Annotated in this window: 191 protein-coding genes, 1 tRNA gene, 1 other RNA gene and 1 CRISPR repeat array (1 of these 194 only partly in view); of the genes, 131 read left to right on the top strand and 62 right to left on the bottom strand. The window is 64.1% G+C overall.

Annotated features, from left to right (window positions below):
- The 9 genes from GYH26_RS10170 to GYH26_RS15245 form a co-directional block, all read left to right on the top strand.
- Positions 1–493: the end of a sensor histidine kinase gene (locus GYH26_RS10170; protein ID WP_161541555.1), read on the top strand. 2741 nt of this gene lie to the left of the window's left edge; only the last 493 of its 3234 coding nucleotides appear in the window; its start codon lies off the left edge, out of view; its stop codon occupies positions 491–493.
- A gap of 2 nt (positions 494–495) precedes the next feature.
- Positions 496–1362, top strand: a complete 867-nt coding sequence (locus GYH26_RS10165) for a lysophospholipid acyltransferase family protein (RefSeq protein WP_161541554.1) — start codon at positions 496–498, stop codon at positions 1360–1362.
- 40 nt (positions 1363–1402) lie between these two features.
- Positions 1403–3010, top strand: a complete 1608-nt coding sequence (locus tag GYH26_RS10160; protein ID WP_161541553.1) for a Do family serine endopeptidase — start codon at positions 1403–1405, stop codon at positions 3008–3010.
- A gap of 23 nt (positions 3011–3033) precedes the next feature.
- On the top strand, positions 3034–4251 hold the full coding sequence (gene aroC, locus GYH26_RS10155; protein ID WP_161541552.1) for a chorismate synthase: 1218 nt from the start codon (positions 3034–3036) through the stop codon (positions 4249–4251).
- 2 nt (positions 4252–4253) lie between these two features.
- Positions 4254–4475 (top strand): hypothetical protein, encoded by a 222-nt coding sequence (locus GYH26_RS10150; RefSeq protein ID WP_029933289.1) that lies wholly within the window; start codon positions 4254–4256, stop codon positions 4473–4475.
- On the top strand, positions 4465–4854 hold the full coding sequence (locus GYH26_RS10145) for a type II toxin-antitoxin system VapC family toxin (protein ID WP_161541551.1): 390 nt from the start codon (positions 4465–4467) through the stop codon (positions 4852–4854). Before GYH26_RS10150 ends, GYH26_RS10145 begins: the two co-directional genes overlap by 11 nt.
- A 117-nt stretch (positions 4855–4971) precedes the next feature.
- Positions 4972–5301: a hypothetical protein gene (locus GYH26_RS15250; protein WP_242006382.1), complete on the top strand. Its 330-nt coding sequence runs from the start codon at positions 4972–4974 to the stop codon at positions 5299–5301.
- 8 nt (positions 5302–5309) lie between these two features.
- Positions 5310–6146 (top strand): hypothetical protein, encoded by an 837-nt coding sequence (locus GYH26_RS10140; protein WP_242006381.1) that lies wholly within the window; start codon positions 5310–5312, stop codon positions 6144–6146.
- Positions 6147–6209: 63 nt separating this feature from the next.
- Positions 6210–6401: a hypothetical protein gene (locus GYH26_RS15245; RefSeq protein WP_242006380.1), complete on the top strand. Its 192-nt coding sequence runs from the start codon at positions 6210–6212 to the stop codon at positions 6399–6401.
- Positions 6402–6649: 248 nt separating this feature from the next.
- Here GYH26_RS15245 and GYH26_RS10130 read toward each other — a convergent pair whose 3' ends face one another.
- Positions 6650–7708, bottom strand: a complete 1059-nt coding sequence (locus GYH26_RS10130; protein ID WP_161541550.1) for a TolB family protein — start codon at positions 7706–7708, stop codon at positions 6650–6652.
- Positions 7709–7978: 270 nt separating this feature from the next.
- Positions 7979–8052 (bottom strand) — tRNA-Arg (locus GYH26_RS10125).
- A 172-nt stretch (positions 8053–8224) separates the two neighbouring features.
- On the opposite strand from GYH26_RS10125, the gene GYH26_RS10120 reads away from it, so the two are divergent.
- The 5 genes from GYH26_RS10120 to rnpB all read left to right on the top strand — a co-directional run bounded on the left by GYH26_RS10120 (position 8225) and on the right by rnpB (position 12738).
- Positions 8225–8800, top strand: coding sequence for a hypothetical protein (locus GYH26_RS10120; protein ID WP_242006379.1), 576 nt, complete (start codon positions 8225–8227; stop codon positions 8798–8800).
- A 90-nt stretch (positions 8801–8890) separates the two neighbouring features.
- Positions 8891–10189: an MFS transporter gene (locus GYH26_RS10115; protein WP_161541548.1), complete on the top strand. Its 1299-nt coding sequence runs from the start codon at positions 8891–8893 to the stop codon at positions 10187–10189.
- A gap of 52 nt (positions 10190–10241) precedes the next feature.
- Complete coding sequence (locus tag GYH26_RS10110; RefSeq protein WP_161541547.1) at positions 10242–11378, top strand: Nif3-like dinuclear metal center hexameric protein; 1137 nt, start codon at positions 10242–10244, stop codon at positions 11376–11378.
- 89 nt (positions 11379–11467) lie between these two features.
- Positions 11468–12256 (top strand): zinc ribbon domain-containing protein, encoded by a 789-nt coding sequence (locus GYH26_RS10105; RefSeq protein ID WP_029698460.1) that lies wholly within the window; start codon positions 11468–11470, stop codon positions 12254–12256.
- A gap of 25 nt (positions 12257–12281) precedes the next feature.
- Positions 12282–12738, top strand: an RNA gene (rnpB, locus tag GYH26_RS10100) — RNase P RNA component class A.
- A 339-nt stretch (positions 12739–13077) separates the two neighbouring features.
- On the opposite strand, the gene GYH26_RS10095 is transcribed toward rnpB, so the two are convergent.
- Positions 13078–14250 carry an Lnb N-terminal periplasmic domain-containing protein gene (locus tag GYH26_RS10095; RefSeq protein WP_161541546.1) on the bottom strand — a complete coding sequence of 391 codons (1173 nt, stop codon included), beginning with the start codon at positions 14248–14250 and terminating at the stop codon, positions 13078–13080.
- A gap of 148 nt (positions 14251–14398) precedes the next feature.
- Between GYH26_RS10095 and nth the strand changes: the two genes are divergently transcribed.
- The 8 genes from nth (at position 14399) to GYH26_RS10055 (ending at position 22023) form a co-directional block, all read left to right on the top strand.
- Entirely contained in the window at positions 14399–15241 is an 843-nt protein-coding gene (gene nth, locus GYH26_RS10090; protein ID WP_029698458.1) for an endonuclease III, read from the top strand.
- A gap of 43 nt (positions 15242–15284) precedes the next feature.
- Entirely contained in the window at positions 15285–16817 is a 1533-nt protein-coding gene (gene gpmI / locus GYH26_RS10085; protein ID WP_014067352.1) for a 2,3-bisphosphoglycerate-independent phosphoglycerate mutase, read from the top strand.
- Positions 16818–17128: 311 nt separating this feature from the next.
- Positions 17129–17533, top strand: coding sequence for an LA_3696 family protein (locus GYH26_RS10080; protein WP_012844330.1), 405 nt, complete (start codon positions 17129–17131; stop codon positions 17531–17533).
- 387 nt (positions 17534–17920) lie between these two features.
- Positions 17921–18895, top strand: a complete 975-nt coding sequence (locus GYH26_RS10075; RefSeq protein WP_161541545.1) for an FAD:protein FMN transferase — start codon at positions 17921–17923, stop codon at positions 18893–18895.
- Positions 18892–20307 carry a hypothetical protein gene (locus GYH26_RS10070; RefSeq protein WP_161541544.1) on the top strand — a complete coding sequence of 472 codons (1416 nt, stop codon included), beginning with the start codon at positions 18892–18894 and terminating at the stop codon, positions 20305–20307. Before GYH26_RS10075 ends, GYH26_RS10070 begins: the two co-directional genes overlap by 4 nt.
- A gap of 72 nt (positions 20308–20379) precedes the next feature.
- Positions 20380–20958 carry an FMN-binding protein gene (locus GYH26_RS10065; protein WP_161541543.1) on the top strand — a complete coding sequence of 193 codons (579 nt, stop codon included), beginning with the start codon at positions 20380–20382 and terminating at the stop codon, positions 20956–20958.
- Between the two features lie 3 nt (positions 20959–20961).
- On the top strand, positions 20962–21480 hold the full coding sequence (locus GYH26_RS10060; protein WP_161541542.1) for a hypothetical protein: 519 nt from the start codon (positions 20962–20964) through the stop codon (positions 21478–21480).
- Positions 21481–21558: 78 nt separating this feature from the next.
- Positions 21559–22023, top strand: a complete 465-nt coding sequence (locus GYH26_RS10055) for a copper chaperone PCu(A)C (protein ID WP_161541541.1) — start codon at positions 21559–21561, stop codon at positions 22021–22023.
- 1 nt (position 22024) lies between these two features.
- On the opposite strand, the gene GYH26_RS10050 is transcribed toward GYH26_RS10055, so the two are convergent.
- A complete protein-coding gene (locus GYH26_RS10050; RefSeq protein WP_161541540.1) occupies positions 22025–24016 on the bottom strand; it encodes a M1 family metallopeptidase in 1992 nt (663 codons plus the stop codon).
- A gap of 183 nt (positions 24017–24199) precedes the next feature.
- Between GYH26_RS10050 and GYH26_RS10045 the strand changes: the two genes are divergently transcribed.
- The 5 genes from GYH26_RS10045 to phoU are packed head-to-tail and all read left to right on the top strand — an operon-like array spanning position 24200 to position 28630.
- Entirely contained in the window at positions 24200–25237 is a 1038-nt protein-coding gene (locus tag GYH26_RS10045; protein WP_161541539.1) for a PstS family phosphate ABC transporter substrate-binding protein, read from the top strand.
- Between the two features lie 6 nt (positions 25238–25243).
- On the top strand, positions 25244–26188 hold the full coding sequence (pstC, locus tag GYH26_RS10040; protein WP_161541538.1) for a phosphate ABC transporter permease subunit PstC: 945 nt from the start codon (positions 25244–25246) through the stop codon (positions 26186–26188).
- Between the two features lie 5 nt (positions 26189–26193).
- Positions 26194–27087, top strand: a complete 894-nt coding sequence (pstA, locus tag GYH26_RS10035; RefSeq protein ID WP_161541537.1) for a phosphate ABC transporter permease PstA — start codon at positions 26194–26196, stop codon at positions 27085–27087.
- A gap of 3 nt (positions 27088–27090) precedes the next feature.
- Entirely contained in the window at positions 27091–27918 is an 828-nt protein-coding gene (gene pstB, locus GYH26_RS10030; protein ID WP_014067341.1) for a phosphate ABC transporter ATP-binding protein PstB, read from the top strand.
- A gap of 13 nt (positions 27919–27931) precedes the next feature.
- Positions 27932–28630 (top strand): phosphate signaling complex protein PhoU, encoded by a 699-nt coding sequence (gene phoU / locus GYH26_RS10025; RefSeq protein WP_161541536.1) that lies wholly within the window; start codon positions 27932–27934, stop codon positions 28628–28630.
- Positions 28631–28720: 90 nt separating this feature from the next.
- On the opposite strand, the gene GYH26_RS10020 is transcribed toward phoU, so the two are convergent.
- Together GYH26_RS10020 and GYH26_RS10015 are read right to left on the bottom strand one after the other, a co-directional pair.
- On the bottom strand, positions 28721–29161 hold the full coding sequence (locus GYH26_RS10020; protein WP_054682858.1) for an Hsp20/alpha crystallin family protein: 441 nt from the start codon (positions 29159–29161) through the stop codon (positions 28721–28723).
- Between the two features lie 169 nt (positions 29162–29330).
- Positions 29331–31001, bottom strand: a complete 1671-nt coding sequence (locus GYH26_RS10015) for a S41 family peptidase (RefSeq protein ID WP_161541535.1) — start codon at positions 30999–31001, stop codon at positions 29331–29333.
- 182 nt (positions 31002–31183) lie between these two features.
- On the opposite strand from GYH26_RS10015, the gene GYH26_RS10010 reads away from it, so the two are divergent.
- From GYH26_RS10010 to GYH26_RS09975, 8 genes are all read left to right on the top strand, one after another.
- Positions 31184–31786, top strand: a complete 603-nt coding sequence (locus GYH26_RS10010; RefSeq protein ID WP_161541534.1) for a LemA family protein — start codon at positions 31184–31186, stop codon at positions 31784–31786.
- Positions 31787–31789: 3 nt separating this feature from the next.
- Positions 31790–32605: a TPM domain-containing protein gene (locus tag GYH26_RS10005; protein WP_161541533.1), complete on the top strand. Its 816-nt coding sequence runs from the start codon at positions 31790–31792 to the stop codon at positions 32603–32605.
- A gap of 14 nt (positions 32606–32619) precedes the next feature.
- The gene (locus tag GYH26_RS10000; RefSeq protein ID WP_161541532.1) at positions 32620–32940 is read left to right on the top strand and encodes a tetratricopeptide repeat protein; all 321 of its coding nucleotides are present in this window, start codon (positions 32620–32622) and stop codon (positions 32938–32940) included.
- A gap of 126 nt (positions 32941–33066) precedes the next feature.
- Positions 33067–33918: a zinc metalloprotease HtpX gene (gene htpX / locus GYH26_RS09995; RefSeq protein WP_012844313.1), complete on the top strand. Its 852-nt coding sequence runs from the start codon at positions 33067–33069 to the stop codon at positions 33916–33918.
- Between the two features lie 73 nt (positions 33919–33991).
- Complete coding sequence (locus GYH26_RS09990) at positions 33992–34582, top strand: thioredoxin family protein (RefSeq protein WP_161541531.1); 591 nt, start codon at positions 33992–33994, stop codon at positions 34580–34582.
- 12 nt (positions 34583–34594) lie between these two features.
- Positions 34595–36025: a Na+/H+ antiporter NhaC family protein gene (locus tag GYH26_RS09985; RefSeq protein ID WP_161541530.1), complete on the top strand. Its 1431-nt coding sequence runs from the start codon at positions 34595–34597 to the stop codon at positions 36023–36025.
- A 49-nt stretch (positions 36026–36074) separates the two neighbouring features.
- Positions 36075–36284, top strand: coding sequence for a hypothetical protein (locus GYH26_RS09980; protein ID WP_161541529.1), 210 nt, complete (start codon positions 36075–36077; stop codon positions 36282–36284).
- Positions 36285–36301: 17 nt separating this feature from the next.
- Entirely contained in the window at positions 36302–37231 is a 930-nt protein-coding gene (locus tag GYH26_RS09975; protein ID WP_161541528.1) for an NAD-dependent epimerase/dehydratase family protein, read from the top strand.
- A 9-nt stretch (positions 37232–37240) separates the two neighbouring features.
- On the opposite strand, the gene GYH26_RS09970 is transcribed toward GYH26_RS09975, so the two are convergent.
- Positions 37241–37933, bottom strand: a complete 693-nt coding sequence (locus GYH26_RS09970) for an LA_3696 family protein (protein WP_161541527.1) — start codon at positions 37931–37933, stop codon at positions 37241–37243.
- Between the two features lie 174 nt (positions 37934–38107).
- Between GYH26_RS09970 and GYH26_RS09965 the strand changes: the two genes are divergently transcribed.
- The 3 genes from GYH26_RS09965 to GYH26_RS09955 all read left to right on the top strand — a co-directional run bounded on the left by GYH26_RS09965 (position 38108) and on the right by GYH26_RS09955 (position 40253).
- On the top strand, positions 38108–39487 hold the full coding sequence (locus tag GYH26_RS09965) for an alpha-amylase family glycosyl hydrolase (RefSeq protein WP_161541526.1): 1380 nt from the start codon (positions 38108–38110) through the stop codon (positions 39485–39487).
- Positions 39484–39777, top strand: a complete 294-nt coding sequence (locus GYH26_RS09960) for an acylphosphatase (protein WP_012844307.1) — start codon at positions 39484–39486, stop codon at positions 39775–39777. Before GYH26_RS09965 ends, GYH26_RS09960 begins: the two co-directional genes overlap by 4 nt.
- 92 nt (positions 39778–39869) lie before the next feature.
- Positions 39870–40253, top strand: coding sequence for a high-potential iron-sulfur protein (locus GYH26_RS09955; protein ID WP_161541525.1), 384 nt, complete (start codon positions 39870–39872; stop codon positions 40251–40253).
- A gap of 82 nt (positions 40254–40335) precedes the next feature.
- Here the strand turns inward: GYH26_RS09955 and glgP are convergent, their stop codons facing one another.
- Together glgP and GYH26_RS09945 are read right to left on the bottom strand one after the other, a co-directional pair.
- A complete protein-coding gene (gene glgP / locus GYH26_RS09950; protein ID WP_161541524.1) occupies positions 40336–42414 on the bottom strand; it encodes an alpha-glucan family phosphorylase in 2079 nt (692 codons plus the stop codon).
- A 127-nt stretch (positions 42415–42541) separates the two neighbouring features.
- On the bottom strand, positions 42542–43333 hold the full coding sequence (locus GYH26_RS09945) for an SDR family NAD(P)-dependent oxidoreductase (RefSeq protein ID WP_161541523.1): 792 nt from the start codon (positions 43331–43333) through the stop codon (positions 42542–42544).
- Positions 43334–43371: 38 nt separating this feature from the next.
- Here GYH26_RS09945 and prmC point away from each other — a divergent pair, with 38 nt between their 5' ends.
- Together prmC and GYH26_RS09935 are read left to right on the top strand one after the other, a co-directional pair.
- On the top strand, positions 43372–44286 hold the full coding sequence (prmC, locus tag GYH26_RS09940) for a peptide chain release factor N(5)-glutamine methyltransferase (RefSeq protein WP_161541522.1): 915 nt from the start codon (positions 43372–43374) through the stop codon (positions 44284–44286).
- Between the two features lie 4 nt (positions 44287–44290).
- Positions 44291–44758 (top strand): type I restriction enzyme HsdR N-terminal domain-containing protein, encoded by a 468-nt coding sequence (locus GYH26_RS09935; RefSeq protein ID WP_012844302.1) that lies wholly within the window; start codon positions 44291–44293, stop codon positions 44756–44758.
- Positions 44759–44771: 13 nt separating this feature from the next.
- Here GYH26_RS09935 and GYH26_RS09930 read toward each other — a convergent pair whose 3' ends face one another.
- The 8 genes from GYH26_RS09930 to gap all read right to left on the bottom strand — a co-directional run bounded on the left by GYH26_RS09930 (position 44772) and on the right by gap (position 54717).
- The gene (locus GYH26_RS09930; protein WP_161541521.1) at positions 44772–47255 is read right to left on the bottom strand and encodes an FtsK/SpoIIIE family DNA translocase; all 2484 of its coding nucleotides are present in this window, start codon (positions 47253–47255) and stop codon (positions 44772–44774) included.
- 53 nt (positions 47256–47308) lie between these two features.
- Positions 47309–48058, bottom strand: coding sequence for a 2-phosphosulfolactate phosphatase (locus tag GYH26_RS09925; protein ID WP_161541520.1), 750 nt, complete (start codon positions 48056–48058; stop codon positions 47309–47311).
- A gap of 89 nt (positions 48059–48147) precedes the next feature.
- Positions 48148–49275: a glycine cleavage system aminomethyltransferase GcvT gene (gcvT, locus tag GYH26_RS09920; protein WP_161541519.1), complete on the bottom strand. Its 1128-nt coding sequence runs from the start codon at positions 49273–49275 to the stop codon at positions 48148–48150.
- A gap of 15 nt (positions 49276–49290) precedes the next feature.
- On the bottom strand, positions 49291–50412 hold the full coding sequence (locus GYH26_RS09915; protein ID WP_161541518.1) for a prephenate dehydrogenase: 1122 nt from the start codon (positions 50410–50412) through the stop codon (positions 49291–49293).
- A gap of 3 nt (positions 50413–50415) precedes the next feature.
- On the bottom strand, positions 50416–51306 hold the full coding sequence (locus GYH26_RS09910) for a dimethylarginine dimethylaminohydrolase family protein (RefSeq protein ID WP_161541517.1): 891 nt from the start codon (positions 51304–51306) through the stop codon (positions 50416–50418).
- A 3-nt stretch (positions 51307–51309) separates the two neighbouring features.
- Positions 51310–52317, bottom strand: a complete 1008-nt coding sequence (locus tag GYH26_RS09905; protein ID WP_161541516.1) for a mechanosensitive ion channel family protein — start codon at positions 52315–52317, stop codon at positions 51310–51312.
- A gap of 71 nt (positions 52318–52388) precedes the next feature.
- A complete protein-coding gene (locus GYH26_RS09900; RefSeq protein WP_161541515.1) occupies positions 52389–53597 on the bottom strand; it encodes a phosphoglycerate kinase in 1209 nt (402 codons plus the stop codon).
- 94 nt (positions 53598–53691) lie between these two features.
- Positions 53692–54717, bottom strand: coding sequence for a type I glyceraldehyde-3-phosphate dehydrogenase (gene gap, locus GYH26_RS09895; protein WP_161541514.1), 1026 nt, complete (start codon positions 54715–54717; stop codon positions 53692–53694).
- A gap of 233 nt (positions 54718–54950) precedes the next feature.
- Here gap and GYH26_RS09890 point away from each other — a divergent pair, with 233 nt between their 5' ends.
- The 4 genes from GYH26_RS09890 to nadA all read left to right on the top strand — a co-directional run bounded on the left by GYH26_RS09890 (position 54951) and on the right by nadA (position 58813).
- Positions 54951–55658 carry a tetratricopeptide repeat protein gene (locus GYH26_RS09890; RefSeq protein ID WP_161541513.1) on the top strand — a complete coding sequence of 236 codons (708 nt, stop codon included), beginning with the start codon at positions 54951–54953 and terminating at the stop codon, positions 55656–55658.
- Between the two features lie 19 nt (positions 55659–55677).
- Entirely contained in the window at positions 55678–57063 is a 1386-nt protein-coding gene (locus GYH26_RS09885) for a sigma-54-dependent transcriptional regulator (protein WP_161541512.1), read from the top strand.
- 6 nt (positions 57064–57069) lie between these two features.
- Positions 57070–57759, top strand: coding sequence for an ABC transporter ATP-binding protein (locus GYH26_RS09880; protein WP_161541511.1), 690 nt, complete (start codon positions 57070–57072; stop codon positions 57757–57759).
- Between the two features lie 61 nt (positions 57760–57820).
- Positions 57821–58813, top strand: a complete 993-nt coding sequence (gene nadA, locus GYH26_RS09875; RefSeq protein WP_161541510.1) for a quinolinate synthase NadA — start codon at positions 57821–57823, stop codon at positions 58811–58813.
- Here nadA and GYH26_RS09870 read toward each other — a convergent pair whose 3' ends face one another.
- Positions 58814–60160: a hypothetical protein gene (locus GYH26_RS09870; protein ID WP_242006377.1), complete on the bottom strand. Its 1347-nt coding sequence runs from the start codon at positions 60158–60160 to the stop codon at positions 58814–58816. It abuts the gene before it with no gap.
- A 136-nt stretch (positions 60161–60296) separates the two neighbouring features.
- On the opposite strand from GYH26_RS09870, the gene GYH26_RS09865 reads away from it, so the two are divergent.
- The 4 genes from GYH26_RS09865 (at position 60297) to GYH26_RS09850 (ending at position 63833) form a co-directional block, all read left to right on the top strand.
- Entirely contained in the window at positions 60297–60938 is a 642-nt protein-coding gene (locus tag GYH26_RS09865; RefSeq protein WP_161541509.1) for an LON peptidase substrate-binding domain-containing protein, read from the top strand.
- Positions 60939–60951: 13 nt separating this feature from the next.
- Positions 60952–61809: an MBL fold metallo-hydrolase gene (locus tag GYH26_RS09860; protein WP_161541508.1), complete on the top strand. Its 858-nt coding sequence runs from the start codon at positions 60952–60954 to the stop codon at positions 61807–61809.
- A 3-nt stretch (positions 61810–61812) separates the two neighbouring features.
- On the top strand, positions 61813–62421 hold the full coding sequence (locus tag GYH26_RS09855) for a histidine kinase dimerization/phospho-acceptor domain-containing protein (RefSeq protein WP_161541507.1): 609 nt from the start codon (positions 61813–61815) through the stop codon (positions 62419–62421).
- Positions 62422–62510: 89 nt separating this feature from the next.
- Positions 62511–63833, top strand: coding sequence for an amidohydrolase family protein (locus GYH26_RS09850; RefSeq protein WP_161541506.1), 1323 nt, complete (start codon positions 62511–62513; stop codon positions 63831–63833).
- 3 nt (positions 63834–63836) lie between these two features.
- On the opposite strand, the gene GYH26_RS09845 is transcribed toward GYH26_RS09850, so the two are convergent.
- From GYH26_RS09845 to GYH26_RS09830, 4 genes are read right to left on the bottom strand one after another with little or no spacing between them, the layout of a single operon-like run.
- A complete protein-coding gene (locus GYH26_RS09845; protein WP_161541505.1) occupies positions 63837–64622 on the bottom strand; it encodes an ABC transporter permease in 786 nt (261 codons plus the stop codon).
- Positions 64619–65572 (bottom strand): ABC transporter ATP-binding protein, encoded by a 954-nt coding sequence (locus GYH26_RS09840; protein WP_161541504.1) that lies wholly within the window; start codon positions 65570–65572, stop codon positions 64619–64621. The genes GYH26_RS09845 and GYH26_RS09840 overlap by 4 nt, the downstream gene beginning before the upstream one ends.
- Positions 65573–65574: 2 nt before the next feature.
- Entirely contained in the window at positions 65575–66489 is a 915-nt protein-coding gene (gene cyoE / locus GYH26_RS09835) for a heme o synthase (RefSeq protein ID WP_161541503.1), read from the bottom strand.
- Between the two features lie 6 nt (positions 66490–66495).
- Positions 66496–67512, bottom strand: coding sequence for a COX15/CtaA family protein (locus GYH26_RS09830; RefSeq protein WP_161541502.1), 1017 nt, complete (start codon positions 67510–67512; stop codon positions 66496–66498).
- Between the two features lie 173 nt (positions 67513–67685).
- Here GYH26_RS09830 and glmM point away from each other — a divergent pair, with 173 nt between their 5' ends.
- From glmM to GYH26_RS09815, 3 genes are all read left to right on the top strand, one after another.
- Positions 67686–69062, top strand: a complete 1377-nt coding sequence (gene glmM / locus GYH26_RS09825; protein ID WP_161541501.1) for a phosphoglucosamine mutase — start codon at positions 67686–67688, stop codon at positions 69060–69062.
- 100 nt (positions 69063–69162) lie between these two features.
- Positions 69163–71952, top strand: a complete 2790-nt coding sequence (gene acs, locus GYH26_RS09820) for an acetate--CoA ligase alpha subunit (protein WP_161541500.1) — start codon at positions 69163–69165, stop codon at positions 71950–71952.
- A gap of 141 nt (positions 71953–72093) precedes the next feature.
- The gene (locus GYH26_RS09815; RefSeq protein ID WP_161541499.1) at positions 72094–72903 is read left to right on the top strand and encodes a TerB family tellurite resistance protein; all 810 of its coding nucleotides are present in this window, start codon (positions 72094–72096) and stop codon (positions 72901–72903) included.
- A gap of 14 nt (positions 72904–72917) precedes the next feature.
- On the opposite strand, the gene GYH26_RS09810 is transcribed toward GYH26_RS09815, so the two are convergent.
- The 8 genes from GYH26_RS09810 to GYH26_RS09775 form a co-directional block, all read right to left on the bottom strand.
- Positions 72918–74012 (bottom strand): ABC transporter permease, encoded by a 1095-nt coding sequence (locus GYH26_RS09810; RefSeq protein ID WP_161541498.1) that lies wholly within the window; start codon positions 74010–74012, stop codon positions 72918–72920.
- Between the two features lie 6 nt (positions 74013–74018).
- Entirely contained in the window at positions 74019–75164 is a 1146-nt protein-coding gene (locus tag GYH26_RS09805; protein ID WP_161541497.1) for an ABC transporter permease, read from the bottom strand.
- Positions 75165–75171: 7 nt separating this feature from the next.
- Positions 75172–76110, bottom strand: coding sequence for an ABC transporter ATP-binding protein (locus tag GYH26_RS09800; RefSeq protein ID WP_161541496.1), 939 nt, complete (start codon positions 76108–76110; stop codon positions 75172–75174).
- A complete protein-coding gene (locus tag GYH26_RS09795; protein ID WP_242006375.1) occupies positions 76107–77465 on the bottom strand; it encodes a TolC family protein in 1359 nt (452 codons plus the stop codon). The genes GYH26_RS09800 and GYH26_RS09795 overlap by 4 nt, the downstream gene beginning before the upstream one ends.
- Positions 77462–78409 (bottom strand): ABC transporter ATP-binding protein, encoded by a 948-nt coding sequence (locus tag GYH26_RS09790; protein WP_161541494.1) that lies wholly within the window; start codon positions 78407–78409, stop codon positions 77462–77464. The genes GYH26_RS09795 and GYH26_RS09790 overlap by 4 nt, the downstream gene beginning before the upstream one ends.
- A 3-nt stretch (positions 78410–78412) precedes the next feature.
- A complete protein-coding gene (locus tag GYH26_RS09785) occupies positions 78413–79378 on the bottom strand; it encodes an HlyD family secretion protein (protein WP_161541493.1) in 966 nt (321 codons plus the stop codon).
- A gap of 12 nt (positions 79379–79390) precedes the next feature.
- Positions 79391–80017 (bottom strand): TetR/AcrR family transcriptional regulator, encoded by a 627-nt coding sequence (locus tag GYH26_RS09780; protein ID WP_242006373.1) that lies wholly within the window; start codon positions 80015–80017, stop codon positions 79391–79393.
- Between the two features lie 535 nt (positions 80018–80552).
- Positions 80553–81593: direct repeats of the CRISPR family, unit length 30 nt; unit sequence GTTTTAATCGCACCTTTTTGGTATTGAAAT.
- 74 nt (positions 81594–81667) lie between these two features.
- On the bottom strand, positions 81668–83335 hold the full coding sequence (locus tag GYH26_RS09775) for a dipeptidyl-peptidase 3 family protein (RefSeq protein WP_161541491.1): 1668 nt from the start codon (positions 83333–83335) through the stop codon (positions 81668–81670).
- A 134-nt stretch (positions 83336–83469) separates the two neighbouring features.
- Between GYH26_RS09775 and GYH26_RS09770 the strand changes: the two genes are divergently transcribed.
- Genes GYH26_RS09770 through GYH26_RS09760 form a run of 3 tightly spaced genes read left to right on the top strand, consistent with a single transcriptional unit; the run spans position 83470 to position 85449 of the window.
- On the top strand, positions 83470–84804 hold the full coding sequence (locus tag GYH26_RS09770) for an amylo-alpha-1,6-glucosidase (protein WP_161541490.1): 1335 nt from the start codon (positions 83470–83472) through the stop codon (positions 84802–84804).
- Between the two features lie 25 nt (positions 84805–84829).
- A complete protein-coding gene (locus GYH26_RS09765) occupies positions 84830–85084 on the top strand; it encodes a DUF433 domain-containing protein (protein WP_012844268.1) in 255 nt (84 codons plus the stop codon).
- Positions 85081–85449, top strand: coding sequence for a DUF5615 family PIN-like protein (locus tag GYH26_RS09760; RefSeq protein ID WP_161541489.1), 369 nt, complete (start codon positions 85081–85083; stop codon positions 85447–85449). Before GYH26_RS09765 ends, GYH26_RS09760 begins: the two co-directional genes overlap by 4 nt.
- On the opposite strand, the gene GYH26_RS09755 is transcribed toward GYH26_RS09760, so the two are convergent.
- Both GYH26_RS09755 and GYH26_RS09750 read right to left on the bottom strand, forming a co-directional pair.
- On the bottom strand, positions 85446–86471 hold the full coding sequence (locus GYH26_RS09755; RefSeq protein ID WP_161541488.1) for a carbohydrate porin: 1026 nt from the start codon (positions 86469–86471) through the stop codon (positions 85446–85448). The two genes, GYH26_RS09760 and GYH26_RS09755, sit on opposite strands and share 4 nt — an antisense overlap.
- On the bottom strand, positions 86462–86626 hold the full coding sequence (locus GYH26_RS09750; RefSeq protein WP_161541487.1) for a hypothetical protein: 165 nt from the start codon (positions 86624–86626) through the stop codon (positions 86462–86464). Before GYH26_RS09750 ends, GYH26_RS09755 begins: the two co-directional genes overlap by 10 nt.
- Before the next feature lie 148 nt (positions 86627–86774).
- On the opposite strand from GYH26_RS09750, the gene GYH26_RS09745 reads away from it, so the two are divergent.
- From GYH26_RS09745 to GYH26_RS09585, 33 genes are all read left to right on the top strand, one after another.
- Complete coding sequence (locus GYH26_RS09745; protein WP_161541486.1) at positions 86775–87950, top strand: ATP-binding protein; 1176 nt, start codon at positions 86775–86777, stop codon at positions 87948–87950.
- Between the two features lie 175 nt (positions 87951–88125).
- Positions 88126–89052 (top strand): ATP-binding cassette domain-containing protein, encoded by a 927-nt coding sequence (locus tag GYH26_RS09740; RefSeq protein WP_161541485.1) that lies wholly within the window; start codon positions 88126–88128, stop codon positions 89050–89052.
- Positions 89053–89065: 13 nt separating this feature from the next.
- On the top strand, positions 89066–89773 hold the full coding sequence (locus GYH26_RS09735) for an ABC transporter permease (protein WP_012844264.1): 708 nt from the start codon (positions 89066–89068) through the stop codon (positions 89771–89773).
- Between the two features lie 3 nt (positions 89774–89776).
- Positions 89777–91303 (top strand): GldG family protein, encoded by a 1527-nt coding sequence (locus tag GYH26_RS09730; RefSeq protein ID WP_161541484.1) that lies wholly within the window; start codon positions 89777–89779, stop codon positions 91301–91303.
- Between the two features lie 20 nt (positions 91304–91323).
- Entirely contained in the window at positions 91324–92244 is a 921-nt protein-coding gene (locus GYH26_RS09725) for a DUF4340 domain-containing protein (protein WP_161541483.1), read from the top strand.
- Between the two features lie 231 nt (positions 92245–92475).
- Positions 92476–92778 carry a nucleotidyltransferase family protein gene (locus GYH26_RS09720; protein ID WP_161541482.1) on the top strand — a complete coding sequence of 101 codons (303 nt, stop codon included), beginning with the start codon at positions 92476–92478 and terminating at the stop codon, positions 92776–92778.
- Positions 92775–93116: a HepT-like ribonuclease domain-containing protein gene (locus tag GYH26_RS09715; protein WP_012844260.1), complete on the top strand. Its 342-nt coding sequence runs from the start codon at positions 92775–92777 to the stop codon at positions 93114–93116. The genes GYH26_RS09720 and GYH26_RS09715 overlap by 4 nt, the downstream gene beginning before the upstream one ends.
- A 136-nt stretch (positions 93117–93252) precedes the next feature.
- On the top strand, positions 93253–95805 hold the full coding sequence (locus GYH26_RS09710) for an amylo-alpha-1,6-glucosidase (RefSeq protein ID WP_242006367.1): 2553 nt from the start codon (positions 93253–93255) through the stop codon (positions 95803–95805).
- A gap of 194 nt (positions 95806–95999) precedes the next feature.
- Entirely contained in the window at positions 96000–96512 is a 513-nt protein-coding gene (locus tag GYH26_RS09705) for a TonB-dependent receptor plug domain-containing protein (RefSeq protein ID WP_161541480.1), read from the top strand.
- A 246-nt stretch (positions 96513–96758) separates the two neighbouring features.
- The gene (locus tag GYH26_RS09700; protein WP_161541479.1) at positions 96759–99821 is read left to right on the top strand and encodes a SusC/RagA family TonB-linked outer membrane protein; all 3063 of its coding nucleotides are present in this window, start codon (positions 96759–96761) and stop codon (positions 99819–99821) included.
- Between the two features lie 65 nt (positions 99822–99886).
- On the top strand, positions 99887–101506 hold the full coding sequence (locus GYH26_RS09695) for a RagB/SusD family nutrient uptake outer membrane protein (RefSeq protein ID WP_012844256.1): 1620 nt from the start codon (positions 99887–99889) through the stop codon (positions 101504–101506).
- Positions 101507–101605: 99 nt separating this feature from the next.
- Complete coding sequence (locus GYH26_RS09690; protein ID WP_161541478.1) at positions 101606–104968, top strand: VCBS repeat-containing protein; 3363 nt, start codon at positions 101606–101608, stop codon at positions 104966–104968.
- Between the two features lie 5 nt (positions 104969–104973).
- Positions 104974–108267 carry a VCBS repeat-containing protein gene (locus GYH26_RS09685; RefSeq protein WP_161541477.1) on the top strand — a complete coding sequence of 1098 codons (3294 nt, stop codon included), beginning with the start codon at positions 104974–104976 and terminating at the stop codon, positions 108265–108267.
- A gap of 387 nt (positions 108268–108654) precedes the next feature.
- Entirely contained in the window at positions 108655–110559 is a 1905-nt protein-coding gene (locus GYH26_RS09680) for a TonB-dependent receptor (RefSeq protein ID WP_161541476.1), read from the top strand.
- Positions 110459–111967, top strand: coding sequence for a TonB-dependent receptor plug domain-containing protein (locus GYH26_RS09675; RefSeq protein WP_161541475.1), 1509 nt, complete (start codon positions 110459–110461; stop codon positions 111965–111967). Before GYH26_RS09680 ends, GYH26_RS09675 begins: the two co-directional genes overlap by 101 nt.
- A gap of 31 nt (positions 111968–111998) precedes the next feature.
- Positions 111999–114209, top strand: a complete 2211-nt coding sequence (locus GYH26_RS09670) for a T9SS type A sorting domain-containing protein (protein WP_242006365.1) — start codon at positions 111999–112001, stop codon at positions 114207–114209.
- Between the two features lie 38 nt (positions 114210–114247).
- On the top strand, positions 114248–115282 hold the full coding sequence (locus GYH26_RS09665; RefSeq protein ID WP_161541474.1) for a PorV/PorQ family protein: 1035 nt from the start codon (positions 114248–114250) through the stop codon (positions 115280–115282).
- 213 nt (positions 115283–115495) lie between these two features.
- Positions 115496–116641 (top strand): tetratricopeptide repeat protein, encoded by a 1146-nt coding sequence (locus GYH26_RS09660; RefSeq protein WP_161541473.1) that lies wholly within the window; start codon positions 115496–115498, stop codon positions 116639–116641.
- Positions 116642–116655: 14 nt separating this feature from the next.
- A complete protein-coding gene (locus GYH26_RS09655; RefSeq protein WP_161541472.1) occupies positions 116656–119376 on the top strand; it encodes a tetratricopeptide repeat protein in 2721 nt (906 codons plus the stop codon).
- 2 nt (positions 119377–119378) lie between these two features.
- Positions 119379–121112, top strand: a complete 1734-nt coding sequence (locus GYH26_RS09650) for a CRTAC1 family protein (RefSeq protein ID WP_161541471.1) — start codon at positions 119379–119381, stop codon at positions 121110–121112.
- A gap of 5 nt (positions 121113–121117) precedes the next feature.
- Positions 121118–122347, top strand: coding sequence for a tetratricopeptide repeat protein (locus GYH26_RS09645; protein ID WP_161541470.1), 1230 nt, complete (start codon positions 121118–121120; stop codon positions 122345–122347).
- Positions 122344–124557: a CRTAC1 family protein gene (locus tag GYH26_RS09640; protein ID WP_161541469.1), complete on the top strand. Its 2214-nt coding sequence runs from the start codon at positions 122344–122346 to the stop codon at positions 124555–124557. Before GYH26_RS09645 ends, GYH26_RS09640 begins: the two co-directional genes overlap by 4 nt.
- Positions 124558–125100: 543 nt before the next feature.
- The gene (locus GYH26_RS09635) at positions 125101–128364 is read left to right on the top strand and encodes a TonB-dependent receptor (protein ID WP_161541468.1); all 3264 of its coding nucleotides are present in this window, start codon (positions 125101–125103) and stop codon (positions 128362–128364) included.
- 62 nt (positions 128365–128426) lie between these two features.
- Positions 128427–130697 (top strand): hypothetical protein, encoded by a 2271-nt coding sequence (locus tag GYH26_RS09630; protein WP_161541467.1) that lies wholly within the window; start codon positions 128427–128429, stop codon positions 130695–130697.
- A 92-nt stretch (positions 130698–130789) separates the two neighbouring features.
- Entirely contained in the window at positions 130790–131842 is a 1053-nt protein-coding gene (locus tag GYH26_RS09625; RefSeq protein ID WP_242006364.1) for a PorV/PorQ family protein, read from the top strand.
- A 90-nt stretch (positions 131843–131932) separates the two neighbouring features.
- On the top strand, positions 131933–133660 hold the full coding sequence (locus GYH26_RS09620) for a CRTAC1 family protein (protein WP_161541465.1): 1728 nt from the start codon (positions 131933–131935) through the stop codon (positions 133658–133660).
- An 8-nt stretch (positions 133661–133668) separates the two neighbouring features.
- A complete protein-coding gene (locus GYH26_RS09615) occupies positions 133669–134871 on the top strand; it encodes a tetratricopeptide repeat protein (RefSeq protein ID WP_161541464.1) in 1203 nt (400 codons plus the stop codon).
- Positions 134868–136076: a tetratricopeptide repeat protein gene (locus GYH26_RS09610; RefSeq protein WP_161541463.1), complete on the top strand. Its 1209-nt coding sequence runs from the start codon at positions 134868–134870 to the stop codon at positions 136074–136076. Before GYH26_RS09615 ends, GYH26_RS09610 begins: the two co-directional genes overlap by 4 nt.
- A gap of 321 nt (positions 136077–136397) precedes the next feature.
- Positions 136398–137657 (top strand): MFS transporter, encoded by a 1260-nt coding sequence (locus tag GYH26_RS09605; RefSeq protein ID WP_161541462.1) that lies wholly within the window; start codon positions 136398–136400, stop codon positions 137655–137657.
- A 9-nt stretch (positions 137658–137666) separates the two neighbouring features.
- Entirely contained in the window at positions 137667–138596 is a 930-nt protein-coding gene (locus GYH26_RS09600; RefSeq protein WP_161541461.1) for a sugar phosphate isomerase/epimerase family protein, read from the top strand.
- Positions 138593–139318, top strand: a complete 726-nt coding sequence (locus tag GYH26_RS09595; protein WP_161541460.1) for a 3-keto-disaccharide hydrolase — start codon at positions 138593–138595, stop codon at positions 139316–139318. Before GYH26_RS09600 ends, GYH26_RS09595 begins: the two co-directional genes overlap by 4 nt.
- 4 nt (positions 139319–139322) lie before the next feature.
- Positions 139323–140711: a Gfo/Idh/MocA family protein gene (locus tag GYH26_RS09590; protein WP_161541459.1), complete on the top strand. Its 1389-nt coding sequence runs from the start codon at positions 139323–139325 to the stop codon at positions 140709–140711.
- Positions 140712–140732: 21 nt separating this feature from the next.
- Positions 140733–142067 carry a Gfo/Idh/MocA family protein gene (locus tag GYH26_RS09585; protein ID WP_161541458.1) on the top strand — a complete coding sequence of 445 codons (1335 nt, stop codon included), beginning with the start codon at positions 140733–140735 and terminating at the stop codon, positions 142065–142067.
- Positions 142068–142276: 209 nt separating this feature from the next.
- Here the strand turns inward: GYH26_RS09585 and GYH26_RS09580 are convergent, their stop codons facing one another.
- Positions 142277–143521 carry a Gfo/Idh/MocA family protein gene (locus tag GYH26_RS09580; RefSeq protein WP_161541457.1) on the bottom strand — a complete coding sequence of 415 codons (1245 nt, stop codon included), beginning with the start codon at positions 143519–143521 and terminating at the stop codon, positions 142277–142279.
- Positions 143522–143695: 174 nt separating this feature from the next.
- Here GYH26_RS09580 and GYH26_RS09575 point away from each other — a divergent pair, with 174 nt between their 5' ends.
- The 14 genes from GYH26_RS09575 to GYH26_RS09510 all read left to right on the top strand — a co-directional run bounded on the left by GYH26_RS09575 (position 143696) and on the right by GYH26_RS09510 (position 159821).
- The gene (locus tag GYH26_RS09575) at positions 143696–145414 is read left to right on the top strand and encodes a GMC oxidoreductase (RefSeq protein ID WP_161541456.1); all 1719 of its coding nucleotides are present in this window, start codon (positions 143696–143698) and stop codon (positions 145412–145414) included.
- Between the two features lie 12 nt (positions 145415–145426).
- Positions 145427–147148 carry a GMC oxidoreductase gene (locus GYH26_RS09570; RefSeq protein ID WP_161541455.1) on the top strand — a complete coding sequence of 574 codons (1722 nt, stop codon included), beginning with the start codon at positions 145427–145429 and terminating at the stop codon, positions 147146–147148.
- Between the two features lie 18 nt (positions 147149–147166).
- Positions 147167–147829, top strand: a complete 663-nt coding sequence (locus GYH26_RS09565; RefSeq protein WP_012844231.1) for a gluconate 2-dehydrogenase subunit 3 family protein — start codon at positions 147167–147169, stop codon at positions 147827–147829.
- Positions 147830–147866: 37 nt separating this feature from the next.
- Positions 147867–148727: a sugar phosphate isomerase/epimerase family protein gene (locus tag GYH26_RS09560; RefSeq protein WP_161541454.1), complete on the top strand. Its 861-nt coding sequence runs from the start codon at positions 147867–147869 to the stop codon at positions 148725–148727.
- 14 nt (positions 148728–148741) lie between these two features.
- A complete protein-coding gene (locus GYH26_RS09555) occupies positions 148742–149914 on the top strand; it encodes a Gfo/Idh/MocA family protein (RefSeq protein ID WP_161541453.1) in 1173 nt (390 codons plus the stop codon).
- A gap of 21 nt (positions 149915–149935) precedes the next feature.
- Positions 149936–150955: a sugar phosphate isomerase/epimerase family protein gene (locus GYH26_RS09550; RefSeq protein WP_014067269.1), complete on the top strand. Its 1020-nt coding sequence runs from the start codon at positions 149936–149938 to the stop codon at positions 150953–150955.
- A 110-nt stretch (positions 150956–151065) separates the two neighbouring features.
- The gene (locus tag GYH26_RS09545) at positions 151066–151824 is read left to right on the top strand and encodes a ThuA domain-containing protein (protein WP_161541452.1); all 759 of its coding nucleotides are present in this window, start codon (positions 151066–151068) and stop codon (positions 151822–151824) included.
- 68 nt (positions 151825–151892) lie between these two features.
- Positions 151893–152756: a hypothetical protein gene (locus GYH26_RS09540; RefSeq protein ID WP_014067267.1), complete on the top strand. Its 864-nt coding sequence runs from the start codon at positions 151893–151895 to the stop codon at positions 152754–152756.
- Positions 152757–152858: 102 nt separating this feature from the next.
- Positions 152859–155807: a peptidase MA family metallohydrolase gene (locus tag GYH26_RS09535; RefSeq protein ID WP_161541451.1), complete on the top strand. Its 2949-nt coding sequence runs from the start codon at positions 152859–152861 to the stop codon at positions 155805–155807.
- Positions 155807–156925: a PQQ-binding-like beta-propeller repeat protein gene (locus GYH26_RS09530; RefSeq protein WP_161541450.1), complete on the top strand. Its 1119-nt coding sequence runs from the start codon at positions 155807–155809 to the stop codon at positions 156923–156925. Before GYH26_RS09535 ends, GYH26_RS09530 begins: the two co-directional genes overlap by 1 nt.
- Complete coding sequence (locus GYH26_RS09525) at positions 156900–157667, top strand: hypothetical protein (protein WP_161541449.1); 768 nt, start codon at positions 156900–156902, stop codon at positions 157665–157667. Before GYH26_RS09530 ends, GYH26_RS09525 begins: the two co-directional genes overlap by 26 nt.
- A gap of 67 nt (positions 157668–157734) precedes the next feature.
- On the top strand, positions 157735–158208 hold the full coding sequence (locus tag GYH26_RS09520; RefSeq protein ID WP_161541448.1) for a GatB/YqeY domain-containing protein: 474 nt from the start codon (positions 157735–157737) through the stop codon (positions 158206–158208).
- On the top strand, positions 158205–158750 hold the full coding sequence (locus GYH26_RS09515; protein ID WP_014067262.1) for a CvpA family protein: 546 nt from the start codon (positions 158205–158207) through the stop codon (positions 158748–158750). Before GYH26_RS09520 ends, GYH26_RS09515 begins: the two co-directional genes overlap by 4 nt.
- 12 nt (positions 158751–158762) lie before the next feature.
- Positions 158763–159821 carry a M14 family zinc carboxypeptidase gene (locus GYH26_RS09510; protein WP_242006362.1) on the top strand — a complete coding sequence of 353 codons (1059 nt, stop codon included), beginning with the start codon at positions 158763–158765 and terminating at the stop codon, positions 159819–159821.
- Between the two features lie 6 nt (positions 159822–159827).
- Here the strand turns inward: GYH26_RS09510 and GYH26_RS09505 are convergent, their stop codons facing one another.
- On the bottom strand, positions 159828–161702 hold the full coding sequence (locus GYH26_RS09505) for a penicillin acylase family protein (protein ID WP_161541446.1): 1875 nt from the start codon (positions 161700–161702) through the stop codon (positions 159828–159830).
- Complete coding sequence (gene polX, locus GYH26_RS09500; protein ID WP_161541445.1) at positions 161699–163381, bottom strand: DNA polymerase/3'-5' exonuclease PolX; 1683 nt, start codon at positions 163379–163381, stop codon at positions 161699–161701. Before polX ends, GYH26_RS09505 begins: the two co-directional genes overlap by 4 nt.
- Positions 163382–163504: 123 nt before the next feature.
- On the opposite strand from polX, the gene GYH26_RS09495 reads away from it, so the two are divergent.
- The 7 genes from GYH26_RS09495 (at position 163505) to GYH26_RS09465 (ending at position 168828) form a co-directional block, all read left to right on the top strand.
- Positions 163505–165187 (top strand): S41 family peptidase, encoded by a 1683-nt coding sequence (locus GYH26_RS09495; protein WP_161541444.1) that lies wholly within the window; start codon positions 163505–163507, stop codon positions 165185–165187.
- 112 nt (positions 165188–165299) lie between these two features.
- Positions 165300–166028, top strand: coding sequence for a MotA/TolQ/ExbB proton channel family protein (locus tag GYH26_RS09490; RefSeq protein WP_161541443.1), 729 nt, complete (start codon positions 165300–165302; stop codon positions 166026–166028).
- Positions 166029–166070: 42 nt separating this feature from the next.
- A complete protein-coding gene (locus GYH26_RS09485; protein WP_161541442.1) occupies positions 166071–166346 on the top strand; it encodes a hypothetical protein in 276 nt (91 codons plus the stop codon).
- A gap of 15 nt (positions 166347–166361) precedes the next feature.
- Positions 166362–166916 carry an ExbD/TolR family protein gene (locus GYH26_RS09480; RefSeq protein WP_161541441.1) on the top strand — a complete coding sequence of 185 codons (555 nt, stop codon included), beginning with the start codon at positions 166362–166364 and terminating at the stop codon, positions 166914–166916.
- 16 nt (positions 166917–166932) lie between these two features.
- Positions 166933–167391: an ExbD/TolR family protein gene (locus GYH26_RS09475; RefSeq protein WP_161541440.1), complete on the top strand. Its 459-nt coding sequence runs from the start codon at positions 166933–166935 to the stop codon at positions 167389–167391.
- Positions 167392–167462: 71 nt separating this feature from the next.
- Positions 167463–167888 carry a DUF4293 family protein gene (locus tag GYH26_RS09470; RefSeq protein WP_161541439.1) on the top strand — a complete coding sequence of 142 codons (426 nt, stop codon included), beginning with the start codon at positions 167463–167465 and terminating at the stop codon, positions 167886–167888.
- A gap of 16 nt (positions 167889–167904) precedes the next feature.
- On the top strand, positions 167905–168828 hold the full coding sequence (locus tag GYH26_RS09465) for a DMT family transporter (RefSeq protein ID WP_161541438.1): 924 nt from the start codon (positions 167905–167907) through the stop codon (positions 168826–168828).
- On the opposite strand, the gene GYH26_RS09460 is transcribed toward GYH26_RS09465, so the two are convergent.
- The 3 genes from GYH26_RS09460 to GYH26_RS09450 form a co-directional block, all read right to left on the bottom strand.
- Entirely contained in the window at positions 168806–169852 is a 1047-nt protein-coding gene (locus tag GYH26_RS09460) for a glycosyltransferase family 2 protein (RefSeq protein ID WP_161541437.1), read from the bottom strand. The two genes, GYH26_RS09465 and GYH26_RS09460, sit on opposite strands and share 23 nt — an antisense overlap.
- A gap of 300 nt (positions 169853–170152) precedes the next feature.
- Complete coding sequence (locus GYH26_RS09455; protein WP_161541436.1) at positions 170153–172996, bottom strand: SLBB domain-containing protein; 2844 nt, start codon at positions 172994–172996, stop codon at positions 170153–170155.
- Positions 172997–173285: 289 nt separating this feature from the next.
- Complete coding sequence (locus tag GYH26_RS09450) at positions 173286–174131, bottom strand: phosphosulfolactate synthase (protein ID WP_174238080.1); 846 nt, start codon at positions 174129–174131, stop codon at positions 173286–173288.
- Positions 174132–174238: 107 nt separating this feature from the next.
- Between GYH26_RS09450 and thiE the strand changes: the two genes are divergently transcribed.
- The 11 genes from thiE (at position 174239) to topA (ending at position 190023) form a co-directional block, all read left to right on the top strand.
- The gene (gene thiE / locus GYH26_RS09445) at positions 174239–174901 is read left to right on the top strand and encodes a thiamine phosphate synthase (RefSeq protein ID WP_161541435.1); all 663 of its coding nucleotides are present in this window, start codon (positions 174239–174241) and stop codon (positions 174899–174901) included.
- 52 nt (positions 174902–174953) lie between these two features.
- Positions 174954–176054 (top strand): DHH family phosphoesterase, encoded by a 1101-nt coding sequence (locus GYH26_RS09440; RefSeq protein ID WP_161541434.1) that lies wholly within the window; start codon positions 174954–174956, stop codon positions 176052–176054.
- A complete protein-coding gene (locus GYH26_RS09435; protein WP_161541433.1) occupies positions 176051–177556 on the top strand; it encodes a leucyl aminopeptidase in 1506 nt (501 codons plus the stop codon). The genes GYH26_RS09440 and GYH26_RS09435 overlap by 4 nt, the downstream gene beginning before the upstream one ends.
- A 354-nt stretch (positions 177557–177910) precedes the next feature.
- On the top strand, positions 177911–178534 hold the full coding sequence (locus tag GYH26_RS09430; RefSeq protein ID WP_014066708.1) for a TetR/AcrR family transcriptional regulator: 624 nt from the start codon (positions 177911–177913) through the stop codon (positions 178532–178534).
- A 32-nt stretch (positions 178535–178566) separates the two neighbouring features.
- Complete coding sequence (locus tag GYH26_RS09425) at positions 178567–180465, top strand: AMP-dependent synthetase/ligase (protein WP_161541432.1); 1899 nt, start codon at positions 178567–178569, stop codon at positions 180463–180465.
- 22 nt (positions 180466–180487) lie between these two features.
- Positions 180488–182899: a 3-hydroxyacyl-CoA dehydrogenase/enoyl-CoA hydratase family protein gene (locus GYH26_RS09420; protein WP_161541431.1), complete on the top strand. Its 2412-nt coding sequence runs from the start codon at positions 180488–180490 to the stop codon at positions 182897–182899.
- Between the two features lie 27 nt (positions 182900–182926).
- Positions 182927–184114 carry a thiolase family protein gene (locus GYH26_RS09415; RefSeq protein WP_161541430.1) on the top strand — a complete coding sequence of 396 codons (1188 nt, stop codon included), beginning with the start codon at positions 182927–182929 and terminating at the stop codon, positions 184112–184114.
- 33 nt (positions 184115–184147) lie between these two features.
- Positions 184148–186652 carry an acyl-CoA dehydrogenase gene (locus GYH26_RS09410; protein ID WP_161541429.1) on the top strand — a complete coding sequence of 835 codons (2505 nt, stop codon included), beginning with the start codon at positions 184148–184150 and terminating at the stop codon, positions 186650–186652.
- A 144-nt stretch (positions 186653–186796) separates the two neighbouring features.
- Positions 186797–187021 carry a DUF433 domain-containing protein gene (locus tag GYH26_RS09405; protein ID WP_054684883.1) on the top strand — a complete coding sequence of 75 codons (225 nt, stop codon included), beginning with the start codon at positions 186797–186799 and terminating at the stop codon, positions 187019–187021.
- Positions 187018–187350 (top strand): DUF5615 family PIN-like protein, encoded by a 333-nt coding sequence (locus tag GYH26_RS09400; RefSeq protein ID WP_161541428.1) that lies wholly within the window; start codon positions 187018–187020, stop codon positions 187348–187350. Before GYH26_RS09405 ends, GYH26_RS09400 begins: the two co-directional genes overlap by 4 nt.
- A gap of 96 nt (positions 187351–187446) precedes the next feature.
- The gene (gene topA, locus GYH26_RS09395; protein ID WP_161541427.1) at positions 187447–190023 is read left to right on the top strand and encodes a type I DNA topoisomerase; all 2577 of its coding nucleotides are present in this window, start codon (positions 187447–187449) and stop codon (positions 190021–190023) included.
- Between the two features lie 285 nt (positions 190024–190308).
- On the opposite strand, the gene GYH26_RS09390 is transcribed toward topA, so the two are convergent.
- On the bottom strand, positions 190309–194355 hold the full coding sequence (locus tag GYH26_RS09390; protein ID WP_161541426.1) for a hybrid sensor histidine kinase/response regulator: 4047 nt from the start codon (positions 194353–194355) through the stop codon (positions 190309–190311).
- 139 nt (positions 194356–194494) lie between these two features.
- A complete protein-coding gene (gene rsgA / locus GYH26_RS09385) occupies positions 194495–195454 on the bottom strand; it encodes a ribosome small subunit-dependent GTPase A (RefSeq protein WP_161541425.1) in 960 nt (319 codons plus the stop codon).
- Between the two features lie 80 nt (positions 195455–195534).
- Here rsgA and GYH26_RS09380 point away from each other — a divergent pair, with 80 nt between their 5' ends.
- Genes GYH26_RS09380 through GYH26_RS09370 form a run of 3 tightly spaced genes read left to right on the top strand, consistent with a single transcriptional unit; the run spans position 195535 to position 196515 of the window.
- Entirely contained in the window at positions 195535–195750 is a 216-nt protein-coding gene (locus tag GYH26_RS09380; protein ID WP_012844198.1) for a hypothetical protein, read from the top strand.
- Positions 195751–195763: 13 nt separating this feature from the next.
- A complete protein-coding gene (locus tag GYH26_RS09375) occupies positions 195764–196021 on the top strand; it encodes a hypothetical protein (RefSeq protein ID WP_161541424.1) in 258 nt (85 codons plus the stop codon).
- Complete coding sequence (locus tag GYH26_RS09370; RefSeq protein WP_242006361.1) at positions 196018–196515, top strand: hypothetical protein; 498 nt, start codon at positions 196018–196020, stop codon at positions 196513–196515. Before GYH26_RS09375 ends, GYH26_RS09370 begins: the two co-directional genes overlap by 4 nt.
- A 28-nt stretch (positions 196516–196543) precedes the next feature.
- Here the strand turns inward: GYH26_RS09370 and lon are convergent, their stop codons facing one another.
- Entirely contained in the window at positions 196544–199066 is a 2523-nt protein-coding gene (gene lon, locus GYH26_RS09365) for an endopeptidase La (protein WP_161541423.1), read from the bottom strand.
- A gap of 127 nt (positions 199067–199193) precedes the next feature.
- Positions 199194–200687, bottom strand: coding sequence for an ATP-binding protein (locus tag GYH26_RS09360; RefSeq protein WP_161541422.1), 1494 nt, complete (start codon positions 200685–200687; stop codon positions 199194–199196).
- Between the two features lie 148 nt (positions 200688–200835).
- On the opposite strand from GYH26_RS09360, the gene GYH26_RS09355 reads away from it, so the two are divergent.
- Complete coding sequence (locus tag GYH26_RS09355) at positions 200836–201159, top strand: DUF3467 domain-containing protein (RefSeq protein WP_161541421.1); 324 nt, start codon at positions 200836–200838, stop codon at positions 201157–201159.
- Here the strand turns inward: GYH26_RS09355 and GYH26_RS09350 are convergent, their stop codons facing one another.
- Positions 201160–202245 carry an LptF/LptG family permease gene (locus GYH26_RS09350; protein ID WP_161541420.1) on the bottom strand — a complete coding sequence of 362 codons (1086 nt, stop codon included), beginning with the start codon at positions 202243–202245 and terminating at the stop codon, positions 201160–201162.
- Positions 202246–202354: 109 nt separating this feature from the next.
- On the opposite strand from GYH26_RS09350, the gene sucC reads away from it, so the two are divergent.
- Complete coding sequence (sucC, locus tag GYH26_RS09345) at positions 202355–203542, top strand: ADP-forming succinate--CoA ligase subunit beta (RefSeq protein ID WP_161541419.1); 1188 nt, start codon at positions 202355–202357, stop codon at positions 203540–203542.
- Between the two features lie 11 nt (positions 203543–203553).
- Positions 203554–203973, top strand: coding sequence for a GNAT family N-acetyltransferase (locus GYH26_RS09340; protein WP_161541418.1), 420 nt, complete (start codon positions 203554–203556; stop codon positions 203971–203973).
- 2 nt (positions 203974–203975) lie between these two features.
- Here the strand turns inward: GYH26_RS09340 and GYH26_RS09335 are convergent, their stop codons facing one another.
- From GYH26_RS09335 to GYH26_RS09290, 10 genes are all read right to left on the bottom strand, one after another.
- The gene (locus GYH26_RS09335) at positions 203976–204260 is read right to left on the bottom strand and encodes a BON domain-containing protein (RefSeq protein ID WP_161541417.1); all 285 of its coding nucleotides are present in this window, start codon (positions 204258–204260) and stop codon (positions 203976–203978) included.
- Positions 204261–204432: 172 nt separating this feature from the next.
- Positions 204433–207045, bottom strand: coding sequence for a putative LPS assembly protein LptD (locus GYH26_RS09330; RefSeq protein WP_161541416.1), 2613 nt, complete (start codon positions 207043–207045; stop codon positions 204433–204435).
- Positions 207046–207110: 65 nt separating this feature from the next.
- Positions 207111–208109: an ROK family protein gene (locus GYH26_RS09325; RefSeq protein WP_161541415.1), complete on the bottom strand. Its 999-nt coding sequence runs from the start codon at positions 208107–208109 to the stop codon at positions 207111–207113.
- 12 nt (positions 208110–208121) lie between these two features.
- Positions 208122–208436, bottom strand: coding sequence for an FtsB family cell division protein (locus tag GYH26_RS09320; protein ID WP_242006357.1), 315 nt, complete (start codon positions 208434–208436; stop codon positions 208122–208124).
- Positions 208437–208439: 3 nt separating this feature from the next.
- A complete protein-coding gene (gene eno, locus GYH26_RS09315; protein ID WP_012844185.1) occupies positions 208440–209723 on the bottom strand; it encodes a phosphopyruvate hydratase in 1284 nt (427 codons plus the stop codon).
- A 163-nt stretch (positions 209724–209886) separates the two neighbouring features.
- Positions 209887–211272 (bottom strand): tetratricopeptide repeat protein, encoded by a 1386-nt coding sequence (locus GYH26_RS09310; protein ID WP_161541414.1) that lies wholly within the window; start codon positions 211270–211272, stop codon positions 209887–209889.
- Positions 211273–211299: 27 nt separating this feature from the next.
- Positions 211300–212628, bottom strand: coding sequence for a hypothetical protein (locus tag GYH26_RS09305; protein WP_161541413.1), 1329 nt, complete (start codon positions 212626–212628; stop codon positions 211300–211302).
- On the bottom strand, positions 212625–213776 hold the full coding sequence (locus GYH26_RS09300) for a DUF4270 domain-containing protein (RefSeq protein ID WP_242006355.1): 1152 nt from the start codon (positions 213774–213776) through the stop codon (positions 212625–212627). The genes GYH26_RS09305 and GYH26_RS09300 overlap by 4 nt, the downstream gene beginning before the upstream one ends.
- 156 nt (positions 213777–213932) lie before the next feature.
- Positions 213933–214709 carry a glycogen/starch synthase gene (locus tag GYH26_RS09295; protein WP_161541411.1) on the bottom strand — a complete coding sequence of 259 codons (777 nt, stop codon included), beginning with the start codon at positions 214707–214709 and terminating at the stop codon, positions 213933–213935.
- Positions 214710–214911: 202 nt separating this feature from the next.
- Complete coding sequence (locus GYH26_RS09290; RefSeq protein ID WP_161541410.1) at positions 214912–217251, bottom strand: glycoside hydrolase family 31 protein; 2340 nt, start codon at positions 217249–217251, stop codon at positions 214912–214914.
- Between the two features lie 133 nt (positions 217252–217384).
- Between GYH26_RS09290 and GYH26_RS09285 the strand changes: the two genes are divergently transcribed.
- Together GYH26_RS09285 and GYH26_RS09280 are read left to right on the top strand one after the other, a co-directional pair.
- The gene (locus GYH26_RS09285; protein ID WP_161541409.1) at positions 217385–218338 is read left to right on the top strand and encodes a patatin-like phospholipase family protein; all 954 of its coding nucleotides are present in this window, start codon (positions 217385–217387) and stop codon (positions 218336–218338) included.
- Positions 218335–218808: a thiol-disulfide oxidoreductase DCC family protein gene (locus GYH26_RS09280; RefSeq protein ID WP_161541408.1), complete on the top strand. Its 474-nt coding sequence runs from the start codon at positions 218335–218337 to the stop codon at positions 218806–218808. Before GYH26_RS09285 ends, GYH26_RS09280 begins: the two co-directional genes overlap by 4 nt.
- Before the next feature lie 31 nt (positions 218809–218839).
- Here the strand turns inward: GYH26_RS09280 and moeB are convergent, their stop codons facing one another.
- The 4 genes from moeB to GYH26_RS09260 are packed head-to-tail and all read right to left on the bottom strand — an operon-like array spanning position 218840 to position 221749.
- Positions 218840–220027, bottom strand: coding sequence for a molybdopterin-synthase adenylyltransferase MoeB (gene moeB, locus GYH26_RS09275; protein WP_161541407.1), 1188 nt, complete (start codon positions 220025–220027; stop codon positions 218840–218842).
- A 19-nt stretch (positions 220028–220046) separates the two neighbouring features.
- Entirely contained in the window at positions 220047–220343 is a 297-nt protein-coding gene (locus tag GYH26_RS09270) for a ubiquitin-like small modifier protein 1 (RefSeq protein ID WP_054683079.1), read from the bottom strand.
- 9 nt (positions 220344–220352) lie between these two features.
- A complete protein-coding gene (locus GYH26_RS09265; RefSeq protein ID WP_161541406.1) occupies positions 220353–220799 on the bottom strand; it encodes a Mov34/MPN/PAD-1 family protein in 447 nt (148 codons plus the stop codon).
- The gene (locus GYH26_RS09260; protein WP_161541405.1) at positions 220796–221749 is read right to left on the bottom strand and encodes a PLP-dependent cysteine synthase family protein; all 954 of its coding nucleotides are present in this window, start codon (positions 221747–221749) and stop codon (positions 220796–220798) included. Before GYH26_RS09260 ends, GYH26_RS09265 begins: the two co-directional genes overlap by 4 nt.
- 751 nt (positions 221750–222500) lie before the next feature.
- Here GYH26_RS09260 and GYH26_RS09255 point away from each other — a divergent pair.
- From GYH26_RS09255 to GYH26_RS09240, 4 genes are all read left to right on the top strand, one after another.
- The gene (locus GYH26_RS09255; RefSeq protein WP_161541404.1) at positions 222501–223823 is read left to right on the top strand and encodes a nucleotide sugar dehydrogenase; all 1323 of its coding nucleotides are present in this window, start codon (positions 222501–222503) and stop codon (positions 223821–223823) included.
- Positions 223820–224755 carry a Gfo/Idh/MocA family protein gene (locus GYH26_RS09250; RefSeq protein ID WP_161541403.1) on the top strand — a complete coding sequence of 312 codons (936 nt, stop codon included), beginning with the start codon at positions 223820–223822 and terminating at the stop codon, positions 224753–224755. The genes GYH26_RS09255 and GYH26_RS09250 overlap by 4 nt, the downstream gene beginning before the upstream one ends.
- On the top strand, positions 224752–225330 hold the full coding sequence (locus GYH26_RS09245) for an acyltransferase (RefSeq protein WP_161541402.1): 579 nt from the start codon (positions 224752–224754) through the stop codon (positions 225328–225330). The genes GYH26_RS09250 and GYH26_RS09245 overlap by 4 nt, the downstream gene beginning before the upstream one ends.
- A gap of 187 nt (positions 225331–225517) precedes the next feature.
- A complete protein-coding gene (locus GYH26_RS09240) occupies positions 225518–226273 on the top strand; it encodes a hypothetical protein (protein ID WP_161541401.1) in 756 nt (251 codons plus the stop codon).
- A gap of 81 nt (positions 226274–226354) precedes the next feature.
- Here the strand turns inward: GYH26_RS09240 and GYH26_RS09235 are convergent, their stop codons facing one another.
- The 5 genes from GYH26_RS09235 to GYH26_RS09215 form a co-directional block, all read right to left on the bottom strand.
- Positions 226355–227197: a sulfurtransferase gene (locus GYH26_RS09235; protein WP_161541400.1), complete on the bottom strand. Its 843-nt coding sequence runs from the start codon at positions 227195–227197 to the stop codon at positions 226355–226357.
- Between the two features lie 22 nt (positions 227198–227219).
- Positions 227220–227690 (bottom strand): OsmC family protein, encoded by a 471-nt coding sequence (locus GYH26_RS09230; RefSeq protein ID WP_161541399.1) that lies wholly within the window; start codon positions 227688–227690, stop codon positions 227220–227222.
- Positions 227677–228420, bottom strand: coding sequence for a precorrin-2 dehydrogenase/sirohydrochlorin ferrochelatase family protein (locus tag GYH26_RS09225; RefSeq protein ID WP_054683093.1), 744 nt, complete (start codon positions 228418–228420; stop codon positions 227677–227679). The genes GYH26_RS09230 and GYH26_RS09225 overlap by 14 nt, the downstream gene beginning before the upstream one ends.
- 3 nt (positions 228421–228423) lie before the next feature.
- The gene (gene cobA, locus GYH26_RS09220) at positions 228424–229239 is read right to left on the bottom strand and encodes a uroporphyrinogen-III C-methyltransferase (RefSeq protein WP_161541398.1); all 816 of its coding nucleotides are present in this window, start codon (positions 229237–229239) and stop codon (positions 228424–228426) included.
- 259 nt (positions 229240–229498) lie between these two features.
- Complete coding sequence (locus GYH26_RS09215) at positions 229499–230659, bottom strand: trans-sulfuration enzyme family protein (RefSeq protein WP_161541397.1); 1161 nt, start codon at positions 230657–230659, stop codon at positions 229499–229501.
- Between the last annotated feature and the right edge of the window lie 27 nt (positions 230660–230686).

Genomic DNA, 230686 nt, shown 5'->3' with positions numbered 1-230686 from the left:
GACCGAGACGGTGCAGAACGTCTATAAGCTGCTGGAGCCACTGGCCCGCAAGAAAGGGTTGGACTTTCGGATGGAGTTGCCGCCGGAGCCGTTGCGGGTCTTTGGCGACCCGAGCGCCGTGGAGCGGGTGCTTACCAATCTGGTGGGCAATGCGATCAAATTCACGCCGGAAGGCGAGGTGGTCATTTCGGTGACGGCCGACGAAAAGCGCGTGCGTATTGCCGTGCGCGATACGGGTGTCGGTATCTCCGAAGAATTTCTGCCCCATATTTTCGATGAGTTCCGCCAGGAGTCTTCCGGTGAAGACCGGGAATTCGAGGGCAGCGGGCTCGGGCTGGCCATCGCCGCACGGCTGGTGAAGCTCATGGAAGGCGAGATCGAAGTGGTCAGCGAGAAAGGAAAGGGCAGCACGTTCACCGTGGTGCTTCCCCGGGCGCCGGAGCGGGGCACGCCCTCCGGAATGTTTCCGCGCAGAGAGGTATCCGAGACGTAGCGATGGCGAAGTGGAGCTGGTGGCGGGCGCTGCGGCGATTGCCGCGACTGCTGGCGATCACGCTGTGGTACACGGCCCGAACGGCCCTGCAGGCGCGTCGCCTTCCACCGAAGCGGCAACCGCTTTATCGGGCACGTCGGCAGCAGGAAGGTTGCCGGATTCTGTGTCGGCTCCTGGGCATTGCGGTGCAGGCCCCGGAAGTGTCGCTGCCCGCCGGACGGCCCGGATTGCTCGTAGCCAATCACTTCAGCGCGCTGGATCCTATCGTGCTGGCCACGTGCTGGCCCGTCTCATTTGTTGGGAAAGCTGAGCTGGCCCGCTGGCCGCTGATCGGCTGGCTGTGCCGCACCTACGGCGTACTGTTCGTCGAGCGGGAACGGCGGACGCGTTCGGTCGCCTTCGTCCGGCAGGTGCGGGAGCGGCTGGAAGCCGGCGTGCCCGTCATGGTCTTTCCGGAAGGAACGACCGGATCGGGCGATGCGGTGCAGCCCTTCAAGACGGGCGCCTTCGAAGCCGTAGCCGGACTGGAAGGAAGCTGGGTGCTCCCGGTCAGTCTGTGCCTGCAGCAGGTGGACGGGCAGCCGGCCACGCCGGAAGTGCGACGCCGGTACGCCTGGACCGAGGGGCTATCGTTTATCCGGCACCTGATCCGCTGGCTCGGTACGGCGCAGATGCAGCTTCAGGTGCGCATCGGCGCGCCGATTCCGACGGCCGGTCGGCACCGCAAAGCGCTGGCCCGCGAGGCTTTCGAGCAGGTGCGTGCGCTCTATCAGGAAATGTTGACGGAGACGATGCCCTTTCCAACCGAGGATCGTATCTTTTCCTCCGTTTCCATGAAACAAACCGGGCCTGGCACGGTCTCTGAATGACGGGCCAAAAGCATTGAACCCACACCTCTCATAGATCGACATGGCGGAAAAGGGGCGTTCGCGGGTGCTGCTGATTCTGGGCGGCATCGGACTCTTGCTCGTCGGACTGCTGGCCGGCGTGCTCTTGATGGAATGGCGCTTTCAGCAGGTGCAGATGGCCGCTGCGCCAGCCCGCATTGTGGAACGGGTCCAGCTGGGTGGTGGTGAACGGGTGGGCGCCGTCACGCTTCCGGAGGTGGATGGCCGGCGACTGGCGCTGGATCCGGTCGTGCTGAACCAGGTCTTCCGAGAAGTGGCCGAGCGGGTAACGCCCGCCGTTGTCTACATCGAGGTGACGGCCGGCTCGCGTTCCTTCTCCGGCGACTTTTTCCACCGATTCGATCCCAACCAGGAGCGTTTCTTCCGGGAGTTCACGCCCCGACAGAGCGTGGGCAGCGGCGTGATCATCAGCCCCGATGGTTACCTCGTGACCAACTACCACGTGGTCGAGGATGCCCGTGAAATCCGTGTGACGCTGGCCGACAAGCGCCAGTTCGAGGCGCAGCTGATCGGGTTTGACCGCTCGACGGATCTGGCCGTGCTCAAGATCGATGCACCACGGGGTGAGACGTTTCCGGTGATCGCCTTCGGCAATTCGGATGAGCTGAAAGTGGGCGAATGGGTGCTGGCCGTCGGCAATCCGTTTCGGCTGACCTCCACCGTGACGGCCGGGATCGTCAGCGCGCTGGGGCGGCAGGTGAACATCATCGACGACTTTTTCCGGGTGGAAGATTTTATCCAGACGGACGCCGCGATCAATCCGGGCAACTCGGGCGGGGCGCTGGTGAACCTGCGCGGCGAGCTTGTGGGCATCAACACGGCCATCGCCACCGAAAGCGGTGCCTACGAAGGCTATGGCTTCGCCGTGCCGGTGAACCTGGTGGCCCGCGTGGTGGAGGACCTGATCGCCTACGGCGAAGTGCAGCGGGGGTATCTGGGCGTTTCGATTCAGGAGATCGACGCACAGCAGGCACGTGAGCTGGGGTTGCCGGGCGTACAGGGCGTGTTGATCACGGAAGTGCGAAAGGGTGGGGCGGCCGATCAGGCCGGTGTGCGGGCCGGCGATGTGGTGCTGCGCGTCAACGGTCGGGCGGTGAACGCCCCGAACGAACTGCAGAGCGTGGTGGCCCGCTATCGCCCGGGCGACCGCTTGATGCTGGAGATCTGGCGGAAGGGGCGGCGGCTGCAGGTGCAGGTGGAGCTGATGGGTCGCGACGCGCCGGCCTATCGCGAATGGTTCAGTGAGCTGACGCAGGAAGCCCCGCCGCAGATGCCGGAGCTGACGCCCGAGGCGCCCCGGGGTAGCGTTTACAACTTGGAAGCCTGGGGACTGGGCCTGCGCGATCTGACCGCCTCGGAGCGGACGGCCTTCGACGTGGACGGTGGCGTCTACGTGGCTTATGTGGCGCGGGGGAGCGTGGCCGAGGAAGCTGGGTTGCCGCGTGATGTGGTCATCCTTCAGATCGAAGGAATCGATGTGGCTGCGCTCGAAGACGCCCTGATGCTGCTGGAGGAGTTGTCCGAAGCCGAGACGGTGCTCTTCCGCGTGAAAAAACGGGACGGCACGATTGCCTTCTACGAGGTGCCCGTCCCGGCCCTGTCGGAGTAGTAACCTGAAGCGAGTTTGCGTCTATGTTGCGCTATCTGACCGCCGGTGAGTCGCACGGAGAGGCTCTGATCGGCATTGTTGAAGGCATGCCGGCCGGGGTGCCGCTCACCGCCGAGGTCATCAACGAACAACTGGCCCGGCGCTGGCAGGGCTACGGCCGGGGCGGCCGTGCCAAGATCGAGCAGGACCGGGTGCACATCTACTCGGGCGTGCGCTTTTCGAAGACGATCGGCAGTCCCATTGCCCTGCGTATCGACAACGCGGCCTACCATCGCGATCGGGCGCACTGGCCCGAGGTGATGGCCGTCGAGGGCACCGGCGAAGGCATCGAGAAAATCACGCTCCCCCGTCCGGGCCACGCGGACCTGGTGGGTGCACAGAAGTACGGGTTCGACGACCTGCGGCCGGTGATCGACCGGGCCAGCGCGCGGGAAACGGCCATGCGGGTGGCCTGCTGCACGATCGCCCGGCAGCTGTTGCGTCAGTTCGGCATCCAGATCGGCAGCCACGTGCTCCGGATCGGACAGGTGGGCTACGAACGTCCCGAAGACTGGCAGGCACGCGTGGAGGCGCTGATTGCCGAGGGCGCCGAGGCGCTGGCCCGGGCGGCCGACCGGAGCCCGGTACGCATGCTCGATCCGGAGCTGACCGAGCGAGCCATTGCGCACATCCAGGAAACGAAAAAACAGGGCGACTCGCTGGGTGGCGTCTACGAAGTCGTCGTGACGGGCGTGCCGCCGGGACTGGGCTCCTACGTGCACTGGGATCGGCGGCTGGACGGTCAACTGGCGCAGGCCATTCTGTCGATTCAGGGCCAGAAGGCCGTCGAGATTGGCGACGGCATCGCAGCCGCCTCGCTGCCCGGCTCGCAGGTGCACGATCCGATCACAAAAGAAAACGGCGTCTTCCGGCGTCGCTCGAACCATGCCGGCGGCCTGGAGGGCGGCGTGACGACCGGCATGCCCATCATCGTGCGCGGCTACATGAAGCCGATCCCCACGCTGATCAAGCCGCTGGAGACCGTCGATATTGCCACAGGCGAGGCGCAGCCGACCCGCTACGAGCGCAGCGACGTGACCAGCGTGCCGGCCGCTTCCGTCGTAGCCGAGGCCACGGTGGCCTTCGTGATCGCCAACGCCTTTCTGGAAAAATTCGGCGGCGACAGCCTGGAAGAAATCCGCCGCCGGTACGAGGCGGAGATTGGACAGCTATCAACAGGGCTTGCCTCAAAACTTGAATGAATATGAAATCTATCGAGAAAAAACTGAAAGAAATACTTGTGCAGCTTTCTGAGGAAGAACAGGAGCAGGTGCTGCATTTTGCCAGAACGTTGAGTGGGCGTCCTGTTGGTAAAGAAGGAAAGGCTTTCCTTGATTTTGTCGGTTGTATAGAAGAAGATCAACTTGCTCAGATAGCAACTGCTATCGAAGAAGGTTGTGAGCGCATTGACTCGCATGAATGGTAGATATTTGCTGGATACAAACATTGTTATTGCGCTGCTGGCCGGCGAAGGGAGTGTGGTACAGTCGATAATAGAAGCCAGAGAGATTTTTATTCCAGTCATTGTTCTGGGAGAGCTGTACTACGGAGCGTATCGGTCTACGCGTGCAGAAGAAAATGTGGCAAAAATAGATCGTCTGGCGGCGGCCAGTACCATATTGCTCTGTGACGTATATACAGCCCGATGGTACGGGATCGTGAAAGACAACCTTCGTCGCCAGGGGACGCCCATTCCTGAGAATGATATCTGGATTGCAGCGCTGGCTCGTCAGCATCGTCTGGCTCTTGTCAGTCGGGATCGGCACTTTGAACACGTGGCAGATCTGGATCTGGTTGTCTGGTAAACAGAAGAAACCCACCGGTACGAGGTGGCTCATTTTTGAACAGTGACTGCAACCCGAGCGGGGCTCTGTTGCGTAGACCGGGCCGGTCTTTCCGGACAAACGCAACAGGGTGCTCCCATGGCGGTGAGTAAACGGCTGGCGTTGTTGCTGATCTGGCCGGCGCTTTTCCTGGCGACCGCATCCGAACTACAGGCGCAGGCGCTGGATCTGACCGTACACCGCGTGGGCCTCAGCCTTGGAGATTCGCGGCGCGTGATCGGCGTGCGCCTGAACTTTCGGGATCGCCGACTGGAGCATGTCGATGGCGTGAACGCGACGATCTGGACTCCTTACCGGCCGGCACGTGGGGTCGTGCATGGCGTGGCGCTCGGGTTGCCGCTGACGGGCGCCCGGCACATTCAGGGAATCGGGTTGGCCTGTTCGGTGTCAGCGCCGAGGAGCGACTGACCGGACTGGTGCTGGGCGGCGTGGGGGCCGGGGCCGGCGGAACGTTGACGGGGATCGGCATCGGCGGGCTCGGGATCGGAGCCGGTGAGAACGTGCGGGGCGTGTTCGTCGGCGGTATCGGCGTTGGGGCAGGTGCTGATGCCGAAGGGGTGCTGATCGGCGGGCTGGGTGCCGGAGCCGGTGGTTCGATTCGGGGCATTGCCGTGGGCGGTCTGGGAGCGGGAGCCGGTGCGGATGCTATCGGTCTGCTGATTGGAGGCCTGGGCGTCGGTGCCGGTGGATCGGTCACAGGGATTGCGGCGGGCGGGCTGGGGGTCGGTGCAGGGGAGAACATCGTGGGCGCGGTGATTGGTGGACTGGGCGCCGGAGCCGGTAAGACGATCCAGGGCATTGCTGTGGGGGGACTGGGCGCAGGAGCAGGCGAAGACGCCGCAGGGATACTGGTCGGTGGACTCGGCGCCGGCGTCGGAAACGATGCGACCGGACTGCTGGTGGGCGGCGTGGGCGTCGGAGCCGGCGGGACGTTGCGCGGGGTGGCCGTCGGAGGTGTGGGCGCCGGGGCTCCGGTCGTACGCGGGGTGTTGCTGGCGGGGGCGCTGGCGGGTGCTTCGGACATGACCGGGCTGGCCGTAGCCGGGGCCTACTTCCAGATTATGCCGGACGGCCACTTCCGGGGCATAGCGGTCAGCGCCTTCAACCACATTCGAGGCACGCAGCGCGGGCTGACCATCGGGCTGCTCAACTACGCGCGTCGGTTGCACGGCCTGCAACTCGGTCTGCTGAACTACGCGGGCAACCAGCCGCCCGCCCTGCGCTGGCTGCCCTTCCTGAATTTCCATCGATAACCCGTTGATTTCTTGCAGTGATTCACAGAAAAGCTCGAACGTGCACTGTTGGCGACAGGTCATATGATGCCGGAAGCAACCCCTGCACCTGAAGAGTGCGCCAGACACCGCCGGGCACTGGAACTGGCCATTGCCTGGGCACGGGACTGGCATCCGGGCCTGAATCCCTACAGTCTGGAGAATGCCCTGCTGCGCCTGGTGGAAGAGGACGTGCCCCAGGACCAGTACCTAGAGCTCTGGGAGGAGCTACGCTAGAGCTTGCGCAGCAACCCACATCTGCAAACGCCCGAAATGCGGGCACTGCTGACAGACGAAGAGCTGGCCGCGCGCGGCTACTGGTGGTTCGATCCGGTGAATCTCTGAGAGATATGGCCGTTGTTGGGGAAATAGGGGATGTCGGGAATGATCTGCGCTCGCCCTTCGTGCAGGCCAATATCAGAAGAGTTAAAGTTATGGCCTGCCCCAGGTTGTAGCCTCGGTACATGGCACCTTACGTTTTGCTTTTACGGGAGTTTTCCACAGAGCATGCACCCGGCAAGCAACGTGTCCAGCGCAGGAAACGCCGGCACCGAGTCCGGCAACATCGGCCAGAGCGGCTCTTCACGGTCCTCGTCCAACCAGTACACGAAGGGCACATTCCGGGCCCCCGGACCCGCCTCCACATCCCGCAAAAACAACACGGCCCGCCCATCATAGCTCCAGCGCGGGTTGTGGCCGCCCCGCTCGGTCAATTGTCGCAGGATGCGCCCCTTTCCGTCCATCAGAAAAAGCTGTGGCACACCCTCCACTCGCCGCTCCAACACGATCAGGTCTTTCACCGGGCTGGGTGTCACTGCAAACCGAAAAGCTTCCTCCGGACCAAAATCCGTCAACACCGTCAACGCGCCCGTGGCAAATTCATATCGCACGGCGTTCTCCCGGTAAACCCTCCCCTGCGGCTGCGGCATAATCCCTACCGCAAAACGATCCCGCCCGCCTAATTGAGCCCCTACCATCGACTTAACCAGGGGGCCTTCCACCTGTCGGTGTTCGAGGTTTAAGACGTAGATGCCTGTCTCGTAAAGCTGGCCATATGCCTTTCCGATAACAGAAAACAGCAGTCGTCGGCCGTCCTGGAACCAGTGCGGGAACGAAGCGGTCGGATGCGACAGCAGCAACGTATCGGCTCCCGTCCAGACCGCCACCTGGCCACTCTCCAGATCCAGCGTCACCACATGAACATCACAGCAAAGCCCTCGATGGTAAGTCAATGCAAGCCGTTTACCATCCGGCGACCAGTCGGCACTACCGATGCTGGGTCCCAGAAAACGCATCTGCTGACCATCGCGATGGACCAGCCAGAGTTGATTGGGCGGATCGAGCCGTTCCGGCGTATAGGCTCGGATCAGCGCCACCCATTCGCCGTCCGGAGATAAACGTAGATTGTACAGGTTCTCGGTACCGGGCAGAGGATCGCCCCCGTAATCAAAACGCGTCTTTTTTTCCGGCTCGAAAAGCGAGCAGGCGGCCAGTAACAGCCCCGCCATCCAGAGACTTGACCAGTTCCAACGCAGCTTTCTCATATGTCGTCTCGACGAATTGGAAGTGGTATCACCAGAATAACCCAGACCTTAACTCTAAAAAAAAATGACAATATGGGATCGCAGATTTCCGGTAGGGGTGCTTCGCCGTGTGGGCCCGTTTTCTTACATGCGTTTTATACAGGCTATCGACCTTCCACCGGTCTTTGATTTCGTCTTTCGAAGTCCGTGGAAAGGCCCTTTGGGCTTTACCCTGGTTTTACCAGAGAATTTGCAGATCAAAAAAAAACAGAAGCTTACGCCTGTTGTATGTGCCCACGGCAGGACTCGAACCTGCGACCAACGGCTTAGGAAGCCGCTGCTCTATCCGACTGAGCTACGTGGGCAATATACTGTCAAGTTAAAGGCACAACGCGCTTCTGTGCAACGCCGCTCCGGCCTTCAGGCTCCGATCCACCGTCGGCGTTGACAAAGTAGCGTCCATGTTTTTACTTCGACAAATCACAGCGTCGAGGAGGATTTGCTGCACTCTGTCGATCAATTATGCTGGTCGGCGTCATGCGTGCGTATGCGCTGATGGGTCTGGCCGTTTTGATCCTGATGGCCTGCGCATTGGACGTGCGGGCGCAAACGGTGCGACGATGGGGGCTCGGGATGGGGATACCGGCGATGGTGGTAAGTGGCGAAAGTGAACTTCCAATGCCGATCAGCTGCTATCTCCTTATCGAGACAGAAAAGCTGCGCCTGGAGCCGGAAATCGGTCTGCTTCGCGAAGACTTTTCGTCTGTGGAGCGCGAAGAGACGCGTTTTGTATTGCAACTTGGATCCGGCATTTTTGCTCAGCGGTATGTCGCCGACAATCTGCTGAGTTACTGGGGTGGTCGGCTGGGATTGATGTTGTTATTTCAGTCCATTCGCGACGAACCCATCTACTCGGACGTTATCATTCGCTCAGAAAGCTCAGGCATTGGTTTTCTGGTAGGACCCGCTACCGGCATGGAATACTTCCCGGTCCGTCGGTTTTCAATGGGAGGAGAAATACAGCTGCTGTACATGCATCTCTTTCTGGAAAATGACAGGTTTTCTGCTCTGTATTCCCGGCCGCTGTTTTTTGTGCGGTGGTATTTCCGTTAAGCCGTAGCGGACGCGGCGTTGCCCCTTGCCTTTTGCGTGCCCGGTTGCGTTTTTTGGCATCCGGTCGATTACCAGGCAACGAATCGCTTCGTGGAAACGCCCGCCTACCGGCCCCGCACGATCTGGGCGTGGGCGCTGTATGATTTCGCGAACTCGGCGTTTACGACGCTGGTCGTCACGTTCGTCTACGCCGCCTATTTCACGCAGGCCGTGGCGCCGGATCCGATTTCCGGCACGACGCTCTGGTCGCGGGCGGTGACGGCCAGCGGTCTGATTGTGGCGCTGCTGTCGCCGTATCTGGGCGCTCTGGCCGATCAGGGGGGATACCGCAAGCGATTTCTGCTGGCCGTCACGGTGCTCTGTGTGCTCTCCACGGCGGCGCTTTATATTCCACAATCCGGCGAGGTGCTGGCGGCGCTCGTGCTTTTCACCATCGCCAACGTGGCCTTCGAACTGGGAAACGTCTTCTACAATGCTTTTTTGCCCGACATCGCCCCGCCGGAGCGAATCGGCCGGGTCTCGGGCTACGGCTGGGCGCTGGGCTACGTGGGCGGGTTGCTCTGCCTGGTGGTGGCGCTGGTGGCGCTGATTCAGCCGGAAACGCCGCTGCTGGGGTTTTCTCGCGAGGGCCACGCGAACATTCGCGCCACGAACCTGCTCGTGGCGCTCTGGTACGGGCTGTTCAGTCTGCCGCTGTTCCTCTGGGTGCCCGAGCGGCGCCCGGCCGTTCGCCCCGAGGTGCGGACGGTCTTTCGGCAGGCCACCCGCCAGCTTGTCGACACGTTTCGCGAAGTGCGGCGCTACCGACAGGTCGTACGCCTGCTGCTGGCCCGGTTGCTCTACAACGATGGCCTGCTGACCATTTTTTCCTTCGGCGGCATCTATGCAGCCGGAACGTTCGGCTTCGAGGCCGACGAGCTGATCGTATTCGGCATCGTCATCAACGTGGCGGCGGGGCTGGGCGCCTGGCTGCTCGGGTTTATAGACGACCGGCTGGGCGGCAAGCGTACGCTTTTGCTGAGCCTGCTGGGACTTTCGGCGGCCAGTCTGCTGGCCGTGGTGACCACCAGCCGCACCCTTTTCTGGGTGGCCGCGCTGCTCATCGGGATTTTTGCCGGTCCCAGTCAGTCGGCCAGCCGCTCGCTGCTGGGACGCTTTACGCCGCCGGACAAGCGCAACGAGTTTTACGGCTTTTTTGCCTTTTCGGGAAAGGCCACGGCCTTTCTCGGGCCGCTGCTACTGGGGCTGTTCACGGACTGGTCGGGAAGCCAGCGGGTAGGCGTTGCCTCGGTGTTGCTGTTTTTTGCAGCGGGCATGCTGCTGCTGGCCCGTGTGGACGAAGCCGAGGGCGTGCGGCTGGCGCGGGCTACGGAATCCGACGGAACCTGAGCTAAGCTACCGACAAACAAGCCGCGCGTTGACCGAAAAACCACTGAAAGCCATGGCAGAAACTTATCCGACCGTTCGCGAGATTGCCGCGGCGCTGGAAGCCTGGGCGCCGCCGGGCTCGGCACAGTCCTACGACAACGTGGGCCTTCAGGTGGGCGACCCGGAGCAGCCCGTGCGGCGGGCGCTCCTGGCGCTCGATCTGACACCGGCCGTGCTCGGAGAGGCCCGGACGCTCGAAGCCGAGCTGATCATCACGCACCACCCGTTGCTGTTCCGGCCGCTCCGTCAGCTCACGCCGGACGGACTGGTTTCGTCGCTGGCGCTTCGACTGGCCGCTGCGGGCATCGCGCTCTACAGCATCCATACGAACCTGGATGCGGCGCCGGGCGGCGTGTCGTTCGCGCTGGCCGAGCATCTGGGGCTGAAGGACGTGCAGTTCCTGGCGAAGATGGAGCAGGCGCTCTATAAGCTGGTGACGTTCGTGCCGGCCTCGCACTTCGAGCAGGTGCGCGAGGCGCTGGCCGAGGCGGGGGCCGGACGCATCGGCAACTACGAAGCCTGCGCGTTCGCCACGCGGGGTACCGGCTATTTCCGTCCGGGCGACATGGCACGGCCGTTCATCGGCGAGCCGGGCAAGCTGGAGTCGGCCGAGGAGCTGCGTCTGGAGGTGGAAGTCGCCCGCTGGGACCTGCCGCGTGTGCTGGCGGCCATGCGGGATGCCCACCCTTACGAAGAGGTGGCCTACGACGTGTATCCCGTCGAGCAGCCGTACACCCGGGCGGGACTGGGCGCGATCGGGCGGCTCGAAAAGCCCGAGCTGCTGCGCGATTTCCTGCAGCGCGTGGCCGAGCGGCTCCAGACCGACAGCCTGCGCTACGTGGGCGACCTGGACGCATCCGTCGAAACGGTGGCCGTCTGCGGTGGGGCCGGAGCCGACCTGATCGGACGGGCGCTATCGGCTGGCGCCGATGCCTACGTCACGGCCGATCTGACCTACCACCGGTTCTTCGAAGTGCTCGACAACGACGGGCGCCCACGCATGGCGCTGATCGACGCCGGCCACTACGAGACCGAGGCGCTGACCGAGGCGCTGCTGGCCACCTGGCTGCAGCAACGTTTCCCGACGGTCGACTGGAAACGCACCACGGCTCGTACCTCGCCGGTACGTACATTCATCCACCGGCCGTGACGGCGCTTTTGCGCAAAGTACATCAAACTTTAGCCTGTAGCGCGCGTTCTTAGCGAACGGATTAAATTGAACAAAGCTGGAGGTCGCTTATGCCCACCACGATGCAGGAGTCGGCCACCATTGCCGAACAGTTGCGGGCGCTGGTTCGGCTGCAGTTGATCGACACCCGGATTGACCAGCTGGAAAAGCTGCGGGGCGATCTGCCCGACGAGATCCGGGACTTGGAGGACGAAAAGGCCGGCCTGGAGACGCGTCTGGAGAAGTACAAGCGGGAGCTCAAGGAGTACGAGGTGGAGCGCCGTCGGGCCCGGCTGGACATCGAGGAGGCGGAGACGCTGATCAAGCGCTACGAGGAGCAGCAGCTCCACGTGCGTAACAACCGCGAGTACGATGCGCTGACCAAGGAGATCGAGGCGCAGCGGCAGCGCATCGAAGCGGCCAAAGCCCGTCTGGAAGAGCTGGAGCGGCTGACGGAAGAGCGGACCGCCGCCATTCAGGAAGCGGAAGCCCGCCTGAAGGAGCTGGAGGAAGTGCTGCAGGCCAAGCGCGCCGAGCTGCAGGAGGTGATGGAAGACACGAAGCACGAGATGGAGCAGTTGCAGGCCATGCGTGCCGAGGCCGAAAAGGCGGTGGATCCGCGTTACCTGCGCGCTTACAAGCGGCTGCGGGCGCGCTACCGGGACGGCCGGGCCGTGGTGCCGCTGGAACGTGGAGCGGCGGCCGGCTATGCGGTGCCGCCCCAGCAGCAGGTGGAAATCCGCCAGCGCAAGCGCATCATCGCCTGCGAGCACACCGGACGCATCATCGTCGACAGCGAGCTGTTCCAAGAGGTTGGCCAGGAACTGGGCTTTACGAACGGCAGCGCGGGATCTTCTTAATTCCGTTATGCATTAACGAAAGTGGTGCGCTGGCCGGACCATCGCGTCGCCCGTCTCGTGTGAGGCGCGGCGGCGAGGAAAGTCCGAACACCACAGGGCGCCCCGCCTCCTAACCGGAGGGCACCGTTCGGGTAACCGGGCGGTGACGGAAAGTGCCACAGAGAGCAGACCGGCCGATGGTCCCGCCTCTGCGGGACACAGGCAAAGGGTGAAAGGGTGGGGTAAGAGCCCACCAGCGTCGCTGGTAACAGCGGCGGCTGGCAAACCCCGGGGGGTGCAAGGCCAAGCAGCGCCGCACCGCCCTCGCGGCGGATAAGGTGGCCCGCTGAAAGGCGCCGCTTTTCGGAGCGGCGCGGCGGCGCGGGTAGGCCGCTTGAGGCTGCCGGTGACGGCAGTCCCAGATAAATGATGGTCTCCCCGGAAGCGACACGGCGGCCGTCGCTCCGGGCAGACAGAATTCGGCTTACAGGCCAGCGCACGCCGCCACCTTTCCAGAAAATGAGGGGCTGTCCGCTTCGGGCAGCCCCTCGCCTTTTCTGTCGCCATGCACTTGCTCCGGGAGCGCAGGAGATGCTCCGGTGCATGATGGCGCTCCTCCTGTGTACCGGACGTGATGCGGCGGGTATGATCGGGCGGACACAAGGTCCGCCCCTACGGAATAGGGAAAACGTCAAGGATCTGTAGGGGCGCACCGCCGTGTGCGCCCGTGCTTTCTCACCTGCACTATGATTTCCCGGAAATCGTATAAGGGCCGCCGCAGCGTGCTTGCCCATGCTCCATGATGCCCGGGAAAGCGCATAGCCCGGAGCTGAAGGGCGTTTTCAGCGGGCGATGCGGGCGGCCGTGCGCACCACCAGCAGCAGGGCGATCGGCTGCAGGGCCGGATGCAGCTCCTGCGGCCAGAAGAACCAGCCCAGCGCCAACAGGAGCGTGAGCAGGCCCGTCATAAGTAGATAGGTGCGTTCCCATCCGGCGGGTGGGCGGCGGCGCCAGAGGCGGACGGCCACCACCAGATGCGGTGGCCAGGCCCAGATCAGGTTCCAGTTCCAGGCCGTCACCGTGTGCAGCGTGGCCACCCAGAGCAGCAGCAACAGCAGCCCCACCAGTCCGACCAGGCCGAACAGCAGGGCGTCCAGCCGCGTGGTGGTCGGCCGACCGCGTCGCCAGGCGACGAGCGTCGCACCCGCGCCGAAGGCAAAGAGCAGCCAGCCCAGCACGGTCGGCCACGGCCAGGCCGGCTCGGGCAGCGGCCGGTGGCCGGTGGGCCAGAATACGGTGTCGGTGCGGGCAACGAGCGGCAGCCAGGCGGTATCGCGGCGCACCCGGGCCTCATCGAAGGCGGCTTTCAGTTCCAGCGGAAGAAACATCACCTCGCGTGCCGTGGGTGGTCGATCGACGCGCTGGCCGAGCGTCAGATAGAAGCCGAGCTGGAGCAGCGGCCGGTCGGCCACGTACGGATCGAGCAGGCGCCGAAACGTCGTCTCCGGCGCCCGGTGCGTAAAGCGCAACGCGTCGCCCAGCGTGCGCTCGAGCACGTCCCGAATGCGTGTCGAGCAGTTGTCGAACAGAAAATCGTAGCGGTAGGTGCGGTTTTCCGGGCGGGCGTTCCACATCAGAAAGGCCACGAGCGAGTCGCGCTGCGCCGGGGTCAGGTTCAACCACTGCTCGACGATCGGGCGGCCTTCCACCTCACGATAGAACTGCACGGAGCGGGCATAATCGCTCACCGACAGGAAATAGTCGAGCTGGCCGTAGACGAACCGCGGGATGAACCAGGGATCGCTGAAGTCGAACGTGCCGTAGTTGAAAAGCCAGTCGATGCCCTGCACGGGATCGTACACGCGAAGGGCGCTGTGCCCGAAGGCCGCGTAGAGGGCGCGACCGGGCAGGATCGTGACAAGCGCCACGCGCGCGCTGTCGGAAAGGGGGAGCGGACGCGTGGCCGCCGGAGCGGCCGTCGATACCAGCAACAGCAACAGAAGCAAACGACGCATGGGCTGAGCGCTGAGTGGTCACGTACGGCGGCTCCAACGACTCCGAATGCCGGGGAGTTCTTGCAGGCAAAGCGCTTTTTTCAAAGGAACTTGACGGCCGTCGTGCTATCTTGGACGCGGTTTTTTAACAGAACCGGAAAGACGGCAGGTGGCACGTACGTCCCGGGCCCGGCAGGTGCTGGCGCGGTTGCGGCAGGTGATCGCGCGGCCGCAGACCGAGCTGCACCACGAGAATCCCTATCAGCTGCTGGTGGCCGTGATGCTCTCGGCCCAGTGCACCGACGCGCGGGTCAACCAGGTGACGCCGGCGCTGTTTGCGGCGTTTCCGACCGTCGAGGCGCTGGCGGCCGCCGAGCCGGAGGACGTGCTGCCCTACATTCGGTCCGTTTCGTACCCGAACAGCAAGGCGCGGCATCTGGTCGCCGCAGCCCGACGCATCCGCGACGTGTTCGGGGGCGAAATTCCCGCCTCGCTCGAAGCGCTCGAGTCGCTGCCGGGCGTCGGTCCCAAGACGGCCCGCGTGGTGGCCTCGGTCGCCTTCGGGGTGGCCGCCTTGCCCGTCGATACGCACGTCTACCGCGTGGCGCATCGGATCGGGCTGGTGCGGCGGGCCCGCACTCCCCTCGAGGTCGAACGCCGGCTCAAGCGCCAGCTTCCGGCGCGCGACTGGGGCGAGGCCCACCACCTTTTGATCCTGCACGGACGCTACACCTGCACGGCCCGTCAGCCTCACTGTGACCGGTGCGTGCTCACCGACCTGTGCGATCATTACCGGCGGCTTCGTCGGCTACCTGCGCCGCTCGAAGGACTGGATCCGCGTCGGGGACGGTACTTCTGCAAACGGTGCCGGCGCTATTTCGACGTACCCGTGCATCGGACCGACCGCTACGGGCTGGAGCAGAGGAGTTGCCCTGCGTGTGGTTCGATGCATGTATTTGATGCAAAAACCGGTCGTTCGACGAAACGCGTACCGGACTATCGCGTGCGCTAAACAGGCCACTGGATAAGGCTGTCTCACGAAACGGTTGATACCCATGGACCCGAAAAAACGTCATCTGCTGGTCATTCTCGACGGCTACGGCATTGCCGAGGACCCGTCGGTCAGCGCCATCGATCATGCCCGCAAGCCGTTTCTGGATCACCTGTTTGCCACCTATCCGCATGCCACGCTGAAGGCTTCGGGGCTGGCCGTGGGGTTGCCCGAAGGCCAGATGGGCAACTCCGAGGTGGGGCACCTCAACCTGGGGGCCGGACGCGTGGTCTACCAGGAAATCACGCGCATCGACAAGGAAATCGAAGAAGGCACGTTCTTCACGAACGAAGTGCTGGTGCGGGCGGCCCGCCACGCGCGGGAGCACAACACCCGGCTGCATCTGATGGGGTGCTTCTCCGACGGCGGCGTCCATGCCAGCCTGAACCACCTGTTCGCGCTGCTGGAGCTGGCTCGGCGTGAGGGGCTGCGGCCCGAGCAGGTGTGCGTGCACGCGTTTACCGACGGCCGCGACACCGATCCGAAATCGGGCGTGACCTACGTACGCCAGTTTCAGGAAAAGGCCCGGGAGATCGGCGTCGGGCGCATCGTCTCGATTGTGGGCCGCTACTACGCGATGGATCGCGACAAGCGCTGGGACCGTACCGAAAAAGCCTACCGGCTGCTGGTCTACGGCGAGGGCGAGGTGTTCGACGATCCCGTCAAAGCGCTGGAGGCCAGCTACGCCGAAGGCGTGACCGACGAGTTCGTCAAGCCGCGCTTGATCGACTACGGCGACGGTTACCCGACGCGGGTGGCTGACGGCGATGCGGTGATCTTTTACAACTTCCGCGCCGACCGCGCCCGCCAGCTCACCCGGGCCTTCACAGATCCGAACTTCGACGCCTTCGATAGGGGCAAGAAGCTGGATCTGCTGTTTGTGACCTTCGCGCCTTACGACGAAACCTTCGACCTGCCGGTCGCCTTCGAGAAGGTCAATCTGCGCATGACGCTCGGCGAGGTGATCTCGAAGCTGGGCGGACGCCAGCTCCGGATCGCCGAAACCGAAAAGTACGCGCACGTGACCTACTTCTTCAGCGGCGGACGCGAGGAGCCTTTCGAAGGCGAAGATCGGATTCTGGTGCCCTCGCCGAAGGTGCCCACCTACGATCTGAAGCCCGAGATGAGCGCGCCCGAGGTGGCCCGGCGCTGCGCCGAAGCCATCGAAAAGGAGATCTACAACCTGATCGTGCTGAACTTCGCCAACCCCGACATGGTGGGGCACACGGGCGTTTTCGAAGCGGCCGTCAAAGCGATCGAAGCGGTCGATGCCGCCACGAAGGTGGTGGTCGAGGCCGCATTGAAGCACGGCTACACGGTGACGGTGCTGGCCGACCACGGCAACGCCGACCGGATGAAGAATCCCGACGGCTCGCCGCACACGGCCCACACGACGGCGCTCGTGCCGCACCTGATCATCAAGCCGGGCTTCAACGGGCCGATCAAAGACGGTAAGCTGGGCGACGTGGCTCCGACGATCCTGCGTATTCTGGGCGAAGAGATTCCGCCCGAAATGACCGGCGAGGTGCTGATCTGACCCAGAATGTAGCAGGGATGCCTGTATGAGGCATCAGGCTATTACCCACAGGGCCGGCCATGGCGCCGGCCCTGATCGTTTACGCGGGAAGGTTGGAAGCTGTCAGCGTAGTACGATTCTCCGGGCATTCTGGTGCATGTGCGCGGCATCCTATGAGCCCCGCCTCAGTCGCTTCGCGATAGCTCCCCATGGGAAGCGGGAACGGTGTCGCGGGGTTACGATTGGCGGAGACCTCGGGGCGTTTCGGCCCGGGAACCTATCGCACGTCTCCCGGAGTTTGCCTTTGCGCCCGGAGCCATCCTTTTCCGCTCATGGCGATTCTGACGGTCCCGAAAGTTTTGCGCGAAAAACTCGGCGACGAGGGCGTCGAGGCGCTGATCGCTTTGCTGAACGAAGCGGCCCATCACGAACGCAACAATCTGCTGGGCATTCTGGAAGAACGTTTTGAGCGGCGCGTAACCGAGGAAGGCAAGCGATTGGACAATCGCATCGCAGAGGAGGTTGCCAAACTGGACCGCCGGATCACGGAGGAGGTGGCGAAGCTGGACCGCCGGATCACGGAGGAGGTGGCGAAGCTGGACCGCCGGATCACGGAGGAGGTGTCGCGGCTGGAGGTGACGCTCAGCGAGCGGTATGCGAGTCTGGTGCGCTGGATGTTCATTTTCTGGGCGGGACAGATCGGAGTGATCGTGGCGCTGTTCGCGCTGCTGCGGTGAAGCAGGACTTCGTTCAGACACGTGCAACTGCGTATATGGGATTGCCGATTTGCCGGTGCATGAGGGGGCAACACCCCGTGTGGCGGACGTGATCCGGCGGGTATGACAGGGCGGACACAGGGGTCCGCCCCTGCGGGGTAGGGAAAATGTCAGGGATCTGGTAGGGGCGCACCGCCGTGTGCGCCCGTGCTTTCTCCCATGCACCTTGACGTCCGGGAAACTGCATAAGCAGTCCTGCATTTCGAGCAGCGGAGCAAGGTCGAAGGAGCAGCGCGATCTGGCTTTTCTGTGGAGTTGGTGTCAAATCTTCCGAAAGCTGTCTCGATGTTATTGCTTCTAATTTAGACATGATCTAAGTTTTGTGCTCGTAAATCGAAGACGTGTCGCATGGATCGACGGACGTTCCTGCATCGGCTGGGAGGATTGATGGCCGGGGGATGGCTGGCCGGCTCGCCGTTCCGGCTGCTGGCCCGTGCGGCCGAGGAGACGCCGCTGGTGCGCCTTTACTACGTGATGGGGACGATCGTGCGCTTCGAGGTCTATCACCCGGATCGGGCGGCGGCCCGGGACGCCGTCCGGCGCGCGAGCGCGCTGCTTTTCGAGGTGCACCGGCAGATGAGCGTGCAGGAGTCTGCGTCGATCCTGAGCCGCTGGAACGCGAGCCCTTCGGGCGCGGAGCTGGTGTTGCCGGAGCTGACGCGCCGGGCCGTGGCCGAGGCGCTCCGCTGGCGGGCGGCGACGGACGGGCGCTTCGATCCAACCGTAGGCGCCGCCGTGGCCGCCTGGCAACAGGGACGGACACCGGTGCCGCAGCCGGAGCGCCAGGTGGAGCTGGACGGGGACGGACGATTGCGCAAGTGGGGGCCGGTGGCGCTGGATCTGGGTGGTAGTGCCAAGGGATGGGCCGTGGACCAGGCGGTGGCGGTGCTCCGGCAGGCCGGTTGCACGGCCGCGCTGGTCAACGCCGGAGGCGATCTGCGCGTGTTCGGCGCGCCGCCCGGCAGGTCGGCATGGACGATCGGCATCCGCCATCCGCTGCGGCCCGACGAGGTGCTGACCACCGTGGCGTTGACCGAGGGTGCGCTGGCCACCAGCGGCGACTACGAGCCAGATGGCTCGACGCTGGTCGATCCCCGCGATCTGGCGCGCGTCCGGCTCGACGGAAGCGTCACGGTGTGGGCGCCCACCTGCGGGGCGGCCGATGCGCTGGCCACGGCGCTGGCGGTCGAGCCCGATCCGTCCTGGCTACCGGCGTCGGTCGGGGCGCTGGTGGCGCGTCGGGATGCCGAAGGGCTGCGCGTGCAGACCTGTCGCTGGTCGTTGGCTGCTGTTTCACCTGATCAAACCGGGAGACTTCCATGATGCGTCGATACACGGGATGGCTGTTGCTGGCGCTATTGCTGGCCGGGCCGGTGCGTGCGCAGGACGAAGGCGAGCGGGCACGCCTGGGCGGCTACGGCGCCATTCGCTTCGAGACCACCAACCTGGAGCACCAGTACAACACGTTCACGTTCCGTCGCTTCGTGCTGACCACCGACGTGGCGATCACCTCGAACCTGCGCTTTCTGTCGGAGCTGGAGCTGGAACGCTTCCGGCTGCTGGAGCTGGAAAAGGTGGTGGAAGCCGAGGGCGGCGTGACGGTCGAGCAGGCCATCGAGGGGACGGATCAGTCTGAGATCGCCATCGAACAGGCCTGGCTGGAGTGGGCCATCGATCCGGCCTTCCGGCTGCGGGCCGGTGGCGTGCTGGTGCCGCTGGGACGCTTCAACATCAACCATGACGACAACCAGTGGATGTTTCCGCGGCGCTCGCTGGTCGATCGCGGTGCGCCCGTGCTGCCCGTCAAGTCGGCCTGGAACGAGCTGGGCCTGGGCTTCACGGGCGAAGTGCCGGTGGGCGCGCAGGGGCTGCTCACCTATCAGCTCTACGTGGTGAACGGGATGCAGCTCGACGTGGAGGTCGAAAACAAGTACATCACCAATCCGGATTATGCGGGCAGCCCCGGCAACCACGTGGACAACTACATCGAGCTGAAGTTCGAGCCCTTCACGGGCACGTTCGGCAACGACACGAAGCAGGCCAAAACGGTGACGGGCCGCGTGGCGCTGAGTCCGTCGCTGGGCGTGGAGCTGGGGCTTTCGGGCTACTACGGCCGTTACACGCCCCAGTATCTACCGGCCGAGTACGTGGGCAGTGTGGGCGTGGACTTTCTGCTGAGCCGGGGGGCACTGGCGCTCGAAGGCGAGTACGTCTACACGTCGATGGGCGACGTGGAGGCCGTGGCGCGGGGGTTTGCGCGGCGCGTCTACAACCAGGCTGGCGTGGCGTTCGGTCCGGCCGAAGACGAGGTGCCGCTCGAAAGCGAGGTGGAGGTCGAGCTGGACGGCCTGAGCCGGGCGCGCCAGGGCTACTGGGTGGAAGCCCGCTATGCGTTCTTCCCCGAATTTCTGCGCAACACGTTCTTCGGCCGGGGCAATCAGCCGCTCTGGTATGCCGGTGTGCGCTGGGAGCAGGTCTGGTACGACGAGCTGCTGGAGGAGGCCGAGTTTGCGGCCGGCGTGCTGGAGGAGTTCGAGGCGGCCAACCGCTGGGTGAACCGGCTGGCTTTCGGGCTGACCTACCGGCCCACGCCGCTGGTGGGCTTCCAACTGGCCTACGAGCTGACCTGGACGAACAAGGGCCACAGCCTGGGCGACGTGACGAACTATCTGATCGCCGAAGGCGACGAAGACTTCGCCCGGGCGTTTATCTTCGGCGTGGTCTTCGGCTTCTGAGCGGATGGCGAACCATCCGGGCCGGCGCCGCGCGCGGCGCCGGCCCGGTCATTTTTCCAACCAGGCTTACGGATGCGTTACGCAGGGCTTTTGCTGCTGGTGTGTGGCTGGATGCTGGCGCCTGCCGGGCGCGCGCAGGATCAGGTGTTCCTGACGCCCGAGGAGGCGCTGGCCGAAGTGTTTCCGAAGGGGCGCTATGTGCAGTACGACACGTTACGCTTCACCCCGGAGGAACTGGAGGAAGCGCGGCGGGCGCTGCGCCGCACCGAACCGCTCGATTCCGTGCTGGTCGTGAGGTGCGTCTACGATGCCGAAGGCCGGTTTCTGGGCTACGCCGTGATCACCGAAGAGCTGGGCAAGCACCGGCCCATCACGTTCATCGTGGGCGTGCGCCCTGATTTTTCCGTAGAAAAAGTGGCCGTCATGGTCTATCGGGAGTCGCACGGCGGACAGGTGCGGCTCCCGCGCTTTCTCTATCAGTACCGGGGCAAAACGCTTCGGGACCCCATCCAGACACATCGTGACATCGTCAACGTCAGCGGCGCCACTATTTCGGTTAACTCACTGAATCGGGGGATCAAAAAAGTGTTGTATTTTGTGACCACGCAATACCGAAAGCATCCTCCGCAGTTGACCTACCACCCGAACTGACCGATGTCGTTTTCGCTGGGTGCACTACGGGGAACGGCCCGCTGGCTGGTGACCTGGTTTCTGATCGTGGTGGGCGTGGGGTATCTGACCGGGATCGTGTTCGTCCGGCACACCACGCACAACACGCCTACGGGCGTCGTGCATCAGTTCCGGGGCAACGAAGACGTGCCGCTGGAGCAGGTGCAGGAGATCAAGTATCCGAAGAGCCCCTACGAAATGCTCAACATCATTCATGCGCACGTCACTTCGTTTGCGCTGATCTTTCTGGCCGTCGGGGGGCTCTTTCTGGGCACGTCGGTGTCGGAGCGATGGAAGGCGATTCTGGCGCTGGAGCCGTTCGTCGCCACGCTGTTGCTGTTTGGCGGGATGGCGGCCGTGCGCTTTTTGCCGGAAAGCTGGGCGCGGCCGACGGCCTGGGTGATGCTGGGGGCGGGGGCTTCGACGTTCGTCTGTCTCTACGCAATGATCGCACGGATGCTCTGGGAAATGTGGCATCCACGTAACCGTCGCGCTGTTGCGTGAAACGCCACGTTTTGCTTTTCTTTTGAATACAGATTTTTGCGGAGAAAGAATCTCCCTTCACCAAACCCCGGAGACGTCATGCGGTATCTGGCAACGGTTTTTCTGGGCCTGCTTCTGCTGATCGGTTGTGGACAGCAGCAGCGCGAGCAGCCGGCGACCCCGGCCGAGCCGCCGCTTCCGGAGGGGCGGTTGGCCGTGGAGGAACCCGTCGTCTATGCGGCGGCCGCTGGCGACAGCGCGATCGTGTCGCTGCGGATTGCCAACGGCACGGCCGAGGCCGACACGCTGGTCGGAGCCGAAGCGCCGGCCGTCACGCGCAACGTCGCATTGCGTGAGGTGGTGGGCGATACGGTGCAGACCACCCGTCCGGCCACGTCCATCGTGATTCCGGCGCGTTCGCGCGTGGCCGTACAGCTGGTGCTGCGCGATCTGCAGCAGGCGCTCGAGCCGGGACAGGTGGTGCTTGTCGATCTGAGCCTGGCCCGGCAGGGACGGCTGCGCGTGCGCGTGCCGGTGCGCGAGGCGGCTGCGCCGACCGAATAGCTTACTGTCCGGTGCCGGCCGGTGCGCGCCAGACGTTGTTCGTGCGGTCGATGTCGGGGAACCAGCGCTCGGGGTCGATTTCGACGCGGGTAACGGCGGCGCCGGTCGGCACCGTGACGGTCACCTGCCGCCGCCCTTCCAGCCACACGTCCACGTCGATCGTATCGCGCACCTGCGAGCCGTCGGCCAGCGTGAGCGTCAGGTAGACCGGCATGGGGGCCAGCCCGTGGTCTTCCACCGTGATGCGCACGCCGCCTTCGATGGGTTCGACGGCCGCCACGGCCTGATCGAGCGTCCACGTCTCGAAGTACCAGGCGTGCCAGAACCAGTCGAGGTCGCGTCCGCTCACGCGCTCGAACGTGTTGAACAGATCATAGGGGTAGGGGTGCTTGAAGGCCCACTCGCGGATGAACGTGCGGTAGGCGCGCCAGAACACGTCTTCGCCTAGCAGCCCTCGGAGCGCTTCAAGCAGCGTGGCCGGCTTGCTGTAGGAGGCGATGCCGAAGGCGAAGCTGGAGTAGTGGTAGTCGGACCAGCGCATGATTTCCCCTTCGGCGCCCATGCGGGCCAGCATCAGATAGCTTTCCTGCTCGCTCAGCCGGGGTTGGGTGCCGGGGAAGAAATCGGTGCGCGCATGGTTTTCGGCAAACGTGGTGCTGCCTTCGTCCATCCAGCTATAGCGGCGCTCGTTGGGGCCGACGATCATGGGAATCCACATGTGGGCCAGTTCGTGCGCCGTCACGTAGTAGAGGGCGCTGTCGCCGGCGGCGTTGTAGTCGCCGATGAGCGTCATCATGGGAAATTCCATGCCGCCGCCGATGATGCCGCCGCCTTCGACGGCCGTCATGTGCGGCCAGGGATAGGGAAAGCCGGTCAGGCGCGAGAGGTAGCTGATGGCGTGCTGCTGGTAGCGCGTGACGTTGGCCCAGCGCGGGGCGGTCGGACGCCAGAACGTGTTGATCTGCGCGTAGTCGGTCTGTCCGTCACCGTCACGGTCGCCCACAGGCGTGCGGGCACCTTCCCAGTAGCCGCGATGCACCAGGCTGAAGGCCACGTCGCGCACGTTTGTGGCTCGGAAGCGCCACTGCAGGCGGCCGTCGGTGCCCGGAAGCGTGACCGGATCCGTGTCGGGTTCGGCAATACGGACCGGCGTGTCGCTGGCGTAGGCCTGACGCATGCGGGCCAGCACGTCGGGTGCCAGCACTTCTTCGGGATTTTCGAATGCACCGGTGGCCATCACGAGCCAGCCGGCTGGCGCGTCGATCGTGATCCGATAGTCGCCATAGCCGAAGTAGAACTCGGCGCGGCCCAGGAACGAATCGGTGAACCAGCCGATCACGTCGTCATAGACGGCCACGTGGGGGTACCAGTAGGCCAGGAAGAACAGGTTCTCGTCGTAGCCCATGCGGCCCCCGGCGCCGCGTTTGGGAATCGTAAAGGACCAGCGGAAGTCGAGCTTAATGGAATCGCCGGGTGCCAGATCGCGCTGCAGAAAGATGATCAGTCGCGTGCCGTTGACCGCATAGCGCGGCGCACCGGCGGGTGCCTCGGCCGGATGCAGGGCTTCCTGTCCATCGACGGCCACGTAGTGCAGCGACACGCCGCCGGTTACCTCGGCCGGCTCGTTGCGCACGACGCCTTCGGCGTGAACGTTCAGCGGAAGCTCCAGAAAGAGCTGGCGGAGCGTGTCGGGCGAGCGGTTCAGGTATACGATCCGTCCCTCGCCGTCCAGCCGCCGTGTGGCCGTGTCGATGCGGGCGGTCAGGTCGTAGCGGGCGTACTGCTGCCAGTAGTTCGGTCCGGGACGTCCTTCGGCGGTACGCGTGCCCCGCTCGATGGCCGCTTCAAACGAGGGGGGCAGGGTGACCGGGGCGGGTAGCGGACGCTCCGGACGCACGAACATGGGGGTGCGCGCAGCAGGCGTCTGTTCGACGGGACGCGAGGCGGTACATCCGGCCAGCAGCAATACCAATACCAGCGACAGACGACGCATCTTCACATGCGGTTTGATTCGAAGGAAACAGTGTTGCAATATAGGAGGCTTCCCCTTTTATTGCCACCTGCAGATGTACCGCCGTTAACAATTTGATAATCCAGGTAGCTCCAGGATTTATCATTCGTTGACAGAATGATTTGTTAGATTACCAGCGATTGCAAACAAAAGCACAGGCGCCTCATGGAAAAGCGAGCAATCTTAGGAGCCGGTGTATTGCTTGTGCTGTTGCTGGCCGGATGTGGCCGTGGGCAGCAGCAGGAAGGGCAGCTCTCCGGCGCGGTGCACATCGACGGATCGAGCACGGTCTATCCGCTGACCGAGGCGGTAGCCGAGGAGTTCATGAAGCAGTATCCGGGGGTGCGGGTGACCGTGGGCATCAGCGGGACCGGCGGGGGCTTTTCCAAGTTCGTGCGCAAGGAGACGGACATCAACGATGCCTCGCGTCCGATTCGTCCCGTGGAAGATTCGCTGGCCCGGCAGAACGGCGTCGAATACATCGAACTGCCGGTGGCCTATGATGGCATTGCCATCGTGGTGAATCCCCAGAACGACTGGGTCGAGTGCCTGACCGTCGAAGAGCTGCGGCGCATCTGGGAGCCCAACAGCACGATCACACGCTGGAATCAGGTGCGGCCTTCGTTTCCGGATCGGCCGCTGAACCTGTACGGCGCCGGGACCGACAGCGGCACCTACGATTACTTCACGGCCGCCATCGTGGGCGAAGAGCACGCCAGCCGCTCGGACTTCACGGCCAGCGAGGACGACAACGTGCTCGTGCAGGGCGTCAGCGGCGACCCCAACGCGCTGGGCTTCATCCCGCTGGCCTACTACGAGGAGAACATGGACAAACTGAAGGCGGTGGCCATCGACGACGGCAACCCTGACAACGGCGAGGGCTGCATTCTGCCCAGTCCCGAGACCGTCAACAACGGCACCTACCAGCCGCTTTCGCGACCGATTTTCATCTATGTGAACGCGGAGCGGGCCAACGACCCGGCCGTAGAGGCCTTCGTCGAGTTTTACCTGCAGCATGCGGCCGAACTGGCACCGGAGGTAGGGTATGTGCCGCTGACGGCCGAGGCCTACGAGCTGGCGCTCGAGCGTTTCCGGAACCGGGTAACCGGTAGTATCTTTGGAGGCGAGGGGTCGCAGGTGGGTGTGCGGGTTGTGGACCTGCTGCGACTCGAACGGCAGAGTACGGAAGGTACGGCAGAATAAGGACGTATGGCTTCCTCGTCAGATGGATGGATCCGGCGCCAGGGCTTTCCGGACCTGGCGCCGGATGCCAACCTTTCGCGTGGGCCCAGGGAGCGTCTGATCCAGGCGCTGCTTGGGCTCTGTGCGTTGGTGACGGTATTCACCACGCTGGGCATTGCGGCGATCCTGATCGGGGAATCGGTCGCCTTTTTCCGGCAGGTGTCGCTGGCCGAATTTTTCGGCGACACGAAGTGGACCCCGCAGTTTTCCGAGCAGCATTTTGGCATCTGGCCGCTGCTGGCCGGCACCTTGATGATCACGGTCATTGCGGCGCTGGTGGCCATCCCGATCGGGCTTTCCGCCGCCATTTACATCTCACAGTATGCGCCTGATCGCGTGCGTCGCTGGCTGAAGCCGTCGCTGGAATTGCTGGCGGGCGTGCCGACGGTCGTCTATGGCTACTTTGCGCTGACGTTCGTCACGCCGCTGCTGCAGCATGTGCTTCCGCAGATGCAGGTCTACAACGCGCTCAGCGCCGGGATCGTGGTGGGCATCATGATCATCCCGATGGTGGCTTCGCTGAGTGAGGACGCCTTGCGGGCCGTGCCGCGCTCGCTGGCCGAAGGCGCCTATGCGCTGGGGGCCACGAAGTACGAGGTGGTGCTCCGTGTGGTGGTGCCGGCCGCGCTGAGTGGCATCATGGCCAGCTTCATTCTGGCACTGAGCCGTGCCATTGGCGAAACGATGATCGTGACGCTGGCGGCCGGCGCTACGCCCAAGCTGACGCTCAACCCGCTGGAGTCGATCCAGACGATGACGGCCTACATCGTGCAGGTCAGCCTGGGCGACACGCCGCAGGGAACGGTCGTCTATCAGAGTCTGTTTGCGGTGGGGCTGGTGCTGTTCGTGCTGACGCTGGGCATGAACCTGCTGGCCAACCGGATCATCCTCCGCTTTAAAGAAACCTACTGAGCGGCATGACCGAAGTGCAGCAGGCAGTAGCCACCCGGTTCGATTTGCGACTGGAGCGACGGCGACGGCTGGGACAGATCCTGGCCGTGGTGCTGTTTTTTTCCACGCTGTTCGGATTGCTGGTGCTGACCTCGCTGATGGTCGACGTCGTGCGCAAAGGCGCGCCCTGGCTGGACTGGCAGTTTCTCACGTCCTATCCGTCACGCAATCCCGAAGAAGCCGGGATCAAGTCGGCCATCGTGGGATCGTTCTGGATGATGCTGCTGACGGCGCTGTTTTCGGTGCCGATCGGCGTGGGGGCGGCTGTTTACCTTGAGGAGTACGCGCCGCGCGGCTGGTTTCTGCGGCTGATCCAGCTCAACATCGCCAACCTGGCCGGTATTCCTTCGGTGATCTATGGCATTCTGGGACTGGGGCTCTTCGTGCGGTTTTTTGCACTGGGCCGAAGCCTGCTGGCCGGGGCGCTGACGATGAGCCTGCTGGTGTTGCCGATCATCGTGATCAGCACGCAGGAAGCGCTCCGGGCTGTGCCGCAGGGGATCCGGGAGAGTGCCTACGCGCTGGGCGCCACGCGCTGGCAGGTGGTCTCCAGCCATCTGCTGCCCATTGCGGCGCCGGGCATCCTGACCGGCATCATCCTGGCGCTGAGCCGCGCCGTCGGCGAGACGGCGCCGCTGGTCATGATCGGGGCGCTCACGTTCATCGCCTTCTTGCCCGAGAGCCTGCTGGATCCTTTTACCGTGCTGCCCATTCAGATCTTCAACTGGACGGCCCGACCCCAGGAGGAATTTCGCGGTCTGGCGGCTGCCGCCATCATCGTGCTCATGGTGTTTCTGTTCCTGATGAACCTGAGTGCCATCCTGCTGCGCAACTACTACGAACGTCATCGTCCGCATTGAGCCATGGCCGATCACGTTTCGCCCGCCGAAAAAGTGCCTTCCGCCGAAACGTTCGGGTTGAGCCGCGACAGCGAAGCCGCCCGCGTACGGCCCAAGATGGAGGTGCGGAATCTGTACTTCTGGTACGGGGACAAACTGGCGCTGAAGGACATCTCGCTGCAGATTCTGCCCAACGAGGTGACCGCCTTCATCGGGCCTTCGGGCTGCGGCAAGAGCACGCTGCTGCGCTGCCTCAACCGCATGAACGAGCTGATCCCCAACACGCGCATGGAGGGAACGGTGCTGCTGGACGGCCGCGACATCTATCGGGAGATGGATCCCGTGGTGGTGCGGCGGCGTGTGGGGATGGTCTTCCAGAAACCCAATCCGTTCCCGAAGTCGATCTACCAGAACGTGGCCTGGGGCGCGCGCATCAACGGCTACCGGGGCAACATGGACGAACTCGTCGAGCGTTGCCTGCGGCTGGCCGCGCTCTGGGACGAGGTGAAAGATCGGCTGCACGAGAACGCCTACGGACTCAGCGGCGGGCAACAGCAGCGCCTCTGCATCGCACGGGCGCTGGCCGTTGAGCCCGAGGTGCTGTTGATGGACGAACCGGCCAGCGCGCTTGACCCGATCGCCACGGCCAAGCTGGAGGAGACCATCCTGGAACTCAAAAAATCCTACACGATCGTCATCGTCACGCACAACATGCACCAGGCCTCGCGCATCAGCGACACGACGGCCTTCTTCTACATGGGCGAGCTGGTCGAGATGAACCGGACTGACGAACTTTTCACGCGCCCCCGCGAAAAACGTACGGAAGATTATATTACCGGACGGTTTGGCTAAGCTGCTACGGACGATGACCGTACATCGACATATCGACGACGAGCTGCTGGTCCTGCAGCGTATGCTGTTCGAGATGGCCGATCTGGTCGACGAACAGATGGCCAATGCCATCGATGCATTGCTTCGGCGCGATCTGGAACTGGCCGAGCGCGTGCGGGCGCGGGACGACGAGGTGGACGCCTACGAGCTGAAGATCGACCGGCAGTGCGAACGCATTCTGGCGCTGCACCATCCGGTGGCGGCCGAGCTGCGCATGATCATCACGGCCGTCAAGGTCAACACCGACCTGGAGCGCATTGGCGACCACTGTAAGAACCTCGCCAAGCACACGCCCTACGTGGTGCAGGCGCCCGAGGCGCTGGCGCAGACGCGCATCGAGGAGATGGCCGACGCCTCGCGGGCCATGCTCCGGCAGGTGCAGGAGGCCTTCCTGAAGCGGGATCGCCTGCTGGCGCGTCAGGTGCTGGCCGAAGACCTGCAGATCGACCGGTTGCACCGGGAAAACTTCGAACAACTGGTACGCTTTGGCCAGCAGCATCCGGAGCATCTCGAAGCGGTGGCCCATCTGATCACGGCCAGCAAGGCGCTGGAGCGCATTTCGGACCACGCCAAGAACATCGCCGAGAGCGTGGTCTTTCTGATCGAAGGCGTGGACATCCGCCACCGCAAACTCCGGGAGCCCCAGGCGCAGGAAGGCGAGCGGCCGCTATAAAAACACCAAAGCCCCGCCTGTGAAGTGCGGGGCTTTCAGTTTCGGCGGCAAGCGGCACCGAGCAAGCCGGTGCCGCGGCTTACGGGCCGCTTACGAGATCTTGATCCGCACCGGCTTGCTCTCCTCCGTCTTCGGTGCCTCGATCACAAGGACGCCATTCTCGAAGTGGGCCTTGATCTTATCCGGATTCACGTTCTGGCCCAGGTTGAACGACCGGAAGAAGCGGCCATACCACCGCTCCATCCGGTGATACTGAGCGTCCTTGTGCTCGGGCTGCACCCGCTCACCGCTCACCTGCAGCGTGCCGTTCTCGAAGGTGATCGTGACCTGGTCCCGGTTCACGCCGGGCAGGTCCATGTAGATGAGGTAGGCGTCGTCCGTCTCCAGCAGGTCCACCGTGGGCGTCCAGACCGCCGACTCGACCTCAGGCCGCAGCCAGCCACCGAAGAAGTTCTCGAACAGCCGGTCCACTTCCCGCTGCAGCTCCGACAGCAGCGTCGTCGGCGACGTATAGCGCATCACCTCGGCCATGGCTCCTCCTCCGGTTTGGTTTGTGGGTTACGCAATACGCCAACCGACCTGGTCGATCGGACATCCTGTCGCGCCCGACCGACCGTCCATTATAAAAGACAAACGGCATGCCCATGGGCATGCCGCCTGTCGAATCGGTCACCGTGTCAGCGCCCGTCTGTCAACCTGACTAACGCCCTTTGCGCACTGTGTCGCCTGCCTTTGGGGCGAAATAGGCGGCCAGCGCCTCGGCCCGATCCCAGTGCTTGAGCGCTTCGTGCAGGACCGGATCGATTTCGTTGAACAGCGGGATCGACGCCTCGCGGCCGAACAGCTGCCAGGCCAGATAGGCTTTCAGCAGCGTGCTCAGCTCGTGCCGGTGTGCTTCGGCCTGTGCGACCGTGAAGCGATGCGTCGCGGCAGAGTCGGCGGCAAAGAGTCCCTGCTCCCGGGCATAATCCAGGAAGGCCTGCCACAGCGCGTCGTCCACCTCGAACGAAGCCATGAAGGCGTCCTTCCGGTTGTTCCACTGCTGCCGGATCTCCTGCTCGTGCTGGTTGAACCAGGTGCGGATGAAGGTGGAGGGCAGGTTGCGGCGACTGACTTCCAGCAGGATGGAGTTCGTGTCGGGCGGCACGATCACGTCGGGCAGAATGCCGCCACCGCCAAAGACCGTGCGGCCGTGCACCGTCTTGAATTTCAGCGAGTCCGGAATTTCGTTGATGTAATCCTCCGGATGGAAGACGGCCGTTTCGTAGTCGGCGAACTTTTCCCGGTAGTAGTCTTCCAGGTCGCCGCCGTGGTACGGCGTCTGGATCAGGCGGCCCGAGGGCGTGTAGTAGCGGGCGACCGTCAGCTGGATGACGCTGCCGTCCGAAAGCGGGAACTGGTTCTGCACCAGCCCTTTGCCGAAGGTACGCAGCCCCACAATCAGCGCCCGGTCGTTGTCCTGTAGCGCGCCGGCCACGATCTCGCTGGCCGAGGCCGAGTTGCGATCGACCAGCACGATGACCGGCTGCGTCTCGAAGCGACCGCCCGAGGTGGAGCGGCGGGTCATTTCCGCCTGGGCAATGCGCCCGCGCGTGTAGACGATCGTGTAGCCTTCGGGCAGCAGCTCATCGACCAGCTCGACGGCCGTCTCCATGATGCCGCCCGGATTGCCGCGCAGGTCCAGCACCAGCCGCTCCATGCCCTGCCGCTTGAGCCGATCCAGGTGTTCCAGGAATTCGTCATAGGTGGTCATGGCAAAGCGACTGATGCGGATGTAGCCGGTCCGCTCGTCGAGCATGTAGGCGGCATCGACCGTATAGAGCGGAATGCGGTCACGCGTGATCGTAAACTCCAGCGGCTCGCGAACGCCCAGCCGGCGAATGGTTACGCGCACTTTGGTGCCTTCCGGACCTTTGAGGCGCTTCTGGATTTCGGTGGAGGACAGGCCGACGGCACTGGAGTCTTCGATTTTGATGATCCGATCGCCGGGTTGCAGCCCGACCGCCTCGCTGGGTCCGCCGCTGATGGTGGCCACCACACGGGCTGTGTCATCCACTACCTCGAACCAGATACCGATGCCGCCGAAAGAGCCCTGGTAGCTTTCCCGAAGCTCCTTCATCTCTTCGGCGGTGATGTACACGGAGTGGGGATCCAGCTCCTGAAGCATGGCCCGGATGGCCTCCTCGGCCAGCGGTTCGGGCTCGACCGGATCGACGTAGCGCTGCGTGATCGTCAGGAAAGCTTCTTCGAGCTTGCGCAGGCTGGCCAGCGTGTCGGTGTCGGAAACGGCCTGCTGCAGATTCCAGCCCAGCAGAATGCCCAGCGCCAGCAGCAAAACGGCCGGGAGGGTGTAACGCAGTGATTTCTTCATCGCGAGTATGATGGCTTGATCGGATCAGACAAAGATAACGCAATCCGTTGCAAAACGCACGCCGTTCTATCTTAATCGTTCAGCCGTCAGATTGTTGCGGGACGGTTGCTTTTGATTGAAACCCGATCTTTCGCGCCTGCGTAGGCGGGCCGTGTGTCTGTTCAGGCCTGAAGCAAACCGCTATGCGAAGCAAAGGACTGCTGGCCCTGGTTGTGGTGGTGCTGCTGCTCGGCATGGCCGGCTGCGCCGGCTGCAGCGCCTACAACCGGATGGTTGAAGCCGATGAGATGGTGGCCCGTGCCTGGGCCGACCTGCAGGCGCAGTATCAACGCCGCGCCGATCTGATTCCCAACCTGGTGCGGACGGTGCAGGCGTCGGCCAACTTCGAGCGCGAGACGCTGGAGGCCGTGACAAACGCGCGGGCGCGTGCCACGTCGATCACGCTGAGCGTCGAAGATCTGAGCGATCCGGAGAAGGTGCGGCAGTTCCAGGAGGCGCAGGCGCAACTTTCGAGTGCGCTGGCCCGGTTGCTGGCCGTGGCCGAAAACTATCCGCAGCTGCAGACCACGGAGGCCTTCCGTGATCTGCTGGTGCAGCTCGAAGGCACGGAAAACCGCATCGCCGTGGCCCGACGCGATTACAACGAAGCCGTGCGGCGCTACAACACGCTGGTCCGGCGATTTCCGACGGTGCTGGTGGCCAGCCTGACGGGTTTTGTGCCCAAGCAACCGTTCGAGGCAGCCGAAAGCGCCCAGGAAGCGCCGCAGGTAGAATTTGATCTCTGACCCATGCGACGATTCGGCGGAAGGTGGCTCGGCTGGCTGCCGGCGCTGCTGCTGACGTCGGTGGCGCTGGCGCAGCAGATTGAAGTGATTCCGCCCAGCGGGCAGTGGGTCACCGACCTGGCCGACCTGCTGACCCCGGCGGAAGAGCAGATGCTGAGCCGGAAGCTGGCCACCTACGCCGACACGACCTCGACGCAGATCGTGATCGTGACGCTGCCCACGCTCAACGGCATCCCGGCCGCCGACTATGCCGTGGAGCTGGGGCGGCGCTGGGGCGTGGGACAGAAGGAGTACGACAACGGCGTGGTCATTCTGGTAGCCCGTGAAGAACGCGAGGTGTTCATCGCGACGGGCTACGGCCTCGAAGGCGCCATCCCCGACGCGCTGGCCGGCCGGATCGTACGGGACATCATCGTGCCGCGTTTTCGTCGGGGTGATTTTTACGGGGGGCTTTCGGCGGCCGTCGATGCGATCATTGCCGCGGCGCAGGGCGAGTTTCAGCCGCCGCCCCGGGCGGCCGACGATCGCGGCGTCTGGGTCAACGTGGCCTCGCTGTTCGTACTGCTGGTGGTGCTGCTGTTTTTCCTGTCGGCCATGCGCAGCGGCGGTGGACCGCCCCGGGGGCGGAAAGGCGCCCGCTATCCCTATCGGGTCTATCGCCGCGAACCCGACTTTCCGCCGATTATCATCTGGGGAGGTGGATTCGGAGGCGGGGGCGGCTGGAGTAGCGGCGGAGGATGGGGCGGTGGCGGTGATTTCGGCGGCTTCTCCGGGGGTGGCGGTAGCTTCGGCGGCGGTGGAGCCGGCGGCCACTGGTAATCCGTGTGCTGGCTATGGACCGACTGGAACAGTTGCTGCAATTTTACCGGGAAGATCCGGACGATGCCTTCACGCGCTTTGCGCTGGCGCAGGAGTACTGGAAACGCGGCGACACGGAGCGGGCGCTCCATTTCTTCGAAGGGCTGGTGCGCGATCATCCCGACTATGTGGGCACTTACTACCACCTGGCCCGGCTTTACCGGGAGCTGGGGCGCACCGAAGACGCGGTGCGCACCTACCGGCAGGGCATTGAAGTGGCCCGTCGGGTGGGCGACGTGAAAAGCCTGGCCGAGCTGCAGGATGCCCTGATGGCGCTCGAGCTGGGCGAAGAGTAACCGTCCGGTTGCGTCGTTTTTACCGTGGAAGTAAAGACCGCGGGTAGAACCCGCCTTCCTTCCCGTCGTATATCCCGACGTCGTTGTAGACGGCAGTAACCTGTCAACCATCCCCGGAAGATGACCATGGCGAATACGCTGCGTACGGCGGCGCTGATGGCCCTGCTGATCGTGCTCTTTGTGCTGATCGGTGAAGCGATCGGCGGCGAGCAGGGCATGATCATCGCCTTCTTTTTTGCCGTGGCGATGAACTTTTTCAGCTACTGGTTCAGCGACAAGATTGTCCTGATGATGTACGGCGCCCGGGAGGTTACGCGTGAGGAGGCGCCGGAACTCTACGACATCGTGGACCGGCTGCGGCAGCGGGCCGGACTGCCCATGCCGCGGGTGTACGTGATTCCCTCGGAGCAGCCCAATGCATTTGCCACGGGCCGTAGCCCGAAGCACAGCGCGGTGGCCGTCACGCAGGGGATCGTACGGCTGCTCAATCGGGAAGAGCTGGAGGGCGTCATTGCGCACGAGCTGGCGCACATCAAGCACCGGGACATCCTGATCTCGTCGATTGCGGCCACGCTGGCGGCGGCCATCACGATGCTGGCACGCTTTGCCTTTTTCTTCGGTCCGGCACATGACCGGGACCGCGGCAATGCGCTGGCCGGGTTGCTCATGCTGATTCTGGCGCCGCTGGCGGCCATGCTGATCCAGATGGCCATTTCGCGGGCACGCGAGTTTGCAGCCGACCGGGGCGGAGCGCTCATCTGTGGCAAGCCGCGGGCACTGGCTCGTGCGCTGGAGAAGCTCGAAGCCGGCGTAGCCCATATCCCGATGGATGCCAACCCGGCCACGGCGCACATGTTCATCGTGCATCCGTTCAGCGGCGGCGGGATCGCCCGGTTGTTTTCGACGCACCCGCCCACCGAGGAGCGTATCCGCCGCCTGCTCGAACTGGAGCAGGAGTTGGCGGGCGCCCGCGCCTGACGGAACCTTCGGAAGCGGCCGGCCATTTCTCTGCCGGCCGTTTTCTGTTGCTCACCAGACCTGCCGATGCCCTATGGCTCTGACGTATTCGCAGGAGATCGCGCTGGGTACCGAAGCGCCTCCGTTCGAACTGCCCGTGGTCAATCCCGAAGCCGATGGGCTCGACAAGCCCACGCGCAGTCTGGAGGATTTTGCCGATGCCCGGGCGCTTGTGGTGGTCTTCACCTGCAATCACTGTCCTTATGCCCAGCACATTGAAGATGCCCTGATCGAATTGGCCCGGGCCTATCAGCCGAAGGGCGTGCGCTTTGTGGCGATCAATGCGAACGATCCGGCGCAGTACCCGGAAGACGCGCCCGAAGAGATGGCGCGGCGTGCCCGGGCCAAGGGCTATCCGTTTCCGTACCTGTTCGACGAGACGCAGGAGGTTGCGAAAGCGTACGGGGCGCTCTGCACGCCGGACCTGTACGTGTTCGACGCCGATCGGCGGCTGGTCTATCATGGTCGATTCGACGACACGCGGCCCGGCCAGGGGCGTCCGGCCACCGGGGCCGATCTGAAGCGGGCGTTGGACGAGCTGCTGGATACCGGGAAGGTGAGCGGCCCGCAGTACCCCTCGATGGGCTGCAACATCAAGTGGAAGCCGGGCAACGAGCCCCGCTGAACCGCCGGGTCCATGGACGGGCTCGTCCTGCTTCCGCCGATTGTGGCCATCGGGCTGGCCCTGTGGACGCGCCAGGTCTATCTGTCGCTGCTGGTCGGACTCTGGCTGGGCACCACGCTGCTGGAAGGGGGACATCCGCTGCTGGGACTGCGACGGCTGGGCGACGAACTGGTGGCCGTCTTTGCCGACGCGGGCAACACGCGTGTGGTGATGTTCTGCCTGCTGGTGGGCGGCCTGATTGCGCTGGTGCAGGCGTCGGGCGGCGTGCAGGGATTCATCGCCTGGGCGCAGCGGCGCGGCTGGGGCACGTCGCGGCGGGGAGCCGAACTGCTGGCCTGGCTGGTGGGCCTGGTGATCTTTGTCGAATCCAGCATCACCTCACTGGTGGTTGGTGCCGTGGGGCGGCCGTTTTTCGATCGACTGCGGCTGCCCCGCGAAAAGCTCGCGTTCTACTGCGATGCGACGAGCGCGCCGGTCTGCATGATGATTCCGCTCAACGGCTGGGGCGCTTACGTGCTGGGATTGCTGGCCGCGCAGGGAATTTCGGACGGGGCCGTACGTCTGCTGGCCGAAGGGCTGCTCTATAACGTCTTCAGCTGGCTGACCATTCTGTTTGCGCTGCTGGTAGCCTGGACGGGCTGGGGCTTCGGTCCGATGCGGGCGGCCGAAAGGCGGGCGGCGACGACGGGCCAGCTTCTGCGTCCCGATGCGCAACCGCTGGTGGCCGAAGAAATTGCAGGCCTGAAGCCGGTCGAAGGCGCGCCCTGTCGGGCCTCCGACTTTCTGATCCCGCTCGGCGTCATGGTGGGGATGATCTTCGTGGGGCTCTGGGTGACGGGCGAGGGCAACCTGATGGCCGGCAGCGGCTCGACGGCCGTCTTCTGGGCCGTGTCGACGGCCGTGGCGGTGGCTATGGCACTGTATGCGCTGCCCCGGCCGCTCCGGGGCGGGCGTCCCGTGCTTTCGCTGGCCCGATCGACCACGCTGGTGCTTCGGGGCATGTCGGGACTGGTAGGCGTGACGGTCCTGGTCGTGCTGGCCTTTGCGCTGGGACAGGTGTCGCGGGCGCTGGAGATGGGACCCTACCTCGTCGGACTGATCGATCCGAACTGGCCGGTCTGGTGGCTGCCTGCGCTGGTATTTCTGGTGGGCTGCTTCGTCTCCTTCACGCTGGGTTCTTCCTGGACGACTTTTGCTATTCTGATTCCGGTGGCGCTGCCGCTGGCCGAGGGGCTGGGGCTGCCGCTTCCGCTTATGCTGGGAGCCGTGCTCTCGGGCGGTATTTTCGGCGACTACGCCTCGCCGCTTTCGGACACGACGATCATTTCGTCCATGGCGGCCGCCTGCGATCACATCGACCACGTGAACACCCAGCTGCCCTATGCGCTGCTGCTGGCCGGCGTGTCGCTGGTCGTGTATCTCGGGCTGGGACTGGCCCTGTGAGCGGATCCCGGCCGGACGCCGTTCGTTGGCATGAGAAACCCCGGACGGCATGTTCGATTCAGAGCCCTTCCGCTCGCCCCGCTTTGTGCTGCTGGGGGCGGTTTTTCTGGCACTGCTCTTCGGGCTGGTGGCGTTGATGGCCGAATGGGTGCTGACGGGAACGCCACAGCTGACGGCCGACGTAGTGCGACTGAGCGGGCTGGCCTTCGTCGGATTTTTGCTGGTCGCAGCGCTGCTTCGGCGTCGGGACTCCACATAAACATTCGCAGGCGGAACATGCAGGTATTCATTGCAGGAGCGACGGGAGTGCTGGGGCGGCGGTTGGTCCGACGGTTTCGGGTGCGCGGCGATCGGGTGGTGGGGCTGGTGCGCTCCCCGGAAGGGGCGCAAAAGGTGAGGGAACTGGGTGGCGAGCCGCGGCAGGCCAGTCTGTTCGATGCCGAGGCGCTGGCGTGGGCGGCCGATGGCTGCGACGTGGTGATTCATGCGGCGAGTGCGATTCCGGTCCGTACCCGGGTGCGGCCGCAAGACTGGGCGATGAACGATCGGATTCGACAGGAAGGCACGCGGGCGCTGACAACCTGCGCCGCCCGGATCGGTGCCCGCTGCTATGTGCAGCAGAGCGTCGTCTGGGTGATCAGCCCGCCGGACGATCGTTTTTTCGATGAAGAAACGCCCCCGTGCCCGGACTTCCCCTCACGTTCGGCCCTTGACGGCGAGCTGATCGCCCGGGAAGCCGGCGAGGCGCATGGCTTCGCCACGGCGGTGCTGCGCTGCGGCTGGTTCTACGGGGCCGATGCGGCCCATACGCGGCAGATCGGTGAAGGACTGCGTCGGTGCCGAATCCCTGTCATTGGAGACGGGCGGGCCCGGTGGGGCCTGCTGCACCTGGACGACGCCGCCGATGCTTTCGTTACAGCCGCTGTGGCAGCCCGCTCGGGTTGCTGGCACGTCGTGGACGACGAACCGGCCCGCGTGCAGGAGGTGCTGACCTACTGGGCTGATCGCCTCAACGCCCCGCGTCCTTTCCACGTGCCGGTCTGGGTGGCCCGTCTGGTGGCAGGCTCCCACGCCGTCACTTTTTTCACGCGCTCGACGTGCACCTCGAATACTCGGTTTGGCCGCGAGACCGGTTGGCGTCCCCGCTACCCGACGTTCCGGGAAGGAATCGACCAGATAGCGACGTGGGCTTCTACAGCCCCGTGAAGACCCAGATCACCGGAAAAAGGCAAACAGAATGGCGATGAGCGTGCCGAGCTGACCCACCCAGAAGATGAACATCCATCGGATCAGGTCGGCACGCATCCCGGCCATGCGCTCGCCCATCCGGGCCATCTCCGAGGTGATGCGGTTATCTACGGCTGCAATCTGCTGCCGGAGTCCGGCCACTTCTTCGGTGATGCGGTTGTCCACCTTTGCTGCTTCTTCTGTGATTCGCTTGTCCAGGCGGGCTACCTCTCCTGCGATTCGTTGATCCAATCGCTTTTCCGTCTCAGCCAGTAGCACTTCCAGGCGGGCCACTTCTTCTGTGATTCGATGGTCCAATCGCTTTTCCGTCTCGGCCAGCAGCGCCTCCAGACGCGCTACCTCTCCTGCGATTCGTTGATCCAATCGCTTTTCCGTCTCAGCCAGTAGCACTTCCAGGCGGGCCACTTCTTCTGTGATTCGATGGTCCAATCGCTTTTCCGTCTCGGCCAGCAGCACCTCCAGGCGCGTCGCTTCTTCTGCGATTCGTTTGTCCAGACGTGCGCCCTCATCTGCCACGCGTCGCTCAAAACGTTCTTCCAGAATTCCAAGCAGGTTGTTGCGTTCGTGATGGGCCGCTTCGTTCAAAAGCGTGATAAGTGCCTCGACACCCTCGTCGCCGAGCTTCTCACGCAGCACCTTCGGAACGGTCAGAATCGCCATGACACATCTGGGAAAGGACGGTCGCACTGCTGAAAAATTCGCACAGATTGCACCGGGTTCCCTGCAGGAAAGTGCGTCGAATTTCTGTGGGGGGAGCGAAGAAGGGTAGCGGTTGTGTCCGGGGTGTGTTATACTTCGGAGGAAGGTAAGCCCTTTCATCAACCGTTTCGAACGATGCGCCCGTTGTTTTACCTGGTGTTGAGCCTGCTCATTGCGACCGGATGCGAGGCACCGCCTGAGCAGGAATTACCCCCCGTACCGCCCGGGGTGGGCAAGCCCGAATGGATCGCCGATGCGGTGCTCTACGAGATCTTTGTGCCCGACTTTTCGCCGGAGGGGACCTTCCAGGGCGTGATCAGGCGGCTGGATTCGCTGCAGGCGCTGGGTGTCAATACGCTCTGGCTCATGCCGATTCATCCTGTCGGAAAGAAGCGGGCCAAGACGGACATCGGGCCGCTGGGGTCGCCCTATGCCGTGCGAGACTACTACGCGGTCAACCCCGACTACGGCACCGAGGAGGACTTCCGTGCGCTGGTCGATTCGGTACACGCCCGCGGCATGCACATCATCATTGACCTGGTGGCCAACCATACGGCCTGGGACCACCCCTGGGTCACGGAACACCCTGACTGGTACACGCCGGGGCCGATCGACGGCTTCACCTATCCGGTGCTTAACGGCGACACGACGGACTGGACCGACGTGGTCGATCTCAACTACGACAATCCCGAGCTCCGCCAGGCGATGATCGAAGTGATGCAGTACTGGGTGCGGGAGTTCGACATCGACGGCTATCGGTGCGACGTGGCCCACGGCGTGCCGCTGGACTTCTGGAAAGCGGCGATCGATTCGGTGGAAAAGATCAAACCGGTGCTGATGCTGGCCGAAGCGGCTGAGCCGGAGATGCATCGGGTCGGATTCGATCTGACCTATGCCTGGCCCTTCTACCATCAACTGAAAGAGGTCTGGCGCGGGGCACCGCTGCACACGCTGGTGCGACAGGTGGGCTCGACGCTCGGGCTGCTGCCGCCGGGTGCACGTCGGCTGCGCTTTACCACCAACCACGACGAGACGATGTGGGATGCGCCGCCGCCGGTACTCTTTGGCGGCGACAAAGGGTCGATGGCGGCGTTCGTGCTGGCCACGTCCATGCCCGGCGTGCCGCTGCTCTACAACGGACAGGAGCTGGGCGTGCGGGAGCGGGTGTCGTTTTTCGCCCGCACGCCCTACAACTGGGAGGCGCCCGAAAGTCCGGCACTCTATGCGTTCTACCGACGCTACCTGAACTTTTACCGGGCGAGCGAGGCGCTGCGCCACGGCGAACTGACCGTGCTGAATCCGGAAGCCGACGACGTGCTCGTGTACCTGCGGGCTACCGAGGCCGATACGTTGTTACTGATCGTTAACGTTCGCAACCGGCCGGAAACGGTCGCCCTGCCCGAAGGTATACGCGGGCGACGCTGGGTGGAGGTCTTTGGGTCCGACACGCTGGCAACCGATACGCTGCAACTTGGTCCATACAATTACCGCATCTATCAGCCATTGCGGCCATGAACAGCCTGGATGCACAGGCCAGACTGGAAGCCCGGGTGACAGGCCGGGTGCAGGGCGTGGGTTTTCGACAGTTCGTCCGCTACCATGCCCGACGGCTGGGACTGACCGGCTGGGTGCGCAACGAACCGGACGGCTCGGTCTATCTGGTGGCCGAAGGACCGCGTGAGCTGCTGGAGCAATTGCTCGACGCCGTGCGGCAGGGGCCACCGGCTGCGCGCGTCGACGATGTGCAGGTGCACTGGCTGCCGGCCCGGGGCGAGTTCGAGGCCTTCGAAATTCGCTGGTGGTGAAAAAAGTGTAATCCAGGTTGTTTTTAGCGTGCCACCTCGCTACCTTTTGAGAGGTTCTTTGACCCCCGTTCAACCAAGACCCCGGAGCTGCCATGGAAGACAAACGTGTCACGCGTCGCGACTTTCTGCTGCGGGTCGGAGCGCTCGGACTGGCCGGACTCGGCGGCTCGGCGCTCCTGAGCGCCTGCGGAGGCGGCCAGCAGCAACAACAGCAGAGCGGAGCCGCCTCGGAAAGTGGAACATCGGCCAGCGCCGAGCTGACCTGCACCGATGTGTCGGGACTGACGGCCGAGGAAATCCAGATGCGGGAAAGCCTGCAGTACACGGACCACTCGCCGTACCCCGACAAGATCTGCGCCAACTGTCAGCTGTATGTCCCGGCTGAAAGCCCCGACCAGTGTGGCGGCTGTCAGCTCATCAAAGGGCCGATTCACCCGAACGGCTACTGCACCTCCTGGGTGCAGAAAGCGACCTGAAACGAGGCGATTGGCTACAGAAAAAAAGCCCCATCCCACGGGATGGGGCTTTTTTTCTGTGCTATCCAGAAGAATGTGTGGTTTACTTCTCGTTCTTGATCGTTGCGGTGACCGGTGTAGGCGCTTCGGCCGGTCGGTAAATCTGCTCCACGTACTCGCGCACCATGCGTACGGCATTGAAGCGGGCGGGGATGGTGCGCATGGCCTGGCGCATGCGGGTCAGCCACCGGATCGGCAGCCCCTCGCCGTTGCGTTCGTAGAAGGCCGGAATCACCTCGTACTCGAGCACGCGATAGAGCGCCTCGCGGTCTTCCACATCCTGCGTGACGGGATCCTCGTAGTAGCCGGTTGCCTCGCGGCCAAAGGCCCAGCCGTTCTGGCCGTTGTACGCCTCGGGCCACCAGCCGTCCAGCACCGACAGGTTTAGCCCGCCGTGGATGGCCGTCTTCTGGCCGCTGGTGCCGCTGGCCTCCAGCGGACGGCGCGGGTTGTTCAGCCACACGTCGCAGCCCGAAACGAGCATGCGGGCAATGTGCATGTCATAATCCTCGACAAAGACCACCTTGCCCCGGAAGGCCGGATGCTGTGTGATCTCGTAGATCTGCTGGATGAAACGTTTGCCGCCATCGTCGGCCGGATGGGCCTTGCCAGAGTAGATCACCTGGATGGGCCGGTCTTCCCGGGTGAAGAGCTGGATGGCCCGCTCCATGTCCTCGAAAAGCAGCGGCGCCCGCTTGTAGGTGGCAAAGCGCCGCGCAAAACCGATCGTCAGTACGTCGGGGTTCAGGTGCGACTCCTGGGGCAGCGACTGGTGTTTGACGTATTCGTTGACAAACTCCACCAGCCGCCGACGCAGCATGCACCGGTACTGCCACAGCTCGGCGTCCGAAATATCGTCCACTTTCTTCCAGATCTCGAGGTTGAAGCGGCCTTCGAGCCAGTCGCCCAGGTGCTGCTCCAGGAAGGGGCGGGCGTGGGGGACGGTCCAGGTGGGCAGGTGCACGCCGTTGGTGATGTGGCCGATCGGCACCTCGTTGACCGGGCGGTCCGGGTACAGGTGGTGCCACTGGCGGCGCGCCACCAGGCCGTTGATGGCCGAAACCCCGTTGGACTTGCGCGACATCTTGAGGCCCAGCACCGTCATGTTGAACGCCTCGGTGCTGTCGCTGGGATTGACGCGGCCGTAGGCCAGCAGGTCGGTTTCGGACAGTCCGAGCTGGTGCCGGAACGTCTCCATCTGCTCCAGCAACAGGCCCGGATCGAAGCGGTCGTGCCCGGCCATGACGGGCGTGTGCGTGGTGAAGACGCAGTGCTGACGCACCCAGGCCTCGGCCGCCTCGCGCTCTTCGCCGGCCGCCAGCCGCTCGCGCAGCAGCTCCAGCGTGACAAAGGAGCAGTGTCCTTCATTCATGTGATAGACGTCGAAGTCCTGCTCCAGGGCTCGCAGCAGGCGCACGCCACCGATGCCCAGGATGATTTCCTGCTGGAGGCGAATGCGGCGGTCGCCCTGGTAGAGTCGGCGTGTCAGGATGCGCAGCGGCTCGGGGTTGGCATCGAACGACGCATCGAGCAGGTACAGCGGCACGCGACCGACTTCCAGCTTCCAGGCTCGCAGGTAGAGCGGCTGACGGCCCAGATGTACGGTGATCACCAGCGGGTAGCCGTCCGGCCCGTGAACCAGCGACATGGGATGGTCGAGCGGGTCCATGGCCGGATAGTCGGCCAGCTGCCAGCCGCTGTGGTCGAAACGCTGACGGAAGTATCCTTCGCGCAGAAACAGCCCGACGGCCGTCATGGGAATGCCCAGGTCCGAGGCGGCCTTGATGTGGTCGCCGGCCAGCACGCCCAGTCCGCCCGCGTAGAAGGGCAGGCTTTCGTGCAGGCCGTACTCCATGCAGAAATAGACGGTACGCGGGGCGTCCTCAAGGCGTGATGGGCTGTTGAGATAGGCCTGAAAGGCCTCGTAGATGCGATCGACTTCTTTCTGAAAAGGCCGATCGTTCAGCATAGCCGGGTCGGCTGCGCGAAGCGCCGCCAGTGGATTGTGGTGCGAAACCCGAAAGGCTTCCGGGTTCAGCCGCTCGAAAAGCTGGAGCGCTTCGGGATTCCAGCTCCACCAGAGGTTAGCCGCCAGGGCTTCCAGTTTATCGCGGGTGGTCATAGGCTTTACGCGGGTTGGCTATGGTTTTTTTACGAACGAGGTTTAAAGATAAGCAGGTAAGCGTTTACATCAAGGCCTGCCGGATTCGATTGTCAAATCTTTCGGGTGGACGGTCGAAACCGCCGGCTCAGGTGTCATCGTGCGGGCCCAGCAGCTGACGGGTGACGGCCAGCCGCACCCGACGCGGGGTCAGCTGGCTGAGGCGGGCCACCACCGCATTGGAGGCCCCGCTGACGTGCACCACCTCGCCGCGAAGCAGGGCGCGCAGGCCGGCGATGGCGACCTTTTCGGCCGATTCCATGAAGCGGCGAACGCCTTCGACGGGCATGCCGGCCCGTTCCTGAAAGGCCGTGGCTGTCGGACCCGGGCACAGACAGGTCACCGTGATGCCCCGATCGGCGTACTCGGCATGCAGTGCCTCGGAAAAAGAAATCACGAAGCTTTTCGTGGCGGCATAGACGGCCATGTAGGGAATGCCCTGAAAACCGGCCGTCGAGGCCACGTTCAGAATGCCTGCGTCGCCGCGCTCCAGCATGTGCGGGATGCACAGGTGCGTGAGCGCCACCAGGTTCTCAATGTTGAGCCGGAGCATCTCCAGCGTGTCGGTCAGGCTGATCTGGTCGAAGCGGCCGTACTTGCCGAAGCCGGCGTTGTTGATGAGCACGTCCACCCGGTAGCCATCATCCGTAAGGCGCCGGAACAGCGCTTCGGCCGCCCCGGGTTGCGCAAGATCACAGGGGTAGGCCTGGGCCCAGACACCCTGACGCTCCAGCGCTTCGACCATCGCCTGCAGCTTGTCCTCAGAACGGGCTACCAGCAATAGTTTGACCGATGGATCGCGGAGCTGGTAAACCATCGCCTCACCGATGCCGCTCGAGGCACCGGTGATCAGAATCGTTTTGTTCTTGAACGTCTTCATGGCGTTCGGTCGGAAGCAAATCGTTCAACAGACCGTTCATGCTGGCGATCATGACCGGCAACGATCCCGTGGAAAACGGCACGATCACGCAGGGCGAGCTGCTGCAACAGGCCATCCAACGACTGGAGGCGGCCGGGGTGCCCGATGCCCGCCGGAATGCCGAATGGATGCTCTGTGAGGTGCTCGGGTGTTCACGGGCGCAGCTCTACGCCTATCCGGAGCGGCCCGTCGATGCCGCCCGCCGGGCGCGTTTTGCCGAGCTGCTGGCCCGACGGCTGCGACGCGAGCCGCTGCAGTACGTGCTGGGCTATGTGGAATTTCTGGGGCTCCGGCTGGAGGTCGGACCGGGCGTGTTGGTGCCGCGTCCGGAGACGGAGTGGCTGACCGAACGCGTCCTTCAGGAACTGCAAGCGACGCCAGGCCCGCGTGTGCTGGACGTGGGAACGGGCAGCGGCTGCATCGCGCTGGCCATCAAACACTACCGGTCGGATGCGAACGTATGGGCCTGCGACATCAGTCCGGAGGCGCTGGCCATCGCCCGGCGCAACGCCGAGCGCTTGGGCCTGCAGGTGCACTGGGTGGAAGCGGACGTGCTGGCCGATTCGTTTCCGGAAAACGTGCCCGGACCGTTTGACCTGATCGTCTCGAATCCGCCGTATTTAGCGTTGCATGAAGCCGACGAGCTGCCGCCCGAGGTGCGCGACTACGAGCCACCGGTGGCGCTGTATGCCGGCGAGGATCCGCTGCGCTTCTACCGGGCGCTGGCCCGCCACGGTCACGTGCTGCTGAAACCCGGTGGCCGCCTGGCCTGTGAGGTACATGCGCACTACGGCACCGACGTGGTTGCGCTGTTTGAAGCCTGTGGCTACGAAGCGGTGCGGCTCGAGTGCGATCTGGCCGGTAATCCTCGGTTGGTATGGGCCCGACGGCCCGCCCCTGTGTCATCCTCCTGAAGCCATGGAAGCGCTGAACTTCCCGGCCTATTCGTTCCGGTTGCAGCGTCGAGGCGGGCACGTGTACCTGCTCGATCCGCTGCGGCGGCGCTGGGTGCGCCTGACGCCCGAAGAGTGGGTGCGGCAACATCTGGCCCAGTATCTGGTGCAGGCGCTGAAGTGTCCGCCCTCGCTGGTGGCGCTGGAGGCGTCGTTCACGGATCAGGGTATGGGGCGACGGGCCGATCTGGTGGTGTATGATCGGGCGGGACGGCCATTGTTGCTGGCCGAATGCAAGGCGCCGACGGTGTCCATCACGCAGGACGTGATCGAGCAGGCCGGTCGCTACAACCGTGTGATCGGTGCGCCGTATCTGCTCGTCACGAACGGCCACATACACTACCTCTGGCACATCGATCTGACCCATCGTACCATGACGCCCCTTCCTCGATGGCTCACGTATGCCGAGATGCTTGAACGGCGACGGGGGTGAGGCCTCAGGACGGTCAGGAAGCAGCGCGTAGCGAGCGGAGCAGCTCTTCGAGTTCGGCTTCGCTCTGCACGAGCACGCGGCGGGCCTTGGAGCCCTCGAAGGAACCCACGATGCCGGCCTCTTCGAGCTGATCCACGATGCGGGCGGCGCGGGTGTAGCCGATCGACAGCTTGCGCTGCAGGAGCGACACCGAGCCCTGCTGACTGCGCACGATGATCCGGGCGGCTTCTTCGAAAAGCTCGTCGTAGCTGTCGCCGCTTCCGCCGCCGGTGGTTTCGCCGTTTCGTTCGTCTTCGATGCTCGGCAACCAGTAGGGACCGGGGCCCGGCTGCTCGGCAATGAACCGGGTGACGCGCTCTACCTCGTCGATCGACACGAACGGCCCCTGCAGGCGCACCAACTGGCTACCCATCATGAAGAGCAGGTCGCCGTTGCCCACCAGGCCCTCGGCGCCGTTCTGGTCGAGAATGGTCCGCGAGTCCACTTTGGTGGCCACCTGATAGGCGATGCGGGCCGGGAAGTTCGCCTTGATCAGGCCGGTGATCACGTCCACCGAGGGCCGCTGGGTTGCCAGCACCAGGTGAATGCCCACGGCCCGCGCCATCTGCGCCAGGCGGGCGATCGGTCCTTCGATGTCCTTACCGGCCGTCATCATCAGGTCGGCCAGCTCGTCGATGATCACCACGATGTAGGGCAGGTGGCGATGCCCTTCGTCCGGGGAAAGTGCGCCCTCTTTGAGGCGGCGGTTGTAGTCTTTGATGCTGCGCACGCCGGCCTTGGAAAGCAGGTCGTAGCGCAGCTCCATTTCTTTTTCGCAGCTTTTCAGGACGGATAGCGCCTGCGTGAAGTCGGTAATGATGGGCTCCTCGGCACCTTCCGGCATGGCCAGGAAATGATCGACCACGGCCGCATACTGCTGCAGTTCGATCTTTTTGGGGTCGATCATCACGAACTTGAGATTGGCCGGATGGCAGGCGTAAAGCAGGCCCGTAATGAGTGCATTGAGGCCCACCGACTTCCCGGAGCCGGTGGCACCGGCGATGAGCAGGTGCGGCAGGCGGGTCAGGTCCTGCAGATAAACCTCGCCTTCGATGGTCTTGCCCAGCGCAATGGGCAGCTCCATCTGCGCGTCGCGGAAGCGGGCCGTGCCGATCACGTCGCGGATGCGGACCAGCTCGCGATGGCGGTTGGGGATCTCCACGCCGATGGCCGACTTGCCGGGAATCGGGGCGATCATGCGGATGCCCGGCGCGGCCAGCGCCATGGCCAGGTCGTCTTCCAGCGAGGTGATCTTGCTGATCTTGACGCCGGGCGCCGGCGTCAGCTCGTAGAGCGTGACCGTGGGGCCGACGATCGCGTTGATCGAGGTGATCTCGATATTGTAGGTGGCCAGCTTGTCGAGCAGGATGCGCTTGTTGGCCTCCAGTTCTTCGTAGTCGATGCGGCGCTCGTGGGCCTCTGGCGCGTCGAGCAGGTCGATGGGTGGCGGATTGTAGGGGGGTAAGGAAGCCAGCGTGGGCAGTTCGGCCGGGCGATCGATGCGGTCGGCGCGTTCTTCCTCGATGCCCTGGCGGACGATCAGCTCGGGCTGGCGGGGCTCGGCGGGTTCCGGCTCGGGTGGAGCCGGCTTCGGTGGAGGGGTTTCACCTCGGACCAGCTCACGCAGCAGTTCGTGCCGTGGAATGGCGTCGCCTTCGGTGGCGCTGATTGCCGGCTCCGGTGCCGGACGCGGCTCGGGGGGCGGTGGAGGGGAGGCAGGCGATGCGGGCTCCGGACGCTCCTCGCGGCGGTGCCTGCGTGCTTCCCGGCGCTGGCGGCGGCGTTCGGCCCGATGCTGGCGCCAGGATTGCCAGCGGCGGCGGAGCCCCTCGCGGGCGGCGGCCAGCAGGTGTTCCAGACGGTCGAGCGAGCGCTGCAGGTCGTGATCGACCAGCAGCATGGTCATCGAAGCAAGGCCCAGCAGCAGGAGCCCCAGTGCTCCGACGGTGCCGAAGACCCGGGTCATCCAGCCGGCCAGTCCCAGTCCCAGGTCGCCGGACCAGGCGTGCAGGTCGGCTTCGAAGACGACGCCGATCCATCCAAAACTGGCGGCCAGCAGCGGGACCAGCAGCAGGATCAGACCGCTGAAGAGCGGCAGCGCACGGGAGCGTCGGCCGCGAAAGATCACATATCCCCAGGCGACCAGCAGGCCGGTAAGCAGCACCGAAGCGTAGCCGAACAGGCGGGCCACCAGGAGGTAAGCCAGCGAGGCTCCCACCAGCCCCAGCGCATTCTCCGCCCGGTTGTTGCCGGGGTCCAGCGCAGCCCCGAGCGAAAAGTGCCGGGCCAGCCCGTTATCCGAAGGGTGATAGGTCACCAGCGCCAGGGTGAGCAGCACCCCCAGCACCATGAGCGTCAGCCCCAGAATCTCCCGCCGACGTGTGGGAGAAATCGCAGGAGCTGCTTCCTTTTCGGGCTTGCGCGCTTTGCGACGACGCCTGGACGTTGTACCGGCCATGCTCCAAAGATACGATACGCACCTGCAGCACGCCAGGGCTCTGTACGCGCAGCCTATCCGACGGATTCGGAGAGCTGGCGCTCTCTGTACAGCACCAGGCGATTTTCCCGGTAGTAGGGGAGGACGGGCAGCGCGTCGAGCTGCAGGCAGTACTCCACGTCGGCGCCGTAGCCCTTCTCGATGAGCCAGCGGGCGTGATTGCTGTGCCGCAGCGCGTCGGCCAGGCGGTCGCGGTCGTGCAGGTACTGGGTCAGCGCGATGTGGGCGGCGTCACTGACATATTCGGGCTCCCGACCTTCCCAGAGGCGGTGAAGGAGCAGGCCGGCGCAGAGCGCATCGTCCAGCGCGACCCGGTTGTTGCGACCGGCGCAGATGATCGTGACGTCCAGGCCGGCTTCCCGGACGAACTGCACGACACGATCCGCATTGAGGAAGCTCCCCACGATCAGATGTTCGGCATTGCGGGCGTTCCAGATGGTACGCGTGCCGTTCGTCGTGTTCAGGATGATCGTCTTGCCTTCGACGACGTCCGGCGTGTATTCCAGCGGGGAGTTGCCCAGGTGGTAGCCGTCGATGCGGTCGCCGTCGCGCTCGCCGCCCAGCAGATAGGTGCTCGGATCCAGGTTCATGGCGATCTTGCCAGCCTGGTCCATGTCGGCCACCGGAATGACGGCCCGCGCCCCGTTGGCCAGTGCCGTGATGATGGTCGAAGATGCCCGCAGCACGTCGATCACCACGACGGTGCGTCCCTCGACGTCTTCCTCCGTCACGTGGCTTCCGGTCAGAAAAACCTCTACGTTCATTGCCCGGCTCTGCAGTCCGTCCGGTTCAACTGGTCCGATAGCCTGTAAATTTACGGCAGAGCGCCGGGATTACCGACCGGTCGCGCCCGTTATTTTCTGTGAAGCTCGACGAACGGTGGTTTGTGGACGCGGGCCGGTACATGCTGGCCTCTGATCTGCACACCGAGCCGTCGCCCGGGCTCTGTGTATTCGGGGCGGTTGGGCACGTAGCCCAGGGCGATGCCCTGCTGGAGCACGGGCGAAAGCGTACCGCTGGTCACCTTGCCGATGGGTGTACCGCCTTCGTCGGTGATCGGATAGCCGGCGCGCGGGATGCCTCGCTCTTCCAGAATCAGTCCGATCAGGCGGCGGGCCGGTCCGCTCTCTTTAATGCGCAGCAGCGCCTCGCGGCCGATGAAGTCCCCTTTGTCGAACTTGACCACCCAGCTCAGGCCGGCTTCCAGCGGGTTGGTCGATTCGTCCAGCTCGTGGCCATAGAGGCAGTAGCCGGCCTCCAGGCGAAGCGTGTCGCGCGCGCCCAGTCCGGCCGGCCTGAGCCCGTAGGCCTGGCCCACCTCGAGCAGCGCGTCCCACACGCGGACGGCCTCGTCGGCATCGCAGTAGATCTCCAGGCCCGGTTCACCCGTGTAGCCGGTGTGCGAGAGCACGGCCCAGCGGCAGTCCAGAAACGTGCCCGGTTCCATGACCCGGAAGTGATAGTAGCGGGGGTTGTCCGGGGCCAGATCGGGCACGAAATGCCGGGCGATCTCGAAGGCGGCCGGCCCCTGCAGCGCCAGCAGGGCGATCTCGTCGGAGCGATTCTCCAGGTGGGCGCCCATCGGGTTGTTCGCCGCCATCCAGGCGAAGTCTTTCTCGATGTTGGCGGCGTTGACCACCAGCATGTAGGTTTCGGCGTCGAAGCGATAGACCAGCAGGTCATCCACCACGCCCCCTTCGGGGGTGCACATGACCGTGTAGAGCGCCCGGCCGTCGTAGAGACGGGCGGCGTCGTTGGTGATCAGGTGTTGCACGAAGTCGAACGCGCGGGGCCCGCGCACGAAAATTTCGCCCATGTGGGAGACGTCGAACAGACCGGCTGCTTGCCGGACGGCCAGGTGCTCGTCGATGATGCTGCTGTACTGCACAGGCATTTCGAAGCCCCCGAAGCCCATCATACGGGCTCCCAGTGCCAGATGCCGTTCGTAAAGCGGGGTGCGCTTCAGCGTGGTTTCGGCCATGGTTTGCTTCAGGGTTCAGTTTCCGTGATCGTCGGGGCGAAAGGCTTCGATGCCGGCCTGGCGAAGCACCTCGCAGGCGCGGTCGGCATCGGCTTCGGTGGCGAAGCCCAGGCGGAACGTTCCGCCCGTACCTTCGCGCACTTTCAGCAGCTCGATGTCCTGAATGTTGAGGTCGGCCTCGTAGAGCGCGCGGGTGATCCGGTAGAGGGCACCGGGGCGATCCTCGATGCGGACGTACACGTCGGCCAGCGGGTGCAGGAAGCCTTTCGTGTCGCGCGGGATGCGGGCGCGCGTCCGGCGGGCCTGCTCGAAGGCTTCCGCGAGCGCCTGTTCGTCCTCTTCGATGATGCGGTTGCGCAGGCGTTGCAGGTTGGCTGCAAAATGGCCGAGCGTGTCGAGCAGCGGCCCTTCGTTGGCAAAGAGCACGTCGCGCCAGAGGTCGAACGGCGACGAGGCGATCCGGGTCATGTCGCGGAAGCCTCCGGCGGCCAGCTGCAGGAACGTCTCGTCGCCTTTGCTGAGTTCGGCGGCCGTGTTGACGAGCAGCACGGCCAGGAGCTGGGGCAGATGGCTGACGGCGGCGGCGATGGCGTCGTGTCGTTCGGCGTCGAGCACCAGCACGCGGGCGCCCAGCAGCCGGATCAGCTCCAGCAGGTCTTCGTGTTCCTGCTGCAGCCGGGTGGCGTCAAGTCCTGACGGCGGGCAGAGCACGTAAGTAGCGTTCTCGAACAGAAACGGATCGGCGTTGGCCAGGCCGCGGCGTTCGGAGCCGGCCATGGGATGGCCGCCGATGAAGGTGACCGTCTCGGGCAGCATCTCCCGGGCATGGGCCATGATGGGGCGTTTGACGCCACAGACGTCGGTTACCCGGGTGCCCGGCTTCAGGTGCGGGCCGATCTCCTCCAGCAGGTACAGAATGCCGCGCAGCGGGGCGGACAGCACCACCAGATCGGATTCGGCCACGGCCTCGGCCACATCCTCGGCGGTGGCGTCCACCACGCCCAGTTCACGGGCCTGGCGAAGCACCTCGCGCCGGTCGAAAGCCGTCAGGTGTAGCTCCGGCCGGGCCCGCTTCCAGGCCATTGCCAGCGAGCCGCCGATCAGGCCCAGCCCGCAGATCGTAATCCGTTCGATCATGGCTCAGAAGAACATCAGCTTCATGCAGAAGACGGAACCGCCCGACTTCAGAAACTCGCCGGTATCCAGTTCGATCGGCTCGAAGCCGGCCGCGCGCAGCCGGGCGACGGTTTCGGTGCAGCCCTGCTGGATCAGCACGTGGCGGCCGTCGGGGCAGTGCGCGTTGCAGGCCAGCAGCTCGCGGGCTTCGCGTTCGGGCACTTCGATCAGGTTGGGGATCAGGCGGTGGAGCAGCGCGCGGCCTGCTTCGTCGAAAGCGGCCGGCACGTAGAGGGCGGTGCCGGCGTCGAGCAGGCTCAGGCAGGTGTCCAGATGGTAGAAGTCCGGGTCGGTCAGGTGCAGTGCCACCACGCGAACGCCCAGCTCACGGGCCAGCCACTCGTAGACGGCCTGATCCGTGCGGAAGCCGTAGCCGCCCCAGAGCAATGCATGGCCCGGATGCCAGAGCGCATCGCCCATGCCCTCGAAGCTTCCGGGCACTTCGTCGGGGATGGAAACCAGCGCATAGCCCTGCTGCTCGAAGAATCGGGCGATGTGAGGCACCTCGTCGCGGCGCTGGGGCGCGTGCATGCGGCTGAGCACGACGCCGCGCTCGCCGTCTCCACGCAGGAAGGGCAGCGTCTGGTTGGCGCAGAACACCATGTCGGGCAGGCCGGGCACGCCGTCGAGCACGTGTACCTCGAAGCCCAGCGTCCGGTAGGTGTCGCGCAGCGCCTCCCACTGGCGGCGGGCCAGTGCCCGATCCACCTGGCCGACGTGCCCTTCCATGTGGGGATTGATCACGTATTCCACGTCGAAATGATCGGACGAGACCATGAGCACCCGCCGCGGCAGCGGCATGGGCGGCGTCGTTTCAATGGTAAAGTCGATCTGTTCGGCTTGCCGATAGACCATGATTCAGTCGGTTTCGGGAGGTTCTTTGTCGAAGGTAGCCTTCTCGGAAGTTACGTCCTGGATTTGACGCGGGGGGAGTTCTTTTTCTTCCCGCACGTAGATGGTACGGCGTGGGAAGGGGATCTCGATGCCGAGTTCGTCGAAGGTGCGTTTGAGGCGTAGCCGGAGATCGCACTCGGCCTTGAACTGCTCGCCCGGGCGCACCTGCACGGCCACGCGTACCGTGACGGCCGAGTCGCCAAAGCTCATGATGGCCTGCACTTCGGGCTTTTCTTCCAGCAGGATGTCGCGATGCGCCTGGGCCCATTCGCTGGCCACCCGTTCGATGACGGGCAGAATGGTGTCGAGGTCCTGCTCGTAGGCCAGGCCGATTTCGACGATGGCCCGCACGAAGCCGATGCTCCGGTTGCCGAAGATGCGCAGCTCGCCGGCCGGGATCATCAGGAGTTCGCCGTCGAACTTGCGCACCTTGATCAGGCGCACACCGATGTGTTCGACGGTACCCACGTCGTTCCCGACGCGCACGAGGTCGCCCACGTGGATCGTGTCGTCGAAGAGCAAAAAGACGCCGCTGATGACGTCGCGCACGAGCGTCTGGGCGCCGAAGCCGATGGCGAGCCCGGCCACGCCAGCTGTGGCCAGCAGGGCGCTCACGTTGATGCCCAGTTCGCTCAGGATCATGATCAGGCCTACGGCCCAGAGCGTGTAGCGGGCCGTCGAGCTGATCAGGTTGGCCAGCGTGGAGGCGCGCTGGCGGCGGGGATGCGAGGCGGGGAGGTCGGCCACGCGTTGCATCCAGCGGTCGGCAGCGCGGTCGATCACGCGCAGGCCGATGAGGATGAGCAGCACCACCAGGCCGATGTGCAGGAGCGTGCCCAGCAGGCCCATCCACAGGTTCGGGTTGCGCAGCTCCGCCCAGAACGCACTGAGCGTCTGGACGACTTCGAGCGAGTCGGCGCGGAGTCGGTCGGTCAGTGTCTGGGTGGTGTCGGCCGTAACGGTCTGGAGCATGGTTGTGCTGGAAGGGCTTCCGAACAGAAATCCCGGCGCCAAAGCGCCGGGAGGAAGGTTTCCAGTTCCGGTTACTTTTTGTCGGTCAGCGCGACCAGGCCGGGCAGTTCCTTGCCTTCCAGGAACTCCAGCATGGCACCGCCGCCGGTCGAGACGTGGCTCACGCGGTCGGCGTAACCGGCCTGAGTGATGGCGGCCACCGAGTCGCCGCCGCCCACCACGGTCAGGGCGCCCCGGTCGGTGGCCTCGGCCAGCGCCTCGGCGATGGCAAAGGTGCCCTTCGCAAAGTTGGGCATTTCGAAAACGCCCATGGGGCCGTTCCAGACCACCGTGCGGGCCTGCAGGATTTCCTCGCGGTAGCGTTCGATGGTTTTCGGCCCGATGTCCAGCCCCATGAGGCCGTCCGGGATGTCGCCCTCGACGACCTGCGAGGGCGCTTCGTTGGAGAACTCGGGCGCCACCACGTGATCGACGGGCAGCAGGATTTTACCCTGTGCCGCTTCGTAAAGCTGGCGCGCTTCTTCCAGGCGGTCTTCCTCTACCCGCGAGGCGCCCACGTTGTGGCCCAGCGCCTTGAGGAACGTGTAGCTCATGGCGCCGCCGATGAGCAGCCGATCGACGCGCGGCAGCAGGTTCTTGATCACGCCGATCTTATCGGAAACCTTCGCCCCCCCCAGAATGGCCACGAACGGGTGCTCGGGGTTTTCGAGCAGGCGGCTCAGGTATTCCACCTCGCGTTTCATCAGGTAGCCCATGGCCGCCTGCTTGACGTAGTGGGCCACGCCTTCGGTCGAGGCGTGCGCGCGGTGCGCCGAGCCGAAGGCATCGTTCACGTACACGTCGGCCAGCTCGGCCAGCTGGCGGGCCAGCTCCGGATCGTTTTTCGTCTCGCCCGGATGGAAGCGTGTGTTTTCCAGGAGGATCACACCGCCTTCCGGCATGCTGTTGATGGCCTGGCGCACGGCTTCACCCACGATGTTGCTCACGAAGCGGACGCGCACGCCCAGCAGCTCTTCGAGCCGACGCGCCACCGGCGCCAGGCTGTACTTGGGATCGGGCTGACCCTTGGGACGACCCAGGTGGCTCATCAGGATCACTTTGGCGCCGGCCTGCATGAGCGCCCGGATCGTGGGGAGCGCCTCCCGGATACGGGTGTCGTCGGCGACGACCAGGTTGCCCTGTTCGTCTTCTTTGAGCGGCACGTTGAAATCGACCCGGACCAGCACACGCTTGCCTTTGACGTCCAGGTCGTCGATGGTCAGTTTGCGAAGCGTCGACATGGCCAGCAGGGGGTTTGTCCGGCAGATGCACGAAAAAGGGAGAACGGCAGGCATGCCCTCCCGTTCTCCCTGAAGCCGTTGTGAATCGACCCGTTCATCCGGCCGGCTCAGCGACGGCCATCAGCTTCCCGACCAGGTCCACCGTCCGGCAGGCGTAGCCCCACTCGTTGTCGTACCAGCCCACGACCTTGACTAGGTTGCCCTCGATGACCATGGTCGAGAGGCTGTCGAAGATGCAGGAGTGCGGATTGTGGATGATGTCCGACGAGACGATCGGGTCCTCGACGTACTGCAGGATGCCTTTCAGTTCGTTTTCGGCCGCCTTGCGGAAGGCCTCGTTGACCTCCTCGACGGTCACCTCACGGTTCAGTTCGGCCGTGAAGTCGGTGATGGAGCCGTCAGGCACGGGCACGCGCAGCGCGAAGCCGTCGAGCTTGCCCTTCAGGTGCGGCAGTACCAGTCCGACCGCCTTGGCCGCGCCGGTCGTGGTGGGAATGATCGACAGTGCCGCCGCACGGGCCCGCCGCAGGTCGCTGTGCGGCGCATCCTGCAGGCGCTGGTCGGCCGTGTAGGCATGCACCGTAATCATGAAGCCGCGCCGCACGCCGAACGCCTCGTCGAGCACCTTGACCATCGGCGCCAGGCAGTTCGTCGTGCAGCTCGCGTTCGAGACGACCTGCTCCTTGCCCGTCAACGTGTGGTCGTTGACGCCGATCACGATGGTCGCATCGACCTCGCCTTTGGCCGGCGCCGAGATGATCACCTTCTTGGCGCCGGCTTCGATGTGCTGGGCCGCCTTCTCCCGGGAGCGGAAGATGCCCGTCGATTCGATCACCACGTCGCAGTCCAGCTCGCCCCAGGGCAGGTTCTTCGGGTCGCGCTCGCTGAAGACGCGGAAGCGTTCGCCATCGACCACCAGTTCGTCGCCTTCGACGCGCACTTCGCCCGGGTAGGGGCCATGCACCGAGTCGTACTTGAACAGGTGCGCCAGCGTGGCGGCGTCGGTGATGTCGTTGACGCCCACCACATCGATCTGGTCTGTCAGCTTGCGCTCCAGAATCGAGCGCAGCACCAGACGACCGATCCGGCCAAATCCGTTGATGCCCAGCTTGATCGCCATGGTTCGTTCTCCATGTTTACAGGTTACGGGGATGCCTCACTCCAAGAATACGCGAAAAGCAGCCTTCTGGCGAGAAGGCTCTACGGAATTTAACGAAAATCTGAGCAAAAACCCTGTAACGAAACGGGGAAACGTTCCGAGAGGCCGGCGTTGAAGCAACGTCCGTTGTTTATCTGAGGCAGGACTTCTATCTTAGCGCGCGTTTATTTTGCAATCAAGCTCAGGGGATCGAAATGGCAGTCGCTTCACGTACGGCTACTTCGAAGCGCAAGGCGTTGCGCGAGGACACGGTTGTCACGCTCTATGCTCGCTGGCTGGACTTCTACCACCGCTATCGCAAACAGCTCTATGCGGGGCTGGCGGCCATTGCGGTAGCCATTTTCGGCATCATCGGTTATTCCTACTACCAGCGGCAGCAGGAGCAGCGGGCGCAGCAACTGCTGGGCGAGGTGCTTCCGCTCTACGAGCAGGGGAAGTATCGCGAGGCGCTGGACGGTGCCGACGGCCAATCCGGCCTGCTGGCGCTGGCGCGCGACTACGGGAGCACGGACGCGGGCAACCTGGCCCGCTTCTATGCGGCCGACGCGCTCTACCGGCTGGGGGAGTACGACCGGGCCCTTGAGCTGTGGCGGGCCTTCGACAGCGACGATCCGATGCTGGCGGCGGCCGCGCTGGCCGGACAGGCCGCCGTCTATGAAAACAAAGGCGAGCACGAGCGGGCCGCCGAGCTGTACCACCGGGCGGCTGACCGCTACGACAACCCGGTCGTGACGCCGCAGTACCTGCTCCGGGCCGGGCGTAACTACGAGCTGGCCGGCAACCTGGAGGCGGCCCGGCGCATGTACGAAGCCATCCGGGAACGCTATCCGGAATCCGCGCAGGCCACCGAGGCCGAGATCGCGCTGGCGCGCATCGCAGCGCGCGCCGCGCAACCGTCCTGAAGCCGACCGACGCGCATCCATGGCGGCTACCATTCTGGTCGTCGACGACGAGCGCAGCATCCGGCGCACGCTTCGCGAGATCCTGGAATATGAGGGGTACGCCGTCGAGGAGGCCGCCGACGGCGACGAGGCGCTGGAAAAGCTTCGCGAAGGGCGCTACGATCTGGTGCTGCTCGACATCAAAATGCCGCGGCGCGATGGCATGGAGGTGCTCCGCACGCTGGCGGCCGAGCAGCCCGAGTTGCCCGTCGTGATGATCTCGGGCCACGGCACCATCGAGACGGCCGTCGAGGCCACCCGTCTGGGCGCCTTCGACTTTATCGAGAAGCCGCCGGATCTGAACCGCCTGCTGCTGACCGTCCGCAACGCGCTGGAGCGCGGCCAGCTCCAGACCGAAAACCGGCGCATCCGGCAGGTCCTGACCGAGCGCTGGGAGGGCGAGCTGACGCCCATCCTGGGGGAAAGCCCCGCCATCAAGCGCGTGATCGAGACAATCCATCGCGTGGCGCCCACCGAGGCCCGTGTGCTCATCACCGGCGAGCCCGGCACGGGCAAAGAGCTGGTGGCCCGCTGGATCCATCACCTCTCCGGCCGCAAAGACGGCCCCATGGTGGAGGTCAACTGTGCGGCCATCCCGAGCGAACTGATCGAAAGCGAGCTGTTCGGGCACGAAAAGGGCGCCTTCACCGGCGCCACCCGGCTCCGCATCGGCAAGTTCGAGCAGGCGCACGGCGGTACGCTCTTTCTCGACGAGATCGGCGACATGAGCCTGGCCGCACAGGCCAAGGTGCTCCGGGCGCTCCAGGAGAATCGCATCCAGCGCGTGGGCGGCGAGCGCTCCATCTCGGTCGATGTGCGCGTGGTGGCCGCCACGAACAAAGACCTCTGGAAGCTTGTCGAGGAAGGCAAATTCCGCGAAGACCTCTACCACCGGCTGAGCGTCATCCTCATCCACGTGCCGCCGCTTCGGGAGCGGCGCGAGGACATCCCGATCATCGCGCAGTATGCGCTGGAGCGGCTGGCCCGGCGCAACGGCATGCCTCCGAAGGAATTCGAACCGGCCGCGCTGGAACAGCTCAAGCGCTACGAGTGGCGCGGCAACGTGCGTGAGCTGTACAACGTGGTCGAGCGGCTGCTCATCCTGAGCGACGGCCCCACCATCACGGCCCGCGACGTGCAGCGCTACGTGCATCCCGGAAGCGCCTCAGGCTCGGGTTCGCTGCAGGAGTTGATCGAGCGGCATCCCACGTTTGCCGAGTTCCGGGACGCGGCCGAAAAGCTGTTTCTGGAGCACAAGCTCCGGGAGTTTGGCTGGAATGTCAGCAAGACGGCCGAGGCCATCGGCATCCAGCGCTCGCACCTGTACAACAAGCTCGCCAAGTACGGCATCCAGCGCGAAGCGTAAGCCCGCATGCCCCTGCTCGAAGTCATCGATCTGTGGAAGAGCTACCCGACCGGCGCGGACGGCCGGCTGCAGGTGCTCCAGGGGCTGGAGCTGAGCGTCGAGGCCGGCGAGGTGGTCGCCATCGTGGGCGAAAGCGGTACGGGCAAAAGTACGCTGCTGCACCTGCTGGGCGCGCTGGACCGGCCCGATCGCGGCGAAGTGCGCTACGAAGGCCGCAACATCTTTGAACTGGACGACGAGGCGCTGGCCACCTTTCGCAACCGCACGATCGGCTTTGTCTTTCAGTTTCACCATCTGCTTCCGGAGTTCACGGCGCTGGAAAACGTGGCCATGCCGGCGCTCATTCAAGGGCGGACGCTTCGCGAAGCCCGTCCCCGGGCGCTGGAGCTGCTGAAGCTGCTGGGACTGGCCGACCGCGCCGACCACCGGCCTTCCATGCTCTCGGGCGGCGAGCAGCAACGGGTGGCCGTGGCGCGTGCGCTTATGAACCGACCGGCCGTCGTGCTGGCCGACGAGCCCACCGGCAACCTCGACGTGCGCACCGCCGAAACGCTCCACCACGAAATCCTCCGGCTGAGCCGAGAGGTGGGCCAGACCTTCGTCATCGCCACGCACAACCTGGCACTGGCGGCGCTGGCCGACCGTGTCCTCCGCCTGGAGCAGGGGCGTCTCGTGCCCGAGTCGATCCCTTCCTGAACGTATCGTCCCACCCGGCGTAAAAGCAGACTAAAACGTTAACAATTGAGCCGGAAGTCTCATGGCCGAGCCGGTGGTACTGGATCCGGAGATTGGCTACGTCGATGCGCCCATCGATCCGTCGCTGGATCTGATCGCGGAGATCAACCGCCTCCGAAAGGAGAAAAACGCCATCATCCTGGCGCACTACTACCAGGAGCCGATCATTCAGGACCTGGCCGATTACATCGGCGACTCGCTGGGGCTGTCGCGCAAGGCGGCCGAAACCGACGCCGATCTGATCGTCTTTGCCGGGGTCCACTTCATGGCCGAGACGGCCAAAATTCTCAACCCCGACAAGAAAGTCGTCATTCCGGATCTGAACGCCGGCTGCTCGCTGGCCGATAGCTGTCCCGCCGATGCGTTCGCCGAATTCAAAGCGCAGTACCCGGATCACATCGTCGTGTCTTACATCAACTGCTCGGCAGCCGTCAAGGCGCTCAGCGACATCATCTGCACCTCGTCCAACGCCGAGCATATCATCCGCCAGATTCCGCCCGAGCAGCCTATCATTTTCGCGCCGGATCGCAACCTGGGGCGCTACCTGATCCGCAAGACCGGCCGCGACATGGTGCTCTGGGACGGCGTCTGCATCGTGCACGAGACCTTCAGCGAGAAGAAGATCCTGCAGCTCAAGGCGCGCTATCCGGACGCGCTGGTGCTGGCTCATCCCGAGTGCGAGGAGGCCGTGCTGCAGCACGCAGACTTCATCGGCTCGACCTCGGCCATTCGCCGCTTTGCCCGCGAGAGCCCGCACACCACGTTCATCGTGGCGACCGAGGAGGGCATTCTGCACCAGATGCGCAAGGATTGCCCGGAGAAGACCTTCATTCCGGCACCGCCCGACAACGGTTGCAACTGCAGCCAGTGCCCGCACATGCGCCTGCACACGCTCGAGAAGCTCTATCTGGCGTTGCGCTACGAGCAGCCCGAGATCACGATGGACGAGGAGCTTCGCCAGCGGGCACTTCGGCCGATTCTTCGCATGCTGGAAATGAGCCGCGACATCCGGTAGCTACAGGGTCCAGCGAAAGCCGGCCATCGGTTCGAAGCGGCGCTGCACCAGGTAACGTCGCGTGCCGTCGGGGGCCGTCTCCAGGCGCTCGAACGTATAGCGGGCGTGCACGAGCAGCCACAGCATGCGACCGAGCCGATAGCGCACCTCGAACAGCAGCCAGCTCTGATCGCCCATCTTCTGAAAGAGCGAGAAGAAGTCGTCCAGCCCGGCGCGGCTGATACCCGTCTGAAACTGCAGCTCGCGCGTGCGCAGAAACAGCCGCAGGTGGAAGGTGCTGAGCCGCTGGGTGCCGTAGTGGCGGCGGAAGAAGTACCAGAGCTCGAAGCTCCGGGGGAAAAGGAGGTGGATTTCGGTGAAAAAGGCGTTGCCGCCGCGGGCTTCGTCGAGCGTCACGCCGGCGTAGCGCGTGGCGTCCGGGTAGGCGTCGGCGTCCAGAATGCGGGCCTGCAGGTTCTGCACCGGATAGAAAGGGCCCACGAAGCCGGGGATAAACGCTTCGCCGTCGTAGTCGAGACCCAGCCGGAACTGGAAGGTCATCAGGTCGGCGAAGTACGGACTCTGAAAGGCCACGCCCAGCCGCAGGCCGCTCCCGTAGTGGCGGTAGTGGGCCAGGCTCATGAAAGGCATCAGCGCGACGGTGCGGGCGCGCAGCGTGTTGAAGGTAAGGTCGAAGTTGAACGCTTCCAGCCGGGCGTGGCGGCGAAAGGCCGGGTCGCGCACGTAGCTGAAGCCCAGCGTGAACGATTGCGTGCGCGGGTCCGCCGCCCAGAAGAAGGGCCGCAGTCCGAGCCGCAGGCCGGCCACCTGGTCGGGAAGCACGTCGGCTGCAAAGAATGCCACGTCTACGAGGCGGTCGGACCAGCCCAGCTCCAGCCCGACGGTGCGGTCGTCCCAGGCCGTGGTCGTGTTGAAGAAGTCCACCACGTGGCCGGTGCCCAGACGCGTGCGTGTCAGCGGACCCAGCCGCAGGTGCACGGGCCGGTAACGGGGCGGGTTGTAGCGCAGAAAGTCGATCACGCGTAGCGCGTCGTAGGGGCTGTCGAAGTCCGGCCGGTAGGTGCCGTAGAGGCCGGTGCGTAGCGCGGCGTCGAGCCGGCCCGTAAGTGAGCGCGTGACGAAGGTGAACACCCAGCGTGTGCCCAGTCGCCAGTGGGCGCCGATGAGTGAAGTGCCACCCCAGGTTTCCAGGTGGCGCTCGCGCCGCCACCAGACGCGCTGCACCTGCTCGGCCGGATCGTCGGCCGAGCCGAAGCGAAACGGTTGCCAGAGCGTCTGGGCCGCAATCGGCCCGGCGCTCAAGAGCAGCCATCCGGCCAGAACGATCCGGTGCAGGTGGCGCATCATGACGGTCGGCGTCGCATTGCTGCAAAAATACGACACCGTTGCAAGGAATCCCTGTCAAACTGCACGGCAGTGGAAACCCGTCTGCTGGCCCGTTCATTAGGTTTTCCCCGGTGCGGGGAAGAGAACCGGAGCCATCATGCGGATTGAACGCTTACCGCTTTTTCCACTGGAGGTGGTGCTGTATCCCGGCGAGCAGCTCCCGTTGCACATTTTCGAGCCCCGCTACCGTACGCTGGTGACGCGTTGCCTGGAAGACGACCGGCCGTTCGGCATCGTGCTGGCCGAAGCCGGGAAGCTGGCGCAGGTGGGGTCGCTGGCCCGCATCACGCGCGTGCTGGCCCGTTATGGCGACGGCCGCATGGACATCCTGGTGACCGGAGAAGATCGCTTTCGGATTCTGCAGCTCTATTCCGACGAGCCCTACCTGACGGCCGACGTCGAGCGTATCGTCGAACCCTGGGAGGTTCCGGAGCGGGCGTTGCGCGAGCGGCTGATCACCCAGCACATGCGGCTGCTGGAGCTGGTCGGCCGTACGGTCCGGCCTTCCCTTTACGAAAACGTGCGCTACCTGTCGTACGTGATCGCACCGAACGCCGGGCTGACCGTGCAGCAACAACAGGAGGTGCTGGAACTGCTCACCGAAAACGAGCGCGTGGCGTATCTTGTGGCGCACCTGGAGCGGCTGTTGCCGCAGGTCGAGCAGATGGAAGCCGTGCGGCGACGTGTGCAGTCGAACGGCCATTTTCCTGAGGGACATTCATCCAGTTCTTCAAAGTAACGGAGTAACCGTTATGCCGCGCATTGGACCCTACACGCTTTACACGGTGGAGACCGGGCGCTTTCGCCTCGATGGTGGCGCCATGTTCGGCATCATCCCCAAACCGCTGTGGGAACGCTATGCGCCGGCCGACGAGCGCAACCGCATCCTGCTGAACATGCGCTGCTTGCTGCTCGAAGGCGACGGTCGTCTGATTCTGATCGACAACGGTATCGGGGATAAGTTCGATGCCAAGTTCCGGGACATCTACGCCGTCGATCACGACTACGCCGAGCTGCATCGCTCGCTCGAACGGCTGGGCTTTTCGGCCGCGGACGTGACCGACGTGATCCTGACGCACCTGCACTTCGATCATTGCGGTGGCAGCACGCGGCGCGTGGGCGATCGGCTGGAGGTCGCTTTTCCTAACGCCACGTTCTATGTGCAGCGGCGCCACTGGGAGTGGGCCCGAAACCCGAATTTGCGAGAGCGGGCATCGTTTTTGCCCGAAAATCTGGAGCCGCTGGAAGCTTCCGGACAGCTCCGGCTGCTGGAGGGACCGGGCGAAGTGCTTCCGGGCATCACCGTGGAGGTCGTGAACGGACATACCGAGGCGCAGCAGATCGTGCGTATCGACGGGCCGGAGGGAACGCTCGTCTTCGTGGCCGATCTGATTCCCACGACGGCGCACATGCGGCCGGTCTGGAACATGGGCTACGACATCCGGCCGCTGGTGACCATCGACGAGAAGCTGGCCTTTCTGGAACGGGCCGAGACCAATGGCTGGCACCTGTTTTTCGAGCACGATCCCGAGGTGGCGGTCGTCAGCCTCCATCGGACGGAGCGGGAAGTGGCGGCAGTACATCCTCGTCCGCTGGCCGAACTCTTCTGAGTCATGGAAACCGAAAAATCATCCGGTGTGATCTTGCTGGTCGTCGAAGGACCGGCGCCCGAATCGATTGTCGAAGCGCTGGCGGCGGCCGGCTGGGAGGTTCGCTCGTGCAGCCCTGGAGAACTGGCCGACAGTCTGGAGCAGGAGGCAGTACGCGGGGTGGTCGTCCGGGTCGGTACGGAGGCGGAGGGGGGCTGTCTGCAGACGTTGTGGAAGGCGCACGCTGGGGTTGCGCTCCCTGTGTTGCTGCTGACCGAGGCCGAGCCGGTGCGTCTGGCAGCGGCGCTGGCGCACACGGGCTGGCTGACGGCCGCCGCACCGGATCAACCCGAGGCGGTGCAGCGCTGGGCGCAACGGTTGGTCGCTTCCACCGTAATGCCGGCGGCCGAGCGGTTACAGCAGGTGCGCCGCGAACTGTCGCGCCTCAACCATGATCTGAAAAATCCGCTGGCCATCATTTCGGGCAACGCGCAGTTCCTGCACGAGCTGATCCGTCTTCGCGGCGGCGATGCCGAGCTGGAAGGCCCCGTGGCCGACATCGAAGAAGCCTGCCGCCAGCTCCATGCCCTCCTGCAACGCCTGGTCGCCCTGCGCGACACGTTGCCGGGGTGAGTGTGCGGTGAATGCTGAGCGCCTCTTTCTTTCAACCCGCCCTTTTCTTATGCTTTAAGCAGTCCTTTTCATCCAATCGAAGACCCGCCATGAAGATCTGCAGCGTGGTGGGGCTGCTGCTCTGGGGTGTGCTGGCCTGCCGGGCCCAGCCGACGCCCGAGCCGATCACGGCGTTCGTGCACGTGAACGTGCTCCCGATGGATCGCAACACGGTGCTGCGCGATCAGACCGTGCTGGTGCGGGGTACGCGTATCGTGGCCGTGGGACCGGCCGCTTCCGTGGAAATCCCCGAAGGGGCCCGCCGGATCGACGGCGCGGGCCGCTACCTGATGCCGGGACTGGCCGAAATGCACGGACACGTCCCCGGCGGTAACGCACCGGCGCAGTACGTCGAGGACGTGATGTGGCTCTACGTGGCCAACGGGGTAACGACGGTGCGCGGCATGCTGGGCGATCCGGCGCAGCTCGACCTGCGGACGCGCATCAACCGGGGCGAGCTGGTCGGTCCCACGCTGTACCTGGCGGGGCCGCCTTTCAGTGGCAATTCGGTCACCTCGCCAGCGCAGGCCGTGGAAATGGTGCGTCGCCAGAAGGCCGAAGGGTGGGATCTCTTGAAAGTGCTGCCGGGCCTGAGTCGGGAGGTCTACGACGCCATGGCGCGTACGGCGCACGAAGTAGGGATTCGCTTTGCCGGGCACGTGCCCGATGCCGTCGGACTCCGGCATGCGCTGGAGATGGGGCAGGAAACGTTCGATCACCTGGACGGCTTCATCGCCTACCTGGACGCGTTCGACAGACCGATCGACGAAGCCCGCCTGCAGGAGATCGTCCGCCTCACACGCGAGGCGCAGGCCTGGGTGGTGCCGACCATGGCGCTCTGGGAGGTGCTGATGGGGGTACTGGATCTGGAAACGGTTCAGGCCTACGACGAATTGCGCTACATGCCGCCGGAAATCGTCGAACGCTGGATCGAGGCGCACAGGCGGCGGCTGGCCGATCCACAGCTCGACCGCGAGGCGGCCCGCCGGCACATCGCCAACCGCATGCGGCTGCTCAAGGCGCTGGCCGACGGTGGCGTGGGCATTCTGTTCGGCACCGACTCGCCGCAGCAGTTCAGCGTGCCGGGCTTCTCGGTGTATCGCGAGATCGAACGCATGGAGGCGGCCGGGCTGACACCCTACCAGATCCTGCGCGCGGCCACCTACAACGTAGGCCGCTACTTCCAGCGGCACGACAGCTTCGGCGTGGTAGGGATCGGACACCGGGCCGACCTGATCCTGCTGGAGGGCAATCCGCTCGAAGATCTGAACCACCTGAAGCAGAAAGTGGGCGTCATGGTACGGGGCTGCTGGCTGCCCGCTTCGACGCTGCAGGCGAAACTGGACGAGATCGCCGCCCGGTACGCCCGATAACGCTCAGGTGCGCGGAAGTGGGCGGCGTACGGTGCGTACGGCCAGCAGGAGCAGTGCGACGGTGAACAGCAGTGTGATAAGCAGGCAGGCCTCGGGCGTACCCACTGCACCGGCGGCGCCCGGACCGAACAGGCCCTGCCGCAGGGCGCTGACCATGTAGGTGACGGGGTTGAGGCGCATGAGCGCCTGCAGCACCGGGGCGGCGCCTTCGATCGGAAAGACGGCCCCCGAAAGGGCCCAGAGCGGCAGCAAGGCCACGTTCATTACGGCGTGGTAGCCGCGCGTGGAGGCGGCATGCCAGGCCACCACAAAGCCCAGCACGGCAAAGGCCAGTCCTGTCAGCACGCTGACGCCCAGCGTGAGCGCCAGTCCGGATGGGGTCAGGTGGACGCCGTTAACGAAAGGAAGCAGGCCCAGCAACAGTACTGCTTCCAGCAACGCCAGCGTCGTGCCGCCCAGGCCGTAGCCGAGCACCAGAGCCGTACGGGGGACGGGAGCTACCAGCGCGGCCTGCAGCAGGCCACTCCGCCGCTCCTCGACGATGGCCATGGTGGAAAAGATGGCCGTGAACAGGATCGTCAGCACCACGATGCCCGGCAGCAGGTAGGCCAGATAGGAGCCCGGCGCGGACGGCCCCGCCAGCCGGATCGATCCGTGAAAGCCCAGACCCAGCAGCAGCCAGAAGCCGAGCGGTTGCGCCAGGGCGCCGAAGAGTCGGGCGCGATCCCGTACGAACTTGACCAGCTCGCGCCACCAGAGCATCCGGATGGTCAGCAGCGTGGCATTCATGAGACCGGTGCCGTAAAGGATTCCAGCGAAGCGTGCAGATGGTGGCCCGTGTGCACCAGAAACACGTCTTCGAGCGTGGGTCGCCGCACGGTTGCGCTCCGCAGCCGATCACCCAGTGCTTCGTAGAGGCGCGGCAGCAGCGCGTGGGCGTCGGGTGCTGCCACGCGCACCGAGGCCCCGATCGCACGGGCTTCGACACCGAAGTGGGGCTGAACGAAGGCCGCAACGGCTTCGGGTTCGGACGTTTCCAGCCAGAGCACCTCGTCGCCGAGGGCACGGGCCAGCGCATCGGGCGCGCCGGCGGCGACCAGGCGGCCTTCGTCGAGCAGCGCGACTTCGTCGCACAACTCGGCTTCTTCCAGCAGGTGCGTGGCCACGATCAGCGTCAGCCGGTCCGTCTGGCGCAACTGGCGAAGCGTTTGCCAGAAGGCATGGCGCGCCAGCGGATCCAGCCCGGTCGTGGGCTCATCGAGCAGCAGCACACGGGGGTGGTGCAGCAGCCCCCGTATCAGATCGACGCGGCGTTGCTGGCCGCCCGACAGACGCCGTACCGGCTCGTGCCGTCGCTCCTGCAGACCGAAGCGTGTCAGCAGCTCGTCGATGCGATTTCGGAGCGGCTCACCCCGCAGGCCGTAGAAGGCGCCGTGCAGCCGCAGGTTTTCCTCGACGGTCAGATCGCCGTCGAGCGCTGGTTGCTGGAAGACCACGCCCAGGCAGCGGCGAACCGCCCCGGGTGCTGCTACCGTGTCGTGACCGCATACCCGCAGGCGGCCTTCCGCGGGTTGCAGCAGCGTGGCCAGCAGCCGCATCAGGGTGGTCTTGCCGCTACCGTTAGGGCCCAGCAGCCCGAAGCAACAACCGGAAGGAATGCGGAGCGAGAGCGATTGAAGGGCGAGGCGGGAGCCGTAGCGAAACGTGAGCGCTTCGATTTCGACAGCAGCTTCGGACATTTTCAGCGCAGCAACCAGTCCAGCACGATCAGGCCCGTCAGGGCCGGGATGTACACCACCGACGCGATCAGCACGCGGCGGGCGTCCTGCACGTGGCGCGTCCGGAAGAAGGCCACGGCCGGCCGCAGGAAGTAAAGACCCAGCAGGATGGAGCCGACCAGGTAGATCGAGCCCGCCACGCCTGCCAGGTAGGGCGTGACGCCCAGCGGCAGCAATAGCGCCGTAAAGCCGAGCGTCTGCCAGGCCGTCGAGCGGCCGTCGGGCTCCACGACGGGCAGCATCCGGTAGTGGGCGCGCTCGTAGTCTTTGCGGTACATCCAGGCCAGCGACAGGAAGTGGGGCATCTGCCAGACGGCCAAGATGGCAAAGAGCGTCCAGCCGCCCACGTCCAGGTTGTTCGTGGCGGCCGTCCAGCCGCCCAGCGCGGGCAGGGCGCCCGGAATCGTGCCGATCAGCGTGTTGTACTTCGTGCGACGCTTCAGCGGCGTGTACACGTACAGGTAGAGCAACACGGTGGCGATAGCCAGCGCGGCCGTCAGCGCGTTGGCCACCGGGCAGAGCAGGCCCACTCCGGCAAAGACGAGCAGCATGCCCAGGTAGCGGGCTGTGGTGGGCGAGACGCGTCCGGAAGGCAGCGGCCGACGGGCCGTCCGGCGCATGGCCGCGTCGTAGTCCCGCTCCAGGTAGTGGTTCAGGGCGCCGACGCCGGCCGCCGTCAGACCGGTACCGGTCAGCGTGCCCAGCAGGTGCCAGCCGTTCAGTCCCTCCGGGCAGCCCAGCAGATAGCCGGCCAGGGCCGAGAGCGTCACCTGGAAGGTGATCTCCGGCTTGGTCAGCTCCCAGCAGGCCTGGAGCTGCACGCGCCGCTCGGCCGAAAGCGGCAGGGCTGCCAGCAGAGAGCGCGGCTGATCGGTCATGACGGCTTATCGATTGGTCTGCGAAAAAGCGGCCAGTTCGGGGGCGACCGCCGCGGCCGGCGCTTCGGCGCGACGACGCAGCGCCAGCAGCGTCAGCACCACCGTGCTGCCCATGAGCAAAGCGCCCGTGGCGACGTGGGCCGTCCGCAGCACCACCTGGAGCGTGCTCCGCAGCGCTACCGGTGTTTCATACAGCAGCACCAGGTAGGCCGACAGCCCCAGTGCAAACTGCAGCGCTACGATCCAGAGCATCGCCCAGGCGGCCCGGTTGAGCAGGCGGTTGGCCTCAAAGTGCTTCTGCACGTGAATGAACACGGCCAGCACCAGCCCTGTCACCACGAAAGCTCCTGCAATATGCACCACGGCAAAATGAATCGCAATCCCTTGGCCGGGATGGCGCAGCAGCACGCCCAGAATGATCTGGCCGTAAAGTGCCGCAATAGTCCAGAGCGAAAGGCGGCGCAGCCGATCCAGGGGCGGACCGTCGGCGGGCACGGCGCGGGCTTCGAGCCAGGCCGGCGAGGTGAACAGTGCGATGGCCACGATCAGCGAGAAAAAGAGCTGGGCGGTGGCTCCGTGCACGGCCGCCAGCGCCAGCGAGTTTTCCGTGACGCGCAGCCCGCCGAGAATGCCCTGAAAGATGACGAGCCCCAGCGCGGCAAAGCCCAGCCGACGCATCCAGCGGCGCGGATCGCTCCGCCAGGTCCACAGCGCCAGCCCGATCGTCAGCAGGCCCACCAGCGCGCCCAGCAGCCGGTGGCCGTGCTCGGCCAGGATCGGCGTGCGATCCCACCATTGTGCCGAGGGATCGGTCGGGTCGTGAAAGCCCGTCTTGAACGGATCGTACGAGCCGAACGACGAAGGCCAGTCGGGCACGGCCATCCCCGCATCGATCGTGGTGACAAAACCGCCCCATGAGATCAACGCCAGCGTGAAGAAGGCCGTCAGCACGGCAAACCACCAGCGGGCGCGCGCCCGGTGATCGTGGGGCTGAACGGGTATGCTCCAGTCTGCAAGTGCCATGATCGAAGACGTATCGTCTGAACCCCGGATCAAATCTGCCGAACGTTGCCCCGCAGGGGCTGTTTCATAAAAACGACTTGAAAGTCCGGTTTGTCAATGGACTTCTGTTGAAAAGCTCGACATTCTGGTCGTTGCTGCACGAAATTGTCTGCAAAAATAAACCAATTCGTGCCATGGCCGAAAAGCAGGTTCTGATCGCATCGATTTCGGGCATTCGGGGCATTTTCGGAGCCGGGCTGGGACCAGAAGAACTGGTGCGGTATGCAGCCGCCTACGGGGCCTGGCTTCGGAAGCAGATCGGGGGGCGGCGACCGCGCGTCGTGGTGGGGCGCGACGGGCGCGTGACCGGACCGGTCTGTGCCCGCATCGTGACGGCCACGCTGCAGAGCGTGGGGTGCGACGTGCTCGACGCCGGGCTGGCCACCACGCCCACGGTGGAGGTGGCCGTGATGGCCGCCCAGGCCGACGGCGGCATCGTGCTTTCGGCCTCCCACAATCCGGCCGAGTGGAACGCGCTGAAGCTGCTCAACCGCCACGGGGAATTCCTGACGCCGGACGAAGCCCGCGAGGTGCTGACCCTGGCCGAAGCCGGCGCCATGCCGCTGGTGACCTGGGAAGCGCTGGGGACCTACGAGGCCCGCGACTTTCTGGATGCGCACATCCAGCGCATCCTGGCGCTGGACTTCATGGACCCTGAGCGCATCCGGCGGCGACAGTTCCGCGTGGTGGTGGATGGGATCAACTCGGTGGGCGCCGTGGCGCTTCCCGTGCTACTCCGGCGTCTGGGCGTGGCCGAAGTGCTGCTGCTCAACGGGGAGCCGAACGGACGCTTTGCCCATCCGCCCGAACCGCTGCCCGAGCACCTGCAGGAGACGATCCGGGCCGTGGCCGACACGGGCGCCGATCTGGGGCTGGTGGTCGATCCCGACGCCGACCGCCTGGCGCTCATCGCCGACGGCGGCGAGTACGTCAGCGAAGAACTGACGCAGGTGATCGCCGCCGACTTCCTCTGGCGCTTCCGCGAAGGACCGTTTGTCACGAACCTGTCCTCGTCGCGGGCCATTGAAGACGTAGCGGCCCGCTATGGAATGCCCGTCTACCGGGCGGCCGTCGGCGAGATCAACGTGGTGCAGAAGATGAAAGAGGTGGGGGCCATCCTGGGCGGCGAGGGCAACGGGGGCGTGATTCTACCCGACGTGCACTACGGCCGCGATGCGCTGGTGGGCGCCGCCATGGTGCTGCAGCACCTGGCCAACCTGGAGCAATCGCTCTCGGAACTGGTGGCCACGCTCCCGCGCTACGCGATCGTCAAGCACAAACTGCCGCTCGACAACCTGGATGCCGACCAGGCGCTGCAGCGGCTGGCCGGGCGCTATGCGCACGCCCGCATTACGACGATCGACGGATTGAAGATCGATCTGGACGAAGGCTGGGTGCACCTTCGGAAATCCAACACCGAGCCCATTTTGCGTATCTATGCCGAAGCGCGGACGCCCGACGAGGCCGCCGCACTGGTGCAGCGGTTTGTTGACGAATTGAGGAGTGTGTAGTAAGAAAATGTCAAATCACCACTTCGTATCAACTTGTTTCGGCGTGGGTCGTACAAGTTTTTCGATATAAATATCATGCGAAACGAACAGCAAGCGCGCCATGGAAGCCCGGCCTGATGTGATGCAGCACGACCCATCTCACGAGCTATTTCTGCCCCGGCGTCTGCATCTGGACGCCATTTTCCGGCCGCGCAGCGTGGCCGTCATCGGAGCCAGCGAGCGTCCGGGCAGCGTGGGGCGGACGCTGCTCTGGAACCTGATCAGCAACCCGTTCGGCGGCACGGTCTATCCGGTCAACCCCAAGCGCACGAACGTGCTGGGCATCCGGGCCTATCCGTCCGTGAAGGATATTCCCGAGCCGGTGGACCTGGCCGTCATCGCGACGCCAGCCCCCACGGTGCCCGGCGTCGTGCAGGAGTGCGTCGAGGCGGGCGTCAAAGGAGCGGTGATCATTTCGGCCGGTTTCAAAGAAATCGGCGAAGAAGGGCGCCGGCTGGAGGAGCAGATCCTGACGATTGCCCGTAAGGGCGGCATGCGCATCATCGGTCCCAACTGCCTGGGCGTCATGCGGCCGGTCACCGGGCTGAACGCTACGTTTGCCAGCACGATGGCACGTCCGGGTACGGTGGGCTTCATCAGTCAGAGCGGCGCGCTGCTGACGTCGATCCTGGACTGGAGTCTGGAAGAAAACGTCGGCTTCAGCGCCTTCATCTCGATCGGCTCGATGCTCGACGTGGGCTGGGGCGACCTGATCTACTATCTGGGCAGCGACCCCTACACGAAGAGCATCATCCTCTACATGGAGTCGATCGGCGACGCCCGTTCGTTTCTGTCGGCTGCCCGTGAAGTGGCGCTCCAGAAGCCGATCATTGTGATCAAGGCCGGGCGAACCGAAGAGGCGGCGCGTGCAGCGCTTTCACACACGGGCTCGCTGGCCGGGAGCGACGAGGTGCTCAGTGCCGCTTTTCGCCGGACGGGCGTCCTGCGCGTCGATAGCATCGCCGATCTCTTCTACATGGCCGAGGTGCTGGCCAAGCAGCCGCGTCCCGAGGGGCCCCGGCTGACCATTCTGACCAACGCGGGCGGAGCGGGTGTGTTGGCCACCGATGCGCTCGTGCAGGGCGGCGGCCAGCTGGCCGAGCTTTCGGAGGAAACGAAAAAGAAGCTGGACGAATTCCTGCCGCCGCACTGGAGTCACGGCAATCCGGTGGACATCCTCGGCGACGCCGATCCGGAGCGCTACGCGAAGGCGCTGGAGGTGACGCTGGCCGACGAAAACAGCGACGGCCTGCTGGTCATCCTCACGCCACAGGCCATGACCGATCCCACGCAGACGGCCGAGCAGCTCCGGCGCTTTGCACAGAGCCGCAAGCCGATTCTGGCCAGCTGGATGGGTGGGGTGGAGGTGGCCGCCGGTAAAAAGATCCTGAACCGCGCCGGCATTCCCACCTTCCAGTACCCCGACACGGCCGTGCGCGTGTTCAACTACATGTGGCGCTACAGCTACAACCTGCGCGCCCTGTACGAGACGCCTTCGCTGCCCGACGATGAGATCGACGGAGGCCCGGACCGTGAGCGGGCGCAGCAGATCATTGAGCAGGTGCGCCGGGAAGGGCGCACGCTGCTGACCGAGTACGAGGCCAAGCAGGTGCTCGAGGCCTATTGCCTGCCCGTGACGCCGACGCGCCTGGCCCGCACGGCCGACGAAGCCGTGGCGGCCGCCGAAGAGCTGGGCTATCCCGTCGTGCTGAAGCTGCATTCGCTCAAGATCACGCACAAGACCGATGTGGGAGGCGTCCAGCTCAACCTGGATTCGCCCGAGGCCGTACGGCGGGCCTTCGAGACGATCCGGCGCAACCTGGAGGAGCGCGGCCAGGCCGACGCGTTCGACGGCGTCACCGTGCAGCCGATGGTGCGGGCACGGGACGGCTACGAACTGATCATCGGGAGCACGATTGACCCGCAGTTCGGGCCGGTGCTGCTCTTCGGCGCGGGAGGAACGCTCGTAGAGGTGTATCGCGATCGAGCCCTGGGACTGCCGCCGCTCAACACGACGCTGGCGCGGCGCATGATGGAGCAGACGAAGGTCTACCGGGCCCTGCAGGGCGTGCGCGGACGGCCGCCGGTCAACCTCGACCGCCTCGAAAAGCTCATGGTGCGCTTCAGCCAGCTGGTCGTCGAGCAGCCCTGGATCCGGGAAATCGACGTGAACCCGCTGCTGGCCGCCCCCGATCAGATCGTGGCGCTGGACGCCCGGATCGTGTTGCATCCGCCAGACCTGCGCGAAGAGGAGCTGCCGCGTCCGGCCATTCGTCCCTATCCGCGTCAGTACATGAGCACCTGGCGCCTCAAGGACGGCACCCCGGTGCTCATCCGACCCATTCGTCCCGAAGATGAACCCCTGCTGGTAGAATTCCACCACAAACTCTCCGAGCGCAGCGTCTATCTGCGCTACGCCAGCCTGCTCAAGCTCAGCCAGCGCGTGGCGCATGAGCGGCTGGCCCGGCTCTGCTTCATCGACTACGATCGGGAAATGGCGCTGGTGGCCGAGCGGCGCAGCCCCGAAACCGGCCGTCCCGAGATCCTGGCCGTCGCGCGACTGACCAAGATCTACGGCACGAACGATGGCGAATTTGCCATGCTCGTGCGCGACGACGTGCAGGGCAAAGGGCTGGGCACCGAGCTGCTGCGGCGGCTGATCCAGATCGGCGAGGCCGAAGGACTTGAGCGCATCGTAGCCGACATCCTCGTGCAGAACCACGCCATGCAGCACGTGTGCCGGAAGCTGGGCTTTCGGATCATCCGGAGCGACGACCCCGCCGATCCGATGGTCAAGGCCGTCAGGGTGCTCCGCGTCCCGGTCGAACGTGAATCCCTTGCAAAAGCGTAACAAACCGGCCTTGCGTCCAAGCACCTTGCTTTCAGAAATTTGTTAAAGAAAGACAGCCGGCTGGCCGATACAGGCCGGGTTGAGGATTCCGCCCGCACGGGCTGACGATAGAGAACCTCCATCAAAACAGAGGGATATCGCATGTCCGAAACGCGCTGCATGGCCGGCCGGCTGCAGGAACTGGCGCTCCTGTATCTGATCGCGGCCTCCCGCGAAGGTTTGCCGGTCGGCGACGGTAGGCTGGAGGCGGTCATCGACCAGCTACAGGCCCGTTGTCCGACGATCCCGCCCGACCAGTTGCGGGCGCTGGTCCTGGAGGCATTCGATGTGCTGCTGGCCGCCGAAGATCCGGAGGCGCTGCTGCAGGCCACGCTGGAGGCCGTCGAACCCCATCTCTCGCAGGCTCAGCGCCAGGCTGTGCTGCATGATCTGTTGCGCATCGTGGAGGCCGACGGGATCGTCATGGAAAGCGAGCGCCAGCTGCTGGAGCTGGTGGCCCGGCGCTGGGGCCTCGAGCCGCCCTACGAGCGGGTGCGCGTGCTCGATCCGGGCCAGGAAGGCATTCCCGAAGTGCTCATCCATCTGGCGCTGCTCTATCTGGTGCTGGCGCACGGCGTCGATCACGAGCTCACGCGTCAGGAGCGGCAGATCATCGTGCGCAAGCTGCGCACCTGGTGTCCGGACCTGACCGACCAGCAACTGGCGGCTGTGCTGCAGGAGGCGATCGACCGCTACGCCGAAGGACTGACCGAGGCCGAACTGCGCGTTTCGGCCGAGGCAATCAAGATGGCGCTCACGCCCGAGCAGCGTCTGACGGCCTTCCACGACCTGGTGCAGATCGCCAACGCCGACGGCACCTTCCTGGACACTGAAGAAGATCTGCTCAACGAACTGGTCGATCTCTGGGAACTGGGCCCGCACGTGGAGGCCACCGAACTGAGCCCCGCCTGAACGCAGGCGCAGCATCAATGCAACTGCCGGCGGAAGCGCCAGGTGCTCAGGCCAAACAGAAGCAACCCCAGCACGAGCAGCGCCAGCATCTCCTCCCAGAGCGCCGAGATGCCCACGCCTTTCAGGAAAATGCCCCGTACGATGGTCAGAAAGTAGCGCAGGGGCACGATGTAGGTGACGGCCTGGATCACGGGTGGCATGCTCTCGATGGGGAAGACGAAGCCGGAAAGGATGATCATGGGCATGAGCGCGAAAAAAGCGGCACCGATCAGTGCCTGCTGCTGCGTGCGGCTCAGCGTGGAGATGAGCAGCCCGAGCCCCAGCGTGTTGAGCAGAAAGAGCAGCGCGCAGCCGAACAGGAGCGGGATGCTGCCACGCAGCGGCACCTGAAACCACAGCGTCGCTACCAGCACCACCAGCAGCACGTCCAGTAGCCCGATCAGCAGAAACGGCACGAGCTTACCCAGCAGCACGGTGGCCGGACGCAGCGGCGTCACCAGCAGTTGTTCCAGCGTGCCCGTCTCTTTCTCTTTGACCAGCGCCAGGGCCGTCAGCACCGTGGTCATCACGGTCAGAAGCAGACCCACCAGTCCGGGGATGATGAACCAGCGGCTGGAGAGCGCCGGGTTGAACCACACGCGCAGCTCGGGCACGACTCCGGCCGAAACGGCACCGACACCGAGGGCGTGCTGGATGATCTGCGACGCATAGCTCAGGGCGACGGTGGCCGTGTTCGTCTCGCTGCCGTCCACCAGCAGCTGGACCGAGGCCGTGGTGCCCTGCGCCACCTCTTTCCCGAAGTCGGGCGGAAAGACGAGCGCCACGGTGGCCTCCCCGCGGTCGAGCCATTCGCCGACGCGCCGCGCGTCGGGCTCGTAGCCGACAAGGTCGAAGTAGGTGCTGGCTACCAGCCGCTGCACGAGGTCGCGGCTGGTGGCCGAGGGCACCGGATCGCACACGACGAGCGGCACGTGTCGCACGTCCAGGTTGGCCGCGTAGCCCAGCAGCACGAGCTGCACGATCGGCGGCACGATCAGCAGAAACAGCATGCGCGGATCGCGCCGCAACTGGCGGAACTCTTTCCGCAGAAAAGCGAGCACCTGTTCCATGGCGGCTCACATCAGATGTTGAAACAGACGGCGCAGGCGAATGCTGCTCAGCGTGAGCATAAGCCCTGCAAAAAGCAACAGCAGCAGCACATCGGGCCAGAAAACGGCCAGCCCGGTTCCTTTCAGCATCACGCCCCGCAGCGCCACCAGGAAGTAGCGGGCCGGCACCAGGTAGGTGAGGGCCTGGATGACCGGCGGCATGTTGTAAATGGGAAAAACGAAGCCCGAGAGGATGAACGTGGGCAATAGCGTGCTGATGATGGCAATCTGAAAGGCTACCTGCTGGCTGGGCGCGACGGTCGAAATCAACAGGCCCTGGCCGAGGCCGGCCAGCAGGTAGGCCAGCACCACGAAGGCCAGCACGAGCAGGTCGCCGCGCACTTCCACGTCGAACAGCAGGCGTCCGACGAGCAGGATCAGTACGGTCGAGCCGATCGCCACCAGCAGATAGGGCAGCGTCTTGCCCAGCACGAGCTGGTAGGGCTCCAGTGGGGCCAGCACGAGCTGCTCCATGGTGCCACGTTCCCGCTCGCGCGTAACCGAAAGCGACGTGGCCACCACCGTGGCCACCATGAGCAGAAAGGCGATCAAACCGGGCAGCAGGAAGCGGGCGCTTTCCAGCTCGGGGTTGTACCAGATGCGGGCCTCGACGGAGACGGCCGCCGGCGGCGGACGGTGCCCGGCGCGCAGCATCTGCTCCAGCACCACCTGACCGCTGAATGCCCGGACGATGGCGTCGGCGTAGCCCGTGACGGCCGAGGCGATCGTGGCGTTCGTGCCGTCCACCAGAAACTGGACCGGCGCCGGACGTCCCGCCTCGAGCCGCTCCTCGAAGTCCGGCGGAATGACCAGACCCACCCGGATCACCTCGTGATCGATGAGCCGCGTGAGCGCCCGCGGATCGTCCACCTGGCGTTTCAGATCGAAGTACTCGGTGATCGCAAAGCGTCGGATGAGCTCGCGGCTGGCCGCCGACCCGTCCTGGTCGCACACGCCCAGCGACAGGTTGCGCACGTCGAACGTGAGCGCGTAGCCGAACAGAATCAGCAGAAAGGCCGGCAGCGCGATGAGCATCCCCAGCGAAAGTGGATCGCGCCGGATCTGGGTGAATTCTTTGACGAACAGCGTCGCGATCATGCGCAGCGCAGCCATGGCCGGGTCAGGTTTCGGTGGGCGGATGCTCGATCAAGTGCAGAAATACGTCTTCGAGCGTGGGTACGATGGGGCGAATGCCGGCGACCGTCAGCCCCGCCTCGCGCAGGCGGCGCACGAGTAGCTCAGGATCGAGAGAGCGATCCTGCAGGGTCACGTGGATGCGACTGCCGAAGGGATCCGCCTCGAACACTTCGGGCATCCGGCGCAGCGTTTCCAGGGCGGCACGTAGCGGCGTGGCTTCCAGCTCGTACAGCGGGCGGATCAGGTAGCGCGCCTTCAGCGCTTCGGGTGCGCCCAGCGCGATGAGTCGGCCGTTGTGGATGAGGCCCAGCCGGTTGCAGTACTCGGCCTCGTCCAGGTAGTGCGTGGTGACGAACACCGTGGTGCCCTCGGCGGCCAGCTCGGCGATCAGGTCCCAGAAGCGACGCCGGGCCAGCGGATCGACGCCGCTGGTGGGCTCGTCCAGAAACACCACAGACGGCTCGTGTAGCAGCGCACCGGCCAGCGCCAGCCGCTGGCGCCAGCCGGTGGGCAGCTCGCGCACCAGACGGCGTTCCTGTCCGTTCAGGCCCACGCGGGCCGTAACCTCGCGGATGCGGGCTTCGAGCCGGCGGCCCGTCAGTCCGTAGGCCGTCCCGAAAAAGTACAGGTTCTCCAGGCCGGTCAGGTCTTCGTAGAGCGAGAACTTCTGGGCCATGTAGCCGATGGCCTGGCGCACGCGGTAGGGCTCGCGGGCCACGTCGAATCCGGCCACGCGGGCGGTGCCCTCCGACGGCGGCAGCAGGCCGCAGAGCATGCGGATGGTGGTCGACTTACCGGCGCCATTGGCGCCCAGAAAGCCGAAGATCTCGCCGGCCTCCACCTGAAACGTCACGTGGTCGACGGCCGTGAAGCTGCCGAAGCGGCGTGTCAGGTCGCGTACGTCGATGGCGGGTATGCTCATGGCAGGTGTTCGGTCAGCGTACCGGTCGCCTGATGCAGCGCCAGCCAGGCGAGCGCGCAGGCCGTCCGGGCCTGGATTTCGCGGGCGCGTGCCTGCGCCAGGGCCGTTTCGGCATCGAGCAGGTCGCTGCTGGTGCGCAGCCCCTGGGCGAACTGATCGCGCACGAGCGCATAGCGGGCTTCGGCCTGACGGACCACCAGCCGGGCCAGTCGCAGCCGCTCGTAGGCCTGCTCGACGCCGAGCCGCGCCTGCGCCAGCGCCACGTCCAGCGCGCGCAGCGTGGCAGCCTCCTGTGCTTCGGCCCGGCGGCGCAACGCCGTGGCCTCGGCCACCTGATGGTGCGTGCGCAGGCCGTTCCACAGATCGAGCGTCAGCGACAGCCCGACCTCCCAGGTCCCCTCGAAGCGATCCTGCAGCGGAATGATGCGCGGATTGGGTCGGGCGTAAAGGTAGCGTCCGACGAGCGCCACCTGCGGCCACCAGCCGGCCCGGGCCATGGACTGCAACGCATCGGCGCGGGCGATGGTGTGCCGGAGTGCGGCCAGATCGGGCCGCCGGCGCAGGGCCAGTGCACGCAGGCTGTCGAGCGGCGGCACCGGCCGCAGGGCCGTGTCGGGTCGGTCGGAAAGTCGGATCGGCGTGTCCGGCGGCAGGCCCACCAGGCTGCTCAGGGTGACGGCGGTGAGTCGGGCCGCCTGCCGCTGCCGGAGCGCTTCGAGCCGGGCCTGCTCCAGCGCCACCTCCACATCGAGTACTTCGCTTTCGAGCAGAAGCCCCTGCGCCTGCCGGTTGCGGGCGTCCTGCAGATGCGCTTCCAGACGCCGGACGTTCTCCTCGGCGGCACGGGCCAGCGCTTCGGCCTCCACGTGCTGCCAGTAGGCCGTGGCGATGCGGTAGGCGAGCGCCTCGCGTCGGGCGTGCTGCTCGGCAACGGCCGCTGCCGCTTCCTGCCGTGCCGCCTCGAGCTGAGCCCGCAGCCGTCCACCCTGAAACAGCGGCTGCTGCAGCGAGAGCTGCAGTTGGTACTGATTCGGAATGTTGGGCGTGATCTCGATCGGCTCGGCACCCGGCAGCGGCATTGTGATGGCAAACGGCGTGATCTCGCTCAGCCGCTGATAGCCGGCCGAAAACTGCAGCCGGGGCTGCAAGGCCGCGCGGGCCTGACCGATACGGGCCTGTGCGGCCGCCACGGCCGCTTCGGCAGCGGCCAGGTCGGGATGCGTCCGGAGCCCCCGTTGGATCGCTTCGGACAGCGTCAACTGTACGGGTTGCGCCTGGAGCGCGAGCGCCAGGCTGCATCCCAGCAGCAGGCCCGGCAGCCAGCGCAGCATCCGGGAAGGATGGCTATGTTTCATCGTACATCGTCGATTTGCTTTGATGGGGTAGACTGCTCGGTCAGGTAGGCGAGGAAGACGTTTTCCAGCGTGGGCGCAATGGGTTGGCAGTCGTGCACCCGCACGGTGCCCTCGGCTTCGAGACGGCCGAGTAATGGCGTCAGTTCATCGTCGTGATCGAGCAGCAGGTGAATGCGGTTGCCGATGAGCTGCACGCGGTGCGCCTCGAGCCAGGCGCGAAGCTGGCGGGCCGCTTCGCGCACGGGTGTGGCCGTCAGTTCGAACAGACGGCCGGGGAGCGACGCACGGAGCGCTTCGGGTGTATCGAGCGCCAGGATGCGACCCTGATGGAGCAGGGCCACGCGGCGGCAGCGCTCGGCTTCGTCCAGATAGGGCGTGGCCAGCACGATCGTCAGTCCTTCCTGCTGAAACTCCACGAGCAGCTCCCAGAACTGGCGTCGGGCGACGGGATCGACGCCCGTGGTGGGCTCGTCGAGCAGCAGCAGGCGTGGGCGGTAGACGAGCGTGCAGATGAGCGCCAGCTTCTGCTTCATGCCGCCCGAAAGGTAGTCGGCCAGCCGGGTGCGGAACGGAGCCAGGCCAGTCATCTCCAGCAGGCGCTCCTGCCAGGCCCGGTCGGTGCCAGTGCCGTGCAGGCGCGCGAAAAAGCGAAGATTTTCCTCGACGGTCAGGTCGCCGTAGAGCGAAAACCGCTGGGCCATGTAGCCGATAAACGGGCGAATGCGCCGGGCTTCGGTGGTCAGGTCATGGCCGAGCACGCGCACGACGCCCTCGTCGGCCCGGGCGATGCCGGCCACCAGGCGCAGCAGCGTGGTCTTGCCGGCGCCGTCGGGTCCGACGAGTCCGAACATCTCGCCTTCACTGACCGACAGCGACACGCCGGCCAGGGCCGTGATCGGCCCGAAGCGTTTCGTGACGGCGCGTAGCTCGATCGGGGGCGTCATGGCTCAGGCGCCGGGTTGTAGGGTGGCGTCGGCGGGCATGCCGGGTTTGAGCAGCCCTTCCGGATTGGGCAGCGTCACCTTGATGCGAAAGACCAGCCGTGTGCGGTCTTCCTTCGTCTGCACGTTACGGGGGGTGAATTCGGCCTCGGGCGAGATGTAGGTGACGCGGCCCTCGAAGGTGCGGTCGGGCCAGGTATCGACGCGCACTGTGACGGGTTGGCCGTACTGCACGGCGCCGATCAGCGGCTCGGGGATGTACAGTTGCACGTAGACCGTGTCGAGCCGGACGAGCGTCAGCAGCACCGAGCCGGGGGCGGCCAGCTCGCCTGGATCGGCTACGCGGCGACTGACAATCCCGTCGATCGGCGCCTCGAGGCAGGCGTCGTCGAGCTGGCGGCGGAGCAGATCGCGCCGGGCTTCGGCCTGCGCGACGCGGGCACGGGCGACGGCCAGCTCTTCGGGACGGGCCAGGTGCCGGAGCTTTTCGAGCTGGGCCTGTGCGGCCCGGTATTCGGCTTCGGCAAGTCGGAGCTGGAGTCGGGCGTCTTCGAGCTGACGATCGGTGGCGCTGCCCTGTGCGTGGAGCGCTTCGAGGCGGGCCGCATCGCGGCGGGCCTGTTCCAGGCGCGTTTCCGCCTGCTGGAGCCGGGCCTCGGCCTGCTCGAGGTCTTCGGACCGGGCCCCGGCCTCCAGCAGCGCCAGGTTGGCACGGGCGGCCGCCACGTCGGCCTCGGCCTGGCGCAACTGCAGCGCAAGCTGCGTGGTGTCCTGGCACACCAGCGGCTGGCCGCGTGCGACGCGGTCGCCTTCGTCCACAAAAAACTGCACGATCTCACCGGTCGTGCGGGCGGCCAGCTGGACTTCGGTGGCCTCGATGGTGCCCGAGACTTCGAGCACGTCGGTGCGGGCAGCCCGGCATCCGGCCAGCAGGCCGCTCAGTAGCATAGCGGAAAGCAGGAGCGTACGCATGGCGCGATCGGGTTAAGGCGTCAGATTTCCTTCGGAAGCAATCGCATCGAGGGCTTTTCGGAAGTCGCCGCGCGCGGCGTCGGTCAGCATCCCTTCGAACAGGAGCTGGATCACCAGGCGGATCATTTCCGGCAGCGTGTAGGGCAGTTCCATGAGTGCCGAAGGCGTCACCAGGCGTTCGGCCACGGCCTGAAAGCTCCGGAGCATGATTTCCACGGGCACGTCGGTCCGGATGAATCCGGCCGCCCGACCTTCTCGGAGCGCGCCGCCCAGCAGGCGCGCGATCGTCTCGGAGCGGAAGCGTTCGGTTTCGGCCCAGACGTCGGGAAGAAAGCGGGCCAGGTCTTCCAGAAACGGCTTTTCGATCTGGCGCAGGTGGCGAACCGCTTCGGCGAAAGCCCGGGCCAGGCGTTCGGGGAGCGACAGCGTGTGGTCCTCGAAAATGCGGCCGAGGCCTTCGGCCACCTGAGCGCGAAAAGCCTCCATGACGGCCGCTGCGAGTGCGGCTTTGGTGGGGAAGTGCTGGTAGAGCGTTTTTTTGCTCATGCCCAGCTCGCGGGCGAGCTCATCCATGGTCACCCGCGCATAGCCTTCCCGGAAAAAGCGTCGCCGTGCCGCTTCCAGGATGCGCGCGCGCACGGCCGCCGGCGTTGTTTCAGATGAAACCATGGAAACTTGAATTGTATTTTTAGTTTCCATCCTACGGTAAAAAATAGCGGCAGAGGTGTCAAGCAGGGCTTTGGTGAAGAAACGAAAAAGTCGCATCAGTGGCACCGGCCGGTGTAGGGGCAGTCGTCGGTCCGGAACGATTTGCTTCTCATGTGCTCGTCCGAAAAGCCTCGATCGTGGGCAACTGAAAACAAGCCCCGGAGCTTGATTCTGAGACCGGTGAAAAGAAAGACTCATGCGGGCGTAAACGCTGTTTTCCTGAAGGGAAAGGTTCGTCGTCCGGTCGTCGTCCTCCGTGATAACGAGAAGTGTTCAGCGAAGATCGAGAAAGTAAATTCTGATCTTATTGTTTTAAGGTGTTGAGTTTATTCTGGTTGTAAAAAGTCGTCGGACTCCCGGGGTTTCAGGGGGTAACCGGAGGTCGACGACTCCGGGGACTTGACTTTCCGGTTCCAATCGCTTATAATGCCCTTCAGAAGCCGGTTCTGCTCTTTGAAAGGCCGGGGTTTTAATCGCACCTTTTTGGTATTGAAATCCGTGACCCAGTAGTAGTAGGTCGTGCCGTAATCGCGTTTTAATCGCACCTTTTTGGTATTGAAATCGTTACGACAAGCTGATACTACAGCGGGACGATCACAACCAGTTTTAATCGCACCTTTTTGGTATTGAAATCTGCGTCTCGCCCAAGCGCGAAATGATTTGGCGAGCGGTTTTAATCGCACCTTTTTGGTATTGAAATTTGTCTCTTCCGTGGCGGCGATTCACGACGTGGTGGGTTTTAATCGCACCTTTTTGGTATTGAAATTACGAGATCCCAGATCGGTTCTGGGTCCCGCATTGCGTTTTAATCGCACCTTTTTGGTATTGAAATAGCCATTCGGCAACACGGTAAACCGCCGACTGATACAACCGGTTTTAATCGCACCTTTTTGGTATTGAAATCGGGACGGGCGATCTCGTCTTCGGCCGGTGCCGCCGTTTTAATCGCACCTTTTTGGTATTGAAATTTTGATGCGGGGGCAAGGGGCGGCGGCGGGACCCCCCGGTTTTAATCGCACCTTTTTGGTATTGAAATGCGACACCACGCGCTCACGGAGCTGGCCGATGTCGGTTTTAATCGCACCTTTTTGGTATTGAAATTCGATCATCTCGATGTTCTCGAAGGAACGGATCAGAAGTTTTAATCGCACCTTTTTGGTATTGAAATAAATTTACCTTCAGCATGTTGACGTGCTGAACGCCGGTTTTAATCGCACCTTTTTGGTATTGAAATTGATGGCGCACGAAGATCCGGAAGCGTACCGGTTTGTGTTTTAATCGCACCTTTTTGGTATTGAAATCTTTTTCTGTTAAATAATAACGCAATAGATCAAGCGCAGTTTTAATCGCACCTTTTTGGTATTGAAATTCACCTGCACGGCCGAGATCGTCCTGGACTGCATCGAAGGTTTTAATCGCACCTTTTTGGTATTGAAATTGATTGTTGGGATTCTGGAAGAATATTTTGGCGAAGTAAGTTTTAATCGCACCTTTTTGGTATTGAAATGATGCAAGAAAGCCCCGGAGCAGCAGCTCACGGGGCTTTGTTAATTTCAGGACGTTTGCTGTAGACGCGGGCAGCTACTCCAGTCCCAGCACTTCCGGACCCTGTACGAAGACGATGTCCACGGGGATGCCGGCCTGCTGGATGCGGGCCAGGTCGGCGCGGAGCGTGTCGTCCATCTGACCGTAGCGCTCGATGAAGGCGGCCGTGGCGGCGTAGTCGCCGTCGCCCTGCAGGTGGAGGATCTGCTCCGAAAGCGCATTGACGGCTGTCTGCATGCGCTCGGGCACGACGCGGTAGGTGCCGGTGGCCGCATCGCGTGTGAAAGCGCCCTGCTCCTTGAAGAAATTGAACCGGATGAGGTTGGCACGGCCGTGGGCGCTGGCCGCGCCGAAGCGAATTGAGCGGAAAATACCGGCCAGGAAGGTCACGTAGTGATCCATTGGATCGGCCTCCCACTCGCCGCGATCGATCAGCCAGGTGACCATGTAGAGGCCGAGCACGTCCGCCTTGCCTTCCTCCATGGTCGTGTACAGGTCGCGCAACGCCTCGCGCACGGTGCCGCGTCCGGTGATCGTGTGTTTGATGCCCAGCCCGTGCGCGACTTCATGAAACATCGTGTTGCCGAAGAAGGCGTCGAAGGTGATGTGCGCGCGCTGGTCTTCGGCGATCAGCACGTCGGCGATCGGGAGCAGGATCTTTTCGAACTTGGCCCGCATGACGTTTTTGAGTTGCAGGCGGCGCGTGCCTTTTTCGAGCTGGACGCGCTCGTCGTTGGGCAGGTTGATGGCAATCGTCTTAGCGCCGGCGTTGGCGTCGCCCGCGTAATAGAGCGCGTCGTAGGCGCCGAGGTCCGAGTCGGTGCCGGGCTGTTCGCGCTTATAGGCGTCGGGTACAGGCAACGCGGCCTGCAGCTCGGGGAGCAACGTGGCGTAACGGCCGAGGCGCTCGCTCCAGGCGCGGTCCTTGAGCAGCACGAAGGCCTCGGCGGCCGCCTTGTAGCCGAAGAGCTGGTCCTCGTAGGTTTCGATCGGACCGATCACCACGTCGATCGTGTTCGTCTTCATGTCGAGCCAGGCCCGATCGCTTTCGTAGTAGTCGTCGGTCAGGAGCGCCTCGGCGCGGAGCGTGAGGTAGCGGTGAAGCCCTTCGTCCTCGGCCAGTTCGGCCGCCTGGCGAAGCAGCTCGGCAGCGCGGCGGACGTGCGGCGCAAAAAATTCGTGGTAGGGGATGGCGACGAGCCGGCCCTGCGCGTCGCGCCGTACCATGGTGTAGAGGCTGCGAAGCGCTTCGTTTTCGGCGGCGGCCGCTTCGAATTCCTCGCGCGTCATGTCGGGCGGATAAAAGTTGGCGCCCGGCGGCTTGGGACCCACGCCTTCGATAAAGGGCCGATTGCCATCGAGCCGGTCCCAGGGGCCGTAGTTGATTTCCGCGAAGCGCCGGAGGCCCGGATCTTCGATCGTGGCCAGCAGCGAATCCAGGTTGCCGTAGGCCTGCACCTTGAAGATGGCGTCCATTTCGCGGGCCGCGTCGATGAGCAGGCGGAGCATCCGGCGCTGGTTGTCTGAAAGGCCGCTCAGGTCGGCTTCGAGTCGGAACGGCGCGTACTTGCGCAAAAGCGCCTGCGCTTCGGGCGAGGCGCCCGGCACGGTCAGCACGGTGTCGAGGCTTGCTTCGGGCATGGTTTCCGGCGTTTCACAGGCAGGGAGCAGCAGGAGTGCGAACAAAAGGGGAAGTCGGCGCATGATATTTTCGAAAGAAAGTTTCAGCGCATACCGGTTCAAGATGCGGCATGCCGGATTCATTTGCAAGGGAGGTGTGAAACGCGCGCGTGGTCTTTCTGTTGAAGAAGCGCAAAAGCATTATAAAACCTGCACCGATGTCTGAACCAGTGGTCATTGACCCGGAGGCGCTGATCGAACAGGCGAAGGCGGTCCTCCGGGCGAACGACGTAAACGGGATTTTTGTTAAGCCGGGGACCTACCAGTACCCCCATCAGTGGAACTGGGACGCGGCGCTGGTGGCGCTGGGACTCAGCCACTTCGATCGCCCGCGGGCCGAGCAGGAGATCCGCTCGCTGCTGAAAGGGCAGTGGAAGGACGGCATGTTGCCGCACGTGGTCTACCACAACGGCGCTTCCGACTACTTCCCGACGCCCGATTTCTGGCAGATCGAGCGGAGTCCGAACGCGCCGGAGGGCGTGCTGACGTCCGGGATCGTCCAGCCGCCGCTGCTGGCCACCTGCGTGCGCCTCATGCACGAGCGGGCGCCGGACCGCGAGGCCTCGCTGGCCTTTGTGCGGGAGATCTACCCGGCGCTCTACCGCTGGCATCGCTGGCTACGCACGGCCCGGGACCCCGAAAACACCGGCCTGGTGGCGATCGTGCATCCCTGGGAGTCGGGCACCGACAACGCCGCGCGCTTTGTGGAGCCCATGATCCGGGTCATCCCCACGCGCGTGCCGGCCTACCAGCGCAAGGACTTTCTGCACGTGCGCGAGGACGAACGGCCCATTCAGGCCGAATACCAGCGCTTTATCTATTTGATCGACCTGTTCCGCCAGTGGGGCTACGATCAGGAGACGATCTACGCCCGCTCGCCGTTTCTGGTGCAGGACACGCTTTTCAACGCGCTCATGTACCGGGCGCAGCGTGACCTGCGGGCGCTGGCCGCCGAGCTGGGCGAACCCACCGAGGAGTTCGACGAGTGGCTGGCCACCACGCGCTACGCCTACAATGCCCGGCTCTGGAGCGAGGAACACGGTCTGTACTTCGCCTACGACCTGCGCGCCCGGCGCGTGCTGGAAGAGAACGGCTGCGCCACGTTCATCCCGCTGTTTGCCGGGCTGGCCAGCGAACGCCAGGCGCGTCGGCTTGTCGAAGAGCACCTGCTCAATCCCGAGGAGTATGCGCCGGACGGCACGCGTTACTACGTGCCCTCGCAGGCCAAGAACAATCTGTTCTTCGAGCCGCGGCGCTACTGGCGCGGCCCGGTGTGGATCATCATCAACTGGATGGTCATGGAGGGCCTGCGCCGCTACGGCTATCACGAGCTGGCCGAAACGATCCGGCAGCACAGCCTGGAGCTGGTGCAGAAGTCCGGCTTCATGGAGTACTACGACCCCCGCGATGGGACCGGCTGCGGGGCGACGGGCTTCTCCTGGACGGCCGCGCTGACGATCGAAATGCTGGCCGGCCAACCCGTACCGGCATGAACCTGATCAACAAAGCAAGACGCCCATGAAAGCACGTTTTCCTGTGCCTGGCCTGGAACGTATCACGTTTGATCCTGAAGTGATGGGGGGACGTGCCTGCATTCGGGACACACGGGTTACGGTTTCGCTGATCTTGAATTTGCTGGCAAATGGAATGCAAGTCCACGAAATTCTTGAAGCCTATCCTTATCTGGAACCTGAAGATATTCATCAGGCGCTCAAGTATGCGGCCTGGCTCTCCGAGGAATGGGTCGTGCCACTGAGTCCAGAAACCCCATGAGGTTCCTTGCAGACATGGGGATTTCTCCCCATACGGTCAGGTTTCTGAGAGAACAAGGATATGACGCCGTTCATCTTCGTGAACTTAAGGGCCAGTTACTTACGGATGCGTCTATTCTGGAACTGGCGCGAACAGAACGCAGAATCTTATTGACGCATGATCTTGATTTTGGTGAACTGATGGCTGCGAGCGGCGCCCGGTTACCCACTGTGATCGTGTTTCGTCTTCGAAATATGCGCCCTGAAAATGTGAATAGATACCTGATGGGAATAATTGACAGATTCGGTGATCAGTTGCGTGCCGGAGCCATGGTGAGCGTGACCGAGGCACAGGTGCGCATACGTTCGCTTCCGCTGTCGTCTTAAGGACTCCACAGCAGGCGAAGGCCGCCGACCAGCACGCTGCCGGCGCGGGTATCGGGGTGGAGCACCCATTGCAGATCGAACTGCAGGCGGAGCGCTGTGCTGAGGGCAAGCAGATAAGTGCCTTCGAAAACCCATTCGGTACGGTGTACGGGCGTGCCCTGCTGTCGCTGCAGGCGGCGGTAGGCGCTGCTGTTGTGGGCGGCGGCGACGGCCAGTCCCATGCGGTCGGCCGGGCGTCCCGGCACCCAGCCCCTTCCACTGAAGCCCCCGCCCGTGTAGGCGCCAAAGCGGTTCACGCGCGGATGCGCCAGGCCCACCCGCAGAAAGGCCCAGAGCGTGCGGGGGTCTTCCCGGTAGAGCCGCGATTCAGCCAGTAGATAGACGCCGGCATTGCCCCGTTGCGTGCGGTCTGCGTCGAGCCACCGGAAGCGGGCGGTGTAGTACCAGGCGCCCAGCGCCAGCTTGTGATGATGGGGATGTTCGTGCAGGCGACTGACGAGCCGGATCGGCGAGCCGTCGGGCAGCGGTGCTTCCGGATGCACCAGCGCGCCGGCTTCGGCCACCAGCAGCAGGCCGTCGTTGCGTCCGAAGACGATGTGCGTGCCGGCGGGGCGGTCCGGATCGCCCGGCACCCCGTCGAGCGCCACGGCCTGCAGGTAGCCAGCATACCGGGCGCTTCGCTGAAAACCCAGGCGAACCCGGAGTCCGGGCGACGTCACGGGGAAGATCGACGGCCCCTGCGGACGACTGGCGGCCAGTTCGGCGCCGATGCCGAACGAGCTGTTGATAAAAAGCCCGGCGGCCGGTAGCACGTCGAACTCGCTGTTCAGGTCGTACAGCCCCGCCAGCACGGAAAGGCGGCCGGTGGCCGTCACGTGCTCGACAAACGCTTCGTAGAGGCGCCAGGAGGTGGGTGCTTCGATGTTGCTGACGCCCTGTGCGTCGCCAACGCGCGCGCTGATCGATCCGCCCTGGTTGCCCAGCCCGTAAAAAAAGAGGGTGGTGCGCGGCGTCAGGTGCACGCCAGCGTGACGTCCACGTTATCCATCCACACCGGCCGTACCGACGCACCGGCCAGCGGACTCATGACGTCGACCGTGTAGGCGACGGCCAGTTCGGAGGTGAACCGGCTGGTGTCGGCCGCCAGGAGCCAGCCGCCCAGCCACAACGCCAGCATCAGCATCCGAATCGACTAAGTTTTTAGGCATGACTAAAAACGAATTGGAAGATACGGAACGGCAACCAATGGCACAAGAGGGCACCTGGCGGAAAGACGGGCGTTCATATCCTTGCAAAACTGACATTATGATGTATGATTTGCAAGGATGATTGAGCGTCATTTGCTTTCGGAAGTGCTCCAGGGGTTGCAGGAGGTCCCGGCTGTTTGCTTGCTTGGACCACGCCAGGCGGGAAAAACCACGCTGGCGTTACGGGTAGCCGAGTTGATCGGCGGGGTTTATCTGGATCTGGAATCTCCGCGGGATCTGGCCAAGTTATCCGATCCTGAGGCATATCTACTGCTTCATCTGGGTGAGCTGGTCATTCTGGATGAGGTGCACCGGGTACCCGGACTGTTCCCGATCCTCAGGGGCTTGATTGATCAGGCTCGTCGTCGGGGAAAGCGTGCAGGGCTGTATCTGTTGCTGGGTTCGGCTTCGCTGGATTTGCTCCGGCAGTCCGGAGAGTCGCTGGCCGGGCGTGTGCGGTATCTGGAGCTGACTCCTTTTTTTGTGCTTGAACCGACAGACCGTCCATTGGAAGCGCTGTGGCTGCGTGGCGGTTTCCCGGAGAGTTTACTGGCCGAGACAGAGCTGCAGAGTTTTCGATGGCGTCAGGACTTTATTCGGACTTACTTGGAACGGGAGATTCCCCGGTTCGGGACGCGTTTGCCAGCAGAGATGTTGCGGCGACTGTGGGTTATGCTGGCACATCGGCAGGGAGGGACGTTGAATGCAGCGGAACTGGCTCGTAACCTGGGGATCGATGTGCGTACGGTAAATCGCTATTTAGATCTGCTGGTAGACCTGTTTCTGGTGCGTCGTTTACCCCCCTGGCATGCCAATGTCGAAAAGCGTCTGGTCAGATCGCCGCGACTTTATATCCGAGACAGCGGGCTGTTGCATGCACTGCTGGATATTATCGACATGGAAACGCTGCTGTCTCATCCGGTCGTAGGGGCAAGCTGGGAGGGTTTCGTTATAGAAAACCTGATAGCCAGTGCACCGACAGGGACGACCTTCTATTTCTATCGCACGGCCGGTGGTGCGGAGATCGATTTGCTGATTGTATGGCCTGACGGCCGGCGCTGGGCCGTTGAGGTCAAACGCAGCCTGAGTCCACGCCCGGATCGCGGTTTCTATGCAGCCTGTGAGGATGTACGCCCGGAGAAGCAATTCATAGTGTATCCAGGGTCGGACCGGTTCCCGGTAGGACAGGGCATAGAAGCATTACCCCTGATTGAGCTCGCGCGTCTGTTGCAGGCACAAAAGCATACCGCATGACGCGATGGATTGAGGCATTGCAAAGAATTGATGAGACAGGGGGAGCGATACACTAAAAAGCCGGCCATTTCGTTTGTAATTTTCTGATGGCACCATGGAATGGTGCGGCCCGGTTTGCTTTTCTAATCGGCGAAAAGAGTCCCACCACGACCGAAGCAATACCGGCACGCGTGTCATGATCGAGGTACGCGAGCTGACGAAGCGTTACGGGTCGGAGGTGGCCGTCGACCGCATTTCGTTCACCGTGCGGTCGGGCGAGGTGCTGGGCTTTCTCGGTCCCAACGGGGCCGGAAAGACCACCACGATGAAGGTGATCACCTGCTACCTGCCTCCGACCGAGGGCACCGTCCTGGTGGACGGGCTGGACGTGCGGCACGACAGCCTGGCGATTCGCCAGAAGATCGGCTACCTGCCCGAAAACACGCCGCTCTATCCCGACATGGTCACCTACGACTATCTGGAGTTCATGGCGGCCATGCGGGGGCTCGATGGAGCGGCGCGGCGGCGTCGCCTGGCCGAGGTGATCGAAGTGTGCGGACTGGGCGACGTGCTCACCAAGCGCATCGACGCGCTCTCGAAGGGATACCGCCAGCGCGTCGGGCTGGCGCAGGCCATGGTGCACGACCCGCCCATCCTGATCCTGGACGAGCCGACCTCCGGGCTCGATCCCAACCAGATCGTGGAGATCCGGAGCCTGATCAAGACGCTCGGGCGCGAAAAGACCGTCATCCTCTCGACGCACATCCTGCCCGAGGTGCAGGCTTCGTGCGACCGCGTCCTGATCATTCATCGCGGGCGGATCGTGGCCGACGGCACGCCCGACGAGCTGCAATCGACCCACGGCGGCCAGCGCATTCTGTTCGGCGTGCAGGCGCCGGAGCCTGAGGTGCGGTCTGCGCTGGAGCGGTTGGACGGCGTGCGCGTAGAGGAGGCGCGGACGGAAAGCGACAGCACGCTGCTGCTGCGCCTGAGCGCCGACGGCCAGAAGGACCTGCGCCCGGAGCTGTTCCGCCTGGCCGTTGAGCGCGGCTGGACGCTCACCGAGCTCCACCGGGAGCGCGTCGATCTGGAGGAGGTCTTCCGCCAGCTCACGATGAACTAAACGCGCTGGAGCGATGCGGGAAGTCTGGATCCTCACGCGACGCGAACTGCGGGCCTTCTTCGACAGCCCGTCGGCCTACATCGTGCTGAGCGTGTTTCTGCTCATTACGGGCTGGTTCTTCGGCAACAGCCTGTTCGTCGAGAACGTCGCGTCGCTGCGATCGGTCTTCGACCTGGCGCCGGTGTTGTTCATGTTCTTCATCCCGGCGCTCACGATGGGCACCTTCGCCGAAGAGCGCCGCGCCGGTACGATTGAACTGCTGCTGACATTGCCGGTGCGTGACGGACAGGTCATCGCCGCCAAATTGCTGTCGGTGGTGATCGTGCTGCTGGTGGCGCTGGCCCTGACCGGCGTCTACGTGCTGACGCTGGCCGTGCTGGGCGATCCGGACAACGGCGCCACGCTCGGCGGCTATCTGGGACTGGCGCTGCTGGGCCTGTCCTGCAGCGCGCTGGGGCTGCTGGCCTCCAGCCTGACGCGCAACCAGATCGTGGCCTTCATTCTGGGCTTTGCCATGATTTTCGGACTGTACCTGCTCGACAAGGTCACGATCTTCGTGCCGGGCTGGCTGGCCCCCATCCTGGAGTACCTGAGCATCGACTTCCACTACCGGAACCTGATGCGCGGCGTGATCGACTCGCGCGACGTGCTCTACTACCTGTCGCTGACGGCGTTTGCCGGTTTGCTGACCGCGTATCACCTGGCACGACGTCCGGAGTGAGCCATGCAACGGAACTGGACCACACGCACCACGCTGCTGCTGGTCGGACTGATTCTGGTGGTGCTGAACCTGATCGGCCTGAACGTTTTCTTCCGGATCGACCTGACCGACGACCGGGTCTATTCGCTCTCAGAAGCATCGATCGAGACGGTGCGTTCGCTCGACGACCCGGTCACCGTGCGCGTGTTCTTTACGGCCGATCTGCCGGCCCCGTACAGCAGCTACCGGCGCTTTCTGCGCGACAAGCTGGACGAATACCGCGCCTACGGCGGCAACAAATTCCAGTATGAATTTCTGGATCCGGGATCGGACGAATCGCTCCAGCAGGAAGCCGCCCGCTACAACATCCCGCCCGTGCAGGTGCAGGTGATCGAAAACGACAATCTTCAGATCAAAAATGCCTACATGGGGCTGGTGGTCGAGTATGCGGGCAAGCGAGAGACGATCCCGGTGATCGAAGACCTCTCGACGCTGGAGTACGACCTGACCAGCGCCATCCGCAAGCTCACGCGGGACCGGTTGCCGGTGGCGGGCATCCTGACGGGCCACGGCGAGCCGGGCCGCACCGCCATGGAGACGTTCTATCGGGCGCTGGAGCGTAACTACGAGGTGCGCACCGTGTCGGTGAAAGACAGCACGCTGGATCCACGGCCGGATGTGCTCTTCATCATTGCGCCGACCGACACGTTTCCCGAGGCGCACCTGAAGGCCATCGACCGCTACCTGATGGAAGGCGGCCGTGTGGCCGTGCTGCTCAACCGGATCAACGCGAACCTGCAGTTCGGTTTTGCCAGCGAGCAGAAGACCGGACTGGAGGACCTGCTGGCCCACTACGGCGCCGTGGTGCGGCCCGACCTGGTGATGGACCGCCAGAGCTCGGTGGTGACGCTGCAGCGGACCGTGGGCTTCTTCCGCGTGGCCCAGATGGTGGAGTACCCGTTCTTCCCCATCGCCACACGCTTCAACCCGGAGCATCCCATGGTCAGTCGGCTCCGGGAGGTCTTCTTCTACTACGTCAGCTCGATCGATACGAGCGCGGCGCTTCCCGAAGGGGTCGAGCGCATTCCGCTGGTGTACTCGACGCCGCAAAGTGCCACGCAACAGGGCTTCTTCACGGTGCAGCCCGCCATGCTGCCGGACCCCGAAAACTTCCGGGACGGCCCCTACGTGCTGGCCGTGGCGCTGCACGGGACATTCCCGAGCGCCTACGACAGCACGCGCATCGGACAACCGGCCCGGCTGGTGGTGGTGGGCGACGGCGATCTGGTCAACGAGCAGCGCTACGGCGGCCAGCTCCCACCGGGCAACCTGGCCTTCGTGCTAAACATCGCCGACTGGCTCGGTCAGGACGAGGCGCTGCTGGCGATCCGCACCAAGTCGATCACGCCGCGGGCGCTCGAACCGGTGAGCGAAAGCCTGCGGCCCTTCATCAAGTACGCGAACATCCTGGGACCGGTGGTGCTGGTGGTGCTCTTCGGGCTGATCCGCTGGCGCATTCGGCGTCAGCGTCAGATTGTGCTGACCACCTGAAACCATCCCGGACGTGAGCCATGCCGCGAAAAAATCCGGTTGTCATTCTGTCGATCGTGCTGGTGGTCCTGCTCGTACTGGCCTGGGCCACCGGCGCCTTCAAGCGAAACCCCTCGACGATCGACGTGCCAGAATGGACACTCCGGGCGGACGAGATCACGCGAATCCGTCTGGAGCGACCGGGCAAGGATCCGCTTGTGCTGGAGCGGAGCGGTTCGGGCTGGCAGCTGACGGCCCCGATTCACTATCCGGCCGACTCGTCCTTTGCCCGACGTTTCGTCGAAAATCTGGCCGAAACGGAGCTGGAAAGCGTCGTTTCCACCAACCCGGCCCGCTACGGCAATTACGGCGTGGCCGACTCAAACGCCATCCGCCTGGTGGCCTATCGGAAGGCGGGCGACTCGCTCCAGTTGTTCTGGGGCAATACGGGGCCGGATTTCAACGCCCGGTACGTGCGCCTGGCCACGGATGAGCGGGTGTTTCTGGCCCGAACCGAGCTGACCTTTCCGGAGGATCTGGCCCGCTGGCGCGACAAGACGATCCTGAACGTGCCGGCGGGCCAGATCGAAGCGCTGGAAGTGCAGCATGAAGGTAAGCGATACGGCGTGCGCCGGGGCGAAAGCGGCTGGGAACTGGTGGAAGACGACCAGACCGCGCCGGCCGACTCGGCGGCGGCTGCGCGCTGGGCCGGTCAGTTCGATCCGCTCCGCGCCGACGGCTTCTTCGATGACCTGCCGGCCGACTCGATCCGCCGGGCGCCCGACTATGTGCTGACGCTCCGGTTGCCCGGTGGCGTCCAGCAGGTGCTCTATTTTGATGAGCGGAGCAACGGCTGGGCGCTGGTGCGCGGTGACGACGAGACGGTCTTCCGCATCTACGCCTACCGTCGCAACCAGCTTCTTCCCGAAGCTTCCTCGCTCCGGGCAAAAAGCGAGGAGTAACCGCCAGGGCTTGACCTTTCGGCCCGTTCGGCGTTTTCTTGCCGGACGGGCTTTTTGGTAGAAGTCATCCGAAAAGAAGGTCACGATTTTGACCTGTAACCCTTTATAGCGCTGTCGGTTAGGTTTGTAGCCGGCCGTTTGAAGCACAACCAGCGCGCTTGTAGTCAGGCACGGAGCGAAGCGAAGTGCCGTCTCGGGTGATGCCACTTGTTTTCCGAATAAAACCTCAGGATGAAAACAGAGCAGCGACTTCTGCAGCGGCTCAGAGAGAAACGCGAGGAGATCCTTCGGCTCTGCGCCCGCTACGGAGCCACGGACGTGCGGGTGTTCGGCTCGGTAGCGCGGGGAGAGGCCGACGCGTCAAGCGATGTGGATCTGATCGTGCGCTTCGAGCCGGGACGCAGCCTGCTGGACCACGCCGCGCTCTGGCTTGAGCTGGAGGCGCTGCTGGGGTGCCGTGTCGATGTGCTCAGCGAATCCGGTCTCAAGCCCCGGATTCGCGAAAAAGTGCTGAAGGAGGCCATTCCTCTATGAGAACGCCTGTCGAAAGACTCAGGGACATGCTGGAGGCGATTGCCCGGATCGAACGATATGCCAGTCAGGGCAAAAGGGCGTTTCTTCAGAACGAACTGATTCAGGTGTGGATCATCCATCATCTGCAACTGATCGGTGAGGCTGCGGCGCGCCTGGGGCAGGCGTTTCATGCCGCCTATCCACAGATCCCCTGGGCGCAGATTGTAGCGATGCGAAATATTCTGGTACACGAGTACTTCGGTATTGATCTCGAAGAAGTCTGGGCAACGGTGGAGCGAGATCTTCCTCTGCTCAAAGCGCAGATAACAGCTATGCTGAAAGAATTGGAAGCACCGTGAAATGCGCAGGGGCTTGACCTTTCGGCCCGTCCGGCGTTTTCTTGCCGGACGGGCTTTTTTGTACATAACCTTCTGACCGACGATGCTGCGAGGAAACGCATGGATTGCAGTATGGCTTGGCTGTTTGCTGTCCGGCATGATGGCGGTGCAGGCGCAACAGATCGAAGGACTGGTGCCGCGCTTTGAGCGGCCGACCGGCCGGCTGGTGCTGGCGCGACCCACGCAGGCCGGAGCGTTTCTGGACGTGGTGGGGCGGCGGGCGGCGCTGCTCGGCTACGAACACCGCGCGTTCGAGGTCTGGGTCTATCCGCTCAAAATCCTGCGCGACCTGCGGCTGGAATTCCAGATTGCCGACTATCCGGTGCCGTTGAGCGGCGAGGAGACGCTGGCCTACATCGAAGCGCGGCCGGAGGCCACCGTGCTCACCTACAGCCACGCGGCTTTCACCGTGCGACAGATCCTGTACGCGCCGGTGCACGAGCCGGGTATCGTGATGCTGCTGGACGTGCAGGCCGTGCGGCCGCTGACGATCCGCGTGGCGTTTCGGCCCGACCTGCGCCTCATGTGGCCGGCCGGTCTGATGACAGGCTACCTCGGCTGGAACGAGGAGGGGCGGTTTTATACGATCACCGAGGAAACCCGCCGGTTTGCCGGGGTGATAGGCTCGCCGCTGGCCCGGGACGTGTCGGTGCAGCCCTATCAGGAAGAGCCAAAAGATCTACCGAACCGGTTCGAGCTGGAGGTAACGCCCGAGCTGGCCGCCCGCTACTACATCCCGGTGGTGATCACCGGCAGCGTCGAGGGCATCGACGGCGCGATCGCGACCTACCGGCGGCTGCTCGAGCAGGCCGAAAGCTATTACCGCCAGAACGTGGCGCACTACGAACGGCTGCTGGACGAAGCATTGCAGATCGAAACGCCCGATCCGACGCTGAACACGGCCTACGCCTGGGCGCTGGTGGGCATCGACAAAGGGCTGGCGACCAACCCGTACCTGGGCACCGGACTGATTGCCGGCTTCCGTACGGCGGGCAACAGCGAGCGGCCCGGCTTTGCCTGGTTCTTCGGGCGCGATGCGCTCTGGACCGTGCTGGCCACGACGGCCGTCGGCCACTTCGAAACGACCCGCACGGCGCTGGACTTCCTGCGAAAGTTTCAGCGGGAAGACGGTAAGATCCCGCACGAAATTTCCCAGAGTGCTGCGCTGATCGACTGGTTCGAGGACTATCCGTATCCCTGGGCCTCGGCCGATGCCACGCCGCTCTTTATCATCGCACACGCCGATTACTGGCAGGCGAGCGGGGATCTGGACTACATCCGAGAGCACTGGGACGCGCTTGTAAGGGCTTACCGCTTCACGGCCGGCACCGACACGGACGGCAACGACCTGGTGGAAAACACCGGCGTGGGACACGGCTGGGTGGAAGGGGGGCTGCTGTACCCGCCGCACGAAGAGCTGTACCAGCAGGGCGTCTGGCTGGCCGCGCTGGAGGGGATGGAGGCCATGGCGACGGCCCTGGGCGAAACCGAACTGGCGGCCGAAGTGCGGCAGCGGGCGGTGCGGGTGCGGGCGGCCATCGAGCGCACTTATTGGCTGGAAGACGAAGGGTTCTATGCGTTTGCCACCTGGAAGCCGGACGGGGCCGCGGCGCCCGAACTGTTTCCGGAAAACACGGTGCTGCAGGCGGTACCGCTCTGGTGGCGGTTGCTCAGCCCGGAGCGTGCCCGTCGGGCGCTGGAGCACGTGGGCAGCGCGCAGATGGCCACCGACTGGGGCACGCGGATTCTGTCGAACGCCAGCAGCCGCTACGATCCGCTTTCCTACCATCACGGATCGGTCTGGCCGCTGTTTACCGGCTGGGCGTCGATGGCGGCCTATCGCTACGAAAAACCACACATCGGCTATCAGGCGCTGATGGCGAACGCGCTGTTGACCTACCAGGGGGCGCTGGGCTACGTGACCGAATTGCTCTCGGGTGCTTTCAATCGGGATTTCGGCCGCTCGTCGCACCACCAGATCTGGTCCGAGGCCATGGTGGTGACCCCGCTGGTGCGGGGACTGCTGGGACTGGACGTGCGGGAGGGCGGCCGGGTGTTGCGCGTGGCGCCCCAGCTTCCGGCCGTGTGGGATTCGCTGCGGTTGCGGCACGTGCCGGTGGGACGCGATCGGTATGCGCTGGCCATTCGGCGCACGGACGAAGCCTTTCTGGTGGAGATCATCCCTGAAGGCGAGGCGGCGCCCGTCTCGCTGGATCTGGCGCCGGCCTTTCCGCTGGATGCCCGCGTGGAGTCCGTGACCGTAAACGACCGGCCGGCCGTCTTCGAAGTGCGGGAGGAAGGCGATCTGCAGCGCGTGCGCATCCGCGTGCCGGTGGCCGGTCCGACCACGATCCGCTACCGCATGCGGCCGGGCACCGACGTCTATGTAGCCCCCGAGCCGCTGGTGCCCGGAATGGACAACCGCGGACTCCGGGTACTGCGCGTACGGGCCGCGTCCGACAGCCTGCTGCTGGTGCTGGAGGGACGGGTGGGGCGGAGCTATACGTTGCAGGTGCGCACGCCACGCCGGGTGCAGGCCGTCGAAGGTGTCATGCTGAGCCCCGAGCCCGGCGGCTACCGCCTGCAGGTGCGCTTCGAAGGCGAGGGGGCCGGCTACGTGCGCCGCCAGCTCCGGCTGCCGCTGGAATAAGCAACATCCTCAATCATCGCAAAAGGGCTGCGCGTGTCTTGTTCGTCCGGTAGGGGCGCACCCTGTGGTGCGCCCCTGCTTTTTGAAAGAAAAGCAGGGGTTAGACAGGTTTATTTGTGGCGGGAAACGTTTAGATTTTTTAGAGGTATCCTGAAGGAGAGCGGCATCCTTGAACCCAACCCGGAGCAGGCATCATGGAACGGCGGCACATGGTGGGCGGGCTGGCGCTGGTGGCGGCATTGTGGCTGACCGGCTGCGCGGGGAGTCGGCCGGTGGCCGAAACCGACGCGTCGGCTGCGGAAGCAAAGGAGCAGGTCAACGTCGGCTACGGCACGATCGCACGGGAGGAGGTGACGGCCTCGGTCAGTGAGCTGGATCCGGACGAGGTCAAAGAGCGGCCGGTGACGCGCGTGGAAGAGTTGCTCAGAGGGCGCGTGGCCGGTGTGTACGTGACCGAAGCGCCCGGCGGCGGACTGATCGTGCGCATCCGAGGGCAGAACACGCTCCTGGGCAATCCAGAACCCCTTTATGTGGTCGATGGCATGCCCATCACACCGATACCGGGTGGGACCATCTCTTTTCTGAACCCTCACGACATCGAGTCGATCACGGTCCTGAAGGATGCGGCGGCCACGGCGATTTACGGCTCCCGGGGCGCCAACGGGGTGATTCTGATCACCACGAAGCGTGCCGGCAGGAATCAGTAAGCCCCTATCCGAACTGTTGATCGCCCGTCTTCCCGCAGGGGAGGCGGGCTTTGTTTTGAGCCTCGACAGAGCTCTGTGAAGTTTGTATAAAAGGTTGCAGGCTTGTTACAACTAAAACGGTTTAGTTGAAGGGTGTCCCTTAAAAAAGGGATTGCATTTCCCGCACCCATCGTTGAGATTTGGAAGCGATCCCATAGCAAGTGGAAACTCTTACATTTACTCAAACAATTTGAGCGAGTGGGTACCATGAGCACATTGCTTTCGCGCATTTTAAGGGTGAGTCTGCTGCTTGCATGCTGGAATGTAAGCGTTGTCATTGCGCAGCCGCGCACGGTGACGGGTACCGTCAGTGACGCGACGACGGGGGAGCCGTTGCCCGGCGTCAACATCGTGGTGCTGGGCACGATGACCGGCACGACCACCGACGTCGAGGGACGCTATCAGATCGAAGTGCCCGGACCCGAAGCCGTGCTGGTTTTCTCGTTCGTGGGCTACGAGCAGGTGCAGGAGGTGGTAGGCGACCGAACGGTCATCAACGTGCGCATGCAACCCACCGTCGAGGTGCTGGAAGAGATCGTCGTGGTCGGCTACGGCGTGCAGCGGCGTGAAGACGTGACCGGCTCGGTGGCGACGATTGATGCGACGGAGATCAATCAGGGCGTTTATACCTCGCCCGACCAGCTGCTGCAGGGCCAGGTGGCCGGTCTGACGATCATCTCGAACAATGGCGAACCGGGCGCCGGATTGAACATCCGTCTGCGCGGTGGTACCTCCATCAGTGCTAGCAATGATCCGCTGATCGTCATCGATGGCGTGCCGATCGACAACGTGCGCCTGATGCCGGAAGGGGCCGGGATTGACGGCGCGCCGCCGCCACCGCGCAACCCCCTGAGCCTGATCAATCCCAACGACATCGAGTCGATCACGGTCCTGAAAGACGCCGCGGCCACCGCTATCTACGGATCGCGGGGTGCGAACGGCGTGATCCTGATCGAGACGAAGAAGGGCCGTCAGGGCCAGCTTCAGGTGGACTATGAAGGGTATATTTCGGCGGCCTCTCCCTATAAGAAGCTGGAGTTGCTGAATGGGGAGGAATATCGGCGGTTCGTTCAGGAGCAGGTGCAGGCCGGAAATCTTTCGCAGGATGCGCTGAACGTACTGGGGAATGCCAATACGGACTGGGAAGAAGCGGTTACGCGGACGGGGATCACGCACTTCCATAATCTGGCCTTTTCGGGCGGTACGAGCCAGACCCGCTACCGGGCCTCGGTCAGCTACCTGAATCAGCAGGGCCATGTCATCAGCTCCGGGCTGGAACGTCTGACCGGACGCCTGAACGCCGACCATCAGGCCTTCGACGGGCGGCTGCGGCTTCAGCTCAACCTGACTTCGTCGTTCCAGCACGACGACCTGCTGCCCTACAACCAGACGGCCGGCTTCGAAGGCGGGGTGTTTACGAACGTCTATCAGATGAATCCCACCTATCCCATCTACGCCGATCAAAACCTGGATGGGACCCCGGCACTGGATGGCTATTTTGAAATTGCGGACGGCCGGACCTCGGTGCGCAATCCGGTGGCCATGGCCGAGCAGGTGCTGGACTTCGTAAAGACGACGCGCTCGCTGGGGAACATCGGCGCTGAGCTGGATCTGCTGCCTGGCCTGACGGCCCGGGTGAACTTCGGGGCCGACCGGGCGCAGTCGAGCCGCCGCCAGTACTTCCCGCAACAGAATCCGACCGGTGCCCAGTACGAAGGGCGGGCGCTGCAGCGTAGCCGGGAACACTCGTCGCTGACGTTCCAGAGCTATCTGACCTACCGCAACACGTTCGCTCAGGCGCACAATGTGGAGTTGCTGGGCGGCTACGAGTTCAACGAGTACATGACGGAAGAATTCGGCGTCGAAGGGCAGGGATTCGTTACGGACGTCACCACCTACAACGCTATGCAGTCGGCCAGCCAGCTGGTCAAAGCCGGGACGTTTTCCTACAAGGAAAAAAGCCGACTCATTTCGTTCTTCACGCGCCTGAACTACAACTACCAGAGCCGGTACTACCTGACCGGCGTGCTTCGGTACGACGGTTCCTCGCGCTTTGGCGAAGGGAACAAGTGGGGGCTCTTCCCGGCCATCTCGGCGGCCTGGCGTATCAGTGGCGAACCGTTCATGCAGGGGCTGGACTGGCTCACCGACCTGCGCTTGAAGGTGGGCTATGGCATCACGGGTAGTCAGGAGATCGGTAACTACCTGTCGCTGGCGCAGCTTGGCGCCAACGAAAGCCTGCAGGCGGTTTTCGATCAGCAGCCGTACACCGGATTTGCCCCGGTCAACTATGCGAATCCGGACCTGAAGTGGGAAGAGACGGCCACCTTCAACATCGGGTTGGATTACAGCCTGCTGAACGGCAAATTCTCGGGAACGATCGAATACTACGAGAAGAACACCAGCAACCTGTTGCTGGAGATCCCTGTGCCGCAGCCGGCGCCGGTCCCGACCCGGATCGAAAACGTCGGCAAGACGCGCAACCGGGGCCTTGAGTTTTCGCTCGATGCGCTGGCTGTCGATCGGCCCGGACTGAACGTGCTCTTCGGGTTGGTCTTCAGCACCAACCGTAACGAAGTGGTCAGCCTGGGTGGTCGCGATCAGATTATTACCGGGACGGTCAGTGGCCGTGGTCAGTCGGACACCTACGCGCAGATTCTGCTGCCGGGCGAGCCGATCGGCACCTTCTACGGACCGGTCTTCCTGGGTGTCGATGCCAACGGCCGCCAGCAGTTTGCCGACCTGGACGGCGACGGTCAGGTCGAGATCACCGGTGATGACCGGACCATCATCGGCAATGCCCAGCCGGACTTCACCTACGGCTTCCGTACCAATATCTACTGGGGCAACTTCGACTTCTACGTGTTCATCCGGGGCGAACAGGGCCGCGACGTCTTCAACAACACGGCCCTGGTCTATCAGACGAAGAGCGCCGTGCTCCAGAACCAGAACTTCCTGAAAGCGGCGCTGGACGATCCGGACGCCCTGGACGAACCGGCCATCTACTCCTCGCGCTGGATCGAAGATGGCTCCTTTATCCGGCTGGACAACGTGACGGTCGGCTATACCTTCAACAATCTGGGGCCATGGAGCCGTTATCTCCGGCGGGCACGTATCTATGTGTCCGGACAGAACCTGCTGGTGATTACCCCCTACAGCGGATACGATCCGGAGGTTAACACGAATGCCGGGCTGGCGACGCTGGGGATCGACTACACGAACTATCCCCGGGCGCGCACCTTTACGGTCGGCATCAGCCTGGGCTTCTAACGGTCTTGAAAGGAATGACGCACCAGTTTCATCCGCATTCAAACAGAACGTTGACCATGAGAGGCATGCAGAGAAATAAGACGGCCGGTATCCTGCTGGCGGTGCTGCTGACACCGGTCGTACTGATCCTCAGCAGCTGTACGGATCTGACCGAAGAGACCTTTTCGGTGGTAACGCCCGAAAACTTTTACAAAACCGAGAAAGAAATCACCGCCGCCCTGGCGCCCATTTATGCCCAACTTCGGGCGCTGGAATGGAATTACTGGAACCTGAGTCAGGTCTCCTCCGACGAAACCGTCGTGCCCACCCGTGGGCAGGACTGGTTCGACGGCGGCCGCTGGCTGGCTATCCATCGTCACCAGTGGGATCCTTCGCTGGTCGATATCAACGGCGCCTGGGTCGATTCCTATACGGGCATTGCGCGTGCGAACGGTCTGTTGCAGACCCTGGCGGAAATCGAGGCACCAAACGAAGCGCAGCTCGAAGCCGAAGTGCGGCTGCTTCGGGCCTTCTTCTACTATACGTTGCTGGACTTTTTCGGCAACGTGCCCATCGTGGGCGACGACGAATTTGTCGTCGATCCCAACAACCCGCCGGCGAACGCTACGCGGGCCGAAGTTTTCAATTTCATCGAAAGCGAACTGCTGGAAATTTACGATAACCTTCCGGAGCAGCCGCCGCTTGCGGGTCGGGTTACCAAATGGGTTGCCGACGCGATCCTGGCCAGCATGTACCTGAACGCGGGCGTTTTCACCCGCAACAGCGATCAGCTGAATCCTACCGGGTACAACTCCTGCGTGGATGTGCAGGTCAGCGGTGGGCAGAATGCCTGCCAAGCGGCCATCCAGCGGGCCGATAACATCATCAACTCCGGCTACTTCCGGCTGGCCCAGGATGCCAGTGAATGGCTGGCCATGTTTCTACCCAACAACGAGAACGCCCCGGAAGTGATTTTCGCCATCCAGCACCTGCCCGAAAACGGTCTGGGCATGACCTTCCAGATGCGAACGTTGCATTATAACCAGCTGTCGCCTTCGCCCTGGAATGGCCATGCCATTCTGGCCGAGACGTACAACAAGTTCGACCAGGATGATGCCCGACGCACGATCTTCCTGGTCGGGCAGCAGTATGCTGAGCCGCGGGGTAACTGCGTGGGCAGCCAGTGCTACTCGCAGGGTGATCCGCTGACGGACCGCACGGGCGCACCGCTGGTCTATACGCCGGAGATTCAGAACGTAACAAATGCAAACGAGCGTGAAGGCGTGCGCGTGCTCAAGTACGGGCCCGATCCGAACAACGTGAACGGAAACCACGGGAACGACTACGCCTGGTTCCGCCTGGCCGAGATCTACCTGATCAAGGCGGAAGCCCTGAATGAATTGAACGGGCCTTCTCAGCAGGTCATCGACCTGATCAACGAAGTGCGCGCGCGTGTCTTCGATCCGCCCAAGCCGCTTAACCTGGCCGACTATTCCAGCCGCGAAGCGTTGCGGCAGGCGATCCTGGATGAGCGCCTCTTCGAGCTGACCTGGGAGGCCAAACGGCGCCAGGATCTGATTCGTCATGGCCAGTTTACGCGCGCCTGGGAGTTCAAGGATCCCAGCAATCCGCGAGTACTGCTTTTCCCGATTCCCCAGGCGCAGCTCGACGCCAACCCGAATCTGCAGCAAAATCCGGGCTACTGATGGTCCGGTAAGCGGCGCGACGAGACACCGCCGGGGTGTTGCCTTGCGGCAGCGCTCCGGCGGTGTTTTCTTTGGGGCAAAGCTGTTCGGAATTCAGGCATGATGCATCGCTTCTTGCTGCGTGGTTTCAGGAGCCTCGGCCTGGTGGGATTGCTGGTGCTGGGAGGGTGTCGCAGGCCCGGCGTGCCCGCCGATGCCCTGTTTGAAGCGCTGTCCCCTCGCCAGACGGGCATCCGCTTCGAAAACCGCCTGCGCGAAACGCAGGAGTTCAACGTCTTTATCTATCGCAACTTTTACAACGGCGGAGGCGTCGGGCTGGCCGACTTCAACGGCGATGGACGCCTCGATGTCTTTCTGACGGCCAACCAGGGTCCCAACCGGCTTTACCTGAACCGAGGCGACTGGCGCTTCGAGGACGTCACCGATGCGGCCGGCGTGGCCGGAACGAAGCCCTGGACCACCGGCGTGGCCGTGGCCGACGTCGACGGCAACGGCTGGCCTGATCTGTACGTGTGCCATGCCGGACCGTTTGCCGACAGCCTCCGCGCCAACGAGCTCTATCTGAACCTGGGGCCCGACGCGAACGGCATCCCGCGATTCCGGGAGGCGGCCGCCGAGCTGGGCCTGGCCGACACGGGCTTTTCGGTCCATGCCGTCTTCTTCGACTACGACCGGGACGGCGACCTGGACGTCTACGTCCTGAACAACTCCATGCGGCCCATCATCAGCCTGGACTTCCGCAACACGCGTCACGAACGCAATCACGAAGGAGGCGACCGCCTCTACCGCAACGACGGCGGCCGCTTTGTGGACGTCAGTGCCGAGGCCGGCATTTTCGGGCCGGAGATCGCCTTCGGGCTGGGCGTGACCGTGGCCGATCTCAACCGCGACGGCTGGCCCGACCTCTACATCTCCAACGATTTCTTCGAGCGCGATTACCTCTATATAAACCAGGGCGACGGCACCTTCCGGGAAGTGCTGGAAGAGGCCATGGCGTCGATCAGCCTCTCGTCCATGGGCGCCGATGCGGCCGACATCGACAACGACGGCTTCCCGGAGCTTTTCGTGACGGACATGTTGCCCGAGGACGACGCCCGCCTGAAGACCACGACCACCTTCGAGGGCTGGCAGCTCTACCAGACCAAGGTGGAAAACGGTTTTTACCACCAGTTTACCCGCAACACGCTCCAGTACAACAACGGCGACGGCACCTTCAGCGAGATCGGCATGTGGGCCGGTGTGGCTGCTACCGACTGGAGCTGGGCCGCGCTGATCTTTGATGCCGACCTGGACGGCTACAAGGACATCTTCGTAGCCAACGGCATCTTCTGGGATGTGATCGATCAGGATTATCTCGAATACCTCTCGGCCGAAGAGACGATGCGGGCGGTGATCCGTGAGGAAGGCGTCGACTATCTGGCGTTGATTCGAAAAATGCCCTCGCATCCGCTCCCGAACTATGCCTTTCACAACAACGGCGACCGCACCTTCACGAATCGGGCGCAGGAATGGGGCCTCGGACGGCCGGGCTTCTCCAGCGGGGCCGCCTACGGGGATCTGGACGGCGACGGCGACCTGGACCTTATCGTCAACGACGTGAACGGTCCGGTGCGCGTCTATCGCAACCGGGCGCGCGAGCGCTTCAACGGGCACTTTCTGCAGGTACAACTGATCGGCACACCGCCCAACACGCAGGGGATCGGTGCGCAGGTGACCGTGCTGGCCGGGACGCAGCGTTTCTACCAGGAGCAGATGCCCAACCGGGGCTTTCAGTCGTCGGTGGATCCGGTGTTGACGTTCGGACTCGGCCCGCACGACACGGTCGATGCCGTGGTCGTGGTCTGGCCCGACGGCCGCCATGAAGTACGTCGGCGTGTGGCGGCCGACCAACGGCTGGTTTTTCATCAGGAGGAGGCCACAGTGGGCCGATCTGAACTGCCGTTGTTGCCGGAGCGGGCAACGCCGCGTTTCGCCGACGTGACGGCGCAGGTGGCGCTCGATTATCGGCATCAGGAGGATGACTTCGTGGACTTTCTGCGTGAGGGGCTCATGCCCTGGATGCGCTCGCGCGAGGGGCCCCGGGTGGCCGTGGGCGACGTGAACGGCGACGGCCGCGACGATTTCTACATCGGCGGGGCCAAGGGCTTTCCCGGCGTGCTCTTCGTGCAACAGCCCGACGGCCGGTTTGCACGCGCCAACGAGGCGTTGTTTGCCGCCGATGCGCTCTCGGAAGACCTGGGCGCCACGTTTTTCGACGCGGACGGCGACGGCGACCTGGACCTGTACGTGGTCAGCGGCGGCAACGCCTATGCGCCCCGCGCTCCGGCGCTTCAGGATCGGCTGTATCTGAATGACGGTCGTGGCCGCTTCCGGAAGGCCGTGGATCGGCTACCCCGGATTCGTAGCAGCGGTGGACCTGTCGCGGCTGCGGACTACGATGGCGACGGCGACGTCGATCTGTTCGTCGGCGGCCGGATCGAGCCCTGGTTTTACGGCATGGCGCCCGAGAGCCTGCTGTTGCAGAACGATGGTCGTGGGCATTTTACAAACGTTACCGAAACGCTGGCGCCCGGTCTGTCCCGCATCGGCATGGTCACCGATGCGGCCTGGACCGACTTCTACGGCGATGGCCGGCTCGATCTGCTCGTCGTGGGCGAGTGGATGCCGCTCACGATTTTCCGAAATGTCGGTGGGGGACGGCTGGAACGCTGGGAGTTGCCCGATCTGGCCGAAACCTCGGGCATCTGGCACCGCGTGGCCGTGGCCGACTTCGACGCCGACGGCGATCCGGACTTCATCGCCACCAATCTGGGCGTGAACACGCCGCTGAAGGCGACGCCGGAAAGTCCGCTCCGTCTTTTTGTGAAAGACTTCGACCGGAACGGCTTCGCCGATCATCTGCTGGCCCGTCCCGAAAGTACGGCGGCCGGGCTTCGTCACCGTCCCCTGAACCTGCGCCGCGAGCTGCTCGGTCAGCTACCGTTCCTAAGCGGCCGCATTCCTTCCCATGCCGCCTATGCCCGCATGATGCTGGAGGACATCCTGAAGCCGGAGGAACTGGAGGGAGCCGCCGTGCTGGAAGTCCGCGAATTGCGCAGCCTGTACGTGGAAAATCTTGGCGGCGGACGCTTTCGGCTGCATCCGCTCCCGCCCGAGGCGCAGTGGGCACCCCTCTACGGGCTGCTGGTGGATGATTTCGACGGCGACGGCCACCTGGACGTGCTGGCCGGCGGCAACTTCCGCTGGGCGCAGACGAGTCTGGGCCTGATGGAAGCGACCTACGGCCTCTGGCTCAGAGGCGAGGGGGCCGGCCGCTTCACGACGGTGATGCCCCGCGACAGTGGCTTTTTCGTGCGGGGCGAGGTGCGGGACCTCCAGAAGCTGGCACGGCCGGGTCGGCCTCCGCTGATCCTGGTGGCCCGCAATGACGACGCGCCTCGATTTTTTGTCGTGCGACGGTAAACGCCATGCGAAAGCTCCTGTTGTTGCTTGGTCTTGCCGGACTGGCCGCCTGTCGGCCCGCCGAGCCGCCGCTGTTCGAGCGGATGGATTCCGATCGGACCGGCATTACCTTCGTCAACGAAGTGCCCGTCGATACGGCCTTTAACATTATTAATTATATGTACTACTACGACGGGGCCGGCGTGGCGGCGGGCGACTTCAATGGCGACGGGTGGCCGGACCTGTACTTTGTCGCCAATCGAGGGCCGAACCGCCTGTACCTGAACCGGGGGGACTGGCGTTTTGAGGACGTCACCGACGCGGCTGGCGTGGCCGGCTCGGGCAACTGGAACACCGGCGTGGCCGTGGCCGACGTGGACGGCAACGGCTGGCTCGATCTCTACCTGGTCACCTTCAGCAACTATCTGGATCGCATCGGCCGCAACCAGCTCTTTCTGAACCAGGGGCCGGATGAGACGGGCATTCCACGTTTTTGGGAAGCGGCGGCTGAATTCGGACTGGACATTGCCGCCTACGGCACGCATGCCGTGTTTTTCGACTATGATCGGGATGGCGATCTGGACCTGTATTTGCTGAACCGGGCACTGCACACCGACGAGAGTTTCGGTCCGGCCGAGCCGCTGCGCCGTCGCTTCGATCCCAACGCCAGCGACCGGCTGCTGCGCAACGACGGCGGGCGCTTTGTGGATGTGACGGCCGAGGCCGGGATCGTGGATGGCCTCATCGGCTACGGGCTTGGCGTGGTGGTGAGCGATCTGGATCAGGATGGCTGGCCCGATCTGTACGTGGCCAACGACTTCCACGAAGACGATCGGATCTACCGCAACAACGGCGACGGCACCTTCACCGACGTGCTACGCACGGCCACGGCCTACATTTCGAAGGCGTCTATGGGAGTGGATGCGGGCGACGTCGACAACGACGGCCTGCCCGATCTGATCGTGCTCGACATGATGCCCTTCGATCCGGTCATTTTCAAGACGGCCGACGGGCCAGAGTCGTTCGAGCTGTTTCAGCGCAAGCGGCAGTTCGGCTATCATCCCCAGTATCCCCACAACGTGCTATTGCGCAATCTGGGCGCCTGGCAGTTCGTGGACGTGGCCTTTCGGGCCGGCGTGGCCGCTACCGACTGGAGCTGGGCCGCGCTGCTGGCCGACCTGGACAACGACGGCTACCAGGACCTCTTCGTTACGAACGGCATCTATCACCGCCCGAACGATCTGGACTACATCCGCTACGTCGGACAGCCCGAAATCCAGGAGGCCCTGGCGCGCGGCATCACGCCGGACCTGCTGGAAGACCTGCTGCGTCACATGCCCCGGGTGTCGCAGCCCAACTTCGCCTTTCAAAACAACGGGGACGGCACCTTTACGAACCGGGCGCAGGCGTGGGGACTGGGACAGCCCGGCTTTTCGACCGGGGCCGTGTACGTGGATCTTGACCGCGACGGCGACCTGGATCTGGTCACCAGCGAGATCAACGCGCCCGCGGCCGTATACCGCAACCACACCCGTGAGCGCACGGGCGCCCACTACCTGCGCGTCGTGCTGGAAGGCGAAGGCATGAACCGGTGGGGTATCGGCGCCCGGGTGACCGTGCACTACGGCGACAGCCTCCAGCTTCGGGAGCAACAGCCCGTACGTGGCTGGCTCTCGTCGGTCGAGCCCGTGCTGCACTTCGGGCTGGGCACTCGTACGCAGGTGGATTCGGTGAGGGTGGTCTGGCCCGACGGTCGTTATGAAGTGCGCCGCAGCGTGGCGGCCGATCAGACGCTGACGTTCCGCCAGGCCGAGGCGCAGGTGCGTTATCATCCGCCGGCGCTGCCACGTCCGCTTTTCCAAGAAGTGTACGAGGCATTGCCGTATCGCCATGAAGAGAACGCCTTTGTGGACTTTACCCGCGAGCCGCTCCAGCCGCACCGGCTCTCGCGTGAAGGGCCGGCGCTGGCCGTGGGCGACGTGAACGGCGACGGGCTGGACGACGTGTTTCTGGGCGGGGCCAAGTGGCAGTCGGCCCGGTTGCTCGTGCAGCAGCCGGACGGAACCTTTCGCCCCACGAACGAAGCGCTCTGGGAGGCCGAAAGCCGCTACGAGGACGTGGATGCGGCGTTTTTCGACGCGGACGGCGACGGCGATCTGGACCTGTACGTGGTCAGCGCGGGCAACGAGTGGTGGGGCCAGGCCGAGGCGCTGCGTGACCGGCTCTACCGCAACGACGGCCGCGGGCGGTTCATGCGTGACGAGCAGGCGCTGCCGGATCTGTTTGTGAACGGCTGTTGCGTGCGCGTGGCCGATTATGACGGGGATGGTGACCCGGATCTGTTCGTGGGCGGGCGGGTCGAGGCCCGTCGCTACGGCGAAGCGCCGCGCAGCTTTCTGCTGGAAAACCGGGGCGACGGAACGTTTGCGGACGTTACCGAGGCGCGTGCGCCGGCACTGGCCCGCGTGGGCATGGTGACCGACGCCGCCTGGGGCGACTTCGACGGCGACGGCCACATGGATCTGCTGGTGGTGGGCGAGTGGATGCCGCTGACGCTGTTTTTCCAGGAGGCAGATGGCCGTCTGGTGCCGACCGTCTTGGAAAATACCGAAGGGTGGTGGTTCAGCGTGCGGGCGGCCGACCTCGACGGCGACGGCGATCTGGACTTCGTGGCCGGCAACCTGGGGCTGAATGCCACGCTGCAGGCAACGCCGGAACGGCCGGTGCAGCTCTACCTGCACGATTTCGATCGAGACGGCCAGCCCGATCCTGTCGTGGTGGCTTACTGGGACGAGCGACCCTATCCGGTGGCGACGATTGACCTGCTGGCACGCCGTTTCCCGGAGCTGGGACGACAGTTTGAAAGCTATCACGCCTGGGGCGCTCGTACGCTCGAAGAGCTCTTCGGCGAAGAGACGGTGCGACAGGCGTCGGTACTATCGGCCCGCACCTTTGCGTCGGTATGGGCTGAAAATGACGGTACCGGCCATTTCTCGCTGTATCCACTTCCTGAGCCCGCGCAGTGGTTTCCGGTACGTGCGCTGCTCATCGACGACGTGACCGGCGATGGGCGTCCGGATGTGCTCCTTGCTGGCAACTTCGATGAAGCCAATCCGGCCCTGGGGCACTATGGTCACGGCCCGGGCATCTTGCTGGGGCGGCGGCTGGAAGGGGATTTTTCACCGTTGCGTCCAGGTGCTTCCGGGCTGGTCTTCCGCGGACAGGTGCGCCATCTGGCCTGGCTTCGGCGTCCGGACGGCACGCGCTGGCTGCTGGCCGCCCGCAATGATACTTTGGTGCAGGCGTTCAGGTCGCGCTGAAAGGAGCGTGGGCCTTATACGATTTCCGGGAAATCATGGTGCATGTGAGAAAGCACGAGCGTACACGGTGGTGTGCCCCTACCGACAAATGACCGGATACCCACCACGTAGGGGCGGACCGCTGTGTCCGCCACGTCGTACCCGCCGGATCACGTCCGCCACACGGGGGGGCACCCTCATGCACCGGTAAATCAGCGATCCCATATTAGCTAAAATTCTGCCATTGGTGGCCCTTCTTTCATTTTGGAACCGGTTTCAGGAGACTTTACCGTTAAAGGGATAAAAAAATACCTTGAAGGTTCCGGGAAGATCTTTTAGAATTGGCCAAAACTTTGGATGAAAGGGGTGTGAATCCGGCAATCTCCAAACCAACCAATCTGGGATCTCATGAAACGCGCGCTACGAATCCTGGGCACGCTGCTACTGGTCGGTCTCTGGACGACCGGAGCATGGGCTCAGACCGGTAAGATTACCGGTCGCGTGGTCGATGCCAACACGGGAGAGCCCCTGCCCGGCGTGAACGTGGTCATTGACGGGACCACGATGGGTGCCACGACGGACATCGATGGATACTACACGATTATCAACGTTCGTCCGGGCACCTATACGCTTCGCGCCTCTTTCGTGTGCTATGTGCCGCAGGTAGTCGAGAACGTGCAGGTGGACGTCGGCCTGACCACAGAGGTGAACTTCGCGCTGCAGGAGACGGCCATCGGTTTGCAGGAAGTGGTAGTGCAGGCCACGCGGCCGATCGTGCAGCCGGACATCTCGGCCAGCATCGTCAATATCGATGCGGCGGTGATCGAAGCGCTGCCGGTGGCCACGGATGTGGCGCAGGTCATCGGACTGCAGCCGGGCTTTGAGCCGGGGCTGGTCGTGCGCGGCTATGGCGGCAACCAGATCGCTTTCCTGCTCGACGGCATGAACCTGGCCGATCCGCGCACGAACGCGCCGTTTACGGGCGTCAGCTTCACGGCCGTCGAAGAGGTGCAGGCGCAGACGGGTGGTTTTACGGCCGAGTACGGGAACGTGCGTTCGGGTCTGATCAACGTGGTCATGAAGGAGCCGCGCACGAACCGCTACACGGTCGACCTGATTCTGCGCTATGCGCCGCCGCAGGACAAGACGTTCGACGGTACGCCCAACGATGCCGACGCCTTCTGGATCCGGCCCTACTTCGATCCAGCCGTGGCCATGATTGGCACCGATGCGGCGTGGGATGACTGGACGGAGAACCAGTTTCCGGACTTCGAGGGCTGGCAGGCGGCCGCTGCGGCCTATCCGGCCAACAATGATGATGATCCCAGCAACGACGTAACGCCGCAGCAGCTGCAGAAGGCTTATGAGTGGATGGTTCGGAAGAACAACAGCATCGACGACCCGGACTATCAGATCGATGGAACGATCACCGGGCCGGTGCCGGGGCTTGCGTCCTATCTGGGCAACCTGCGCTTTCTGGTGTCGCACCGGCGTACGCAGACTGCCTTTGTGATTCCACAGCGCCGGCCGGCCTACCGTGACTACACGACGCAGGCCAAGGTGGTCTCCGACATCACGGCCGGCGCCAAGCTGGAACTGGTCGGCCTCTGGTCCAAGCGGAAAGGGCTGGTGCGACCGGTTTCCATCGCCGATGGGGCCACGGCCGACATGGTAGACGGCAGCACGCCAGCCTATCCCTGGGACGGTCGCAGCTATCTGGAAAACATGATTTTCACGGGCGGTGAAGGCATTGAGGACCACGTGGCCCGTGCGGCAGTCTATGGCGACTGGGTCATCAACCCGATGGACATCGACTACACGCTCTACGGCGCCAAGCTCACGCATGCACTGACGCCCAACATTTTCTACGAAGTGCAGGTGCAGCGTGTGCAGACGGACTATCTGACCGGGCACATTCCCTATCGCAATCCCGACCCGATCGTCTGCGTGACGCCGGAGCCGGAAATTCGTCCCATTGACGACCCGGCCTGCCAGGCACCCAACGTCATTCGGTTGAACGAGGCGCCGTTCGGCTACGAGCCCAAGGGTATGCAGGATGGCCTGAGCGCCAACGGTCTGCGCATCGGTGGACACGGCGGCGCGGCCTACGATACCTCGAAGGTGTCCCGCTGGGTTTTCGGAGCTTCGTTGACCAGCCAGCTCAACCGCTACTTGCAGGTGAAGGGCGGTTTTGAACTTCACCTGAGCGATTATGAATTACGGAGAGGAAGATCCGTTCTTCGTGCATCATGCCAACCCGAAGTACCGCTGGCATCGGAAGCCCCAGCAGGGTGCGGTCTATCTGCAGAGTAAGTTGGAGTTCCGGGGCCTGATCGCCAACCTGGGCGTGCGGCTCGACTACTTCAACCCGAGTGGTGAGTGGTACGTCTATGAACCCTACGATCGGGCCTTTACGCCGGTGATCGGTGCTGATGAGATCGATCAGGTTCTTTCAAAAGAACCGGTTGACAAGCAGCTCACGCTGAGCCCGCGTCTGGGCATCTCCTTCCCGGTCTCGGAAAACAGCAAGCTGTATTTCAACTACGGCCATTTCCGGCAGATGCCCGATCCGGTGCCGCTGTTTGAGGTCGAGCGGATCTCCAGCGGGGCCGTGGGGCGCATCGGCAATCCGAATCTGCCGCTGCAAAAGACCGTCGCCTACGAGCTGGGCTTCGAGCAGAACCTGTTCGACATGTTCCTGCTGCGCCTTGCCGGTTACTACCGCGACGTGTCGCTGCAGGCGCGCAACATCAACTTCCAGAGCATTGACGGGGAGGTGAACTACTGGGTGGCGCGGCCCTGGAATTACGGCGACGTGCGCGGCTTTGAAATCTCCCTTGCCAAAAATCGTGGGCGCTGGATTCAGGGGTTCATCAACTACACCTACATGTCGCGCAAGACCGGGAATTTTGGCTTTCAGTATAACTATGAAAACCCGGTCCAGCAACAGCAGTACCTGTTGACCACGACAGACCACTATCAGAGCAAGCCGATTCCCGAGCCGTTTGCGCGCTTCAACCTGGACTTCGTCACGCCGGACGATTACGGTCCGAACTATAACGGTTTCCGGCCGCTGGCTGGCTGGCGGCTGAGCCTGCTGGGCGAGTGGCGGGCCGGACAGGTGCTTACCTGGACCGGACAGGAGCTGGTCGAAGGGATCAGTCCGGTCCGGGGCATCGAGCACAACGTGCGCTGGAAGGACTATTACAACTTTGACCTGCGTCTGAGCAAGACGTTCACGACGAACCTGGGTGAGGTCCAGTTTTTCATGGACGTGACGAACGTCTTCAACATCCGCCACATGAACCGGTGGAGCGGGTTCACCGGACCGGATGACCTGCGCGACTACCTGCAGTCGCTGCATTTGCCTGCCAATACGTTTGAAGGACTGGACAGTCCGCCCTATCAGTTTGTGCCGGGCAACGACAAGCCGGGAGACTATCGCAAGCCGGGCGTCGAGTTTGTGCCCATCGTGGTGTGCCCGCCTGCTGGCTGCACACCGGCGGTGGGTTCCAACGACGACCCGAACGATCCCAAGCGGCCGCTTTACTACCGGGACGGCACCTACTATCGCTACAACGGCAGCGATTTTGTCGAAGCCGACCCGGACTTCGTGAAGAAGGTGCTGGATGACAAGGCGTACATCGACATGCCGAACGCCGACTTCTTCACCTTCTTCAATCCGCGGCGTGTGTTCTTCGGGCTTCGGGTTTCTTTCTGACGACAGACAGGTAAACAATCGGATTTGAGATATGAGCACGTTTATGAGAAAACACAAGATCATCGGCTGGGGGAGCCTTGTTCTCTTGCTGCTCCTGACCGGTCTTCCGGCCCAGGCGCAGTGGAGCACCCGCTGGCTGGCCATCGGTCGGCTCCAGTCGCCCTATCTGGGCGGTGGCTCCGAGCCTGAAAATCTAGCCGGTATTGATGCGAACGGGACCTATACCTGGCCCGGCCATATACCGGGCACGTACTGGGGACACTGGCGGGGCCTCTGGATCAGTGCGCGAAACTGGCGCTCGCCGGATGGCCAGACGTTCCCCGTGCGCATTGAGCATATCGGCCCTCGTTTTAATGGCGTGGGGGAGTACTTTCAGGACGTGATCAAGCTGGTGTACAAGTTTGACGCGCCGGAAGTGCTGGTCGACGGGCAAAAAACCTTTGACAAGCCCGCCACGCCGGATGAAATCAACCCGGATATTCCTTCCGATGCCATGGTCGAAAACATTGCCCGCACGGCCATGGGCATCGAGGTGCAGCGACGGGCCTACCAGTTCAGCAACGAGCAGCACCAGGACTATCACATCATCGAATACGTCTTCACCAACACGGGCAACGTGGACGAGGATGAAGAGATCGAGTTGCCCGATCAGACGCTGCAGGATGTCTATTTCACCTTCTTCTACCGCAACAAGGCCAATGCGCCGGCCGGTGCCTGGGACAACAGCCATGGAGGTTCGGCCTGGGGCAAGTATACGATGAACGATGCGTTGCTGCCCGAATGGGAGGACATGCCGGGCGAGCAGTTCAGCGAGCGTTTTGCGCAGAACTACGATTTCTGGAAAGATCATGCAGCCCAGTACTCGTGGCTGGCGGCCGTGCCAGACCAGCAACAGTTCAACACGCTGGGCAACCCCATGTGGTACCAGCACCAGTGGCAGGCCGTGGCGGCCGACACGACCGGACGACTGGGCGGGGCGGCAATGTTCGGAACGCTGACGGTTCACGCCGATCGGTCGGCTTCGGATGCGTCGCATGATGAAATGCAGCCCAGCATGCTCGACATTCTCGACTCGGACGATGCCGACCTGACCAGCCGCAACGACCACAACGACATCAGCCAGATGCAGTTCGAGCGGGACTGGTTGGAAGACGGTCGTAAGAATGGCAGCGGACCGGCCCGTTACGGCGACCAGAAGCCGCCGCATGCCTGGCGGATTCAGCCCGACGGCGACTTCGCCCGGCAGACGGCGCCGCCACAGCCCAGCGAGGGAGGCTACGGGTACGTGCAGAGCTTCGGCCCCTATACGCTGGGACCGGGCGAGAGCGTACGCATTGTGGTCGCCGAAGCCATTGCCGGCCTGAACGACAAGCTGGCCTACGCGCTGGGGCGGTGGTACAAGCAACAGGTCCGCCAGCTTGGCCGCGACGCCGCCGACCAGGCCGTCTTCTACTGGAATCCGGAGACCAACACCTACTGCAACCAGGGCGATCCGGGCTGCATCGGCATGACCAAGAACGACTGGGTCATGACCGCCCGCGACTCGCTCTTCCAGCTCTTCGACCGGATTCTGGAGGTCTGGAACAACGGTATGCAGGTGCCGCAACCGCCCAAGCCACCGCGGCGCTTTGTGGTGACCTCGGGCACCGACAAGATCACGCTGGAGTGGGAGGCCTATGCCGGTGAGCCGGATCCAGTCAGGTGGGAGATCTGGCGGGCGCAGAGTTACTACTACGGCCTCCCGCTGCCGGATAGCTCGACGGTCTACTACAAGATCGCCGAATTGCCAGGCAATGCCCGCTCCTACACCGATACTGAAGTGACGCGCGGCGTCGAGTACTATTACTACATCCAGGCCGTGGGCAGCAACGGGCTGAAGAGCAACCGGTACTGGACCCAGACCTATCAGCCCGCCGTGCTGCGCCGGCCACCGGGAGCCTCCCTGGATGACATTCGGGTCGTGCCGAACCCCTATGTGCTGGAGGCCGACCTGGGCGTGCGCTTCCCGGACCGACAGGACAAGATCGCCTTCTACGGATTGCCCGCTGAGGCGACCATCCGGATCTACACGGAGCTGGGCGAGCTGGTGAAAGTGATCGAACACACCGACGGCAGCGGCGACGAATTCTGGGACCTGACCACTTCGTCGCGTCAGGTGGTAGCCAGCGGGATCTACTTCGCCGTGATTACCGACAAGGCGACCGGTAATCAGACAACCCGGACCATCGTGGTCATTCGCTGAAATTCTGAGGCTTTCCAAAGGCTAACCCGGAAATGAAGATGAAACGGCTATCCTATACAGGCGTGGGGCTGCTCCTGATCGGCCTTGTGCTGCTGCCGCAGCAGCTCCATGCGCAGGACACCGGGCCGGTTACAGAAATCGAAACCAAGAAGCTGGCCCAGACCGGTTTCAAGTTCCTCAGCGTATCGCTCGACCCGCGTGCGGCTGCTATGGGCGATGCGCTCACAGCCCGCGACGACAACGCTTCACTTTCGCTCTTTTACAACCCGGCCGGTATGGCCTACTTCGACCGAGCCTTCCACGTTGCGTTCGGACAGACGCAGTGGATTAACAACACGGACTACAGCTACGCCAGCCTGGCCTATCGGCCAGCCGATGGCCAGTATGGCGTGATCGGTCTGAGTGTGATGGCCGTGAGTTATCCTGAGGTCATCAAAACCGTTTTTGCCAACAACGAACAGGGCTACGAAGAGCAGGGGACCTACAGCCCCAGTGCCCTGGCCATCGGCATTGGCTATGCGCGGGCCATCACCGACCGCTTTGCCGTCGGGGGCCATGCCCGCCTGGCCCGTCAGGATCTGGGCTCGGCGCAGGTCGGGCTGAACGGTCGCACGGAAAGCTACGCCAAGTCGACCATCGCCGTGGACTTCGGCGTGCTTTACCGGACGGCGCTCCAGAGCCTGACCTTTGCCATGAGCGTGCGCAACTTCTCGCGCGAGCTCACCTACGTGGAGGAGAGCTTCGAGCTGCCGCTGAGTTTCCAGATCGGCGTGACCTACAACCTGATGGACCTACTGGCGCCGGCCAATGGTATGCATGTGCTCTGGCTCAACGTCGAGGCCGTCCGTCCGCGTGACTATCCGGAGCAGATCAAAGTAGGTGCGGAGTATTCTTTCATGGATCTGCTCTTTCTGCGGGCGGGCTACGTGAATCCGACCGATGAGCAGGGGATCAACCTGGGCGCTGGCTTGCGGGTGGGCTCGCGCAATTTCCGGATCGGTGTAGATTATGCCTATACATCGTTTGGTATTTTCGATAATGTACACCGGCTCGGGCTGCAACTGGCTTTCTGAGCAGAAAAAGTTGACCTGTTAGCGAATCAGGCCCCGACCGGGCACGCCCGACCCGGTCGGGGCTCTATCTTGTGGTTGGCAATGAGGTGGTTGTTTCGTGGGTGGCTGTCGGTTCTGATAGGAGGGGGGCTGCTGCTCGGTGGCGCAGGCTGTCGGGGGAAAACAGCATCCACACCACAAACGCTGCCGTTAACCCCGACGCAGGTAGCGCTGATGCAACAGGCCTGGCAGGCCTTCGAACAGGGAGCTTACCGAAAGGCAATTCATCTGGTCGATAGCCTGGAGCAGCAGGGCGTTCGCGCCGCAGCCCTCTATTTTTTGAAAGGACGCGTTTATCTGGAACTGAATCATTTCGACGCGGCCATCCAGGCGCTGGAACAGGCAAAGGCAATCGATCCGAATTATCCCGGAATCGATTATCAGCTCGGACATGCAGCGTTTTTGCAGGGGCGTTACCGGGAAGCCCTTACGCATTACCGACAAGCACTGGAACAGGTGGAGCGGACTTCTGGGGGGAATTCTCAACAGATGAGCCAGGATGTCCGGGAGCCGATCTATCGCCAGATCGGTCGCACCTATTTCTTATTGGACAGCCTGCAGGTGGCCCGCCGCTTCTATGAGAAGGCCTTGGCGCTCGACTCCACGCAGAGCGAAACCTACCGCTGGCTGTCGGAGGTGGCCGAGGTCGAAGGGCAGTTGGAGGATGCCCGACGTTATGCTGAAAAGGCGCTGGCGCTGGATCCCGGTCATTTCGAAAATCTCTACCGCTTTGCCACGCTTTTGCTGCGCACGGGGTATCCCCGGGATGCCGTGTATTTTCTGCAGGAAGCGTTTCGGCGCAATCCACACCATCGGGGTGTCAACTACAACTTGGGGCGCGCACTGATGCTGCTAGGAGAACGCAAGGCCGCTCAGTTCTATCTGGAACGGGCGCGCCAACTGGAAGAAGTGACCTCCAAGCTGGAAGACGCCAAGATGGCGGCCTATCAGTATCCGCGCAATCCCAGACGTTGGGCAGAACTGGCCGCGCTCTACGTGCAGACCGGTGACTACCTGGAAGCCCGTAAGGCGCTGGATGCCGCGCTGTTTCTGGATCCGGACAACCTGGCGCTGCAGAACGACCGGGCCAATCTGGCGTTACTCCTGGGCGATACGCTCGATGCGGTGCGGCGCTACTATCAGTTGCTACAGCGCGACTCGACGCTGGCCGACGTGTGGCTGAACCTGGGCGTCGTGTTGGCTGCGCAGCAGCAGTACGACGCCGCCCGAAGGGCCTGGCTCCAGGCCTTGCGCTACCGCCCGAATGATGATACCTTGCGGCGGTATCTGGCCGAACTGGAACGGCGACGTGGTTCCTGACCATGTGGTGACCTATGCCCCGCCCGCGTAAACGGCTGTTTCATCTGCCTGCCGGACAGCGCCGGCTCATAAGCATCTTGCTGGGCGGCTTCCTTGTGATGCTGCTCAACAGCCTGGTGCTCGTGCTGTTCGACCGCTCGACGGCGCTCGTCTACATGAGCAACGTGCTGCTGCACGTCGGACTCGGCCTGCTGCTGGTCGTGCCGCTCCTGCTGTTCCTGCTGGCGCATATCCGCACGATGCCGCTGCGCTGGAATCTTCGGGCGACGGCCGCCGGCGTGTTCACGGCGCTCTCCATGGGGGTGCTGCTCGTGAGCGGCATCCTGCTTTTCTGGGGCACGCCGACGCTGAACCGACGCGTGCTGCTGACGCTTCACGTCGTGAGCATGTTTACCTCACTGCTGGGCTTTCTCGTCCATGTGTCGCTCAAGCGAGGGGTGCGCTTTCGCTTTCTGCTGCCCGAGGGCATTGCCGCCTTGCGCCGGGGACAGGTCCTGCGCCATCCGCTGACGCTGACGTTCTGCGCGGGCGTGGTGGTCTCGGTTGCCTTCTTCCTGGTGCCCTGGCTCAAACAGCCCGATCCGGTCTACCTCGACACCGGCAACGAAAATCCGCTGGCTGCCTCCGAGGCCCTGCTGGCACACGAGGGCTTTTTCAAGGAGGCCACGCTTTCCGGCTCGAAAACCTGCGGCCAGGCCGGCTGCCACCCCGACATTTACGCCCAGTGGGAGGCTTCGGCCCACCATTTCTCTTCGTTCAACAACCCGTACTACCGCCGCTCCATCGAATACATGCTGGAGCGCCGACCGGTCGAGGCCGCCCGCTGGTGCGCCTCCTGCCACGACCCGGTCATGCTCTTTTCGGGACGCTTCGGCCACCGCATGCCGCTCGACACCACACACTGGACGGCCCACGAGGGCATCACCTGTCTTTCCTGTCATGCCATTACGGGGCTGCGCGACCTCCGGGGCAACGGCCGTTACGTGATCGCCGAACCCGATGAATATCCCTTTGCCCGAAGCACGAATCCGGTGGGGCAGTGGCTGCACCGCCAGCTCATTCGGGCCAAGCCGGAGCCACACCGGGAGGCCATGCTCCGACCCGTGCACCGTACCGAGCAGTTCTGCAGCACCTGTCATAAAGTGGGGCTGCCGCCCGCCGTCAACTACTACCGCTGGCTCCGGGGCCAGAACGAATACGACGCCTGGCAGATGAGTGGCGTATCGGGCAACACAGTGCGGTCGTTCTACCTGCCGGCACAACCGCGCACCTGCATCGACTGCCACATGCCCCTGGTGCCCTCCGACGACCAGGGCAACGACGGAGGCTTTGTGCGCAGCCACCGCTTCCTGGCCGCCAACACGGCGCTGCCCTTCCTCAAAGGCCACGACGAACAGCTCCGGGCTACGCAGGCGTTTCTGCAGGACTCCATCGCCACGGTCGATCTGTTTCTGGTGCGCGTCAACGGCCGCACCTACGGCCCCGACGAACCCATGCCCGTACTCCGACCCGGCGATCGGGTGGAGTTGACCGTGGTCGTGCGCAACCGTAAGGTCGGCCATACCTTGCCCGGCGGTACGAACGACTCGAACGAACTCTGGCTGGAGGTGATCGGACGTGACCCCGAAGGGCGAGCCGTGGTGGCCTCGGGACTGCTCGACGACGAAGGGCGGATCGATTCCACCGCGCACTTTTTTGGGGCCGTTTTTGTGGACCGAGCCGGGCAGGAGGCCAACAAGCGCAACCCGCACGACTTCCGCACGCCGGTTTACGTGAACGTGATCAATCCGGGCACGGCGCGAACGGTCCATTACCGCTTCACCGTGCCGCCCGGTCGTCCGATCACCGAGCTCTCGGTGGCCTTCAAACACCGCAAGTTCAAGTGGTACTTCAATAACTGGACGTTCCGGGGGCGCGTGGCGCCCGGCCAGCCCGACTCGCTTGCCACGCCCGAGGTGGACTACCGCCGCTGGATCCTGGATGAAGACCGCACGGCGCCCGCGCTTCCGATCACCACCATCGCCACGGCGCGCCGCGTGGCCGGACAGGTGCCCGAAAGCAACGTGCCGCTCTGGGAGCGCTGGAACGACTATGGCATCGGTCTCTTTCTGGAGGGCAACACCCGACGGGCGCTGGATGCCTTCGAGCAGGTGAGCCGGCTGGCCCCGGACAATCCCGAAGGGCCGATCAATCTGGCCCGCGTGCTGATCGCCGAAGGGCAGCTCGACCGGGCCATGGAGGCGCTGATCGAAGCCGAACGACGTCGCCCCGGCTACCTGAAGACCGCCTACTTCCGGGGCAAGATCTACCAGCGGCAGGGCGAATACGACCGGGCGCTGGCCGAGTGGATGCGCGTGGTCGAACGCTATCCACTCGATCGCGTCCTCCTGCAGGAGATCGGACGGATTCATTACCTTTCGGGCCGCTATGAAGAAGCACTCCGGTGGTTCGATCGCATCCTGGCCATCGATCCGGAAGACCTTGGCGGCCTCTACAATCGGATGCTGGCGCTGGGGGCGCTGGGACGCACCGAGGAGTTCCGGGCGGCGAAAGCTCGCTACGAATATCATAAGGTGGACGAAGAAGCCTCGGCCTGGAGTACACCCTACAAGCATCGCCATCCGATGGCCAACCGCGAGGCGCAGCCCATCCACGAGCACGAGCTGCATCCCGTGGATGAAAACGGACGGCTGCGTATAGCGCCGATGCTGGCCTGGCAAAACATCGATCGATAACCATGCCGAAACGACTCTGGGGAAGTCTGTTGCTCCTGCTTTTTGTCGGCTGCGAACGGGCCGAGCAGGTACAGAAGCCGGTGGAGGAAACCGCCTCCGTGGAGACCGTACAGATCGCCTTCACGGACGTGACCGAGGCGGCCGGGCTGAGCGCCTTCCGGCACGAGACGGGCGCCTTCGGCCAGAAGTGGTTTCCGGAATCGATGGGGCCGGGTTGCGGCTTCGTCGATTACGACGGCGACGGATGGCTTGACATCGTGCTGGTGGGCGGCGGCGTCTGGCCCGGCCACAGCGACAAGGACTGGGTGCGACCGCTCTGGCTCTTTCGCAACAACGGGGACGGGACGTTCACGGACGTGACCGACGAGGCCGGGCTCGGCCAGCTCAACGCCTACGGCATCGGCATCACGGCCGCCGACTACGACAACGACGGCGACGAAGACCTGTACTTCACCACACTCTGGAAAAATGTCCTCCTGCGCAACAACGGCGACGGCACGTTCACGGACGTTACCGACGAGGCCGGCGTGGCCGGCGACTCGGTCTGGAGCAGCTCGGCCATCTTCTTCGACGCCGATGGCGATGGCGACCTGGACCTGTTCGTGGGCAACTACGTCTACTGGACACCGGAAACCGACCTCTGGTGCTCACTCGACGAAAAGACCAAGGGCTACTGCACGCCCGAAGCCTATACGGGCGTGCCCCCCTACTTCTTCCGCAACAACGGCGACGGCACGTTTACCGACGAGAGCGAAAAGGCCGGATTCGTGCCGGCGCCGGGTAAGACGCTGGGCGTGGCCGAGACCGACTACAACCGGGACGGCTGGCCCGACTTGGTCGTGGCCAACGATACGCAGCCGGACCAGCTCTACCGCAACAATGGCGACGGCACGTTCACCGACATCGGCATGCTCAGCGGCATGGCCTACGACGAAAACGGCAAGGCGCGGGCCGGCATGGGCATCGACGCGGGCGTCGTGGACACCACCGGCCAGATCAGCCTCTTCGTGGGTAACTTTTCCAAGGAAATGATTGGCGTCTACCGCTACATCGGCAACGACCTGTTCATCGATCGGGCCGCCGTCTCCAAGATCGGCCGCCAGAGCCTCCAGACGCTGACGTTCGGGCTGTTTCTATTTGACGTCGATCTGGACGGCGACCTGGACCTCTTCGCCGCCAACGGACACGTGCAGGACGAGATCGAGCGCGTGCAGGATGGCATCACCTACGCGCAACCGCCGCACCTTTTCCTGAACGATGGGAATGGTTTCTTTGTGGATGTGGCGCCGAAAGTCGGAGGCGTCCTGACGCAACCGATCGTTGCCCGCGGAGCCGCCTACGGCGACTTCAACCGGGACGGGCTCGTCGATATTCTGGTGATCGAAAACAGCGGGCCGGCGCATCTCTGGCGCAACGATACAAAGGGGGCCGGGCACTACCTGCGCGTGCAACTGGTCGGCACGAAAAGCCATCCGCAGGGCATCAGCAGTCGGGTGGTGGTGCGGATAGGCAACCGGTGGATGGAGCAGCGGGTGCGCACCGGCGGAAGCTATCTGGCCGTCTCCGAGAAGACGCTCACGTTCGGGCTGGGTGCAGCGCGACAGGTGGACGCCGTCGACGTCGAATGGGCGACCGGATTGCGCGAGCGCTTCGGGCCCTTCGAGGCCAATCAGGAAGTGCGCCTCGTAGAAGGAACCGGCCGTCCGCTGGAGACGCTGGCGCGGGCAAGCTTCTGAGCATCATGCGGGGTCCGATCGGCCAGGCGGTGCCTGTTTGTGTGCTGCTGCTGGTGACGCTGGGCGCGTGCCGGGAGAGGCAACTGGCCTATTCGCCGCTGCTTCCCGAGGTACAGGCGCTGATGGCCCGGGCCGAGCAGGCGTTCGCGCAGCAGCAGTTCTCCCGGGCCATTGCGCTGGCCGACAGCGCGGAAACGCTTCAGCCAGAGCATCCGGACATTCTCTTTTTCAAGGGGCGCGTCTACACGCACATGCGACTGCTCGACGAGGCCGACAGCCTGTATCGGCTGGTGGCCCGTCGCGTGCCGGACTATCCCGGCGTCTGGCACAACCTGGCCAACAATGCCGCCCGGCGCGGGCAATTCCGGGAGGCGATTGCCCTGTTTCAGCGGGAGCTGGAGTACCATCCCGGGGCATTCTCGTGGCGGGGCATCGGACGGGCCTATGCGGAGCTGGGGCGTCCCGACAGCGCGCGGTTTGCCCTTGAGACCGCCCTTCGTTACGACAGCACCTATGCCGAGGCATGGCTCGATCTGGCCGAGTTGTATGAAAAAGAAGGCCGCTACGAGGAGGCGCTGCAGGCGGCCCGTCGGGCCTGGGAGCTTGCGCCTAGGAGTCTGGTGGCTCGTTACCGGCTGGGTAACCTGCTGTTGCTGACCGGTCAGCCGGCACAGGCGCGGCCGCTGCTGGAGTCCGTCGTGCAGGAGGCACCCTGGCATCAGGCAGCCCACTACAGCCTGGGGCGTGTGCTGCAGCAACTGGGCGAGACCGAAGCGGCGCGGCGTATGCTGGAACGGGCCGAGGCGTTACGTACGCTGCAGGCGAAGGTGGAGCAAGCCGAACTTCTGGTGGCCAACACGCCCCGCGATCCCTACGCCTATGCCACGCTGGGATCGCTTCTGCGGCGGCTGGGACAGTACCGGGAGGCACTCTATGCCTATCAGGTGGCGCACTTTCTGGCCCCGGATAACCTGGAGTTTCAGAACAACATGGCCGTGCTGCACCTGCTCCTGGGAGAGGAAGACCGGGCCATTGCCCTGCTGGAGGCGGCCGTGCGGCGCGACACGACGTTTGTCGATGGCTGGATCAACCTGGGTATCCTGTACGCTCGACAGGGGCGTCGCGAGGCAGCCCGACGTGCCTGGGAGCAGGCCCTTCGTCTGGCCCCCGATCGGCCCGAGCCCCGCCGCTATCTGGAAGGGCTGACCACTGCCGCACCGGATACGCTCCGATGAAGCGTGAAGCGTTGCGCTGGAAAATTCTGGGGATGGCCTTAATTGCCGGACTGGCCGCCTGTCGGGCACCTGAACCGTCCGTCACCCTGAGCAGCACGGCCCGCATGGTCGACACGCTGGCAGCCATCTACCGGCGGGCGCTGGCCGATCCCATGGCCTATTATCTGCTGAATAGCCGGCGTGCCGAGTGGTGGCACAGGCGGTTGGAGCAGACGGGGAGCAGCTCTCTTTCTCTTCGCTTAAACTATGCCCGGGAGTTGCTGGCGGCCGGTCAGACCGAAGCGGCCATCCAGAAACTGCAGGCGTTACTGGCGCGCTTTGGCACCTACGAGGGAGCGCCGGAGACGCGTCAGCTCCTGGAGGCGCTGGCTACGGCCTATTTCCGGCTGGGTGAGCAGCAGAACTGTCTGGCGTTGCCCCATCCGGAAGCCTGCATCCTGCCCCTTCAGGGCGGGGGCATTCACCGGCGCCGGGAAGCCGTGCAGCAGGCAGCCGCACTCTGGGAGCGGCTGCTCGAAAGCCGGCCGTTCGACTTTCAGTCGCGCTGGCTGTTGAACCTGGCCTATATGGCCATGGGCCGGTACCCCGACGGCGTGCCCGCGCGCTGGCGTATCGACGGGCTGGCGCCGGCACAACCGGGCGCGCCATCTTTTCGAAACGTGGCAATGGCGCTCGGCGTGGACGTGGTAGGGCTGGCCGGAGGCGTTTCGTCCGAGGATTTCAACGGCGACGGCTGGGTCGATCTGCTGGTCACGTCTTACGGGCTGAACGACCAGGTGCGCCTTTTCCTGGCGGACGGACAGGGCGGCTTCGTGGATCATACGGAGGCGGCGGGCCTGAAAGGGATTGTCGGCGGGCTCAATACGGTGCACGCCGACTATGACAACGACGGCGATGTGGACGTGCTGATTCTCCGCGGAGCCTGGCTGGGACCGGCCGGCCGCATGCCCAATTCGCTGCTCCGCAACAACGGAGACGGCACCTTTACCGACGTAACCTACGAGGCCGGACTGGGCTATGCCTGTCCGTCGCAGACGGCCGCTTTTGCGGATTTTAACCTGGACGGCTGGATCGATCTGTTCGTCGGGTGTGAATCGAACTGGGTCTCGGCCTGGGCGGTCGGTCTGGGCGGCTTGCCCGAAGACCAATTTGTCGAGTTTCCCTGCGCGCTCTACGTCAACAACGGCGACGGGACGTTTACCGACGTCGCTCCGGACGTCGGGCTGGACCTGAAGGCCATGGTCAAAGGCGCAGCCTGGGGCGACGTGAACAACGATGGGCTGCCCGATCTGTACGTTTCCGTCCTGGGCGGTCCCAATCATCTGTTTGTGAACCGGGGTGGGACAGATCCCCGAAACTGGCACTTCGAAGAGGCGGCCGAGCAGGCCGGTGTTACCGGGCCGCTGTTCAGTTTTCCCGTCTGGTTCTTCGACTACAACCAGGATGGCCTGGAAGACCTGTTTGTGGCCAGCTTCGATCTGCGTTATCTGGCCGAAACGCCTGCAGAATACGCTCTGGAATGGCTGGGCATCCGGCGCCGGAGCGAGCCGCCCGCGCTTTACCGCAACAACGGCGACGGCACCTTCAACGACGTGACCCGGGAGGCCGGACTGGACCGGGCCTGCTTCACCATGAGCGGCAACTACGGCGACCTGAACGGCGACGGCTGGCCCGATATGTACTGGGGCACGGGCACGCCCGACTTCCGGGCGCTGGTGCCCAATCGCCTGTTCAAGGGACGGGGCGAAACGTTCGAGGACGTAACGCTCATCTCCGGCACCGGACACCTTCAGAAAGGGCACGGCGTGGCAATGGCCGATTTCGACCGAGATGGCGATCTGGATATGTACGTCGTGCTGGGCGGTGCCTTTGAAAGCGACGTGTTTCCCAACGCGCTGTTTGAAAACGTGCAATCGACCGGCAACTGGATACAACTCCGTCTGGTAGGTCGACGGGCCAACCGTGCGGCCATTGGAGCCCGGATCCGTCTGGTTGTCCGGACGTCTGACGGTCGCCGCCGCGTGCACTACGCCACGGTGTCTTCCGGCGGGAGTTTCGGCGCCTCGCCGCTGATGTCCTGGATCGGTCTGGGCGACGCCACGCATATCGACACGCTGGAAATCCGCTGGCCCACACCGGACGGTCGGCGCGACCTGCATTTCAATCTGGAGGTGAACCGCACCTACGTGTTGGAAGAAGGACAGCACTGAACTGCTGTTCTGGCACGCTCCTGAAGGCTTCTACCTCGAGTTGTTCAGAAACGCGCCTGCGAACGTGCTTTTTATATGTTGACAGCTGGTTGCGGGTATGCCTGCAGTCAGGCAGGGCGCATCGGTGCATCGTTCAGTTCGTAGCTATCGGCAGGTTCGTGTCTCCTCGACAGCCTTTCCCTGATACGATTTCCCGGCTTCATGGTACATGCGCGCGGCATTCTATGACCACGCCGCTGAGAGCACGGGCGCGCACCATGGTGCGCCCCTACCGGACAAACGACGACGTTTCCACCAGGTAGGAGCGAACCACTGTGTTCGCCCTATTTATGTCGGGCACATTGGGATGTTCGCCTTCATGCACCGGTGAATCAGCTGAGGCACGTTCTCTACGAGGTCAATGAATCTGAATATGAAGAAATTGTAAAGGAATAACGAGGGATAGGAAGCTTGCAGGGGTTCTGCATCTCTACATAATGAAAAGTTTTTGCAGCGATCTTGAAAGGTTTCTGAAATCCAAAACCAGCCGGAGGAGCACTTGCAATGAGACTGGTACGGGTATGCTGCACCTGGGTGGCCCTGCTTGTAGTCGGTGTTGCGACTGCATGGGCCCAGACAGGCAAGATTGCGGGCGTGGTGACCGATGCGGAGACGGGTGAGCCCTTGCCCGGTGTGAACGTGGTCATCGAAGGGACCACGATGGGTGCCACGACCGACGTCGAGGGCTACTACGTTATTCTGAACGTGCCGCCCGGCGAATACCGGGTGCGGGCCTCGTTCGTCGGTTACGCTCCGGTGGTAGCCGAGAACGTGGTGGTCAACATCGGGCTGACGACCGAACTCAACTTCCAGTTGCAGCCGCAGGCGGTCGGTCTGGAGGAGGTGGTCGTGGTGGCCGAGGAGCCGGTGGTGAAGCCGGACGTGTCGGCCTCGATCGCCAACATCCGGGCCGAGCAGGTGGAGAACCTGCCGGTGGTCAGCGTGGCCGACGTGATCAGCCTGCAGGCGGGGTTTGAGCCGGGTTTGACGATCCGTGGCGCTGGCGGTGATCAGGTGGCCTTTGCCGTGGACGGGCTGACGCTGGCCGACCCCCGTGGCAACACGCCGATTCTGGGAGTCAGCTTCACGGCCATCGAGGCGGTGCAGGTTCAGACCGGCGGCTTCAATGCGGAGTATGGCAATGTGCGGAGCGGTCTGATCAACGTGGTGACGAAAGAGCCGTCGACCGAGCGCTACTTCGGCGACATCCTGATGCGGTATTCCACCCCGTCGCGGCCCTATTTCGGCCCCCTGCCCAACGACATGGAGGCCTATTATATCAAGCCTTTCCTCGATACCACGCCGCTGGAGGGGTGCGCTCGCGGCGTAGCCTATTGTGGCACGAGTGTCTGGCCGAGGTGGATGCAAGAGCTGTACCCGGATCATCAGGGCTGGGATAACCTGGCGCAGGGAACGCCCTGGACGCCCGAGCAGCTGTATTCGGCCTACAAGTGGCTGGTTCGGAAGGATTTCACCATTCGCGAACCGAATTATGAACTGGACGGCACCATCGGCGGACCGGTGCCGCTGGTCAGCCGCTATCTGGGCAATCTGCGCTTCACGGCATCTTATCGACAGGTGCAGACGGCGCTGATGTTTCCGGAGCAGCGGCCGGCCTACCAGGATCGCATTTTCCAGGGGAAGCTGGTCTCGGACGTGGCCAGTGGCGTGAAACTGACCATCGACGGACTTTACCGGAAGCAGAAGGGGCATGCAGCGCATCGTGATGGGCGCGGCACCATTCTGACCGGTGAGATGCCCCGGTATCCCTGGGACAACCGGGAAGATCTCCTGCCGGTCCAGATGAACATTGGTTTCAACATCAACATGGCTCTGTTCGGCGACTGGGGCTTTAGTCCCACGAACATCACCCAGTCGATGATCGGGGCCAAACTGACGCATACGCTGAGTCCGGCCACGTTCTACGAAGTGCAACTGCAGCGCATCGAGTCGGACTACTTCACCTTCATGCCGCGTCCGCGTAGGGGCGGCATTACCGGGCCGAGCGAGATTGTCGTGTGTATCCGTCGGGATGGCACCTACACCGATCCGGTGAACGGCCAGTGTGCCGACGGGGAGCTGGGCATGTCGGAAGCCCCGATGGGCTACAAGCAGTCCTATGAAAACGCACCAACCCCGACACCCTTCGGGTTGCTCGGGTCGCAGGCCGGTTCGGCGCGCGACAGTTCGAACATCGTACGCTATGCCGCTCGTGTGGACCTGACCAGTCAGGTTAACCGCGTGCTGCAGGTCAAGACGGGGCTGGAATACATCTTCAGTGACTACCACATCCGGCATGGCGTCTACGACCCGGCCAACCCGCACCACGAAAACGAGAAGTTCCGCTGGGACCGCACGCCCGTACAGGCGGCCTACTATGCGCAGGCCAAGCTGGAGTTCAAGGGCATGATCGCCAACCTGGGCGTGCGCTTCGATTACTTCAACCCCAGCGGCAAGTGGTACGAATATACGGCTTTCGACCGGGCGCTCTCGGCAAGCGTGGGCATTCGGGGCATCGACCAGGCCCTTTCGCGCAAGCCGGTGAAGAAACAGCTCACGGTGAGCCCGCGCCTGGGCGTTTCGTTCCCGATCACCGACAACAGCAAGCTGTACTTCAACTACGGTCACTTCCGCCAGATGCTCACGCCGCAGGACCTGTTCCGTGTCGAGTACATCTCGAACGGAGCGATTTTCAGCATCGGTAACCCGAACGTGCCGCTGCCGCGCACGATTGCCTACGAGCTGGGCTTCGAACAGAACATCGGCAATCAGTTCCTGCTGCGGCTGGCGGGCTTCTACCGCGACATGCACTACCAGGCGCGTGAGGTCGAATACATCAGTGTGGACGATGCGGTGGACTACTTCCGCGTAGAGCCGCTCAATTATGGCGATGTGCGTGGCTTCGAGCTGACGCTCGAAAAGAACCGGGGGCGCTGGATTCGCGGCTTCGTGAACTACACGTACCTGGCGCGGAAGTTCGGCAACTTCGGCTTCGGACAGATCAACGAAAACCGGGCCGAATTCCGGCAATACCTGACGACCACGACGGACCACTATCCCTGGGCGCCGGTACCGGAGCCGTTCGCCCGGTTCAACCTGGAAATCATCGTGCCCAGAGATTACGGGCTACTGCTGGGCGACTGGCGCCTCAACCTGCTGGGCGAGTGGCGCGCCGGCGCCAAAGGCACCTGGAACGGGCAATCTTTCACCTTCGGCCCGGGCAACGATCCGGAGATTGCCTTCAATACGAGCTGGAAGGACTACTACAACCTGGACCTTCGCCTCAGCAAAAACTTCGAGACGTCGGCCGGACGGCTCCAGTTCTTCGTGGACGTAACCAATGTGCTCAACTTGAAGCGCATGTACTGGAGCAACGAGTCGCCGTTTGAGGGGCCCAACGACATGCTGAACTACTTCCGCTCGCTGCACCTGCCAAGCGACATCTTCGGCGAGGAGTTCGATCCGGGTTACGTCTGGGTGCCGGGCAACGACAAGCCAGGTGATTTCCGGAAGCCCGGGGTAGCCTACGACCCGATCTATGCGGTGGTGAACATCAATCAGGTGACGGAGCCAATACCTAATGTCCTCTACTGGGATAAGGCGACCGGCCAGTATATGACCTATACGAACGGCCAGTGGCAGCCCGCCGACCCGAAACGCGTGGACTACGTGCTCAAGAACAAGGCCTACATCGACAACCCTGACGAGACGTATCTGGCCTTCCTGAATCCACGCGATGTCTACTTCGGCGTGCGGCTCACATTCTGATGTCAGCACCAACCATGCGCTGTAGAAGATTTTCAACCATGACAAGTCAGGGAGATTGGCATATGAAAGTGGTTCGTCGGTTAACAGTACAGACGGCCGGTCTGGTTCTGGTGCTGTTGCTGGGAGCCGGGCTGGCCCGTGACGGCCGGGCGCAGTGGAACATGCGCTGGCTGTCGGTAGGCGACTTCCAGCACCGCTACGTGGGCGGAGGGGCCCAGCCCGAAACCTACGACGAGGTGATGTTCCAGTGGCCGGGCATCCGCCCGCAGGTGTCCTACATGCACGGCCAGGCGCTGTGGATCAGCGTCAAGAACTTCACCAACGAAGAAGGGACCCATTTTCCGGTGCGGGTTTCGCACATTGGTCCCCGTACCGAGGGCATTGGTGAGTTCTTTGAACGCAACATAAGTCTGATCGGACGTTTCGAGGCTCCGCTGGTGCTGGTGGACGGACTCGAATCATTCCGCCGCCCGGCGCCGCTGGACGAGGTGGACCCTGAGCTGAAGGCCGACCGCATGGTCTATAATGAGGTGAACACCTCGGTCGGCATTACGATGATCCGCAAAGCCTATCAGCTCAGCAACGAGTTCCACGACGACTATCACATTGTAGAGTATTCTTTTATTAACACGGGAAATGTGGATGGGGACGACGAGATCGAGCTGCCAGACCAGTCGCTCGAAGACGTGTACATCACGATCATTCGTCGTCCGAAGATCAACGCGCCGGCAGGCTCCTGGGGCGGTAGTGCCAATGCCACAGCCTGGGGCGGCTACGTGATGACGGACGCCGTCGGCGACGGCTACCAGGACTACGGTCTGGATGAAACCTGGCGGGGCCATTTCTCCTGGCTAGGCTACATCCCCGAACAGACGCGCTTCAACACGATCGGCAACCCTATGTGGGAAAACACAGTCGGCTGGTGGTACACGCTCGATGTGGATACCGTCGGCCGACTGGGCGGTGCAGCCATGGTGGGCACCTTCGTGCTCCATGCCGACGGCCAGCCGCACGACCCAGGCACCGTGCTTCCGGATGATCCGGCCCAGCCGCGCGTGATGACCTACCTCGACTCGGACGATGGCGATTTGACCGGGAGCAACAACCACAACAACGTCCAGGGCATGCAGCTGGAGCGTCAGTGGATCGAGCAGGGCGCGCCGGTGCGGCAGTACAGCACCACGGGTTGCACCTGGACGGGCCTTCGCACCACCCCCTCGCAGGCCTTCTGCGCCTGGCCACCGCCGGATCCCAATGCGCCGGTCGACTTCGTCAAGCACTTTGCCGCGCAGAAGAGCGATCCGCGTATTGGCTATAACAGCTGGAGCTATGCCTACAGCTTCGGCCCCTTCGACATGGCGCCCGGCCAGGAAGTGCGGGTCGTGCTGGTCGAAGGTGTGGCTGGCCTGAGCGATGCGCTCAGTCTGGAACTGGGTAGGTGGTACAAACGGCAGGTGCTGGCCAACGGCGTCGATGCAGCCGATCAGGCCATCTTCTGGTGGAATCCCAAAACGAATCAGCGCTGCAACGAAGGTGAAGAAGGCTGCATCGGCATGACCAAGAACGAATGGGTCATGACCGCCCGCGACTCGCTCTTCCAGATGATAGAACGGGCCCGGGCCGTCTATGCCAACGGGTTCGACGTCATCCGGCCACCCATGCCCCCACGCCGCTTCGAGGTAACCTCCGGGGTCGATAAGATCACGATTGAGTGGGAACCCTATCCCGGCGAGGAGCCGCCGGGCGGCTGGGAGCTCTACCGGGCGCAAAATCGGTACGACGGTATTCCGGCTCCCGACGATCGTACCGTCTACAAGCTGATCGCCAAACTCCCGCCTAACGCGACCCGTTACGAAGATACTGACGTGTCGCGCGGTGTGGCTTACTACTACTACCTCCAGGCCGTCGGCGAGCCTACACCGATCGATCCGCTGGCCATCAACGGTACGCCCGACGGACGGCCGCTGCGCAGCAGCCGGTACTATGCCCAGACCTACGACCCGGCCATCCTCAAGCGGCCGCCGGGCGAGACCATCTTCAAAGCCCGGGTCGTCCCGAACCCCTACATCATCGCGGCCGACCAGAACCTGCGCTGGCCGGACCAGCAGGATAAGCTGGGCTTCCTGGACATCCCCGGCCAGTGCACAATCGAGATCTACACGGAACTGGGCGAGCTGGTGAAACGGATTGAGCACACCGACGGCAGCGGCGACGAATACTGGGACCTGACCACGGATGCCCGGCAGGTGGTCTCCAGCGGTATTTACATCGCCGTCATCAAAGACCACACGACCGGACAGCAGTTGATCCGCAAGTTTGTCGTCATTCGATGAGCCGTGGTGGGGAGGCGGGCGCTGCCCGCCTCCCCGCTCACAGATTTGTCGCAAGGGATGCTCTAAAAAACGAATTCAAAACGATGATTCCTATGAAGATGCATCTACCACGCTGGCAATGGGGCCTGCTACTGCTGCTGCTCTGGCTGGCGCCCCGTGCCGATGCGCAGCAGATCGGAGAAAGCGGATTCCAGCAGGTAAAGCTTGAAAAGCGGGCCCAGACGGGGCTGAAGTTTCTGAGCATGTCGCTCGATCCCCGTCTGGCGGCTATGGGATCGGCGGCTACGGCGCAGAGCCTGAACACGTCGCTGGCCCTGCTTTACAATCCGGCCACGATGGCCCAGATGACCGACCGCTTTCATCTGGCGCTGATGCAGGCCCAGTGGATCGCCGACATTCGTTACAACGGCGGGACGCTGGCCTTCAGTCCGAGCGGTGGGATCTACGGGGTCTTCGGTGTCTCGGTGGTAGCCGTCGACTATGGCGAATTCCTCGGCACGATCCGAGCCGACAACGAGAGCGGCTACGAGGACATCGGCACCTACAGCCCCACCGCGCTGGCCGTGGGCTTCGGGTATGCCCGGGCGTTGAGCGACCGCTTCGCCGTGGGGGGGCAGGTGAAATACGTCCGTCAGGATCTGGGCACCTTCCCGGTCGCCTTCGGCGATGGCGGCGACCTGATCAGCAAAGATTACAACAAAAGCACGGTCGCTTTCGACTTCGGCGTGATCTACCACACGGGCTTTCGGAGCCTGACGTTTGCCGCCAGCGCCCGCAATTTTTCGCGGGAGTTGAAGTACGAGCAGGAAAACTTCGAGCCCCCGCTGACCTTCCGAATCGGGGTGGCCATGAACCTGCTCGACCTGACCAACCAGGATCCCAACATGCACAAACTGCTGGTGGCCATCGATGCCGAGCGCCCGCGTGACTTCGACGAGCGGTTGCACATCGGCGCCGAATATGTGTTGATGAACACGCTGGCGCTTCGGGCCGGTTACATCTATCCGTCCGACGTGGAAGGCGCCAGCCTGGGCGTGGGGATCCAGCAGCGCTTCGGCTCGGTGGGCTTCATGTTCAACTATGCCTACACGGCGTTTGACACCTTTGACAACGTAAATCGTCTGGGCATTCAACTTTCGTTCTGAAGCAGAACATTGTAAATTGTAATAGTCGCATGGCGCGGTCTGTCCACTTCGGGTGGGCAGACCGCTTTTTTCCGAAGACGTCGTGGATAGATGGTGGGCAGGCGGACGGTTCTCAGGTGGCTGCTGATCGGCGGGTTGCTTGCAGGTTGTGGCGCGCAGGCTCCGGAAATGCCGGAGCAATCGACCGTCGAAGCAGAGGGGCCTGTATTTGAAGACGTAACGGCAGAAGTCGGTCTGAGCGACTTCAGGCACGAGACCGGCGCTTTCGGACAGAAATGGATGCCGGAAAGTCTGGGGGGTGGTGGCGGATTTGCCGATCTCGACGGCGATGGCTGGGTGGACATCGTTCTGGTTACCGGTGCGCACTGGCCCGGGCACGGACCCGCACTCCCGGCACTGACCGTCTACCGCAACCGGGGCGATGGCACCTTTGAGCCCTGGACGACCCAGGCCGGTCTGGATCGGTATACCGCCTACGGCATGGGAATCGCCGCGGCCGACTACGACAACGACGGCGATACGGATCTTTTCCTGACAGCTCTGGGGCCCAACCTGCTTTTTCAGAATGACGGACAGGGACGATTCAGAGAAGTCAGTCGTGAGGCCGGTCTGAGCGGCGATACCAGTTGGAGCACGGCGGCCATCTTCTTCGACGCCGACCGCGATGGCTGGCTGGATCTGTTTTACGGCAATTATGTGGACTGGACGCCTGAAACCGACCTTTTCTGCACCTCCGACGGCTTCCACAAAGACTACTGCACACCTCGCCAGTACAACGGCGTGTCAGGACGCTTCTTTCACAACAACGGCGATGGTACCTTTACCGATATGACCGAAGCCGCCGGTTTTGCCGGAATGCCCGGTAAGACGCTGGGCGTAGCCGAACTGGATTTCAACCGGGACGGATGGCCCGATCTGGTTGTGGCTAACGATACGCAGCGCGACCTGCTCTTTGTCAACAACGGCGACGGCACGTTCACCGAGCGCGGGATGGTGGCCGGGATCGCCTTCGACGCAAACGGCCGCGCCCGGGCGGGCATGGGAATCGACGTGGGCTTTTTCGGACCAGATGCCACTCCGGTGATCGCCATCGGTAACTTTTCCAGCGAAATGGCCGGATTCTACCAGTACATGGGAAACGGCGTGTTCGTCGATCGCGCCCCGCAGGTCGGGATGGGTTCGCCTACGTTGCTGACGCTGACGTTCGGGTTGTTTTTCTTCGATCCGGACCTGGACGGCGATCTGGACCTGCTGCTCTGCAACGGGCACATCATGGCAGACATCGCCAGCGTACAGGATGGCGTCACCTTCCGACAGCGTCCGCAGCTTTTCCTGAACGAAGGGGCAGGGCGCTTCCGGGAGTACCCGCCGGTCGGTGTCTGGGCAAAGCCGCTGCTGGGGCGAGGGGCGGCCTATGCCGACTATGACCGGGACGGCGATGTGGATGTGCTGCTCATCGAAAACGGCGGGCCCGTGCATCTCTGGCGCAACCGGACCGATCCGGGGCGGCCGGGCGCCCCGCACTTTGTCCAACTGGCACTTCGGGGCGTGCAGAGCAATCGGGACGCCCTGGGCACGCAACTGATTTTCTATGCAGGTGGTCGTCGCCTGGAGCGGCGTGTGCACGGCGGCAGCAGCTACCTTTCGCAACTGGAGTACATCGTAACGGTGGGGCTGGGGCCGCATACGCAGGTCGATTCCCTGGTGGTATGGTGGCCGAGCGGTCTGCAGCAGCGCTTCGAGCAACTGGCCGCCGACCACCGCTGGCTGTTGATTGAAGGGCAACCTCCTCAACCCTATCGACCGGCTATACCATGAAGTGCGGCGTGTGGTTGATATTCGGCCTGCTGCTACTGACGGGTTGCCGGCAGAATTCTCCGGAATCGGTGCCGCTACCTCCGCAGGCCGAGCCCTTTCTCCAGCAGATGCAACAGGCGCTGGCGACGCAGCAGCTGACGCTCGCGCTGGCGATGGCCGACAGTGTGGAGCGCTATGCGCCGGGCTGGCCGGACGCGCTGTTCGTTCGTGGCCTGGTCTATATGCAGCAGCGGCGTTACGACGCGGCGGCCACCGCCTTCCGGCAGGTGCTCGAGCGGCAACCCCACTATCCGGGCGCCTGGTTCAATCTGGGGCAGAATGCGGCGCTGGCGCGTCGCTACCGCGAGGCCATTGGCTACTACCGGAAAGAACTGAAACTGGCCGAGGAGGTGTCGACGTCGGCGCAGACGCTGGCTGCCGTGTGGACCCAGATGGGCAACGCCTATGAGCAGCTGACCCGGGACGACAGCGCCCGCGCGGCCTATGAGCAGGCGCTCCGGATGGATTCGACGTACGCCGAGGCTCATGCAGGGCTGAGTCGACTGCTGGAACGTGCCGGCCGGTATGAAGCGGCGCTCCGCCACGCAGAACAGGCAATGGCACTGGCGCCCGCACGGCTGGATTACCGCTATCGGGTGGGAGCACTGCTGGTGCAACTGGGGCGATTTGAAGAGGCGATCCCGCTGCTGCAGACCGTGGCGCAACACTGGCCCGGACACGACGGCGCCGCCTACAACCTGGGACGCGCGTTGATCGCCACCGGCCGTCAGGAAGAAGGACAGCGCTACCTGACACGGGCCGACTCGTTACAAAAGCTGACCGAGAAACTGTTGCATGCCCGCCGACGCACGGAACTGCAACCCGACGATCCGGACGCCTGGTCGACATATGCCCGCCTGCTGATGGAGGCCGGCTATCTGGACCAGGCCTACACGGCCCTGCAGACCGCTCTGACGCTTGCCCCGGGCAACCTGGCACTGCTCAGCAATCTGGCCGCGCTACAACTCGCCATGGGGGATACCGCCGGTGCCCTGAAGGGATTGCAGCTGCTGGTCCGGGCCGACTCGGGCTTTGCCGAGGGCTGGTTCAACCTGGGCGTCGTCTATGCGATGCTCGGCGATAGCGAGGCCGCCCGTGAGGCCTGGCGGCGCACCCTGCAGTTGAATCCGGAGCATGAAGCAGCCCGTGCCTATCTCAGCCGATTGCAATGAACTACCGACACACAATTTTTTACGTCCTGCTGAGCGGAGTAATGCTGGTGGTCGGTGCCTGCAGCAGCCGCCAGACCGAGCGGCGTCCGGTCGATCCGCGCGTCCGGTCGTTGCTCCTGCAGGCCGAACAGGCGCTGCAGCATTACGACTTTGCCCGGGCGCTGGCGCTGGCCGACAGTGCCGCCCACTACGACCCTGATGAACCGGCCATCTATTTTCTGCAGGGGCGCCTCTATGCCGAAATGGCCCAGTTCAACCGGGCCGAAGCCGCCTACCAGGAGGTGCTGCAACGCGACCCGAATTTCCGGGGCATCTGGCACAACCTGGCCAACCTGAAAGCCCGGCAGCATCGTTTTCGGGAGGCCATTGCGCTCTATCAGAAGGAGTTGCAGCGTTATCCCGGAGCACCTACGTGGCAGGCCATGGCCCGGGCCTACCGCGAGCTGGGTGTGGTCGACAGCGCCGCCTACGCCTACCGGCAGGCCTTGCAGCTCGACAGCACCTACGTGCCGGCCTACATCGGCATGACGCAACTCCTTGACGATGAAGGACGCTTTGCCGAGGCGTTGACCTATGCGCAGCGAGCGCAGGCCCTGGATCCGGACAATCCGGAAACGAACTACCTGCTGGGCGAGCTGCTGATGAAAAACGGTCGGTTCGCTGAGGCGCTACCGTATCTGCAGCGTGTGGTGGCGGCCTGGCCCTGGCATGCCGGCGCACACTACAGCCTGGGACAGGCGCTGCTACGCGTGGGGCGCCGGGAGGAAGGCGAGGCTGCGCTGCAGCGTTATGAGCAACTGCGCGAACTGAACGCCCAGGTGCAGATGCTGGAAGAGGCCGTCCGTACCACACCCGACAACCCCTATGCGTTTGCCGCGTTGGGAGCGGCCCTGCGTCGAAGCGGTCGCTACGAGGAGGCGCTGCGGGCCTACACCATTGCGCTATTCCTCTCTCCGGATAATCCCGAGATTCTGAACAACCTGGCGGCGCTTTACTTTGTGCAGGGCGACACGCTGGCGGCCATGCAGACGTACCGCCGGGCGTTGCAGGCCGACTCGACCTTCATCGATGCCTGGCTGAACCTGGGCGTGTTGCATGCGCTGCGTGGAGAACGCGCGGCCGCCGCGCACGCCTGGCGCCAGGTCCTGCGCTACGACCCGCAACATGAGGCGGCCCGTCGCTACCTGGCCCGCCTGCAGCAATAAAGAATGCCGCCCACGCGACGATGGCCTGTGCGGTGAACGCGCCCCTTCGATAGTGGCCTCCGACAAGACCGCCCCGGCGCACTTGCTCCGGTTCCAGACCTATCCTGCTGCAGGCCGCCGCGTCTCACCCCTGTAGAAGCAAGTCCCGGTGCCCGCACAGAACGCTTCTGCATCGATCGCTCAGAAAGACTTTTTCTATCAACGTGGGAGCGCTTCCAACCAGAAAGGGACACTTTTCAGACTTGAGTTTTTCCATTATTTTGTTCTAAACTTTTTCACCAGAACTAAGCGCTTTCACCCACCAACAGCCTCCCTGCAGCCATGAAGCGGTTTCTCGGTGCGCGACTCAGCGCGATGATGTTTCTGGAGTTTTTTATCTGGGGCGCCTGGTACACGTCGGTGGCCGTCTACATGGCGGCCGAGGGCATGGGCACGCTCACGCACTGGCCCTACACGGTCAACCCGATCGCGGCCATCGCCGCCCCGTTTTTCCTGGGCCTGATAGCCGACCGCTACTTTGCCACGGAAAAAGTGCTGGGCGTGTTGCATCTGCTGGTGGTCTTGCTGCTGGTGCCGCAGTTCAGCGGGGCGCCTGTCGCGTTCATTCTGCTGCTGTTGCTCTACAACCTGTGCTACATGCCCACGCTGGGACTGGCCAATTCGCTGGCGTTTCACCACATCCAGAGCCAGGAGAAGCAGTTTCCGTTGATCCGTGTGTTCGGAACGATCGGCTGGATCGTGGCCGGACTGTTCGTGAGCTTCGTGCTGAAGGCATTTGTAGCTGAGGGACGGCTGCCCGAGCAGACGCCGCTGCCGCTTTACACGGCGGCCGTGGCGAGCATTCTGCTGGGGCTCTACAGCTTCACGCTTCCGCACACGCCCCCGCCGGCCGCAGGGCAACCCGTCTCGATTCGGAGCATCGTGGGCCTGGATGCGCTTGAGCGGCTGGGGAGCAAGCCGTTCTATGTGTTTCTGGTCAGTTCGTTTTTGATCTGCATTCCGCTGGCGGCCTACTACAACTTCACGCAGCTTTTCCTGGAGGCGACGGGCTTTCAGAACATTGCGGGTACGCAGACGCTCGGGCAGATGTCCGAGGTGGTCTTCATGCTGCTGATGCCGGTGTTCTTTGCACGACTGGGTGTCAAGTGGATGCTGCTGGTGGGAATGGGCGCCTGGGTGCTGCGTTACGTGCTGTTTGCGCTGGCCGCGCCGAGCACGATCTTCTGGATGATCATCCTCGGCATTCTGCTGCACGGCATCTGCTACGACTTCTTCTTCGTGACGGGTCAGATTTACGTGGATAAGAAATCGACGCCGGAGATCCGGGGCCAGGCGCAGGGTATGCTCGTGCTGGTGACCTACGGGCTGGGCATGCTCATCGGCGCCCAGGTGGCGGGCAACCTCTACAACAGCTTCCTGAACGGTGCCGAGGCGCTTTCGCTGGAGGCCTGGCAGCAGTTCTGGTTCATTCCGGCGGCCTTTGCGGCGGTGGTGATGGTGCTCTTTGGGCTGCTGTTCAACGACCGGGTGGAGCGGGCGCCGGCCACGGCGGCAGGCGCTTCGGCTGTGGTCGAAAAATGAGGCGATGTCATGAATCGACGTGATTTTCTGGAGCGGGCTTCGGCGCTGCTGGCGGTCGGTCTGAGCTGGGTGCGGACCGGCGGTACCGACGAGGCGCCGTGGTTTCGGATCTCGCTGGCCGAGTGGTCGCTGCACCGGGCGATCTTCGGCGGGAAGCTCGACGCGCTGGACTTTCCGGTGGTGGCGCGTCGGGAATTCGGGATCGAGGCGGTCGAGTACGTGAACCAGTTCTTTTTCGACCGGGCGCGCGACCGGGCCTACCTTGGCGAGCTGAAGCGGCGGGCCGAGGGCGAGGGCGTGCGCAGCCTGCTGATCATGTGCGACCGGGAGGGACGGCTGGGCGATCCGGACCCGGCCCGGCGGCGGCAGGCCGTAGAGAACCACTACAAGTGGGTGGAAGCGGCGCGCTTTCTGGGCTGTCATTCGATTCGGGTCAACGCGGCCAGCGAGGGGAGCTACGAGGAGCAGCAGAAGCTGGCGGCCGACGGGCTGCGGCAACTGGTGGAGTTTGCCGCCGAGCACGAGCTGGACGTGCTGGTGGAGAACCACGGCGGGTTGTCGAGCAACGGGGCCTGGCTGGCGGGCGTGATCCGGATGGTGGATCACCCGCGCTGCGGGACGCTTCCGGACTTCGGCAACTGGCGCGTGGACGCGGAGACCTGGTACGATCCCTACCAGGGACTGGCCGAGCTGATGCCCTTCGCGAAAGGCGTGAGCGCCAAGTCGTACGACTTCGATGCCGAGGGGAACGAGACGCGCTTGGACTACGTGCGCCTGCTGCGCATCGTGCGGGACGCCGGCTACCGGGGCTATATCGGAATCGAGTACGAAGGGGATCGGCTGGACGAGATGGAAGGCGTTCGGGCCACGAAGGCGCTGCTGGAACGGGTACGGGCACAACTGGCCGAAGCAGAGAACAACCAGGGAGGACAGCGATGAACCGTATGCGACGTCTTTTTTCAGTGGTTTTGCCGGGCATCGTACTGCTGGCAGCCGGGTGCGGGCCGTCGCGCTCGGAGGCACCGGCGCAGGCGCAGGCGGCCGCGGCCGACACGTCCGGCTGGATCGTGTTGTTTGACGGCACGAGTCTGGAGGCCTGGCGCGGCTACCGAAGCGAGACGATTCCGCCGTGCTGGCGGATTGCCGAAGACGGGACGCTGCACTGCACGGGCGAGGGGAGCGGCGACCTGCTCACGAAGGAGCAGTTTGCCGACTTTGTGCTGGAGCTGGAATGGAAGGTGGCGCCGGGCGGCAACAGCGGGATCATGTACCGGGTGACGGAGGAGTACGATGCGCCGTGGATGAGCGGGCCGGAGTATCAGGTGCTGGACAATGCGGGGCATCCGGACGGCAACGATCCGAAGACGAGCGCCGGCGCCTGCTACGCGCTCTATCCGACGGATCCGTCGGCGGTGCGTCCGGCCGGGGAGTGGAACACGACGCGGATTGTGGTGGACAGCGCGCACGTCGAGCACTGGCTCAACGGCCGCAAGGTGGTCGAATACGAACTCTGGAGCGAGGACTGGAACGCTCGTGTGGCGGCCAGCAAATTCCGGGTCTATCCGAACTTCGGCAGGGCGCGGCAGGGCCACATTGCCCTGCAGCATCATGGCGATCCGGTCTGGTATCGCAACATCCGCATTCGTTTGCTGAATCGATAACCTCATGGCTACGTCACGACGCGACTTTCTGCGCCGGACGGGCGCCTCGCTGGCCGGACTGGCCCTGGGGCCGGCCGTACTGACGCGCCCGGCGCATATCGTTCGGCTGCACCCGGAACCGCTTCGACCCGTGCCGCCCTCCGACACGATCGGTCTGGGCATGATCGGCATGGGGATCATGGGCTTTGGCAATGCCCGTACGGCGTTGCAGGTGCCCGGGGTACGCCTGGTCGCCGTGGCCGACTGCTACGACGGGCGGCTCGTGCGTACGAAGGAGGTGTTCGGTGCCGACGTGTTCACCACGCGCGACTATCGCGAGGTGCTGGCACGGCCGGATGTGGACGCCGTCGTCATCTCCACGCCGGACCACCTGCACGCGCAGATCGCCATCGAGGCCATGGAGGCCGGCAAGGACGTGTACCTGGAAAAGCCTATGGTGCAGCGCGTTGAGGACGGCCTGCGCGTCATCGAAGCCGAGCGACGCACCGGCCGCGTGCTCATCGTGGGCAGCCAGCGCGTCAGTTCTATCCTGTACGCCAAAGCCCGCGAGCTGTACCGATCGGGTGCCATCGGCCAGCTCAACATGGTCGAGGCCTATATGAACCGCAACTCGGCCACCGGCGCCTGGCAGTACACGATCCCGCCGGACGCCTCGCCGCAGACCGTCGACTGGGAGCGTTTTCTGGGACCGGCACCACACCGGCCGTTCGATCCCGTGCGCTTTTTCCGCTGGCGCAACTACTGGGACTACGGCACGGGCATCCCCGGGGATCTGTTCGTGCATCTGTTTTCGGGCATCCACTTTGTCCTCGACGCACTCGGTCCCACGCGCATCTACGCCTCGGGCGGGCTCCGCTTCTGGAAAGACGGCCGGGAGGTGCCCGACGTCATGGCCGGACTGTATGAATACCCTGACACAGCGGCTCACCCGTCGTTTACGCTTTCGCTCAAGGTGAACTTTGCCAACGGCGGAGGTGGCGGCGAGGCGTTTCGGTTCATCGGCGACGAGGGGATGATCGAGATCGGATGGGGACAGGTGCGGCTCTCGAAGCTTCCGCCGCGACGGCTGACCGAGCAGGAGCTGCTCGGCTGGAATTCGCTGCGGACGTTCCCGGAGGCCATGCAACGACAGATCCTCGAAGCGTTCCGGGCCGAAAATCCGCCGCAGCGTGAGGTCTCGGAAACGCAGGAAGTGGTCTACCAGGCTCCGCCGGGCTACGACGACCGGCTGGATCACTTCCGCAACTTCTTCGAAGCGGTGCGCACGCGCGGGCGGGTGGTCGAGGACGGCACCTTTGGCTTCCGGGCCGCCGCTCCGGCGCTCCTTTCGAACACCAGCTACCTTGAAAATCGGGCGATCGGCTGGGATCCGGAAAACATGCGACAGACCTGAAAACGTAATTCCAGAGGAACCATGGCAGGAGGGCGAATTTCCCGACGTCGGTTTCTGGGTACGATGGCCACGGCCGGAGCCGCTTTCACGATCGTGCCCCGGCACGTACTGGGACGAGGCTTTGTGCCGCCCAGCGACAAACTGAACATTGCCTGCATCGGCGTGGGGGGCCGTGGCGCCTGGAACGTGCGTGGCGTCTCTTCGGAAAATCTGGTGGCCTTCTGCGATGTGGACGACGAGCGGGCGGCCGAGACCTATCGGGCCTTTCCGAATGTACCGCGCTATAAGGACTTCCGGGTAATGCTGGAGCGCGAAGGCGACCGAATCGATGCGGTGGTGATCTCGACGCCCGACCACACGCACGCCGTGGCGGCGATGATGGCCATTCAGATGGGCAAACATGTCTACTGCGAAAAGCCGCTCACGCGCACGATCTACGAGGCGCGGCGGCTGGCCGAGGCGGCGCGCGAAAAAGGGGTGGTGACGCAGATGGGCAACCAGGGGCACGCGGGCGAAGGCACGCGCCAGATCCGGGAATGGATCGAAGCGGGTGCGATCGGTACGGTGCGGGAGATTCATTTCTGGACGAACCGGCCGATCTGGCCGCAGGCGATTGAGCGGCCGCTGGAGGCCTACCACGTGCCGCCGACGCTGGCCTGGGATCTGTGGCTGGGTCCGGCGCCGGAGCGGCCCTACCATCCGGCCTACGTGCCGTTCAAGTGGCGGGGCTGGTGGGACTTTGGCACCGGGGCGCTGGGCGACATGGGCTGTCACATCATGGATGCGGCCTTCTGGACGTTCGACCTGCGCGATCCGGTGCGGGTGACGGCCGAGACGACCCCGGTTTTTCCGGAGACGGCGCCGCTGGTGTCGCGCGTAACCTACGAGTTTGCGGCCCGGGGAAATCGGCCGGCGCTTCGGGTGGTCTGGCGCGACGGCAACCTGGCGCCGCCGCGTCCCCCACAGTGGGAGAAGGATCGGCCCTGGCCGCCGATGGACAGCGGGCAGATGTTCATCGGCGACGAGGGCGTGTTGATTGCAGGGACCTATGGGGAAAATCCGCGCCTGGTGCCCGAGTCGCGGCATCAGGAATGGATCGCTTCGGCACCGGCGCCGCGCTACCCGCGTTCGCCGGGGGTATATCAGGAATGGATCGAAGCCTGTAAAAACGGTGGGCAGGCGGGTTCGAACTTCCCGGACTATGCGGGGCCGTTGACGGAGATGGTGCTGCTGGGGAATCTGGCCGTGCGCGTGGGCGGCACGATCGAATGGGACGCGGCCACCCTGCGCGTGACGAACATCGAGGTGCCGGAGGAATACATCCGGCCCACCTACCGCAGCGGCTGGCACCTGTAAAACGGGGCTGCCGTCAGTGTGGCGAAACCAGGGCCGGCAACTGTGCAGCGCGCAGCTGAGCACGCCTTTCTTTCGGGGGGGGGCTTCTTTTTGCGGATGCGCTTATGTCACCGGCACCGTTGAAGACGGGGTGCCGCGCAGGGCATTGCAGATAATCTGCAAGCAGCTTGCAAATTTTGCGCTGAAGGCGTGACATGCTGGCCTGAACGTCACCGTCGGTTCGGTTGCCAGGTGCCGCGGGCGACGGCCGGCACGAACGTTTCCAGTCCTTCTGGCTTCCAGGAGAGCGTGCGTTCCTGCTCGGCGCTCATGTAGGCGGTCATGAGCAGTTCGACCACTTCCAGGCCTGCGTGGAAGTCCTCCTCCGGCTGGCGTCCTTCGAGGAAGCAGCGCACGAAGTAGCGGTTTTCCCATTCGTAGCCGTATTCGGCCGCTTCGTTGCCTACCAGCGGCATCCAGCCCTGCTCGGCATTCTGCTTTTCGACCAGATCTTCGCCGGCTTCGCCCTGCACGCGCCGGCTGAAGAACAGCCGGGCGCCGGTGTCCAGCGAGTTGACCTGCATCGAATATTCGGGACCGAGCAGTTCGGCCGTCAGGCGCAGTCCGGGGCCCACGTAGCTCCACGAAGTGGTTGTTTCGGCGATGAGCGTGCGGCCGTCTTCGTCCACGAACTCAATCGTCGCGCGGGCGAAGTCCTCAGCCGGATGGTGTTCGTAGTCCAGACGCGGGTCCATGTGCTCCCGGAGCCAGGCGGCGTACTCCGGACGCGACCACTTCAGGCTGGCGATCTGGGCCGTCACCTTGACCGGGCGGATGCTCTGGCGCGGCTTGCCGGGTTCGGTCAGCAGGAAGCGAGCCACCTCGACGCTGTGGCACATCATGTCGTTGAGCACGCCGCCGCCCTGCAGGTTGCCGAACCAGAACCAGGGGGCGTGCGGTCCGCTGTGCTCTTCGGCCGCGCGGGCCAGGTAGGGGCGGCCGGTCAGCGCGGCGCCGCGTTTCCAGAGGATCTCCCGGCCGCGTCGGATGGCCGGTGTGAACAGCTGGTCTTCCAGGTAGCCGTGCAGGAGACCGGTGCGCTCCACCAGTTCCACCATGCGGCGCGCTTCGGCCACGTTGCGCGCCAGCGGCTTTTCGCAGGCCACGCCGACCAGTTCGCCTTTACCGCGTTCCAGCGCATCCACAATGGCTTCCATGTTTTCGATGCGGGCGTGGTTGGGGCCGCAGATCCAGATCGCGTCGATCGAAGGATCGGCCACCATCGCTTCGATCGAGTCGAACGCCCGGGCTTCGCCCACGTGCAGTTCACGGGCCAGCGCTGCCGCTGCTTCGGCATGGGCCCGGTTCGGGCTCCAGATGCCCCGGATGTCGGCGTCGCGCACGGCCTGCCAGGACTGAATATGAAAGCGCGTGATAAAGCCGCTTCCGATAAACCCAACACCAAGTCGTTTCATGGAAATCTGTGAGTTGGTCCATTTGTCTCGAAAAATAGCATGCGGCGCTTAAATGTGAAGCAGGACTTTGTTGTTTGGAACCGGTTTCATGGTTTGCAAAAAAGGGGACTCCATACTATCTTCAAGCTGCTTGATGAAAGGGCTTTCGTTTAAAGCTGTTTGAAGGAGGGCCTTATGAAAAAGAACGTGTTTGTGGCGCGGCCGCCGGAGGTGTACGATGCGATCGTGGTGGGATCGGGCATTTCAGGGGGCTGGGCGGCCAAAGAACTCTGCGAACTGGGCCTGAAGACGCTCGTGCTGGAACGCGGCCGTCCCATCGAGCACGGCAAAGACTACATCACCGAGCACATGCCGCCGTGGCAGACGTCCTTCCGGGGTCTGGAAGACCGCAAGCGCATGCTCGAGGATCACTACATCCAGATGCAGGCCGGCCCGGTCAACGAGTACAACATCCACTTTTTCATCAACGATCGGGAAAATCCGTACACGCACGACCCCGACAAGCCTTTCCTGTGGATTCGCGGCGATCAGGTGGGCGGGCGCTCCATCATGTGGGGACGGCAGAGCTACCGGTGGAGTGAAATGGATTTCGAGGCGAACGCGCGCGAAGGCATCGCCATCGACTGGCCGATTCGGTACCGGGATATTGCCCCCTGGTACGACTACGTGGAACGTTTTGTCGGTATTACGGGCCAGGCCGAGGGGTTGCCGCAGCTTCCGGACGGGCAGTTTCTGCCGCCGATGCCGATGAACTGCGTCGAGCTGCACGTCAAGGAGCGCATCGAGAAGGCCTTCCCCGGCCGCAAAATGACCATCGGACGGGCGGCCATCCTGACGGTGCCACACAACGGACGAGGCGCCTGCCATTACTGCGGCCCGTGCGATCGCGGTTGTACGCCGGGGGCTTACTTCAGCAGCCTGAGCAGTACGCTTCCGGCGGCGCGGGCGACGGGGAACCTGACGCTTCGGCCCAACAGCATTGTGCACAGCGTGATCTACGACGAGGAGCGGGACCGGGCCGTGGGCGTGCGGGTGATCGACCGGGAGACGAAGGAGATGCTGGAGTTTTACGGGCGGATCATTTTCCTGTGCGCCTCGACGCTGGCAACGACGCAGATTCTGTTGAATTCGAAGTCGCGGCGTTTTCCGAACGGGCTGGGCAACTCCAGTGGGGTGCTGGGCCACTACCTCATGGACCATCATTTCAAAGTGGGGGCCGGAGCCGAATTCCCCGGCTTCGAGGACCGGTATTACTTCGGCAATCGGCCCAACGGCATTTACATTCCGCGTTTTCGAAACCTGGGCGATCGCGCCACGCGGCATCCGGACTTTCTGCGTGGATACGGCTATCAGGGGGGGGCCAGCCGGGGAAGCTGGTGGCGCGGGGCGGAGATGGACGGTTTTGGCGTGTCGCTCAAGCAGGCGCTGCGCGATCCCGGCCCCTGGCGTATGTGGCTGACCGGTTTCGGCGAGATGCTACCGCGCTACGAGAACTACGTGGAACTGGATCCGGAGGTAACCGACGCCTGGGGCATTCCGGTGCTGCGCATTCACTGTACGCTGAGCGAGAACGAGCGGAAGATGCGGGAGGACATGGCCAATGCGGCGGCCGAGATGCTCGAGGCGGCCGGGGGCAAAAACGTGCAGCCGTACATCGACGACTACAAACCCGGCGAGGGCATTCATGAGATGGGGACGGCGCGGATGGGTCGGGATCCGAAGACGTCGGTGCTGAACGCCTACAACCAGATGCACGACGTGCCGAACGTGTTCGTGACCGATGGGGCCTGCATGACGTCTTCGGCCTGCCAGAACCCGTCGCTGACGTACATGGCGCTGACGGCGCGGGCGGCGCACTATGCCGTCGAACAACTCAAAAAAGGCAACCTGTAAACGACGTCGCCGATGGTGAAAAAGAACGTGTTTGTGGCACGGCCGCCGGAGGTGTACGATGCGATCGTGGTGGGATCGGGCATTTCAGGAGGCTGGGCGGCCAAAGAGCTCTGCGAACTGGGCCTGAAGACGCTCGTGCTGGAACGCGGCCGTCCCCTGGAGCACGGCAAGGACTACGTGACCGAGCACCAACCGCCCTGGAAATTCTCCTTTCGCGGGCGCGGCGAGCGCAGCCTTTTCGACGAGGAGTATGCCATTCAGAAAAACTGCTACGCCTGTCGCGAAGATACCAGGCACCTGTTCATCAACGACAAAGAAAATCCCTACATCCAGCTGGAGCCGTTCATCTGGATTCGCGGGGATCGGGTAGGCGGGCGTTCACTCATGTGGGGGCGCCAGTGTTACCGGTGGAGCGACCTGGACTTCGAGGCGAACGCCCGGGATGGCTTCGGGGTGGACTGGCCGATCCGTTACCGGGACATTGCGCCGTGGTACGACTATGTGGAGCGTTTTGCGGGGATCAGCGGTCAGGCCGAGGGCTTGCCGCAGCTTCCGGACGGTCAGTTTTTGCCGCCGATGCCGATGAACTGCGTCGAGTTGCACGTCAAGGAACGCATCGAAAAAGCTTTCCCCGGTCGCAAAATGACCATCGGGCGTGTGGCCGTGCTGACCGTACCCCTGAACGGCCGTGCGGCCTGCCATTACTGCGGCGTCTGCGAGCGGGGCTGCACACCGGGGGCGTATTTTTCGAGCCTGAGTGCCACGCTTCCGGCGGCGCGGGCGACGGGGAACCTGACGCTACGGCCCAACAGCATTGTGCACAGTGTGATCTACGACGAGGAGAAGGACCGGGCCGTGGGGGTGCGGGTGATCGACCGGGAGACGAAGGAGATGCTGGAGTTTTACGGGCGGATCATTTTCCTGTGCGCTTCGACGCTGGGGACGACGCAGATTCTGTTGAACTCGAAGACGCCTCGTTTTCCGAACGGGCTGGGCAATTCGAGTGGGGTGCTGGGCCACTACCTCATGGATCATCACTTCGTGGTCGGTGCCAGCGGAGAGATCCCGGGCTTCGAGGACCGGTACTACTACGGCGATCGGCCCAACGGTATTTACATTCCGCGTTTTCGAAACCTGGGCGATCGCGCCACGCACCGGTCGGACTACCTCCGGGGCTTCGGCTATCAGGGAGGCGCCTCGCGGCCAGGGTGGGACCGGGGCGTGAACATGAATGGCTTCGGCGCTGCGTTCAAAAAAGCCCTGCGTGATCCGGGGCCGTGGATCATGGGACTGGGGGCCTGGGGCGAGATGCTGCCGCGTTACGAGAACTACGTGGAGCTGGACCCGGAGCGCACGGACCCCTGGGGAATGCCGCTGTTGCGCGTCCACTGCACCTGGGGCGAGAACGAGCTGGCCATGCGCAAAGACATGGCGCAGAGCGCGGCCGAGATGCTCGAGGCGGCCGGCGCCCGGAATATCCAGGTGTACGACGGGATCGAGTTCGCGCATCCGGGGCTGTGCATTCACGAGATGGGGACGGCGCGGATGGGTCGGGATCCGAAGACGTCGGTGCTGAACGCCTACAACCAGATGCACGACGTGCCGAACGTGTTCGTGACCGATGGGGCCTGCATGGCTTCGTCGGCCTGTCAGAACCCCTCGATCACCTACATGGCGCTGACGGCGCGGGCGGCGCACTATGCCGTCGAACAACTCAAAAAAGGCAACCTGTAAAACCGAGCGCATAAAGCTATGGATCGACGCGAAGCATTGAAGCGGCTGGCCCTGCTGACGGGCGGGGCGCTGTCGATGTCGACGATTGCGGGCGTGCTGGGTGGCTGCCGGGCCGGTTCGGCGCCGGGCTACCGGCCACAGACGCTCTCGTCCGATCAGCACGAGCTGGTGGCCACGATCGCCGAGCTGATCATTCCGGAGACCGACACGCCGGGCGCCCGTGCGGCCGGTGTGCCGGAGTTCATCGACCGGATGCTGACGGACTGGATGTACGCGGCCGAGCGCGAGCACTTTCTGCAGGAGCTCTCCCGGGTGGATGCGCTGGCGCAGGAGCGGTTCGGACGACCGTTCGTGCGGGCTTCGGAGGAACAGCAGGTGCAGCTGTTGCAGGAGCTGGAGCAGGAGGCCCGCCAGACCGAGCCGCGCCGCGTGGTGATCGACCGGGCCACGGGCCAGATCGTCGACGGGCCAGACACATCGGCCGAAGACATCGCGCAGGGGCGCCCACCACGCACGCTGACGGTGGAGCTGCGGCCGTTTTTCCGGGTGATGAAGGAGCTGACGGTGGTGGGTTACTACACCTCGGAAGTGGGAGCCACGCAGGAACTGCGGCTCAACCTGGTGCCCGGGCGCTACGACGCCTGCGTGCCCTACGACCAGATCGGCCGCGCCTGGGCGTGATTCTCTACAGATCCTGTCACCATCCAACCGTTTTGCCATGGATCGCCGCGATTTTCTGCGCACGGCTGGTGGGCTGGCGCTGGGAGGGCTGACGGTGGCGCTGGGCTGCCGTCCATCCGAAAGCCAGTCTTCACAGAGCCAGAACGCCTCGGGTGGCACGCGCCGCCTGGAACGCATCGGGCTGCAGCTCTACACGGTGCGGACGCTCATGGAGCAGGACGTGCCGCGTACGCTGGAGCAGGTGGCCGAGATCGGCTATCGCGAGGTGGAATTTGCGGGTTACTACAACTACACGCTGCAGGAGCTGCATCAGATGCTCGAAAACCTGGGACTTTCGGCTCCCGCCACGCATGTGCCCTACCAGGCGCTCGAAGAAAATCTGGAGGCCACGCTGGAGGCCGCACAGGTGCTGGGGCATCGCTACGTGGTGGTGCCCTGGCTGCCGCCCGAGCAGCGCCAGACGCTCGACGACTACCGGCGCTGGGCCGAGCGCTTCAACCGCTGGGGGGAGGCCTGCAGGGCTGCAGGCGTGCAGTTCGCCTACCACAACCACGATTTCGAGTTTGCCCGCCTCGACGATCAGGTGCCCTACGACGTGCTGCTGGCCGAGACGGATCCGGAGCTGGTCAAGATGGAGCTGGACCTGTACTGGATCACCTACGCCGGGCACGATCCGCTGGCCTACCTGCAGCAGCACCCCGAACGCTTTCCGCTCTGCCACGTCAAGGACATGACGGCCGAGCGGCAGATGACGGACGTAGGGCAGGGGACCATCGACTTCGCGAAGATCTTTGCACAGGCGCAGTTCCAGCACTATTTTGTGGAACACGACCAACCCGAGGATCCGCTGGCCAGCGTTCGGCGCAGCTACGAGTACCTGTCGCAACTGACCTTCTAAAATTCAAAAAAGCGATGCCGTTGAACCGTAAGCTTCGCTATGGCATGGTAGGCGGCGGCCCCGGTGCCTTTATCGGTGCCGTACATCGCAAAGCCGCCGCGCTGGATGGTGAGATCGAACTGGTGGCCGGGGCTTTTTCGTCCGATCCGGAAAAGTCGCGCCAGATGGGCGCCCTGCTGCACCTGGATCCCCGGCGCGTCTATCGTTCCTACGAGGAAATGGTCGAAAAAGAGGCGGCGCTGCCGCCCGAGGAACGGATCGACTTCGTGTCGATCGTCACGCCCAATCATCTGCATTACCCGATTGCGAAAGCCTTCATCGAAGCCGGCTTTCATGTGGTGTGCGACAAGCCCATGACGACCACGCTGGAAGAGGCCGAGGATCTGTGCCGGCTGGTGGCCCGCCACAACGTGCTCTTTGCGCTGACGCACAACTACTCGGGCTACCCCATGGTCAAGCAGGCGCGGGCCATGGTGCAGGAGGGGCTGCTGGGCGAGATTCGCAAGATCGTGGTCGAGTATCCGCAGGGCTGGCTGGCCACACCGCTGGAGCAGACCGGTCAGAAGCAGGCCGTCTGGCGCACCGATCCGAAGCTGGCCGGTGCCGGGGCGCTGGGCGACATCGGCTCGCATGCCGAACACCTGGCCCGCTACATCACCGGACTGGAGCTGGACCGCCTGTGCGCCGACATTACCACGTTCGTGCCCGGCCGCAAGGTCGAGGACGACGCGAACCTGCTCGTCCACTACCAGAACGGTGCTCGTGGCATCCTCTACGCCTCGCAGGTATCGGTGGGCGAAGAAAACAACCTGCGGATCCGGGTCTACGGCACGAAAGCCTCGCTCGAGTGGCATCAGGAAGAACCGAACTACCTGTACGTGCGCTATTCCGACCGGCCCGAGGAGGTCTACAAGCGGGGCAACGAATACCTGGCCCCGGCCGCTCGCCGGGCTTCGCGCCTGCCTTCAGGCCATCCGGAAGCCTTTATCGAAGCGTTCGCGAACATCTACCTGAACTTTGCCCGGACGCTCAAGGCGCGGCTGGCCGGCGAAAAGCCCGATCCGCTCGATCTGGATTTTCCGACCGTACAGGACGGAGCGCGCGGCGTGCACTTCATCCTGACCGCGCTCGAAAGCGGCCGCCGTCGCGCCTGGGTCGATGCACGCTACACGCCACCCGGAGCCTGAACATCCAAACCTGACAGAGCCATGGCACGACCGGTTACCCTGTTTACCGGACAGTGGGCGGACCTGCCGCTGGAGACGCTCGCCAAGAAAGCGGCCGAATGGGGCTACGATGGCCTGGAGCTGGCCTGCTGGGGCGATCACTTCGACGTGCAGCGCGCCCTCAAAGAGGACGGCTACTGCGAGGAGCGGCTGGAGTTGCTGGCCCGCTACGGGCTGAAGGTCTGGGCTATCAGTAACCACCTGGTGGGCCAGGCCGTCTGCGACAACATCGACGAGCGCCACAAGGCGATCCTGCCGCCGCACGTATGGGGCGACGGCGACCCCGAAGGCGTGCGCCAGCGGGCAGCCCGGGAGATGATGGACACCGCCCGGGCGGCCGCCAAACTGGGGGTCAAGGTGGTCAACGGCTTTACGGGGAGCAGCATCTGGCATCTGCTCTACGCCTTCCCGCCGCTGCTGCCCGGCATGATCGAGAAGGGCTACGAGGATTTTGCCCGTCGCTGGAATCCAATCCTGGATGTATTCGAGGAGGTAGGCGTGCGCTTCGCGCTCGAAGTGCACCCGACCGAGATCGCCTTCGACATTTCGTCGGCCGAGCGCGCGCTGGAGGCCATCGGTTATCGCGAATCGTTCGGCTTCAACTACGATCCAAGCCATCTGGGCTACCAGGGCGTCGACTACGTGGCGTTCATCGAGCGCTTTGCGGACCGCATCTACCACGTGCACATGAAGGACGTCTGGTGGTCGCCCGTGCCGAAGCGTTCCGGTGTCTTTGGCGGGCACCTGGAGTTCGGACACCGCGACCGCTACTGGGACTTCCGCTCGATCGGTCGCGGCAACATCCGCTTCGAGGAGATCATCCGGGCACTGAACCGGATTGGCTACGACGGCCCGCTTTCAATCGAGTGGGAAGACATCGGCATGGACCGCGAGCACGGCGCCCGTGAAGCCTGTGCCCGCGTCAAAGCGATGGACTTCCCACCGTCGGCGGCCGCGTTTGACGCGGCCTTCGCCCGCGAACGCCAGGCCCAGGCGACCTGAAGTCGCCGCCATGGGGTAGTTTCTGCCCACGTTTGTCTTATCTTGAAAAGGGCGGACCGCTTCGGCCGCCCTTTTGTTTGGTTGCCATAAATCAGAACCGGTAGACTGACATGCGGCTACTTCACCTATCTCTGCTGCTGAGCGCCCTGCTTCTGCTGGGCGCCTGCTCGATGCCGGGCAACGGCCAACCCGCCGACGACGAACCCGCCTTCCGGGTGCTGGTCTTCAGCCGGACCGCCGGTTACCGGCACGATTCGATTCCGGACGGCATCGCCGCGATTCAGGAGCTGGGCGCCGCGCACGGTTTTCAGGTGACGGCCACGGAAGACCCGGCCTACTTTCAACCCGACTCGCTGGCGCAGTTTGCCGTGGTGGTCTTCCTGAATACGTCGGGCGACGTGCTCGACGCGCTTCAGCAGGAGGCCTTTCGGGCCTACATCCAGAACGGAGGCGGGTTCGTGGGTGTCCATGCCGCCAGCGACACGGAGTATGACTGGCCCTGGTACGGCAATCTGGTGGGCGCTTACTTCAAGAATCACCCGCATATTCAGGAGGCCGTCGTGCGCGTGGTGGACCGCACGCATCCGTCCACGCAGGAGCTGCCCGAAGCCTGGACGCGCACGGACGAATGGTACAACTTCCGCGAAAACCCGCGCTCGAAGGGCGTACAGGTGCTGGCCGTGCTGGACGAAACCACCTACGAGGGCGGCGAGATGGGTGAGGATCATCCGATCTCGTGGTACCATGTCTATGACGGCGGACGGGCCTGGTACACGGCCATGGGGCATACGAAGGAAAGCTACGCGGAGCCGCTGTTCCGGCAGCACCTGCTGGGCGGAATCCTGTGGGCGGCCGGTCGGACGCAATAGCCGAACCTTCCAGAGTATGGCGGGTTGGAGCAGGCGACCTCCCTGTGATCAACCCGCTTTTTCTTTTCATGGCCAGGAGCAAACGTCGTCCGGGGGCGCCTGCGAGTCCGGCGCAGAATGGCGAAGTGGACTGGGAAGCGTGGCTCGACGAGCTGCTGCAGGAAGTGGAACTGGCCCCGCCCGGCAGTACGCCGCTGGAGCAGGCCCAGGTGTTGATCTACCAGGCCTGGGACGAACCGGATCGCACGCGACGCATCGAACTGGCCCGCCGGGCGCTGGACTGCTCGCCTGATTGCGCCGACGCCTGGGTGGTGCTGGCCGAGGAGGCCGACGAACTGGCCGAGGCGCTGCGCTGCTACCGGGAAGGCGTGGCGGCCGGCGAGCGTGTGCTGGGGCCCGCCCTGCTGGCACAGGAATGCGGACAGCTCTGGCAGATCCCGGAGGCCCGTCCGTATCTGCGCGCCCGTGTGGGACTGGCGCAGTGCCTGTGGCTGCTGGGGGAACAGGAGGCCGCGATCGCGCACTTCTGGGAGCTGCTGCGACTGGACGGGGGCGACCACCTGCGCGTGCGCTACCTGCTTCTGGAGGCGCTGCTGATCCGCAACGACCTGGAGGCGCTCCGACGCCTCATCGACATGTACCCGGACGACGAGTCGGCGGCCTGGTGCTACAGCCGGGCGCTTGTCCTGTATCGGAGCGAAGGCGATACACTGGCGGCCCGTCAGGCCCTGCGCGAGGCGCGCCAGGCCAATCCCCACGTACCCGATTATCTGCTGGGGCGCAAAAAGCTACCCCGTCCACTGCCCGACTACATCGAACCGGGTACCGTGGAGGAGGCCGTCGATTACGCTTCGGTGGCGCTGCCCTACTGGAAAAACACCCCCGGTGCGCTGAGCTGGCTGCGCGGGCAGGTCGCCTGTCTCCGCCGCTGAAGCATCGCGCCCCTGCGGCTTCGAGGAACGGTCGGCCCCGGTTGGCGTAGCCTGTGAACGTACGGTGAATCGGGCTGCGGGCATAACCTGCCATCGGACGCGATGCGTGCACTTCTGCTGGGGCTGGGCCTGGGTGTGCTGATGGCGTCGGCCGCGTCGGCGCAGTTCTACGAGTCGCACTTCGGCAAGAACAAGATCCAGTACGAGCGCTTCGACTGGCACGTCCTGCAGACCGAACACTTCGACATCTACTATTATCCTGAAATGCAGGCGCTGGCCGAGCACGGCGCCTATTTTGCCGAGGAAGCCTATCGCACGCTCCAGCAGCGCTTCAACTACACGCTGCCGCGGCGCACGCCCATCATCTTTTACGCGGCTCCCTACCATTTCCAGCAGACGAACACGACGCCGGGCTTCATTCCGGAAGGCGTGGGTGGCTTTTTCGAGCTGATCAAGGGACGCGTTGTAATTCCGGCCAGCGGCAATCTGTATCGCTTCCGACGGGTGATCTGGCACGAACTCGTTCACGTGTTCACCTTCAATCGGGCCTTTCAGGTGCTGCGCGATCACCGGGTGCCGCCCGATCGCTATCTGCCGCTCTGGTTCACCGAAGGGCTGGCCGAGTACTGGTCGGGCCCGCCCGACGACCAGCACGAGATGATCCTGCGCGATGCGCTCTATGCGAACTATCTGGTGCCGCTGGAGAACATGTACCGCATCTACGGCACCTTTCTCATGTACAAAGAGGGCGAAGCGCTCTGCCGGTTCATTGCCGAAACGTACGGCGAGGAAAAGCTGCTGGAGCTGATCGAACAATTCTGGATCGACCGCGACTTCCGGCGGGTGATGGAGCACGTGCTGGGCGAGGATTTTTACACGATTTCGGATCGCTGGGAGCAATGGCTGAAAGAACGGTACCTGCCGGAGCTGCCCCGTCAGACGCTGCCGTCGCTGGCTTCCGAAGCCATTGTGGCGCGGGGGTTCAGCGCGAAGCCCATCGTCTACCGCCGCCGGGACGGTCGGCGTTTCGTGTATTACCTGGGCAACGAAGGAGCCTACACGAATCTGTACGCGCTGCCGGTCGACTCGGCCTATCGCCCGCAGGGAAAACCGAAAACGCTGATCCGCACGGGCCGGAGTGAGCGCTTCGAGTCGATCAACCTGCTGGAAGACCGCATGGACGTGTCGGCCGAAGGCGTGCTGGCCTTCACCACCCGAAGCGGAGAAGGGGACGTGCTGCACCTGTACGACCTGGAGCGGGAAGAACTCGTAAACACGTACCGCTTCCCCCGACTGGTGGCGCTCTACAGTCCGACGTGGAGTCCGGACGGCACGCGGCTGGCCTTCAGTGCGATCGACGAGGGCGGCTGGATCGATCTCTATGTGCTGGAGCTGGATACCGAACGACTTGAGCGGCTCACGCGCGACCTCTACGACGACCGCGACCCGGCCTGGAGTCCCGATGGCCGCTACCTGGTCTTCGCATCGGACCGCACGGCCTGGGGCGACCGCTACGGCATGAATCTGTTTCTCTACGACTTCCATACCGGACAGCTTCGCCAGCTCACCGACGGGTGGCGACGCGATCGGGAGCCGCGGTGGAGTCCGGACGGTCGCTACGTGGTGTTCGCCAGTGCGGTGGTGGAAACCGACGGCCGTTTCGGTCCGCGCGACGTCTGGGCGGTGGAGGTGGCCCCTGCGCTGCCGACCCGGCCGGTGGCCGCTGCATATCCGGAGACCGGATCGGAACCGGTCGGCCCGCCGGTGCGCCGGCTGTACCGGCTGACGAACCTGGCCACAGCCGCTTTCGATCCGCTCTGGACGCCCGACGGTCACCTGCTCTTCAGTGCGTTCGAGCACTACCGGTTCACCGTGCGTCGGATACCGGATGTGGCCGAACGTCTGGCCCGGCCGCACCAGCAGGCTACGGTGGCGCTGCTCGGGACTCGGCCGCCCTGGAAGCCCGGACGGCTCTCGGCCGACAGCGGCGTGCGCCGCAAGCCCTACCGCCGTCGCTACAGCCTGGACGTGGCCTACGGCGGCATCAGCATCAGCCAGAGCGCGCTCTGGGGCACGACCGGCGGGGCCGCGCTGGCCTTTTCGGATCTGCTGGGCGACGATCGCTGGTACGTGACGGTCTTCCACACCGGCCGGGGCAGCGGCGAACTGCTCAAAGGCCTGAACGTAGCCGTCTCGCGCGTGCAGCTCCATCGCCGCACCGACGTGGGCTATGGCCTTTACCGCTTTGCCGGCCTGCGCTTCGACCTGACCGATCCGGATGCGGCCGCCGAATATCCGCTGCTCTGGGAAGAACTCGTGGGCGGCTACGGCGCGCTGAGCTATCCGATTTCGACCTTCCAGCGCATCGAACTGAACACGGCGCTGGCCTGGAGCGACAAGCGCGTGGCGATCCGGGGCGTTCGGCGCCGGGCACTGCTGCTGTCGAATGCGCTGGCCTTCGTGCACGACGACGCGCTCTACGGTGCCAATGGCCCTGTTGAGGGCTGGCGCGCCAACCTGACCGTGGGTTACACGTCCGACCTGCGCTATTCCAACGTGAGCTACTACACGCTCAGTCTGGACGTGCGCCACTATCTACGGCTGATGCGCAACGTCACGCTGGCGTCCTGGGGGCTGCTCCGAATGAACGAAGGCCGCGAAGCCCGGCTGTGGTTTCTGGGCGGAAGCTGGGATCTGCGCGGCTTCCCGCTGTTCGATGTGCGCGGCCGCAAGCTCTGGTTCACCTCGCACGAACTGCGCTTCCCGATTCTGGAAGCGCCCTCGCTCTACATTCCGCTGCTGGCACCGTTCGGCATTGCCAACCTGCGCGGTGCCCTGTTTTTCGATGCAGCGCACGTGTGGAACGACGACTACAACGAGCGCCAGCCGCAACTTTATGCGGGCGAGACGCTGGGCGCCATCGGACTGGGCTTCCGGCTGAACCTGCTCGGTGGACTGGTGCTGCGCTACGACATCGGGTACCGCTACCGCGACGGCTTCCGCCATCGCGAGCGGACGTTCCGGCAGTTTTTCTTCGGATGGGATTTCTGATGCGTCGAGCGCTGTGGTTGATCGGATTGCTTGTGCTGGGCGGCTGCCGTTCGCTGCAGGTGCCCGTCGGGGCTCTGGTGCCGCCCGAAGAAGCCACGTGGACGGCGCCTCCGCCGCTGGTGGTGCGCTGGCGGCGCGACGTCGAGGCGGCTCCTGTCCGGGCGCTGGTGGCCGGGCGCATCCTGCTGGTGACCAACCATAAAGGCGACGTGCATGCCTTCGAATTGCCCGAAGGCCGGCGGCGCGGCGTGCTCGATGTGGGCCGGGATCTGATGGGCGTGCCAGCGCACCGAAAGTCGCTGCTGGTGGTGCCGGTGGCGCTCGACGATGCCGCGGTGGTGGCCTACGACCTGTACCGCCGCCGAACCGTCTGGCGTCGCACGGGCGATGGTGTGGAGGCCGGCCTGACGCTGGACGGCGAGGTCGTGTACGTGGCCGAGCGGTGGGGGCGGGTGTACGCGCTGGACGTGGAGGACGGGCGGGTACGCTGGGCGCAGGAGCCCGAGGCGACCGGGCTCGATGGCGTGCGGGCGCGGCCGGTGCGCGTCGGCGAGCTGCTTGTGGTGGCCGACAAACGCGGCCGCGTAGTGGCGCTGGAGGCCCGAACCGGCCGGCTGCGCTGGCGACAGAGGCTCCGGCCCGTCTATGCCGACCTGGCGGTTGCCGACGGGCTGGTGCTGGTGCCCACTACCCGCGGGCGTCTGGTGGCGCTGGAAGCGGCTTCAGGGGCTACGGCCTGGACGCTGGCGCTTCCCGACACGTCCGTGCACCTTACCACGCCGGTCATGGCCGGATCGACCGTGTACGTGGCCGGCGGCGATGGTGTCGTCCGGGCGCTGACGCTGCGCACGGGCACGGTGCGCTGGACGTGGACCGGTGGGGCGGCCATCGTGGCATCCCCGGTGGTCGATACCACCGCCGGCGTGCTCTACGTGGGCGACCTGCGCGGGCGCCTGGTGGCGCTGGAACTGACCTCCGGCCACCTGCACTGGGAAACCCGACTGGATGGCGGCGTGCTCGATCTGGCCGACTCACCCTTCGGACTGATCGTCCTGACCCGTCCGCGTCATGTGTATCTATTGCAGAGCGATCATGAAGCGGTGGCGCTGCGTCCTTAGCCTGTGCCTGGGACTCTGGCCGGTAGTTTCCGGATGGAGCCAGCCGGTCGTCGTGCTCGACACGAACTGGCCGGAGGCCCGGGTCTATGCCGATTCGGTAGCGCTGGGTCTGGCCGCCCGACGCATTTTTCACATCCCGCCCGGAGCACGCACGCTGCGTCTGGTGCCGCCCGAAGGCGACACCTGGGCCATCCCGCCTCGCCTGATCACGTTGCCGGACACGACCGCCGACACGATCCACGTCGCGGCAATCTTCCGCTACTACTACCGGATCGAGTCGGTGCCCTCGGGAGCTCGGGTTTTTCTCGGGCCGCCCGAGCACCGGCACCTGCTGGGTGAAACGCCTTTGTTTGACGCCTTCGACGCACCGCTGCGCGACACGCTTTATCTGGTCCGTTCAGGCTACGCTCCGGCCACGCTCTGGCCCGGACAGGATGTATGGAACCGGCATCGGGTGCTGTTGCAGCCACTGGATGTCGCCACGCCCGACGTGCAGCCTTGGAGGCCCACCGTGCGACGACGGCACTGGATCACGTATGCCGCGCTCGGTGTGGCTGTGGCCGCCACGGCCGTTTCCATTCACTACAAATTTCAGGCGGACCGACTCTATGCCCGCTACGAGGAGACCGGCGATCCGGCGCTGCGGCCGCGCATTCGATCGCTTGACCTTCGGGCCGGCATTGCGCTGGGCGTGGCGCAACTGGGGCTCGGCGTGGCGGCTTTCCGGCTTATCTTTCGTTGAAGGGGCGGCAGAGTCGGCCGGTGCTGCGTATCTTTGAGAAAAGAACCATCCGGGACGGAGCAGAGCCATGTCGTTGAAAGAAAAGCTGACCGAAGACCTGAAGGCGGCCATGCGGGCGCGCGACGAGGCGCGTCTGCGTACGATCCGGGCCCTGCGGGCGGCGCTGATGGAGCGGGAAATCGCCGAGCGCAAGGGCGGAGAGGCCACGCTGACGCCCGAGCAGGAGCTGGAGGTGCTTCAGAAAGAGGCGAAGCGCCGCCGCGAGGCCATCGAGCAGTTCCGCGCGGCCGGACGAGAGGATCTGGTGCAGAAGGAAGCGGAAGAGCTGAAGATCATCGAAGAATACCTGCCGCGCCAGCTCAGCGACGATGAAATCCGTGCCGTGCTGGAGGAGATCATCGAAGCGGTGGGGGCGCGTTCGGTCCGCGACATGGGCCGCGTGATGAAAGAAGCCATGGCGCGCATGCGGGGCCAGGCCGACGGTCGCCGCGTGAGCGAACTGGCGCGTGAACTGCTGAGCCGGCGCGAAGCCGCTTCATGATGGCATTGACCCCACTGGACTGGTTCATCCTGGCGCTGGTCGGGCTGGGCATGGCGCGCGGTTTTATGACGGGCGGCGTGCGCCAGGTGGCCAGCGTCGTGGGATTCGTCCTGGCCGTTGTGGTGGGCATTTCGGCCATGGAGCCGGTGGGGCGTGTGGTTGTCGAGAGCCTGGGGCTGTCGCCACGCGTGGGACCGCTGATCGGATTCATGCTGGTGTTTCTGGCGGTGCAGGTGGGCGTCTGGCTGGTCATCCGGGCGACCGAAGCGCTGCTGGGGGCCATCAAGCTGTCGTTGCTCAACCGGCTGCTGGGGGCGCTGGTGGGCGGTTTCAAGGCGGTGCTGCTGTTGAGCCTGCTGTTTCTGGTGCTGCGCGTCTTCGATCTGCCCGGTCCGGATGCGCGACGCGCCTCGCCGCTCTACGCACCGGTGGCCGAGCTGCTGCCGGCCGCCTGGGACTTCGTGGTGGCCCGTGCGCCCGAAGCCCGGAAGCTGGTGGACCGTTTCTCCGGGCTGGAAGAAAAACTGGAAAAAAAGTTGTAGCCAATGGCGGCTATGCGCTGGGCGGATCGACTGGCTGCACTGGTTCCGGAAGGTGCTGCGCCGACGTTTCGCACACACGAAGCGGTGCGTGCGGCGCTCGAAGCTGCCTGCCGGTCGTCCGATGGACTGGCCACGTTTCACGAGATCGGCCGGAGCGAAGAAGGCCGACCGCTGGATGCCGTCGTGCTGGGAAAAGGGACGCGGACGGTGCTGCTCCTGGCCGGCGCCCATGCGGACGAACCCGTGGGGCCGGAAACGCTGCGCCATCTGGTGCTCGAAGGGCTGCGGCGGCCCGAGTCGCTGCGTCCCTTGCTGGAACGCGTTCGGTTTGTGATTCTGCCGCATATCAACCCGGACGGCGAGGTTCGCAATCAAAACTGGACCGAACGCTGGCCCTCGCTCGAAGCCTATCTGACCGGCGTCGTACGCGAACTTCCGGGTCGTGACCTGGAGTTCGGCTATCCGGATCTGCGCGCCGAGAATCGTGCCATTGCGGCATTTTTGCAGGCATATGCGCCCTTCGACCTGTACGTCAACCTGCACAGCATGGGCTTTGCCGAAGGGGCGCTGTTGCTCATCGAACGCCACTGGTCGTTTCGGACGGAGGCATTGCAGCAGGCTTTCGCCGACGCGGCCCGTGCGGTCGGGCTGGAGTTGCACGACCACAACCGCAAAGGCGAGAAGGGCTTTTTCTATCTGGGGCCCGGCTTTATGACCACGCCCGAAGGCGAGGCCATGCGCACGTTCTTCCTGGCGAAGGGCGATCCCGATACGGCCGCCCATTTTCGCATGAGTTCGATGGAGTTCGTGCGGAGTCTGGGTGGCGATCCACTCTGTCTGGTGACCGAGCTGCCGCTGTTTGTGGTGCGCCACCGGCCCTCGCCGCCGGGCGTGCCCGTGGCCTATCTGGAGTTTCGTGAGCAGCTTCCGGAGCTGCGCCTGCGGGCGGAAAAAGGCGCCCCGCTGGACGAGGCGCGTCGGCTGTTCGGCCTGCGGGTGCTGCCACTCGCGATCGCCATGCGTCTTCAGTTGCAGACGATCGGCTTTGCGCTGGAGACGGTGAATGCCTGAGTCGTGTCAGCGCGGCGTCAGCCGAAGCGTGCGAAGGGGGGCGGTTCCCTGCAGGGCCGTGGCGGTAACGCGGGCGGAAAGTCGATAGCGTGCCAGAAAACGATCGACCTCCGGCCAGAGGCGGCGTGCGTAGAACGAAGTGCCGGGCGCAATGGTCCAGCCCTCCCAGAAGGCCGGGGCCGGACGCTCCTGAAGCAGCGGCGAATAGCCCCACCGGATGGTGGACGGATGGCCTTCGCCGGGGAGCACCAGCGGTGCATACCGCGTAGCGGCCGGTAGATCTGGCAGGTGAGACCAGATCGGGAAGGCCAGTCGGCGCGGATGCGTGCGCTCCCAGCGCCACAGGTTGAGGTCCGGACCCAGACGATGCGCCAGCGTATCGACGGCTTCCCGGAACGTGGCAGCTAACAGCCGCGCGTGGATGATGCGCAGCGAATCCGGAAGCTCCCGGAGGGCCGACGTGCCGCCACGCTGCCGGTATCGAAAGAGCCAGTGATCGAAAATCGTGGCCCCGATGCTGGCGGCGTCGTAGGCGGCGTTCCAGTTGCGCAGCAGCGTGTAGGCCTCGCGGGTCAGCGAGTCGGGAGGCGCCAGCGTGTCGAGCGCCGGCAGCAACGCGGCCAGTTGCTCCTGTGCCCAGGTACTGACGGCATCGTCCGGCGGAGTCGTGGAAGGAGGGAGCGTGCGAAGGCGCCGGGCGATCCACCGGTGCCAGTCGGTCTGTCCGATCAGCACGCCTTCGCCCAGTGGTTCGACAACCGGCGGTTGCCCCAGCAGCCGATAACTCTCATCGGTCAGCAGCAGCCCGTCGCCCGCAAAGAGCCGGAACGCCGCTACGCTGTCGGTAAGCAATGCCAGCCAGGCCGGCAGGTCGCTGACGGGAGCCAGACCGACCCATCGTAGCAGGCGAACGGTGTCCGGGGCGACTTCGGTCAGTACCAGGGCATCATCGGCCAATTCGCGGCGGAGCAGACGCTCGTCGCCATCGGGCAGCCGAAAGCGTGCATAGATGGATTGCAGCGCAAGCGCGTTGCGAGGGCGCACCTCCAGCGTGGGGGGCTGGACGCGCGGCAGCAGATACCAGGCCTGGCGGTTAGTCTGTCCGGCCGGGAAGAGCAGCGTACCCGGGACGGTCACTAGGCGAAGCGTGTCGTCGGGCAGCGTGATCAGCACTTCCTGAAAGAAGGGCAGCGCCAGGTCGCCGTAGACGTAGCGCATAAAGAGCAGCCGGGCGCCGTCAGGGGTCGGACGTACCCAGGCCAGGCTGTGCCGGAAGCCGTACAGGTGAAGCCAGGCGCGCAGGGCCGAGAGCTCGGGAAGTGCCGCGTCGAGCGTATCCGGCAGCATCAGCAGGGCCAGCAGCCGCTCGACGGCCAGGCTGTGCCAGGGCTCCCAGGGAGCCACAGGGATTTGTAACAGGGTCAGCTCGTCGCGAAGGCGAACGGCGCGTTCCTGCAGGGCGGTCTGCAGGCCCCGGGCATAGCCGTCCAGCAGCGCCTGCGTATGCTGGGGCAGGTGCTCGTAGGCAGCACGGGCCTGCTCGGGCACGAGCAGTGCATGGATCAGGCTGTCGAGCGGGACGGGCAGGGCGCCGAACCATTCGGCCTGACGTCCCAGTGCCGCCTGTCGCCAGAGCAGGAGTGGCCACCCATTCCGGAGGCCGTGCACGTAGCCCAGTGCCGCCAGCGCGTCGTTGAGGTTTGCAGCACGGATGGCCACAAGGTGACCGGGAAGTTCATCGATCACGACGGCCGCCTGCAGGCCGGAGACGGCGCGGTGCGCCGGAGGGGTCTCGACTTCTCGAACGAGGTATCGGTAACCGCCCACCAGAAGCAGCAGGCCCGCGAGGATGATGGCAATCAGGAGCAGGGGACGCTTCATGGCTGAACGGATTGGCGGCGTTGTCGGAGCCAGGCGAGCAGCTCGTCCAGATCGCGGGCATTCAGGCAGGCGTCGGACGTGAGCCAGCCTTTGCGGGCGGCGGCCACGCCCCAGCGCACGTGGTCCAGTTCGTCGATGGCGTGGGCGTCCGGGTTGATCACGATGGGCACGCCGGCGGCCGTGGCATCGCGAACGCGCCGCCAGTCGATGTCGAGCCGGTGCGGGTTGGCGTTCAGTTCGATAGCGACCCGATAGGTGGCACAGGCGTCGATGATGCGAGGCCAGTCCAGCGGGTAGCCCTCGCGTCGCAGCAGCAAGCGGCCGGTCGGATGGCCCAGAATCGTGACATACGGATTGCGCAGGGCGCGCAGGATACGCTCGGTGGCCGTTTTTTCGTCCATGTCCAGCCGGGTGTGCACGCTGGCCACCACATAATCGAAGCCGGCCAGCACGTCGTCGGGGTAGTCCGGCGATCCGTCGGGCAGGATGTCGCACTCGGTACCGCTCAGGATCCGAAAGCCCCGCGCGGCGAACTGTTCGTTCAGCGCCCGGATCTCTTCCTGCTGACGGCGCACTTCGGCAATCGAAAGACCACGGGCGATGGTGAGCGACTGGCTGTGGTCTCCTGTGCCGAAATAGCGGAAGCCCCGACTGCAGGCGGCTTCGGCCATTTCGCGGAGGGTGTTACGGCCGTCGCTGTAGGTGGAATGGTTGTGCAGCACACCCCGGAGGTCTTTCAGTTCGATCAACGCGGGCAGCGCATGGTAGGCCGCTGCTTCCAGTTCCCCGCGATCTTCGCGCAGTTCGGGCGGGATGAAAGGCAGACCTACCCGTTCGTAGATGGAGGTTTCCTCCGGGCAGGGCTCCGGTGCCCCGTAGGTTCGGACGAACGTCCGGCAGTGGGCTTCCGAGCCGGTGTGCCACCAGAGCACGGTGCCGAAGGCGTCCGGCGTGGTCACCGCCACCCGGACGGGGAAACCGTCCGGCAGTGTCCCTTCGAGCAGCGTTTCGCCGTGGGGGCCGGGCTGTTGCTGAAGCTGCGGAAGTACCTGCTGCACGGCTTCCGGCGATCCGGCCACGACCAGTTCCACGCGATCCACCACCTCCATCAGACGCCGGACGGCCCCGGCCAGCTCGACGCGAATCACACCGGGCTGCTGCTGCAGCCTTTCACGGAGCGCCTCGGCTTCGGGTAGTATCTGGGCCAGCAGTCGGAGCGAACGGTAACGCCGGCGCAGCGTCAGTTCATGCAACAGCCGTTCACGCAGACGCGGGCCGAAGCCTCTGAGTTGATTCAAACGACCGTCGCGCAATGCTGCCTCCAGGTCGTCCAGTGAAGTAATGCCCAGCGTCTGCCAGAGCTGGCGCACGCGCTGAGGACCCAGGCCTTTCAGCGTGAGCAACTCCGGAAGCCCTGGCGGTAGTTCTTTCCGGAGGCGCTCCAGCACCTCCGACGTGCCCCGTTCAACCAGCTCCTGAATCTGCGCGGCCAGGCCACGGCCGATGCCGGGCACCTCGGTGAGCGTGCCCTGGCGCACCCGCTCGGCGACGGGTTCGTCCAGCTGCTCAATGGCTTCGGCGGCCTGCTCATAGGCCCGCACGCGAAATGGATTTTCACCGCGAAGCGCCAGCAGGCGGGCCGTCTCACGCAGCAGGCGGGCAACGTCTCGATTTTCCATCGGCACCGAACGGCTTGCGTCCACAAGTTACGGCAGGCCGTTCAAAAGAAAAACGGATCCTGCGATGCAGGGCAGGGTAAGAGCCCTCGTGCATTAACCATCCGAACCGCCGCGCGTTTGTTCATGCGTCGAAGCTGGCCTTACGGCCTGGCCCTGTTGCTGGTGGGCGTTGTGCTTGGATTTCAGATCGGCGCCGTTGTATCTGGAGACCCGGCCCGACGGGCGCTTCGTAAGCTGCAGGAAGCCTTTCTAATCGTGCAGCAACGCTACGTGGATCCCGTCGACTCGGCCCGGCTGACGGAAAGCGCCCTCGAAGGAATGCTGTCGCTGTTGGATCCGCATTCCGTTTACATCCCGGCTGACGAAATGCGTCGGGTGCAGGAAAGCTTCGAGGGGGCCTTCGAGGGCATCGGCATCGCCTATGAGCTGCTGCCGGGACCGAACGGGCAGGACACGATCGCCGTGCAGAGCGTCATCCCCGGCGGGCCCAGCGAAAAAGCCGGATTGCTGGCCGGCGATCGGATTGTGGCGATCAACGATTCGAGTGCCATCGGCTTTACGCACGAGCAGGTGCAGCGGACGCTCAAAGGACCGCGTGGGACGCAGGTGCGTGTGACGGTGCGGCGTCCGGGTGTGCCTGAGCTGCTGGAATTCACGATCACGCGCGATCGTATTCCGCTCTATACGGTCGATGCCGCCTATATGCTGGACGAGCGAACGGGCTACCTCAAGCTCAATCGGTTTGCGCGCACGACTTACCGGGAATTTGTGCAGGCGCTGCGACAGCTCCGGCAACAGGGCCTGGAGCGGCTGGTGCTGGACCTGCGCGACAACAGCGGGGGCTATCTGGAAGTGGCCGTGCAGGTGGCCGACGAGCTGCTGGGCGGCCGGCAGCTCATTGTGCGCCAGGAGGGAAGGCGTCCGGAGTACCGGGCCGCTTGGTATTCGCATCCGGGAGGGCTTTTCGAGACCGGCCCGTTGATCGTGCTGGTCAATGAAAACACGGCTTCGGCCAGTGAGATCGTGGCCGGAGCGCTGCAGGATCACGACCGGGCGCTGATCGTGGGACGTCGTACCTTTGGAAAAGGGCTGGTGCAGCAGCAGATCACGCTGGCCGACGGTAGCGCCCTGCGGCTGACCGTAGCCCGCTTCTACACGCCGTCGGGACGACTGATTCAGACGCCTTACCATCAGGGAAGTCGCCGGGACTACTACGCCGAACACTGGCGCCGGGCAGCGCGCGATGTGACCCGTCCTGTTGAAGAGATTCTGGCCGAGGTGCCCGACTCGCTTCGCTACTACACGGACGGAGGGCGGCTCGTCTTCGGCGGGGGCGGCATTCTGCCGGATTATCTCGTGCCGCCGGACACGCTCTCGCCGCTGGTACAGGCCATCCTGCGGCGCAATCTGGATCAGCGCTTCGTCTGGCGCTGGTTCGATCAGCACGGTGGCGACCTGCGTGTCCAGTGGGAGCATCGAGAAGAAAGTTTTGTGAAAGATTACCAACCGGATTCCACCGTGCAGCAGGCTTTTCGTGAGTTTTTGGAAGAAAACGGGTTCCGCTTCGAAGCAGGGAGTGAAGAACCGGCCGCGCTGCGTTTTCCCGAAGAGCGCTGGCAGGCCGACTGGCATGTGCTGAGCACGTTGTTGAAGGCCCAGCTTGCCGTTCGGCTGTTGGGGCCGCGGGCACGCTATCCGGTCTATCAGGCGATAGATTCTATGTTGCAGGAGGCACTGCGTCTGTGGAAGCCGGCCGAAGAGCTGGCGCAGCGTTACCGGGAACGTTTACGAAAAGGCCGGGATTGACTCTTGGGAAGAAATTCGGTAATATGGGGCGGGTTACGTGCTAGGGATGTGAATCCCTGGCAATGCTTACAGAAGAAGGAGTAAAGCACCAACCAGAAGGAGGAAACCGTCCATGGAACTGCTGCTGAGCCTGCTGCTGATGCTGCCTCAGGCCTCTACTGCAGAGGAAGGGTTCATTAACGTCCTGGTCCAGCGCTTCAATGAAGGCGGCGAATTCATGTGGCCGGTCCTGATCTCGCTCATCATCGGTCTGGCCATCGCCTTCGAGCGCATCATTACGCTGAACCTGGCCGACATCAACACGCGCAAGTTCATTCTTCAGGTGAAGAAAGCGCTGGAAGAGGGCGGCATTCAGGCGGCCGAAGAGATCTGCGCCAAGACGCGCGGACCGGTGGCTTCGGTCTTCCAGGCCGGATTGCTGCGCGCTGACGAAGGCATCGAAGCCGTCGAGAAGGCGATCGTGTCCTATGGGTCGATCGAGATGAGCTTCCTGGAGCGCGGGCTGGTGTGGCTGTCGCTGTTCATCTCGCTGGCCCCGATGTTCGGCTTCCTCGGTACGGTCGTCGGTATGGTGCAGGCCTTCGACGCCATCGAACAGGCTGGTGACATTTCGCCCAGCCTGGTGGCCGGCGGTATCAAGGTGGCCCTGCTTACCACGGTCTTCGGTCTGATCACGGCCATTATCCTGCAATTCTTCTACAACTACGCGGTTTCGAAGATTGACCGCATCGTGGTGGACATGGAAGAGGCGTCGATCGAACTGATCGACTCGCTGGTGCTGATGCAGGCCGGGCGTCCGCTGACCGCGGCCGAGAAGGCAGAAGCGTCCAAGCAGTCGTAAGCCTGAGCGGAACTTTTTTAAAGAAAAAGCGAACCTGCAGACATGGAAGGCATTGTTCCTCTGGCCATCTGGGCGGCTCTGATCCTGCTGGGTCTGGGGCTGGTAGCCCAGGTGATTTTTGGCCTGCGCAACCTGACCTACGGCAAGATCAGCCCGATTTCAATGTTGATCGTTGTGTTGCCTGTGCTGCTTATGGTAGTGCTGGGCTTCACGATGGGTAGCTGGGCGCAGGCCGGGGTAATCACCGTACTGGTGATGTTTGCCCTGACTGCTATTGCCCTGCTGCTTTCGGGGCTGCGGAACATGTTCAGCTTTTAAATCGGACGTGAGGTTATGGCCGGGCTGCTGAAAAAGAAAAAGCGCCAGGAGGCCGAAATTCCTACGGCTTCCATGGCCGACATTGCGTTCCTGTTGCTGATCTTCTTCCTGGTAACCACGACGATCGACGTGGATACGGGGATCGGCATGACGCTGCCGCCCAAGCTGGAAGAAGATCAAGAGCCGCCTCCGGTGCGGGAACGCAATATGCTCAAAATCCTGGTCAATGCCCAGGGGCAGGTGCTGATCGAAGACAAACTGGCTTCGATCCAGCAGATCCGCGAAGAGGTCAAAAAGCACATTACCAACAACGGCGTCGATCCGAATTACGCTGAAAGTCCGCAGAAGGCCGTCGTTTCGATCAAGACGGACTGCGAGACTTCCTACAACACCTACATCCAGGTGCTCGATGAGGTCTGGATGGCCTACTTCGAGCTCTGGGATGCCGAAGCGCGGAAACTGGGCTATCCGAACTATAATGCCTACCGGGCTACGCTGGGACCGGATGACGAGAACGAGATTCGTAAGATCATTCCGGCCCAGATCTCGGTAGCAGAACCTGATTGCTAAGCATTGGTCAAAGACAATGGCTTCGCAGCACTTTAAAAAGAAGGCGGAAACCAAGCAGGGAATTCCCACCGCTTCGCTCCCGGACATTATCTTCATGCTGCTGATCTTCTTCATGGTCAGTACCGTGCTCCGGGAGACAACTATACAGGTGCGGACGATATTGCCGCGGGCCGAGGCGCTGACCAAGATAGACCAGAAGCGCCTGCTCTCCTACATTTATATCGGTCCGCACAAAAAACCCGATGGACGGTTGGGTGAAACGCGGGTCCAGATCGATGACGCGTTGATCGACGATCTCACGTTGATCCGCACGATCATGTACAACAAGCTGCTGGAGCAGCCCAAGCTGATCGTGTCGCTGCGCATCGATCAGGACGCCAAAATGAAGCTGGTTTACGACGTGCAGCAGGAGCTTCGAGAAGCCAACACGTTACGCATCAATTACTCGGCCCGGCCCGAAGCGCCCTCGTCGTGACATGCCTGTACCTGCTCTGTCTGGATAAAAAAGCCCTGCTTCGGCGGGGCTTTTGTGTGAAAAGACGGCCTATGATTCAGCGCATTCAGTCGGTTTATCTCTTGCTGGCCGGGTTGGTGCTGTTCTGGTTAGGACTGGCACCTGAACCCTGGCACCTGTTGACAACAGCACCGTATGCCTGGATCGGCACGGTGGCACGCGGGCTGGCCGTGCTGCTGGCGATCGGGGCGGTGGTCATCATCTTTCAATATCGCCGATTGGAGCGCCAGCGGACACTGGTGGTCTTTGAACAGGTGGGCGTGCTGCTGATGGCTGCAGCGTACCTGGGGGGGCTGTATCTGAGCGGTACGCTGAACGTGCGCTCAGAGAGCGGCATCCTGTGGGACCGTGTGCTCTGGATCGGCCTGCCCGTGCTGGCTTATCTGCTACTCTGGCTGGCGCGTCGGGGCATTGAACGTGACATTGCGTTGATCCGGTCGATGGATCGGCTGCGCTAACCGGGCAAAGTGCCGCATGACCGGCCGACAAATACCGTTTCACGTCTATCCGATTCTTGCCCTGGGGCTGGTTAGTTTTTCGTTCAGCCCGATCCTGGTGCGATGGGCCAGTGAAGAAGCCCCGGGGCTGGCAATTGCGTTCTGGCGTACGCTGCTGGCCGTCGTCATGCTGGCGCCGTTTGCTTTCCCTAAGTTACGTGTTAATCGCCTCTCACGGCGCGAGGCCGGACTGACGCTGCTGGCCGGAATTTTTCTGGGGCTGCATTTCGTCGTATGGATCTTATCGCTCTTCTATACCTCGGTGGCGAGTGCCTCGGTGCTGGTGTGTCTGAGTCCGGTCTTCCTGGCGGCACTGGGGTTCTGGTGGCTGGGGGAGCGCCTGGCCCTGCCCGTGGTAGCGGCGATCGGGCTGGCCGTCGTGGGCGCTGCGCTTATCGGCTGGGGCGATCATACCGGTCTGGACACCGGCCCGCAGCCTCTGCTGGGCAACGCGCTGGCACTTGGCGGGGCGCTGCTGGTCAGTCTGTATCTGCTCATTGGCCGGGTCGTTCGTCAGCGCACCTCCTGGCTGGCCTACGTCTTCCCACTCTATCTGGTGGCGGCATTGACGGCTTTCGTGCCGGCGCTGCTGCTGGACATCCCGCTCTGGGGCTACAGCCCGCGCTTCTATGCGCTCTGTGCGCTGATGGCGCTGGGGCCGCAGATCCTCGGACATGGCTCCTTCAACTACAGCGTGAAGTACATTTCGGCCGCCTGGCTGGGCCTGCTCTCGCTGCTGGAGCCGGTCGGGGCTTCATTGATGGCCTACCTGCTGTTCGGGGAGGTGCCGCCTGCCCTCTCGGTCGTGGGAATGGTGCTGGTACTGGTGGCCGTGGCCTTTGCCGGGCAGTACGAGCAGTGGGCAGCGCGCCGTCGGCTTACGCCCGCCGCCATGGATTGAGAAAGCGTCGCGCGGGCAACTCCCGAAAACGCCGCCGACGAAGCAGGAAATAATCCAGCGCAATGCTACCCCGATAGGGAGGAAGCACGGCGGCTTCGCCGTTCATCGGGCGCTGATCCCGGTAGAGGTGGCGCATGCGATGGGCATCCCGGTACGCCCGCACGACGGCGGCTGCATCCCTCCATTTGCCCAGCAATACAAAACGGAGAAAAGCCAGCACATCGAGCGCCACACGGACGGGAAACGTACGCCGCCACGCTGCCGGAGGCAGGTTTTTGTACAGTAGCAGCAGGCTGTTGCGGAAGTTGTAGTACGTTTTTCTGGAATCGTGACGGGGAAGGGAGCTGCCGCCCAGGTGATAGACGACGCTTTCCGGCACCAGCTCGATGCGATAACCCGCTCGCTGGAGCCGCCAGCACAGGTCGATCTCTTCCATGTGCAGCACGAAGTGCTCGTCGAGCAACCCCACCCGGTCCAGTGCTTCCCGGCGGAGCATGATGGCGGCGCCGGTAGCCCAGAAAATGGGGCCGGGGTCGTCGTACTGTCCTTCGTCGGGCTCGACGGTGTCGAAAATGCGGCCGCGCGTGAACGGGTACCCAAACCGGTCCAGAAAGCCACCGGCCGCTCCGGCATATTCGAAGTGAGTGCGCTGATGGTACTGGCGCAGCTTGGGCTGTACGGCGCCGATCGTCGGGTCGGCTTCCATGCGGCGTACCAGGGGCCAGAGCCACTCAGGCGGCACCTCCACGTCGTTGTTGAGCAGCACGACGTACTGACCCCGGGCGTGTGGAATCGCCGCGTTGTTGCCCCGGCAGAAGGCCCAGTTTTCCGGATGCCGGACGATGCGAACCTCCGGAAACGTGGTGGCCACCCATGCGGCCGAGCCGTCCGTGGAGCCGTTGTCGGCCAGGATGATCTCCAGATTCGGATAGTCGGTGGCCACTACCGACGGCAGGCACCGCTCCAGTAGATGCCGCGCGTTCCACGAAACGATGATGACGGAAACGGAAGGGGCCGACTGCATCTTGGCTGCACTTCATGCGGACGCGAACATTATACCGACGGTCGGCGCGCAGGTTTGTAATGGGGCGGGCCGTCTGTTGCGAGCGGTACGCCTCGGGATTGCGGTGAGGGCAAAGTGTTCCGGGAAAAGTTGACCAGAACGCATGACGGCGGCCGCCATCCGGACCGCCGTCGGGTTAAAACCTTTCCGGATTCGATCGCGCCCGCCTGAACTCGGAGCCTTCCGGTATTGAGGACGATCGAGGCCCGCCACCGGTCCACTATGCTGCAGGGGCAGTAGGGTCGGTGGACCGGAAGGCGCCTAAAGTCGTCGGGCCAGCGCGATGATGGTAAGCGTGCTGGCGGCGATCGAGGCGATGTCGGTCAGCGTTTTGCCGATGTCGAACGTCACCTGACGCTTTTCTTCGGGCGGTTTGCGCACGACTTCGATGATGGCGCCTTCGTCCACCACCGGATCGCGCTGGAACCAGCCCTTCAGCCCCAGATAGACCGGATAGGTACCGCCGTCGGCCTGGGTGACCAGGATGACTTTCGAGTCTTCGTCCAGGCCACCGGCCCGTTCGAGGTAATAGCCCACGCGTCGGCCGGGGACATACTTCACCAGACCCGGACGCCGCACATTGCCGCGTACCACCACGGTGCCGGGCCTGGGCGGCACACGGATTTCGTCGCCCGGCAGCAGGATGACGTTATGGCGGGGATCCCGCCGAAGGGCCCGCTCCATGTCGATCACCACGGGCAGGCCGCCGCGGATCAGGCGGGCCCCTTTCAGGTAGCCTGTAGGCCGCACGCCACCGGCCCGCTGCAGCACATCGGCCAGCGTTTCGTTTTCACGCAGGATCGTGTAGGTGCCCGGATACCAGACTTCGCCCGCGACGGTCACGGTCTGCTGCGGCCGGAAGGCAGGATTGCTGCGGATGTAGACGCGGTCGCGGTGCTGCAACCGGAACGTCCGCGCTCCGCGCAGCGCCCGGGCCGTATCGTCCAGCGCGAACGAGACGGCCTCCACGTCGTCGATATCCTCGGCCATGGGCACCTCGATGCGCACGGCCAGCTGCTCGAACTGCTCCGGATCGGCCCCTTTCGGCAGACGTGTCACCTCGGCCCAGTCCAGCAGCGCATCTTCCGTAAAGCCGCCGGCCCTCAGGATCAGGTCCTCCAGCGTCATGTTCTCCTGCCAGCGGTACTGTCCCGGATTTTTGACGGCACCGCTGATCGTGACGAACTTCTCCCGGATTTCCTGCACGTCGACCGGATAGATGCGGATGCGGTCGCCCGGCTGCAGCAGCGCCCGTCCGGCCCCTTCGTTACGCAGCGCCTCGGCCAGATTGAAGGGGATGATGATCTCCTCCGTGCCGTGCTCGGCCTTGCGAATCAGGTCGGCACGTTCCAGATAGACCTCCTTGCGAAATTCTTCGTCGAAGAGGCCCCCGCCCAGGAAGAGCAGGTCATAGACCGTCATGCTGTCGCGTAACGCATAACTCCCTGGTTTGCGCACCTTACCCTCAATTGTTACAGTACGCGGTACATTAATATCCAGCTCTGAGTAGACACGAATACGATCGCCGGGTTGAAGCGCCAGGTTGTGTTCAGGATCACCCAGCAGAATACGCGACAGGTCCAACGTGACCATTTTTTCCAAGAGGGCCAGGTCGTCTGGATCACCAACGGTAACTGGCACCGAAGGCGGTCGCTCGGCCGGATTCTGTTTGAAGCGCACGAGCTGGACGCGGCCTTCGTAGACGTCGCTGGTCACCCCGCCGGCCCGTTCGATCAGGTCACGGATCGTGCGTACCTGCATGGTGATTTCGTAGAGGCCCGGGTGCACGACGGCCCCGCTGATGTAGACGCCGTTGCGGCTCACGTCGAGCACCGAGAGCACCTCGACACGATCCCCGTCGTAGAGCGGCACCTGCCGTGAGCCGTCCAGCACCCCGTCGAGCGGCACGGTGATCACCTCGCGCACCACCGAGGGGTCCTGTCGCTGCTCGAAGGGGATGATGCGCTCGATGCGGACGTAGCGGGTGAAGGCCTCGGGTTTGAGTCCGGCCGCAAACTGGATCAGCTCCCGTAGTCCTTCATTTTCCTTCAGTTCGTAGATAGCCGGGCGGCGCACCTGGCCGCGGATGGCCACCGTCTTGCCGCGCGGTGGCACGAAGAGCTGGTCGTTGTTCTGAAGACGCACGTCCTCGCGTCCCTCGCCGCGCAGCAGGTAGTCGTAAAGGTCCACGCGAGCCAGTACCCGGCCGCCACGCACCACGCGCACGTCGCGGAGTGAACCGCTGAGCTTCGGCCCCCCGACGGCGTAGAGCGCCTGAAAGACCGTCGACTGGCTGGCGATCACGTAGCCGCCGGGCTGCTTCACCTCGCCCAGCGCATAGATGTAGACCGGTTGCAGGCGCGCGACGGTCAGGTCCATGAAGACCGTGGGCGGGTCCTCCAGCAACCCGGCATAGCTGCGGGCCAGCCAGCGTTTGAGTTCCTCGCGCAGGACGTCGAGCCGTTTGCCGGCCACCGTGAACTGCCCGACACTGGGCACGAAGATGCGGCCCTCGCGGTCGACGGTCAGATCGTAGGCGAACTCCGTGGCGCCCCAGACCATCAGACGCAGTTCGTCGCCGGGACCCACCAGGTACTGGTCGTCGACCGGTCCCAGCTGGTTGGGTTTAAAGGCATCGGGGACGTTCTCGAAAACGTCGTAGCCGAAGTAGGGGAGCGAATCAGAAGGAGCCTGTGCCTTGCGCTGTCGGAGCGAGTCGCGTCGCAGCCGCAGCGAGTCCACCAGTGCCTGCAGTGTATCGAGCGCCAGCGTGTCCTGAAAGCTCACCGGATAGACGCCGGGCGTGAGAATGCGGGGAAGCTGTGGCGCCTGCTCCTGCTGGACGGCGCGCAGCATGGCCTGAATCTGACTCTCGGGAATACCCAGCTCTCGGGCGCGCCGGGCGGCCTGCTCGGGATTCGACAGGTCGATGCCCAGGCGTTCGGCTTCCCGCCGGGCCTCCTCGACGGTCATGCCCCGCCGCCGTATCTCCTCCTGAACGGGCTGTGGAATCTCCTGGGCATGAACGACAGAAGGCAGAAGCCACAGAACCAGCCAGAGCACTGCTCCGGCCAGCGGTAACCGACGCTGACGTTTCTGACGCATGATATCCGCTGCAACTCGCTGGATAGGGACACTCACGATTGCTTCAGGAATAACTTTGCCGTAAAGGGCCTGACAAGATACGGACCATCCCGCTGCAACAGTCCGTCAGATCGGGTTTAAAGATACAAATTCAAACAGGACGCCGTACATCTTCACCAAAATCCTGCGAAGCACGTCGCCGCTGTGGAAAAAAATGCACCGGAACAAATTGCCGCATTCGAGAGGCCCGTAACAAAAATGGGAGACCGAAGCGGTCTCCCGTCAGAGTAATGGCTTTGAGCTACTTTGTTCATCCCTTGAAGGTATGCACCCGGCCAAACAGGTCCTGTGTGCCCCAGATGCCACTACGCAGGCATTCGAGCTGGACGATCTGGCTGTGGTCCACGAACAGGTTGACCTCGGGGCCGTAGTTTTTGATATACCAGGCGAATACGCGCGGGTCGGCCGCTTCGAACATGAGTTTTTCCAGCCCCAGTTCGTTGATGAAGCGGGCCACAACGTCCGTGCGCCAGGTCTTGACGTTTTCGGTGATGCCTTCCGACTCCACCATGATCATGTAGGCGCCGGCTTCCAGGAAGCGTCGTGCCAGCTGGATGGCCCAGGACGGATCCTGCACGCCTTCGGCTTCAAGGAGCTCGGCGGGCGTATCGCCCCCTGCGCCGAATTGAATGCCCACTTCGGGCTTTGCCTTCAGCCCGGCCTTCTGCACCGCTTCGATCAGGCGCAGCCAGTCGTCGGCCGGAATGGTGATAAAGCCCGTGGAAATTTCGATAATATCGAAGCCCAGCTCTTTGCATTCCTGGATGTAGCGATGAACGGCTTCGGGCCCCTGCGTCACCACGTATTCGATGAAGCCCCCTGTGGAAACCAGCACATCGTACTGGTGGCAGAGGTCGATGATTTCCCGAAGCACCCGACGCGGCATGAGCGTGAACGATCCGCCCGCGAATTTGAGCGAATCGATGTAGGCCCCCATCGTCTCGAGCACATCTTTCAGATAGTTGGGGCCCATTACCGAGTAGTAGGGGCCACGGATTTCGGTCAGCCCGCGCGTGCGCGGCTTAGGCTCGCGCGCGTTCATCCGGAGAAACTGAAAAGCGCGTTCCATCTCGCGGGTCGATTTTCTGCGTAGCATAGCTTGCGCTGTGTTTTCATTGCTGCAACGAAATGCCGTGTTGTTGTTAAAAAGGAAAGTCCGATCAGTTTCCGGCAATCCAGAACAAATAACCGACGCGTTGCACAATGGGCAAGAAGCCGATCGGTCGGCTGCATGTGCTCACGGACTTTTACTTCCAGCAGCGTTACGGCCATGCCGAGCTGGCCCGCCTGGTGATTGCCGGCGGGGCCGACACCGTGCAGTTTCGCCAGAAGTTCGGCGGCATCCGGCACAAGCTGCACGAGGCCCGACGCACGGCCGCCGTGTGCAAGGAAGCTGGCGTGCCGCTCATTATCGACGACCATATCGACATCGCGCTGGCCGTAGAAGCCGATGGCGTCCATCTGGGGCAGGAAGATTTTCCCGTCGCCGAAGCCCGGCGCATTCTGGGTCCGGACTTCATCATCGGCGCCACGGCTACGACGGTCGAACAGGCGGTGGAAGCCTGGCAGGCCGGCGCCGACTACATCGGCTTCGGACCGGTTTTTCCCACGGCTTCGAAGGCCAACCCGGCTTCGGTGAAGGGTATCGAAGGACTTCGGCAGGTCTGCGAGGCCATACCCATCCCCGTGATCGCCATTGCCGGCATCACCGTGCAGCGGGTGCGTCCGGTGCTGGAGGCCGGTGCCTACGGGGTGGCCGTGATGACCGCCATCACGACCGCGCCCGATCCGCTGGCGGCCACCGCCCAGTTTCGCCTGGAGATCGAATCGGTGCTGCGCACGCTCCCGGAAACGCCCCGAACATGAACGGCCCTCGGGCGTTAAGGATGGGCTTTTTTGCAGACCAGATGGAGTCCGTATGTCTACCCGCAGGGCCGTTCTGAACTGCTTTCGCCGGCATCAACGCTTCGTACTGACCACCCACATCAAGCCCGACGGCGATGCGCTGGGCTCGCAGCTGGCCCTGGGGCGGCTGCTGCAGAAGATGGGACGCGACGTATATCTGATCAACAGCGACCCGCCGCCGTCGAACCTGACCTGGATGCCCGGCATCGAGCAGGTAGAAGTGTTCAACGGAGCGCTGGCCCAACGCGAACGGATCGACCAGGCCGACGTCATCTGCGTGCTCGACACGAACGCGCTGGACCGACTCGGCGATCTGGCACCGGCCGTCGAGGCCAGCCGTGCCTGCAAACTGCTCATCGACCACCACACGGCCCCGGAAGACTGGTTCGACCTGCAGTACGTACGCGACACGGTCTCGTCGACCGGCGAGCTGGTCTACGAACTGGTCTGCGCCGTCGATCCGAACCTGATCGATCATGAACTGGCCACCGCGCTGTACGTGGCCATCATGACCGACACCGGCTCGTTTCGCTTCAACACGGTTACGCCCACGGTCCATCGCATTGTGGCCGATCTGCTGGAGCGGGGAGGTCTCAGCACCGAGGCCATCCACAGCGCGATTTTCGACACACGCACGCCCGAAAGCATGCGCTTGCTGGGGCTGGCCTTGCGCAACCTGCAGCTCCGCTACGACGGTAAAGTCGCCTACATGGTGCTCTCGCGCCGCATGTTCAACGAAACCGGCGCCTCTACCGAAGACACCGAGGGCTTCATCAACCACCTGCTCTCGATCCGGGGGGTGCGGGTGGCCCTGCTGTTTACCGAGATCGAAAAAGGTGTCAAAATCAGCTTTCGATCGAAAGGAGACTATCACGTGAACGAGTGGGCGCGGGCGTTCGGCGGCGGTGGGCATCGGAACGCCGCCGGGGCTTTTGTGGAAAAGGCCACACTCGATACGCTGGTCGATGCCGTGCTGGCAGCTGCTCCGCGCTACCTGCCACAGCTCGAAGTCGCACCCCCGGGTGACGCCTCGGGCACCCTTTCCTCGGAAGATGCGTCGTATCTTTCAGCACTCCTGCATCAGAAGTCGCAAGCATCCTCTACGGCGTCATGAAAGTCTCGGTCACTACGATCCCACTGGACGAACTGGATATCGATCTGCTCCTGGTGCCTGTTGCCGAAGGGGCCGTCGAGGCAACCCTGAAGGCCCTGAGCGAGCAGTTTGGCGAAATTGTCCGGCGCACCGCGGCCGACTTTACCGGGGCGCCGGACGAACTGATCTGGCTCTACCCGGAAAGCGGTCGGGCCCGACGCCTGGCGCTGGTGGGCATGGGCCCGGCCGATCGCGTCGATCTGGAGCGGCTGCGGCGGGTGGCCGCCCGCGGCGCCGAACTGGCCCGCGAGCGCAAAGTCGTCACCGCCGCCATCGTGCGGCCCCAGACCTCGATCGACCCCGAGTCGGCCAGCCAGGCGCTCGTCGAGGGCTTCATGCTGGCCGCCTACCGCTTCACGCGCTACAAGACGGACACAAGCGACCTGCGCGAGATCGAGCGGCTCGTGATCCACGAAACGGGTGAGGACGAAAAGGCCAGCCGTCGGGGAGCCGAGCGCGGCCGCATCATCGCCGAATGCGTGATGACGGCACGCGACCTGGTCAATCTGTCGCCCGACGAAAAAACGCCCACGAAGTTTGCCCGCCTGATCGAGCAGTCGGCCAAAAAGTACGGCTACGAGGCCGACGTGTGGGACAAGGCGTTGATCGAAGAAGAAGGCATGGGCGGGCTGCTGGCCGTCAACCGGGGTAGCCCGGAGCCCCCCACCTTCACGGTACTTACCTGGCATCCGGAAAACGCCCTCAACGAGCGGCCGGTCGTGCTGGTGGGTAAAGGCGTGGTCTTCGACACAGGCGGGCTGTCGCTCAAGCCCACCAAGGACAGCATGGACTACATGAAGTCCGATATGGCCGGCGCGGCGGCCGTCGTGGGTGCCATGGAGGCGCTGGCCCGCCTGAAAATCCCGCTCTACGTGGTGGGCCTGATCCCGGCCACCGACAACCGTCCCGGCGAGAACGCCTACGTGCCTGGCGAAGTCATTCGGATGCATTCCGGCAAGACTGTCGAGGTGCTCAACACCGATGCCGAAGGGCGTCTGATCCTGGCCGATGCGCTCTCATATGCCCGCACCTATCGTCCAATTCTGGTCATCGACTTGGCCACGCTGACCGGCGCCCAGATCATTGCGCTGGGTACTGAGGCGGCCGCCGTCATGACCAACAACGTGGAAGGTGCCGAAGAGCGCCTGCAGGCCATTGTGGCGGCCGGGGAGCGCAGTGGCGATCGGGTCCACCCGCTGCCCATGTATGACGAGTACGCCAAACTGCTGGAAAGCGACGTGGCCGACCTGAAGAACATCGGCGGCCGTGAGGCCGGCTCCATCACGGCGGCCAAGTTTCTGGAGCACTTTGTCGATTATCCCTGGATCCACATTGACATGGCCGGGCCGGCCTTCCTGAAGGAACCCAAACCCTACCGCCCGAAAGGCGGCACGGGCTTCGGCGTGCGACTCCTGGTCGAATTCCTGCGCGACTTTGCCTCCCCCAGGCGTTTCTCGAGTTGAGCGCAGGTTCCGCAGGAATGAGCAGGCCCTGCTCGCCGATGCTGGCGGGCGGGGCTTTTTTGCAGGGCGGTACAAAAATTTTTCTACCCGGAGGTTACAACGGCCCTCAGCGGGTGTCTATAGACACAGAAGCACGTCCGGGAGACTTGCGTTAGCGGCACGTCGCAAGTCTCAATCACACATGGTGGGGCAGCCGGCGCGGCTCGAAAGGGCCGCGCCGGTTTTTTTGACCATTTCCAGGCGACCGGAGTCGACGTGGTGGTGGGCATCGCTACCGCGCAACCGTGTTCGAAAAAACTTGACAGCGAACACATTTTTTGTTTAACTTAACAGTGTTAACCAGCGCAAAGAACCATGACGGAAGCCGGATCGGACGGCACGCTGCGGCGACGTATTCTCGACGCCACGCGCCACCTGCTGGTGGCCGAGGGCTACACGAGTCTCTCCATGCGCAAAATTGCGCGGGCGATCGGCTGTAGCCCGACGGCCATCTACCTGTACTTCCAGAACAAGGATGCGCTGGTGCACACGTTGATCGACGAGGGCTTCGGGCTGCTCTACGAGGAGCTGCAGGAAGAGGCGGCCCGTCACGACGATCCGGTGGCCCGGTTGGAGGCGCTCTGGCGGCGCTACGTGGCCTTCGGGCGCAGCAATCCGGAATACTATGAGATCATGTTCATGCTGCACCCGGAGCGCATGGAGCGATACCCGCCGGAAAAATATCGCCGGGCGCGCCGGTGTCTGGAGTTTTCCATCCAGGCGCTGGAAGAAGGCCGTCGGCTGGGCGTGTTTGCCGTCGAGGATCCGCGCGTAACGGCCAGCGCGGCCTGGGCGGCACTCCACGGCGCGATCGCACTGCTGCTGGCCCGCCGCGTGGACGTGCGGATCGACCCGGAAGCCTTCATCGACACGATCATTCGGACGCTGCTGCGCGGGGTGCTGGCTCCTGAGGCCCTGCCGCAGATGGCTGCAAAATAACACGGACAGGAAGCGCTTTTTTGTGTATACCTATGGGCGAACGCATTTACACGGCGCCACCTGATACGGGCACACCGGTGCTCGGTAAGACGCTGCCGGACGTGCTCTACGAGGCACTGGCGCGCTACGAGAACCCGGCCTTCCTGAACCAACCGGCCGGGCCGGGGCGCTGGACGCCCATCTCGCTGCGCGATTTTGCCGAGCAGGCCGAGGCGCTGGCGCTGGGCCTGCATGCAATGGGACTGGAGCGGGGCGCCCACGTGGCCTTCTACATGGAAAGCGACGCCTACTTCTGCCTGGCCGACATGGCCTGCCTGATCGGCGGCCTGATCGACGTGCCCATCTACCTGACGCACGCGCCCGAGTCGATTCACTACGTGATCGAGCACGCCGAGGCCCGCGCGCTCGTCGTCTCGAACCGAGCGTTGCTCGAACGCGTCGCGTCGCTTTTGCGCGACCTGCCCGGCGTGCGGTTCGTCGTGGTGGCCGACGCGACCGGACTGGACACGGATCGGGTGGAAGGGCGGCCGCTCTACACCTTCACCCAATTGCTGGAAGCAGGGCGACAGCGCCGTGCGGCCGACCCGGAGGCCATCGCGCGGCTGCGGGCGCAGATCCGTCCGGGCGACCTGGCCACCATCATCTACACGAGCGGCACGACGGGGCGCCCCAAGGGCGTGATGCTCTCCCACGAAAATATTTCGTTCAACGCGCTCACGTCCTTCAGCGGGATCAAACAGTACCGGCCGGGGCCGGACGGCGAGGTGGCCCTGTCGTTTCTGCCGCTGACGCACGTTTTCGCCCGGACGCTCTTCTATGGCTATCTGTACCACGCCTCCAGCGTCTACTTTACGACGCCCGATGCGCTTCGGGACGCGCTCCGTCAGGTGCGGCCCACGACGTTCGCCACGGTGCCGCGCGTGCTCGAGAAAATCTACGGGGCGCTGGTAGAGCGGGCGGCCACCATGCCCGGCCTGAAGGGACGAATCTTTCGCTGGGCGCTGGACCTGGCCCGACGTTACGAACTGGGGCGCGAGCCGCGGGGCCTCTACCGGTTGCAACTGGCCGTGGCCGACCGGCTGGTCTATCGCAAGTGGCGGGAGGCCCTGGGCGGGCGCATCGCCTTCATCATCGCGGGCGGGGCGGCCCTTTCGGCCGAACTGGCCAACATCTTCGCTGCGGCCGGTATCCCGATCCTGCAGGGCTACGGCCTGACCGAAACAAGCCCGGTCATCACCTACAACCGCCCCGAGCTGAACCGGGCCGGCACGGTGGGCGTGCCCATTCCGGGCGTGGAGGTGAAGATCGCCGAGGACGGCGAGATTCTCACGCGCGGTCCGCACGTCATGCTGGGCTACTACAAGGACCCGGAGCGCACGCGCGAGGTGATCGACGAAGAAGGGTGGTTTCACACGGGCGACATCGGCTACTTCACCGAAGAAGGTTTTCTCGTCATCACCGACCGCAAAAAAGATCTGTTCAAGCTCTCGACGGGCAAGTACGTGATGCCCCAGCCGCTGGAGCAGCGCCTGACGGCCGACCCGCTCGTCGAGCAGGCGCTCGTGGTGGGACCCGGTTACAAGTTCACGGCGGCGCTCATTTTCCCGGACGAGGAAGCGCTTCGACGGCTGGCGCGGCGGCTCGGGCTCGACGCCAACCAGCCGCTTGAAAAGCTGGTGCGCGAGCCGAAGATCCTGGAAGTCTATCAGCAGATCGTCGATCGTGCCAACGAGGGCATGGACCCCTGGGCCACGATCAAGCGCTTTGTGCTGGTCCCCGAGCGACTCTCCATCGAAGAGGGCACGCTGACGCCTACGCTCAAAGTGCGGCGCTCGGCGCTCTACAAGAAATACGAGGCCCAGATCCGGGCGCTCTACGAGGGCGCCGAGGCCGAAGCACATGAACAGGAAGCGACAACCCCTGAATCCTGAATAAAAACCACGAAAACGCATCATGGAAACGACCACGGTAACTCCCCGAAACCTGCTGGAGCTGCGGCCCTGGCACTTCCGGCCATTCCGCAAGGCGGCCGTGCTGGGCGCTGGCACGATGGGCGCGCAGATTGCCGCCCACCTGGCCAATGCGGGCGTCGAAGTGCTGTTGCTCGACATTGCGCCCAAGGAAGGACCGAAAAACGCAATCGTCGAGCAGCAATTCCGGAAGGCGCTCAAGATGAAGCCCGATCCGTTCTTCGACGAGGCTGCGAAGCAACGGATCACGCTGGGCAACTTCGACGAGCACTTCGACCGGGTGGGCGAGGCCGACTGGATCATCGAGGCCGTCGTCGAACGGCTCGACATCAAACGCCAGGTGATGGCGCGCGTGGAAGAGGCGGCCCGCGAGGACGCGATCATCTCGACGAACACGAGCGGCCTGCCCATCCGGGAGATCGCCGAAGGGCGTTCCGAGGCGTTCCGGCGGCGGTTTCTGGGCACGCACTTCTTCAATCCGCCCCGCTACCTGAAGCTGCTCGAGCTGATCCCCACGGCCGACACCGACCCCGAGGTGCTGGCCCGCGTGGCCTGGTTCGGCCGCTTTTACCTGGGCAAGGGGATCGTGGTGGCCAACGACGTGCCCTATTTCATCGGCAACCGCATCGGCGTCTACGGCATGATGCGGGTAATCGCGCTCTTTGAGCAGGGGCGCTACACGATCGAGGAAATCGATGCGCTCACGGGCACGCTCGTGGGGCGGCCGAAGTCGGCCACCTTCCGCACGGCCGACGTGGTGGGGCTCGACGTCATGCTCGACGTGGCCCGTAACCTGTACGAGAAGGCCACCAACGACGAGAGCCGCGAGGCCTTCAGGCCGCCGAAAATCTTGGAGACGCTTGTCGAAAAGGGCGCGCTCGGTCAGAAGACCGGGGCCGGTTTCTACAGGAAAGAAGACGGCGTCATCAAGTCGATCAATCCCGAGACCGGCCAGTACGAGCCGCCGCGGCCGCTCAACCTGGGCGATCTGGACCGCATCAAATCGATTCCGGATCTGAAGGAGCGGCTGCGGGCGCTTTTTGCCGACGAGGGGCGGGCCGGCGAGTTCTTCCGCACGACCACGCTGGATCTGTTGGCCTACGCGGCCCGTCGCATCCCGGAGATCACGGATAACCCGGCCAACGTGGACCGCGCCATCCGGTGGGGCTTTGGCTGGGAGCTGGGTCCCTTCGAGATCTGGGATGCGCTCGGCTTCGAGCAGGTGGTGGAGGGCTGTCGCAAGCTGGGCTATGCGCTGCCCGCCTGGGTGGAGGAGATGCCGAAGAAGGGCGCCACGTCCTTCTACCGTCAGGAAGATGGCCGGCCGCAGGTCTATCATCCCGTCGAAGGCCGCTACGTGGACGATCCGATCCCGGCCGACGAGATCCGGCTGGCCGTGATCAAGGCCGACCCGAAGCGCACACTCTGGCAGAACGCCGAGGCCGCGCTGCTCGACCTGGGCGATGGCGTGGTGCTCTACGAGTTCCGCTCGAAGGCGAACGCGCTGGGGCAGTGGGTGATGGAGGGCTTGCTGGAGGTGCTTGACCGCGTCGAAAACGACCTGAACATCCGGGGCATGGTCATCGGCAACGAAGGGCGGCACTTCTCGGTGGGGGCTAACCTGGGCGAGGCCGTCATGGCCGTGGCGCAGCAGGAGTTCAAGTTGCTGGAGACCTTCCTGGAGAAATTCCAGGAGGTGATGCAGCGCATCCGCTACGCCACGAAGCCCGTCGTGGTGGCCGTGCATCAGCGGGCGCTGGGCGGTGGTTGCGAGATGGTGATGGCCTGTCCGAACCCGGTGGCCGCCGCCGAAAGCTATCTGGGACTGGTGGAGCTGGGCGTGGGGCTGATTCCGGCCGGCACGGGCACCACACGGCTGGTGGTGAAGGCGGCCGAGCAGGCACCGCATGGCCATCCCAGCGAGATTCTGCCCTGGATTCAGAAGTACTTCGAGACCGTCGCAATGGCGCAGGTGGCCACCAGTGCCCGCCAGGCGCAGGCCATGGGCTTCCTGCCGCCGCACGCCCGCATCGTCATGAACGAAGACCGGCGGCTCTTCGTGGCCAAGCAGGAAGTGCTCCGGCTTTCGGAGCAGGGCTACCAGCCGCCGACGAAGCCCACCCGCGTCAAGGTGCTGGGCAAACCGGGCTACGCGGCGCTCATGGTGGGCGTCGATCAGTACCGCAAAGGCGGCTTCATCACCGAGTACGACCAGTATCTGGCCTCGAAGCTCGCCTACGTGATGACGGGCGGCAATCTGACCCATCCACAGGAAGTCTCCGAGGACTACCTGCTGGCGCTCGAGCGTGAGGTCTTCCTGCATCTGCTGGGGCAGCCCAAGACGCAGGAGCGCATCATGCACCTGCTGCAGACCAACAAACCACTGCGCAACTGAACCCCGAAACCGAAAAGGACAACTGCCATGCAGGCTAACGGAGCATACATTGTCAGCATTGTGCGCACGGCCGTCGGCAAGGCCGACAAAGGATCGCTGCGCAACGTGCGTCCCGAGGAGCTGGGCGCCATCGCCGTGCGCGAGGCCGTCCGGCGCGTGAAAGGGCTGGAGCCGGAGCTGATCGACGACGTGATCATGGGGTGCGCCTTTCCCGAAGGACCCCAGGGCATGAACATGGGCCGGATCGTGGCCCAGAAGGCCGGCCTGCCCGACAGCGTGCCCGGCGCCACCGTCAACCGTTTCTGCTCGTCGGGATTGCAGACCATTGCCATGGCCACGCAGGCCATCATGGCCGGTCACGCCGACGTGATCGTGGCGGGCGGCACCGAATCGATGAGCCAGGTGCCCATGACCGGCTTTTTCTTCCAGCCCGATCCCGAACTGGTCGAGCGCGACATCGACGTGTACCTGTCGATGGGCCTGACCGCCGAAAACGTGGCCGAGCGCTACGGTATCACCCGCGAGGAGGCCGACCGCTTCGCGCTGCGCTCGCACCAGCGGGCCATCGAGGCGATCGACAGCGGCAAGTTCGACGAAGAGATCGTGCCCGTCACGGTGCGCGAGGTGGTCTACGAGAACGGCCAGACGCGCACCGTCGAGAAGGAATTCCGCGTGGACGAAGGGCCGCGCCGCGATACGAGCCTGGAGGCGCTGGCTGCACTGCGGCCCGTCTTCAAGGTGAACGGGACCGTGACGGCGGGCAATGCCTCGCAGAAGTCGGATGGTGCGGCCGCGGCCGTGGTCATGAGCGAGCGCATGGTGAAGGAGCTGGGCGTCGAGCCCATGGGGCGGCTCATCGGCTTTGCGCTGGCCGGCGTGCCGCCTGAGATCATGGGCATCGGTCCCGTCGAGGCCATCCGCAAGGTGCTCAAACAGACCGGCCTGACGCTCGACGACATCGACCTGATCGAACTGAACGAAGCCTTTGCCGCGCAGGCGCTGGCCGTCATCCGCGAAGTGGGGCTCGACGAGGAAAAGGTAAACGTGAACGGCGGCGCCATTGCGCTGGGGCACCCGCTCGGCTGCACGGGCGCCAAGCTGACCGCCACGCTGCTCTATGAACTGCGGCGGCGGGGCGGACGCTACGGCCTCTGCACGATGTGCGTGGGCGGTGGCATGGGGGCCGCCGGCATCATCGAAAACCTGCAACGCTGAGGCGATAACCGCCAACCATACAACGGAGGGATCATGAACCTGCCGTTTTATCACTTTCTGGACCCTGTAGGCGCCGGCTGGATCGTGCTCGGCGTGCTTGTGGTGGCGCTGGCGCTGGCATTCACGGGCGCACCGCTCGGACTCTGGACGCTGGCGACGGCCGTCGTACTCTACGGCGTGGGGGCACCGCTCTGGCTCTGGGTGGTCTTCGGCGTGCTGGCCGTCGTCTTCAACCTGAAGCCGCTGCGGCGGACGCTCGTCTCCAGACCGCTCATGGCCTTCATGCGGGCCTCCGGCTTTCTGCCGAAGATCTCCGATACCGAGCGCACGGCCATCGAAGCCGGCACCGTCTGGGTCGAGGGCGAGCTGTTCGCCGGTAAGCCGAACTTCAACCGGCTGCTTCGCGAGACGAACTACCCGTCGCTTACCGAGGAGGAGCGGGCCTTTCTGGAAGGGCCTGTCGAGGAACTCTGCCGGATGGTGAACGACTGGGACGTCTGGCGCTGGCGGGACCTGCCGCCGGAGGTGTGGCAGTTCATCCGGGAGAAAGGCTTCCTGGGCATCATCATCCCGAAAGAATACGGCGGGCTGGGCTTTTCGTCGCTGGCCAACAGCGCCGTCGTGCAGAAGCTGTCGTCGCGCTGTGGGCCGCTGGCCACGACGGTGATGGTGCCCAACTCGCTGGGTCCGGCCGAACTGCTCATCCACTACGGCACGCAGGAACAGCGCGACTACTACCTGCCCCGACTGGCCCGGGGCGAGGAAATTCCCGCCTTCGCGCTGACCGAACCCGGAGCCGGGTCTGACGCCGGGGCCATCCAGGCCAGCGGCGTCGTGTTTCGGGGTGAAGACGGCAAGCTCTACATCCGGCTGAACTTCCAGAAGCGCTACATCACGCTGGCCGCCATCGCGACGGTGCTGGGGCTGGCCTTCAAGCTCCGGGACCCGGACAACCTGCTGGGTAAAGGGGAGGATCTGGGCATCACGTGTGCGCTGATTCCGACCAGTACGCCGGGCGTCAAGCTGGGCATGCGGCACGATCCGCTGGGCGTGCCCTTCTACAACTGCCCGGTGGAAGGCCATGACGTCGTGGTGCCCATCGATGCGATCATCGGCGGGCCGGAGTGGGCCGGCAAGGGCTGGCGCATGCTCATGGAGTCGCTGGCGGCCGGGCGGGGTATTTCGCTGCCGGCTTCGTCGGCGGGCGGTCTGAAGCTGATCTACCGCGTCGCTTCGGCGCATGCCCGCGTGCGGCGTCAGTTCGGGCTGCCCATCGGCATGTTCGAGGGCATCGAAGAGCCGCTGGCGCGCATCGGCGGCTTCAACTATCTGGTCGAGGCCGGACGCGTCTACACGTGCGGTGGCCTGGATCGGGGTGCCAAGCCGGCCGTCGTCTCGGCCATCATGAAGTATAACACGACCGAGCTGGGGCGGCAGGCCATCAACGACGGCATGGACATCCTGGGCGGCAACGGCATTTCGCGCGGACCGCGCAACCTGCTGGCCCACGGCTACATCGCCGCGCCGATCGGCATCACCGTCGAGGGCGCCAACATCCTGACGCGCACGCTGATGATCTTCGGGCAGGGGGCCATCCGCTGCCATCCCTACGCCTACAAGGAGATCTCAGCGCTGGAGCGCGGCGACGTGCAGGCGTTCGACGACGCCTTCTGGAAGCACGTCGGCCTGGTGGTGCGCAACGGTGCCCGGGCGCTGCTGCTGAGCCTGTCGCGCGGACGCCTGGCACGTACGGGCGTCTCGGGCCCGGCCGCCCGCTATGCCCGGAAGCTGGCCTGGGCCTCGGCTTCGTTCGCCTTTCTGGCCGATCTGGCCATGGCCGCGCTGGGCGGCAACCTGAAGCGCAAGGAAAAGCTGACGGGCCGCTTTGCTGACATCTTCTCCTGGATGTACCTGGCCACGGCCACCATGCGGCGCTTCGAGGCCGAGGGCCGGCGCGAGGAAGACCGGCCGTTCTTCGACTGGGCCATGCAGTACGCCTTCCACCGGATGCAGCAGGCGTTCGACGGTCTGTTCGACAACCTGCGCATTCCGGGACTGACCTGGTTCCTGCGCGGACCGGCCGCCTGGTGGTCGCGTCTGAACCGCCTGAGCGCGCCGCCTTCGGACCGGCTGGGGCATCGGGTGGCTCAGCTCATGCTGACGCCGGGCGAGCAGCGGGAGCGCATGACGGCCGGCATGTACGTACCGTCCGATCCGAACGAGGCGCTCGGCCGCCTGGAGCGGGCTTTCCAGTTGGCCTACCAGGAAGACGAGCTGCTCAGGAAAATCTATGCGGCCGTCAAACGGGGCGAGCTGCCCAAGGCGCGGCCGGAGCAGCTCGTGCGCCAGGCCGTCGAAAAAGGCATCATCACGGCCGAGGAAGCTGGCCTTATCCAGGAGGCCGAAGCGGCCCGCTGGGATGCCATCCAGGTCGATGCCTTCACGCTCGAAGAATACCGGCGCTACTACAATGCGCCGCCGGCCGGCATCGAAGCGGCCGGCGACGGCAGCCGCGAGGCGGTCGCGACCGAGTCGTAACCGCACGCAGCAGGCACCGCAGGGGACCGGCCTCGGCCGGTCCTTTTTTTTCTTGCGCTGCCGGCACGCCCCTTTCTGGAACGTTGCCTGCCAGCGGGCGTGAATAACAAAATGTCTGCTGATCAACCGTGCTCCAAGTCAGCAATGCGTTATCTGGATCGTATTACCATCGAACCCGGCAAGCGCGGCGGTAAGCCCTGCATTCGTGGCATGCGGATTACCGTTTATGACGTGCTCAGCTATCTGGCCTCGGGTATGTCGTACGACGAGATTCTGGAAGACTTTCCCTATCTGACAAAGGAAGACATTCTGGCCTGTCTGGAATATGCGGCGGCTCGTGAACGGCACACACTGATGGCTCCTGCATGAAGCTGCTGTTTGACCAGAATCTTTCGCCGCGCCTGGTTGCCCGACTTGCCGACTGCTATCCCGGGTCCGCGCATGTCTCTGAGGTGGGATTGGATCGGGCGTTGGATGTTGAGGTGTGGGAGTTCGCTCGGGGTCATGGCTATGTGCTTGTAAGCAAAGACGCTGATTTTGCCGAAATGAGTACGCTTTACGGCGTTCCCCCCAAGGTGGTCTGGATCGGACGTGGTAACTGCTCTACTCGTGAAATTGAGGAAATCCTGCGCCGAAACTACGAACTCGTGGTGGAGCTTGTGCAGAGCGAAACAATGGGTATCTTGCTTCTGGTCTGAGTGCCCCTTTCTGGAACGTTGCCTGCCGGTAGGCGTGAGACTGCCCGCCCGGTCCGATCGCCGGGCGGTTTTTTGTACGGAAGCAGCCCGATCGTTATGAAGCGCCTGGTCGTTGTCGAGTCGCCGACGAAAGCACGCACCATCCGCAATTTTCTGCCGAAGGACGGCTTCCGCGTCGAGGCCAGCATGGGGCACATTCGCGATCTGCCGGCCTCGGCGGCCGAAGTGCCCGCCAACCTGAAGCACGAGGAGTGGGCGCGGCTGGGCGTGCGCATCGATCGCGACTTCGAGCCGCTTTACGTGATCCCACGCGACAAGCGAAAGGTGGTGCAGCAGCTCAAAGAGGCGCTGAAAGAGGCCGACGAGCTGTACATCGCCACCGACGAAGACCGTGAGGGCGAATCTATCGGCTGGCACCTGGTCGAGGTGCTCAAACCGAAGGTGCCGGTCCGCCGCATGGTCTTTCATGAGATCACGCGGGAGGCGATCGAACAGGCGCTGCGCAATCCGCGCGACATCGACTACAACCTGGTCGAGGCGCAGGAAGCCCGGCGCATTCTGGACCGCCTGGTGGGTTACCTGGTGTCGCCCGTGCTCTGGCGCAAGATCGCCCCGCGACTGTCGGCCGGACGTGTCCAGAGCGCGGCCGTGCGGCTGCTCGTGCTGCGCGAAAAGGAACGCATCGCGTTCGTCCCGGCCACCTACTGGGACCTGAAGGCGCTGCTGGAGCAGGAGGGGCAGACGTTCGAGGCGGTGCTGACGCATGTGGGCGGCATTCGGGTGGCCGGCGGCAAGGACTTCGACGAACACACCGGGCGGCTGAAAGAAGGGCTGGTGGCCGGCCGCGACGTGATCCTGCTCGACGAGGCGCAGGCCCACGAGCTGGCCGAGCGGCTCCGTCACGAAGGCTGGGTAGTGGCCGACGTCGAAGAACGGGTCGTGACCCGTTCGCCCGCGCCGCCGTTCATCACTTCGACGCTCCAGCAGGAAGCCAGCCGCAAGCTGGGGCTTTCGGCGCGGCAGACCATGCAGATCGCCCAGCGACTTTACGAGCAGGGCTACATTACCTACATGCGCACCGACTCGACCCACCTGTCGCAGGAGGCCATCGAAGCCAGCCGTCGAACCATCGTCGAGCGCTACGGCAGGGAGTACCTGAGTCCCCAACCCCGCCAGTATCAGAGCCGCGTCCGCAATGCGCAGGAAGCGCACGAGGCCATTCGGCCCGCCGGCCGCGAGATGAAGACGGCCGAGGAGCTGGGCCTGACCGGCATCGACGCGGCGCTGTACGACCTGATCTGGAAGCGTACGGTGGCCTCGCAGATGGCCGATGCGCGCTTGCGGCTGCTGACGGTGCACCTGGAGGCCGGCGACCGGGAGCCGATCGCCCGCTTCCGCGCCTCGGGTCGGACCATCGAGTTTCCGGGCTTCTTCCGGGCCTACGTCGAAGGGAGCGACGATCCGGAGGCCGCCCTCGAAGACCGCGACCAGCCGCTGCCACCGCTGAAAAAAGGCGACCGGCCCCGCTGCGTACAGGTCGAACCCCAGCGGCACGAGACGCGCCCGCCGGCTCGCTACACCGAGGCCACGCTGGTCAAGACGCTCGAGCAGGAAGGGATCGGTCGGCCGAGCACCTACGCGACGATCATCGACACCATCCTGCAGCGCGGCTACGCCGTGCGGCGCGGCAACCAGCTCGTGCCCACGTTCATGGCCTTCGCCACGAACAACCTGCTGGAAGCCTATTTCGAAAAGCTGGTGGACCTGGGCTTTACGGCCCAGATGGAGGAGGCACTTGACGAGATCGCCCGGGGCCGCCAGAAGACGGTGCCCTACCTGCGCCAGTTCTATCAGGGCGAAGAGGGGCTCGAACGCATGATCGACGAGGCGCTGCGACGTGTGGATCCCCGCGAGGTCTCGACGATTCGCTTCCCGCAGTGGGAGCCCTACGTGGTGCGCGTGGGCAAGTACGGGCCGTACGTCGAGGGGCCGGTGGACGGGCAGATCGTAACCGCCTCGCTGCCGGCCGATCTGGCGCCCGGCGACGTGACCCGCGAGAAGCTGGAGCAGATCCTGCGGGAAGGACAGATCGAAGACCGGGTGCTGGGGATCGATCCGGAAAGCGGGCAGCCGGTGCTGCTCCGGCGAGGCCCCTACGGCTACTACGTGCAGCTCGGCGACGACGAACAGGCCGGCAAGCCGAAGCGGGTGGCGCTGCCGCCGGGCATGGAGCCGGCCGTGGTGGATCTGGAGAAGGCGCTGGCCCTGCTGAAACTACCGCGCACGCTGGGTACGCATCCCGAGACCAGCCAGCCCGTACTGGTGGGCATCGGCCGCTACGGGCCCTATGTGCAGCACGGGCGGACGTTCGCCTCGCTCAAGGAAGAAGACGACGTGTTCACGATCGATCTGGAGCGGGCACTGGAACTGCTGGCCGAAAAAGAAGCAAGGAGCCGGCCGCTCCGCGTGCTGGGGACGCATCCTGAGACCGGCGAGCCGGTGGAGGTCTGGGAAGGCCGCTACGGACCTTACGTGAAGCACGGTCGCACGAACGCTTCGCTCCCCGAGGGACGCGCGCCCGAAGCCGTCACGCTGGAAGAGGCGCTGGCCCTGCTGGAAGAAAAGGCCGGCCGAAAAGGAAAGACGCGGGGCCGCCGTCGCCGCTCGAAGTGAGGCGAAACGTCCGGTGTTTTTTGTCATCCGAAAAATGTTTTCGGGCGGCACGCGCAACCGTGACGACCACGGACGTGTAATACGATTTCCGGAAAATCATAGTGCACGGGCGCACACGGCGGTGCGCCCCTACCAGATCCTTGACGTTTTCCCTATCCCGTAGGGGCGGACCCCTGTGTCCGCCCTATCATGCCCGCCGGATCACGTCTGCCACCCGGGGTGTGGCACCCTCATGTACTGGTAAATCAGCGATCCCATATTCGCAGCAAATCGGGGACAGCCTTTTCAGGCCTCGGCCTTCTGGATCCAGCGCTCCAGCACGGTCTTGAGTTCGTCTTTCTTGAAGGGCTTGGCGATGTAGTCGTCCATGCCGGCCTCCAGGCAGCGTTCGCGCTCGCCACGTAATGCATTGGCCGTCATGGCGATGATGGGCGTGTGGCGTCCCAGATTGGCTTCATGCTCGCGGATCAGCGCCGTTGCCTCGAAGCCGTCCATCACCGGCATGTGCACGTCCATCAGGATGGCGTCGTAGCCGCCGCGCAGTGCCGCCTCGACGGCCTGCTTGCCGTCGCTGACCACATCGCACGTGTAGCCCAGCCGCTCCAGATGATAGAGCGCCACCTTCTGGTTGACCGGATTGTCCTCGGCCAGCAGGAGATGCCCGCGGCTCGTCGACCGGGGCGTTGTGGACGGTGCATCGCTCGAATCAGACTGGTCGGGCACGGTGGCCGACTCCGTCCGTTGCGGCTGTTGCTTTTCGGCAGCAACCGACCGCATTTCCTGAAGCACCCGGACCAGCGTATTGAACAGATAGGACTGACGGGTGGGTTTGGACAGGACGGCGGCAAAGAGCGTCTCGTCCATGGCCCGGTGATCCTCGCGGGTGAAGAGATAAGAGCTGAGCAGAATCAGCGGCGTGGCGGCGAGGGCCGGGTCCTGTTTGATCTCCCGGGCCAGCATGATGCCATCCATTTCGGGCATCATCATGTCCAGGATGGCCAGTTCGAACGGATGGCCCTGGCGGGCGGCCGCCCGCATCAGCTCCAGCGCCTCGGCGCCACTGCGGGCCAGCGTGGGCACCATACCCCAGCCCAGCGTCTGGCGGCGAAGGATTTCCCGGTTGGTTTCGTTGTCGTCCACGATCAGCACGCGTACGTCTTTGAGCAGCGCCCGCCGCTCATCTCCGTTCAGCTTACGCTGTGACGACAGCCGGAAGGGAATGCGCACCGTGAACGTGGAGCCTTTTCCGACCTCGCTTTCGACGCCGATCGTGCCGCCCATCATCTCGACGAGCTGCTTGGAGATGGCCAGGCCCAGTCCGGTACCGCCGTAGCGGCGCGTCGTCGAGCCGTCCAGCTGGGTGAAGGGCTGGAAAAGATGCGAGAGCCGATCCGGTGGAATGCCGATGCCCGTATCCCGCACCGAAATACGCCAGTAAGCGCGGCGCTCGTTCAGCCGTTCCAGTTCGGCTTCGACGACGACCTCGCCGCGTTCGGTGAACTTGATCGCGTTGCCGATCAGGTTCGAGAGCACCTGGCGGAGCCGGTGCGGATCGCCCTGCACCTCGAGTGCCCGCTCTTCGATGAAGCAGATCAGTTCGAGCTGTTTGGCCGCCGCGCGCGGGGCAAACAGCGTGATGACGTCTTCGATCGTTTCCTGCAGGTTGAAGTCGATGTTTTCCAGCTCCAGCCGTCCGGCCTCGATCTTCGAAAAGTCCAGTATGTCGTTCAGAATGGTCAGCAGCGTCTCGCCGCTCCGATGGATGATCTCCACGCACTCGCGCTGCTCCTTGGTCAGATCCATTTCGAGCAGCAGCTCGGTCATGCCGAGCACGCCGTTCATGGGCGTGCGGATCTCATGGCTCATGTTGGCCAGGAATTCGCTCTTGAGGCGGCTGGCCCGCACCAGTTCCTCGTTGGCCCGCTCGAGTTCTTCCTTGGTCTGCCGCAGGTCTTCCAGCGTGGCCTTAAGCTGGCGTTTCTGGGCCTGCAGCTCGGCCGTGCGTTCCTGGACGAGCGCTTCGAGCTGTTCTTTCTGCTGTTCGATGCGATAGATCCGGTAGCGATGAATACCGCCCACCAGCAACCCCAGCAGCGTGACCACCAGCGCCGCGAACCAGGCGGTCTGCCAGAAGGGCGGCGTGATCTCGAAGCGGGCGGCGGCCGGGCGCGACCAGTCGGAGGTGGGCTTGCGCGCCTGGACTTCCAGCACGTAAAAGCCGGCCGGCAGGTTGGTCAGGAAAATGGTGGGCGACTCCAGCGGGCGCCAGCCTTCCTCGCTGCTGATGGGCTTGCGCAGCCAGGAGCGATTGCGCTGGAGGGGCTGGAACGTCAGGTTCCAGTCCGTATCCATGCTGCGCAACCGGTAGCGTAGCTGGATCTGCTCGGCGCCGAAGAAAGAGAGCAGCGCCACGCGCGCCGTCAGCGTGTTGGCTTTGTAGGAGACCTGGACGAGGGAGTCCGGGTTGACCGGTCGGTCTCCCAGTTGCAGGTAAGTCAGACGAACGCGCGGGGGACGGTCGTTCCACAGGTCTTCGCGCGGGTTGTAGTGGCTCAGCCCGTCCATCGTGCCGAACCACAGCGTGCCGTCCACGTCGGCAAAGAAACCGCCGGCATTCGACTCGTAGCTGGCGTAGCCTTCCAGCGGACTGTAGTTCACGAAGCGCTCCCCGTCGAAGCGATCGACGCCCCGCGAAGTGCCGATCCAGATGTTGTTCTGGTGATCAACGCCGATCGAATAGACGGCGTCGTTGTGGAGGCCATCGGCCGTCGTGTAGGTGCGAAAGCGATTCTGCTCGGGATCGTAAACCGTGATGCCCAGCGCGGCATGGTAGCCAAACCAGATCCGCCCCTGCAGGTCTTCGGCCAGAAAGTAGGGATTGTTGCCGGCCAGGCCGTCCTTCGAGGTGAAGGTGCGCCAGTGGCGGCCGTCCCAGCGCGACAGGCCCATGTCGCCGGAGATCCACACGTGTCCCCGCCGGTCCACCAGCAGCCGCGCGTCGGTGAAGACCTGACCCGGCACTTCCACCGGGATGAAGCGCGCACCGTTCTGGCGGAACACGCCCAGATTCTGGGCGGCCAGCCAGATGCGTCCCTGGTGGTCTTCCACGATCGACATGACGCTGGCCTCGTGGGGGAAGCCCGGCACGCGATGGAAGCGTCCGTTTTCGTAAAGGGCCAGGCCCCGCAGTGTGCCGATCCAGAGGCGTCCCCGGCTGTCCAGGAAGAGGGAGCGGACGAACTCGCTGGGCAGGCCGTCTTTTTCGGTATAGACGGCCCAGCGGCGCCCGTCGAAGCGGTTCAGGCCGCGTCGGGTGCCCACCCAGAGATAGCCCTGTCGGTCGCGCACGATCGGCCGCACCAGGTTGTCGGCCAGTCCGTCGCGTACGGTGTAGTTCGTGAAGGCCCTACCGCGAAACTGCGACACGCCTTTCAGCGAGCCCAGCCAGAGCATGCCCTCCCGATCGACCATCAGGGCGTTGAGTACGGAGGTGGGCAGCCCGTTGGCTTCCGTGAGCCAGCGGACCCCGGTGGCGTCGATGCGTCCCAGTCCCTCCAGCGTGACCACCCAGACCACCCCCAGCGAATCGACCGCCAGGTCACGGGCCGGCAGGCCCTTCAGACCATCTTTTTCCGTGTAGCGGGCAACCCGGCGGCCTCCGGCCAGCACCACCAGCGCATCGGCCGTGGATACCCAGAGGCGTCCTTCCAGGTCTTCCAGGAGGCGATAGACGGGCTGCTCGGTGAAAGGCGCAACGGGCACCCAGCGGGGCGGGGCCCAGCGGTACAGACCGTTCTGGGTGGCGACGTAAAGCTGACGCTTGCGGTCAATCAGGAAGTCGTAAATGGCCTGCGTGCCCAGCGTTTCGACCCGCTCAATCCGATCGTCCTTCAGGTAAGCGAGACCCCGGGGTGTGCCGATCCATACCGTTCCGTCGGCGGTGACCGTCAGCGCACGTACATCGGGCGAAGGGAGCCCTTCCGCCAGGCTGAAACTGGTGAAACGGCCGTTCGGCTCACGGCGGCTGAGGCCGTTGCGGGTGCCGATCCAGAGCGAGCCGTCGGGTCCTTCGGCCAGGGCCCAGATGAAGTCGCCGACGAGGCCGTCTCGCAGGCTGAAGGTTTCAAATCCGAAGCCGTCGAAGCGGTTGAGGCCGGCCTGCGTTCCAATCCACACGTATCCCTCACGGTCCTGCAGGAGCGCCTGCACCACCAGCTGCGAAAGCCCGTCGGCACTGGTGTAGGTGTGAAAGTAGTGCTGCTGGGCAAGTGCCGGCAGGGCGATCAGCAGGGCCAGTCCGTAAAACCAGTGAAAACAGGGGCGACGCAGCATGCTGCTCGGCCGATGGCAGATGTTTCAAGGGTAAACCACCGGAAGGACAACAAAAGGTGTACCCAGAGGAAGAGCGGGAGCGTAATCGATAAAGTTAAGAAGTTTGGGAAGATCGGCGGAAAAAATGACCGTTTCGTCCTCAACGGCCGACATCTTTTTCCCCCAGCTTCAGGCTGTGCAGGATGTTGAGGTAGCTGTAGTAGCGTTCTTCGGAGATTTCGCCGGACGCGACGGCCGCCTTCACCGCACAGTCCGGTTCGTGTTCATGCGTGCAGTCGGGGAAGCGACAGGCAGAAAGGTAGGGGCGGAATTCCACGAAGTAGTGGGACAGCTCGGCCGGCTCCAGGTCGGTCACGCCGAACTCCCGGAGTCCGGGCGTATCGACCACGAAGCCGCCGATCGAAAGCGGGTAGAGCGCCACGTAGGTGGTCGTGTGGCGTCCCTTGCCGGTCTTTTCGCTGACCGGCGCCGTGCGGATGTTCAGGCCCGGCTCGATGGCGTTCAGCAGCGATGACTTGCCCACGCCCGACGGTCCGGTCACCACGCTGGTCTTGCCGCGCAATGCTTCGCGGAGCTCGTCCAGCCCTTCGTCGGTCACCACGCTGGTGCGCAGGACGCGGTAGCCCAGGTCGGCGTACAGGCGCTCCAGCGCCTCGATGGCCGGCCGGTCTTCTTCGGTCATCAGATCGATCTTGTTGAGGATCAGGCCGGCGGGGATTGCGTAGCGTTCGGCGGCCACCAGCACGCGGTCGATGAAGCCGGGGTTCGGCTCGGGCAGGTGCACGGCCTGCACGATCCACACGAAGTCGATGTTGGCGGCGATTACATGGCGCAGGCTGTGCCGGCGACCGGCGGCGCGGCGCGAAAGCTCGTTGCGCCGCGGGTGCACGTCCACGATCAGGCCGGTGCCATCCGGGTTGAGCCGCACCTTCACCCGGTCACCGACCACCACCGGACTGGTCGTGTCCATGCCGGCAAGCCGGAACTTGCCCCGGACGCGCGAGGGAATGACGCGCCCGTCGGCCTGCACGTCGAACCAGCTCCCGGTGGCCCGGATGACCGTGCCTTCCAGAATTTCTCCGTTGTGCTGCTTTGTCATAGCCGTTCCTTTTTTGAAACCTCTCGGATCCACAACTCGTCTACTGCAACAGTCTGGAATGTAACCCGGAGGCGTTCGTCATGGAAACTCCCCGTTACGAGGACGTTCGGAACGCGTTTGCCCGGCTTCGGCTGGAAGATAAGGCGCGATTTCTGATCGAAGCGACGGCCGCCACGCTGGCCGATGGCATCGAGACGGCCGGCGCATTGCTGGCACGCGGACTGGAGCGCTGCATGGAGGCCTGTCAGCGGAAGACGGCCACCGGTTCAGCCGGCGGCGCGGCAACCGAATCCTGAAACCGAGGCCCCGATGGAACGCCCGCGTCGCATCATCGAGTTCGAACAGCTCAACGCGCTTGGTAAAACGGTCTTCGTGGCCGGGATGGCTGCCCACGCCGGAAAAGGATTGCTGAAGCGGTTGATCCGGCACGTGGCCCGCATCGCGGTCGAGAGCAAGCGGGCCTTCGAGCAGGGGATGAACCCCGACATCGAGGAAGCCCGCGTGATCGAAGAAGCACCATCCGAAAGACCTCCGGAAAAGCAAAACCCTTCGACAGCGGCCTCGTGACGATCGTCTTCCGGCCGAAAGTCGATCGCTGGCTGGCGGCTCTGCTGGTGGGGGCTTTTCTGTCGCCCTGGATGCTGGCCGGCTGGCTGACCTACCGGGGCGATGAAGAAATCGCCCTGGTGCTGGTGCTGGTCGGCGGCATGGACCTGTTCCTGGCGCGGGCGCTGCTCTGGCCGATGCGCTACGAAGTAACGCCCGAAGCCGTCGTCGTTCGGTCGGGTCTGGTGCGCCTTCGCGTTCCGTATGGTCGGATTCAGCGCATCGTGGCGCATCATCCGTTGCGAGACCTTTCGCTGCTGCGGGCGCTTTCGCTTGGTCTGTCCCTTCGCGAAGCCCTGCGCATCGAGTATGGCCGCATGCGTCGACCGAGTTGGCTGGTGATCGCCCCCCGAAGACGCGGACGCCTTTCTGGAAGCGGTGGCCCGGCACGATCCGGCACTCCACCGCATCGGGCCGCGCGAGCTGGTGCGCATCCAAAAAGAAAACGGGCATGAAACTGCCGGAGCAGTTCATGCCCGTCGGTTATTCGGCGACGACCGTACCTGACGAGGCGCCGTTGGCCGGCACGGGCGCCCGCTCGGCCTCCGGCACGCGGTAGACCTCGTTCGGGTCGCGCACGGGCTCGGGCTCCAGCGCCCGCTCCAGCACTTCGTGCACGCGCCGGACGTAGACGATCTCCAGCCCTTCGAGCGATTCCGGTTTGATCTCCTCGATGTCCTTCTGGTTCTTCTCCGGCAGGAGCACCGTCTGGATGCCGGCCCGCTTGGCGGCCAGTACCTTCTCCTTGATGCCGCCCACCGGCAGCACCAGGCCCCGGAGCGTGATCTCGCCGGTCATGGCCACCGTGTGCCGCACGCGGCGCTGCGTAAAGAGCGAGGCCAGGGCCGTCAGCAGCGCCACACCGGCCGAAGGCCCGTCCTTGGGCACGGCGCCCGCCGGCACGTGCACGTGCACGTCCCAGTAGCGGAACGCGTCGAGCGGGATGCCCAGCTCCTCGGCGTGCGCCTTCACGTAGAAGTAGGCCAGCTGGGCCGATTCCTTCATCACGTCGCCGAGCTGGCCGGTGAGGATCAGCCGGCCGTTGCCCCGGGCGGCCGACGCTTCGATGAAGAGGATGTCGCCGCCCACCGGCGTCCAGGCCAGGCCGGTCGCCACACCGGGCTCCTCGGTGCGCTCGGCCACCTCCGAGAAGTACTTCCGGGCGCCGAGGTACTCCTTCAGGTCGCCTACGTCCACGTGCGCCGATTCGATTTCGCCCATGGCGATCTTCTTGGCCACGCCGCGGACGACCGAGGCGATCGTGCGCTCCAGCTGGCGCACGCCCGACTCCCGCGTGTAGCCGTCGATGATCTCACGGAGCGCTTCGTCCGTGATGCTGAACTGTTCGGGCTTGAGCCCGTGCTGCTCGACCTGCCGCGGCACCAGATAGCGCTTGGCAATCTGGAGCTTTTCATCCTGCGTGTAGCCGCTGATTTCGATGATCTCCATCCGGTCCCGCAGCGGCGCCGGGATCAGATCCAGGTAGTTGGCCGTCGCGATAAACAGCACGCGCGACAGGTCGTAGTCCAGCTCCAGGTAGTGGTCGCTGAAGGCGTAGTTCTGCTCGGGGTCGAGCACTTCCAGGAGCGCACTGGCCGGATCGCCCCGGAAGTCGGCGCCCAGTTTGTCGATCTCGTCGAGCATGAAGACGGGGTTGGACGTGCCCGCCTTCTTGATGCCCTGGATGATGCGGCCGGGCAGGGCGCCCACGTAGGTTCGCCGGTGGCCGCGGATCTCGGCTTCGTCGCGCACGCCACCGAGGCTGACGCGGACGAACTTCCGGCCCAGCGCCCGCGCGATGCTCTTGCCCAGGCTGGTCTTACCCACGCCCGGCGGCCCGACGAAGCACAGGATGGGCGCCTTCATGTCGCCCTTGAGCTTGAGCACGGCCAGGTACTCCAGGATCCGCTTCTTGACCTGCTCCAGCCCGTAGTGGTCCTCGTCGAGGATGCGCTGGGCCTCCTGCAGGTCCAGATGGTCTTCGGAGTACTCCAGCCAGGGCAGCTCAAGGATCCAGTCGATGTAGTTGCGGGTGACCGCGTAGTCGGGCGAGGCCGGGTTCATGCGGGAAAGCCGCTCGATCTCCTTGAGCACCGCCTTACGGGCATGCTCGGGCAGCGGCTTTTCCTCGGCCCGCTTGCGCAGCTCCTCGATCTCGGCCATTTCGTCGGCCTCACCCAGCTCCTCCTGGATGGCCTTGAGCTGCTGCCGCAACAGGTACTCCCGCTGCTGCCGATCGACGTCGCTCTTGACCCGCGAGCGGATCTCCTGCGACAGCTGCAGCACCTGCAGCTCGCGCGACAGATGCTGCATGAGCAGGTCGGCCTGCTCCAGGATCGAACGGGCCTCCAGCAGCTGCTGCTTGGCGGCCACGTCGATCGGCAGGTTCGAGGCGATGAAGTAGATCAGGAACGAAGGCGACTCGATGTTCTGGATCGCGTAGGCCGCCTCGCTGGGCAGGTTCGGCGACAGGTTGACGATCTGGACGGCCAGCTCCTTGATGGAGCGGACGCGGGCCTGGAGTTCGACCTCGTCCACTCCTTCGATGCTGTCGTCCAGCGGCCGAACCTTCGCCACGAAGTACGGCTCGGTCTGGATGTATTCCTCTATCTCAAACCGACGCCGCCCCTGAATGACGATCGACTTCGATCCGTCCGGCATCTTGATCAGCTTCAGGATCGAAGCGACCGTTCCCACCCGGTACAGGTCGTCCGGCGTCGGGTTTTCGACCTCACTGTCCCGCTGCGCCACGACGCCGATCAGCCGATCGCCCGCGAACGCATCGCGCACGAGCTTCAGCGAGGCGTCGCGACCGATCGTGATCGGCAACACCACACCCGGATAGAGCACCGTGTTGCGCAGCGCCAGGATGGGCAGGGTCTCCGGCACCTCCTCGGCGCTCATCGCCTTCTGCTCATCCGGCGTGGGCAGCGGAATGCTCTGTTCCGGATCGTCGTCCAGCAGATACAGCAGATCTCCGTACGGCATCGTTTCCCGGTTCCACATGGTGCAAATAAGGTTTGGCGCGAAGGTATGCCACCCCGGCGAAAGGCTGACAACTTGCGCGAAGCCTTTCCTGCCAGAGGGCTATGCCGGGAGGGTCAAAAACCAGACCGGCCGGCTGGGGCTGCCATTATGACGCACGCTGTCCGCAGAGCCGGCGGATGACCTGCGCGAGCGCCTCCAGACGGAAGGGTTTCTGCAACATGGCGTCGATCAATCCGCGCTCGGCGCGCACCTCGGTATCGCCGGTGATCAGCACGATAGGCAGCTGGGGATACTGCGCGCGAATCTGGCGGGCCAGCTCCACGCCGCTGACTTCGGGCATGCCCTGGTCGGTGAAGACGATGTCGAACGCTTCCCGCTCCAGATGCGCCAGCGCCTCGGCGGCCGAGGCGGCCTGGACGACCGTGTGGCCGTGCAGGGCCAGCAGGCGCGTGAGCACGTTGCGTACGCCGGGTTCGTCGTCGACGAGCAGCACGCGCACGGGCGGTACGGGCGTCTCTTCCTGCACCACGGTGGGCGTGTGCGCCGGCGCTTCGGCCGGCGGGAAGTACAGCGTGAACGTCGTGCCATCGCCGGGCGTGCTTTCCACCTCGATGGAGCCCTCATGCTCGCGTACGATCCCGGCCACGATGGCCAGCCCCATGCCCGACCCTTCTGGCTTGGTGGTGAACAGCGGCTCGAAGATGCGGCGGCGGACGGACTCGGGCATGCCGATGCCGGTGTCGGATACACGCACGATCACCCCCCGCTCCTTATCAAAATCAGTCGCAATCCGCAGCGTACCGCCCTGCGGCATGGCCTGGACGGCATTCAGGATCAGGTTGGTGAACACCTGACGCAGTTCGGAGGCGACGCCCCGAACAGGCGGGACCGGCTCCAGTTGCGTTTCCACCCGGATGTCGATACCCTGTCGCCGCGGCTCGTTGTACCAGTAGGGACGGGTGAGCATGAGGCATTCTTCCAGAAGCGTGGGCAGGTCGATAGACTCAAGCGCCGTGGGTTTTTCCTGGCGGACGTACTCCTGCAGCTTGCGCATCAGGGCTGCCCCGTCACGGGCCGCCTGTTCCAGGGCCTTCAGGTGATGGGTCACTTCTTCAGAGAGGGCCTCCGGGGGAAGCGAGCGACGTAGCAGATCCAGATGGCCCAGGAACGTCATCAGCAGGTTGTTGAAATCGTGGGCAATGCCCAGCGCCATGCGCCCCAGCGTCTCTAAGCGATGCCGCTGGTTCTGGCTGTAGGTCAGGCTGGAGGGCTCGACCAGGAGTTCGACGGTGACCACCAGCGCCACCGGCTCGTCGCCGTGCGTGGGCAGCCGTACCGGGATCAGGTTGAAAAGCGACGGCACCGGCTCGTCGCGGCCGGGCAGTTGCAACATCAGCACCTCGTGCAGGATGCGCTGGCCCTGGGCGGCCTGTGCCAGCAACTCCCGAAAGCGAAGCTGATCCTCCCGGGAGAGCCGCTGCCAGGGCGCGGCCAGGCGGCCGAACAGTTCCTCCCAGGCCGGGTTCGCCTCGTAGCAGATCCCCTCGGGCGAGAGTGTGGCAATAAACAGGGTCGGCTCCGAGGTGAACTCGGGCGCATGACTGCTGATGGTCTGAGAGGGTGGGTGCGAAGAAGACATGACGAAATGGCCCTTTCCGGGGCGTTATGTCCGGATTGTCAACAAATTAGGACATGGGCGGACGGAATACAAGGGGAAATGTACGCAACCTGGACGACCGGCTCGGCGTAGCCTGTCCACCTCGAAGCATTCCGAACACGAAAGATCTATGGCGGGCAACCTCAACTTTCCGGGAAACGAACCGCAGCGCATCGACATCGAGCTACCCGAAGAGGTGGCCGAAGGGCGCTACGCGAATCTGGTGATGATCGCCCATTCGGCCGAGGAGTTCATTCTGGACTTCATCCGCATCATGCCGGGGCTGCCCAAAGCCCGGGTCCAGAGCCGCATCATCATCACCCCGGCGCACGCCAAACGGCTGCTCCGGGCGCTGGCCGACAATATCGGCCGCTACGAGGCCACCTACGGCGAAATCGAAGTGCCCGAAGCCGGTCCGCCGATTCACTTCGGGGGGCCCGGTGGCGAGGCCTGATCAGGTGCGCGTCCGGGCGACGAGCACCAGCGCGCCCGCCAGAAACACCAGGTGCGGCAGCCAGGCCACCAGCAGCGGAGGTAGCGTCTCGGTGTATCCGAAGGGTTCGATCAGCTTCTGCAGCGCCAGGTAGGCGAAGGCCACGCCTAAGCCGATGCCGATCTGGATGGCCTGGCCGCCGCGCCGCCGTACGGAGGCCAGCGGCACGCCGATCAGCACCAGGATCAGGTTGGCGAAGGGATAGGCGAACTTGCTGTAATAGGCCACCAGCGGGCGTCCCAGGTGGCCGGCACCCGAGCGACGCAGGGCGGCCAGATGGGCGGCCGCGTCGGGTAGCGTCATGGCCTCCACTTCCCGCTCGGTGCGCGCCAGATCGCGCGGGTAGAGCGGCAGGTCCAGTTGCTGGTGGCGTACCGGCCGGCGCACCTCGCGTCCGTCCGGCTCAAAATACCGGGCAATGCCTTCGGGTACCATCCATGCCTGAAGGGAGTCGTTCCATTCCATGCGGGGGGCATCGAGCCGGTAGACCAGCCGCCGGCCTTCTGCAAATTGCTGCAGCGAGACGCGATAGGCGATGCGCCGCTCACGGTCGTAGTAGCCCACCGAGAGAAACTGACCGGGCCGCGCCTGGCGATGCAGGTGGCTCAGATCGAACTGGCGCGGGGTCTTCGACAGGTATTTCTCGTCGAAAGCCACGACGGTGCGGTTCGTTACCGGCACCACCCAGCCGTTGAACCAGAACATGAACCCGGTAAGGACCAGACCCAGCGCGACGTACGGGCGCAGCAACCGGTAGAGCGAGACGCCGCTCATCTGCAGCGCCACGATCTCCAGCCCCTGTGCCATGCGCCCTGTCACGTACAGGCATGCCAGAAACAGCGCCAGCGGTGAGGTCAGCCGCACAATCTCGGGGATGTAGCTGGGGTAGTAGACCAGAAAAACCTCGCGCATCGAAGCGCCCCGATCCATGAAGTCGTCGATGTACTCGACGTAGTGAAGCACGATGAAAAAGACAATCAGGGCACCCGTGAAAAACAGATACCCGAGCAGCAGGCGACGAACGATATGGCGGTCGATCAACGTCATGCGCGAACAACCCGCAAAAAAGTAAATTTCGCTGCAGGCAGGGTGGATTCTTTAGCCCCGGGCATGTACTTTTAGACAATCCATTCAGTTCACGCAGTCCGAAAGATCCATGAAACTGCACGAGTATCAGGCCAAGGATATTCTGCAACGCTATGGCGTGGCCACGCAGCCCGGTTACGTGGCCCGCACCGTGGAGGAAGCGGTCGAAGCCGCTCGCCGTCTGCAGCAGGAGCACGGCTACGAGCTGTTCGTGGTGAAGGCGCAGATCCATGCCGGCGGTCGTGGTAAAGGTGGGGGCGTCAAGCTGGCGAAGGGCATTGAGGAGGTGCGCGAAAAGGCCGGCGCCATTCTGGGCATGAACCTGGTCACGCCCCAGACGGGCCCCGAAGGGCAGAAGGTGCGGGCCGTGCTGGTGGCCGGCGCCGTCGATATTGCGAAGGAATACTACCTGGGCATTACGCTGGACCGCCAGCGGAGCCAGAACGTGATCATGGCCTCGACGGAGGGCGGTGTGGAAATCGAAGAGGTGGCCGCCCGGAGTCCCGAAAAGATCCTGAAAGTGTGGGTGGATCCCACGATCGGCTTGCGCCCGTTCCAGGCGCGTCGGCTGGCCTTCGGACTGGGCTTCGAGGGCAACGCCTTCAAGCAGGCCGTCCAGTTCATCCAGGCACTCTATCGGGCTTACGAAGAGACCGACAGCTCGCTGGCCGAGATCAACCCGCTCGTGCTGACGAAGCAGGGCGACGTGGTGGCCGTTGATGCCAAGATCAACCTGGACGACAACGCGCTTTTCCGGCATCCCGATCTGGCCGAGCTTCGCGACATCCACGAAGAAGACCCGCTGGAGGTCGAAGCCAGCAAGTACCGGCTCAACTACGTGCGGCTCACCGGAAACGTGGGCTGCATGGTAAACGGTGCCGGGCTGGCCATGGCCACGATGGACCTGATCAAACTGGCGGGCGGCGAACCGGCCAACTTCCTGGACGTGGGCGGCGGGGCCAGTCCGGAGACCGTGGAGGCCGGCTTCCGCATCATCCTGAAGGACCCGAACGTCAAGGTCATTCTGGTGAACATTTTCGGCGGCATCGTGCGCTGCGACCGCGTCGCCCGCGGTATCGTCGAGGCAGCCCGCAAGGTCCAGATCAACGTGCCGCTGATCGTGCGGCTGCAGGGCACCAACGCCGAAGAAGCGCGTGCCATTCTGGAGCAGAGCGGCCTGGAGATCGAAACGGCCACGCTCTTCAAAGAGGTGGCCGACAAGGTGAACCAGGCGCTGCAGCGCGTAGCCGCAGCCTGAAGGGAGACGTTATGCCGGCCCGTATGCAACAACTGACCGGTACACTGGAAATTCGGGAAGGACTGGAAGGGCTGACGCCCGGGCGCATCATGACGCTCTACCGGCGGGCGCCCCTGCTGCGACCCGTCGACGACCCCGGGCGCGTCTGGCAGATGTTCGAAAATTCCTCGCTGGTGCTGACGGCCTGGCACGACGGCCGCCTGGTGGGCATTGCCCGCGTGCTGACTGACGGGGTGCTCTACAGTTACCTGTGCGACCTGGCCGTCGAGCCGGATGTGCAGGGACTGGGCATCGGCCGCCGGCTCATCGAGGCCGTGCTGGAACGCTGCAGAGGGACCGAGCTGGTGCTGCGCGACTCGGACATCTCGGCCGGCTTTTACGCCCGGCTGGGCTTCGAGCGCGTTCACAACGCCTGGATGCGCCGCGCCTGATCTCAGGCGCCCACCAGCTCCAGTTCCTCCGCGGGCAGCACCTGCAGGCTGGCCTCGACCGAGCGCACGCCCGACACCGATTGTACCACGTCCAGCAGGCGGCGACGGGCCGCTTCGCCCCGCACGAACCCGTACAGCGTCACGTGTCCTTCCAGGACGTACACGTGCACGCTGGTGGTTTCGGCGAGGGCCCTGTCCGCCTCAATGCGCCGGGCCAGGCGGCGCGCCAGTCTGCGGTCGGCGCGTGTGGCTTTGGAAAAGCGATGCCAGAAGGCAAATCTACCCATAGGCTCCAGGGTGGACCCTTCGGCCCGACCCCGTTGGTGAAAAAGAACAGACTGCAGGAACGGCTCCTAAATTTCCAGAACCACAGGCGTTCCTCTTTGACGGCTTTTTAACGATAGCAACGGCCGGTGATAAAAGAAAGATTTGTGCAAAAAATGTGGAAAAATTCAGGGGTTACAGCAACTGCTGGAAGCGGCCGCGGATGTCCGAGCGCGGCTGGCGCAGGCGCAGCAGGTCGCGCAGGCGTCCGCTTTTGACATACAGCTCAAACGCATAGGACTGATAGCGGCCGAAGGGAATCCACGAAAGACTCATCTGCCAGCAGCCCAGGTCGCGTACGATGAACAGGCTCGTCGTGGACAGCTCGCCCCGGACGAAGTCGTAGCCGCCGCGTCCCTGGACTTTCCACTTTGGCGTCAGATTGAAATCGAACGAAACATTCAGAATGGCGCTGCGGGTCAATCGCTGGGCCGGATGGCTCATGCTGTAGCTGAAGTTCAGATTGAGCGACCAGGGAATGGAAAAGTCGGCGTAGTGCAGAGCCGGATCGAGCAGGGACGGGATCGGGCTCGTGATGGGGTCCGGGCTGAACGGGTCGCCGAAGCGGGCACGGGGTGGCGTGCCGGCTTCGGCGCCGGACAGACGGGTACGGCTTCGGAGGCTGAGGGAAGCGCTGAGCCGGAAGCTGGTAATGCGGGCCAGACGGCCACGGCGCAGGTCGAATACATAGCGATTGACGGTCCGTCCGTCGGGCGCCAGCGCATAGGGCGAAAGCACCAGCGACGAATTCAAACTCAGCGGCCCCAGTGCCGAGGTGCGTGCGCTGATGTTGATCGAAGACAGCCGCAGCGAATCGGCGGCAAAGTTGTAGCTGGTCGAAAGGTCCACATTGAGCAACTGGAGCGTCTGGCGCTGGACGTTGCCGGTAGTGTCGGTGCGGACGCGCTTCGTCTCGAATACGTTGCCCAGCGAGAAGGACAGGCTCTGCGTACGGCCCACCGGCACGCCCGACACGATGGAATAGCGCACTTCGCGGCCGGTCGTGTCCCGATAGGTCCGCATGTAACCCCAGAAGTCTGAGGAAAAATCCGGGCGATAGGAGAAGCTCAGGCTGGGTCGCACGGTGTGGCGCAGGCCCTCGAACGGCCCGACACGCACCGGAAACAGGCCGTAAATGGTGGTCGAGGCCGACAGGCCTGTCGAAAACTGGCGCAGCGCAAAAAAGCCGGGCACGGAGCGGGTCACTATGCGGCCTGTGCTATCGACGCTGCGACGCTCGGTGCGAATGAACCAGTCTTCCTGATAGTTCAGGCTGGTCGAAAAGGTGACCGGAAACGGGCGGTTGAGCACGGGCAGTCGCCGCATCGAGAAGCTGGCCGATACGGGAATCCGGTGCGTGGCGCGAAACTGAAACGGCACGTCCTGGCCGGTGGCCCGCCGATAGGCGCTCGGTGAAAACAGTGCGTCATACCAGGAGATGTCCAGTGCGCTGGTGTCGCCGCGGGCCAGCAGCGTCTCGTCGGGCAACGGGGTAAAGTTGAACTGGTTGTTCAGGGTGCCGCTGTAGCTGACCGTGATGCGTTCGTACCAACGCTCGCGGCTTCCGGTGCCGCGCCGGAACGGCTTAAAAGCGCGTTGCGAGAAGGAAAGCTGGGGAAAGCTGAGCTGCACGGCGCCGGTGGTCAGCACTTCCTGATGTGAGAGAGACAGGTTGAGCGAGCGACCGGCCTGCGACCAGCTCTTGCTGTAGCGAATGTTGGAGGAGATGGTCTGGCGCACCCGGTCGTCGTAGCTTTCGGAGATGGCCCGCAAGTAGCTGGAGGTGGTCAGGTTGACGTTGGCGGAGAAGTTGGCCGAGGGGCCGAGCGTCTGGTTGTGCGTCCAGCGAAACGAGGCCGTGTTGGTGACGCTGAAGTCCGGATCGCCTTTTTCGCCGCTGCGGTTGTGCAGGTAGTCGAGCATGAGCTGGCCGCTGAAGGCGTAGCGCTTCGCGTAGCGAAACAGCGGACTGATCTGCCAGCTTCCCTTTGTCCATATGCCCCCGCGAATCTGCAGGTCCATGTAGTCGCTGATGGCCCAGTACCAGCCCCAGCCGCGCAGGTAAAAGCCCCGTTCGTCTTCGCCGTACTGCACCGGCAGCGGTCCGCTGCGCCGTCCCTCGATGGCCGGTAGAAACCCGAAAGGCAGCCAGAGCGGAGTGGGAATGTTGAACAGGTACAGCTGGATGGGGCCGGTGTAGATCCATCGCCCCTCAACTTTCATCTTGCTGGTGCGCAGCGAGTAGGAGGGCGCCCGGCCGTCGGTGCAGGGACAGGTAGAGTAGGTGCCGCCCTGCACGTAGAGCACGCTGTCTTCGGTGACTTTGACCACGCGGGCCTGCAGGTATCCGTCTTCGATGCGGGTCTGTGCGCCCACCACGCGCCCGCGCTCGGTGCGCAGGTTGTAGCGAAGTTCCTGACCGGTGAATGTGTCGCCTCCCTGGCGGAACTGCGGACGGCCGACAATGCCGGTATCGACAGGCAGGCCGGTCGCCCGCAATTCTTCCTGATCGAACAGCAGGTCGATTCGATAGGCGGTCAGTTCCAGATCCCGGTATTGCACGCGGGCGTCGCCAACGAGGTGGCCCTGATCGCCTTCAGGCGTGTCGAGCAGCAGCACGAGCGAATCGCGGGCGCTGAAGTGCACGCCGTCGTCGGCCGCCGGACGCGTCGCAACACCGGCGGGTTGCGCCCGGGCCGAAACGACCGGGAGCAGCATGAGCAACAGCCATCCCCACCCGCAGCGCATCAGAGCTATGCCTTTGCGTGGACGACGGTGGGAATGCACCGGGCAGTGGACGGCGAGTTCCCGGCTCAGGCTTCCAGGTCTTCGCGGGGATGTTCCAGAAGTTGAAAGACCAGTTGCGCGGCGCCCAGCATACCGGCCTCGTTACCCAGCGTTTCGCGGACGATTTCCACGCGGTCACGCAGGGCGGGGATCACGTAGCGGCGAAGCGTCTGGCGGGCCGGCTCCAGGATGAAGTCGCCCGCGGCCGACACGCCACCGCCCACTACGATCTTGTGGATGTCGAGCAGGTTGACGGCCGCCGCCAGCACGCAACCCAGCTTGTGTCCGGCCCAGGCCAGCACTTCGCGGGCCGGTTCGTCGCCGGCCTGTGCGGCCTCGAAGAGGATGCGCGGATTGATGTCGCGCAGGTCCTCGCCGGCCATCTGATGCACGAGGCTGTTCCGTTGCGTGAGCAGCCGATAGCGGGCGTAGTGTGAGAGAAAACGCTGGCCGATGTAGGCCTCGATGGAGCCGGCGATGCCGTAGCGATCGAGCGGCCCTTCGTAGTCGATGCTCATGTGGCCGATTTCGCCGGCACCGCCCGTAGCGCCTCGAAAAATACGGTTTCGATAGATGATGGCCCCGCCCACGCCGGTGCCCAGCGTGACCATGATGAACGAGTCGAATGGTCGGCCGGCCCCGTAATGCGCCGAGCCCAGTCCGGCCAGGTTCGCGTCGTTCTCGACGAAGATCGGCAGCGCGAGGCCCAGGGCTTCCTGCAGTTCCTTCCGCAGATCGACGATGCCCCAGCCGGGCAGGTTGGGGGGATAGATGACGGCGGTGCGTTCCCAGTTGACGGTTCCCGGCGCGCCGATGCCGACGCCCGCGATCTCCCGGTTGGGGGCACGTTCGATGAGTGCCTGCACCATCTCGGCGATCCGGCGAATGACGTGCGCCGGTCCTTCTTCGGCCTCGGTGGGGCGGCTCAGTTCGTGCTGGATGCCCACGCCGCGCTCCACCAGGGCGGCCTTGATGGTGGTACCCCCCAGATCGACGCCAACGGCAAAAGACGGAATGGAAGCCATAGGCCTTTGCAGCTATTCTTCGACGCGGTAGATCGTTTCGCCCGGGTGGCGCATGCCGTACTGCTCACGGGCGATGCGCTCGACCATTTCGTCGGACACGCCGTGCTCCAGTTGTTGCTGAAGCGAGTCGATTTGCGCGCGCAGCGCTTCGTTCTGGGCACGCAGGCGCGCCGCTTCGTAGCTCCACCGAATGCGCCGATAGAGGCTGTGGCTGTCGAGGAAGGCAAGCCAGATGAAAAGCAGCAACAGCCCCAGCCCGACGAGCAGGCGGCGTCGCCGGCGCCGCCTGCTCGTGGCGTGCATGTCGGTGTAGCGGGGTACGGACACGGGTTACACGTGGAAAGCTTTGCGTCCCAGGAAACGGGCCGTGTCGCCCAGTTGCTCCTCGATGCGCAGCAACTGGTTGTATTTGGCAATGCGGTCGCTTCGGCTGGCCGATCCCGTCTTGATCTGGCCGGTGTTGGCGGCCACGGCCAGATCGGCGATCGTGGTGTCCTCGGTTTCGCCGGAGCGGTGGCTCAGGATGGCCGTGTAGCCGTGCTTGTGGGCCAGTTCGATGGCGGCCAGTGTCTCGGTGAGCGTACCGATCTGGTTGGGCTTGATCAGGATCGAGTTGGCACAGCCGCTGTCGATGCCGCGCTGCAACCGCTCGGTGTTCGTCACGAACAGATCGTCGCCGACGAGCTGTACGCGATGCCCCAGTCGCTCGGTCAGCAGGCGCCAGCCTTCCCAGTCGTCTTCGGCCATGCCGTCTTCGATCGAGATGATCGGATACTGGTTGACCCAGCGCTCCCAGAAGGCTACCATGTCTTCGGACGTGCGCTTCGTATCGGGGTCGCTCTTCCAGAAGACGTAGTAGCCGTCCCGGTACATTTCGCTGGTAGCCGGGTCGAGCGCCAGGAAGACATCCTCGCCGGCGCGGTAGCCCGCTTTTTCGATGGCTTCGAGGATGACTTCGACGGCCTCTTCGTTGGCCCGCAGATTCGGGGCGAAGCCGCCCTCGTCGCCCACGGCCGTGCTGTAGCCCTTCGACTTGAGCACCTGCTTCAGGTGATGGAAGATCTCCACGCCGATCCGGAGCGCCTCGGAGAAGCTACCGCCGCCCACCGGCGCGATCATGAATTCCTGCAGGTCCAGGTTGTTGTCGGCGTGGCGCCCGCCGTTGATGATGTTCATGAGCGGTACGGGGAGCGTCCGGGCATTCGTGCCGCCGACGTACCGGTAGAGCGGCAGGTCGGCCGTGGCGGCGGCCGCCTTGGCCACGGCCAGCGAGACGCCCAGGATGGCGTTGGCGCCCAGCTTACTCTTGTTGGGCGTGCCGTCCAGCGCGATGAGCGCTTCGTCGATGGCCGCCTGCTCGAAGACACTGAAGCCGGTCAGTTCCGGCGCAATCTTTTCGTTCACGTTGGCCACGGCCTGGAGTACGCCTTTGCCCAGGTAGCGGCTCTTGTCGCCGTCGCGCAGCTCCACGGCCTCGTGCTCGCCCGTGGATGCACCGCTGGGCACGGCCGCGCGGCCTACAATTCCTTCGTCCGTGATGACGTCCACTTCCAGCGTCGGATTGCCCCGGCTGTCGAGTATCTGTCGGGCAATGATTTCGTCGATGTACGCCATGGTCGGCTTAACGCATGTTGGGTTGGCTGAGCAGGACGCCCCAAAGTTCGCGATCTTTTCGGCAAAGCTCAAGAGAAATGGCCGGGAAGGAAAGCGCTTTGCGCAAAAAAGGTAAGGGCACGGCCTGCCGTGCCCTTACCTTGAAGTCGCTCAGCGTATCCGATCAGGAAGAAGGCGGTGGCTTGACGGTGGTCTCCTCGTTGATCCAGGCGTAGCAGCCGTAGTCGATCTTGTAGGGCTGGCCCACCTTCCAGCCTTTGAAGAAGAGGGCTTCCTGATCCGGGAAGTACTTACTATAGGTGCTGATCTTGCGGTTGGCCTCGTTGGCCACCGAGGGGTCTACGCGCTTGGCCCGCTCGTAGTAATCGACGGCCAACCAGTAGACGGCGCGGTCCTCGCGTTCGAGCTGACTACCGCATTCCGTGACGGCCTGGGCGTACAGGTCGCCGATGGCGATGTAGGCTTTGCCAAAGTTGGGATCGACCTGCAACGCCCGGCGGAAATAGGTGCGCGCGTTGGCCAGGCGTCCGAGCTGCTGCTCGGCCACGCCGGCGTTGTAGTACAGCTCGCGAGCAATTTCGTCAACACCCGGCGCCTGCATGGCCTGGCGAAAGTACTCGAGCGCTTTGGCCGGCTCGCCATCGTCCAGGTAGAGCTTGCCGACCATGTGATAGGTGCGCGCGTCCTTCTTGAGCGCCAGCAGGCGATCGGCCAGCCGGTACATCTTCTCACGCTCGCCGAGCTGGCGGTAGATGTTGAACAACTCGGAGATGATCTCCAGATTCGTCGAGTCTTTGGCCAGCCGGTCTTCCAGGAAGGCCATGCGTTCTTCGGGCGATTGGAAGAGATTGTCGCGGACCGTCGTGATGTATTCCATCAGCGAAGCCCGTTCCGGATCGTCGCCCAGCGCCGCCTCGACCTGGTCCATGAAGTCGACGGCTTCTTCCTTCTTGCCTTCCTTGACCAGCTCGGCAATGACCACCTGAATGGAGTAATCGTCGACGCGCTCGGGAGCCAGCTCAAACGCCTTGCGGTAGTACTCGGCGGCTTCCGCCTGGCGGTCGGCCAGCAATTCCGGATAGCGCTGAATGAGACGGCCCCGGCGGATATACCAGGTGACCGTGTCGAGCTCGACGCCGCGGGCCGGGAGCACTTCCAGTGCCATGTCAAAATAGGCCAGGGCCGAGTCGAGGTGTGCCCGGGCGAATTCCGGATCGTCGCTGGCCTTGGCCAGTTCTTCATGCGCCTTGATAATGCGCTCGAAGTTACGGTCGTCTTTGCGACCCGGTCCGGCATACTCGGGTGCATGCTGGATCATCCAGCGCAGGTAGGGCAGGGCGGCCTCGTAGTCGCCGTTTTTGAAGTACTCGTAGTACAGGCTGTAATTGACGGCCTTGGTCTGCTCATCGACCGTCTCCTGCTGGGACTGCTGGGCGGCCACTGGCTGGGCCTGGGCACTGAAGGCCATCAGAAACAGGCCAAGCAGACCGCCCCAGAGGCTTTTTCTGTGGACTTGCCCGGTGAGCGTCCCTGTTGCCCGGATCATCATCGTTGTTCACCGGCTGGTTGGCAGATGTCAGTTAAAGCGTCGTTGCAGGAACCATCGTTCGCCTACGTTCACGCTCAACCCGATGCGATAGTACGTGTCCCGCACCAGGTTGTGCGCCGTCGTGCCGCGCGTTCCTACTTCCAGATTGATGTCAAGGCGCGTGCCGGGAAACAGCGTCGGAAAACTCAGCCCGCCCGTCAGGGCCAGCGTGCGCAGCGAGACACCCGGTCTCGGTGCCACGTATGCCTGCTCCCAGAAGACGCCCAGACGGTAGGCTACCTGGTGAAAATACGGAGCAGAATAATCGGTTCCGGCCGGCAGGTATTCAAGTCCGGCCGACAGGCGCAGGCGATCTTTGAAGAGATTTTCGCCGTTCGGATCGTAGCCGGCAAAATCCAGATCGCTCCGGAAGCGCGACCAGGGTTCGTAATGCCCGTCCACTACCAGCGTCCAGCGATTGTCCTGCTGGTAGGACACACCCAGCGCCACCGAAAGCGGCAGATGAACGTCGCCGCGCTGGGTGGTGCCCAGCGTGTCGCGGTCGAGGCTTTCGCCCAGCGTGTAGACGCGCGTGGCGCGTAGCACGGTGGGGGTCGAGACCGTCAGTCCCACGGCCACCCCGTCGGAGCCCCGGGTACCGGTCGGCAGGCGAAGCAGCAGGCCCGCCGTGGCCCGCACGCCGGCCATCCGCGTGGAGGTGGCAAACAACGTGGGCAGGTATCCCGAAGGAATGACCCCGGGCAGTTCCGGATCGAAGAACCGGGTGCGTTGCGTGTGTTCGATGATGCCAAAGATCAGATCGGCACTTACTCCCACGCTGAGTCGAGGATGCAGGTAGAGACCCAGCCCGGCATTGAGTTGCTGCAGGCCGCCTTCGCCTGCATAGTCGATGCGGGTCTGGACTGTGTCGCCCAGTTCCGGGATGATCTGGCGGGTACCGGTACGTACCAGGTAGTTGGCGCGGGTGTAGGGGCGGAAGGCCAGGCCTACACCGATCCGGCGTGCCCGGAGGGGAAAGCTGAACTGTACGGCGTGCAGCGCGCCGGAGCCCAGCGAGGCGGTGTTGCCCGAAGCGTCGGTGGCCCGCAGCCGCTGAAAGACCACGGTTCCGCTGGCCCGGGTAAGCACCTGATCGGACCAGGCGGCCGGATTGCTCAGGTTCAGGTAGTTCAGGTTGAACAGACCGGCACCGCCCCCGCCCATTGCCTGGAGCTGGGACGACGCATAATCGAGCCGGCTTCCCAGACCGAAGCGCGAATACACGGATCCTTCCCCGGTGTGCTGGGCGGCGACCGGCATGGCCACTCCCAGCACCAGGAGCAGGCCGATCAGTCGGTGGAACGCAGGCATGTTCATGGTGAAGGCGGCGTAACCATCAGAATCAGGGTGGGGCGCAACGTCGGCCCGGCGTAGAGCAGCAGGGGGCCGAGTGTATTGTCGTCGGTGGGAAATTCCAGCTGGAGATACCGGACGGGCGTCTCGCCGAGCATGAGCCGCTGGAGCGTCTGCAGCGAGGTGCTGCCCAGCCGGAACCGAAGCCGTCCGCCTTCCGGCGTGGTCGTCGCTAGGACGATCGGCTCGCCCAGCGAGGTGACCGGCACGTTGCCCTCGGCATTGACGCCGATCAGGCGTACCGTTGCCGGAAGCGGTCGCACAAAGCTCGCCGGCGCCTGTTTCAGCTGCATCGAGTCGATCGGCACCTCCAGCACGGCCGCATGCAGGCCGGCCTCCTGCACGCTGTCGGCCGAAAAGTCAAAACGCAACCGCACCACCTGACCGAGACCGTCCTGCAGCAAAACCCGATCTTCCGGAAGCGAGGGAAGGCTTTCGCGGGCTACAGTGGTCAGCACCTTCGACGCGGTGAGCGTGACCGTGTCGGTCGCCGTGAACACCAGCAGCCGGATGTCAGAAAAGCGAAACCCCACGACCGCATTGCCCTCGCCCGGGGCCAGTTGGAAGCCATGAAAGCTCGTCGAAAAGGTGCTGCTCCGGAAAGTGGTGTCGTGGGCGGCAATCCATTCAGGGGGCAGATCGACTTGGACGAGTGTGTCGGTGGGCGCGAACGAGAAGGTGCGCACCGGCGGACCGGCGCTCAGCGTCGTATCGGTCCCGACGCCGGCGTAGGGCCAGTCTTCCGTCATGTCGTGCAGTGCCAGCGTTACCGAGCCGAGCGTGTCGCCGTAGACGTAGTCCCGGGGCAGCTCCAGGCGGACGCCGACGATCGTGGTATCGACGAGAGCAGTGCCGCTCATCACGAAATCCACGTAGCCGGTGGCCGAAAGCGTCCCGACCAGTGGATCGGCCACGCGGCCGGCCAGCACCCGCGCGGTGTTACCCGTCCGGTCTTTCTGGGAGGCTACCAGCACCGAGTCGGCCGGCAGGCGCACGGTAACGGGCAGGCCTTCTTCATCGATCAGACCGATACCTACCGCCGACGGATCATCGCAACCCGTCGCCAGCAGCAACAGCAGGGCGCAGCAACTCCAGACAGAGGAACGTCGCATGGAAACTTTCACCTGAGCCATGGGCATCGGCTTAAGAACGATGCCCGGCCGTCGTTTCGTGTTCGAGAAAGGCAAAAGCCCACCCGACAGGGTCGAGGGGCTTGCCCACGGTCTGAAACCGTGCGGTTAACGCAGGAGCTACGGGCAGGTTTTCCCTCAGGCCGGCACGCTGCTGAGCAACTGTTCATAAAGCGCGGTCGCCTGCTCGACCACGGCGTCGGGCTCGGCCGCAAACTGCACCGCGTCGCTCTCGGCGGGCTGGAGCGCGGCCGGATAGGCGACCACCTCGGCCAGCGCGCGGCCTGCCTCGTCCAGCGAACGATCGAGCAGGCGCTCGTCTTGGGGCAACTTCAGCTTTGCCAGCACGGCTTCGGTCAGGCGCGCCTTCAGCGTGAGGCCGTCCGGCGTGTAGATGCGGCGTGCCCGTTCGAACAGCGGATCTTCCGCGTACTCGGTGCTCAGCAGCAGGGGCACCAGTCCCGCCAGGCTTCCAAAGGCGTGCACGATGTCCGGCGCCCAGCCCAGCTTCCGGACGGTCTCCAGCACGGCCCGGCCAAAGAACAACGCCCGGGACACGTTGTCCGGAAACTCCGTCCCTTCCTTGTCGGCGTAGACGCCTTTGCGCTTGAAAAAGCGCGTGTTGTCCATGAAGTAGACCTGCAGCCGGATGCCGGGAATCGAGGCCACCTTGACCTTCAGCGTCTCCCGGTCTTTGCCAATGGGCACGTGCGTGCCCGACAGCCGAATGACTTCGTGCAAGCGGTTCCGGCGCTCACTGACGATGCCGTAGCGAGGCATCATGATCCGCGGCTCCACGAGCCCGGCCTCCTGCAACCGCTCCGGCAGCAGGCGGGCCAGCTCGGCTACCGCCGTAACCTGAGCATAGGGGACGATTTCGCTTGAGACGAACAGAATGCGCATTGGCTGAGCCATGTCCGCTTCCCGGTAGGATTGATGAGGAAAATGTCCGCTCCGGTATCACATGAATACCGGACGGTTACAATTTACGAAAATCATAACGGATATTCAAGATAGATGTTTAAACGATTGGAATTTACGGGAGGCTTCGGTGCGGCTGAGCAAAGCGGCGCGCGCAAAACGGGGCGGGCACAAAAACGGCAGCAAGGTCGGCCGTTCAGGTGCGCACGTGCGCAAAATGTACGGGGAGTTCGGCCTGTAGCAGGCGCCGGGCGGTCTCATAACGGACGTCCACGACGCGGCCGTCCACTTCCAGTTTTTCCGGTCCGTCGCAGTCGTGCCAGTAGAGCGTCAGGTGTTTCAAGGGGGAACGGTAGGCGCCTTCCGCGTCGGCTTTCAGGGAAAGCGTCGTGGTGCTGGCCGCGAGTGTGAACGTGGTGCGCCGAAACGCGCCGGATTCGTACGCCCACGAATGCCCGTCGTCTTCGTAGAGGGTGCCGCCGCCCGTGCCGGGGTAGACGTGGAGTTCCAGCGTGTCGCAGGGCTCGTCGGTGTGCTGCAGCGCAGGACCCAGGGGCAGGACGGCACCGGCCCGAACAAAGACGGGCAGTACGTCCAGCGGTGCTTCTACCAGCACGTCGGCGGGGCCTTCGTAGCAGCGATCGCTCCAGAAGTCGTACCAGCGTCCGGCCGGCAGGTAGAGGCGCCGGCTCCGGGCGCCCTGCTCCAGCACGGGCGCCACCAGCAGGTGCGGTCCCAGCAGGAAGGTGTCTTCGATGTCGTGCGTGCGCGGATCGTCGAAGTAGTGCAGCCAGAGCGGGCGCAGCACGGGAAGGCCGGTGTGCCGATGTTCGTCAAAGCAGGTATAGAGGTAGGGGAGGAGACGGTAGCGCCACGTCAGGTACCTGTGGGCGATGGCTTCGACCTCTTCGCCGAAACTCCAGGGCTCCTGAGCCGGGGTGCCGTGGGCCGTGTGCGTACGAAACAGCGGTGAGCAGGCGCCGAGCTGGATCCAGCGGGCATACAGCTCGGGCGTAGGTGTGCCGATGAAGCCGCCGATGTCGCTTCCGGAGAAGGGTTCGCCGCTGAGCCCCAGCGAGAGCATCATGGTGAGCGCCTGGCGCAGGTGCGACCAGTCTGCCACGTTGTCGCCGGTCCAGACGCAGGCGTAACGCTGCACGCCGGCATAGGCCGCCCGGGTGATCACGAAGGGGCGCCGGTCTGGCGCGTGCCGCCGGCAGGCCTCCCAGACCGCGCGGGCCATGAGCAGACCGTAGACGTTGTGGGCTTCCCGGTGCGTGCCGCCCCGGCCTTCAAGCCGGTGCACGACCAGATCGGGCATGGTGCCGCCGCCGAACACGGAGGGCTCGTTCATATCGCACCAGAAGCCGGCCACGCCCGTCTGAAGGAATTCGCCTACGTAGCGCCCGAACCAGTCCCGCGCCTTCGGATCGGTGAAGTCCGGAAAGTAACAGCGTCCCGGCCAGACCTCCCCGGCGTACAGCCGGCCGTCCGGGTAGCGCACGAACACGTCCTCGGCCAGCCCCTCGTCGTGCAGCCGGTAGCCTGGATCCACCTTGACACCGGGATCGACGATCGTCACCAGCCGCACGCCTTCCCGTCGCAGGTCTTCCGCCAGTCGCTTCGGGTCGGGGAAGCGTTCCGGATCCCAGGTGAAGATCCGGTAGCCGTCCATGTAGTGAATGTCGAGGTGGACCACGTCGAGCGGCAGACGGCGCGCCCGGAACTCGGCCACCAGTGCCCGCACGACGGCCTCCGGGTAGTAGCTCCAGCGGCTCTGGTGATAGCCCAGTGCCCAGCGGGGCGGCAGCGCGAAGCGACCGGTCAGCCACGTGTAACGGGCCAGCACGTCGGCCGGGGTGGGGCCGGCCAGGAAGTAGTAAACCAGCTCGCCGCCGTCGGCGCCGAAGCTCACGTGCTCCGGAGCCCGCCCGCCGAAGTCGAACCAGGAGCGAAACGTGTTGTCGAAGAAAATCCCGTATGCTTCAAAGCGCTGATCGCCCCCCGGGCACAGTGCCAGATAGCAAGGAATCGTTTTGTAGAGGGGATCGTCCCGCGTATCGTAGCCCGAGTCGTCCGTGTTCCAGTTTTCGTAGGCGCGGCCGGTGCGTTCGAGCCGTCCGGTCTTTTCGCCCAGTCCGAAGAAGCGTTCGCCTTCGGCGCGACGTTTCCAGACGGCAATGCGGTCGGCTTCCCACACCGGTCCGAAGCTGTCGGCCACCAGCGGCGTGCCCGATGAACCTTCGAAGTGGAGCCGCACCGGATCACGCTGCACGACCACCCGCCAGGCGCCCTGGCTCAGCACCAGGCGGTCTTCCCCGCGGTGAAGCGTCACCGAAGGCGGGGCGGCTGCAAAGCACTCCGGCCGCACCGCATAGGAAAACGGATGCATCGGGAAAGGTCGTCCGTCCGGATGCACCCACACCCGGAAGATGCCGTCCGCGAGCGCCTGGATGCGCAGGCGAGCCGGGCCGGCCTGCAGTTCCAGGCCACCGGCGATGGGCTGACTGGCTGTAAGCGCTCCGAGCGACTCCATGGGCAAAGCAGTGAGCAGCAGGTTCTGAAGAATGCCGGCTCCCAAGATACGAAAGTTGCTGGCAAGGAGCCATGAATCTTTGTCCGTCCCTGGCGGTACACGTCCGCAGACAAACACGAGTCGGTTGGCCAAGATGAAGGCAGTAGAACGAGTACGAGCGGTACAGCCGGAGCTGGGACTGGCCCTAGGCGGTGGCGGCATGCGGGGCTGGGCCCATATCGGCGTGCTCTCCGTGCTGGAGCGGTACGGATTGCGGCCGGGCGTGGTGGCCGGATGCAGCGCAGGTGCGCTGATCGGCGCTTTCTACGCTTTCGGTTATTCGGTGGAGCAGATGAAGCAGCTCATGCGGGAGCAGCGCACACGGGCACTTTTTTCGATTCGATTCGATGGACAGGGCCTGATTTCCAACGAACCACTCCGGGAATACCTCCGCTATCACCTGCAGGACTGTCGTTTCGAAGACCTTCCGGTGCCTTTCTACGTGGTGGCGACCGACCTGGAAAGTGGCAAGGAGGTGATCTTCAGTCGGGGACCGGTGGTGGATGCGATCCTGGCCTCTTCGGCCATTCCGGGGATCTTTGCGCCGGTGGAGATCAACGGGCGGCTGCTGGTCGACGGCGGTCTCTGCAACAATGTGCCGGTCAGCCCCCTCGTGCACCATGGCGCCCGTTACACGATTGCCGTCCGGCTGCATCGGGAGAGCACGGCGCTGGAGCCCTCGCCGGTCAAGCGCCGCCGCAACGGAGAAGACGACGCCGAAGGGCGACGGATCAGCCTGGGCATGTGGAGCGAGCGCCTTTCGCGCACGTTCCGGCGCAACGGCAGCGAGCGGCAGCCCAACGGCTTCGACGTGCTCGGTCGCGCCATGGAAATTGTCGTCACGCAGCTGGAGGGCTACCGGCTGCAGGCCTGTCGGCCGGATGTGCTGATCACGCCGGACGTGTCGCACGTGGGCATGCTGAGCCTCTGGGAAGAGAAAGAAGAAATCTTCCAGCGGGGCGTGGCAGCCGCCGAGGCACAGGCCGACGCGCTCAAAGCCATGGCCCGCAGGTTGACGAAAGCAACCGCGACGACGGAAACGTCATGACGACGCAGCGATCCGACCTCGAAGCACAGCACGGCATCGTGCTGTTCGACGGGGTGTGCAACCTCTGCAACGGGTTCGTCAACTTCGTGATCGACCGGGACCCGGCCGGTTACTTCAAGTTCGGGGCGCTTCAGTCCGAGGCGGCGCGGCCCTACCTGGAACGCTTCGGTCTCCGGCCGGACTATATGGACAGCATCGTGCTCATCGAAAACGGCCGGCTCTATCGGGATTCGACGGCGGCGCTTCGCATTTTGCGGCGGTTGCAGGGCCTCTGGCCGTTGCTCTATGGGCTGATCGTGGTGCCCCGACCGTTGCGCGACGCAGTGTATCGCTGGATTGCCCGGCATCGCTACCGCTGGTTCGGGCGCCGGGAGCAGTGCCGCGTGCCCACGCCGGACCTGCTGGCCCGCTTTCTGGAATCGCCGCTGAACGTGTCATCGGAAGCTGAACAGAAAAGCCCGGCCGCCTGAGCGACCGGGCTTCCTGTCGGAGGGATTGCGCTCAGTACTGGGGGATGCTGGGATCGATCTCCTGACTCCAGGCCAGGATGCCGCCCTTCAGGTTTTTGACGTCGCGGAAGCCCGCCTCGCGTAGCAGCTTCGTGGCCCGTGCCGAGCGCGCCCCCGAGCGGCAGTACACGACGATTTCGCGGTCGCGGTAGGGCTCCAGTTCCGAAAGCCGCTCGGGCAGCTCGTCGACCGGAATCAGCAGGTCATGCTCGATGCTGGCAATCTGCACCTCGTGCGGCTTGCGCACGTCCAGGATGACCGGCCGGTCGCCGCGCTCCAGGCGGGCCTTCAGCTCATGCACCGTGATTTCGGGCACCTCGCTTTCGGCCGTCTGCTGCGCGGCCGCCTCGCCGTTGCGTGAGGGCAGGCCGCAGAACTGTTCGTAGTCGATCAGTTCATGGATCGTGCGATGCTCGCCGCAGATCGGGCACTCGGGGTTCTTCCGCACCTTGAGCGTGCGGAACTGCATGTGCAGCGCGTCGACCAGCAGCAGCCGGCCGATGAGCGGCGTCCCGATCCCGAGAATCATCTTGATGACCTCGGTGGCCTGGATGGTGCCCACCAGACCCGGCAGCACGCCCAGCACGCCACCTTCGGCGCAGGAGGGAACCAGTCCGGGCGGCGGTGGCTCCGGGTAGAGGCACCGGTAGCACGGCCCGTCGGGCGTGCCGAAGACCGACACCTGACCCTCGAACCGGAAGATCGAAGCGTAGACGTTGGGCTTGCCGGCCAGGACGCAGGCATCGTTGACCAGGTAGCGCGTCGGGAAGTTGTCGGTCCCGTCGGCCACCAGATCGTATTCTTTGATGATGTCGAGCGCGTTCTCGCTGGTCAGGCGCGTTTCGTAGAGGTCTACCTGCACGTGGGGATTGATGTCGAGGATGCGATCACGCGCCGACTCCAGCTTGGGGCGGCCGACGTCTTTCGTGCCGTGCAGCACCTGGCGCTGCAGGTTCGTCTCGTCGACCACGTCGAAGTCGACAAGGCCCAGGCGGCCCACACCGGCAGCCGCCAGGTAGAGCGCCAGCGGCGAGCCCAGGCCGCCGGCACCGACCAGCAGCACCGAGGCCGCCTTCAGCTTCTTCTGACCTTCCAGGCCGACTTCGGGCAGGATCAGGTGGCGGTTGTAGCGCCGGAGTTCTTCCGGTGTCAGCGTAATGTCGGCTGTGGTTACAGGCATGGCTGGTTTCGCTGATGGTTTAAAGACGTCCACCGGCAACCGATGGCACGATGGAAAGCTCGGCGCCCGGCTTCAGGGGCGTTGCCTCGCGCTGCAGGTAGCGAATGTCTTCGTCGCCCAGGTAGATGTTCACGAACGAGCGCAGACGCCCTTCTTCGTTGAACAGATGCGGCTTCAGCCGGGGAAACTGTTCCACCAGTTGCTGCAACGCTTCGCCTACCGTGGCGCCGCTCACCTCGACGGTTTCCTGATTGTTGGTAAAACCTCGGAGCGGCGTGGGGATCCGGATCGTCACGGTTGCGGTCGTCGTGCTCATGCTGCTTACTCAGGTTTGATCGACGGAGGTTGTTTCGGGTTCTATTTCGATAGCTTCGGATTCAAAGCGGGTGCGGTCGGGCGACAGATGCCAGGCGGTCAGCTCGCCGGCCCGGCCCTGATGCACGGCGACGATCACGTAGGTATAACCCGGGAAAGTGGCTTCGGCCAGATCGGTGGCCGAAGGGCGGGCGGGATGGTCCGGGTGGGAATGGTAGAAACCCACCACGTCCAACCCCTGCTGGCGGGCGGCCCGCTCGGCGGCCAGATAGTCGGACGGGGCGATCGTGTAGCGTCGCTCGCGCTGCTCGGCATGGCGGTTTTCCACGGGATAAAGCGCCAGCACGTGGTTGCCGTCCGGGCCGCTTTTGCCCAGCAGCAACCCGCAGCACTCTTCCGGATAGGTGGCTTCGCCGTGTTTCCGGATCTGATCGAGCAGCGATGCTTTGATTTTCATGGCGTTTCTTCCCAGAACGGTTCGCTCAGATAGCGGGCGCCGGTGTCGCACAGGACGGTGACCACGACGCCCCGGTCCAGTTGTTCGGCGATGCGCAGCGCCGCCGCGACGTTGGCACCGGACGACGGCCCGACGAACAGTCCCTCTTCGCGGGCCAACCGACGCGTCATCTCGAAGGCCTCTTCGGTGGAGCAGGTCAGGTGCTCGTCCACCAGCGAGGGATCGTAAATGCCCGGCACGATGGCCGTTTCCAGGTGCTTGAGCCCTTCCAGTCCGTGCAGCGGGGAGTCGGGCTGGAGGGCATAGCAGCGGATCGCCGGGTTGTGGGCTTTGAGCCGCCGGCTGACGCCGACGAACGTGCCCGTTGTGCCCAGTCCGGCCACGAAGTGCGTGACACGCCCGCCCGTCTGCTCCAGAATCTCGACGCCGGTGCCTTCATAGTGGGCGCGCCAGTTGGCGTCGTTGTTGTACTGGTCGGGGTAGAAGTAGCGGTCGGGTTCCTGCTGCACCAGTTCGCGCGCGTAGCGCTGGGCCCCGTCGGTGCCCTCCATGGGGTCCGTCAGGATCAACTCCGCGCCGTAGGCCTTCAGGATGCGTTTGCGCTCGGGCGAGGCGTTGGCCGGCATGGCCAGCGTCACCGGAAAACCGAGCGCGGCCCCCAGCATGGCGTAGGCAATGCCCGTGTTGCCGCTGGTGGCGTCGATGAGCACGCGCCCCTCGCGTAGCGCCCCGCTCCGCAGGCCTTCGAGCACCATGCGCAGCGCCGGCCGATCCTTTACCGAGCCGCCGGGATTCAGGTGCTCGGCCTTGACGTAGACGGCCACCGTCTCGGGCAGGTGGCGCGCAACCCGCCGGAGGCGAATCAGCGGCGTATGGCCGATGGCGCGAATCAGCTCGGTGCCGGAGAGCGGGCGCGTGTTCGTGGCAGTCTGTAGCGTTTCGGCAAACATAAGCAGACGCAGGTTCGGGAAATAAAAAACCCCTCGCGGAAGCTTCCGGAGGGGCAACCTGTGCGTGGCGTGTTGGCGCTGCTATGTCTTACGTGCTGCTTTCGCCGGTGCACACGCACCTGTTGCCCCCCCCGATCGGGCGGGCACAACAACAACAGCAACACCGGTGCACAGGCGAAAGCATCATGGCCTTACACGGCAAATTCTGCTCACCAAACGAAAGGGACCGGGAAAAGTTCTCCCGGTGCGTCCCAGGCTTTTGCAAAAATCCCGAGAGAAAGCCGGTGGTACGGCTTTTGAAGAAAATACAAAAAGCAGAACGATGATCCAACCGATGGAGGTAGCCGATGGCTCGTTTACTGCTGCTCGGCGGTGCGCTGCTGCTGACGGGATGGTGGTTCCGGCACCAGAAGGGAGGCGTCCGCAGGTCGGCTCCCGCGGAAGAAGTCTTTCTTTTTGTGTGAGTTGAAAAGTCCCTTAAGTTTTTCTACGTAGTGCCGATACCCCGCATAGACGGGGTCATCCACGGCTTGTGGGGTGGTGGTTCACGGGGGACGTCGGCGCCAGCAGCCGTCCCTGAACGCAGGTTCCCTCGGTGGATGAGGCGCGCAGGCCCGGTGCTTTTGGGGTGGGCACCGGGCCTCTTTTTTATGGTTCCACTGCTACCTCAGATTGTATCTTCACAACACCGCTTCGGCACAGGTTCTGATAAGTGTCCGGGGCGGTGTTTTGCAAACAGAGCTGAGATCCTATGGAATCGCTGGTGGTCGATAAAGCCACGCTGCTGGAGCGGATTCGGACGAAGGAGGCGGTGGTGGGCGTGGTGGGGCTGGGCTACGTGGGCTTGCCCTTTGCCGTGGAGAAGGCCAAGGTGGGCTACCGCGTCATCGGCATTGAGCAGAATCCCCGCCGGGCCGAGAAGATTAGCCGCGGAGAGAACTACATCCGGGACGTGCGCGACGAGGAGCTGCGGCGTCTGGTGGCCGAAGGTCGGATCGTGGCCGAGACCGACTTCGGGCGCGTGCCGGAGATGGACGTGGTGGTCATCTGCGTGCCCACGCCGCTGACGAAGAACCTGACGCCGGACCTGCAGTACGTCGAGCGCGTCACGCACGAGATCGGGCGGCGGTTGCGCCCGGGCCAGCTCATCAGTCTGGAGTCGACGACCTATCCAGGCACGACCGAGGAGGTGATGCTTCCGATTCTGGAGGGCGAGAGCGGGTTGAAGGTCGAGCGGGACTTTTTCCTGGCGCACTCGCCCGAGCGGGTCGATCCGGGCAACCAGCGCTACACGACGAAGAACACCTCGAAGGTGGTGGGCGGCGTGGGGCCGGAGAGCCTGGAAGTGGCCGTGGCCTTTTACAGCCAGACGATCGAGCACGTGGTGCCGGTCTCGAGCGCGAAGGCGGCCGAGCTGGTGAAGGTTTTCGAGAACACGTTTCGGGCGGTGAACATTGCGCTGGTCAACGAGCTGGCGCTGCTGTGCGACCGGATGGGGTTGAACGTGTGGGAGGTGCTGGAGGCGGCCTTTACGAAGCCGTTCGGAATCATGCCGTTCTGGCCGGGACCGGGCGTGGGCGGCCACTGCATTCCGGTCGATCCGCACTATCTGGAGTGGAAGGCGAAGGAGCTGAACTTCAACACGCATTTCATTGCGCTGGCGGGGGAGATCAACCGGAAGATGCCGGAGTTCGTGCGGGAGAAGGCCTACCGGGTGTTGAACCGGCTGGGGGTGGCACCTTCGCGGGCGCGGGTGCTGCTGCTGGGGGTGGCCTACAAGCGGGACCTGGAGGACTGGCGCGAGAGTCCGGCGCTGGAGGTGCTGCGGCTGCTGGAAGCCGACGGGGTGACGGTGCGTTACCATGATCCGTACGTGCCGGAGGTGACGCTCGGGGGGCGGAGCTACCGGAGCGTGCCGCTGACGCGCGAGGAGGTGGCGGCGGCGGATCTGGTGATCATCACGACGGACCACAGCATGATCGACTACCGGTGGGTGGTCGAGCAGGCGCGTGCGGTGCTGGACACGCGCTACGCGACGCGTGGCATTGAAAGCGAAAAGATTGTGCTGCTATGAAGCGATTTGCGCTCACGGGCGCAGCGGGCTACATTGCGCCGCGTCATCTGAAGGCGATCCGTGAGGTGGGGGGCGATCTGGTGGCGGCACTGGACGTGGTGGACGCGGTGGGGGTGCTGGACCGGTACTTTCCGGAGGCGGCGTTTTTCCTGCACCCGGAGCTTTTTGAGGCGCACTTGGAGGATCTGCGGGATCGGGGCGAGGGGGTCGATTACGTGTCGATCTGCGTGCCGAACTTTTTGCACGGGGCGCACATTCGGCTGGCGTTTCGGGTGGGGGCCGATGCTTTGTGCGAGAAGCCGCTGGTTCTGGAGCCGTCGGAGCTGGATCGGCTGGCGGAGCTGGAGGCGAGGTCGGGGCGCAGGGTGTGGACGGTGCTGCAGCTTCGGGTGCATCCGGCGCTGGCGGCACTTCGGGAGCGGCTGCTGGGCGAGGGCGCGGTCAGGGACGTGGAGCTGACCTACATCACGGGTCGGGGTCCGTGGTATCTCAGGAGCTGGAAGGCGCGTGAGGAGCTCAGCGGTGGGGTGGCGATGAACATCGGGGTGCACTTTTTTGATCTGTTGCACTGGTTGTTCGGGGGTCTGGAGCGGGCGGAGTTGCACGTGCGGACGGCGACGACGATGGCGGGGTATCTGGAGCTGGAGCGGGCGCGGGTGCGGTGGTTTCTGTCGATCGATGCGCGCTATGTGCCGGAGGCGTTGCGGGCGCAGGGGCAGCGGACGTACCGGTCGATCCGGATCGACGGGGAGGAGGTGGAGTTTTCGGGCGGGTTTACGGAGTTGCACACGGAGGTGTATCGTCGGACGCTTGGGGGCGCGGGATTCGGGCTTGCGGAGGCGCGGGCGGCGATCGAGACGGTGGATCGGTTGCGTCGGCTGGAGGTGGTGCGGGCACACAACGGTCAGCGACACAGCCTGGTGGCGGCATGAGCTGGTGGAAGCACGAGACGGCCGTGGTGGATGAAGGTGCCCGGATCGGGGAGGGCACCAGGATCTGGCATTTCAGCCACGTGATGGGCGGTGCGGAGATCGGGGCGCACTGCACGCTGGGGCAGAACGTGTTCGTGGCGCGGGGGGTGAAGGTGGGGGACCATTGCAAGATTCAGAATAATGTGTCGCTCTACGAGGGGGTGGAGCTGGAGGACTACGTGTTCTGCGGGCCGAGCATGGTGTTTACGAACGTGCGGACGCCGCGGGCGGCGTTTCCGCGGAAGGGGTCGTATGTGCGGACGCTGGTGCGCTACGGGGCGTCGATCGGGGCGAATGCGACGATTGTGTGCGGGGTGACGATCGGGCGGTGGGCGCTGGTGGCGGCCGGTGCGGTGGTGACGAAGGATGTGCCGGACTACGGGCTGGTGGCGGGGGTGCCGGCGCGCCTGGTGGGATGGGTGTGCGAGTGCGGGATCCCGCTCTGTTTCGAGGGGCGGGAGGCCACCTGTCGGGAGTGCGGCCGCCGATACGTGCAGGAGGACGAGCAGACCGTGCGCCGGCTGGAAACGCCCTGAAGGACTTCAAGTCTTTTTCAACTGGACGGCGTGCTGCGACCGTTCATCGTGGCTTTTGGACCGGTGAGCCGATAGAACCTTGCATTTTTCCCGCCGTTATTGTTCTGTCCCTTCACCGTCGCTTTACAAACAACGATATGCGACGATATTGCCCGTAAAGCGAAGTTTTACCAACCGCTGTCGTGCTATGGATCGGTCGTTTGCGCGGGGTGCGGGCAAGGGGCTTCGGCTCGAACACTTCCTGAGCGGTGCAGCGGACGTTGAGCGCGCCCAGTACGAGATCCTGGCCGCCCTGCAGGAGACACACCGGGAGTTTTCACGGAACGTCATCTATCCCTACCTGAGCGATCTGATTCAGTTGTTCGAGCAGTTGCAACACATTCTGCGAGGCCTGGAGGGTATTCGAAATGCCGCGCCCGGTGAGGTGCGCCAGGTGGACTGGGAGGCCTGTCGGATCATCTACGAGCGTCCGGCCTTCGATGCCGACCGGATCGCCGCCGTAGAGGAGCTGATCCGCTGGGCACTGCCCCACATCCAGGAAGCCATCGAAGAGGGGCGAACGATTTTCGAGTTCGTCGAGGAGCACCTGCACATGGAGCCCGTCGGCATCGTGCCTTCCTATCAGGAAGAAGGATACCTGATCGTGCCGGATCAGCGGGGCGGGCTGCTGCACGTGCTGCAGTATCAGCTCTCGGTGGTCAGTGGTGGCTCGGAGCGCTATCGGACGCTTCGCACCGTACACCTGAAGCAGATTCCGATCCGGGGGGTCTATCCGGCGCCGCAACGCATCAAGCTGGACCTGATTGCCGAGCGGCGTGAGTTGCCCAACCCGGCCACCTATTTCTTTGCCACGGATCTGGACTTTCCGTTTGCGCAGACCGTGCTGCCGGTGGCCAAGCGCAAGCTCATGCGGTACCTGTTCACGCAGGTTGGCCGCGCCTGAAAAGAAAACCGGGCGGCGTCCGGCGGCGCCGGAGCGCCGGACCGGACACCACCCGGTGTCGCGCAGCCACTCGGAGCAGGCTCAGCGCTCGATGGGGGCACCCACCAGGTTGCCCCACTCGGTCCAGGAGCCGTCGTAGTTCCGGACGTTCTCGTAGCCGAGCAGCTCGTGCAGCACGAACCAGGAGTGCGACGAGCGCTCGCCGATGCGGCAGTAGGTGATGACGGGCTTGTCGGGCGTCACCCCTTTGCTGGCATAGAGCGCCTGCAATTCTTCGATCGATTTGAAAGTGCCGTCTTCGCGCACCGCCTGCGACCAGGGGATGTTCGTCGCGCCCGGAATGTGGCCACCGCGCTGGGCCGTTTCCGACAGGCCCGGAGGCGCCAGGATCTCGCCACGGAATTCCTCAGGCGAACGCACATCGACCAGCGCGAAGCGCTCCTGACGAATCAGTTCGGCCACGTCGTCGCGGAAGGCACGCAGGTGCGCGTTGATGCGCGTGACTTTGTAACCGGTCGGCTCGTAGGTGGGCACCTCGGTGGTCAGCGGACGGTTTTCGGCCACCCACTTTTTGCGGCCGCCGTCCATCAGGCGCACGTCTTCGTGGCCGTAGTACTTCATGAGCCAGTAGGCCCAGGCGGCAAACCAGTTGTTGTTGTCGCCGTAGAGGACAACGGTCGTTTCGGGACGGATGCCCGAGCGGCTCAACAGCTCCTCGTAGTCGGCCTGCTTGATGATGTCGCGGGTGAGCTGATCCTGAAGCTGCGTTTTCCAGTTCCAGCCCACGGCGCCGGGCAGGTGGCCCGTTTCGTAGGCCGACGTGTCGACGTCTACCTCGACGAAGCGCACGTTGGGATCGTTCAGGTGCGCCTCGGCCCATTCGGTGTCCACCAGAACGGCGGGTCGTGTGGATGTCTGTGCCATGGCTGTTGCTCGTGTTTGGTTTTCAGGTTACGGGTTGCTGTTCCTGCAGGGAAGTCACGGAAATCGTGACCGGAGTAGGGTTGCTCAGGTTGTCGTTGACCGGGCAGCGGTCGTTGATGCGGGCCAGCCATTCCTGCAGCGTGGCTTCGTCGGCATCCGCATCGACTCGGAGCTGGACTTCGATCTGTTTGTAGCCGGCACGTTCGGCGTCGGAGCGGCCGAAGAGCCGGTCCGGGTTCAGTGTGCCCTTCAGTTCGATTTCCAGCCGGCGAATCGTAAAGCCCAGCTCCTGGGCGATCAGGTGGGCCATCACGTTCAGACACCCGCCAAAGCCGATCAGCACGTACTCCACGGGATTGGGCGCCTCGTCGGTGCCGCCCAGCTCTTCGGGCTCGTCGACCAACACCGTGAAGCGGCGGGTCTGGGCCCGAAAGCGGGCCGGACTTTCGGCCACGCCGCTGACGCGAAATACCAGGTCTTCAGTGGGCTGCATAGGCATCCTGGGGTTGGTGGGTGGGTTGGGTGAGTTCTTCCTGGTAGCGGGCGAAGAGCCGCGCCATGGTGTCGGGATCCGGCAGCTCGGCGGCCACCGCTTCGCCGACCAGCTCGGCAATGCGGGCGCGCGCTTCGGCAAAGCGTTGCGCGCGGAGCAGATCGAGCACGTCGCTGTCGACCAGCGCGTACCAGCGGGCTTTGCGCTCGGCAAAGTTCGGATAGTGCGTCGCCATGGGCAGGCGCAGTGCGCCCATGAGGTCCAGAAAGAGCGCGTATTCGGGGCCCAGGCGCTGCTCCAGCTCTTCACGGAGACGTACCGAGAGGGCCGGGGCGTGCCCGCTGGTCGAGATGGCAATTACCAGCGCGCCGCGACGCACGACCGAGCCGGCCACGAAAGTGCAGTGCGGCACGTCGTCCATTGCGTTGATCAGCACGCGCTCGCGCTGTGCCTCCTGCCAGATGGGTTCGGTCGCCTCGGGATTGGTGACGGCCACGATGGTCAGGAAGGCACCCTGCAGGTCGCCCGGGCGGTACCAGCGGGCGTGCCAGGTGAGGCGTCCTTCCTCGGCCCATGCCCGCAGTCGGGGCGTGATCGTTTCGCTGACGAGGACGACGTCGGCGCCGCAGGCCAGCAGATCGGCCACCTTGCGCTCGGCCTCGTGCGTGCCGCCGAAGACCACGCAACGACGTCCTTCCAGGTTGTTCAGAAAGATCGGATAGACACGCATGGCTCAGGGCTCAGAGGGCTGGGTTTCGGGATGCAGGCTGAAAGGCGAGGGGGTCGGCTCCGGATGGAACCAGGCCAGCTCGTCGGCCAGGCGGGCCACCTCGCCGACCACGACGGTGGCGGGTGTGCTCAGATGCGCCGCCCGCTCGGCGATGTCGGCCAGCGTGCCGAGCACGCACTGCTGGGCGGCGGTGGTGCCGTTGCTGATGACGGCCACGGGCGTATCGGGCGCGCGGCCGTGCGCCTGGAGCGTGCGGACCAGTTCGGGCAGGCGGCGCAGCCCCATCAGCAGCACGAGCGTATCGACGCGGGCCAGCGCCGACCAGTCCAGCGCGAGCGCCTCCAGGTCGCAGCGGTGGCCCGTCACGACGGCAAACGAGCCGGCCACGCCGCGCTGGGTGACCGGAATGCCGGCGTAGGCAGGCACGGCGATGGCACTGGTGACGCCCGGCACAACCTCGAAGGGGATGCCGGCCTGTGCCAGTGCACGGGCTTCTTCGCCGCCCCGACCGAAAACGAACGGATCGCCGCCCTTCAGGCGCACGACGATCAGATTGCGCCGGGCCCGGTCGATCAGCAGCTCCTGGATCGCCTCCTGGGGCAGCACGTGGCGGCCGGGCGTCTTGCCCACGTAGATGCGCTCGGCCGTTGCAGGCACCTCGTCCAGCAGGGCCGGGTGCACCAGCCGGTCGTAGACGACCACCTCGGCCTGACGCAGCAGCGTCAGCCCCCGCACGGTGATCAGCTCCGGGTCGCCCGGACCGGCGCCGACCAGGTAAACCTTGCCGCGCTCAACGGGACGGTTATGGGAATGCAGCATGGTTGCAGTTGCAGGAAAAAGGAAAACGTTCAGGATGCGCAACGAAAAAGCCCCTCACCGCAGGGCGGGAGGGGCGCTGTATCGAACGATCGGCTGCAGTTCAACCACAGAGGCTACAGGTACAGCAGGCCCCTCCCGTGTGCGGGCAACAACACGGACAACCGCAACAGGGGAAAAGGCCGGGTACCTGCATGGGAATCACGGGCGTTTTGTAAAACAGGTTGCCGGAATTTACAACCGAAATCCGCCGAACGCAACTTCAGGCGGCAACGGTGGCCGGTTCGTAGGCCAGCGCCTGTTCCAGGTCGGCAATCAGGTCGTCGGTGGCCTCGATGCCGACCGACAGGCGGATCAGGTTGTCCGTAATGCCGGCGGCCTCGCGTTGTTCCGGGCGCATCGACGCATGGCTCATCGTGGCCGGATGCTCGATGAGCGACTCGACGCCGCCCAGCGATTCGGCCAGCGTGAACACCCGCGTGGACCGCAGGATATGGTGGACGGCCTCCAGGCCCCCTTTGACCGTGAACGAAACCATGCCGCCGAACCCCTTCTGCTGGCGCGCCGCGATCTCGTGCCCTTCATGCGAAGGCAGGCCCGGATAAAAAACCTGCTCGACGTTGGGATGCTGCGCCAGGAAGCGCGCCACGGCCATCGCGTTGTGCTCGTGCTGACGAATGCGCACCGGAAGCGTCTTCAGCCCGCGCAGCACGAGCCAGCAATCGAAGGGTCCGGCGATGGTGCCGTGGGCGTTCGCCACGAACTGCAGCTGCTCGTTCAATTCCTCGGTGCGGACGATGACCGCCCCGCCGATGACGTCGGAGTGGCCGTTCAGGTACTTCGTGGTCGAGTAAACGACGATGTCGGCGCCGAAATCCATGGGTCGCTGCTGGAGCGGCGACAGGAAGGTGTTATCCACCACCACCAGCAGGTCGTGGGCTTTCGCGAAGCGACAGAGCGCATCCAGATCGACAATGCGCAGCAGCGGGTTGGAGGGCGTTTCCACCCAGATGATCCGGGTGTTCGGTCGGATGGCCGCCTCGACGGCCTGCAGGTCGCGCAGATCGACGAACGACACCTCCAGCTTGCTCTGTCGTGCGAGCAGGCTCAGCAGCCGCTCGGTGCCGCCGTAGCAATCGTGGGCGCAGATCACATGGATGCCATGGTCGAACATGGCCAGCACGGTCGAAACGGCCGCCATGCCGCTGGTGGTGGCTACGGCGCCGGCGCCGCCCTCCAGGTCGGCCAGCACCTCTTCCAGCGCACGCCGTGTCGGGTTGCCGCTGCGCGAATAGTCGTATCCTTTCGTCAACCCGACATCCTCGAAGCGGAACGTGGCGCACTGGTAAATGGGAAGAACGATGCTGTTGTAGCTGGAGTCGGTCTGCTGACCGGCCAGCGTCAGACGCGTCTGTGGCTGCATAGGCCTTGATCGGTTCTTGATGATGAA

This window comes from Rhodothermus marinus (genome assembly GCF_009936275.1).
In the GTDB taxonomy this organism is placed as follows: Bacteria; Bacteroidota; Rhodothermia; order Rhodothermales; family Rhodothermaceae; genus Rhodothermus; species Rhodothermus marinus_A.
Note: the sequence above shows the minus strand (reverse complement) of the source record. Positions and strands in the feature narration are given on the sequence as shown.

Bases quoted from the DNA above. Each gene is read 5' to 3' on its own strand.
- GYH26_RS10165 (WP_161541554.1), top strand. From the start codon at position 496: ATGGCGAAGTGGAGCTGGTGGCGGGCGCTGCGGCGATTGCCGCGACTG.
- GYH26_RS10160 (WP_161541553.1), top strand. From the start codon at position 1,403: ATGGCGGAAAAGGGGCGTTCGCGGGTGCTGCTGATTCTGGGCGGCATC.
- aroC (WP_161541552.1), top strand. From the start codon at position 3,034: ATGTTGCGCTATCTGACCGCCGGTGAGTCGCACGGAGAGGCTCTGATC.
- GYH26_RS10150 (WP_029933289.1), top strand. From the start codon at position 4,254: ATGAAATCTATCGAGAAAAAACTGAAAGAAATACTTGTGCAGCTTTCT.
- GYH26_RS10145 (WP_161541551.1), top strand. From the start codon at position 4,465: ATGAATGGTAGATATTTGCTGGATACAAACATTGTTATTGCGCTGCTG.
- GYH26_RS15250 (WP_242006382.1), top strand. From the start codon at position 4,972: ATGGCGGTGAGTAAACGGCTGGCGTTGTTGCTGATCTGGCCGGCGCTT.
- GYH26_RS15245 (WP_242006380.1), top strand. From the start codon at position 6,210: ATGATGCCGGAAGCAACCCCTGCACCTGAAGAGTGCGCCAGACACCGC.
- GYH26_RS10130 (WP_161541550.1), bottom strand. From the start codon at position 7,708: ATGAGAAAGCTGCGTTGGAACTGGTCAAGTCTCTGGATGGCGGGGCTG.
- GYH26_RS10120 (WP_242006379.1), top strand. From the start codon at position 8,225: ATGCGTGCGTATGCGCTGATGGGTCTGGCCGTTTTGATCCTGATGGCC.
- GYH26_RS10110 (WP_161541547.1), top strand. From the start codon at position 10,242: ATGGCAGAAACTTATCCGACCGTTCGCGAGATTGCCGCGGCGCTGGAA.
- GYH26_RS10105 (WP_029698460.1), top strand. From the start codon at position 11,468: ATGCCCACCACGATGCAGGAGTCGGCCACCATTGCCGAACAGTTGCGG.
- GYH26_RS10095 (WP_161541546.1), bottom strand. From the start codon at position 14,250: ATGCGTCGTTTGCTTCTGTTGCTGTTGCTGGTATCGACGGCCGCTCCG.
- gpmI (WP_014067352.1), top strand. From the start codon at position 15,285: ATGGACCCGAAAAAACGTCATCTGCTGGTCATTCTCGACGGCTACGGC.
- GYH26_RS10080 (WP_012844330.1), top strand. From the start codon at position 17,129: ATGGCGATTCTGACGGTCCCGAAAGTTTTGCGCGAAAAACTCGGCGAC.
- GYH26_RS10075 (WP_161541545.1), top strand. From the start codon at position 17,921: ATGGATCGACGGACGTTCCTGCATCGGCTGGGAGGATTGATGGCCGGG.
- GYH26_RS10070 (WP_161541544.1), top strand. From the start codon at position 18,892: ATGATGCGTCGATACACGGGATGGCTGTTGCTGGCGCTATTGCTGGCC.
- GYH26_RS10065 (WP_161541543.1), top strand. From the start codon at position 20,380: ATGCGTTACGCAGGGCTTTTGCTGCTGGTGTGTGGCTGGATGCTGGCG.
- GYH26_RS10060 (WP_161541542.1), top strand. From the start codon at position 20,962: ATGTCGTTTTCGCTGGGTGCACTACGGGGAACGGCCCGCTGGCTGGTG.
- GYH26_RS10055 (WP_161541541.1), top strand. From the start codon at position 21,559: ATGCGGTATCTGGCAACGGTTTTTCTGGGCCTGCTTCTGCTGATCGGT.
- GYH26_RS10050 (WP_161541540.1), bottom strand. From the start codon at position 24,016: ATGCGTCGTCTGTCGCTGGTATTGGTATTGCTGCTGGCCGGATGTACC.
- GYH26_RS10045 (WP_161541539.1), top strand. From the start codon at position 24,200: ATGGAAAAGCGAGCAATCTTAGGAGCCGGTGTATTGCTTGTGCTGTTG.
- pstC (WP_161541538.1), top strand. From the start codon at position 25,244: ATGGCTTCCTCGTCAGATGGATGGATCCGGCGCCAGGGCTTTCCGGAC.
- pstA (WP_161541537.1), top strand. From the start codon at position 26,194: ATGACCGAAGTGCAGCAGGCAGTAGCCACCCGGTTCGATTTGCGACTG.
- pstB (WP_014067341.1), top strand. From the start codon at position 27,091: ATGGCCGATCACGTTTCGCCCGCCGAAAAAGTGCCTTCCGCCGAAACG.
- phoU (WP_161541536.1), top strand. From the start codon at position 27,932: ATGACCGTACATCGACATATCGACGACGAGCTGCTGGTCCTGCAGCGT.
- GYH26_RS10020 (WP_054682858.1), bottom strand. From the start codon at position 29,161: ATGGCCGAGGTGATGCGCTATACGTCGCCGACGACGCTGCTGTCGGAG.
- GYH26_RS10015 (WP_161541535.1), bottom strand. From the start codon at position 31,001: ATGAAGAAATCACTGCGTTACACCCTCCCGGCCGTTTTGCTGCTGGCG.
- GYH26_RS10010 (WP_161541534.1), top strand. From the start codon at position 31,184: ATGCGAAGCAAAGGACTGCTGGCCCTGGTTGTGGTGGTGCTGCTGCTC.
- GYH26_RS10005 (WP_161541533.1), top strand. From the start codon at position 31,790: ATGCGACGATTCGGCGGAAGGTGGCTCGGCTGGCTGCCGGCGCTGCTG.
- GYH26_RS10000 (WP_161541532.1), top strand. From the start codon at position 32,620: ATGGACCGACTGGAACAGTTGCTGCAATTTTACCGGGAAGATCCGGAC.
- htpX (WP_012844313.1), top strand. From the start codon at position 33,067: ATGGCGAATACGCTGCGTACGGCGGCGCTGATGGCCCTGCTGATCGTG.
- GYH26_RS09990 (WP_161541531.1), top strand. From the start codon at position 33,992: ATGGCTCTGACGTATTCGCAGGAGATCGCGCTGGGTACCGAAGCGCCT.
- GYH26_RS09985 (WP_161541530.1), top strand. From the start codon at position 34,595: ATGGACGGGCTCGTCCTGCTTCCGCCGATTGTGGCCATCGGGCTGGCC.
- GYH26_RS09980 (WP_161541529.1), top strand. From the start codon at position 36,075: ATGTTCGATTCAGAGCCCTTCCGCTCGCCCCGCTTTGTGCTGCTGGGG.
- GYH26_RS09975 (WP_161541528.1), top strand. From the start codon at position 36,302: ATGCAGGTATTCATTGCAGGAGCGACGGGAGTGCTGGGGCGGCGGTTG.
- GYH26_RS09970 (WP_161541527.1), bottom strand. From the start codon at position 37,933: ATGGCGATTCTGACCGTTCCGAAGGTGCTGCGTGAGAAGCTCGGCGAC.
- GYH26_RS09965 (WP_161541526.1), top strand. From the start codon at position 38,108: ATGCGCCCGTTGTTTTACCTGGTGTTGAGCCTGCTCATTGCGACCGGA.
- GYH26_RS09960 (WP_012844307.1), top strand. From the start codon at position 39,484: ATGAACAGCCTGGATGCACAGGCCAGACTGGAAGCCCGGGTGACAGGC.
- GYH26_RS09955 (WP_161541525.1), top strand. From the start codon at position 39,870: ATGGAAGACAAACGTGTCACGCGTCGCGACTTTCTGCTGCGGGTCGGA.
- glgP (WP_161541524.1), bottom strand. From the start codon at position 42,414: ATGACCACCCGCGATAAACTGGAAGCCCTGGCGGCTAACCTCTGGTGG.
- GYH26_RS09945 (WP_161541523.1), bottom strand. From the start codon at position 43,333: ATGAAGACGTTCAAGAACAAAACGATTCTGATCACCGGTGCCTCGAGC.
- prmC (WP_161541522.1), top strand. From the start codon at position 43,372: ATGCTGGCGATCATGACCGGCAACGATCCCGTGGAAAACGGCACGATC.
- GYH26_RS09935 (WP_012844302.1), top strand. From the start codon at position 44,291: ATGGAAGCGCTGAACTTCCCGGCCTATTCGTTCCGGTTGCAGCGTCGA.
- GYH26_RS09930 (WP_161541521.1), bottom strand. From the start codon at position 47,255: ATGGCCGGTACAACGTCCAGGCGTCGTCGCAAAGCGCGCAAGCCCGAA.
- GYH26_RS09925 (WP_161541520.1), bottom strand. From the start codon at position 48,058: ATGAACGTAGAGGTTTTTCTGACCGGAAGCCACGTGACGGAGGAAGAC.
- gcvT (WP_161541519.1), bottom strand. From the start codon at position 49,275: ATGGCCGAAACCACGCTGAAGCGCACCCCGCTTTACGAACGGCATCTG.
- GYH26_RS09915 (WP_161541518.1), bottom strand. From the start codon at position 50,412: ATGATCGAACGGATTACGATCTGCGGGCTGGGCCTGATCGGCGGCTCG.
- GYH26_RS09910 (WP_161541517.1), bottom strand. From the start codon at position 51,306: ATGGTCTATCGGCAAGCCGAACAGATCGACTTTACCATTGAAACGACG.
- GYH26_RS09905 (WP_161541516.1), bottom strand. From the start codon at position 52,317: ATGCTCCAGACCGTTACGGCCGACACCACCCAGACACTGACCGACCGA.
- GYH26_RS09900 (WP_161541515.1), bottom strand. From the start codon at position 53,597: ATGTCGACGCTTCGCAAACTGACCATCGACGACCTGGACGTCAAAGGC.
- gap (WP_161541514.1), bottom strand. From the start codon at position 54,717: ATGGCGATCAAGCTGGGCATCAACGGATTTGGCCGGATCGGTCGTCTG.
- GYH26_RS09890 (WP_161541513.1), top strand. From the start codon at position 54,951: ATGGCAGTCGCTTCACGTACGGCTACTTCGAAGCGCAAGGCGTTGCGC.
- GYH26_RS09885 (WP_161541512.1), top strand. From the start codon at position 55,678: ATGGCGGCTACCATTCTGGTCGTCGACGACGAGCGCAGCATCCGGCGC.
- GYH26_RS09880 (WP_161541511.1), top strand. From the start codon at position 57,070: ATGCCCCTGCTCGAAGTCATCGATCTGTGGAAGAGCTACCCGACCGGC.
- nadA (WP_161541510.1), top strand. From the start codon at position 57,821: ATGGCCGAGCCGGTGGTACTGGATCCGGAGATTGGCTACGTCGATGCG.
- GYH26_RS09870 (WP_242006377.1), bottom strand. From the start codon at position 60,160: ATGATGCGCCACCTGCACCGGATCGTTCTGGCCGGATGGCTGCTCTTG.
- GYH26_RS09865 (WP_161541509.1), top strand. From the start codon at position 60,297: ATGCGGATTGAACGCTTACCGCTTTTTCCACTGGAGGTGGTGCTGTAT.
- GYH26_RS09860 (WP_161541508.1), top strand. From the start codon at position 60,952: ATGCCGCGCATTGGACCCTACACGCTTTACACGGTGGAGACCGGGCGC.
- GYH26_RS09855 (WP_161541507.1), top strand. From the start codon at position 61,813: ATGGAAACCGAAAAATCATCCGGTGTGATCTTGCTGGTCGTCGAAGGA.
- GYH26_RS09850 (WP_161541506.1), top strand. From the start codon at position 62,511: ATGAAGATCTGCAGCGTGGTGGGGCTGCTGCTCTGGGGTGTGCTGGCC.
- GYH26_RS09845 (WP_161541505.1), bottom strand. From the start codon at position 64,622: ATGAATGCCACGCTGCTGACCATCCGGATGCTCTGGTGGCGCGAGCTG.
- GYH26_RS09840 (WP_161541504.1), bottom strand. From the start codon at position 65,572: ATGTCCGAAGCTGCTGTCGAAATCGAAGCGCTCACGTTTCGCTACGGC.
- cyoE (WP_161541503.1), bottom strand. From the start codon at position 66,489: ATGACCGATCAGCCGCGCTCTCTGCTGGCAGCCCTGCCGCTTTCGGCC.
- GYH26_RS09830 (WP_161541502.1), bottom strand. From the start codon at position 67,512: ATGGCACTTGCAGACTGGAGCATACCCGTTCAGCCCCACGATCACCGG.
- glmM (WP_161541501.1), top strand. From the start codon at position 67,686: ATGGCCGAAAAGCAGGTTCTGATCGCATCGATTTCGGGCATTCGGGGC.
- acs (WP_161541500.1), top strand. From the start codon at position 69,163: ATGGAAGCCCGGCCTGATGTGATGCAGCACGACCCATCTCACGAGCTA.
- GYH26_RS09815 (WP_161541499.1), top strand. From the start codon at position 72,094: ATGTCCGAAACGCGCTGCATGGCCGGCCGGCTGCAGGAACTGGCGCTC.
- GYH26_RS09810 (WP_161541498.1), bottom strand. From the start codon at position 74,012: ATGGAACAGGTGCTCGCTTTTCTGCGGAAAGAGTTCCGCCAGTTGCGG.
- GYH26_RS09805 (WP_161541497.1), bottom strand. From the start codon at position 75,164: ATGGCTGCGCTGCGCATGATCGCGACGCTGTTCGTCAAAGAATTCACC.
- GYH26_RS09800 (WP_161541496.1), bottom strand. From the start codon at position 76,110: ATGAGCATACCCGCCATCGACGTACGCGACCTGACACGCCGCTTCGGC.
- GYH26_RS09795 (WP_242006375.1), bottom strand. From the start codon at position 77,465: ATGAAACATAGCCATCCTTCCCGGATGCTGCGCTGGCTGCCGGGCCTG.
- GYH26_RS09790 (WP_161541494.1), bottom strand. From the start codon at position 78,409: ATGACGCCCCCGATCGAGCTACGCGCCGTCACGAAACGCTTCGGGCCG.
- GYH26_RS09785 (WP_161541493.1), bottom strand. From the start codon at position 79,378: ATGCGTACGCTCCTGCTTTCCGCTATGCTACTGAGCGGCCTGCTGGCC.
- GYH26_RS09775 (WP_161541491.1), bottom strand. From the start codon at position 83,335: ATGCGCCGACTTCCCCTTTTGTTCGCACTCCTGCTGCTCCCTGCCTGT.
- GYH26_RS09770 (WP_161541490.1), top strand. From the start codon at position 83,470: ATGTCTGAACCAGTGGTCATTGACCCGGAGGCGCTGATCGAACAGGCG.
- GYH26_RS09765 (WP_012844268.1), top strand. From the start codon at position 84,830: ATGAAAGCACGTTTTCCTGTGCCTGGCCTGGAACGTATCACGTTTGAT.
- GYH26_RS09760 (WP_161541489.1), top strand. From the start codon at position 85,081: ATGAGGTTCCTTGCAGACATGGGGATTTCTCCCCATACGGTCAGGTTT.
- GYH26_RS09750 (WP_161541487.1), bottom strand. From the start codon at position 86,626: ATGCTGGCGTTGTGGCTGGGCGGCTGGCTCCTGGCGGCCGACACCAGC.
- GYH26_RS09745 (WP_161541486.1), top strand. From the start codon at position 86,775: ATGATTGAGCGTCATTTGCTTTCGGAAGTGCTCCAGGGGTTGCAGGAG.
- GYH26_RS09740 (WP_161541485.1), top strand. From the start codon at position 88,126: ATGATCGAGGTACGCGAGCTGACGAAGCGTTACGGGTCGGAGGTGGCC.
- GYH26_RS09735 (WP_012844264.1), top strand. From the start codon at position 89,066: ATGCGGGAAGTCTGGATCCTCACGCGACGCGAACTGCGGGCCTTCTTC.
- GYH26_RS09730 (WP_161541484.1), top strand. From the start codon at position 89,777: ATGCAACGGAACTGGACCACACGCACCACGCTGCTGCTGGTCGGACTG.
- GYH26_RS09725 (WP_161541483.1), top strand. From the start codon at position 91,324: ATGCCGCGAAAAAATCCGGTTGTCATTCTGTCGATCGTGCTGGTGGTC.
- GYH26_RS09720 (WP_161541482.1), top strand. From the start codon at position 92,476: ATGAAAACAGAGCAGCGACTTCTGCAGCGGCTCAGAGAGAAACGCGAG.
- GYH26_RS09715 (WP_012844260.1), top strand. From the start codon at position 92,775: ATGAGAACGCCTGTCGAAAGACTCAGGGACATGCTGGAGGCGATTGCC.
- GYH26_RS09710 (WP_242006367.1), top strand. From the start codon at position 93,253: ATGATGGCGGTGCAGGCGCAACAGATCGAAGGACTGGTGCCGCGCTTT.
- GYH26_RS09705 (WP_161541480.1), top strand. From the start codon at position 96,000: ATGGAACGGCGGCACATGGTGGGCGGGCTGGCGCTGGTGGCGGCATTG.
- GYH26_RS09700 (WP_161541479.1), top strand. From the start codon at position 96,759: ATGAGCACATTGCTTTCGCGCATTTTAAGGGTGAGTCTGCTGCTTGCA.
- GYH26_RS09695 (WP_012844256.1), top strand. From the start codon at position 99,887: ATGCAGAGAAATAAGACGGCCGGTATCCTGCTGGCGGTGCTGCTGACA.
- GYH26_RS09690 (WP_161541478.1), top strand. From the start codon at position 101,606: ATGATGCATCGCTTCTTGCTGCGTGGTTTCAGGAGCCTCGGCCTGGTG.
- GYH26_RS09685 (WP_161541477.1), top strand. From the start codon at position 104,974: ATGCGAAAGCTCCTGTTGTTGCTTGGTCTTGCCGGACTGGCCGCCTGT.
- GYH26_RS09680 (WP_161541476.1), top strand. From the start codon at position 108,655: ATGAAACGCGCGCTACGAATCCTGGGCACGCTGCTACTGGTCGGTCTC.
- GYH26_RS09675 (WP_161541475.1), top strand. From the start codon at position 110,459: ATGAATTACGGAGAGGAAGATCCGTTCTTCGTGCATCATGCCAACCCG.
- GYH26_RS09670 (WP_242006365.1), top strand. From the start codon at position 111,999: ATGAGCACGTTTATGAGAAAACACAAGATCATCGGCTGGGGGAGCCTT.
- GYH26_RS09665 (WP_161541474.1), top strand. From the start codon at position 114,248: ATGAAACGGCTATCCTATACAGGCGTGGGGCTGCTCCTGATCGGCCTT.
- GYH26_RS09660 (WP_161541473.1), top strand. From the start codon at position 115,496: ATGCAACAGGCCTGGCAGGCCTTCGAACAGGGAGCTTACCGAAAGGCA.
- GYH26_RS09655 (WP_161541472.1), top strand. From the start codon at position 116,656: ATGCCCCGCCCGCGTAAACGGCTGTTTCATCTGCCTGCCGGACAGCGC.
- GYH26_RS09650 (WP_161541471.1), top strand. From the start codon at position 119,379: ATGCCGAAACGACTCTGGGGAAGTCTGTTGCTCCTGCTTTTTGTCGGC.
- GYH26_RS09645 (WP_161541470.1), top strand. From the start codon at position 121,118: ATGCGGGGTCCGATCGGCCAGGCGGTGCCTGTTTGTGTGCTGCTGCTG.
- GYH26_RS09640 (WP_161541469.1), top strand. From the start codon at position 122,344: ATGAAGCGTGAAGCGTTGCGCTGGAAAATTCTGGGGATGGCCTTAATT.
- GYH26_RS09635 (WP_161541468.1), top strand. From the start codon at position 125,101: ATGAGACTGGTACGGGTATGCTGCACCTGGGTGGCCCTGCTTGTAGTC.
- GYH26_RS09630 (WP_161541467.1), top strand. From the start codon at position 128,427: ATGAAAGTGGTTCGTCGGTTAACAGTACAGACGGCCGGTCTGGTTCTG.
- GYH26_RS09625 (WP_242006364.1), top strand. From the start codon at position 130,790: ATGAAGATGCATCTACCACGCTGGCAATGGGGCCTGCTACTGCTGCTG.
- GYH26_RS09620 (WP_161541465.1), top strand. From the start codon at position 131,933: ATGGTGGGCAGGCGGACGGTTCTCAGGTGGCTGCTGATCGGCGGGTTG.
- GYH26_RS09610 (WP_161541463.1), top strand. From the start codon at position 134,868: ATGAACTACCGACACACAATTTTTTACGTCCTGCTGAGCGGAGTAATG.
- GYH26_RS09605 (WP_161541462.1), top strand. From the start codon at position 136,398: ATGAAGCGGTTTCTCGGTGCGCGACTCAGCGCGATGATGTTTCTGGAG.
- GYH26_RS09600 (WP_161541461.1), top strand. From the start codon at position 137,667: ATGAATCGACGTGATTTTCTGGAGCGGGCTTCGGCGCTGCTGGCGGTC.
- GYH26_RS09595 (WP_161541460.1), top strand. From the start codon at position 138,593: ATGAACCGTATGCGACGTCTTTTTTCAGTGGTTTTGCCGGGCATCGTA.
- GYH26_RS09590 (WP_161541459.1), top strand. From the start codon at position 139,323: ATGGCTACGTCACGACGCGACTTTCTGCGCCGGACGGGCGCCTCGCTG.
- GYH26_RS09585 (WP_161541458.1), top strand. From the start codon at position 140,733: ATGGCAGGAGGGCGAATTTCCCGACGTCGGTTTCTGGGTACGATGGCC.
- GYH26_RS09580 (WP_161541457.1), bottom strand. From the start codon at position 143,521: ATGAAACGACTTGGTGTTGGGTTTATCGGAAGCGGCTTTATCACGCGC.
- GYH26_RS09575 (WP_161541456.1), top strand. From the start codon at position 143,696: ATGAAAAAGAACGTGTTTGTGGCGCGGCCGCCGGAGGTGTACGATGCG.
- GYH26_RS09570 (WP_161541455.1), top strand. From the start codon at position 145,427: ATGGTGAAAAAGAACGTGTTTGTGGCACGGCCGCCGGAGGTGTACGAT.
- GYH26_RS09565 (WP_012844231.1), top strand. From the start codon at position 147,167: ATGGATCGACGCGAAGCATTGAAGCGGCTGGCCCTGCTGACGGGCGGG.
- GYH26_RS09560 (WP_161541454.1), top strand. From the start codon at position 147,867: ATGGATCGCCGCGATTTTCTGCGCACGGCTGGTGGGCTGGCGCTGGGA.
- GYH26_RS09555 (WP_161541453.1), top strand. From the start codon at position 148,742: ATGCCGTTGAACCGTAAGCTTCGCTATGGCATGGTAGGCGGCGGCCCC.
- GYH26_RS09550 (WP_014067269.1), top strand. From the start codon at position 149,936: ATGGCACGACCGGTTACCCTGTTTACCGGACAGTGGGCGGACCTGCCG.
- GYH26_RS09545 (WP_161541452.1), top strand. From the start codon at position 151,066: ATGCGGCTACTTCACCTATCTCTGCTGCTGAGCGCCCTGCTTCTGCTG.
- GYH26_RS09540 (WP_014067267.1), top strand. From the start codon at position 151,893: ATGGCCAGGAGCAAACGTCGTCCGGGGGCGCCTGCGAGTCCGGCGCAG.
- GYH26_RS09535 (WP_161541451.1), top strand. From the start codon at position 152,859: ATGCGTGCACTTCTGCTGGGGCTGGGCCTGGGTGTGCTGATGGCGTCG.
- GYH26_RS09530 (WP_161541450.1), top strand. From the start codon at position 155,807: ATGCGTCGAGCGCTGTGGTTGATCGGATTGCTTGTGCTGGGCGGCTGC.
- GYH26_RS09525 (WP_161541449.1), top strand. From the start codon at position 156,900: ATGAAGCGGTGGCGCTGCGTCCTTAGCCTGTGCCTGGGACTCTGGCCG.
- GYH26_RS09520 (WP_161541448.1), top strand. From the start codon at position 157,735: ATGTCGTTGAAAGAAAAGCTGACCGAAGACCTGAAGGCGGCCATGCGG.
- GYH26_RS09515 (WP_014067262.1), top strand. From the start codon at position 158,205: ATGATGGCATTGACCCCACTGGACTGGTTCATCCTGGCGCTGGTCGGG.
- GYH26_RS09510 (WP_242006362.1), top strand. From the start codon at position 158,763: ATGCGCTGGGCGGATCGACTGGCTGCACTGGTTCCGGAAGGTGCTGCG.
- GYH26_RS09505 (WP_161541446.1), bottom strand. From the start codon at position 161,702: ATGAAGCGTCCCCTGCTCCTGATTGCCATCATCCTCGCGGGCCTGCTG.
- polX (WP_161541445.1), bottom strand. From the start codon at position 163,381: ATGGAAAATCGAGACGTTGCCCGCCTGCTGCGTGAGACGGCCCGCCTG.
- GYH26_RS09495 (WP_161541444.1), top strand. From the start codon at position 163,505: ATGCGTCGAAGCTGGCCTTACGGCCTGGCCCTGTTGCTGGTGGGCGTT.
- GYH26_RS09490 (WP_161541443.1), top strand. From the start codon at position 165,300: ATGGAACTGCTGCTGAGCCTGCTGCTGATGCTGCCTCAGGCCTCTACT.
- GYH26_RS09485 (WP_161541442.1), top strand. From the start codon at position 166,071: ATGGAAGGCATTGTTCCTCTGGCCATCTGGGCGGCTCTGATCCTGCTG.
- GYH26_RS09480 (WP_161541441.1), top strand. From the start codon at position 166,362: ATGGCCGGGCTGCTGAAAAAGAAAAAGCGCCAGGAGGCCGAAATTCCT.
- GYH26_RS09475 (WP_161541440.1), top strand. From the start codon at position 166,933: ATGGCTTCGCAGCACTTTAAAAAGAAGGCGGAAACCAAGCAGGGAATT.
- GYH26_RS09470 (WP_161541439.1), top strand. From the start codon at position 167,463: ATGATTCAGCGCATTCAGTCGGTTTATCTCTTGCTGGCCGGGTTGGTG.
- GYH26_RS09465 (WP_161541438.1), top strand. From the start codon at position 167,905: ATGACCGGCCGACAAATACCGTTTCACGTCTATCCGATTCTTGCCCTG.
- GYH26_RS09460 (WP_161541437.1), bottom strand. From the start codon at position 169,852: ATGCAGTCGGCCCCTTCCGTTTCCGTCATCATCGTTTCGTGGAACGCG.
- GYH26_RS09455 (WP_161541436.1), bottom strand. From the start codon at position 172,996: ATGCGTCAGAAACGTCAGCGTCGGTTACCGCTGGCCGGAGCAGTGCTC.
- GYH26_RS09450 (WP_174238080.1), bottom strand. From the start codon at position 174,131: ATGCTACGCAGAAAATCGACCCGCGAGATGGAACGCGCTTTTCAGTTT.
- thiE (WP_161541435.1), top strand. From the start codon at position 174,239: ATGGGCAAGAAGCCGATCGGTCGGCTGCATGTGCTCACGGACTTTTAC.
- GYH26_RS09440 (WP_161541434.1), top strand. From the start codon at position 174,954: ATGTCTACCCGCAGGGCCGTTCTGAACTGCTTTCGCCGGCATCAACGC.
- GYH26_RS09435 (WP_161541433.1), top strand. From the start codon at position 176,051: ATGAAAGTCTCGGTCACTACGATCCCACTGGACGAACTGGATATCGAT.
- GYH26_RS09430 (WP_014066708.1), top strand. From the start codon at position 177,911: ATGACGGAAGCCGGATCGGACGGCACGCTGCGGCGACGTATTCTCGAC.
- GYH26_RS09425 (WP_161541432.1), top strand. From the start codon at position 178,567: ATGGGCGAACGCATTTACACGGCGCCACCTGATACGGGCACACCGGTG.
- GYH26_RS09420 (WP_161541431.1), top strand. From the start codon at position 180,488: ATGGAAACGACCACGGTAACTCCCCGAAACCTGCTGGAGCTGCGGCCC.
- GYH26_RS09415 (WP_161541430.1), top strand. From the start codon at position 182,927: ATGCAGGCTAACGGAGCATACATTGTCAGCATTGTGCGCACGGCCGTC.
- GYH26_RS09410 (WP_161541429.1), top strand. From the start codon at position 184,148: ATGAACCTGCCGTTTTATCACTTTCTGGACCCTGTAGGCGCCGGCTGG.
- GYH26_RS09405 (WP_054684883.1), top strand. From the start codon at position 186,797: ATGCGTTATCTGGATCGTATTACCATCGAACCCGGCAAGCGCGGCGGT.
- GYH26_RS09400 (WP_161541428.1), top strand. From the start codon at position 187,018: ATGAAGCTGCTGTTTGACCAGAATCTTTCGCCGCGCCTGGTTGCCCGA.
- topA (WP_161541427.1), top strand. From the start codon at position 187,447: ATGAAGCGCCTGGTCGTTGTCGAGTCGCCGACGAAAGCACGCACCATC.
- GYH26_RS09390 (WP_161541426.1), bottom strand. From the start codon at position 194,355: ATGCTGCGTCGCCCCTGTTTTCACTGGTTTTACGGACTGGCCCTGCTG.
- rsgA (WP_161541425.1), bottom strand. From the start codon at position 195,454: ATGACAAAGCAGCACAACGGAGAAATTCTGGAAGGCACGGTCATCCGG.
- GYH26_RS09380 (WP_012844198.1), top strand. From the start codon at position 195,535: ATGGAAACTCCCCGTTACGAGGACGTTCGGAACGCGTTTGCCCGGCTT.
- GYH26_RS09375 (WP_161541424.1), top strand. From the start codon at position 195,764: ATGGAACGCCCGCGTCGCATCATCGAGTTCGAACAGCTCAACGCGCTT.
- lon (WP_161541423.1), bottom strand. From the start codon at position 199,066: ATGTGGAACCGGGAAACGATGCCGTACGGAGATCTGCTGTATCTGCTG.
- GYH26_RS09360 (WP_161541422.1), bottom strand. From the start codon at position 200,687: ATGTCTTCTTCGCACCCACCCTCTCAGACCATCAGCAGTCATGCGCCC.
- GYH26_RS09355 (WP_161541421.1), top strand. From the start codon at position 200,836: ATGGCGGGCAACCTCAACTTTCCGGGAAACGAACCGCAGCGCATCGAC.
- GYH26_RS09350 (WP_161541420.1), bottom strand. From the start codon at position 202,245: ATGACGTTGATCGACCGCCATATCGTTCGTCGCCTGCTGCTCGGGTAT.
- sucC (WP_161541419.1), top strand. From the start codon at position 202,355: ATGAAACTGCACGAGTATCAGGCCAAGGATATTCTGCAACGCTATGGC.
- GYH26_RS09340 (WP_161541418.1), top strand. From the start codon at position 203,554: ATGCCGGCCCGTATGCAACAACTGACCGGTACACTGGAAATTCGGGAA.
- GYH26_RS09335 (WP_161541417.1), bottom strand. From the start codon at position 204,260: ATGGGTAGATTTGCCTTCTGGCATCGCTTTTCCAAAGCCACACGCGCC.
- GYH26_RS09330 (WP_161541416.1), bottom strand. From the start codon at position 207,045: ATGCGCTGCGGGTGGGGATGGCTGTTGCTCATGCTGCTCCCGGTCGTT.
- GYH26_RS09325 (WP_161541415.1), bottom strand. From the start codon at position 208,109: ATGGCTTCCATTCCGTCTTTTGCCGTTGGCGTCGATCTGGGGGGTACC.
- eno (WP_012844185.1), bottom strand. From the start codon at position 209,723: ATGGCGTACATCGACGAAATCATTGCCCGACAGATACTCGACAGCCGG.
- GYH26_RS09310 (WP_161541414.1), bottom strand. From the start codon at position 211,272: ATGATGATCCGGGCAACAGGGACGCTCACCGGGCAAGTCCACAGAAAA.
- GYH26_RS09305 (WP_161541413.1), bottom strand. From the start codon at position 212,628: ATGAACATGCCTGCGTTCCACCGACTGATCGGCCTGCTCCTGGTGCTG.
- GYH26_RS09300 (WP_242006355.1), bottom strand. From the start codon at position 213,776: ATGCGACGTTCCTCTGTCTGGAGTTGCTGCGCCCTGCTGTTGCTGCTG.
- GYH26_RS09295 (WP_161541411.1), bottom strand. From the start codon at position 214,709: ATGGCTCAGCCAATGCGCATTCTGTTCGTCTCAAGCGAAATCGTCCCC.
- GYH26_RS09290 (WP_161541410.1), bottom strand. From the start codon at position 217,251: ATGGAGTCGCTCGGAGCGCTTACAGCCAGTCAGCCCATCGCCGGTGGC.
- GYH26_RS09285 (WP_161541409.1), top strand. From the start codon at position 217,385: ATGAAGGCAGTAGAACGAGTACGAGCGGTACAGCCGGAGCTGGGACTG.
- GYH26_RS09280 (WP_161541408.1), top strand. From the start codon at position 218,335: ATGACGACGCAGCGATCCGACCTCGAAGCACAGCACGGCATCGTGCTG.
- moeB (WP_161541407.1), bottom strand. From the start codon at position 220,027: ATGCCTGTAACCACAGCCGACATTACGCTGACACCGGAAGAACTCCGG.
- GYH26_RS09270 (WP_054683079.1), bottom strand. From the start codon at position 220,343: ATGAGCACGACGACCGCAACCGTGACGATCCGGATCCCCACGCCGCTC.
- GYH26_RS09265 (WP_161541406.1), bottom strand. From the start codon at position 220,799: ATGAAAATCAAAGCATCGCTGCTCGATCAGATCCGGAAACACGGCGAA.
- GYH26_RS09260 (WP_161541405.1), bottom strand. From the start codon at position 221,749: ATGTTTGCCGAAACGCTACAGACTGCCACGAACACGCGCCCGCTCTCC.
- GYH26_RS09255 (WP_161541404.1), top strand. From the start codon at position 222,501: ATGGAATCGCTGGTGGTCGATAAAGCCACGCTGCTGGAGCGGATTCGG.
- GYH26_RS09250 (WP_161541403.1), top strand. From the start codon at position 223,820: ATGAAGCGATTTGCGCTCACGGGCGCAGCGGGCTACATTGCGCCGCGT.
- GYH26_RS09245 (WP_161541402.1), top strand. From the start codon at position 224,752: ATGAGCTGGTGGAAGCACGAGACGGCCGTGGTGGATGAAGGTGCCCGG.
- GYH26_RS09240 (WP_161541401.1), top strand. From the start codon at position 225,518: ATGGATCGGTCGTTTGCGCGGGGTGCGGGCAAGGGGCTTCGGCTCGAA.
- GYH26_RS09235 (WP_161541400.1), bottom strand. From the start codon at position 227,197: ATGGCACAGACATCCACACGACCCGCCGTTCTGGTGGACACCGAATGG.
- GYH26_RS09230 (WP_161541399.1), bottom strand. From the start codon at position 227,690: ATGCAGCCCACTGAAGACCTGGTATTTCGCGTCAGCGGCGTGGCCGAA.
- GYH26_RS09225 (WP_054683093.1), bottom strand. From the start codon at position 228,420: ATGCGTGTCTATCCGATCTTTCTGAACAACCTGGAAGGACGTCGTTGC.
- cobA (WP_161541398.1), bottom strand. From the start codon at position 229,239: ATGCTGCATTCCCATAACCGTCCCGTTGAGCGCGGCAAGGTTTACCTG.
- GYH26_RS09215 (WP_161541397.1), bottom strand. From the start codon at position 230,659: ATGCAGCCACAGACGCGTCTGACGCTGGCCGGTCAGCAGACCGACTCC.